This is a genomic window from Polaribacter aestuariivivens, from assembly GCF_005885675.1.
GTDB lineage: Bacteria > Bacteroidota > Bacteroidia > Flavobacteriales > Flavobacteriaceae > Polaribacter > Polaribacter aestuariivivens.
In genome coordinates this window covers 230,686-461,371 of sequence record NZ_VANR01000002.1, presented here as the reverse complement: position 1 = coordinate 461,371, position 230,686 = coordinate 230,686, and the positions used below count along the sequence as shown (strand labels likewise).

222 protein-coding genes, 3 tRNA genes and 1 other RNA gene (2 of these 226 running past the window's edge) are annotated in these 230,686 nt (G+C 28.3%); 116 read left to right on the top strand and 110 right to left on the bottom strand.

The genetic code is table 11. The features are described 5' to 3' along the window. The 3 genes from FDT66_RS05315 to FDT66_RS05305 all read left to right on the top strand — a co-directional run. Window positions 1-843, top strand: the 3' portion of a protein-coding gene (locus FDT66_RS05315) for a trans-sulfuration enzyme family protein (protein WP_138535112.1). Its footprint begins 312 nt before the window's first position; only the last 843 of its 1,155 coding nucleotides appear in the window; its start codon lies beyond the left edge, outside the window; its stop codon occupies window positions 841-843. An 80-nt stretch (window positions 844-923) separates the two neighbouring features. After that, the gene (bshB1, locus tag FDT66_RS05310) at window positions 924-1,640 is read left to right on the top strand and encodes a bacillithiol biosynthesis deacetylase BshB1 (RefSeq protein WP_138535111.1); all 717 of its coding nucleotides are present in this window, start codon (window positions 924-926) and stop codon (window positions 1,638-1,640) included. Window positions 1,641-1,694: 54 nt separating this feature from the next. Next, window positions 1,695-1,770 (top strand) — tRNA-His (locus FDT66_RS05305). 53 nt (window positions 1,771-1,823) lie between these two features. Here the strand turns inward: FDT66_RS05305 and FDT66_RS05300 are convergent. From FDT66_RS05300 to uvrA, 5 genes are all read right to left on the bottom strand, one after another. Then, a complete protein-coding gene (locus FDT66_RS05300) occupies window positions 1,824-2,573 on the bottom strand; it encodes a LytR/AlgR family response regulator transcription factor (RefSeq protein ID WP_138535110.1) in 750 nt (249 codons plus the stop codon). Then, entirely contained in the window at window positions 2,574-4,565 is a 1,992-nt protein-coding gene (locus FDT66_RS05295) for a sensor histidine kinase (RefSeq protein WP_171032322.1), read from the bottom strand. A gap of 139 nt (window positions 4,566-4,704) precedes the next feature. Then, window positions 4,705-5,796: a hypothetical protein gene (locus tag FDT66_RS05290; protein WP_138535108.1), complete on the bottom strand. Its 1,092-nt coding sequence runs from the start codon at window positions 5,794-5,796 to the stop codon at window positions 4,705-4,707. A 139-nt stretch (window positions 5,797-5,935) separates the two neighbouring features. Continuing rightward, window positions 5,936-7,054: a MauE/DoxX family redox-associated membrane protein gene (locus FDT66_RS05285; protein ID WP_138535107.1), complete on the bottom strand. Its 1,119-nt coding sequence runs from the start codon at window positions 7,052-7,054 to the stop codon at window positions 5,936-5,938. An 18-nt stretch (window positions 7,055-7,072) separates the two neighbouring features. Continuing rightward, entirely contained in the window at window positions 7,073-9,865 is a 2,793-nt protein-coding gene (gene uvrA / locus FDT66_RS05280) for an excinuclease ABC subunit UvrA (RefSeq protein WP_138535106.1), read from the bottom strand. A 215-nt stretch (window positions 9,866-10,080) separates the two neighbouring features. On the opposite strand from uvrA, the gene FDT66_RS05275 reads away from it, so the two are divergent. Next, entirely contained in the window at window positions 10,081-10,668 is a 588-nt protein-coding gene (locus tag FDT66_RS05275) for an RNA polymerase sigma factor (protein WP_138535105.1), read from the top strand. A 332-nt stretch (window positions 10,669-11,000) separates the two neighbouring features. Next, window positions 11,001-11,624: an SDR family oxidoreductase gene (locus FDT66_RS05270; protein WP_138535104.1), complete on the top strand. Its 624-nt coding sequence runs from the start codon at window positions 11,001-11,003 to the stop codon at window positions 11,622-11,624. Window positions 11,625-11,651: 27 nt separating this feature from the next. Here the strand turns inward: FDT66_RS05270 and FDT66_RS05265 are convergent, their stop codons facing one another. Next, window positions 11,652-12,317, bottom strand: coding sequence for an endonuclease III domain-containing protein (locus FDT66_RS05265; protein ID WP_138535103.1), 666 nt, complete (start codon window positions 12,315-12,317; stop codon window positions 11,652-11,654). A 137-nt stretch (window positions 12,318-12,454) separates the two neighbouring features. Here FDT66_RS05265 and bcp point away from each other — a divergent pair, with 137 nt between their 5' ends. Next, window positions 12,455-12,910, top strand: a complete 456-nt coding sequence (bcp, locus tag FDT66_RS05260) for a thioredoxin-dependent thiol peroxidase (protein WP_138535102.1) — start codon at window positions 12,455-12,457, stop codon at window positions 12,908-12,910. A 29-nt stretch (window positions 12,911-12,939) separates the two neighbouring features. Here the strand turns inward: bcp and FDT66_RS05255 are convergent, their stop codons facing one another. From FDT66_RS05255 to FDT66_RS05245, 3 genes are read right to left on the bottom strand one after another with little or no spacing between them, the layout of a single operon-like run. Continuing rightward, complete coding sequence (locus FDT66_RS05255; protein ID WP_138535101.1) at window positions 12,940-14,754, bottom strand: ATP-binding protein; 1,815 nt, start codon at window positions 14,752-14,754, stop codon at window positions 12,940-12,942. A 12-nt stretch (window positions 14,755-14,766) separates the two neighbouring features. Next, window positions 14,767-15,393, bottom strand: a complete 627-nt coding sequence (locus FDT66_RS05250; RefSeq protein ID WP_138535100.1) for a response regulator transcription factor — start codon at window positions 15,391-15,393, stop codon at window positions 14,767-14,769. Continuing rightward, on the bottom strand, window positions 15,386-17,194 hold the full coding sequence (locus FDT66_RS05245) for a sensor histidine kinase (protein ID WP_138535099.1): 1,809 nt from the start codon (window positions 17,192-17,194) through the stop codon (window positions 15,386-15,388). The genes FDT66_RS05250 and FDT66_RS05245 overlap by 8 nt, the downstream gene beginning before the upstream one ends. Window positions 17,195-17,283: 89 nt before the next feature. Here FDT66_RS05245 and FDT66_RS05240 point away from each other — a divergent pair, with 89 nt between their 5' ends. From FDT66_RS05240 to FDT66_RS05225, 4 genes are all read left to right on the top strand, one after another. Further along, window positions 17,284-17,688 carry a response regulator transcription factor gene (locus FDT66_RS05240; RefSeq protein ID WP_138535098.1) on the top strand — a complete coding sequence of 135 codons (405 nt, stop codon included), beginning with the start codon at window positions 17,284-17,286 and terminating at the stop codon, window positions 17,686-17,688. An 80-nt stretch (window positions 17,689-17,768) separates the two neighbouring features. Next, entirely contained in the window at window positions 17,769-23,210 is a 5,442-nt protein-coding gene (locus FDT66_RS05235) for a T9SS type A sorting domain-containing protein (protein ID WP_138535097.1), read from the top strand. 61 nt (window positions 23,211-23,271) lie between these two features. Continuing rightward, window positions 23,272-23,574: a hypothetical protein gene (locus tag FDT66_RS05230; RefSeq protein WP_138535096.1), complete on the top strand. Its 303-nt coding sequence runs from the start codon at window positions 23,272-23,274 to the stop codon at window positions 23,572-23,574. A gap of 23 nt (window positions 23,575-23,597) precedes the next feature. Beyond that, a complete protein-coding gene (locus FDT66_RS05225) occupies window positions 23,598-25,160 on the top strand; it encodes a toxin-antitoxin system YwqK family antitoxin (protein WP_138535095.1) in 1,563 nt (520 codons plus the stop codon). 3 nt (window positions 25,161-25,163) lie between these two features. Here the strand turns inward: FDT66_RS05225 and FDT66_RS05220 are convergent, their stop codons facing one another. After that, window positions 25,164-27,611, bottom strand: a complete 2,448-nt coding sequence (locus tag FDT66_RS05220) for a TonB-dependent receptor (RefSeq protein WP_138535094.1) — start codon at window positions 27,609-27,611, stop codon at window positions 25,164-25,166. Between the two features lie 6 nt (window positions 27,612-27,617). Then, complete coding sequence (locus tag FDT66_RS05215; protein WP_138535093.1) at window positions 27,618-29,321, bottom strand: M23 family metallopeptidase; 1,704 nt, start codon at window positions 29,319-29,321, stop codon at window positions 27,618-27,620. Window positions 29,322-29,466: 145 nt separating this feature from the next. Here FDT66_RS05215 and FDT66_RS05210 point away from each other — a divergent pair, with 145 nt between their 5' ends. The 4 genes from FDT66_RS05210 (at window position 29,467) to rny (ending at window position 31,856) form a co-directional block, all read left to right on the top strand. Beyond that, on the top strand, window positions 29,467-29,757 hold the full coding sequence (locus FDT66_RS05210) for a hypothetical protein (protein WP_138535092.1): 291 nt from the start codon (window positions 29,467-29,469) through the stop codon (window positions 29,755-29,757). 13 nt (window positions 29,758-29,770) lie between these two features. Next, window positions 29,771-30,061: a cell division protein ZapA gene (locus tag FDT66_RS05205; RefSeq protein ID WP_138535091.1), complete on the top strand. Its 291-nt coding sequence runs from the start codon at window positions 29,771-29,773 to the stop codon at window positions 30,059-30,061. A 54-nt stretch (window positions 30,062-30,115) separates the two neighbouring features. Further along, a non-coding RNA gene (ssrS, locus tag FDT66_RS05200) (6S RNA) lies at window positions 30,116-30,242 on the top strand. A 48-nt stretch (window positions 30,243-30,290) separates the two neighbouring features. After that, window positions 30,291-31,856 (top strand): ribonuclease Y, encoded by a 1,566-nt coding sequence (rny, locus tag FDT66_RS05195; protein WP_138535090.1) that lies wholly within the window; start codon window positions 30,291-30,293, stop codon window positions 31,854-31,856. A gap of 54 nt (window positions 31,857-31,910) precedes the next feature. On the opposite strand, the gene xerD is transcribed toward rny, so the two are convergent. Beyond that, on the bottom strand, window positions 31,911-32,807 hold the full coding sequence (xerD, locus tag FDT66_RS05190; protein ID WP_138535089.1) for a site-specific tyrosine recombinase XerD: 897 nt from the start codon (window positions 32,805-32,807) through the stop codon (window positions 31,911-31,913). A 64-nt stretch (window positions 32,808-32,871) separates the two neighbouring features. Then, window positions 32,872-33,240 (bottom strand): TM2 domain-containing protein, encoded by a 369-nt coding sequence (locus tag FDT66_RS05185; RefSeq protein ID WP_171032321.1) that lies wholly within the window; start codon window positions 33,238-33,240, stop codon window positions 32,872-32,874. A 48-nt stretch (window positions 33,241-33,288) separates the two neighbouring features. Between FDT66_RS05185 and FDT66_RS05180 the strand changes: the two genes are divergently transcribed. The 4 genes from FDT66_RS05180 to aroQ all read left to right on the top strand — a co-directional run bounded on the left by FDT66_RS05180 (window position 33,289) and on the right by aroQ (window position 35,854). Continuing rightward, complete coding sequence (locus FDT66_RS05180) at window positions 33,289-34,203, top strand: hypothetical protein (RefSeq protein ID WP_138535088.1); 915 nt, start codon at window positions 33,289-33,291, stop codon at window positions 34,201-34,203. A 98-nt stretch (window positions 34,204-34,301) separates the two neighbouring features. Further along, window positions 34,302-34,805 (top strand): transporter, encoded by a 504-nt coding sequence (locus FDT66_RS05175; RefSeq protein WP_138535087.1) that lies wholly within the window; start codon window positions 34,302-34,304, stop codon window positions 34,803-34,805. 88 nt (window positions 34,806-34,893) lie between these two features. Beyond that, the gene (locus tag FDT66_RS05170; RefSeq protein WP_138535086.1) at window positions 34,894-35,391 is read left to right on the top strand and encodes a hypothetical protein; all 498 of its coding nucleotides are present in this window, start codon (window positions 34,894-34,896) and stop codon (window positions 35,389-35,391) included. Between the two features lie 49 nt (window positions 35,392-35,440). Then, window positions 35,441-35,854, top strand: coding sequence for a type II 3-dehydroquinate dehydratase (gene aroQ, locus FDT66_RS05165; RefSeq protein ID WP_138535085.1), 414 nt, complete (start codon window positions 35,441-35,443; stop codon window positions 35,852-35,854). Here the strand turns inward: aroQ and FDT66_RS05160 are convergent. Then, window positions 35,849-36,316: a GNAT family N-acetyltransferase gene (locus FDT66_RS05160; RefSeq protein ID WP_394347922.1), complete on the bottom strand. Its 468-nt coding sequence runs from the start codon at window positions 36,314-36,316 to the stop codon at window positions 35,849-35,851. The genes aroQ and FDT66_RS05160 overlap by 6 nt on opposite strands. Before the next feature lie 114 nt (window positions 36,317-36,430). Between FDT66_RS05160 and FDT66_RS05155 the strand changes: the two genes are divergently transcribed. The 25 genes from FDT66_RS05155 to FDT66_RS05035 all read left to right on the top strand — a co-directional run bounded on the left by FDT66_RS05155 (window position 36,431) and on the right by FDT66_RS05035 (window position 64,002). After that, window positions 36,431-37,303 (top strand): ABC transporter permease, encoded by an 873-nt coding sequence (locus FDT66_RS05155; protein ID WP_138535084.1) that lies wholly within the window; start codon window positions 36,431-36,433, stop codon window positions 37,301-37,303. Further along, on the top strand, window positions 37,303-38,574 hold the full coding sequence (locus FDT66_RS05150) for an ABC transporter ATP-binding protein (RefSeq protein WP_138535083.1): 1,272 nt from the start codon (window positions 37,303-37,305) through the stop codon (window positions 38,572-38,574). Before FDT66_RS05155 ends, FDT66_RS05150 begins: the two co-directional genes overlap by 1 nt. Beyond that, entirely contained in the window at window positions 38,574-39,329 is a 756-nt protein-coding gene (locus FDT66_RS05145) for a TylF/MycF/NovP-related O-methyltransferase (protein WP_138535082.1), read from the top strand. The genes FDT66_RS05150 and FDT66_RS05145 overlap by 1 nt, the downstream gene beginning before the upstream one ends. A 5-nt stretch (window positions 39,330-39,334) precedes the next feature. After that, complete coding sequence (locus tag FDT66_RS05140; RefSeq protein WP_138535081.1) at window positions 39,335-40,042, top strand: class I SAM-dependent methyltransferase; 708 nt, start codon at window positions 39,335-39,337, stop codon at window positions 40,040-40,042. Next, on the top strand, window positions 40,035-41,144 hold the full coding sequence (locus FDT66_RS05135; RefSeq protein WP_138535080.1) for a glycosyltransferase: 1,110 nt from the start codon (window positions 40,035-40,037) through the stop codon (window positions 41,142-41,144). Before FDT66_RS05140 ends, FDT66_RS05135 begins: the two co-directional genes overlap by 8 nt. Beyond that, a complete protein-coding gene (locus tag FDT66_RS05130) occupies window positions 41,141-42,097 on the top strand; it encodes a glycosyltransferase family 2 protein (protein WP_138535079.1) in 957 nt (318 codons plus the stop codon). Before FDT66_RS05135 ends, FDT66_RS05130 begins: the two co-directional genes overlap by 4 nt. Next, entirely contained in the window at window positions 42,097-42,918 is an 822-nt protein-coding gene (locus tag FDT66_RS05125; RefSeq protein ID WP_138535078.1) for a glycosyltransferase family 2 protein, read from the top strand. Before FDT66_RS05130 ends, FDT66_RS05125 begins: the two co-directional genes overlap by 1 nt. Next, window positions 42,915-43,778, top strand: coding sequence for a glycosyltransferase family 2 protein (locus FDT66_RS05120; RefSeq protein WP_138535077.1), 864 nt, complete (start codon window positions 42,915-42,917; stop codon window positions 43,776-43,778). Before FDT66_RS05125 ends, FDT66_RS05120 begins: the two co-directional genes overlap by 4 nt. A gap of 4 nt (window positions 43,779-43,782) precedes the next feature. Then, window positions 43,783-44,916 (top strand): glycosyltransferase family 4 protein, encoded by a 1,134-nt coding sequence (locus FDT66_RS05115; RefSeq protein ID WP_138535076.1) that lies wholly within the window; start codon window positions 43,783-43,785, stop codon window positions 44,914-44,916. A 2-nt stretch (window positions 44,917-44,918) separates the two neighbouring features. Further along, window positions 44,919-46,073: a glycosyltransferase gene (locus FDT66_RS05110; protein ID WP_138535075.1), complete on the top strand. Its 1,155-nt coding sequence runs from the start codon at window positions 44,919-44,921 to the stop codon at window positions 46,071-46,073. After that, a complete protein-coding gene (locus tag FDT66_RS05105) occupies window positions 46,073-47,263 on the top strand; it encodes a glycosyltransferase (RefSeq protein ID WP_138535074.1) in 1,191 nt (396 codons plus the stop codon). The genes FDT66_RS05110 and FDT66_RS05105 overlap by 1 nt, the downstream gene beginning before the upstream one ends. Next, window positions 47,260-48,261: an N-acetylneuraminate synthase family protein gene (locus FDT66_RS05100; protein WP_138535073.1), complete on the top strand. Its 1,002-nt coding sequence runs from the start codon at window positions 47,260-47,262 to the stop codon at window positions 48,259-48,261. Before FDT66_RS05105 ends, FDT66_RS05100 begins: the two co-directional genes overlap by 4 nt. 1 nt (window position 48,262) lies before the next feature. Beyond that, window positions 48,263-49,423: a UDP-N-acetylglucosamine 2-epimerase gene (neuC, locus tag FDT66_RS05095; protein ID WP_138535072.1), complete on the top strand. Its 1,161-nt coding sequence runs from the start codon at window positions 48,263-48,265 to the stop codon at window positions 49,421-49,423. Further along, window positions 49,423-50,118, top strand: coding sequence for an acylneuraminate cytidylyltransferase family protein (locus tag FDT66_RS05090; RefSeq protein WP_138535071.1), 696 nt, complete (start codon window positions 49,423-49,425; stop codon window positions 50,116-50,118). The genes neuC and FDT66_RS05090 overlap by 1 nt, the downstream gene beginning before the upstream one ends. Before the next feature lie 3 nt (window positions 50,119-50,121). Next, entirely contained in the window at window positions 50,122-51,831 is a 1,710-nt protein-coding gene (gene asnB / locus FDT66_RS05085) for an asparagine synthase (glutamine-hydrolyzing) (RefSeq protein ID WP_138535070.1), read from the top strand. Continuing rightward, the gene (locus tag FDT66_RS05080; RefSeq protein WP_138535069.1) at window positions 51,831-53,213 is read left to right on the top strand and encodes a hypothetical protein; all 1,383 of its coding nucleotides are present in this window, start codon (window positions 51,831-51,833) and stop codon (window positions 53,211-53,213) included. Before asnB ends, FDT66_RS05080 begins: the two co-directional genes overlap by 1 nt. Window positions 53,214-53,221: 8 nt before the next feature. After that, window positions 53,222-54,796: a glycosyltransferase family 2 protein gene (locus FDT66_RS05075; RefSeq protein ID WP_138535068.1), complete on the top strand. Its 1,575-nt coding sequence runs from the start codon at window positions 53,222-53,224 to the stop codon at window positions 54,794-54,796. Further along, window positions 54,789-55,472 carry a class I SAM-dependent methyltransferase gene (locus FDT66_RS05070; RefSeq protein WP_138535067.1) on the top strand — a complete coding sequence of 228 codons (684 nt, stop codon included), beginning with the start codon at window positions 54,789-54,791 and terminating at the stop codon, window positions 55,470-55,472. The genes FDT66_RS05075 and FDT66_RS05070 overlap by 8 nt, the downstream gene beginning before the upstream one ends. Window positions 55,473-55,476: 4 nt before the next feature. Further along, complete coding sequence (locus FDT66_RS05065) at window positions 55,477-56,499, top strand: glycosyltransferase (RefSeq protein WP_171032320.1); 1,023 nt, start codon at window positions 55,477-55,479, stop codon at window positions 56,497-56,499. Beyond that, on the top strand, window positions 56,463-57,611 hold the full coding sequence (locus FDT66_RS05060) for a glycosyltransferase (RefSeq protein ID WP_138535065.1): 1,149 nt from the start codon (window positions 56,463-56,465) through the stop codon (window positions 57,609-57,611). The genes FDT66_RS05065 and FDT66_RS05060 overlap by 37 nt, the downstream gene beginning before the upstream one ends. 14 nt (window positions 57,612-57,625) lie before the next feature. Continuing rightward, the gene (locus tag FDT66_RS05055) at window positions 57,626-58,972 is read left to right on the top strand and encodes an O-antigen ligase family protein (RefSeq protein ID WP_138535064.1); all 1,347 of its coding nucleotides are present in this window, start codon (window positions 57,626-57,628) and stop codon (window positions 58,970-58,972) included. Then, on the top strand, window positions 58,965-59,975 hold the full coding sequence (locus FDT66_RS05050) for a glycosyltransferase family 4 protein (protein WP_138535063.1): 1,011 nt from the start codon (window positions 58,965-58,967) through the stop codon (window positions 59,973-59,975). The genes FDT66_RS05055 and FDT66_RS05050 overlap by 8 nt, the downstream gene beginning before the upstream one ends. A 6-nt stretch (window positions 59,976-59,981) precedes the next feature. Next, window positions 59,982-61,292, top strand: coding sequence for a phenylacetate--CoA ligase family protein (locus FDT66_RS05045; protein WP_138535062.1), 1,311 nt, complete (start codon window positions 59,982-59,984; stop codon window positions 61,290-61,292). 5 nt (window positions 61,293-61,297) lie between these two features. After that, window positions 61,298-62,512, top strand: coding sequence for a glycosyltransferase family 4 protein (locus FDT66_RS05040; protein ID WP_138535061.1), 1,215 nt, complete (start codon window positions 61,298-61,300; stop codon window positions 62,510-62,512). 110 nt (window positions 62,513-62,622) lie between these two features. Continuing rightward, window positions 62,623-64,002 carry an exopolysaccharide biosynthesis polyprenyl glycosylphosphotransferase gene (locus FDT66_RS05035; protein ID WP_138535060.1) on the top strand — a complete coding sequence of 460 codons (1,380 nt, stop codon included), beginning with the start codon at window positions 62,623-62,625 and terminating at the stop codon, window positions 64,000-64,002. On the opposite strand, the gene FDT66_RS05030 is transcribed toward FDT66_RS05035, so the two are convergent. The 3 genes from FDT66_RS05030 to FDT66_RS05020 all read right to left on the bottom strand — a co-directional run bounded on the left by FDT66_RS05030 (window position 63,982) and on the right by FDT66_RS05020 (window position 67,298). Next, complete coding sequence (locus FDT66_RS05030; protein WP_138535059.1) at window positions 63,982-65,166, bottom strand: lipoprotein N-acyltransferase Lnb domain-containing protein; 1,185 nt, start codon at window positions 65,164-65,166, stop codon at window positions 63,982-63,984. The two genes, FDT66_RS05035 and FDT66_RS05030, sit on opposite strands and share 21 nt — an antisense overlap. 6 nt (window positions 65,167-65,172) lie before the next feature. Continuing rightward, window positions 65,173-66,243, bottom strand: a complete 1,071-nt coding sequence (locus tag FDT66_RS05025; RefSeq protein WP_171032319.1) for a putative type IX sorting system protein PorV2 — start codon at window positions 66,241-66,243, stop codon at window positions 65,173-65,175. 71 nt (window positions 66,244-66,314) lie between these two features. Then, window positions 66,315-67,298, bottom strand: a complete 984-nt coding sequence (locus tag FDT66_RS05020) for a YheT family hydrolase (RefSeq protein WP_138535057.1) — start codon at window positions 67,296-67,298, stop codon at window positions 66,315-66,317. A gap of 107 nt (window positions 67,299-67,405) precedes the next feature. Between FDT66_RS05020 and FDT66_RS05015 the strand changes: the two genes are divergently transcribed. Continuing rightward, window positions 67,406-68,155 (top strand): CDP-alcohol phosphatidyltransferase family protein, encoded by a 750-nt coding sequence (locus FDT66_RS05015; protein WP_138535056.1) that lies wholly within the window; start codon window positions 67,406-67,408, stop codon window positions 68,153-68,155. After that, window positions 68,133-68,504: a VOC family protein gene (locus FDT66_RS05010; protein ID WP_138535055.1), complete on the top strand. Its 372-nt coding sequence runs from the start codon at window positions 68,133-68,135 to the stop codon at window positions 68,502-68,504. The genes FDT66_RS05015 and FDT66_RS05010 overlap by 23 nt, the downstream gene beginning before the upstream one ends. A 49-nt stretch (window positions 68,505-68,553) precedes the next feature. On the opposite strand, the gene lptB is transcribed toward FDT66_RS05010, so the two are convergent. The 4 genes from lptB to FDT66_RS04990 form a co-directional block, all read right to left on the bottom strand. Then, on the bottom strand, window positions 68,554-69,297 hold the full coding sequence (gene lptB / locus FDT66_RS05005) for an LPS export ABC transporter ATP-binding protein (protein ID WP_088353357.1): 744 nt from the start codon (window positions 69,295-69,297) through the stop codon (window positions 68,554-68,556). A gap of 265 nt (window positions 69,298-69,562) precedes the next feature. Next, window positions 69,563-69,904 carry a carboxymuconolactone decarboxylase family protein gene (locus tag FDT66_RS05000; protein WP_138535054.1) on the bottom strand — a complete coding sequence of 114 codons (342 nt, stop codon included), beginning with the start codon at window positions 69,902-69,904 and terminating at the stop codon, window positions 69,563-69,565. Continuing rightward, a complete protein-coding gene (tatC, locus tag FDT66_RS04995; protein ID WP_138535053.1) occupies window positions 69,879-70,706 on the bottom strand; it encodes a twin-arginine translocase subunit TatC in 828 nt (275 codons plus the stop codon). Before tatC ends, FDT66_RS05000 begins: the two co-directional genes overlap by 26 nt. Further along, window positions 70,706-71,674 carry a KpsF/GutQ family sugar-phosphate isomerase gene (locus tag FDT66_RS04990; RefSeq protein WP_138535052.1) on the bottom strand — a complete coding sequence of 323 codons (969 nt, stop codon included), beginning with the start codon at window positions 71,672-71,674 and terminating at the stop codon, window positions 70,706-70,708. Before FDT66_RS04990 ends, tatC begins: the two co-directional genes overlap by 1 nt. Window positions 71,675-71,820: 146 nt before the next feature. Here FDT66_RS04990 and FDT66_RS04985 point away from each other — a divergent pair, with 146 nt between their 5' ends. Next, window positions 71,821-74,001 (top strand): ATP-dependent DNA helicase RecQ, encoded by a 2,181-nt coding sequence (locus tag FDT66_RS04985; protein WP_138535051.1) that lies wholly within the window; start codon window positions 71,821-71,823, stop codon window positions 73,999-74,001. Here the strand turns inward: FDT66_RS04985 and FDT66_RS04980 are convergent. The 5 genes from FDT66_RS04980 to FDT66_RS04960 form a co-directional block, all read right to left on the bottom strand. Further along, window positions 73,998-74,639: a response regulator gene (locus FDT66_RS04980; RefSeq protein ID WP_171032318.1), complete on the bottom strand. Its 642-nt coding sequence runs from the start codon at window positions 74,637-74,639 to the stop codon at window positions 73,998-74,000. The two genes, FDT66_RS04985 and FDT66_RS04980, sit on opposite strands and share 4 nt — an antisense overlap. Before the next feature lie 65 nt (window positions 74,640-74,704). Further along, window positions 74,705-76,366, bottom strand: a complete 1,662-nt coding sequence (locus FDT66_RS04975; protein ID WP_171032317.1) for a tetratricopeptide repeat-containing sensor histidine kinase — start codon at window positions 76,364-76,366, stop codon at window positions 74,705-74,707. Between the two features lie 52 nt (window positions 76,367-76,418). Continuing rightward, window positions 76,419-77,039, bottom strand: coding sequence for a hypothetical protein (locus FDT66_RS04970; protein WP_138535049.1), 621 nt, complete (start codon window positions 77,037-77,039; stop codon window positions 76,419-76,421). Window positions 77,040-77,134: 95 nt separating this feature from the next. Further along, entirely contained in the window at window positions 77,135-77,812 is a 678-nt protein-coding gene (locus FDT66_RS04965; RefSeq protein ID WP_138535048.1) for a ZIP family metal transporter, read from the bottom strand. Next, the gene (locus FDT66_RS04960; protein ID WP_138535047.1) at window positions 77,812-78,537 is read right to left on the bottom strand and encodes a class I SAM-dependent DNA methyltransferase; all 726 of its coding nucleotides are present in this window, start codon (window positions 78,535-78,537) and stop codon (window positions 77,812-77,814) included. Before FDT66_RS04960 ends, FDT66_RS04965 begins: the two co-directional genes overlap by 1 nt. Window positions 78,538-78,669: 132 nt before the next feature. Here FDT66_RS04960 and FDT66_RS04955 point away from each other — a divergent pair, with 132 nt between their 5' ends. After that, entirely contained in the window at window positions 78,670-79,845 is a 1,176-nt protein-coding gene (locus FDT66_RS04955) for a THUMP domain-containing class I SAM-dependent RNA methyltransferase (RefSeq protein ID WP_138535046.1), read from the top strand. Between the two features lie 195 nt (window positions 79,846-80,040). Here the strand turns inward: FDT66_RS04955 and FDT66_RS04950 are convergent, their stop codons facing one another. Next, window positions 80,041-80,499, bottom strand: a complete 459-nt coding sequence (locus tag FDT66_RS04950) for a hypothetical protein (RefSeq protein ID WP_138535045.1) — start codon at window positions 80,497-80,499, stop codon at window positions 80,041-80,043. Window positions 80,500-80,934: 435 nt separating this feature from the next. Between FDT66_RS04950 and priA the strand changes: the two genes are divergently transcribed. Next, on the top strand, window positions 80,935-83,382 hold the full coding sequence (gene priA / locus FDT66_RS04945; protein ID WP_171032316.1) for a replication restart helicase PriA: 2,448 nt from the start codon (window positions 80,935-80,937) through the stop codon (window positions 83,380-83,382). A gap of 36 nt (window positions 83,383-83,418) precedes the next feature. On the opposite strand, the gene FDT66_RS14280 is transcribed toward priA, so the two are convergent. From FDT66_RS14280 to FDT66_RS04930, 3 genes are read right to left on the bottom strand one after another with little or no spacing between them, the layout of a single operon-like run. After that, the gene (locus tag FDT66_RS14280; protein WP_394347924.1) at window positions 83,419-83,640 is read right to left on the bottom strand and encodes a putative phage abortive infection protein; all 222 of its coding nucleotides are present in this window, start codon (window positions 83,638-83,640) and stop codon (window positions 83,419-83,421) included. Continuing rightward, a complete protein-coding gene (locus tag FDT66_RS04935; RefSeq protein ID WP_138535044.1) occupies window positions 83,601-84,017 on the bottom strand; it encodes a putative phage abortive infection protein in 417 nt (138 codons plus the stop codon). The genes FDT66_RS14280 and FDT66_RS04935 overlap by 40 nt, the downstream gene beginning before the upstream one ends. Beyond that, the gene (locus FDT66_RS04930; RefSeq protein WP_138535043.1) at window positions 83,980-84,345 is read right to left on the bottom strand and encodes a hypothetical protein; all 366 of its coding nucleotides are present in this window, start codon (window positions 84,343-84,345) and stop codon (window positions 83,980-83,982) included. Before FDT66_RS04930 ends, FDT66_RS04935 begins: the two co-directional genes overlap by 38 nt. 140 nt (window positions 84,346-84,485) lie before the next feature. Between FDT66_RS04930 and FDT66_RS04925 the strand changes: the two genes are divergently transcribed. The 8 genes from FDT66_RS04925 to FDT66_RS04890 all read left to right on the top strand — a co-directional run bounded on the left by FDT66_RS04925 (window position 84,486) and on the right by FDT66_RS04890 (window position 90,020). Next, window positions 84,486-85,043: an RNA polymerase sigma factor gene (locus tag FDT66_RS04925; RefSeq protein ID WP_138535042.1), complete on the top strand. Its 558-nt coding sequence runs from the start codon at window positions 84,486-84,488 to the stop codon at window positions 85,041-85,043. After that, a complete protein-coding gene (locus FDT66_RS04920; RefSeq protein ID WP_138535041.1) occupies window positions 85,030-85,821 on the top strand; it encodes a hypothetical protein in 792 nt (263 codons plus the stop codon). Before FDT66_RS04925 ends, FDT66_RS04920 begins: the two co-directional genes overlap by 14 nt. Window positions 85,822-85,872: 51 nt before the next feature. Continuing rightward, a complete protein-coding gene (locus FDT66_RS04915) occupies window positions 85,873-86,976 on the top strand; it encodes a hypothetical protein (RefSeq protein WP_138535040.1) in 1,104 nt (367 codons plus the stop codon). 216 nt (window positions 86,977-87,192) lie between these two features. Beyond that, a complete protein-coding gene (gene ald / locus FDT66_RS04910; RefSeq protein ID WP_138535039.1) occupies window positions 87,193-88,281 on the top strand; it encodes an alanine dehydrogenase in 1,089 nt (362 codons plus the stop codon). 100 nt (window positions 88,282-88,381) lie between these two features. Beyond that, on the top strand, window positions 88,382-88,723 hold the full coding sequence (rpsF, locus tag FDT66_RS04905) for a 30S ribosomal protein S6 (RefSeq protein WP_138535038.1): 342 nt from the start codon (window positions 88,382-88,384) through the stop codon (window positions 88,721-88,723). Between the two features lie 3 nt (window positions 88,724-88,726). Then, window positions 88,727-89,023: a 30S ribosomal protein S18 gene (gene rpsR / locus FDT66_RS04900; protein ID WP_026777666.1), complete on the top strand. Its 297-nt coding sequence runs from the start codon at window positions 88,727-88,729 to the stop codon at window positions 89,021-89,023. Between the two features lie 14 nt (window positions 89,024-89,037). Beyond that, the gene (rplI, locus tag FDT66_RS04895) at window positions 89,038-89,484 is read left to right on the top strand and encodes a 50S ribosomal protein L9 (RefSeq protein WP_138535037.1); all 447 of its coding nucleotides are present in this window, start codon (window positions 89,038-89,040) and stop codon (window positions 89,482-89,484) included. A 65-nt stretch (window positions 89,485-89,549) separates the two neighbouring features. Then, entirely contained in the window at window positions 89,550-90,020 is a 471-nt protein-coding gene (locus FDT66_RS04890; protein ID WP_138535036.1) for a DUF6495 family protein, read from the top strand. A 22-nt stretch (window positions 90,021-90,042) separates the two neighbouring features. On the opposite strand, the gene FDT66_RS04885 is transcribed toward FDT66_RS04890, so the two are convergent. Beyond that, the gene (locus FDT66_RS04885; protein ID WP_138535035.1) at window positions 90,043-90,729 is read right to left on the bottom strand and encodes an SIR2 family NAD-dependent protein deacylase; all 687 of its coding nucleotides are present in this window, start codon (window positions 90,727-90,729) and stop codon (window positions 90,043-90,045) included. Between the two features lie 61 nt (window positions 90,730-90,790). Between FDT66_RS04885 and FDT66_RS04880 the strand changes: the two genes are divergently transcribed. Both FDT66_RS04880 and FDT66_RS04875 read left to right on the top strand, forming a co-directional pair. Then, window positions 90,791-91,459: a TrmH family RNA methyltransferase gene (locus FDT66_RS04880; RefSeq protein ID WP_138535264.1), complete on the top strand. Its 669-nt coding sequence runs from the start codon at window positions 90,791-90,793 to the stop codon at window positions 91,457-91,459. A 2-nt stretch (window positions 91,460-91,461) separates the two neighbouring features. Beyond that, window positions 91,462-92,055 carry a YdeI/OmpD-associated family protein gene (locus FDT66_RS04875; protein WP_138535034.1) on the top strand — a complete coding sequence of 198 codons (594 nt, stop codon included), beginning with the start codon at window positions 91,462-91,464 and terminating at the stop codon, window positions 92,053-92,055. Between the two features lie 5 nt (window positions 92,056-92,060). Here FDT66_RS04875 and FDT66_RS04870 read toward each other — a convergent pair whose 3' ends face one another. From FDT66_RS04870 to porX, 5 genes are all read right to left on the bottom strand, one after another. After that, window positions 92,061-92,429 carry a DUF4258 domain-containing protein gene (locus tag FDT66_RS04870; protein ID WP_138535033.1) on the bottom strand — a complete coding sequence of 123 codons (369 nt, stop codon included), beginning with the start codon at window positions 92,427-92,429 and terminating at the stop codon, window positions 92,061-92,063. Between the two features lie 46 nt (window positions 92,430-92,475). Continuing rightward, on the bottom strand, window positions 92,476-93,672 hold the full coding sequence (locus FDT66_RS04865) for an alanine dehydrogenase (protein ID WP_138535032.1): 1,197 nt from the start codon (window positions 93,670-93,672) through the stop codon (window positions 92,476-92,478). Window positions 93,673-93,678: 6 nt separating this feature from the next. Then, entirely contained in the window at window positions 93,679-94,086 is a 408-nt protein-coding gene (gene tsaE / locus FDT66_RS04860) for a tRNA (adenosine(37)-N6)-threonylcarbamoyltransferase complex ATPase subunit type 1 TsaE (protein WP_138535031.1), read from the bottom strand. A 43-nt stretch (window positions 94,087-94,129) separates the two neighbouring features. Continuing rightward, the gene (locus FDT66_RS04855) at window positions 94,130-94,708 is read right to left on the bottom strand and encodes a DUF1287 domain-containing protein (RefSeq protein WP_138535030.1); all 579 of its coding nucleotides are present in this window, start codon (window positions 94,706-94,708) and stop codon (window positions 94,130-94,132) included. A gap of 100 nt (window positions 94,709-94,808) precedes the next feature. Then, complete coding sequence (porX, locus tag FDT66_RS04850) at window positions 94,809-96,356, bottom strand: T9SS response regulator signal transducer PorX (protein ID WP_138535029.1); 1,548 nt, start codon at window positions 96,354-96,356, stop codon at window positions 94,809-94,811. Window positions 96,357-96,544: 188 nt separating this feature from the next. Between porX and FDT66_RS04845 the strand changes: the two genes are divergently transcribed. From FDT66_RS04845 to FDT66_RS14205, 11 genes are all read left to right on the top strand, one after another. Further along, window positions 96,545-97,768, top strand: coding sequence for an HD domain-containing protein (locus FDT66_RS04845; protein WP_171032315.1), 1,224 nt, complete (start codon window positions 96,545-96,547; stop codon window positions 97,766-97,768). Window positions 97,769-97,813: 45 nt separating this feature from the next. Beyond that, entirely contained in the window at window positions 97,814-98,851 is a 1,038-nt protein-coding gene (lpxD, locus tag FDT66_RS04840; protein WP_138535027.1) for a UDP-3-O-(3-hydroxymyristoyl)glucosamine N-acyltransferase, read from the top strand. Further along, a complete protein-coding gene (locus FDT66_RS04835; protein WP_138535026.1) occupies window positions 98,851-100,242 on the top strand; it encodes a bifunctional UDP-3-O-[3-hydroxymyristoyl] N-acetylglucosamine deacetylase/3-hydroxyacyl-ACP dehydratase in 1,392 nt (463 codons plus the stop codon). The genes lpxD and FDT66_RS04835 overlap by 1 nt, the downstream gene beginning before the upstream one ends. A gap of 2 nt (window positions 100,243-100,244) precedes the next feature. Continuing rightward, the gene (gene lpxA / locus FDT66_RS04830; RefSeq protein ID WP_138535025.1) at window positions 100,245-101,030 is read left to right on the top strand and encodes an acyl-ACP--UDP-N-acetylglucosamine O-acyltransferase; all 786 of its coding nucleotides are present in this window, start codon (window positions 100,245-100,247) and stop codon (window positions 101,028-101,030) included. Between the two features lie 60 nt (window positions 101,031-101,090). After that, window positions 101,091-101,657 (top strand): elongation factor P, encoded by a 567-nt coding sequence (gene efp, locus FDT66_RS04825; protein ID WP_138535024.1) that lies wholly within the window; start codon window positions 101,091-101,093, stop codon window positions 101,655-101,657. Window positions 101,658-101,748: 91 nt separating this feature from the next. Beyond that, complete coding sequence (locus FDT66_RS04820; RefSeq protein ID WP_138535023.1) at window positions 101,749-102,678, top strand: UDP-3-O-(3-hydroxymyristoyl)glucosamine N-acyltransferase; 930 nt, start codon at window positions 101,749-101,751, stop codon at window positions 102,676-102,678. 159 nt (window positions 102,679-102,837) lie between these two features. Next, window positions 102,838-103,710 (top strand): succinate--CoA ligase subunit alpha, encoded by an 873-nt coding sequence (gene sucD / locus FDT66_RS04815; RefSeq protein WP_138535022.1) that lies wholly within the window; start codon window positions 102,838-102,840, stop codon window positions 103,708-103,710. A gap of 107 nt (window positions 103,711-103,817) precedes the next feature. Then, window positions 103,818-104,564: a 3-oxoacyl-[acyl-carrier-protein] reductase gene (fabG, locus tag FDT66_RS04810; protein ID WP_138535021.1), complete on the top strand. Its 747-nt coding sequence runs from the start codon at window positions 103,818-103,820 to the stop codon at window positions 104,562-104,564. A 132-nt stretch (window positions 104,565-104,696) separates the two neighbouring features. Beyond that, window positions 104,697-106,724: a VWA domain-containing protein gene (locus tag FDT66_RS04805; protein ID WP_246034764.1), complete on the top strand. Its 2,028-nt coding sequence runs from the start codon at window positions 104,697-104,699 to the stop codon at window positions 106,722-106,724. A gap of 186 nt (window positions 106,725-106,910) precedes the next feature. Further along, window positions 106,911-107,741: a prohibitin family protein gene (locus FDT66_RS04800; RefSeq protein ID WP_138535020.1), complete on the top strand. Its 831-nt coding sequence runs from the start codon at window positions 106,911-106,913 to the stop codon at window positions 107,739-107,741. A 164-nt stretch (window positions 107,742-107,905) separates the two neighbouring features. Beyond that, window positions 107,906-108,034 (top strand): hypothetical protein, encoded by a 129-nt coding sequence (locus FDT66_RS14205; RefSeq protein WP_262709554.1) that lies wholly within the window; start codon window positions 107,906-107,908, stop codon window positions 108,032-108,034. Between the two features lie 108 nt (window positions 108,035-108,142). Here the strand turns inward: FDT66_RS14205 and FDT66_RS04795 are convergent, their stop codons facing one another. From FDT66_RS04795 to FDT66_RS04785, 3 genes are all read right to left on the bottom strand, one after another. After that, window positions 108,143-108,946, bottom strand: coding sequence for a carboxypeptidase-like regulatory domain-containing protein (locus FDT66_RS04795; RefSeq protein ID WP_138535019.1), 804 nt, complete (start codon window positions 108,944-108,946; stop codon window positions 108,143-108,145). A gap of 73 nt (window positions 108,947-109,019) precedes the next feature. After that, window positions 109,020-109,103: transfer RNA gene (locus FDT66_RS04790), tRNA-Leu, on the bottom strand. A 45-nt stretch (window positions 109,104-109,148) separates the two neighbouring features. Further along, window positions 109,149-109,221 (bottom strand) — tRNA-Lys (locus tag FDT66_RS04785). Window positions 109,222-109,317: 96 nt separating this feature from the next. On the opposite strand from FDT66_RS04785, the gene FDT66_RS04780 reads away from it, so the two are divergent. After that, window positions 109,318-109,833, top strand: coding sequence for a shikimate kinase (locus FDT66_RS04780; protein ID WP_138535018.1), 516 nt, complete (start codon window positions 109,318-109,320; stop codon window positions 109,831-109,833). On the opposite strand, the gene FDT66_RS04775 is transcribed toward FDT66_RS04780, so the two are convergent. Beyond that, window positions 109,825-110,325 (bottom strand): phosphoribosyltransferase domain-containing protein, encoded by a 501-nt coding sequence (locus tag FDT66_RS04775; protein WP_138535017.1) that lies wholly within the window; start codon window positions 110,323-110,325, stop codon window positions 109,825-109,827. The two genes, FDT66_RS04780 and FDT66_RS04775, sit on opposite strands and share 9 nt — an antisense overlap. Window position 110,326: 1 nt before the next feature. Continuing rightward, window positions 110,327-110,707: an RNA-binding S4 domain-containing protein gene (locus tag FDT66_RS04770; RefSeq protein ID WP_138535016.1), complete on the bottom strand. Its 381-nt coding sequence runs from the start codon at window positions 110,705-110,707 to the stop codon at window positions 110,327-110,329. An 80-nt stretch (window positions 110,708-110,787) separates the two neighbouring features. Here FDT66_RS04770 and FDT66_RS04765 point away from each other — a divergent pair, with 80 nt between their 5' ends. Then, entirely contained in the window at window positions 110,788-111,600 is an 813-nt protein-coding gene (locus FDT66_RS04765) for an FKBP-type peptidyl-prolyl cis-trans isomerase (protein ID WP_138535015.1), read from the top strand. A gap of 75 nt (window positions 111,601-111,675) precedes the next feature. Here the strand turns inward: FDT66_RS04765 and FDT66_RS04760 are convergent, their stop codons facing one another. From FDT66_RS04760 to smpB, 5 genes are all read right to left on the bottom strand, one after another. Continuing rightward, complete coding sequence (locus FDT66_RS04760) at window positions 111,676-112,278, bottom strand: porin family protein (RefSeq protein ID WP_138535014.1); 603 nt, start codon at window positions 112,276-112,278, stop codon at window positions 111,676-111,678. A 45-nt stretch (window positions 112,279-112,323) separates the two neighbouring features. After that, window positions 112,324-113,277 (bottom strand): transketolase family protein, encoded by a 954-nt coding sequence (locus FDT66_RS04755; RefSeq protein ID WP_138535013.1) that lies wholly within the window; start codon window positions 113,275-113,277, stop codon window positions 112,324-112,326. 124 nt (window positions 113,278-113,401) lie between these two features. Beyond that, window positions 113,402-113,980 (bottom strand): Maf family nucleotide pyrophosphatase, encoded by a 579-nt coding sequence (locus FDT66_RS04750; RefSeq protein WP_138535012.1) that lies wholly within the window; start codon window positions 113,978-113,980, stop codon window positions 113,402-113,404. Next, window positions 113,981-114,838, bottom strand: a complete 858-nt coding sequence (locus tag FDT66_RS04745) for a geranylgeranylglycerol-phosphate geranylgeranyltransferase (protein WP_171032314.1) — start codon at window positions 114,836-114,838, stop codon at window positions 113,981-113,983. A gap of 51 nt (window positions 114,839-114,889) precedes the next feature. Then, complete coding sequence (gene smpB / locus FDT66_RS04740; protein ID WP_138535010.1) at window positions 114,890-115,354, bottom strand: SsrA-binding protein SmpB; 465 nt, start codon at window positions 115,352-115,354, stop codon at window positions 114,890-114,892. Between the two features lie 101 nt (window positions 115,355-115,455). Here smpB and FDT66_RS04735 point away from each other — a divergent pair, with 101 nt between their 5' ends. Beyond that, window positions 115,456-116,196, top strand: a complete 741-nt coding sequence (locus FDT66_RS04735) for a DUF6503 family protein (protein ID WP_138535009.1) — start codon at window positions 115,456-115,458, stop codon at window positions 116,194-116,196. A gap of 145 nt (window positions 116,197-116,341) precedes the next feature. Further along, window positions 116,342-117,163, top strand: a complete 822-nt coding sequence (locus FDT66_RS04730; protein ID WP_138535008.1) for a class I SAM-dependent methyltransferase — start codon at window positions 116,342-116,344, stop codon at window positions 117,161-117,163. A gap of 29 nt (window positions 117,164-117,192) precedes the next feature. On the opposite strand, the gene FDT66_RS04725 is transcribed toward FDT66_RS04730, so the two are convergent. From FDT66_RS04725 to clpB, 4 genes are all read right to left on the bottom strand, one after another. Next, complete coding sequence (locus tag FDT66_RS04725) at window positions 117,193-117,690, bottom strand: SixA phosphatase family protein (protein ID WP_138535007.1); 498 nt, start codon at window positions 117,688-117,690, stop codon at window positions 117,193-117,195. 79 nt (window positions 117,691-117,769) lie between these two features. After that, complete coding sequence (locus FDT66_RS04720) at window positions 117,770-118,213, bottom strand: hypothetical protein (protein WP_138535006.1); 444 nt, start codon at window positions 118,211-118,213, stop codon at window positions 117,770-117,772. A gap of 58 nt (window positions 118,214-118,271) precedes the next feature. Beyond that, window positions 118,272-118,700 (bottom strand): Hsp20/alpha crystallin family protein, encoded by a 429-nt coding sequence (locus FDT66_RS04715; RefSeq protein ID WP_138535005.1) that lies wholly within the window; start codon window positions 118,698-118,700, stop codon window positions 118,272-118,274. 192 nt (window positions 118,701-118,892) lie between these two features. Further along, window positions 118,893-121,502: an ATP-dependent chaperone ClpB gene (clpB, locus tag FDT66_RS04710; protein WP_138535004.1), complete on the bottom strand. Its 2,610-nt coding sequence runs from the start codon at window positions 121,500-121,502 to the stop codon at window positions 118,893-118,895. 198 nt (window positions 121,503-121,700) lie between these two features. Here clpB and ytxJ point away from each other — a divergent pair, with 198 nt between their 5' ends. The 6 genes from ytxJ to FDT66_RS04680 all read left to right on the top strand — a co-directional run bounded on the left by ytxJ (window position 121,701) and on the right by FDT66_RS04680 (window position 127,713). Next, window positions 121,701-122,102, top strand: a complete 402-nt coding sequence (gene ytxJ / locus FDT66_RS04705) for a bacillithiol system redox-active protein YtxJ (RefSeq protein ID WP_138535003.1) — start codon at window positions 121,701-121,703, stop codon at window positions 122,100-122,102. A gap of 59 nt (window positions 122,103-122,161) precedes the next feature. Continuing rightward, the gene (locus tag FDT66_RS04700; protein WP_138535002.1) at window positions 122,162-123,706 is read left to right on the top strand and encodes a DEAD/DEAH box helicase; all 1,545 of its coding nucleotides are present in this window, start codon (window positions 122,162-122,164) and stop codon (window positions 123,704-123,706) included. A gap of 368 nt (window positions 123,707-124,074) precedes the next feature. Further along, complete coding sequence (locus tag FDT66_RS04695) at window positions 124,075-125,466, top strand: arginine decarboxylase (protein WP_138535001.1); 1,392 nt, start codon at window positions 124,075-124,077, stop codon at window positions 125,464-125,466. Window positions 125,467-125,514: 48 nt separating this feature from the next. Next, window positions 125,515-126,459 carry an agmatinase gene (speB, locus tag FDT66_RS04690; protein WP_138535000.1) on the top strand — a complete coding sequence of 315 codons (945 nt, stop codon included), beginning with the start codon at window positions 125,515-125,517 and terminating at the stop codon, window positions 126,457-126,459. Continuing rightward, window positions 126,449-127,426, top strand: a complete 978-nt coding sequence (locus FDT66_RS04685) for a deoxyhypusine synthase family protein (RefSeq protein WP_138534999.1) — start codon at window positions 126,449-126,451, stop codon at window positions 127,424-127,426. Before speB ends, FDT66_RS04685 begins: the two co-directional genes overlap by 11 nt. A gap of 5 nt (window positions 127,427-127,431) precedes the next feature. Continuing rightward, window positions 127,432-127,713 carry a hypothetical protein gene (locus FDT66_RS04680; RefSeq protein ID WP_138534998.1) on the top strand — a complete coding sequence of 94 codons (282 nt, stop codon included), beginning with the start codon at window positions 127,432-127,434 and terminating at the stop codon, window positions 127,711-127,713. A gap of 63 nt (window positions 127,714-127,776) precedes the next feature. Here the strand turns inward: FDT66_RS04680 and FDT66_RS04675 are convergent, their stop codons facing one another. The 3 genes from FDT66_RS04675 to FDT66_RS04665 all read right to left on the bottom strand — a co-directional run bounded on the left by FDT66_RS04675 (window position 127,777) and on the right by FDT66_RS04665 (window position 130,533). Then, on the bottom strand, window positions 127,777-129,300 hold the full coding sequence (locus FDT66_RS04675; RefSeq protein WP_138534997.1) for a bifunctional GNAT family N-acetyltransferase/carbon-nitrogen hydrolase family protein: 1,524 nt from the start codon (window positions 129,298-129,300) through the stop codon (window positions 127,777-127,779). Window positions 129,301-129,460: 160 nt separating this feature from the next. After that, window positions 129,461-130,117: an HAD family hydrolase gene (locus FDT66_RS04670; RefSeq protein WP_138534996.1), complete on the bottom strand. Its 657-nt coding sequence runs from the start codon at window positions 130,115-130,117 to the stop codon at window positions 129,461-129,463. Then, window positions 130,117-130,533 (bottom strand): thiol-disulfide oxidoreductase DCC family protein, encoded by a 417-nt coding sequence (locus FDT66_RS04665; RefSeq protein ID WP_138534995.1) that lies wholly within the window; start codon window positions 130,531-130,533, stop codon window positions 130,117-130,119. Before FDT66_RS04665 ends, FDT66_RS04670 begins: the two co-directional genes overlap by 1 nt. Window positions 130,534-130,710: 177 nt before the next feature. On the opposite strand from FDT66_RS04665, the gene FDT66_RS04660 reads away from it, so the two are divergent. Genes FDT66_RS04660 through FDT66_RS04645 form a run of 4 tightly spaced genes read left to right on the top strand, consistent with a single transcriptional unit; the run spans window position 130,711 to window position 135,019 of the window. Beyond that, the gene (locus tag FDT66_RS04660; protein WP_138534994.1) at window positions 130,711-131,403 is read left to right on the top strand and encodes an ABC transporter ATP-binding protein; all 693 of its coding nucleotides are present in this window, start codon (window positions 130,711-130,713) and stop codon (window positions 131,401-131,403) included. A gap of 1 nt (window position 131,404) precedes the next feature. Beyond that, window positions 131,405-132,637, top strand: coding sequence for an ABC transporter permease (locus FDT66_RS04655; RefSeq protein ID WP_138534993.1), 1,233 nt, complete (start codon window positions 131,405-131,407; stop codon window positions 132,635-132,637). A gap of 2 nt (window positions 132,638-132,639) precedes the next feature. Then, entirely contained in the window at window positions 132,640-133,884 is a 1,245-nt protein-coding gene (locus tag FDT66_RS04650) for an ABC transporter permease (protein ID WP_138534992.1), read from the top strand. Between the two features lie 19 nt (window positions 133,885-133,903). Further along, window positions 133,904-135,019: an efflux RND transporter periplasmic adaptor subunit gene (locus FDT66_RS04645; protein WP_138534991.1), complete on the top strand. Its 1,116-nt coding sequence runs from the start codon at window positions 133,904-133,906 to the stop codon at window positions 135,017-135,019. Between the two features lie 187 nt (window positions 135,020-135,206). On the opposite strand, the gene FDT66_RS04640 is transcribed toward FDT66_RS04645, so the two are convergent. Then, window positions 135,207-136,019, bottom strand: a complete 813-nt coding sequence (locus FDT66_RS04640; RefSeq protein ID WP_138534990.1) for a DUF1853 family protein — start codon at window positions 136,017-136,019, stop codon at window positions 135,207-135,209. A gap of 57 nt (window positions 136,020-136,076) precedes the next feature. Here FDT66_RS04640 and FDT66_RS04635 point away from each other — a divergent pair, with 57 nt between their 5' ends. Beyond that, window positions 136,077-136,751 carry a DUF2461 domain-containing protein gene (locus tag FDT66_RS04635; protein WP_138534989.1) on the top strand — a complete coding sequence of 225 codons (675 nt, stop codon included), beginning with the start codon at window positions 136,077-136,079 and terminating at the stop codon, window positions 136,749-136,751. 48 nt (window positions 136,752-136,799) lie between these two features. Here FDT66_RS04635 and FDT66_RS04630 read toward each other — a convergent pair whose 3' ends face one another. After that, window positions 136,800-137,330 carry a TetR/AcrR family transcriptional regulator gene (locus FDT66_RS04630; protein WP_171032313.1) on the bottom strand — a complete coding sequence of 177 codons (531 nt, stop codon included), beginning with the start codon at window positions 137,328-137,330 and terminating at the stop codon, window positions 136,800-136,802. Window positions 137,331-137,489: 159 nt separating this feature from the next. Next, window positions 137,490-138,827, bottom strand: a complete 1,338-nt coding sequence (locus tag FDT66_RS04625) for an MATE family efflux transporter (protein ID WP_138534987.1) — start codon at window positions 138,825-138,827, stop codon at window positions 137,490-137,492. A 103-nt stretch (window positions 138,828-138,930) separates the two neighbouring features. Between FDT66_RS04625 and FDT66_RS04620 the strand changes: the two genes are divergently transcribed. The 4 genes from FDT66_RS04620 to FDT66_RS04605 all read left to right on the top strand — a co-directional run bounded on the left by FDT66_RS04620 (window position 138,931) and on the right by FDT66_RS04605 (window position 141,686). Further along, entirely contained in the window at window positions 138,931-139,323 is a 393-nt protein-coding gene (locus tag FDT66_RS04620; protein WP_138534986.1) for an acyl-CoA thioesterase, read from the top strand. 149 nt (window positions 139,324-139,472) lie between these two features. Further along, the gene (locus FDT66_RS04615) at window positions 139,473-140,591 is read left to right on the top strand and encodes a DEAD/DEAH box helicase (RefSeq protein ID WP_138534985.1); all 1,119 of its coding nucleotides are present in this window, start codon (window positions 139,473-139,475) and stop codon (window positions 140,589-140,591) included. Then, window positions 140,592-141,218, top strand: coding sequence for a trimeric intracellular cation channel family protein (locus FDT66_RS04610; RefSeq protein WP_138534984.1), 627 nt, complete (start codon window positions 140,592-140,594; stop codon window positions 141,216-141,218). Between the two features lie 3 nt (window positions 141,219-141,221). Then, window positions 141,222-141,686 (top strand): MaoC family dehydratase, encoded by a 465-nt coding sequence (locus FDT66_RS04605; protein ID WP_138534983.1) that lies wholly within the window; start codon window positions 141,222-141,224, stop codon window positions 141,684-141,686. 77 nt (window positions 141,687-141,763) lie between these two features. Here the strand turns inward: FDT66_RS04605 and FDT66_RS04600 are convergent, their stop codons facing one another. After that, entirely contained in the window at window positions 141,764-142,183 is a 420-nt protein-coding gene (locus FDT66_RS04600) for a hypothetical protein (protein WP_138534982.1), read from the bottom strand. Window positions 142,184-142,304: 121 nt separating this feature from the next. Here FDT66_RS04600 and FDT66_RS04595 point away from each other — a divergent pair, with 121 nt between their 5' ends. Both FDT66_RS04595 and FDT66_RS04590 read left to right on the top strand, forming a co-directional pair. After that, entirely contained in the window at window positions 142,305-142,748 is a 444-nt protein-coding gene (locus FDT66_RS04595; protein WP_138534981.1) for a hypothetical protein, read from the top strand. Window position 142,749: 1 nt separating this feature from the next. Next, window positions 142,750-142,950, top strand: coding sequence for a helix-turn-helix transcriptional regulator (locus FDT66_RS04590; protein WP_138534980.1), 201 nt, complete (start codon window positions 142,750-142,752; stop codon window positions 142,948-142,950). 51 nt (window positions 142,951-143,001) lie between these two features. Here the strand turns inward: FDT66_RS04590 and FDT66_RS04585 are convergent, their stop codons facing one another. The 5 genes from FDT66_RS04585 to FDT66_RS04565 all read right to left on the bottom strand — a co-directional run bounded on the left by FDT66_RS04585 (window position 143,002) and on the right by FDT66_RS04565 (window position 149,292). Continuing rightward, window positions 143,002-144,399: a TolC family protein gene (locus tag FDT66_RS04585; protein ID WP_138534979.1), complete on the bottom strand. Its 1,398-nt coding sequence runs from the start codon at window positions 144,397-144,399 to the stop codon at window positions 143,002-143,004. A gap of 5 nt (window positions 144,400-144,404) precedes the next feature. Continuing rightward, window positions 144,405-145,763 (bottom strand): HlyD family secretion protein, encoded by a 1,359-nt coding sequence (locus FDT66_RS04580; protein ID WP_138534978.1) that lies wholly within the window; start codon window positions 145,761-145,763, stop codon window positions 144,405-144,407. 5 nt (window positions 145,764-145,768) lie between these two features. After that, window positions 145,769-147,433, bottom strand: coding sequence for a peptidase domain-containing ABC transporter (locus FDT66_RS04575; protein ID WP_138534977.1), 1,665 nt, complete (start codon window positions 147,431-147,433; stop codon window positions 145,769-145,771). A gap of 2 nt (window positions 147,434-147,435) precedes the next feature. Continuing rightward, on the bottom strand, window positions 147,436-148,107 hold the full coding sequence (locus FDT66_RS04570) for a TetR/AcrR family transcriptional regulator (protein WP_138534976.1): 672 nt from the start codon (window positions 148,105-148,107) through the stop codon (window positions 147,436-147,438). A 162-nt stretch (window positions 148,108-148,269) separates the two neighbouring features. Next, window positions 148,270-149,292, bottom strand: coding sequence for a hypothetical protein (locus FDT66_RS04565; protein WP_138534975.1), 1,023 nt, complete (start codon window positions 149,290-149,292; stop codon window positions 148,270-148,272). 256 nt (window positions 149,293-149,548) lie between these two features. On the opposite strand from FDT66_RS04565, the gene FDT66_RS04560 reads away from it, so the two are divergent. Further along, entirely contained in the window at window positions 149,549-150,001 is a 453-nt protein-coding gene (locus FDT66_RS04560; RefSeq protein ID WP_138534974.1) for a cold-shock protein, read from the top strand. Between the two features lie 142 nt (window positions 150,002-150,143). After that, window positions 150,144-152,657, top strand: a complete 2,514-nt coding sequence (locus FDT66_RS04555; RefSeq protein ID WP_138534973.1) for an outer membrane beta-barrel family protein — start codon at window positions 150,144-150,146, stop codon at window positions 152,655-152,657. Between the two features lie 112 nt (window positions 152,658-152,769). Here the strand turns inward: FDT66_RS04555 and aroB are convergent, their stop codons facing one another. After that, the gene (gene aroB, locus FDT66_RS04550) at window positions 152,770-153,828 is read right to left on the bottom strand and encodes a 3-dehydroquinate synthase (protein ID WP_138534972.1); all 1,059 of its coding nucleotides are present in this window, start codon (window positions 153,826-153,828) and stop codon (window positions 152,770-152,772) included. A 90-nt stretch (window positions 153,829-153,918) separates the two neighbouring features. On the opposite strand from aroB, the gene FDT66_RS04545 reads away from it, so the two are divergent. The 3 genes from FDT66_RS04545 (at window position 153,919) to typA (ending at window position 157,428) form a co-directional block, all read left to right on the top strand. After that, a complete protein-coding gene (locus FDT66_RS04545; RefSeq protein ID WP_138534971.1) occupies window positions 153,919-155,082 on the top strand; it encodes a proline dehydrogenase family protein in 1,164 nt (387 codons plus the stop codon). Next, window positions 155,082-155,378 carry an LETM1 domain-containing protein gene (locus FDT66_RS04540; RefSeq protein ID WP_138534970.1) on the top strand — a complete coding sequence of 99 codons (297 nt, stop codon included), beginning with the start codon at window positions 155,082-155,084 and terminating at the stop codon, window positions 155,376-155,378. Before FDT66_RS04545 ends, FDT66_RS04540 begins: the two co-directional genes overlap by 1 nt. A 277-nt stretch (window positions 155,379-155,655) precedes the next feature. Beyond that, on the top strand, window positions 155,656-157,428 hold the full coding sequence (gene typA / locus FDT66_RS04535) for a translational GTPase TypA (RefSeq protein ID WP_138534969.1): 1,773 nt from the start codon (window positions 155,656-155,658) through the stop codon (window positions 157,426-157,428). A gap of 97 nt (window positions 157,429-157,525) precedes the next feature. On the opposite strand, the gene FDT66_RS04530 is transcribed toward typA, so the two are convergent. Next, window positions 157,526-157,876: a helix-turn-helix domain-containing protein gene (locus FDT66_RS04530; protein WP_138534968.1), complete on the bottom strand. Its 351-nt coding sequence runs from the start codon at window positions 157,874-157,876 to the stop codon at window positions 157,526-157,528. A 347-nt stretch (window positions 157,877-158,223) separates the two neighbouring features. Here FDT66_RS04530 and FDT66_RS04525 point away from each other — a divergent pair, with 347 nt between their 5' ends. The 6 genes from FDT66_RS04525 to FDT66_RS04500 all read left to right on the top strand — a co-directional run bounded on the left by FDT66_RS04525 (window position 158,224) and on the right by FDT66_RS04500 (window position 163,767). After that, entirely contained in the window at window positions 158,224-159,273 is a 1,050-nt protein-coding gene (locus FDT66_RS04525; RefSeq protein ID WP_138534967.1) for a M14 family zinc carboxypeptidase, read from the top strand. A gap of 85 nt (window positions 159,274-159,358) precedes the next feature. Then, window positions 159,359-159,838 (top strand): Lrp/AsnC family transcriptional regulator, encoded by a 480-nt coding sequence (locus tag FDT66_RS04520; RefSeq protein ID WP_138534966.1) that lies wholly within the window; start codon window positions 159,359-159,361, stop codon window positions 159,836-159,838. 118 nt (window positions 159,839-159,956) lie between these two features. Further along, window positions 159,957-161,945 carry an alpha-ketoacid dehydrogenase subunit alpha/beta gene (locus tag FDT66_RS04515; RefSeq protein ID WP_138534965.1) on the top strand — a complete coding sequence of 663 codons (1,989 nt, stop codon included), beginning with the start codon at window positions 159,957-159,959 and terminating at the stop codon, window positions 161,943-161,945. 49 nt (window positions 161,946-161,994) lie between these two features. After that, window positions 161,995-162,537 carry a PepSY-associated TM helix domain-containing protein gene (locus FDT66_RS04510; RefSeq protein WP_138534964.1) on the top strand — a complete coding sequence of 181 codons (543 nt, stop codon included), beginning with the start codon at window positions 161,995-161,997 and terminating at the stop codon, window positions 162,535-162,537. 40 nt (window positions 162,538-162,577) lie between these two features. Beyond that, window positions 162,578-163,582 (top strand): NADP-dependent oxidoreductase, encoded by a 1,005-nt coding sequence (locus FDT66_RS04505; protein WP_138534963.1) that lies wholly within the window; start codon window positions 162,578-162,580, stop codon window positions 163,580-163,582. Next, window positions 163,582-163,767 (top strand): CPXCG motif-containing cysteine-rich protein, encoded by a 186-nt coding sequence (locus tag FDT66_RS04500; protein WP_246034763.1) that lies wholly within the window; start codon window positions 163,582-163,584, stop codon window positions 163,765-163,767. Before FDT66_RS04505 ends, FDT66_RS04500 begins: the two co-directional genes overlap by 1 nt. A 145-nt stretch (window positions 163,768-163,912) precedes the next feature. Here the strand turns inward: FDT66_RS04500 and FDT66_RS04495 are convergent, their stop codons facing one another. Next, the gene (locus tag FDT66_RS04495; RefSeq protein WP_138534962.1) at window positions 163,913-164,617 is read right to left on the bottom strand and encodes a pseudouridine synthase; all 705 of its coding nucleotides are present in this window, start codon (window positions 164,615-164,617) and stop codon (window positions 163,913-163,915) included. Window positions 164,618-164,726: 109 nt separating this feature from the next. On the opposite strand from FDT66_RS04495, the gene FDT66_RS04490 reads away from it, so the two are divergent. Then, window positions 164,727-165,269, top strand: a complete 543-nt coding sequence (locus FDT66_RS04490) for a DUF4251 domain-containing protein (protein WP_138534961.1) — start codon at window positions 164,727-164,729, stop codon at window positions 165,267-165,269. Window positions 165,270-165,321: 52 nt separating this feature from the next. On the opposite strand, the gene FDT66_RS04485 is transcribed toward FDT66_RS04490, so the two are convergent. From FDT66_RS04485 to FDT66_RS04460, 6 genes are all read right to left on the bottom strand, one after another. Further along, window positions 165,322-165,663: a hypothetical protein gene (locus FDT66_RS04485; RefSeq protein ID WP_138534960.1), complete on the bottom strand. Its 342-nt coding sequence runs from the start codon at window positions 165,661-165,663 to the stop codon at window positions 165,322-165,324. A 36-nt stretch (window positions 165,664-165,699) separates the two neighbouring features. Then, on the bottom strand, window positions 165,700-167,034 hold the full coding sequence (locus tag FDT66_RS04480; protein ID WP_246034762.1) for a DUF58 domain-containing protein: 1,335 nt from the start codon (window positions 167,032-167,034) through the stop codon (window positions 165,700-165,702). Between the two features lie 122 nt (window positions 167,035-167,156). Then, window positions 167,157-168,161 (bottom strand): AAA family ATPase, encoded by a 1,005-nt coding sequence (locus FDT66_RS04475; protein ID WP_138534959.1) that lies wholly within the window; start codon window positions 168,159-168,161, stop codon window positions 167,157-167,159. 3 nt (window positions 168,162-168,164) lie between these two features. Next, a complete protein-coding gene (locus FDT66_RS04470; RefSeq protein WP_138534958.1) occupies window positions 168,165-169,376 on the bottom strand; it encodes a DUF4350 domain-containing protein in 1,212 nt (403 codons plus the stop codon). After that, window positions 169,373-170,122, bottom strand: a complete 750-nt coding sequence (locus tag FDT66_RS04465; protein ID WP_138534957.1) for a hypothetical protein — start codon at window positions 170,120-170,122, stop codon at window positions 169,373-169,375. Before FDT66_RS04465 ends, FDT66_RS04470 begins: the two co-directional genes overlap by 4 nt. Continuing rightward, complete coding sequence (locus FDT66_RS04460; protein WP_138534956.1) at window positions 170,122-171,087, bottom strand: stage II sporulation protein M; 966 nt, start codon at window positions 171,085-171,087, stop codon at window positions 170,122-170,124. The genes FDT66_RS04465 and FDT66_RS04460 overlap by 1 nt, the downstream gene beginning before the upstream one ends. A 22-nt stretch (window positions 171,088-171,109) precedes the next feature. On the opposite strand from FDT66_RS04460, the gene FDT66_RS04455 reads away from it, so the two are divergent. After that, window positions 171,110-171,922, top strand: coding sequence for an RDD family protein (locus FDT66_RS04455; RefSeq protein WP_138534955.1), 813 nt, complete (start codon window positions 171,110-171,112; stop codon window positions 171,920-171,922). Window positions 171,923-172,722: 800 nt separating this feature from the next. Here the strand turns inward: FDT66_RS04455 and FDT66_RS04450 are convergent. Next, on the bottom strand, window positions 172,723-173,139 hold the full coding sequence (locus FDT66_RS04450) for a hypothetical protein (RefSeq protein WP_138534954.1): 417 nt from the start codon (window positions 173,137-173,139) through the stop codon (window positions 172,723-172,725). Next, entirely contained in the window at window positions 173,139-173,360 is a 222-nt protein-coding gene (locus FDT66_RS04445) for a helix-turn-helix domain-containing protein (protein WP_034045539.1), read from the bottom strand. The genes FDT66_RS04450 and FDT66_RS04445 overlap by 1 nt, the downstream gene beginning before the upstream one ends. A 137-nt stretch (window positions 173,361-173,497) precedes the next feature. Between FDT66_RS04445 and FDT66_RS04440 the strand changes: the two genes are divergently transcribed. Next, window positions 173,498-173,683 (top strand): hypothetical protein, encoded by a 186-nt coding sequence (locus tag FDT66_RS04440; RefSeq protein ID WP_138534953.1) that lies wholly within the window; start codon window positions 173,498-173,500, stop codon window positions 173,681-173,683. Between the two features lie 10 nt (window positions 173,684-173,693). Here FDT66_RS04440 and FDT66_RS04435 read toward each other — a convergent pair whose 3' ends face one another. The 7 genes from FDT66_RS04435 to FDT66_RS04405 form a co-directional block, all read right to left on the bottom strand. Next, complete coding sequence (locus tag FDT66_RS04435; protein ID WP_138534952.1) at window positions 173,694-174,665, bottom strand: HNH endonuclease; 972 nt, start codon at window positions 174,663-174,665, stop codon at window positions 173,694-173,696. Continuing rightward, on the bottom strand, window positions 174,662-176,953 hold the full coding sequence (locus FDT66_RS04430; protein ID WP_138534951.1) for an ATP-binding protein: 2,292 nt from the start codon (window positions 176,951-176,953) through the stop codon (window positions 174,662-174,664). The genes FDT66_RS04435 and FDT66_RS04430 overlap by 4 nt, the downstream gene beginning before the upstream one ends. A 9-nt stretch (window positions 176,954-176,962) precedes the next feature. Beyond that, entirely contained in the window at window positions 176,963-180,214 is a 3,252-nt protein-coding gene (locus FDT66_RS04425) for a DEAD/DEAH box helicase (RefSeq protein ID WP_138534950.1), read from the bottom strand. A gap of 1,022 nt (window positions 180,215-181,236) precedes the next feature. Then, window positions 181,237-182,004: a phosphoribosyltransferase family protein gene (locus FDT66_RS04420; protein WP_138534949.1), complete on the bottom strand. Its 768-nt coding sequence runs from the start codon at window positions 182,002-182,004 to the stop codon at window positions 181,237-181,239. A gap of 10 nt (window positions 182,005-182,014) precedes the next feature. Continuing rightward, the gene (locus FDT66_RS04415; protein ID WP_138534948.1) at window positions 182,015-183,469 is read right to left on the bottom strand and encodes a nicotinate phosphoribosyltransferase; all 1,455 of its coding nucleotides are present in this window, start codon (window positions 183,467-183,469) and stop codon (window positions 182,015-182,017) included. Window positions 183,470-183,580: 111 nt separating this feature from the next. Beyond that, window positions 183,581-184,258, bottom strand: coding sequence for an NUDIX hydrolase (locus tag FDT66_RS04410; RefSeq protein ID WP_138534947.1), 678 nt, complete (start codon window positions 184,256-184,258; stop codon window positions 183,581-183,583). A 345-nt stretch (window positions 184,259-184,603) separates the two neighbouring features. Next, on the bottom strand, window positions 184,604-185,782 hold the full coding sequence (locus FDT66_RS04405) for a hypothetical protein (protein WP_138534946.1): 1,179 nt from the start codon (window positions 185,780-185,782) through the stop codon (window positions 184,604-184,606). 283 nt (window positions 185,783-186,065) lie between these two features. Here FDT66_RS04405 and FDT66_RS04400 point away from each other — a divergent pair, with 283 nt between their 5' ends. From FDT66_RS04400 to FDT66_RS04390, 3 genes are all read left to right on the top strand, one after another. After that, a complete protein-coding gene (locus FDT66_RS04400) occupies window positions 186,066-188,330 on the top strand; it encodes an acyl-CoA dehydrogenase family protein (protein ID WP_138534945.1) in 2,265 nt (754 codons plus the stop codon). Window positions 188,331-188,465: 135 nt separating this feature from the next. Beyond that, window positions 188,466-189,080 (top strand): DEAD/DEAH box helicase, encoded by a 615-nt coding sequence (locus FDT66_RS04395; protein WP_138534944.1) that lies wholly within the window; start codon window positions 188,466-188,468, stop codon window positions 189,078-189,080. Between the two features lie 175 nt (window positions 189,081-189,255). Then, on the top strand, window positions 189,256-189,702 hold the full coding sequence (locus FDT66_RS04390; protein WP_138534943.1) for a hypothetical protein: 447 nt from the start codon (window positions 189,256-189,258) through the stop codon (window positions 189,700-189,702). Between the two features lie 257 nt (window positions 189,703-189,959). Here the strand turns inward: FDT66_RS04390 and FDT66_RS04385 are convergent, their stop codons facing one another. The 11 genes from FDT66_RS04385 to FDT66_RS04335 form a co-directional block, all read right to left on the bottom strand. Further along, the gene (locus FDT66_RS04385; protein WP_138534942.1) at window positions 189,960-190,334 is read right to left on the bottom strand and encodes a response regulator; all 375 of its coding nucleotides are present in this window, start codon (window positions 190,332-190,334) and stop codon (window positions 189,960-189,962) included. Window positions 190,335-190,469: 135 nt separating this feature from the next. Then, window positions 190,470-191,120 carry a response regulator gene (locus tag FDT66_RS04380; RefSeq protein ID WP_138534941.1) on the bottom strand — a complete coding sequence of 217 codons (651 nt, stop codon included), beginning with the start codon at window positions 191,118-191,120 and terminating at the stop codon, window positions 190,470-190,472. 2 nt (window positions 191,121-191,122) lie between these two features. Further along, entirely contained in the window at window positions 191,123-194,026 is a 2,904-nt protein-coding gene (locus tag FDT66_RS04375) for a PAS domain-containing sensor histidine kinase (protein ID WP_138534940.1), read from the bottom strand. Window positions 194,027-194,156: 130 nt separating this feature from the next. Further along, a complete protein-coding gene (locus FDT66_RS04370; RefSeq protein WP_138534939.1) occupies window positions 194,157-195,467 on the bottom strand; it encodes a DEAD/DEAH box helicase in 1,311 nt (436 codons plus the stop codon). Window positions 195,468-195,544: 77 nt separating this feature from the next. Next, a complete protein-coding gene (locus tag FDT66_RS04365) occupies window positions 195,545-197,080 on the bottom strand; it encodes an SDR family NAD(P)-dependent oxidoreductase (protein ID WP_138534938.1) in 1,536 nt (511 codons plus the stop codon). A 75-nt stretch (window positions 197,081-197,155) separates the two neighbouring features. Continuing rightward, window positions 197,156-198,499 carry a DEAD/DEAH box helicase gene (locus tag FDT66_RS04360; protein WP_138534937.1) on the bottom strand — a complete coding sequence of 448 codons (1,344 nt, stop codon included), beginning with the start codon at window positions 198,497-198,499 and terminating at the stop codon, window positions 197,156-197,158. A 132-nt stretch (window positions 198,500-198,631) separates the two neighbouring features. Beyond that, on the bottom strand, window positions 198,632-198,823 hold the full coding sequence (locus tag FDT66_RS04355) for a cold-shock protein (RefSeq protein ID WP_088353475.1): 192 nt from the start codon (window positions 198,821-198,823) through the stop codon (window positions 198,632-198,634). A gap of 160 nt (window positions 198,824-198,983) precedes the next feature. Next, window positions 198,984-199,286, bottom strand: a complete 303-nt coding sequence (hpf, locus tag FDT66_RS04350; RefSeq protein ID WP_138534936.1) for a ribosome hibernation-promoting factor, HPF/YfiA family — start codon at window positions 199,284-199,286, stop codon at window positions 198,984-198,986. Between the two features lie 29 nt (window positions 199,287-199,315). Further along, window positions 199,316-199,822: a peroxiredoxin-like family protein gene (locus FDT66_RS04345; RefSeq protein WP_138534935.1), complete on the bottom strand. Its 507-nt coding sequence runs from the start codon at window positions 199,820-199,822 to the stop codon at window positions 199,316-199,318. 9 nt (window positions 199,823-199,831) lie between these two features. Beyond that, the gene (locus FDT66_RS04340; RefSeq protein WP_138534934.1) at window positions 199,832-200,950 is read right to left on the bottom strand and encodes an alkene reductase; all 1,119 of its coding nucleotides are present in this window, start codon (window positions 200,948-200,950) and stop codon (window positions 199,832-199,834) included. A gap of 35 nt (window positions 200,951-200,985) precedes the next feature. Further along, on the bottom strand, window positions 200,986-202,041 hold the full coding sequence (locus FDT66_RS04335; protein ID WP_138534933.1) for an NAD(P)-dependent alcohol dehydrogenase: 1,056 nt from the start codon (window positions 202,039-202,041) through the stop codon (window positions 200,986-200,988). 228 nt (window positions 202,042-202,269) lie between these two features. Here FDT66_RS04335 and FDT66_RS04330 point away from each other — a divergent pair, with 228 nt between their 5' ends. The 3 genes from FDT66_RS04330 to FDT66_RS04320 all read left to right on the top strand — a co-directional run bounded on the left by FDT66_RS04330 (window position 202,270) and on the right by FDT66_RS04320 (window position 206,649). After that, on the top strand, window positions 202,270-203,919 hold the full coding sequence (locus FDT66_RS04330) for an acetolactate synthase large subunit (RefSeq protein WP_138534932.1): 1,650 nt from the start codon (window positions 202,270-202,272) through the stop codon (window positions 203,917-203,919). A 3-nt stretch (window positions 203,920-203,922) separates the two neighbouring features. After that, window positions 203,923-205,290: an NAD-dependent succinate-semialdehyde dehydrogenase gene (locus tag FDT66_RS04325; protein ID WP_138534931.1), complete on the top strand. Its 1,368-nt coding sequence runs from the start codon at window positions 203,923-203,925 to the stop codon at window positions 205,288-205,290. Window positions 205,291-205,362: 72 nt separating this feature from the next. After that, window positions 205,363-206,649 carry an MFS transporter gene (locus FDT66_RS04320; RefSeq protein ID WP_138534930.1) on the top strand — a complete coding sequence of 429 codons (1,287 nt, stop codon included), beginning with the start codon at window positions 205,363-205,365 and terminating at the stop codon, window positions 206,647-206,649. 2 nt (window positions 206,650-206,651) lie between these two features. On the opposite strand, the gene FDT66_RS04315 is transcribed toward FDT66_RS04320, so the two are convergent. Beyond that, complete coding sequence (locus FDT66_RS04315; RefSeq protein WP_138534929.1) at window positions 206,652-207,536, bottom strand: YihY/virulence factor BrkB family protein; 885 nt, start codon at window positions 207,534-207,536, stop codon at window positions 206,652-206,654. Window positions 207,537-207,631: 95 nt separating this feature from the next. Continuing rightward, window positions 207,632-208,555, bottom strand: coding sequence for an EamA family transporter (locus FDT66_RS04310; RefSeq protein WP_138534928.1), 924 nt, complete (start codon window positions 208,553-208,555; stop codon window positions 207,632-207,634). Between the two features lie 169 nt (window positions 208,556-208,724). Between FDT66_RS04310 and FDT66_RS04305 the strand changes: the two genes are divergently transcribed. Both FDT66_RS04305 and FDT66_RS04300 read left to right on the top strand, forming a co-directional pair. Next, window positions 208,725-209,522 carry a LytTR family DNA-binding domain-containing protein gene (locus FDT66_RS04305; protein WP_138534927.1) on the top strand — a complete coding sequence of 266 codons (798 nt, stop codon included), beginning with the start codon at window positions 208,725-208,727 and terminating at the stop codon, window positions 209,520-209,522. 94 nt (window positions 209,523-209,616) lie between these two features. Further along, the gene (locus tag FDT66_RS04300; protein WP_138534926.1) at window positions 209,617-210,564 is read left to right on the top strand and encodes a hypothetical protein; all 948 of its coding nucleotides are present in this window, start codon (window positions 209,617-209,619) and stop codon (window positions 210,562-210,564) included. Window positions 210,565-210,647: 83 nt separating this feature from the next. Here FDT66_RS04300 and FDT66_RS13995 read toward each other — a convergent pair whose 3' ends face one another. From FDT66_RS13995 to FDT66_RS04235, 14 genes are all read right to left on the bottom strand, one after another. Further along, the gene (locus tag FDT66_RS13995; protein WP_171032312.1) at window positions 210,648-210,785 is read right to left on the bottom strand and encodes a hypothetical protein; all 138 of its coding nucleotides are present in this window, start codon (window positions 210,783-210,785) and stop codon (window positions 210,648-210,650) included. Between the two features lie 133 nt (window positions 210,786-210,918). Further along, window positions 210,919-211,560, bottom strand: coding sequence for a bifunctional phosphoribosyl-AMP cyclohydrolase/phosphoribosyl-ATP diphosphatase HisIE (gene hisIE, locus FDT66_RS04295; RefSeq protein WP_138534925.1), 642 nt, complete (start codon window positions 211,558-211,560; stop codon window positions 210,919-210,921). Between the two features lie 33 nt (window positions 211,561-211,593). Next, window positions 211,594-212,349 carry an imidazole glycerol phosphate synthase subunit HisF gene (gene hisF, locus FDT66_RS04290; protein ID WP_138534924.1) on the bottom strand — a complete coding sequence of 252 codons (756 nt, stop codon included), beginning with the start codon at window positions 212,347-212,349 and terminating at the stop codon, window positions 211,594-211,596. 97 nt (window positions 212,350-212,446) lie between these two features. Beyond that, complete coding sequence (gene hisA, locus FDT66_RS04285; RefSeq protein WP_138534923.1) at window positions 212,447-213,229, bottom strand: 1-(5-phosphoribosyl)-5-[(5-phosphoribosylamino)methylideneamino]imidazole-4-carboxamide isomerase; 783 nt, start codon at window positions 213,227-213,229, stop codon at window positions 212,447-212,449. A gap of 15 nt (window positions 213,230-213,244) precedes the next feature. After that, window positions 213,245-213,838, bottom strand: a complete 594-nt coding sequence (gene hisH / locus FDT66_RS04280) for an imidazole glycerol phosphate synthase subunit HisH (protein WP_138534922.1) — start codon at window positions 213,836-213,838, stop codon at window positions 213,245-213,247. Window positions 213,839-213,912: 74 nt separating this feature from the next. Continuing rightward, complete coding sequence (gene hisB, locus FDT66_RS04275) at window positions 213,913-215,052, bottom strand: bifunctional histidinol-phosphatase/imidazoleglycerol-phosphate dehydratase HisB (RefSeq protein WP_138534921.1); 1,140 nt, start codon at window positions 215,050-215,052, stop codon at window positions 213,913-213,915. 9 nt (window positions 215,053-215,061) lie between these two features. Continuing rightward, complete coding sequence (hisC, locus tag FDT66_RS04270) at window positions 215,062-216,117, bottom strand: histidinol-phosphate transaminase (protein WP_138534920.1); 1,056 nt, start codon at window positions 216,115-216,117, stop codon at window positions 215,062-215,064. Window positions 216,118-216,151: 34 nt separating this feature from the next. Then, the gene (hisD, locus tag FDT66_RS04265; protein WP_138534919.1) at window positions 216,152-217,438 is read right to left on the bottom strand and encodes a histidinol dehydrogenase; all 1,287 of its coding nucleotides are present in this window, start codon (window positions 217,436-217,438) and stop codon (window positions 216,152-216,154) included. 123 nt (window positions 217,439-217,561) lie between these two features. Continuing rightward, window positions 217,562-218,419, bottom strand: a complete 858-nt coding sequence (hisG, locus tag FDT66_RS04260) for an ATP phosphoribosyltransferase (protein WP_138534918.1) — start codon at window positions 218,417-218,419, stop codon at window positions 217,562-217,564. 430 nt (window positions 218,420-218,849) lie between these two features. Beyond that, complete coding sequence (locus FDT66_RS04255; RefSeq protein ID WP_138534917.1) at window positions 218,850-221,291, bottom strand: M1 family metallopeptidase; 2,442 nt, start codon at window positions 221,289-221,291, stop codon at window positions 218,850-218,852. A 151-nt stretch (window positions 221,292-221,442) separates the two neighbouring features. After that, entirely contained in the window at window positions 221,443-221,982 is a 540-nt protein-coding gene (locus FDT66_RS04250; RefSeq protein ID WP_138534916.1) for a DUF4252 domain-containing protein, read from the bottom strand. Between the two features lie 77 nt (window positions 221,983-222,059). Next, window positions 222,060-222,578, bottom strand: coding sequence for a DUF4252 domain-containing protein (locus FDT66_RS04245; RefSeq protein ID WP_138534915.1), 519 nt, complete (start codon window positions 222,576-222,578; stop codon window positions 222,060-222,062). A gap of 41 nt (window positions 222,579-222,619) precedes the next feature. After that, complete coding sequence (locus FDT66_RS04240) at window positions 222,620-223,042, bottom strand: hypothetical protein (RefSeq protein ID WP_138534914.1); 423 nt, start codon at window positions 223,040-223,042, stop codon at window positions 222,620-222,622. Further along, on the bottom strand, window positions 223,029-223,538 hold the full coding sequence (locus FDT66_RS04235) for an RNA polymerase sigma factor (protein WP_138534913.1): 510 nt from the start codon (window positions 223,536-223,538) through the stop codon (window positions 223,029-223,031). Before FDT66_RS04235 ends, FDT66_RS04240 begins: the two co-directional genes overlap by 14 nt. 165 nt (window positions 223,539-223,703) lie before the next feature. Between FDT66_RS04235 and FDT66_RS04230 the strand changes: the two genes are divergently transcribed. Continuing rightward, on the top strand, window positions 223,704-225,176 hold the full coding sequence (locus tag FDT66_RS04230; RefSeq protein ID WP_138534912.1) for a S41 family peptidase: 1,473 nt from the start codon (window positions 223,704-223,706) through the stop codon (window positions 225,174-225,176). Between the two features lie 48 nt (window positions 225,177-225,224). On the opposite strand, the gene FDT66_RS04225 is transcribed toward FDT66_RS04230, so the two are convergent. Then, window positions 225,225-226,127 (bottom strand): DUF72 domain-containing protein, encoded by a 903-nt coding sequence (locus FDT66_RS04225; RefSeq protein WP_138534911.1) that lies wholly within the window; start codon window positions 226,125-226,127, stop codon window positions 225,225-225,227. 138 nt (window positions 226,128-226,265) lie between these two features. Further along, on the bottom strand, window positions 226,266-227,234 hold the full coding sequence (locus FDT66_RS04220; protein WP_138534910.1) for a patatin-like phospholipase family protein: 969 nt from the start codon (window positions 227,232-227,234) through the stop codon (window positions 226,266-226,268). Window positions 227,235-227,552: 318 nt separating this feature from the next. On the opposite strand from FDT66_RS04220, the gene FDT66_RS04215 reads away from it, so the two are divergent. From FDT66_RS04215 to pepT, 3 genes are read left to right on the top strand one after another with little or no spacing between them, the layout of a single operon-like run. Beyond that, window positions 227,553-228,587 carry a beta propeller repeat protein gene (locus tag FDT66_RS04215; protein ID WP_138534909.1) on the top strand — a complete coding sequence of 345 codons (1,035 nt, stop codon included), beginning with the start codon at window positions 227,553-227,555 and terminating at the stop codon, window positions 228,585-228,587. 6 nt (window positions 228,588-228,593) lie between these two features. Then, the gene (locus tag FDT66_RS04210; RefSeq protein WP_138534908.1) at window positions 228,594-229,154 is read left to right on the top strand and encodes a hypothetical protein; all 561 of its coding nucleotides are present in this window, start codon (window positions 228,594-228,596) and stop codon (window positions 229,152-229,154) included. Then, window positions 229,151-230,392 carry a peptidase T gene (gene pepT / locus FDT66_RS04205; RefSeq protein WP_138534907.1) on the top strand — a complete coding sequence of 414 codons (1,242 nt, stop codon included), beginning with the start codon at window positions 229,151-229,153 and terminating at the stop codon, window positions 230,390-230,392. The genes FDT66_RS04210 and pepT overlap by 4 nt, the downstream gene beginning before the upstream one ends. A gap of 141 nt (window positions 230,393-230,533) precedes the next feature. Here the strand turns inward: pepT and FDT66_RS04200 are convergent, their stop codons facing one another. Next, window positions 230,534-230,686: the 3' portion of a 1-acyl-sn-glycerol-3-phosphate acyltransferase gene (locus FDT66_RS04200; RefSeq protein WP_138535260.1), read on the bottom strand. The gene runs 387 nt beyond the window's last position; only the last 153 of its 540 coding nucleotides appear in the window; its start codon lies off the right edge, out of view; the stop codon is at window positions 230,534-230,536.

Genomic DNA, 230,686 nt, shown 5'->3' with positions numbered 1-230,686 from the left:
GGAACTTTTAATTTAATCGTATCTGAATTTGATAAATACGGAATTGAATATTCTTTTACAGAATCTGATAAAGTGGAAGATTTTAAATCACTTATCAAACAAAATACTAAGATTTTATATATTGAAACACCTTCGAATCCGCTTTTAGGAATTACAGATTTAGAGGTCATTTCAAAGTTAGCAAAAGCAAATAATTGTTTAACAATGATTGATAATACATTTGCATCACCCATAAATCAGAATCCTGTAGATTTCGGAATTGATATTATTTTACACTCCGCCACAAAATATATGGGAGGTCATTCTGATATTTCTGCAGGTGCCATTGCAGCTTCTAAAGATCATATTGCCCAAATATGGAAAACCGCTATTAATTTTGGAGGAAATTTAAGCGATCAAACAGTTTGGTTGTTAGAAAGAAGTTTAAAAACGTTAAATCTTCGTGTTAAAGAACAGACTAAAAATGCTCAGAAAATGGCTGAATATTTAGAGGGAAATACGAACATAAACTGTGTTTATTATCCTGGTTTAAAAAGTCATCCTCAATACGAATTGGCAAAAAAACAAATGAAAGGTTTTGGAGCAATGTTGTCCTTTGAGTTAAATGAAACTATTGATGCAATGGAATTTCAACGTAATTTACAACTCATAAAACCGTCTATGAGTTTGGCAGGTTTAGAGAGTACAACAGTGAGTCCAGCACAAACAACACATGCTTTATTAAGTGAAGAAGCGCGTTTAGAAAGAGGTATTAAAGATGGCTTGATTCGTTTTTCTGTCGGAATTGAAGAAGTGGAAGATTTAATAAGTGATATTGAACAGGCTATTAACAGTTTAGTTTAAATAACGATTGTCTCCTCGAGCGCAGTCGAGAGGTTATTAAGAGGTCTCGACTGCGCTCGACCTGACAAAATAGAATAATTATGAAATTAGATATATTAGCTTTTGGTGCACATCCAGATGATGTTGAATTAGGTTGTGGTGCAACAATTGCCAAAGAAGTTTCTTTAGGGAAAAAAGTTGGAATTGTAGATTTAACAAGAGGAGAATTAGGTACTCGTGGTTCTGCAGAAATTCGTGATGTAGAAGCTCAAAACGCAGCAAAAATATTAGGAGTTTCCGTACGAGAGAATTTGGCTTTTGCAGACGGTTTTTTTACAAATGACAAAAAACATCAAATAGAAATTATTAAAATGATTCGTAAATACCAACCAGAAATTGTTTTGTGTAATGCTATTGATGATAGACATATTGATCATGGAAAAGGAAGCAAACTGGTTTCTGATGCTTGTTTTTTAAGTGGTTTAATGAAAATTGAAACGGAACTAGAAGGAAAACAACAAGAAAAATGGAGGCCAAATAAAGTATACCATTACATACAATGGAAAAACATAGAACCAAATTTTGTTGTAGATATAACTGGATTTATTGATAAAAAAACGGAAGCAGTTTTAGCATATAAAACACAATTTTATGATCCAAAAAGCAACGAACCAGAAACACCAATTACCAGTAAAAATTTTATTGATAGTATAAATTATAGATCTAGAGATTTAGGAAGGTTAATAGGAGTGGAGTATGCAGAAGGTTTTACCACAGAACGTTACGTAGCTGTAGAAAATTTAGACAAATTAATTTAAAAAAATATTGTTTTAAAATAGAAAAAATATTTATATTTGCACCCGCAATTATATGGTGGTTGTAGCTCAGTTGGTTAGAGTATCGGTTTGTGGTACCGAGTGTCGCGGGTTCGAGTCCCGTCTTCCACCCAAAATAAAATCCTTCTCAGTTTGAGAAGGATTTTTTTGTTTTATAAATAATGTTTAATAAGAATTCAATATTTCTAAAACTTCGCCTCTTTTTCTTACTGAAACTGGTATGTTTGAATTATCCGTAAGTATTAAATAACCACCATCAGATTTTATAAACTCTTTAATATATTTCGTGTTTATTAAATGACTTTGATGTACTCTTACAAAACCAACTTCTTTAAGTAAATCCGAATAAAACTTTAAAGTTTTAGATACCAATATTTTTGAGCCATTATTAAAATAAAAAGTAGTGTAGTTATTATCTGATTTACAACGAATAATATCACCAATATTTACTACAATTATTTTTTCAGAAGTATGTAATGATATTTTTTCTAATTTGCTACTTGGAGTTATAATAGCTTGCTTTAAAACATTTAATTGCTCATTTTCTGGTTGTAATTGTTGTTGGGCTTTCTCAATGGCGTTGTTTAAATCTGTATCTGAATATGGTTTTAAAATATAATCGATAGCTGAAAATTTAAAAGCTCTGATTGCATGTGCATCACTTGCAGTCACAAAAATTATTTTAGATTTTAAATTTGGAAAAATTTCTAAAATATCAAACCCTGTTCCATCTCCTAACATAATGTCTAAAAAAAGAATTTCTGGTTCTTTTTTACGTAAAATTTTTGCTGCTTCAACAACCGATTTTGCAGTATCAATAATCTCAATTTCTTGATGATTATTTGTAATATCATTATATAGCATTTCTAAGGCTAAGGAATTATCTTCCACTAAAATTGCTGTTGTTTTTTTCATTTAATAATCGGTTTTTAGAGGAATTTTAAACCAAATTTTAGTTCCTTTAACATCATTATTATCTTTAATTTCTTCCATAGTAAAAGCGCTGTGTTTAGAAATGTTTTCAATTCTTTCTTTTGTTACTTTTACAGCAATAGATTTGTGTTTATTATTGACTTTTCTTTTTTGTGATTGATATATTCCAACACCATTATCTATCACAGAACATTTTAAAAATTGGTTTTTTACTTCAAAAATGATATTGATTTTACCTTGATTAGAAACTTGAGAAATACCATGTTTTACAGCATTTTCAACAAAAGGTTGTACCAACATTGGTGGAATTAAAATTTCATCTGTATCAATATTATTTAACTTGGTTTCTATTGAAAATTGAAACAATTTAGAACTCATTTGTTGCTCTAGTTCAAGATATGTATTTAATGTTGTAATTTCTTCTTTTAAACTAATTTCTTCTAACCTCGAATTATTTAAAACACTTCTTAAAAGTATCGAGAAATTAGAGATTGTTTTGTTTAGCGTTGTTTTATTATCTGAATTTCCTAAAGCTTTTATTCCGTTTAAAACATTGAAAATAAAATGTGGATTCATTTGCAATTGCAAAGCTTTTTGCTCTAATGAAAGCAAATGGTTTTCCAGTTTTAAAGCAGCCACTTTTTGCTGGTTTTTCTTATTTATTTTTCTAATATAAATTTCTACAGTTCCAGCTAAAATTAAACATAAAAGAACTGCACAAAAAATTAAAAACCATACTTTTTTGTAAAAAGGAGTAGCAATAAAAAATGAAAATTCTTTTTTAGTAGTTTTAGTACTATTTTTAAAACGAGACTCAGCTATAAAATTATATTTACCAGGTTTTAAACTTGCAAAATTTACTTGTTTATTAGAACTCCATGGAGAAAATGTATCCCCTAATTTATATCTAAATTCTATACTTTTTGGATGACTAATAGATATACTTTCTAACAAAAAAGAAATGTTATTTTCATTTGCATTTAACTGTAAAATCTTGTTATATGAATTAGTATTTATGGAATCTATAGAAATATAATTTACTGTAAAATCTACTATTTGTAATGGTGCTTTTTTAGTGGGTGATTTATTTTTTTTGATAAATAACCCACCTTCAGTAGCAATAAAAATATTTTGTTCAGCATCTTCAAACACAGCATTTATTCTGTTTGAATTTAAATTGCTGTTGTATTTATTAAGTCTTTTTTCAAAAATAAAACTATTTGCATTAAAAATGTCAATTCCTTCGTTTTCTGATGTAGCATAAATTTTATTTTCAATTAACAAAATAGAAGAAATATTATTTTTTGAATATATATTTTCAAGTTCATTATTGTTTAGTTTTTGAATTATTGAATTATTTTTAAGTACATAAAGTTTTTCATTTACTTTTAATAATGATGAATAATTGCCTTTACTAACAGTATTTATTTGTTTCGGATTTATTAAATCGTCTAAAATCCACAGTCCGCTATTAGATGCTACTATAAAATTTTTATTGTAATAGATGATATCGTTTATAACAGAAAAATCTAAGTTATAGGTTGTTTTTAAAGGTTGTAGATAGTTTTGCCTAAAATGAAGTAAACCCTGGTTAGAACCAACAAATATTTCATCTTTAAATTCAAATATTTTGTTTACACTTTTAGCATTAAAGGTTAATAATTGATTGTGTGTTTTTAAGTGTAAATTTTTATTTTTTCCTATGAATATTGAATCACCTTTAGTAAAAATGGTTTGTATGTTTTCAGATGATTCTCCAATTTTAAAATCATTTTTTTTTAATTCTTCTCCATCAAACTTTAGCAATGTTTTATTTGTAGCGAACCAAATATGATAATATGTATCTTGATCAATAGCTGTAATTGTATGGTTTTTAAAGTTTTTAAAAGCCACTATTTTTTCAAAACTATTTTCTTGAGCATTTGAAAAATTAATCAGTAATAATAGAAAAACTAGAGTGAAAATTTTAATCACTTTAGTACAGTAATAAGAGGTTGATAAAAAAAATGATTGACTTATTTTCATTGTAACAAACTTACTAATTAAAACGTCATTACACCATTCTTTATTTGATGTAATGACGTTTTGGTACTCACAATTTCCATTCCATTTACTATTTCATACCGTACAAACGTTTGTTATTTGTATCTGGTTTTATATGTTTTAAATCACCATAAGGTTTTACTAAAGGCTTTAAAACACACAAGCCAGAAGTTCTACCTCTAATAATTAATTTGCTGTTTTTAGTAGTCCAATTCCATCTAAACTTATCTACAGGAACTTTTAGTTTTTTTAATTCAGCAGTTAATTCATCATGAGCGTCAATCCAATCCATAACTTGATCTTGTGAAGTAAATTTTGGCATTTCATTATCTGTATTATGAAAATCAAACTCCCAAAGAATAGGTATTGTAAATTGTGTTGTGTAAGCTTCACCAACATATCTTTCTTCTTCATTATTTAATGCATCATACCAATCTATTTCTGTTTCTTCTGGGTATTTTTTTGCAATTTCTTTTGATAAGTCCATTTTCCCTGGTGAGTTTGCAGTAGGGTAAAATACGTAGTATGGTTTTGCTAAATAATGATTAGAAAATTTTCCGCCAAAAATAGTGTGATATGGAGATGCAATTACTTTCGGGTTTTCTTTTGCGTGAAAAGCATCTTTTAAAGTGTTGATTAAATCGTTATTTTCAATTAACCCAGAAGCGTGAAAAATAATTTTAGAATTACTGTTTACAACGTTTCTTAATTTTGGAAGCGTACCTTGAGTTATTGTTCTCCTTAAAGTTTGTGCGTTAATTTTATCACCTCTTACAACAGTTTCTAAGTTCATACCTTTATAAGGGTTGCTCTTATTTACAATATGAATTTCGCTATAAGGATGTTGTTTTCCATTTTCGTTTAACCAAAGAATAATTTCTTCTAAAGAATATTGACCATCCACCACTTTTAATCCTTTTTCCTTAAAATATTTTCTAGCTGTAGAATAAAAGGTTTCATTTCCTTTATCAAAACCTGCTATAAAAACAATAGGTTTTTGATAAACGATTTCTTTAACTTCTTCAGAAATGGGTGTGCTGTTTTCTGCAATAACTTTTGTGTTGCTTTCTTTTTTTGATTCAGGATTATCACACTGTAAACAAAGTGTTAATGCGATTATAAAAGAAAATAAAATTGCTGATTTTTTTAATAATGTTTTCATGATTTCTACTTTTTTAAAGGTTATTATACCGTAAAAGTAGCGTAGAAGTAAGGCTTAATTTTGGCTGTTTTAGAATTCGTAAAGTTTAATTTAGAATTCGTGTTAAAACAGTATATTCTAAAATAATTTTAATGAATTTTTATTCATTTTCATGATTATAAACTACCAATTCTGTTAATCCTTTTTCATTAGGATTTTTTGCGAAAGAACGTAAATACACATCCATAAAATTAATGATTCTATCTTCTGGATAAAACAATACTTTATTATCATATTGTGCCCATTCATTCATATTTATAAATGCTTTTCCGTTGTTGTATCTGTAAAAATTTTGAATGTGTTCTGGTAAATTTTCTTCCAATTCTTCATTTAAATAAACATTGTAATAGTTTAAATCTGCAGTAAAAAAATGAAAAGAAAGTAAACTGTCATAAAAACCCGTTAAGTTATTTGCTAAAGGTAGAAAAATGGTAAAAATTAAAATTGCAATTTTTTGCTTGTTGAAAAACTTTAAAAAAAACTCCAAAGCATTCGTTGTTTTTAAGGTCCAAAAGATAATGATTACAGAAAACATATTTTGAATATTCCAAGGCACAACATTATAACCATAACCTAAATAAAATAGTAAAAAGGTAATGATTGCGTGCATAGATAAAATAAAAAGAACACCAAATTTTCTAGTTTTATTAAATAGCAACAAAACACCCATTAAAGCTTCTAGCCAAGGTACTGCATAAGTAAAGCCTACTAAAAACCATTGAGGTAAAAAACTAAAATGTTTATTTAAAGCACTTAGCCATTGCACATAAAAGGCTTCGTTTACTTTTTGAATTCCACTCCAAAAGTAGGTTGCAAAAAATATGAGAATTACTGTATATAAAACTTTTCTGTAATTTGTGTTTTTTGGAAAAATTTCAATAGCTAATATGGTTAAAAAACTTTGGTAGAAGTAGGGTTGAAGTCTATTTTGATCTACCAGAGCTAAATATAAATAGAGTAAAACAATAGTCCAACCTTGCCATCTTTTATTTTGAAAAATGTACAAAACTTGAATGAAAAAGAAAAAACCAGCTAAAATATAATCAACAGGATTTATTGGAATTGGTAACCAATCAAATAGTGGGATTACTGGAAAAACTTTTGTGGTTATCCATAATTTTGGCGCATAAATCATTAACACCAAAACTGCAAGAATTGCTAAAATTCTTACGTAATTCACTTTTTGTTTGTCTGTTAAGTTTGTTATTTTTTCAATCATAAAAATGAAATTATAATTTTAAAACACCAGTTTCTCAGCTAAATATTTGGCAGTATATGATTCTTTATTTCTTGCTAATTCTTCTGGGGTTCCTTGAAAAATCAATTTTCCACCATTTTTACCACCTTCTAAACCTAAATCTATAATATAATCTGCACATTTAATGAGTTCTATATTGTGCTCAATAACTACAATAGAATGTCCGCGTTCAATTAAGGCATTAAAAGATTTTAATAATTTTTTAATATCATGAAAATGCAAACCTGTAGTAGGTTCATCAAAAATAAACAAGGCTTTGTCTTTAGTGTTTCCTTTTACTAAAAACGATGCTAATTTAATTCTTTGTGCTTCTCCACCAGAAAGTGTAGACGAAGACTGCCCCAATTGTACATAACCCAAACCAACATCTTGTAAAGGCTTTAATTTACTAGCAATTTTAGTAACTAAGTTTTCTGAGAAAAATGCTACAGCGTCGTCAATTGTTAAATTTAAAATATCGTTAATTGATTTTCCATCAAATTTTACTTCTAAAACTTCTTTTTTAAAACGTTTACCATTACATACATCACATTCTAAATGTACATCTGCCATAAATTGCATTTCTATAGTAACTTCACCTTCACCTTTACAGGTTTCACAACGTCCACCTTCTACATTAAAAGAAAAATGTTTGGGTTTATAGTTTCTTATTTTTGATAATTTTTGATTTGAAAAAAGTGAACGAATATCATCATAAGCCTTAATATAAGTTACTGGATTGGAACGAGAAGAACGTCCAATAGGGTTTTGATCGATAAATTCGACGTGTTTTAAAGTTTCAAAATCTCCTTTTACCTCTGTATGTTGTCCAATTTTATCACCATAGCCAACTAGCTTTTTTTGCATTGTTGGATACAATATTTTTTTAACCAATGTGCTTTTTCCTGAACCAGAAACTCCTGTAATTACGGATAAACAATTTAATGGAAACGTAACATCTATATTTTGTAAATTGTGTTCTCTTGCTCCAATAACTTGTATTTTATTCTTTGGTTTTCTACGTTTTGTAGGAACTTCAATTCTAAATTCATCATTTAAATATTTTGCAGTTAATGAGTTAGATTGTAAGATTTTTTCAAAATTACCTTCAGCAACTACATTTCCACCATAAGTACCTGCTTCAGGTCCAATATCTATAATATAATCTGCTTCTTTCATGATGTCTTCATCATGTTCTACAACAACAACTGTGTTCCCTAAATCTCGTAAATTTTTTAATACTCCAATTAACCTTTCAGTATCTTTTGGGTGCAAGCCAATACTTGGCTCATCTAAAATATACATAGAGCCTACTAAAGAACTTCCTAAAGAAGTTGCTAAATTAATACGCTGGCTCTCTCCTCCAGAAAGTGTGTTGGAAGTTCTGTTAATGGTTAAATAATTTAAACCAACATCTGTTAAAAATTGTATTCTGTTATTTATTTCTGTCAACAAACGTTTTCCAATTTTTTCTTCGTATTTGTTTAAGGTTATTTTTTTGAAGAAAACTGCCAATTCATCTAAAGGTAGAGCTACTAAATCAGAAATATTTTTATCATTTATTTTTACATAATTGGCTTCTTTACGTAAACGTTTGCCATAGCAAGTGGTACATTTTGTTTTTCCTCGGTAACGTGAAAGCATTACACGATTCTGAATTTTATAACTTTTTTCTTCTAAAGCAGTAAAAAAATGCTGAATTCCGTTGAAAGATTTATTTCCACTCCAAACTAATTCCTTTTGTTTTTCTGTTAGTTGAAACCAAGGTTTATGAACAGGAATATCAAATTTATAAGCAACATCAATCAAATTTTCTTTATAATGAATAAACGAAGGAGTTTTAAATGGAAAAATAGCATCTTCCATAATGGATAAGCCTGTATTTGGAATCACCAAATCTTCATCAATTCCAATAACGTTTCCATAACCTTCGCAAGTAGGGCAAGCCCCATAAGGATTGTTAAAACTAAATAAATGTGTATTGGGTTCTAAGAAAGACATTTCGTCTAAATCGAATTTATTACTGAATTCTGAAACGTTATTGTCTGCTAAATTTTCAATAAAGCAAACTCCTTTTCCTTCAAAAAAAGCAGTTTGAATAGCATCTGCTAATCTATTGTAAAAATCTTCATCGTCTTTGGTTACAATTCTATCAACCACTAAATATAATGGCTCATTTTTAAAATCTTTCTGAGGAAAATCGGCAATTCTATGCACTTTATCATTCCATTTTAAACGAGCATAACCTTGTTGTTCTAAAACTTGTAAAACAGTTTTTAAATCTCTGTTTTCATCAATTACAATTGGAGCAAGTAGTAAAAGTTTGGTTTTTTCTTCAAACTTTTTTACAAAATTAACTACATCTGCAACCGTATCTTTTTTAACTTCATTACCAGAAATAGGAGAGTAGGTTTTACCAATTCTAGCAAATAACAATTTTATATAATCGTAAATTTCTGTTGATGTTCCAACTGTTGAACGTGGATTTGTAGAGTTTACTTTTTGCTCAATGGCAATTGCTGGAGCAATACCTTTTATATAATCTACCTTTGGTTTGTCTAATTTTCCTAAAAACTGACGTGCATAAGAACTTAAACTCTCTACATAACGTCTTTGGCCTTCTGCATATAAGGTATCAAAAGCCAAAGAAGATTTACCAGAACCAGAAAGTCCTGTAATTACAACTAATTTATTTCTTGGAATAACAACATCAATATTTTTTAAATTGTGCAGTTTTGCACCTTTTATGATAATGTTTTCTTTAGGATTTACTCGAGAAATATCTGTCTTCATGTATCAAAAATATAAGCTATAAATTTACCAAAAAATTACCTCTTAATATAGATTGAAAAAATCTTTTTTATAAAAAGTTTGTTGGATTGAAAAATAATATTCATATTTGTGAAGTATAAACAACACAAAATTAGACGTATATAGCCCAAAAATTACTTTAAAAATTATTAACAAATAATAAATCGAAAAGCTCTCTTGCTTTTCTTAAAGTAATTATGATACGTGCAAATTCAATTTCAGATAGCGTTTTAGTTAGCAGTTATATTAAAGGAGATGAAAATTCTTTATCTATTTTAATTAACAAACACAAACAAAGATTGTTTAGCTTTATTTACAGTAAAGTACAAGACAAAGACATTACAGAAGATATTTTTCAGGATACTTTTATAAAGGTAATTAGAACCTTAAAAAAAGGAAATTACAATGAAGAAGGTAAATTTTTGCCTTGGGTAATGCGTATTGCGCATAATTTGGTGATTGATTATTTTAGAAAAAATAATAGAATGCCAAAATTTCAAAATACAGACGAGTTTAATATTTTTTCTGTTATAAATGATGGAAGTTTAAATGCTGAAAAACAAATTATACAAGAACAAATTTATGATGATGTTCGTGAATTAATTAAAGAACTACCTGAAGAACAAAAAGAAGTTTTAGTAATGCGCATGTATAAAGACATGAGTTTTAAAGAAATTAGTGAAAACACAGGCGTTAGTATAAATACAGCCTTGGGTAGAATGCGTTATGCATTGATAAACATGCGTAAATTAATTGAGAAGCATAAAATTATTTTGGTGAACTAACAATAAAGTAAAAATAGCAACGTTACTATTTTAATAACCAACAATTTAAATAGTATATATGATGCAACTTTACTCAAAAAAGCCTTCTGAATTACAGATGCAACCCAAAAAAGAAACAATTCAATTTTTGATTAATTTTTCCAAATCGTTAAGAGTTGTAAAAACAAAATCAAAAGATTTCATTGAATTGAATTTGAATTAAGAGTGGAAAAATCCTTAACGTAAGTTAAGGGTTTTTTTATGCATTTATTTTTTTATCAAAAAAAGTGATTCCGTTCATTTAAATTTTATTTAAGTTAATTAAAATTTAATATAATAGCGAACTTGCAATCATGGAAAATATATTAGTAGCAGGTGCAAATGGTACCACAGGAAAAAAAATAGTGAATCTTTTAGAATCATCTCAATACTTTAATCCAATTGCTATGGTTAGAAAAGAAACACAAAAAAAACAATTTGAAGATAAAGGAATAAAAACAGTTTTAGCAGACTTAGAAAAAGAAGTATCTCACACAACAAAAGGTATTGATAAAATTATATTTGCTGCAGGTTCTGGAGGTAAAAAGGTAAAAGAAGTAGACCAAGAAGGAGCAAAAAAATTAATAGATGCTGCAAAAAAAGACAATATTAAAAAATTTGTTATGCTAAGTTCAATGGGAGCAGATCATCCAGAAAAAACAAAAGATTTAAAAGAATATTTAGGGGCAAAACAAAATGCAGATGTTTATTTGAGAAAAAGCAATATTCCATATTCCATAGTAAGACCTGGAGCTTTGACAGACGAAAAAGGAACAGGAAAAATAAAATTAGATAAAAAATTAAATACATCTGGAGAAATTTCTAGAACAGATGTTGCACAAACGTTGGTTCATGTTTTACATGATCCTGCTTTTGTAAACGATACTTTTGAAATTTTAGAAGGAGAAACTTTAATTGGAAAAGCAATTCCTAACTAATGTTTAAACAAATTAAAAAAAAACACCTTATTTAAGGTGTTTTTTTGTTTTATAATAAGCATCTAAAACGGATTTTCTACCAATTGTTTTTGTAATAATATCTTTTTCTAAATCCCAGCCTCTTGCAGGAGAATATTCACGACCATACCAAATAATTTGCAAATGTAAATCGTTCCATAATTCTTTAGGAAATAAACGTTTTGCATCTTTTTCTGTTTGAGCAACACTTTTTCCGTTAGACAAATTCCAACGAAACATTAAACGTTGTATATGTGTATCAACAGGAAAAGCTGGTACACCAAAAGCTTGACTCATTACAACACTAGCTGTTTTATGACCAACAGCAGGTAATTCTTCTAAACCATCAAAAGACTGTGGAACTTCGCCATTATATTTTTCAATTATTATTTTAGACAAGCCATAAATACCTTTACTTTTCATTGGTGATAAACCACAAGGACGTATAATTTCTTTAATTTCTTCAACAGACATTTTTACCATATCAAACGGATTATCTGCTTTCTCAAATAGTAAAGGTGTAATTTGATTTACGCGAACATCTGTACATTGTGCAGATAATAAAACAGCTATTAATAAAGTATAAGCATCTTTATGATCTAAAGGAATTGGAATTTCTGGATATAATTCTTGTAATTTGTCTATTACGAATTGTACTTTTTCTTGTTTGTTCATTCTTCTAAGAATTCAAGATTTAATATTTGAAGTTCAAATTTACAGTATCAAAAATAAATTTCAGTAAAATTTAAGATTACTTTTAAATGAACTCCTTTTAAACTTTGTATTTTTGAATTTACTAATTAAAAAATATTATGACAACACTAAAAATAGGAGATAAGGCACCACAATTTGAAGCGAAAGATAACTCAGGAAATACGATAAAGCTATCAGATTATCTTGGTAAAAAATTAGTTTTATTTTTTTATCCAAAGGCGAGTACACCAGGTTGTACCAATGAAGCTTGTGATTTACGCGATAATTATCAAACTTTTTTAGCAAAGGGTTATGACGTTTTAGGAGTAAGTGCAGATTCAGCAAAAAGACAACAAAATTTTATAAATAAAAACGAACTTCCTTTTCCACTTTTAGCTGATGAGGATAAAGTTGTAATTGAAGCTTTTGGTGTTTGGGGACCAAAAAAGTTTATGGGTAAAGAGTATGATGGAATTCATAGAACTACTTTTATTATTGACGAAAAAGGAGTAATTGAAGATGTTATTTCAAAAGTAAAAACCAAAGCACATGCTGCTCAAATTTTAGGTGAATAATTCGCTTTAAAAAGATATTGAAAACCAGATTATGCTCTTTTTGTTGGAATTATTATATGGATAGAAGTTCCATTTGAATTTGAATCTATAGCTAAGTTTCCACTCATTTGAGCTATTCTGGTTTTTACATTATTTAATCCAAAACCTTTTTTGTTGTTTTCAGTAAAACCAACACCATCATCTTTTAGCTCTAACACAATATCATTTTTATTTTGATAGATAGATATTTTAATTTTATTTGCTTTTGAGTGTTTGATGGCATTTGTTGTTAATTCAGAAATTATACGATACAAATGCAAACAATCTTGCTGACTTAATGAACTATTATCTAAACGAAAATTATGTGTAATTTTCTGTTCAGTTAAACCATCAATCTTTGAACAGAATTCAACTAAATTTTCTATAAAATTGTTTGAGTTTATTTTTGGAGCGTATAAACTGTTTAATAAATAACGATAATCTCTATTAAAAGCATCTAATATTTGTTGAATTTTTTCTGGAGTGTTTTTGTTGTTTTGCAATAAACGTAGCTTTAAAGCTTCTATATAACCGCCAAAAGTATCATGAACATCACTAACTAGTTTGTTTTTTTCTTCATGTTCAATTTTAAGTATGTTGTCTTGAAAGCTATTACGTAATTCTAAATTTTCGTTCGATAATTTTATTGCTAAAAATTCTGATTTCACAAATTGTCGAATAATATAGTACAGTATAAAACTCATTTCTATTGTAATCATCACAGGGTAAATATTATCAACTAAAAAACTACCTGTTAAAGAAATTGTTTGTTTTGGTTCTCCAAAAACATAAAAAATAAAAAAACCACTTATTGGTAATAAAAAGGCAACACCTAAATAAATAGGTAATACTTTTTTGATAATTAAGTACAAGTGAGAGCCTAATATAAACAGTGCACAAATTCTTAAAATAGAGTATAGGTAAACCTTATTTATATAAATTTTGTTTTGAGTATATTCAAAAATGAAAATACAACTTATAGCTAACCCTAAATAAGCAATAATTAAATATATTTTTTTAATGAACTGAGTTCTCTTTACAAAAGGATAAAAATTGATAAAGAAAAACATCATAGAAGTAATACTTAATGCTTGAAAAAGTATTCTTTTACTTGTTTGAAATACAGGTGAATAAGCAAAATTATATTGTAAATCTAACCCTTTGTAAAGTATAAATTCTATAATACAGAATGCTACATATAAAGCATACCAAAAAATAGCTTTTTTACGTTTTCCTGAAAATAAAAAAATAGCAATAACAATGAGCACTAAAAGAACGCCAATTTGCAATGCAATAACTGCATAATCTATTTGAGAAAATAAGTGATAATTGTATTCTGAAAGTAATAAAAATTTTAAAGTTGTTTTTTCTCTATTGTCTTTTATTTTTAAAAAAACATCAGTTTCAAAATTGCTTTTAGCTATTTTCCAAGTAGGTATTCTGTATTTCCAGTTTAATAAGTTTTTGTCAAGTAAACTAAAGGTTTGTAGCTCTTTTAAAGTGTCACTTCTTGTGTAAATTTTACCATATTCTAAAAACGGATTCCAAATTAAAAAGTAAAAATCTTCTTTTTGAGGTTTTATTTTAAAATGAATCCAAGAAGTTTCTTTGTTTTTTAAATCGTAAAAAACTTTGTTTTCAAAAGGGATGTTAAATTGATTTTTGTCATATAAGTCTATGACGTTTTTAATTGAAAGACTATCATTTTTCTGATTTAAAAAATGTAAAGATTTGTAAAAATTTGATGGAGTATTTAATGTTGGTGTGTTACAAGAAAAACAGGCTATTAAAATAAATAGAAGTGATAGTTTCACTAAGTTTTTCATGTTAAATAAAATTTAAGCAACAATTAAACCATGTTGAATTCCAAATTTTATCAACTCAGGTGTACTGCTGGTGTTTGTAATTTCGAATAAATCTCTTTTATGAGACTTTAAAGAACTTTCTGTAATATTTAATATTGTTGAAAGTTCTTTTTCTTTTTTATCTGAATGAATATATAACGCTTGCAAAACTTCCAACTTTCTTTTCGTAAAAACGTGGTTTCCAATTTTAATTTTTGAGTTTTTCTTTTCAAACTTTTTTTGATCACTGTAAAAACAATTTAAAATGATTTCTTTAAAATTTGCTAAATCTCCATCTTTTCCAACAAAAAAATCGACACCGCTTTTCATTGCTTTGTCTTTAATAAAATTATTGTTCATAGTAGTTAAAGCAATAATTTTAAAATTTTTGTTGTTACTTTTTATTTCCGGAATAAAATTTAAAGAGCTTTCGCCATTAAAGTTAATATCTAAAATTAATACATCTAAAATATTATTGTTGGTGAATTCTATCAACTCATTTAAAGTGGTAAATGTATGAGCTACATTAATTTCTTCATGAATATTTAAACTGTCTTTTAAAGCATCACAAAAGAAACGATTATCGTCTGCAATAATCGTTTTAATAGGGGGTTTATTCATTTATAGGGACTTCAATTTTAAATTTTGTTCCATTGTTTTCGGTATCAATTTTCAAAATACCTTTCATTTGTTCTACGCGTTCTTTTACATTTTTTAAACCAAATCCTTTTTTGGTTTTTGTATTTTGATTCAAGCCAATTCCGTTGTCAATAACCTCTAAAATAAGAATTTTATTGTTTTTTTGATGCAATAAAATCGAAATTTCTGAAGATTTTGAATATTTAATGGCATTTGTAGTCAATTCTGAAATGATACGATATAAATGCACACATTTTTCTTGATGCAAATCAATATTAGAAATTTTAAAATCATATTTGATATCTTGTTCTGTGAGTGAATTTAATTTTTTACAAAATTCAACCAAACTTTCTACAAAATTTTCTGAATTAATTTTTGGAGCATACAAGCTGTTTAATAAATACCTGTAATCTTTATAAAAAGCATCTAATATTTCTTGTATTTTTTCTGGTGTATTTTCTGTTTTTTGAAGTAACCTAAGTTTTAAAGCCTCTAAATAACCTCCAAAAGTATCATGCACATTGCTTACCAATTTATTTTGTTCTTGATGCTGAATTTCTAAAGCCTTGTTCTGAAAATTGTATTTCAACTCATCACTTACTTTCTTAAGTTTAAAGTATTGCTTTTGAGTATTAATTACAGAATCGAAAATAAATCGTGTAAATAAAAGTATTTCTATGGCAAGTGCTAAGTAATAGGTGTTTGGTCCACTAAAAAAAACACCTAAACCACTTGTGACATCTGGATTGTACATTTGTCCGAAAATTACAGCTACAATTGGCATAACAAAAGCAATTACCAAATAGAATGGTAGTTGTTTTTTGTAGGTTAAATAAAAATGGTTGATAATCCAAGTGAAAACAATTAGCTGTAAAATAATCCAAACAGTTAAAAAATAGCTTTCTAAACCACCATAAAGAAATTTATAAAAATAAATACATAACAACGGAATTGTTAAAATGATTCCCCATCTAAAAACAGCTTTCGATATTTTTTCATTTTTACCAAATTTGTAAAATTTCAAGTAAAAGAAACCTAACAACATGGTTCCAAGAGTTTGACTCAAACTTCTGAAATTATTGATTAAAAAAGAACTATCTGACCAAAAGTATTGAACCCCCAAACCTTTTCCTGCTAAAAACTCTATAATAGCAGTAACAATATAAAATGCATAAAAAAGTACAACATATTCTTTTTTTAATACTGCAAAAAAAGTTAACACCAGCGTCATTGAAATTAAAAAAGCCAAATACAAGCCAAAAAAAGTATATTCGGTTTCTACACGTTTTAAAAACTCGTTCTCGTTTTCTAAATGAAACAATAAACGTGTTCTTCCATTTTTATTTATAATTTTTAAAAACACGTCTGTTTTTAAAACGGAATCTGTAGGAATTTTCCAAACAGGATCTCTATAAAAAACATATTTATGCGGAAAATTCTCATTGTTAGATACTTGTTGTAGAGAATCTATTTCATCACCTCTTTTTAAATATATTTTTCCGTAAGCAAGGTAAGAATTGGAGTTTGTAAAATATTTAAAACGATTTTTTTTTGAAGAATTTACAGAAAAGTGAATCCAAAGAGTATTTGTTCCTAATTTTTTGTAAATCTGAGGTTTAGCCTCTTTTTTAAATGCACCTTCTTCATATTTTTCTACAATTTCAACAATATTGTAGTTATTGTTTTCTTCGAGTTGAAGAGAACTTATTTTTTCGTAAATGGTGGGGTCAGCTTTTTGAGAAAATAACGTAAAAGGCAGTAAAAACAGAATTAGGGTTCTCATTTTGGGGCTAAAAGACCGCACTAAAGTATGGTTTTTTTTAGATAGATAAAATTATTTTTGAGGAATATATAAATATAAATATTTAATAAATGGGGGTTGTTAAATTATTTAGTAAGTTGGATTTTGAAGAACGTGCAACTTTAAAGGTTGACACAAAAAAAAGATTACCAATACAAATTGTTAAAGATTTTCTTTTCTTTTTTGACATTTCTTTAGAAGATATTCCAAAATTTACTGTTTTTTCAAAAACTTTACAGAAAAATAAAAACTTTGTACAAAAGCATCAAAAAGAATTTAACTCTTTAACGGAAAGAGAAAAAGAAGTTTTTATTTTGGTGGTGAATGGTTACAAAACAGCTGAAATTGCTGAAGAACTGTATGTAGAAACCACTACAATTTCTACTCACAGAAAAAAAATAAAACAAAAACTTCAGTTAGAATCTATTTTTGATTGGTACAAATATGCAAAAGCATTTGAACTTATTGAATTTTAATAAACATTAAAATACCTAATTATAGGTATTGAATTACATACAATATATTCTCAAATTTGATTTTTTAAAACACTATTATTATGAAAACAAAACTACTTTTACTTTTTTTGCTCACATTTTCTATTTGCGCAAATTCACAAACAATTTCAATTCCAGATACTAATTTTGAACAAGCCTTAATAGATATGGGTTTAGATTCAAATGGGTTGAATGGAAATATTTTAGAAGTTGAAGCAGATACGATTACAAAACTGTCTTTAAGCAATAAGAATATTGCTAGTTTAGAAGGTATAAAATCTTTCAAAAAATTAGAAAGACTTACATTTTCTGGAAATCCATTAACTGATTTAGATTTAACAGGACTTCAGTTTTTAAATTATGTAGGTGCAAATAGTACAGGATTAATTTCTATTACAATGGCAGATAATCCTGCAATAGAAAGTATGAACTTAAACTTTAATAGTAGTTTAGCGACTGTAGATATTACAGGTTGTACAAATTTAGATAACTTTCAAATTGGTTTAACAGCAATTCAGAGTATAGATTTAAGTCAAAATACCAAACTGAGATACTTTCTTTTAGCATTAAACAAATTAAATAGTTTAGATGTAAGTAATAATACGTTGTTAGAAACGGTTACAGCTTATAGTAATGAGATTTCTTCGTTTACAGGAAACGCTTCATTAAAAAATATAGATTTAAGTGGTAACCAAATGGCTTCATTTGATGCCTCTAAAATGCCAGATTTAGAAAGTTTAAATTTAAATCAACAAAAAGTAGATTTTACTTCATTAAATATTACAGGATTAACTAAAATAAAAGAATTATATCTTCGTGAAAATAATTTAGGAAGTATAGATGTAAGTAATCTTATTTTCTTAGAAAAATTAGGTGTTAGCGACAGTAATTTTACGGCTTTAGATGTAAGTGCTAACGTAAATTTAGATCAGTTATATGCAGTAAATAATCAAATTGCTACGTTAGATATTACTAATAATGTAAAACTGAAAGAGCTATATATAAGAGCAAATTCAATTACTTCACTAGATCTTTCCAATAACGAAAAACTTGCAATGTTAGAGGTTTCTGAAAATCCTTTAACTGAATTAGATTTAGGAAAAAATCCAATTACAAAGTTTTTAGCGAACGATTTACCAGACATTACCAAAATAAATTTGAATAATAATTTCAATCAATTTATTGCTGAAATTAGTTTGTTAAATAACCCAAGTTTAAATTGTGTTCAGGTAGATGATGTTTCATTTGCAACAACAAATTTTACAAACGTAACCAATGCCAGCGTTTTTAATGCCGATTGTGGATATGCTTCACCAGTAACAGCAGATAATCCTGTAGCAATACCAGATTCAAATTTTGAGCAGCAATTGATTGCTCTAGGTTTTGATAATAATGGTTTAAACGGATATATTTTAGAATCTGAAGCAAACGTTGTTGATAGTTTGAATATTGATGGAAAAGGAATTTCATCTTTAGTAGGTATTCAAAAAATGTCTAACTTATTATATTTAAGAGCAAATAATAACAGTTTAACATCAATTGATGTTACTCAAAATCAGAAACTTACATATTTAAATTTAGATGGCAATGATTTATCAACTATTGACGTTTCTGCAAATTCTGATTTAGAGTTAATTTCTATTTTTGGAGGTAGTAGTGGATTAACAACGGTAGATTTATCTAACAATTTAAAATTAAAAAGTGTTTATTTAACAACATTAACAAACTTAGAAACGGTTACATTTGGTAACTCACCAGATTTAACTTTTATTCAATTAGCTTACAATAAGATTTCTGCATTAGATTTAACAGGCTTACCAAGTTTAGAAACTTTAAGAATCCCTAATCAAGAAATGACGAGCTTAGATGTTTCACAAAACCCAAATCTGTCTGTTTTATGGGCATCAAATAACCAAATTGCTGGTAATTTAGATTTGTCTAATAATACTTCATTAACACAACTTTTAGTTGACGGAAATCAAATTACAGGTCTTGATGTTTCACAAAATCAAAATTTAACTTTTTTACGATCTTACAACAACCAAATTACTGCAATAGATGTTACAAACAATACTGAATTACAATATTTATGGTTAGGTGGTAGTAATGCAGATTTAAGTGGTCAATCAGAAACCAATACCATATCTACAATAGATGTTACAAACAACACAAAATTATTAGAAATAATTGTTGCTGGTTTAAATTTATCAACAATAGATGTTTCTCAAAATACAGATTTAACCTTGTTAAACGTAAATTCAAATAATTTAACCAACTTGGATATTTCTGCAAATGACGCTTTAAAAGTTTTGGCGATAGGTATAAATCCAATCACAGCAATTGATGTTTCTGATAAACCAGAATTAACAGAATTACGAGTTTATTCAACAAACGTTGTAGAAATAGATGCTTCACAAAACTCTAAACTTACAATTTTAGACATTGCAGATAATGCAGACTTAACATCACTGAATTTAAGAAATGGAAACAATGCAAATTTCACAGAATTAAACCTTATTAATAATCCAAATTTAAATTGTATTACTGTTGATGATCCAAATTTTGATACCAGTAATTTTAACATAGATACTGGTTTAAATTTTCAAGCAAATTGTAACTTGTCTTCAGATGTAACTACAATTTCAGATGCAAGTTTTGAACAAGCTTTGATAGATTTAGGTTGGGATACAAATGGTTTAAATGGAAATATTTTAATTACTGAAGCACAAGCTATAGATAGTTTAAAAATTGGAAATCCAGTAACAAATGATTTAATACCAAATGTAGCATCTAAAATAAAAAGCATTTCTGGAATAGAAGCAATGGCTAATTTAAAATATTTAGATGTTCGTGATAATGAAATTTCAACTGTAGATTTATCATCAAACGTAAATTTAGAAAACGTTAGTTTGGGTCAAAACCTTTTAACAACTATAGATGTTTCAGCAAATACAAAATTAACGTCTTTATTTGTAAACGATAACCAGCTTACAGCTGTAGATGTATCTAATAACATATTGTTAGAAAGACTTGGTGTTATGAGAAATCAGTTGACTTCTATAAATGTTTCCACTTTGGTGAATTTAAAAGACTTATTTATTCACGGAAATAAATTAACTACGGTTGATTTAAGTCAAAATTCAAATTTAATTTTATTGCATGCTTACGATAATTTATTAACAGGTTTAAATGTTACCAACAACTTAGCTTTAGAGGTTTTAAGAATTGATAATAACCATTTACAAAATCCAAATAATCAAATTACAAGTATAGATGTTTCAAACAATATTGCCTTAACAGATTTTAGATTTTCTAACAATCCATTAACTTCTATTGATCTTACAAACAATGTAAATTTAGAGTTTATTACTTTTTATGGATTAGGCATTCCAAGTATAGATTTATCGCAAAACACCAAGCTAAAACGAATTTATGCAGGTTTTAATAACCAAATAACCTCTTTAGATATTACTGCAAATACAGAATTGGAGTGGTTGACATTTGTTGACAATCAAATTAATGAAATTGATATTTCCAATAATTCAAAACTACAAGTTTTTGTAATGGACAATAACAATTTATCTACTTTAGATGTTAGTAATAATCCGGACTTATACTGGTTGTCTTTTGAAAACAACAATATTTCAGAAATAGATATTTCTACGTTAACAGAATTAACCAACTTATATGCAAATGGAAACAATTTGAGCCAGTTAGACATCAGTAACAATTTAAAATTAATTTCTGATGAAAATCAAATTACTGTTAAGCTAGAGAATAATCCAGATTTACTTTGTATTCAAGTTGATGAAAATCAAGATACTACATATTGGGTAAAAGATGCTGCTGCAAGTTTTAATACAGACTGTAGTGGACAAACCATTGTACACATTCCAGATGCAAATATGAAAGCTGCTTTAGTTGCTGATACCTTTATCAATAGTAATGGTGATAATGAAATACAAGTTTCAGAAGCAGAAGCAATCACACAAACATTAACAGGAACTGGTTTAGGAATAAAAGATTTAACAGGTATAGAAGCCTTTGTAAACATTACAGGTTTAGTAATTTCCAATAATGAATTAACTAGTATTGACGTTTCTAAAAACACAAAATTAGAAGTATTAAATGTTGGTGGAAACCAACTTTCAACCATAGATATTTCCAATAACTTAGAACTTACAAGGTTAGAAGTTTGGGACAATAACCTGAGCACTATAGATGTTACTAAGAATACAAAATTAGATATTCTTTACCTATCAGGAAACAATTTATCTTCTGTAGATGTATCTAAAAATACCGAATTGACACAATTATCTATTTTACAAAATAATTTTGCATCAATAAATATTACAAATAACACAAAATTAAAAGTTTTTGATGCTTTTAGTAACCAATTAACAGGTGTTGATGTTACCAATAATAAAGACTTAGAACAATTGGTTTTGAGAGATAATAATATAATAAATATAGACATCAATCAAAACACTAAATTAAATACTTTACTATTGCAAAATAATAAGATTGAACGCGCTTTTCTTAGAAATGGAAATAATACAGCCATTACAACTTTTGATATTTCTGGAAATCCAGATTTAAAATGTATTGCTGTAAATGATGTAAATTTTGCAAATACAAATTGGACAAATAAAGATGCAGCTGCAAATTATAATACAGACTGTAATGCAGAATGGGAAGTTTATACTGAAGATACAGTATTAAGCACTTCATTAAACAACATTCCTGGTTTAGATGATGATGGTGATGGTGTAATTACTTACGAAGAAGCACAAGCATTTACGGGCGATTTAGATTTGAGTGGAAAAAACATTACCTCAGTAAAAGGTTTAGAAGCTTTTACAAATGCAACAAGTATCAATATTTCAGGAAACGTAATCACAGATATAAGTAGTTTAATTAGTGCAAATACAGTTATAGTTGCATCAAGATTAACAGGTAAAAAACGTTATTTAAATAGAAATACCAACAAATTAAAAGTTTTAAATGTTGCCAATAATTTAATTGAAGAAGTAGATGTTTCTAAGCTTACAAGTATTACAGAGTTAAATGTTAGCAACAATGAGTTAACCTATTTAAATGTAAACAATTCTTCAAATGCAACACTTGCAAAATTAGATGCAACAGGAAACCCTAATTTAGGATGTATTCAAGTTGATAATGTAGCAAATGCAACTGCAAATGCAGAATGGAAAAAAGATGCAACAGCAAGTTACAGTACTTTTTGTTCAAAAACATTATCTGTAGATGAAGCATTTTTAAGAGAAAACATTGCAATTTATCCAAACCCTGCAATTTCCAACGTACAAATTTCACTTTCTAGCGGACTTGAATTAAGGTCTGTAGAAGTTTATAATTTAGTTGGAAAACGAGTTTTAAAAACAACTAATAATGAGTTAAATATTAATAGTATTACTTCAGGTGTTTATTTTGTAAAAGTGATTACAAGCAAAGGCTCCATAAATACAAAATTAATTAAGAAATAATTAATTATCTATTCACAAAAAGCGAAATTATTTTAATTTCGCTTTTTAAAATTATAAGCAAATGAAAAATTTTTTAAAAGTTTTAATGCTATTTTTATTACTTTCTTCCTGTGGAGAATCTGATTCTGGATGTGAAGACGCAGCATTAAGATTTAAAAATAACACATCATTAACCATTACCATTACAACATCTACAAACGGAATAAAAACCTTAGATGCAGGCAAAACATACACCTTAGTTTTAGCAGCAAATACAAGAGTAGAATATTCAGCAGTAACATCTACAGCAACAACCGTTCATAGGTGGAATAATAATATAACCGTAAAGGATTGTGAAGTTAAAACGATTAATTTATCTTTATAAACCAAAATAAAACTTTCAATTTTATGTACTCTCAAATAAAACAAGCTACTTTCTTTTTATTTCTAGTTGTTTCGTTAACAGCACTATCGCAAACAAAAAAAATCTATTATAAGAATGGAAAGCTACTGGGCGAAGGGAAAATGGTGAACGAAAAAAAAGAAGGACCTTGGGTTTTATACCACGCTACAGGAGAAATTTTGGGAAAAGGAAGCTATAAAAATAATTTGGAAGATGGTTATTGGGAAGCTTATTTTCCAGCAGGAGAAATTTTTTTCAAAGGAAATTTCACAAATGGAAAAAGAGTAGGTAAGTGGCTCGAAGTAGATGGACTTAGTAAACAGTATTTATTAGAAAAATTTTATGATAATGATAAATTATTAAACCCAGATAAATACAAAGCCTTTTATCAATCAGGAGAAATACATGCAGTTACAGGTTTAATAGATGGCAAAAAAAATGGAATTTATAAAGCTTATTATAAAGACAAAACCACAGAAGTAGAAGGAAAATTTGATAAAGGAAAAAGAGTAGGGCCTTGGAAGGAGTATTACGAAAATGGTCAGCTAAGTTATTCCGCAAATTATGTTGATGGAAGTGAAGTAGGTGCAGTTATGCAATATCACAAAAACGGAAATACGGAATCAATTGAAAACTATCAAGATGATGAGTTAACTGGAGATTATTTAGAGTTTTTTGAAGATGGTACCATAAAGGAAAAAACAAAATATGTAAATGGAAAAAAAACAGGATACTCACTTAAATATTTGGCAAAAAACAAATTACTTTTTGAAGGAAACTATGTTGATGGTGAAAAAAGCGGAAAATGTGTAGAGTATAAATATTATAAAGATGGAACTATAAAATCTAAAATAGAATACTTTGGTGAAGATTACAATGGAGAGGTTAAATATTACCATACTAATGGAAAAGTTTCATCAATATATAATTATAAAAATGATAAAAAAGTTGGATCTTTTTCAAGTTATTATGATACTGGAAAATTAAAAAAATCAGGAACTTATAGCTATTCAGGTAAAAGAACTGGTGTTTGGAAAGAATTTTTTAAAAATGGCTCTTTAGAATCTGTTGAAAACTATTACAATGGTTATTTAAGTGGAAAAGCAAAATATTATAAAGACACCTCATATAGTAGTTATTTAGAAGAGGAAGGAAGTTATTCAAACGATAAAGAAACTGGTACTTGGTTTAAATATTACAAAAATGGCGATATTGATGCTAAAATAACCTATACTAATGGTAGAGTAGATAAAGAGGTTCATGCAACGAAACTCTATTTTCATAATAAAACATCTAATACAGTATCATTAGCTGTGAGGTTTAAAAATTTAAAGGATGAATGGGAAACAGCTGCTTGGTATAATTTAAAACCAGGAAAAAAATCGTACGTTCAAGACGTTTTAGACACTAAAGTGCTTTATTTTGCAGAAAGCAAAAGTGGCGTTTGGAAAGGTACAGAAAGTAGAAGCGTAAACGGTAAATACTATAATATGAGAGTTTTTAATATAAAAGAAAGCACAATGTCTAGTTCCGGAGGAAAGTTCACAATGAATTTAACTGGAAAATAACTATTAAAACTTCATTGCTAGTTTAAAATTTAAAACTCTACCAGTCATAAAATTAGGAATACCAAATTGGGTTTTAGAGTATACATCTCTAACCCAAGTATTTGTAATCGCATTTTGAATATCAAACATGTTAAAAAGCTCTAAACCAGCTGTTAATTCTTTAAAGTTTGATAAAAACCCTTTTTGATAGCGTTTGTTGGCATCAACAAAGATATAAGAAACACCCAAATCTGCTCTTTTATAATCTCTTAAGCGTTCTTGAAATTGATATACATCTGCGTAAGCAGGTGCTCCTCCAGGAACTCCAGTATTGTAAACTAAATTTAAATATGCTTTTAAATTAGGTAAATTAGGTACATAATCTTGAAACAAAATACCAAATTTTAATCGTTGATCAGAAGGTCTAGAAATATTACCTCTATTATCAATATTTTCTTCAGTTTTTAAATAACCTAAACTTACCCAACTTTCGCTACCAGGAACAAACTCTCCATTTAAGCGAACATCTAAACCATGGGCAAAAGCAGTAGTAACATTGTCTGCTCTGTACCTAATTCTTACATTGTCTACAGAATAAGCATTTACGTTAGATAAATCTTTATAATACAACTCTGTAGTCAATTTAAAAGGTCTTTCCCACATATCAAAACTATAATCCATCCCTGCTACAAAATGAATAGACTTTTGCGCTTTCACATTTTCATTAATTTTTCCGTAAAAATCTTTTAGTTCTCTGTAAGAAGGTGGTTGCGAGTACCAACCTCCAGAAAAACGAAATAACATATCTGTTTTCCAACTAGGTTTAATAGCAAACTGTGCTCTAGGACTAATAATTGTTTGATTTTTAGAGTTTCTTCCGTTTGCAGAAACTGTCCAATTTTGTGCTCTCACTCCAATATTGTACCAAACTTCATTATCATTCCAAAACAAGCGTTCGTTAAATTGTACGAAACCAGAAATTCTATGTATTTGTACATTATTGTCTTCTCTAATGTTTTGAAAAGGTATGATTGGACCTTCAAAAGGTTCATAAGGTTGATTATTACCAGAACTATTTGGCGGACGAACAGAAAAGCCTAAAGAATCTATAACTTCCCATTCACGAATACGTTCACGAATATCTTCGTTTTGATATTTTACACCAAAATCTAATTGTTGTCTGTTTTTTTTATAACTTCCTCTAATTTGTATGTTATTTATTAACGCATCTAAATCGTTACGAGCATGGTTTAGTTGTGAGCCTATTCCTTGTGCAAAATCTACTTCTCCAAAATCTTCAGAGCCAATATTAGCATCTACTTCTCCTAAGTTATATGAAGCTAATATATCATAGTATTCTTCTTCTTGGGTATTGTAACTAGAAACAGTTGTTGTAAAAGATAAGTTTTCATTCGCCTCAAATTTTGCAGATAAAGCATTAAAAAGAGTTAAATAATTATTTTCTTCTTTACCTTGATAAAACACAATTAACTCTAAAGGATCTGCAACTGTTCCAAAACGAGTTCTTCTAGAAATGGGTTGATAATTGTAATTATTCATCGAAAAATTACTCAAATAACTTAGAGTAAAGTTTTCTGAAAAATCGTAAGAAATATAAGATTGTAAGTCTGTAAAACGTGGTCTAAAATTAGTTTCAATTTGTTTGCTATTTACAAAAAGGCTATTGTCTCTATACCTTACACCTGTTAAAACATTTAATTTATTATTAAGAAAATTTCCTTCGAAAGTGGCACTTCCACCTAATGAACTAGCTTCAACAGTTGTTGCTTTTTCTCTAGGTTTTCTATAGGTAATATCTAACACAGAAGATAGTTTATCACCATATTTAGCTTGAAAGCCACCAGCTGAAAAATTAATGTTTTGTACCATGTTAGAGTTGATAAAACTCAAGCCTTCTTGCTGTCCAGAACGAATTAAAAAAGGCCTGTACACTTCAATTCCATTTACATAGACCAGGTTTTCATCAAAATTTCCACCACGAACATTGTATTGTGTACTTAATTCGTTATTATTGTTTACTCCAGGCAAAGTCATTAAAACATTTTCTACACCAGCATTTGGGCCAACAATATTTTTAGCTTTGTTCGCATCAATTTTAATAATTCCTTGTGCTTCTTTTTTACGATCTTTTACAACAATGGTTTCTAATTTTTCTATTTTTAATGATAAAATTGGTGAAAAACGAATTCCATTTCTGCTTTTTGCCGTAATTTTTTTTGTGAATGGTTTGTAAGAAACATGTCTGTAAATAATCGTAATTTCTTCATTTAGAGGTATTCTAATAGAATAATTACCAGATTCATCTGTAGTAGTTCCAGTATTTCCAAATTTTACGGAAACATTTTCTATGGGTTGTTTTTCTTTGTTTTTTACTGTTCCTTTTAAAATGGTTGTTTTTTGAGCAAAGGCAACAATAGGAATACAAAAAAAGATTAGAAAGAGTTTTTTCACGTAAATTTAGTTTACTTGTTTTTTAAAGAACGTAGCAGAAAGCTCTGAAGTATTTCCAACATTGTCCGAGACTACAATTTTAAAGATATGTTTGCTACCATCCAATTTTTTATCATTAAAATTATAAGTTAAAATTTGTTTTTTGTGATTGTATTCCATTAAAATCCACTCACCATCAATGGTAGCTCTATAATTTTTTATTCCAGAACCTACATCTGTAATTTTTACTTTTAGTGTTTTATGGCTGGTAATCCATTGTTTATCTTTAAAATACAACAAACGAATGCTTGGTTTTTTAGTATCTGAAAGTAACTTGTATTTTCCTAGAGTTTTTGTTGTGGTGTAAAAAGTACTGTCTTTTTTTCTAGTATATTGGTATCTTGGATATTTAGCATATTCAACATTTGCAATGTATAAATGTTGTTTTTCTTCTTCAGTATATTTTGATACGTCAAAAGTTAATGTAAAACTTTTATCTAAAGGAACTGTTGGGTTATGAATGTTTGCAATACCTTTCTCAACTTTAAAATCTAAATACATATCTTCATAAAAGGTGTTCTTTGGAAAAGCGACTGTAACATTTTTTTGTGTAAATTTTTGAAACTTTTTAGCTACAATTTTATAGTTTGTAGTATCTTTTTGTTTCTTAAATATAGAGTTACTTTCTTTACCAGATACTGGAATTTTTATGGAGCTAGAGTTTCCTGCAAAATCTTTTGCTATAATTTCAACTGTGTAATTTAAGCCCTTTTCAATAGTTATTTTTCCATTATCTAATAAATCTTTATAAATGGAAAGTCTGTTTGCTTTTACTTTATGTGTTTTTTGAACTCGACTTTTGTATTTTTTATAATATTCATAATCAATTAATAAGTTAATATACTTACTTTCTGCAAAAGAAAAAGTTGCAACGTCATGGTAATAAACTCTTTTTCCGTTTACTAACATTTCTAAACTATAAATACCATTTCTGTTATTTGCTTTGTTTAGTCTATCAAACACATTAACACCAAATCCTATAGTTCCGCTTGCTGAAATTCTATCAGAAATGTAAGTACCATTTCCCTTGTTTTTCAAAGAAATTTTATAACGATTGTATTGCTTGTTTATACGAGCATCAACACTTAAGGGATACACTAAAACAGTTTGTACTGTTGGCGATTTTGTGTCTTTAGAAGTAATTCCAAAAAACATTGGATTAATAATATGTTCAGTTTCTGTATCTCTAATTTCGAAGTGTAAATGAGGTCCTCCAGAACTACCAGTATCACCAGAAAAAGCTACAATATCTCCTTTTTTTACAGGCAATTCATCTTCTTTTAAAAAAATATTTCCTGTTTGGTAATTTTCTTTTTTATATTGAATAGCTTTTACATATTCTTCAATTTCATCTGCATATTTACTCAAATGAGCGTAAACAGTGGTATAACCATTAGGATGTGTTATGTAAAGTGCTTTACCAAAGCCAAATTGTGCCACTTTAATTCTAGAAATGTAACCATCTGCAGCAGCATAAATTTTTAAACCCTCTTTACCTTGCGTTTTGATATCTACACCAGAATGAAAATGATTACTTCTAAGCTCACCAAAAGTACCCGCAAAAACGGTTGGTATACCTAATGGATTTCTGAAATAATTTTTAGGATATTCTTTTTGAGAAAAACAAACAGCGGTAAAAAGGTAAATAAAAAGTATAATAATATGCTTCAAAAGGCGAATTTTTCTGTAAAAATAGTAAATAATCTTGTTTTAATAAATGATTGAAAATCAGTATTTTATTAAAATATCAATTAAATGTTGGAAAATTTAAAACAGATTGTTAACTTTGTAAGTATAGTTTTATTCTAATAATTTTATGAGTAATACATTAGAAGCAATTCATTTACTGGAACATAAGTTACAAAACTTACTTTCTAATTATGAATTTTTGAAAAATGAAAATGAAATACTGCTTCAAAGTACTACAGAATTGCAACAAAAATTATTAAAAAAAGAACAAGAGTTAACACATCAAAAAAAAGAATATGATTTGTTAAAAATTGCGAAAACTATAAATGGCAGTAATAAAGATACGAGAGATACAAAACTCAAAATAAATGCATTAATTCGAGAAATTGATAAATGTATCATTCAGTTACAAGAATAAAGTTCTTTAAATAGTGGAGAAGTTAAGAATTAACATCGTAATTGCTGGTAGAACATATCCTTTGAGTGTAAATAACACAAAAGAAGAAGAAGGTATGCGTAAAGCAGCAAATGCAATAAATACATTAATTTCTAAATACGAACAAAACTATGCAGTTAGCGATAAACAAGATGTTTTAGCGATGTGTGCATTACAATTTGCTTCTAAATTAGAAATATCTTCATTACATAAAGATGAAAGTAATACTGAAACAATTAATAAAATAAAAGAGTTAACACAGTTAGTGGAAACTCATTTAAAATAAGTTCTTTAAAATACATTAACAACACACTGCCTACGTTAGTAATTTGTTTGATAAACTCAACACTAATCTATTATGAAGGATAAGTCTTAGTTGCTAAAGCAAGCCATAGATGCTAAATTTATTTTGCATCAGGTGGATCCTTGATCAGCTAGTTAGTCCTAAACTTGTCATAATGGAGTTTATAAAAACCACACTATCGTAGGCTTTTTTTATATATTAAATTTAAATTATGGATGGAATATTACTTCCCATTATTGTGGGAATTGTAGGGATAATATTAGGTTTTTTCATTGCAAAAGCAATTGAAAAATCTAAGGGTAAAAAATTATTAAATTCAACAAGAAAAGAAGCTTCTGCTATTATAAAAGAAGCCAAAATTGATGCAGAATCAATTAAAAAAGATAAAATTTTACAAGCTAAAGAAAAGTTTATAGAATTAAAATCAGAACACGAAAAAGTAATATTATCAAGAGAAAAGAAAATTTCTGATGTAGAAAAACGAATCAGAGATAGAGAGTCTCAAGTGGCATCTGAAGTAGATAAAACTAAAAAACTCAATCGTTCTTTAGAGCAAAAAGAAAAAGACTACGATTTTAAATTAGATTTTTTAGAGAAAAAAGAAGACGAATTAGAAAAAATGCACAAAAGGCATGTAGATATGCTTCAACAAATTTCAGGTTTATCTGCTGAAGAAGCTAAAAAAGAACTAGTATCTTCTTTAAAAGACGAGGCAAAAACCGAAGCAATGGCTTTTGTACAAACCTCTATTGAAGAAGCAAAATTAACAGCAGAACAAGAAGCTAGAAAAGTAGTTTTAGGAACCATACAAAGAGTTGGAGTAGAGCAAGCAGTAGAAAATTGTGTTTCTGTTTTCAACTTAGAATCTGATGATGTTAAGGGAAGAATTATTGGTAGAGAAGGACGTAATATTAGAGCCTTAGAAGCAGCAACAGGTGTAGAAATTATTGTAGATGATACTCCAGAAGCAATAATATTATCTTGTTTTGATCCTATTAGAAGAGAAATTGCGCGTTTGTCCATGCACAAACTTGTAACTGATGGTAGAATTCATCCTGCTAGAATTGAAGAAGTTGTTCAAAAAACAGAAAAACAAATTACTCAAGAAATTATAGAAGTAGGTAAAAGAACTGTAATAGACTTAGGAATTCATGGGTTACACCCAGAATTGGTAAAAGCAGTTGGTAGAATGAAATATCGTTCTTCTTACGGTCAAAACTTATTACAACACTCAAGAGAAGTTGCAAACTTATGTGGAATCATGGCAGCAGAAATGGGCTTAAATTCTAAAGTTGCAAAACGTGCAGGTTTATTACACGATATTGGAAAAGTACCAGATGCAGAAAGTGAATTACCACATGCTTTATTAGGAATGCAATGGGCAGAAAAATATGGTGAAAAACCAGATGTTTGTAATGCAATTGGTGCACACCATGATGAAATCGAAATGAAGAGTTTAATCTCTCCAATAGTACAAGTTTGTGATGCAATTTCTGGAGCAAGACCTGGAGCAAGACGTCAAGTTTTAGATTCTTACATACAACGATTAAAAGATTTAGAAGATATTGCATTTGGTTTTACAGGAGTGCAAAAAGCATATGCAATTCAAGCAGGACGTGAATTGCGTGTTATGGTAGAAAGCACAAAAGTAAACGACACAAAAGCTGCTGAATTATCATTTAATATTTCTCAGAAAATTCAAAATGATATGACATATCCTGGTCAAGTAAAAGTTACTGTTATTAGAGAAACAAGAGCTGTAAACGTGGCTAGATAGAATTTGATAAAAGTAAAATCTATAAAAAAAATCCTGCAAATTGCAGGATTTTTTTTATTTTCTAGGATGGTATTTTGCGACAACTTCTTGTAAAAAACTTTTATCTAAATGAACATAAATTTCAGTAGTTGTAATACTTTCATGACCTAACATTTGCTGAATAGCTCTCAAATCTGCACCTCCTTTTAATAAGTGCGTTGCAAAAGAATGACGTAATGTATGAGGACTAATTTTTTTCTTCAAATCAATTTTTTCAGCCAAATCTTTTATAATCAAAAAAACCATTTGTCTTGTTAAACCTTTTCCTCTTCGGTTTAGAAATAGTGTATCTTCAAAACCTTTTTTTGGTTTTATTTTATTTCTTATTTCATTCTTATAAATAGAAATATATTTTTTTGCCGTTTCATGAATGGGTACAAACCTTTCTTTATTTCCTTTTCCCAAGACACGAATAAAACCTTCTTCAAAAAATAAATCAGAAATCTTTAGCGTAACCAATTCTCCTACACGCAAACCACAACTATACATAGTTTCAATAATAGTTCTATTTCTTTCTCCTTGCGGATGACTTAAATCTATAGCAGTAATTAATGCATCAATCTGTTCTTCTGAAAGTGTATCTGGTAATTTTCTACCAATTTTTGGAGTTTCTAATAAGTCAGTTGGATTGGTAACTCTATAATCTTCAAAAACCATATAATCAAAAAAACTTCGTAAACCTGAAATTATTCTAGACTGACTTCTAGGATTAACTTTGGTTGCTACTTCGTAAATAAATTGTTTAACAATTTCACCATCAATCTTAGTGGGTGAAACAATAATTTCGTTTTCATCTAAAAATAAGTTTAGTTTTTTTAAATCTCTGGTATAACTATCAATAGTGTTTTTTGAAAGTCCTCTTTCAATTTTTAAAAAAAGCCGATAATCATTAATTGCATTTTGCCATTTCATAAAACTAAACTACAAAAAAAACCATCCTGATAGGATGGTTTTTATAAAATTAAAAATGTGTGTTTTATAAAGTTTTAGAATAACTACCATTTTTAGGTTGTAAATCTCCAGTTATTATCATAACAAGATCAATAATATACCAAATTCCAAAACCACCTAAAGTTATTAATTTAAGTACTCCTAATAAAGTATACCCTAAATAAAATCTATCAACACCTAAACCTCCTAAGAAAATTGATAATAATAAAGCAGTTGTTTGACTTTTTCCAGAGTAAGCTGCTGCGTAAGAGGTAACCTCTTTCTTTTCAACTTTATTGTCTTTTATAACTTCAACAACTTCTTTATTCTTCTTTACTGGAAAAGAAGCATGTGTGTTGAACGAAAATGCTAAAAAAGCAAATAATAGTGTGTAAATAGATAATGATTTTTTCATGATAATTAAGTTTTTTTTAGTTAATTGCCACAATATATAAAATTATACATGAAAAAGAATATTTTATTTTTAATTAGTTTTTTATTTTTTTTAATATCAAACGCTCAAGAAAAAAAAACCTTTGAATATGAGTTAGTTGGCGCTTTGGTTTTAGATTCGAAACAATTATTTTCTTACAAAATTGAATTCAATGCAAGAAAAAATAATTTTATTGAAGGCTATTCTTACACAGATCTTGGTGGAGAAAATGAAACAAAATCGTATATAAGAGGATATTATGATGCTGATTCAAAAAAAATTCAATTTAAAGAAAGTGATATCTTATATACCAAATCTAAATTTTTACCAGAAGAATTTTGTTTTATAAAATTTGAAGGTGTTTTTAAAGGTAAATCCAAAAAGAAATCTTTAAATGGGGATTTTATTGGAATTTATGATGATAAAGATACTTGTGCAACAGGGCAAGTAAAATTAGTAAGCACAAAATTTTTAGAGAAAAAAGTTAAAAAATTTTATAAAAAAGTCGAAAAGGTTGATAAAATTAAAAAGATTGATAGTATTGTAAAAGAAGAATTAAAACCAGAAAACTATTTAAAGAAATTTAGTGAAACTAAAATTGCGTCTGGAGAAAAAGTTTCTGTTTTTGTATATACAAGTAAAATGAAAATGGAAATTTGGGATTATGGAAAAGAAGATGGAGATAAAATTACCATATTACTGAATGATGTAGAGGTTTTAAAAAACTTTTCAGTTACCAAAAAAAGGAAAAGTATTGTACTAGATTTAAAAGAAGATAAAAATTTAATTAAAATTATTACTGTTGATGGAGGAAGTATAAAAACAAATACTACTAAACTTAAGCTTTATGATTTTAGGCGACAATATGAGGTAATTGCAGATTTAGAAGAAGGCAAATCAGCCAGTATAAATGTTGTAAAATTAAAAGTTACTAATAAAAAATAATCAAAATCTATTAGAGTTAACCTTTAAACAGAATGAGCACCTTATAAGAACAATACATGGCTACTTTTGAAGTATAAATTCAATTAAATTTAAAAATTATGAAAAAAGTACTATTTATTGCCTTTTTAGCAATAGCAGGTTTAGGAAAAATGAATGCTCAACAAGGAGTATTAAATGGAGGTTTAAACGTTGGTATTCCAGTAGGAGATGCAGACAATGTATCTAACTTTACATTAGGAGCAGAATTAAATTATATGTTTCCAGTTGCAGACGGTTTCACTTTAGGACCATCTGTACAATACTCACATTTTTTCGGAAAAGAATATGATTTAGGAGGAGGAATAACAGCTGAAGCTTCAGATCTTTCTTTTTTACCAATTTCTGGTGCAGCAAGATTTAACATCACAAACGATTTTATTGTAGGTGCAAACATTGGTTATGCTGTAGGATTAGATGATGGAAATGATGGAGGTTTTTATTACAGACCAATAATTGGACATAAAATAGGAGACAATACACAATTAAACCTTTCTTATTCAGGAATTAGTGATGATGGTAGAAATATATCTAACATCAGTTTAGGAATTATGTTTGGCTTGTAATACAAAAACTACAAAAAAATAAAAAGAGCAAGTAATTGCTCTTTTTATTTTTTAAAATTATTATTAATAATTTATTAAAAATAAAATCATGAAAAAATTACTATTTATTACTTTAATTACTTTAATTACTTTGACATTTCTAGGCAATGTAAATGCTCAAAATGGAGTATTTAATGGAGGTATAAATGTTGGTTTACCAACTGGTGATGCTGATAATTCTTACGGAGTAACTTTAGAAGCAGACCTTTATTATATGATTCCTTTAGCAGATCGTTTTGCTATTGGTGCATCAGCTGCATACAGTCGTTTTTTTGGAAGAGAATTGTTAAATACAGATATTGCTGATGCCTCTTTTTTACCACTTTCTGCAGCAATAAGATATAGTTTTTCTCCTAAATTTGTTTTTGGAGCAAATTTAGGATACGCTCTCGCTTTAAATGATGGAATTGATGGAGGTTTTTATTACAAACCAATTTTTGGTTATAGTATTAACGAATACACACAAATTAGTATATCATATTCAGATATAAGTAGTAATGGAATAAATTTTTCAAATGCTAGTCTTGGGGTTTTGTTTAGACTTTAATTATTCATAAAATAAATGTTTTTTTATTTTATAATAGTATTTTAGCAAAATGAAAATTATAGTTATAAACGGACCCAATTTAAATCTATTAGGCAAAAGAGAGCCAGAAGTTTATGGTTCCGAAACTTTTGAAGATTATTACAGACAATTACAATTAAAATTTAAAACTGTTGAGTTAACTTATTTTCAATCTAATATTGAAGGAGAAATAATTGACAAATTACACGAAGTAGGTTTTAGTTTTGATGGTATTGTTTTAAATGCAGCAGCGTATACCCATACTTCTGTTGGTATTGGAGATGCAGTAAAAGGTATAGATACTCCAGTAGTAGAAATTCATATTTCTAACATTCATGCTCGTGAAGATTTTAGACATAAAAGTTTTATTGCTCCCAATGCAAAAGGTGTAATTTTTGGCTTTGGTTTAAAAGGGTATGATTTGGCTATAGAAAGTTTTTTATAATTTTAGTCTCATTTTTATATCTGCACGCTCATAGTGTACATCTTTTTCTAGAGGAATTTCTTTGAAACCATATTTTTTATAAATGTGCAAAGCATTTACCAATGATCTATGAGAATAAAGTGTAATACTTTCCCAGCTTTTTTTAGTTGCAAAATTGATACAAAACTCTAATAACTTTTTACCAATTCCTAAACCTTGAAATTTAGGCGAAACAGCCATCTTTGTCAACTCAAAAAACGAATGTTGATTTTTTAATGCTACTGTTCCAGCAATTTTGTTATCATATTTAGCAAAAAAAATAAATCCACCTTTATCAATAATATTTTCTACAGGATTGCTAAGTACCTTTTCGTCATAAGGTTCCACGTAAAAATATTTTTCTAACCAAGCTACATTTAAGTCATAAAAATAAGTTTCATATTTTTCTTCAAAAGGAATAATTTCAATTGTAATATTTTTCAAAAAACAGAAATTTTAAAACATTGGTTATTTAGTCGTAAAAATAATACGATTCAACGAAAGTTACTATAATATCTTCTAAAATAAATTATATTTGTAAAAACAACCAAAGTACACATGCAAAAAGATAAATGGCTTTTTGAAATATCTCCCAAAAACAATTTATTTGATTTAAATCTTAAGGAAGTTTGGCAATATAGAGATTTACTAATTCTTTTTGTAAAGCGTGATGTAGTAACTTTATACAAACAAACTATTTTAGGGCCTTTGTGGTATTTAATTCAGCCATTATTTACTTCTGTAATTTTCACCTTAGTCTTTAACAATATTGCAGGAATTTCTACAGGAACAATACCTCCTTTTCTTTTTAATTTAGCTGGTGTAACTATTTGGAATTATTTTAAAGAATGTCTTACAGCAACTTCAGATACATTTAAAAAAAATGAAGCTATTTTTGGAAAAGTGTATTTTCCAAGAGTAATAATGCCAATGTCTATAGTGGTTTCTAATTTATTAAAATTCGGAATTCAAATTTTTATATTTATATGTTTTTATCTGTATTATTATTTAACAGGTCATAATGTATCACCTAATTTATATTTAATATATTTTCCTTTATTAATTATTGCTATGGGAATGTTAGGTTTGGGTTTAGGAATGATAATTTCTTCTATGGTTACAAAATACAGAGATTTGACTTTTTTAGTATCTTTTGGGGTACAATTACTCATGTATTTATCTGCAGTAATGTATCCTTTAGATTTGATGAGAGAAAAATTAATTAATCTTGAAGAAGGTTATAACTACGCTTGGGTTGTAGATATCAATCCAATAGCTCATTTGGTAGAGTTTGGTAGGTTTATGTTACTAAATGATGGTAGTTTTTCTGTTTTTGGAATAATTTACACAACCATATTTACTATAGTTGTATTCTTATTAGGCTTATTGATTTTTAATAAAACCGAAAAAACTTTTATAGATACAATATAATGGAGAATGATGATGTAATTTTAAAAGTGGAAAACCTATCTAAACAATACCGTTTAGGAACTGTTGGAACAGGAACAATAAGTCACGATTTTAATAGATTTCTAGCAAGAATTAGAGGAAAAGAAGATCCATATTTAAAAATTGGTGAATCTAATGATAGAGCTTCCAAAGGAAATTCCGAATATGTATGGGCATTAAAAGATATTAATTTTGAAGTAAAAAGAGGAGAAGTTTTAGGTATTATAGGTAAAAATGGTGCAGGAAAATCAACTTTATTAAAAATACTTTCTAAAGTTACTGGCCCAACAACAGGTTCGATAAAATCTAAAGGAAGAATAGCCTCTTTATTAGAAGTTGGTACGGGTTTTCATCCAGAAATGACAGGGAAAGAAAATATTTTTTTAAACGGAGCTATTTTAGGCATGACCAAAAAAGAAATCCAATCTAAATTAGATGAAATTGTTTCTTTTTCTGGCTGTGAACGTTATATAGACACTCCTGTAAAACGTTATTCTAGTGGAATGAAAGTACGTTTAGCTTTTGCTGTAGCAGCTCATTTAGAACCAGATATTTTAGTTGTTGATGAAGTTTTAGCAGTGGGTGATGCAGAATTTCAAAAAAAGGCAATTGGTAAAATGCAAGATATTTCGGGTAAAGATGGAAGAACTGTTTTGTTTGTGAGTCATGATATGAACTCTATTTCAATCTTAACAAAAAAAGTTGTTTTGTTAAAAGATGGAAAAGTTAACTACACAGGTCCTACAGATTTGGGAATAAAAAAATACTTAAGCAGTTCTAAGGAAAATAAAGTTTATGTTGGAAATCCTTCAACAGAAATACCAAAATTTATAAAAATAGATGTATTAACAAGTTTACCAAATTCTGTTCATATTTTTGGAGAAAAACTAGAAATAAATTTTGAAATTAATTTGCCAAATAAACAAAATAACCTAGCAATTTCTTTTCAAATATTAGATGAATTTCAAAATCCAATTGTACATATTTGGAATATAGATTCAGAAAAAAATATAAGCAGAGATAAGGGTAATTATAAATTTAATTGTAATATAAATTCTCCAAAACTATATATGGGTAACTATTCTATAAGAGGATATTTATCTGACTCTAAACTTAAAAAAAGATACGATTTTGTAGATTCTGTGGGTAATTTTAAAATTGAAATGATGAAGTTAAAACGAAATGATTATAAATGGGAATCTGGAAGTTGTAAATATCTAGAGGATTATTCTTGGATAATAAATAAAAATTAATGGTACAAAAAATAAAGAAAAAAATACATAATTTATTCTTCAAAGAATTTCAGAAGAAAGTTATAATTCAATCTAATCATTCAGATTTTTCTGATTTAGAAAATGATATTATAAAAAAAGTTACTCCATACACTCTAACAAACCCAGAAAGATTAGTCAGTTTATTAAGAGCTTTAGACTATATAAACCAAAACCAAATTAATGGTAGTATTGTAGAGTGTGGTGTATGGAAAGGAGGAAGTATTATGGCTGGTCTTTACAAATTAAAAAATTTAAATGATGAAAGTAGAGACATATATTTATATGATACTTTCGAAGGAATGTCTGAGCCTTTAGAAATTGATAAATCAATAAGAGGAGAATCCGCTACTAACGCTTTCAAATCTCAAGATCAAGTTTGGGACAGAATAGAGTGTTTATCGCCTTTAGAAGAAGTTGTTGAAAATGTTAATTCAGTAGGATACTCTTCTGAAAAAATAAATTTTATAAAAGGTAAAGTAGAAGATACAATTAATAAAACGAATGCACCAAAAGAAATAGCAATTTTAAGATTAGATACAGATTGGTATGAATCTACAAAGCATGAGCTAGAAATGCTTTTTCCGAAATTAGCAAAAGGTGGAGTTTTAATAATTGATGATTATGGTCACTGGCAAGGATGTAAAAAAGCTGTAGACGAATATTTTTCTAAGAATAATATTCAAATGTATCTTTCAAGAGTAGATTACACATGTAGAATTGGAGTAAAACAATAGCATAAATGGCAAAAGATTTTTTCTACACAAAACTAACAACAAAAAATTTAGATAATTTTTTTATAAGAACATCTATAAAAAATGCAATCGAAACTAATTTAAATGACTTCAAAGGGAAGTTATTAGACGCTGGTTGTGGTAAAATGCCATATAAATCTTTTATATTAAAAAATAGTAATGTAAAAAATTATGTAGGTTTAGATATAGAAGAAGCTTTAGTTTATGATGAGCAAATTAAGCCAGATTATTTTTGGGATGGAAAAACAATGCCTTTTAAAGCTAATAGCTTTGATACTATTTTGTCAACAGAAGTTTTAGAGCACTGTTATGACTATAAAAATTATATCAAAGAATGTCTTCGAGTATTAAAACCAGAAGGTATTATTTTTTTTACAGTACCTTTTCTTTGGCCACTTCACGAAACACCACATGACCACTATAGGTTTACTCCCTTTACACTTCAAAAAGCTTTTGAGGAAAATAATAATTGTAAGGTAAATATTTATGGTTTAGGTGGTTGGAATGCTAGTTTAGCAACAATGTTAGGGCTTTGGACAACAAGGTATGTAAGTAAAAAAAAATCTAAACTAATAAAACCCTTTTTAAAACCAATCATAAAATATTTGATAGCCAAAGATAAAGCACCTAAAAAATTTGAAAACAATACAATGTATACATCTTTATGTGGAATAGTAAAAAAGAATAATGAATAAAATATTAAACGTTGCATTAATTTCACCTAGCAAAAATGCTTATTCGGAAACATTTATTCAAATGCATAGAAAAGGTATTGAAGGTAATGTTGTTTATTATTTTAATGGAGATCTTCCAACAAAAAATAATTTGGAAAATAGATTAGCTAGTAATATTTATAAATTATTTTTTAGAATAAAAAAAATATTCAAATTTACCCAACTTACAATTTTAGAGCAATCTTTAAAACATTCATTTAAAAAACATAAAATTGATATTGTAGTTGCTGAATATGGAACAACAGCTGCAGCAGTTTACAATGTATGTTTTAACACCAAAATACCTTTATTACCAATATTTCATGGTTTTGATGCAAGCATAAATCATATATTAGAAACTCATAAAAACAAATATGAAAAAATATTCAATTATTCAAAATATATAGTAGTCGTTTCAAATAAAATAGCCGAAACATTAATAACAATTGGATGTTTAAAAAATAAAATTATTATAACACCTTGTGCACCACAAAATAAATTTTTTGATATAAAACCTAATTTTAAAAAAAATAATTTTTTAGCAGTTGGTAGGTTTGTAGATAAAAAAGCACCTTATTATACAATTCTTTCTTTTGTAAAAGTTCTTAGGAAGTATCCAAACGCAAAATTACAGTTAATAGGAGATGGTCCATTAAAAAATGTTTGTGAAAATTTAATAAATTACTATAAAGTTTCAAACAATATTAAAATTATTGGAGCTGTAAAATCTAAAGATATAGATTCTTATTTCGAAAACTCATATAGTTTTTTACAACACTCTGTTGTAGCCAATAACGGAGATTCAGAAGGAACTCCAGTAAGTGTTTTAGAGGCTAGTGCAGCAGGTTTACCAGTTGTATCAACTAAACATGGTGGAATTTCCGATGTGATTTTAAATAATAAAACAGGTTTTCTTGTTGACGAACATAATGTAGAATTAATGGCAGAAAAAATTTGTAATCTTATAGAAGATAAACTGCTAGCTAAAAAAATGGGACAAGAAGGAAGAGCATTTGTTAGAAAAAATTTTTCCTATCAAAATCATATAAGTACAATTAACAAAGCAATAAAAAATTCTTTATGATTAAAGAATTAGTTTCTATAATTATACCAGTATTTAACAGAGAAAATCTTGTGATTGAAACATTAAATTCAATTACAAAGCAAACTTATACAAATTGGGAATGTATAATTGTAGATGATGGTTCTACAGACAACACTTATGTTTCAGTTACAAATTATATAGAAAAAGACAGTAGGTTTAAAATTTTTAAAAGACCTTCAAATAAAATTAAAGGTGCAAATTCTTGTAGAAATTTTGGCTTTGAACAATCTAAAGGAGAATATATTCAGTGGTTTGATAGTGACGATTTAATGTTGCCAGAAATGTTGGAAAAAAAAGTTTCTAAAATAAAAAGAAACTTCGACTTCGTTTTAAGTGGTTGCGTATTTTTTAACCAAGAGAAAAATACAAAATGGTCTAAAGATTTAAGTATTAGAAATTCTATACAGTTAGATTATTTTTCAAATGAAATAATTTTTAATACACCAACTTCTCTTTGGAAAAGAAATATTGTATCAAACCATAAATTTAATGAATGTTTAATGAGAGCACAGGAGTTAGATTTTTTCTCTCGAATTTTATTAAATGAATCTGTAAAAGGTACTATTTTAAATGAAAACCTGGTTTTAATAAGAGAACACGAACAATCTATTACTGGAGAATATTTAAAAGGAGATAAAACTAAAATTTTTAATGATGTAAATGTTAGATTTTATATTTTTAAGGAACTAAAATCAGATACACCCAAAAAAGTGAAAGATAAAATTTTTTACCTTTATCTTAAAACTATACAAAATGCATTAAAAAACAAATATTTCTCGAAAACATTAATACATCTTTTTAATTCATTTCTAAAAATAAATTGGAGTTATAAATTAAGTATATTAAAAATTTTATTCTATTCAATTATATACTCTCTTAGTGGCAAAGGTTGGGAGTACTTAAAAAAACACATCAAAAAATATAATATTTAATGCAAAAACCTTTAGTTTCTATAATTATACCCTGCTACAATACCGCACAATATTTAGATGAATGTTTACAATCTGTAGTAAATCAAACATATTCAAATTGGGAAGCAATTATTGTAAACGATGGTTCTACTGATCATACAAGTCAAATAGCAAGAGTTTGGGTAGATAAAGATAAAAGATTTCAATATTTTGAAAAGGAAAATGGAGGTTTAGCCAACACAAGAATTTTTGGAATTGAAAAATCTGAAGGAAAATATATATTTCCTTTAGATTCGGATGATTTTATAGATAGTACATTTGTAAAAAAAGCAATAGATATTTTAGAAAAAGACAACTCTATAGAGGTAGTATATTCTCAAGTAATGAATTTTGGAGAAAAAAATGGACTTTTTGAGCTGGAAAAATATTCTTTAGAATATTTACTTTTAAAAAATTGTATTGTAGCCTCAGCTTTTTTTAGAAGAGAAACTTATGACAAAGTAGGAGGGTATTGTAAAGATTTAAAGTTTTTAGAAGATTGGGACTTATGGATTTCAATTTTAAAAAATGGAGGTAATGTTTATAAAATAGAAGAACCTTTGTTTTTTTATAGAGTTAGAGAATCTGGTTCGCTAATTAATAATTTATTTGAAGATTTAGAATTGTATAAACAGCATCATGATATAATTTTTAAAAGACATTCAGATGCTTTTATAAAATATATAGGGAATCCCTTTTTAATTGAAAGAGAAAGAATCCAATTATTAAATTATAAACAGAAAATACAAAGTAGTTTTTTCTACAGAAATTATCAACGTTTAAAGAAAGTATTTAAAAAATGACAATTGATTTATCTGTTATAATTTTATCAAAAACCAATTCAAATACAATATTTGAAACAACAATGAATTGCATTAATTCTTTAGTTGCCTCTGAAGAATCTATTAAGGGAATAGAAATTATTTTAGTTGAAAGTAATAAGAACTATGCAAAAACATATGCATATCCAGATTTTGTAAAGGTTATTATTCCAGAAGAACAATTTGGCTTTCATAAATTTTTAAACATAGGTATAAAAGCATCAAGTGGTAAATTTATAGCCTTATGTAACAATGATTTAATATTTGAGAAAAATTGGTATTCAGAAATTTTAAAAGTAGCCAATACACACAAAGAAATAGATTCTTTCAGCCCAATAGATCCAAGAGAAGAGTTAAATAAATACAAAGGGACTTATGAAATTGGTTATAAGATAAGATCGCAAATAAAAGGTTGGTGTATTGTTTGTAAAAGAAAAATGTTACATAAAATTAATTTATTAGATGAAAAATTTGTTTTTTACTACTCAGATAATGATTATTCTTTAACACTTTTATATTACAACATAAAACATGCTGTTGTTTCTAAATCTCATGTAAAACACTTGCATAAAGTTTCTACAAAAGAAGCAATAAAAAATAAAGATCTTTTTTTTAATGAAAATGTAACAAACAAAAAACTACCTAAACATTTAAAACTACCTGCTTACAAAGAAATTTTAACAAGTAATAGAGGTTTAAAAGACCACTTAATTTATTATGAAAAATGGGGAAATCCAGACTCCGTTTATAGAATTGCAAGATATGCAAAGAAGTTAAATTCATTACATTTGAATATAATTACAAAACTTTTGTTTCTTACAAAACGTGTTTTTAAAATATAATTAAATGAACACAATTAAAACAGTTTTATTATCAACAGCTTCTTTACCACATGAAGGAGTTGCAAGTTGGACAACTGAGTTAAACTATTTATTAAAAAATGATAACGAATTAGATTATATAATTGGTCCATATTCAAATATAAAAATAAACAAGCCGAAGCAAGTTTTTATAGAAAAATTGACTTTTTTAGATAAAATAAAAAGAAAAATTAATTATAACAATAGGTTCAATAATTATTTAAGAGCACTAAATAAAGTTCTCAAATTAGAAGATAAAATTATTTTACAAGTAAAAGATAATTTCGGTTTATTAAAATCAATACTATTTTTTATTGAAAAAAATAAGCTAAGAAAAAGAATTTACGTTCAATATCACTACCATAGTTTTTCTCCTTTTACTACAGATGAAAAAATATTATCACAAATAGACGAGTTAGTTCTTCTTACTGAAGATTCGTATCATCATATGAAAAACACTTTAGATACATTTCCTGTAAGAGTGAGTATTAACAATGATGGAGTAGATTCAGCAAACTTTAAGCCCGTAAATAAAACAAATAAAAAAAACTTAAGAGAAGAGCTCGATTTAAGTACTGATAAATTAATTTTTGTATGGTGTTCTCAAGATAGAAAGAAAAAAGGTTTAGATATTATTTTACAAGTTTGGCAAGAAATATTTAAAAACAACAATAATATAGAACTTTTGGTTTTTGGTGTGCAAAAAAACATCAATATTAAAGGGGTTAAAATTATGGGGTTAGTACCAAACCATTCTCTAATTAAATATTATCAATGTTCAGATTTTTATTTATTTCCAACAATATGGTTAGAGGGTTTTGGATTAAGTTTAGTAGAAGCTTTAAAATGTGGTAGTTATTGTATTTCTGCAGAAAACGGATCAACAAAATATATTCTAAAAAATGGAGAGTATGGTACTTTGGTAAAAAAACCAAATATAATTTCTTGTTGGGTTAGTGAAATTGAAAAAGCCATTCTTACATATGAAAACAATAACAAAATAAATCCATTTTTAAAAAACATACCTCAAAATATATACGACATAAAAGATTGGTGTAAAAGATATAATAATAATATAATAGAGGCGAAAAAGTCTTTTAAAAACAGATATTATATATAAAAATGAAAATTCTTTTTGTTTGTATGCAATATATCCATTCTGCAAGGTGGATTAATCAATTGAAAAACACAAATCATGAAATTTATGTTTTTGATAGTTTAGATGCTCCTATTCATCAAGATTTATTATGGACAAATTATACAACCAATTGGAGTCAAAGAAAAATAAAATATATTAAAGGCGAATATTTTCTGAAGAAAAAGTTACCCAAACTTTATGAAAATATTATACCGTATTTACAAGTTACAGCTTCTGAAAAGTTAGAAGAATTAATAAATGAGATTCAGCCGGATTTGGTGCATTCTTTAGAAATGCAATCTCAAACCTACCCACTATTAAAAGTTCAAAAGAACATTGATTTTAAATGGGCTTATTCTTGTTGGGGAAATGATATTTTTTACTATAAAAATTTAAAATCACATAAATCTAAAATAAAAAAGAGTTTACAAAAAATTGATTATTTTTTTTTAGAATGTAAACGAGATGGTAAATTAATTAAAGCCATAAATAGTAAAAGTAATATTATAAGTACTAATTTTCCAGGAGGTGGTGGTTATAAAATTAAAAAATATCAGCAATATTCTCTACCAGTAAAAGAAAGAAAATTAATAATGATTAAAGGTTATGAACATAATTTTGGTAGAGCATTATCCGTTTTAAATGCAATAGAAATTATTATTGAAGATGTTCGAAATTACGATATTTACGTGTACTCCGCTCATAATAAAGTGATTGATAAAATTGAAGAAATCAATAAAAAATATATTATTAATATTAAATATTCATCAAGATACAGTCAAATATCTCATATTGAGCTTTTAGAAAAATTTGGAAAAGCCAAAATAGCGATTGGAAATAATATTTCAGATGGTATTGCTAATACTTTGTTAGAGGCTATAATTTGTGGCGCATTTCCAATCCAATCAAACCCAGGAGGTGTAACAGAAGAGTATATTGAAGATGGTAAAAATGGTTTTTTAATTGAAAATCCAGAAGACTCTAATGAAATAGCTTTTAAAATTAAAAAAGTATTAAATAATGCTGTTTTATTAGAGAATGCCTTCAATATAAATAAGGATATTTCTGAAAAATTGGAGTATTCTAAAATTAAAAAAGAAGTTTTGGAAGCGTATAAAAAAATTGAAAAAGATATTTAATGAAAAAAATCTTATTCTTAGTAAACGCAGGTAAAATAACTTCAAATGAAAATGGTGGAGCATCTGTTTATTACAGTCATTTAGAACTGTTATTTAAAGCTGGTTTCCATATAGAAATGGTCGTTTTAGAATGGGAGAATCAGCAAATTTATATTGAAGAAGATTATAAAGAAGTTGCAAAATTTGTATCAGAAATTAGTAGTTATAAAGTTATTTCAAAAAAACATAACAAAGGGTTAAACAGAATTGTAGAAGCAATCACAAATCCTTCAAAATTTGAATATAATTTTACAAATGAAGAGAATACTCAGTTTTTAAAGAATAAAATCCAAGATAATAATATCGATTTAGTTTGGTGTGAATGGAGATGGAGTGCGATTTTAGCAGCGAATTCAGCTTTAAAAGTTCCAGTAATTTATGCACATCACGATTGGGAATACAAATTAGCAAAACTTAGAAAGAGAAGAAATTTTTTACAAAAGTTCCATACGTTTCAAAAGAAACGAGTGGAAATAGCTATTGTAAAAAAAGCAACAGCCTGTATTTCAGGTTCAATTACAGAAAAGGAAGAAATAGAAAAAATAGCTTCAAAAAAAGCTTTGTATTTACCAACAACCTATAAAGAAATTATTTTAGAGGAAAATAATTTAGAAAAAGCACCTTCAATAATACATCTTGGTGGAATGAATACAACAGCAAACAGATTGGGCTTAGAACGTTTTTTAGATGTTTGTTGGGCAGATTTAAAACAAAGAATTCCAAAGGTAAATTTAAAAGTTATTGGAAGTTTAAAACAAGCAACCCCCACTTTATTAAAAAAATTAAAAGACCCACAAATTACATGTTTCGGATTTGTAGAAAATTTAGATACAGTAATGATTCCAAAAGACATACACATTGTTCCTTGGGAATACAACACAGGCACAAGAACTAGAATTCCAGTAATTTTAAATTACGAACAAGTTTTAGTGGCAACTAAACCATCCGTGAGTTGTTACAAAGAAATTACAAAGGAAAATAGTGTTTTGTGTAATGATTTAGAAGAAATGACAGAAGAAATTGTGAATTTGTTTTCTAACAAAGAAAGACTACATTTGTTAAGTAGCAAAGGAAAAGAGGTTTTTTTAGAAACTTTTACAGCCGATAATCAATTCCAAAAACTAAAAACTTTTATACACAATTTAGTATGACATTTATAATTGCAGAAATTGCACAAGCACATGATGGAAGTTTAGGAATGGCACATGCATATATAGATGCTGTTGCGAAAACAGGGTGTAATGCTATTAAATTTCAAACACATATTGCTGATGCAGAAAGTAGTATTCACGAACCTTTTCGTGTGAAGTTTTCCAAACAAGATGCCACAAGAATGGACTATTGGAAACGAATGGAATTCACTTTAGAACAATGGAAAGAATTAAAAAACCATTGTGATGAAGTTGGTTTAGAGTTTATGAGTTCGCCTTTTAGCAATGCTGCAGTAGATGTATTAGAAAAAGTAGGAGTGAAACGTTACAAAATTGGTTCTGGAGAAGTGAATAATTTTGTATTATTAGAAAAAATAGCAAAAACCCAAAAACCAGTAATTATATCTTCTGGCATGAGTTCTTTTGATGAATTAGATAAAACCGTTTCTTTTTTAAAATCTAGAAATGTAGATTATTCTGTATTACAATGTACAACTGCATATCCAACAAAACCAGCACAATTTGGTTTAAATGTAATTCAAGAATTAAAAGAAAGATATCAAGTTACAGTTGGTTTTTCAGATCATTCTTCCTCCATAGAAGCTTGTATTGCAGCCACAACTTTAGGTGCCGAAATCTTAGAATTTCATGTCGTTTTTAATAAAGAAATGTTTGGTCCAGATGCAAAAGCATCTTTAACAATGGAAGAAACTACAAATTTGGTTACTGCAGTAAGAAATATTGAAGTCGCTTTGCAAAATCCTATTGATAAAACAGACAACTCAAATTTTAAAGAATTAAAAGCCATTTTCGAAAAATCTTTGGCAGTAAATAAAGATTTGAAAAGTGGAAGTATAATTACTTTTTCGGATTTAGAAACAAAAAAACCTAAAGGTTTTGGTATCTTGGCAAGTGAATATGAAAATATTATTGGTAAAAAATTGAATAAAGATGTAAACCAATGGGATTTTTTAAATTATGAAGATATAACAGAATAAAATGTCGATAAAAAAAATATGTGTAGTTGTAACAGCAAGACCTTCCTACAGTAGAATAAAAACAGCTTTAACAGCCATAAAAAATCACCCTAAATTAGAGTTGCAATTGGTAATTGCAGGTTCTGCATTATTAGGGAGATATGGAAATGCGGTTGATTTTATAGAAAATGATGGTTTTAAAATCGATGAAAAAGTGTTTATGGTTTTAGAAGGAGAAAATCCAACTTCCATGGCAAAAACGACGGGTTTAGGTGTTATGGAATTGGCAAATGTTTTTTACAGATTGCAACCAGATGCAGTAGTAACTATTGCAGATCGTTTTGAAACAATTGCAACAAGTATTGCAGCTTCTTATCAAAATATTCCGTTAATACACATTCAAGGAGGAGAGGTTACAGGAAATATCGACGAAAAAGTACGTCATGCAAATACGAAATTAGCAGACTTACATTTGGTAGCATCAGAAGAAGCAAAAGAAAGGGTTTTAAAAATGGGCGAAAATCCGGCAACGGTTTTTAATACAGGTTGTCCATCTATAGATTTAGCTTCAGAAATTAAGCAAAATCCGAATTTAGATTTTGATCCTATAGAAAAATATGGAGGAGTTGGAGCAAATGTAAATTGGAAAGAAAAAGGTTATATTGTGGTAATGCAACACCCTGTTACTACAGAATATGCTTCTGCAAGAAAAGATGTAGAACAAACATTGCAAGCAGTTCACGAATTGGATATTCCTACTTTTTGGTTTTGGCCGAATGTAGATGCTGGTTCAGATGGAACTTCAAACGGAATTAGAACTTTTAGAGAAATTAAAAAGCCAGAGAATATTCATTTCTTTAAGAATATGGAACCAAAGGATTTTTTAAAATTATTAGTAAATAGTAAATGTCTAATTGGTAATTCTAGTGCTGGTATTCGTGAATGTTCTTATTTAGGAGTTCCTGTTGTAAATATTGGAAGTCGTCAAAATAGAAGACAAAGAGGTAATAACGTGTTAAACTCTACTTACGATAAAAGTGAAATTATAAAAGCAATAAAAAACAGAATTTCATCGAAAAATATCACTTCTTCAACTATTTATGGAGATGGAAAATCTGGAGAGAGAATAGCCAATATTTTGGCAGAAACAACCTTAAGTTTTCACAAAACAATAACTTATTAATGAAAATTTTAGGAATTATACCTGCAAGAGGAGGTTCTAAAGGAGTTCCTCGTAAAAATATTAAATTATTGGGTGAGAAACCATTGATAGCATACACAGCTGAAGTTGCTTTAAAAAGTAAATTTATAGATACCCTAATCGTAAGCTCAGAAGATAAACAAATTATAGAAGCTGCTAAATCTTTAGGAATCGAAGTTCCATTTAAAAGACCAAATGAATTAGCTTTAGATACTACACCAACTTTACCTGTTATTTTACATGCTTTAGATTTTTATAAAAATCAAGATATTTATTTTGATGCAGTTTGTTTGTTGCAAACTACTAGTCCTTTTAGAACTGTTGAGTTTTTAGATAAAGCAATACAAACTTTTATTGAAAAAGATACAGATTCTTTAATTTCAGTTCAAGAAGTTCCTCACGAGTATAATCCTCACTGGGTCTTTGAGCAAGATAATTTGGGAAATTTAAAAATTGCAACAGGTGAAAAACAAATTATTTCTAGAAGACAAGATTTACCAAAAGCATTTCATAGAGATGGAAGCATTTACATTACTAAAACGAATGTTCTATTAGAACAAAATTCTTTATTTGGAAATAGTACTTCTTACATAGAATCTCCAAAAGAATGGTATGTGAATATTGATACCATAGAAGATTGGGTAAAAGCAGAAAAAATAGCTAAAATAAAGTTTTAATTTATGTGCGGTATAGCAGGTATCATTGGAGATATTACAAATAATGATTTAATTCATTCTATGGCTGCTGCACAAAGTCACAGAGGTCCAGATTACACTGGATTCTGGAAAAATGAGAACATCTCATTAGCACACAATCGATTGTCAATAATAGATTTAGAGGCACATTCAAATCAACCTTTAGTAAGTAATTGTGGCAATTATATTCTTGTTTTTAACGGAGAAATTTATAATTACATAGAATTAAAAAAAGAACTCAATTATAACTTTAAAACAAATTCAGATACAGAAGTTTTATTAGCTGCTTATATAGAATGGGGTAAAAAATGTCTGCATAAATTAAATGGGATGTTCTCGTTTGCCATTTGGGATGTTAAAAAAGAAACATTATTCGCTGCCAGAGATCGCTTTGGAGTAAAACCTTTTTTTTATACTAAAATTGATAATAAACTTATTTTTTCTTCAGAAATCAAGGCTATTCATGCCTATGGAATAAATAAAACTCCTAATAAAAAAGTTTGGGCAAATTACTTTGCATTTGGTAGTTATGGAATGCCAAACGAAACTTTTTGGAAAGATATTTCTCAATTATCTGGAGGACATTATCTAGAATATTCCAATAAGAACCTAAAAGTTGAAAAATGGTATTTCTTTGAAAAAGAGATTAAAAAATACCAAAAAAAATATACTTACGAAGAAGTAAAAACGAAGTACACTAATCTTTTAAAACAAAGTATTCGTTTGCGTTTTAGAGCAGACGTTGCTGTAGGTTTTAACTTGAGTGGAGGTTTAGATAGTTCTGCATTATTAACGTTTGTGAATCAGCAAGAAAATAGCGAGAATATAAAAGCATTTACTTTTTATACGAATGATAAAAGATATGACGAATTACCTTGGGTAGAAGAAATGATTTCGATTACAAATAATCCTTTAGTTAAAGTACTACTAAAATCAGATGAAGTAGAAAACTTAAGCAAAAAAGTAGCTTACCATCAAGATGAACCTTTTGGAGGGATACCAACTTTAGCGTATGCCAAAATTTTTGAACAAGCAAGAAAAGAAAATATTTTGGTTTTGTTGGATGGACAAGGAATGGATGAGCAATGGGCAGGTTATGATTATTATCTTAAAAACGAAAATACAAATATCATCCAAGGAGTAAATAAATCACCTTTTAAAAAAGAAGTTTTATCCAAAGAATTTTTAGCATTTGCAGAAAAACCAAAGTATCCAAAGCCTTTCGAAGACGATTTGTTAAATAAACAATACAGAGATTTATTTTATACAAAAATACCAAGAGCTTTACGTTTTAATGATAGAGTTTCTATGGCAAGTAGTACAGAATTAAGAGAACCTTTTTTAGATTATAATTTAGTTGAATTTGCATTTGCACAACCTTTAGATTATAAAATTAAAAATGGAATTCAGAAAAAGGTCTTAAGAGATATTGTATCAGAATTTTTAAGTGATTCAATTACTTACGCACCCAAAAGACCTTTACAAACTCCACAAAGAGAATGGTTAGGAAATGATTTAAAAGATTTTGTTTCCAATAAATTAGATGAAATTGAAAATAGTAGTTTTTCAAATTGGTTTGATATGAATAAACTGAAAAAAGAATGGCAAAATTATTTAGAGGTAGATAACGATTCTAGTTTTCATATTTGGCAATGGTTAAGTTTGGCATTCATTTTAAAAGAGAGTTCTAATTAATGAAAAAAATCATCATCATATTACCAAGAGGTGAGTCTATAAAAAATTTTGTGTATTCTGGCATTACAGATGCATTAAGAGAAGAATATAAAATCATTTTTTTCTCTGTAGTTCCTAATGAAGATATAAAACAGTATTTAGCTACTAAGTGTGATGAGTTTTTTGAGTTAGAAGAAAACCATCAAAAAAATAAATTTGCAAATGAAATACTAAAAATTCTACAAATTGCACATTTGAACAAATTAAACTCTGTAACTGGAAATTTAAAAATCGTAAAAGACGACTTAGAAAGTAAAAAATCAATAAAATCTAATGTAGTTAGAAAAACTAGAAAGTTTGTAGCATCTTTTTTTAAATCACAAAAATCTTTAATTAAACTAACACAAAAATTTGAAAGTTCAAATTTTAATAATCCTAATGTTTTAGACTTAGAAAATACATTATTAGAGCTAAAACCAGATTTGGTATTTAATACCTCTCATATTCACAATTCAATTTCTTTAAATTTAATGTATGCTGTTAAAAAACTAAAAATAAAAACAGCTACTTTTCTTTTTTCTTGGGATAATTTAACTTCTCAAGGTAGAATGATTCCTACTTATGATATTTATTTCACTTGGAATGATAAAATAAAGAAAGACCTTTTGAGCATCTATCCAAGTATAAAAGAAGAAAGTGTATTTGTAACAGGTACACCTCAATTTGACTTTCATTTTGATAAAAATTTTATATACACAAAAGAAGAATTATATCACTTTTTAAAGATTTCTTTAGAAAAGAAAATAATTTTATATTCAACAGGAATGGCTTATTACACTCCTAAAGAGCATATAATTGTTGAAGAAATAGAAAAAGTTTTAAGAAAAATAGACAATAATCTTCAATTAGTAGTAAGAATTTACGCAAAAGACGATAATACAGCTTATTATAAATTAAGAGAGTCGAACCCAAATATTTGTATTCCAAATCATTTTTGGGAACTCAATCATTTAACTCCAACTCTAAAAGATATTAAGTTGTTTAACAGTTTATTAAACCATTGCTCTATTGGTATTAATGTGGCTTCTACAGTATCTTTAGATTTAGCAGTTTTAAATAAACCAGTTATAAATATTGCTTTTAACCCACCAAATGAAAATATATATCCTAACGATTATGAGAAGATTTACGAATTTGATCATTACAAACCAATCGTAAAGAGTGAAGCCATAAGTTTAGTGAAAAATATAGATGATTTACAAAATCATATTCAAAAATATTTAAATGATGCTACTTATTTAGAAAAAGAGAGAAAAAAATTGGTAAACTCATTTTTCGGCGATGAATTAACAAAGGATAAAAAACATACATTTGTTCAAATATTCAATTCAATTTTAAATTAAATAAAAATTTGCAAATTACTTTAGTTGTTTTTAATGATATAAATAATGTTAAGTGGGAATTTGGAATTAAAAAAGTCATTTCTTATGAAACAAAAACTTTATTGAATACTATAGAGAGTATTTCAAAATTAGAAGCGACTCATGTTTTATTTTGGGATTTATCTATCGGGAATTTGCCCAATAAACATCAGTTAGAAAAAACGATAAAATCTAAAGGTAATTTATGGCATATTGGGTCTAAAATTGGTTTAAGAAATAAACCATTTCTGTTAGATGCTATTCAGCCAACAAGTATGTTGCATTTGTCAATTGATAATAAAATTAATCACAGTTCTTGGAAAAATACTTTCAAAGGATGTTTAATTGAAAAACAGGTTTTAAAAAATATTAGTTTGTCTAAATATTCAGAATCCATAGACATCTTAGGGTTAGATTTTGGTTATAAAGCGATGAAATCTGGAATAGTTACAAGATATTCAGCGATTTTATCAGAAGATGTTACTGATAAAAAAGCATCGTTAAAATTAAAGGAAGAGCTATTATTTATCAGAAATAATTTTGATACAAAAGCTTTCGTGTGGACATACATCACAAATTTATTTAAAATTTCACCAATTTCATTTTACAAAGCGTTTTCAAAAAATGAAAATTTAGCACTAAAGGTGTTTGAGCATTCTAAAGAAGAAGATGTTTTAGTAAATAAAGATATTTCTACTTCAATAATTATTGCAACTTTAGAACGCTATGGAGTTTTAAAAAACGAGTTAAAAGAATTACAGGAATTAAATCCTGCTCCAAAAGAAATTATTATTGTAGATCAAACTCCAAAAGAAAAGAGAAACACTGAGTTTTTAAAAGAGTTTTCAAGCCTACCAATTATTTATTTAGAGACAAACAAAATAGGGCAATGTTCTGCAAGAAATCTAGGAATTAAAACAGCAAAAAGTAAATTTATTTGGTTTTTAGATGACGATATGGAAGAAATTCCTACAAATTATCTACAAAAACATTTAGAAACAATTTACAGTCTAGAGGCAGATATTTCATGTGGAGTTCCAGATGAGATAGGTACAAATTATATCAATAGAGACATTCCAAAGATAGAATTGTCTGATGGTTTTCCAACAAACGATGTTTTAGTTAAAAGAGATGTATTACTTGAAGTTGGTGGTTTTGACGAAAAAATGAATCAATTGCAAAGCGAAGATGAAGAGTTGGGGTTAAGATGTGTAAAACAAGGCGCTTTAAGTGTAAAAAATAATCAGTTAAGAATAGTTCATTTAAGAGCAAATAGAGGTGGTTTAAGAAACCATAAAGTTAGAAAAATAACTTTTGCTTCATCTAGAAAAAAATTATTTGAAAGACGTTTGTTACACTTTTCTGAAATTTATTTATGTTTAAAACATTTTAATAACAAACAGGTGTATAATAAGCTGCTATTAAATATTAGAGGAACCTTTATTGTAAATGGAAATATTTTTAAAAAAAGTATTAAGATTTTGTTAGGTATCATTTTTTTACCTTTAACTCTATTTAAATTATTTAAAAGATACAAAACTGCTAAAAAAACATATTATGAATAAAATATACCCAAGTATACCAACTCCAAAATTTAAAAATTTATTTTTTTTTGAATTAAATGGTTGGATAGGAAGAAACTTTTTTAAAAGAAAAGGAAATATTAATAAAATCCCTAAATCAAAACCCATTTATTTAGATATTGGATCTGGTAGAAATTATAAAGAAGGTTGGGTTCATGTAGACTTTTATAAAACAAGATTAAGAAAATTTTGGAAAAAGTATACAGGACATAACCCAGATATAGAAACTGATTTAAGACAACCATTATTTTGCGATAATAATATTATAGATGGTATATATTCAGGACATACATTAGAGCATCTACATTTTAACGAAGCATATAAGCTTTTAGAGGAATGTTTTAGAGTATTAAAGCCTGGGGCTTGGTTAAGAATTAATGTGCCAGATTTAAAACGAGTTATAGATTTTTATAATGGAAAAATTGAAATTAATCATTTTAAATATAAAGCTGAAGCAATAGCGCACTTAACCCAAAATCATGGTCATGTATCAGTTTGGGATGAAGAACTTTTAACAGCAGCATTAAATATTGTAGGCTTTAAGAATATAAAAAAAGTAAAGTTTGGTGTAGAAGGTACAAATCAATTTCTTATTAAAGAAGAAGAGTATAGAAGAGAAGAAACTCTCGTAATTGAAGCGCAAAAACCTCATTCATAATATTTTGAAAATTTTACAAGTAATAGATAAATTAGATGTTGGTGGGGCAGAACGTATTTTTGTCAATATAACAAACCTTTTGTATGCGGAAAACATAAACGTATCTGTTTTAACTTTTTCTAAAAAAGGTATATTACAAAAAGAAATAAATAAAAAAATAAATATTGAAAAATACCAAAGACTATCAAAGTTTAGCATTAATGATGCTAAAAAATTATCAATTATTATAAATAATTATGATATTGTACATGTGCACATGCGTCATGTGTTTAGGTATGTAAAATTAGTAGCATTCTTATTTAAAACCAAATCAAAAATTATTTTACATGATCACTCTAGTGATTTTGATAAAATCCCTTTTTTATTAAATTCGATTTTAAGACCTAAATATTATATTGGTGTTTCAAAAGAGTTGATTAATTGGGGTAAAACAAAACTTAAAGTTAAAAATGAACACTGTTTTTTATTACAAAATACTGTTGTAAAAATAAATGAGACTAATATAAATACTAAAAAAAATGGTGCTGTTTTAGTTGGCAACATAAAACCAGATAAAAATCAATTATTCGCAATTCAATTAATAGCAAAATTAAATTTAGAATTAGTGATTTTTGGAAAAATTCAAGATCATAATTATTATTTAACTTTAGTAAAGGAAATAGAAAATTTAAAGTTAAAAGAAAAAGTTACTTTTGTTCATGATGAAACAAATGTTCAAAAAGAATTAAAAAAATTTAAGTTTGCTTTAAACACCTCTAAAAAAGAAAGTGGGCCACTAGTTTTAATAGAATTTCTAGCACAGTCACTTCCTTTTATTAGCTACAAAACAGGAGAGATAAGTGAAGTTTTAGAAAATGATTTACCAGACTATTTTATTAATAATTTTAATGAAGATAAATGGTTAGAAAAAATTAATTTCTTAAAAAAATCTAAATATGATTTAGAATCAATTTATCAAGCAAAATTTTCTCCAAACATATATATTAAAAAATGCCTGTCAATATACCAGAAAATAAAAAATTATTAGTTGTATCAGACACAAGTATGGTTAAAGATAGCAATGGTTATGTAAATGCTTTTGGTCCTGTAGTTGTAGAGTTAAATAATCTTTTATTAGAATTTGATGAAATAACTTGGATTGGATTTAATAGAAAAAATGAGTTGAACAACAAATCATTTATAAAAATAAATGATAATAAAATAAAACCAATTTTATTAAAAGGTGTTGGTGGTAAAACTTTTTTAGATAAGTTAAATATTATTTTTGCTTATCCAAAAATGGCTTTAATTATTTTAAAACACATTTCTAAACATACCTATATACACTCTAGGGCACCTTCAAACCCAAGTATAATTGTAATGTTTTATTCTCTATTTTTTTCAAAAAAAATATTTTGGCATAAATATGCTGGAACTTGGGTAGAAAAAGCCTCTTTTTTTTATAAATTACAAAGATTATTTTTGTCTAACTTAAAAATGAATAGTGTCATAACTATTAATGGAAACTTTTCAGAGAAAAAAAATATTTTACCCTTTGAAAACCCATGTTTAGATACTGTTGATAGGGATTTAGGAGCACAAATAGTTGAGAATAAAAATTTAAAAAATAAAATAAATTTTTGTTTTGTTGGCGCACTAACATCTAAAAAAGGGGTTAATGATATTATAAGTGCTTTTAAAAATATAAAATCATCTAAAATTGGAGAAATACATTTTGTAGGAGATGGTCCTTGTCTAGAAAAATATATTGAGGAATCAAAAGATATTAAGTACAAATTATTTTTTCATGGTTATTTAGCAAAAAAACAAATAAAAGATATATATATAAAATCACACTTTATTTTGTTACCTTCTCAAAGTGAGGGTTTTCCTAAAGTTATAGGAGAAGCAATGAATTATGGAACGATTCCAATAGTATCTAATATTTCTTGTATAGATCAATATATTCAAAATAATAAAAATGGATATTTATTAGAAAAACCTTTTGGTATAAGTTTAATTAATAAGATTGAAGAAAGTTTAAAATTGGAAGAAAAAACATTTTTGAATTGGATAAAATTTAATTACAAACTTTCAGAAAAATTCACCTATACATACTACAATAAAAGAATAAAAAAAGAAATTTTTAATATCGAATAAAACTAATTTATATTTTGATTAATAAAATTATAGATAACAAATTATTATTTATAGGTATTCATATAGTAATAGGATATTTAGCAACGTTACCCTGGTTTCCAAAACCATTTGGACTAGGGGTAATTGCATTTTGTGTTTTTTTGGTTGTAAAAACTAAAAATAGAAATGAAGAAGCTTTTTTACTAGCAATGTATGTTGCTGGAGCAGAGGTTTTTATTCGAATGATAAAAGGTTTCGTTTTTTACGAAACTGGAAAATATAGTGTTATTCTTTTACTTTTTTTAGGTATTTTTTTAGGGAAGTTCAAACAAAAATTTGCAATTCAGTACTTATTTTATTTACTATTACTTTCTTTGGGAATTGTTTTTACTCAAGTTCCAGAAGGAGAATCTATAAGAAATGCAATAGTATTTAATTTAAGTGGACCTGTTGTTTTAGGAATAGCCGCATTATATTTTTATAAAAGACCAATTCAAAAAGAACAAGTTTTAAGTGCTCTGTATTTTATGATTTTACCAATTTTCTCAATGGTAACTTTTCTTTACTTTAGAACTCCAGATATCAGAGAAATTGTTTTTGGTGGAGGAGCAAATTTTCAAACATCAGGAGGTTTTGGCCCAAATCAAGTTGCTACCGCAATTGGAGCAGGTATATTTATAATTGTTGTATTTATACTATTAAAAGTAAAATTTACCGGATTTTTAATTTTAGATATTCTTTTTTTAGCATATTTTATTTATAGAGGTTTACTTACATTTTCAAGAGGTGGTATCATTACAGGATTTGCTGCTATTATATTCTTTTCTTTTTTCTTTTTTTTACACAAAAACGGCTCACTAAAAGTGTTCTTTAATTACTTTTTAATGGGAGGTTTATTTCTTTTTGTTATTTGGGTTTATACTTCTAATATTACAGGAGGTATGTTAGAGAATAGGTATGCAGGTAAAAATGCCAAAGGTGTTGAAAAAAAAGACATAACTTCTGGAAGACTAGATATTATAGAAGAGCAATTTAAGAGCTTTTTTGTTTCTCCATTAGGTATTGGAGTAGGGAATGGAAAGTTTAAAAGACAATTGAGCCAAGAACACGTAACAGCTGCTTCTCATAATGAAGTTGGAAGACTGGTTGAAGAACATGGTATAATAGGTTTTATAATTCTTATAGGTCTTATGTTTATTCCAATGATAAATTTTATTTTTTTTGATAATTTACAAAGAGCATTTATTATTTCTTTTTATTTATTTTGGTTTTTAACAGTTAATCATTCCGCTATGAGAATTGCATTTCCAGGACTAATTTATGCTTTAAGTTTAATAAAAATTAAAGATAATGATTACAATACCGATATAGAAAATGAGTAGAACTATTTTATATATAGGAAATAACTTAAGTAAACAATCAAATTATAAAACTACTTTAGAAACATTAAGTTCATTATTAATCAAAGAAAAATATACTTTAATACTATCATCAAATAAAAAGAATAAGGTTCTTAGATTATTAGACATGATTTTTACTTTATTGATGCAAAAAAAAAAATTAAACTACGTTTTAATTGATACTTTTAGTACAAAAAATTTTTATTTTGCATTTATAATTTCTCAGTTATGTAGATTCTATAAGATTAAATATTTACCTATATTACATGGAGGCAATTTACCTTTTAGATTAGATAAATCCTCAAAAACATCAAAATTAATCTTTAGTAATTCATATAAAAATGTAGCGCCTTCAAATTACTTAAAAAGTGAATTTGAAAAAAGAGGTTATGATGCAATATATATTCCTAATACTTTAGAAATAGAAAAGTATATATTTAAAAAAAGAGAACAAATAAAACCAAATTTATTATGGGTAAGGTCTTTTAAAGAGTTGTATAATCCTACTTTAGCAATAGAAGTTTTATTTTTAATTAAAAAAGAGTTTCCATCGGCAAAATTATGTATGGTTGGACCAGAAATTGATAATTCTTTTAATGAAACGAAAAAAATGGTAAATGAATATGATTTAAATGACTCAGTAAAATTCACAGGTGTACTTCCATCGTATAAATGGCATAAAGTTTCAGAATTGTATGATGTTTTTATAAATACAACAAACTTTGATAATACTCCAATTAGTGTTATGGAAGCAATGGCTTTAGGGTTAACAATCGTCTCTACAAATGCTGGTGGTATGCCTTATTTAATAAACAATTACGAAGATGGTATTTTAGTTGAAAAAGGGAATCCAAAACAAATGGCAGATGAAATTATTAACATAATTAAGTTGAATAATACAAATTTATCATCAAAGGCCAGGGAAAAAGTTGAAAACTTTAGTTGGGATGTTGTTAGAGAAAAATGGTTAGATATTTTAAAATAGAATTTTATGTATAATCAGTTTTTAGAAAACATAATAATTCCTTTAGGTGATTTTTTTAATAACTCTAGTTTTAAAAAAGATTTGATTAAGTGGAGAAATATTGATAAATCAAGTATTTTAGAACTGGAAGAACTTCAAAAAAATAATTTATCTAAAATTTTAACTCATGCTGTTAATAAAACAAAAGTTTATAATAATATTAACTTAGTAGGAAATAATCCTTACAATTGGCTTAACGAGTTCCCCATTTTAACGAAAGAAAAATTAAAAACTCATACAAAAGAACTAATTACCGAAAATTATAACGATTTAACTAAAATATCAAGTAGTGGATCCTCTGGAGTTAGCTCATCAGTTTATATGAACTCTAAAGACTTATCAACCCTTAGAGCAGGTTTAATACATTGGTGGGAATGGTATGGTTATAAAATAGGAAATCCGATAATTCAAACAGGTATATCTCCAAATAGAGGTTTTTTAAAAAGAATTAAAGATTATTTATTTAGAACAACTTACGTAAGTGCTTTCGCACATTCAGAAGAACAAATAATTACAATTTTAAATAATATAAAAAATAAAAAACATTATATATTGGTTGGTTATGCATCCTCATTAAATGTATTTGCAAACACAGCTAAAAAATATAATTTAAATACACAGTTTAAATCTGTAATAAGTTTAGGTGACAAATTATTTAATCATTACAGGAAAAATATACAACAACAATTTAAATGTAAAGTTTTTGATACATACGGTTCTGCAGAAGGTTTTTTAATAGGAGCAGAGTTTGATTTACCTTATATGTATATTTTATCTCCTCAGTGCTATGTAGAAATTTTAGACGATAATAATATACCAGTACCAAATGGTGTTATGGGTAATATTGTAGTAACGAGATTAGACGGTTTTGCAATGCCTTTAATTAGATATAAAATAGGCGATTTAGGTATTCTTTTACCTAAAGAAAAATATCCAAAAAATAAAAAATTCAATTATCCATTATTACAACAAATTATTGGAAGAAATACAGATGTAATAAAAACAAAAAATGGAAAAACCTTAATAGTACATTCTTTTACAGGTATATTTGAATATATAAGTGAAATTGAACAATTTAAAGTAATACAGAAAAACTTAGACGGAATTCTCATAGAATATATAAAGGCAGAAGGATTTAATAAAAACATACTACAAAATATTACAGATAAATTGCAAGCATCTATTCAAGACAATTCATTTAAAATAAAATTTAAAGAGGTTGATAGTATTTCTCCTTCAAACTCTGGAAAACCTCAGATCATAAAATCATATTTATAAATATAATGAATAAGATAAAAACAATCTGGATTGTGAATCAAACTGCTGGAAATTTGGAGTCTGGTTGGGGAGAAAGGCATTTTTTTTTAAGTAAGCACTGGGTTAAAAAGGGATATAAAGTTATAATTATTTCTGGCTCTTACAATCATCTTTTTTTAAAACAACCCAAAATTTCTAATAAGTGGTTTACAGTAGAAAGTGTAGATAAAGGTATAGACTTCTGTTGGGTTAAAACCCCAAAATATTCTGGAACAGGCTTTATGAAAATAATAAGTAACTTCGTTTTTACATTTAAGTTATTTTTTTTAGGAACTAAAATTTTAACAAAGCCTGATGTAGTTATAGTATCGTCAATGCCAATTTTTCCCATTTTAAACGGTGTATTTTTCAAATATAAGTTTAAAGTTAAAAAATTAATTTTTGAAATTAGAGACTTATGGCCTTTAACGCCTATGCATTTAAAAGGGTATTCTAAGTATCATCCATTTATTATATTTCTTAGTTTTTTTGAGAAATATGCGTATAATAAAGCAGGTGAGATTGTATCATTATTACCAAATACTAAAGATTATATAAATACTATAACAAAAAGTAATAAAGAGGTTCATTATATTCCAAATGGTATTGATGTTAATTTAATTTCGAACGATAATATTTCTGAAGAAACCATAAATTTAATTCCAAAAAATAAATTTATAATTGGTTACGCAGGCACAATTGGATTAGCAAATGCCATGGAGTTTTTTGTTGAAGCTTCTAAATTAGTGACTAATGATGACATTCATTTTTTAATTGTTGGAGATGGATACTTAAAAGAAAAATTAAAAAGAAGCGTTACAAATTCTTCAAATATTACTTTTATTGATAAAATTTCTAAATCCAAGGTTCAAAATTTGCTTAGCTATTTTGATGTTTGTTACTTAGGAAGATATAAATCACCTTTATATCATTATGGAGTTTCCTATAACAAGTATTTTGATTATATGCTCGCAAAGAAACCCATTTTAGAATCTTCAGAATACATAAAAGATCAAGTAGAGTTATCTAATTGTGGTATAATTGTACCTCCAGAATCTCCAAAAGATATTGTAAACGGTATTCTAAAACTTTATGATATGAAAGAAGAAAAACGAATAGAAATGGGAGAAAAAGGTTACGTTTTCGTAAAAAAATATCACAGCTATTTATATCTCAGTAATTTATATGAGAAAATTTTTTAAGATAAATAGTTAAGAGAACTATTTAAATTTATTTACACAAAAATAAATTAATTAATTATATTATTTTTGTTTGATTAAAATCCCTCTCATTGAATATATTATTAAAATAAATGAACCAAAAAAAATATTTTAATCTGTCCGAGAGAAAATTTTTATTAAGAGTTATAGATGCTTTTATCATATTATTAAGTTTATATTTTTCTTTTCAATTTTTAGACTTTAGTTATTTTAATTTTAATAATGAAAATTTAATAAAATGGATATTACTATTATTTACTTACTACTTAATTTTTGGTGAAATTTTTCAACTTTTTAATTTAAACATTTCTAACAACAGGTATTTAGTAGTTAGAAGTATTGTTGTAACCACATTTGCAACTGTTATTTTTTACATATTTACGCCATACATTTCTCCAGTTTTACCTAATAATCGTTTACAAATCGTATATTTTTTCTTGGTTTTAACCATACCTGTAATAGTTTGGAGGTTTATTTACATATCTGTAATTTTTTCTCCAAAATACTTTAAAACCGTTGTTTTTGTTGGTAAAAAAGAGCGTATAGAAAAAATGGTGCGTAACATTTATAATGATAATTTTCACAACTTAATTTCATATTACTCAGATAAAGAAATAGAAGGTGTCAAAGGTTATAAAAACATTGAAACTACTAAAATTTCAGATTGTTTAGATGGTTTACCTGTTAATGAATTAATTGTTTCTAGAGAAGGGTTTTCCGAAAATTATATAGCTGATTTAAACAAAGAGCTCATTTTATTATTTAAAAAAGGAATTAACATAGTTGGTTTTGCTAGTTTTTATGAAGAAGTTAACTCAAGAATACCAAAAGGTTATTTAGCTACAAATTTTTATGAATACTTAAATTTTAGTAAAAATAATACAAACAGATTTTATTTGTTTGGTTTAAGGGTGGTTGATATTTTAGTATCAATAGTTGGTATTTTAGTTTTTATATGTATCTCTCCAATTATTATCATTGGTAATTTAATTGGCAATAGAGGCAGCATTTTTTATACACAAACTAGAGTAGGGCAAAATGGCAATCATTTTAAAATTTTCAAACTTCGCTCTATGGTGAAAAATGCTGAAAAAGATGGCGCAGTTTGGGCACAAAAAAATGATATACGAATAACTTCTTTTGGTAAGTTTTTAAGACATACTCGTTTAGATGAAGTACCACAATTTTTTAATATTCTTAAAGGAGAAATGAGCATTATTGGTCCAAGACCAGAAAGACCAGAATTTGTAAAAGATTTAGAAGAGAAAATACCCTTTTATGCAATCCGTCATGTTGTAAGACCAGGTTTAACAGGTTGGGCTCAAGTAAATTACCCTTATGCAAACACTATTGAGGAGCAAGAAACAAAACTTAGGTACGATTTGTATTATATCAAAGAAAGAAATGCTTTCTTGGACTTTAAAATTTTAATTAAAACAATAACTACTGTTTTATTTTATAGAGGGCAATAAACTATAGTATAAATAGCAATACCTAACAAAAAGCAACATCAATAAAGGAATTATTGCAATTGGAAAAATCTGTACTTTTAAAACCCATAATATTAGAATTACTACAAGAAAAAGTAAAAGAGCTAAAATATATGTTCGGATCCAAATTTTTGCTTTGTTTTTTAATAGCAAAAATGCAACGAAAATGTTTGGTAAGAAAGCCCACAAAATATTAAAGTTATTGGGTGCAGTTTTGTGAGATGAAAAGAACCATAAATAGGTAAGTATTAATCCTACAAAACCTGTAATGAAAAATATTAGAAAATCTAACGATTTTGTTCTTTTTCTATTTTTAAAATCTTTGAAAGTGATAAAAATCACTATAAATAACAATAAAATAAAAACATTTAAAGGACTAAAAATTGTTGAATTTGAAATAGCTTTCTCTTCAAAATTCAGTAAAACATCTTCTCTTACTACCAAATTTACATGCCCATTATTTCTTGTTGTTTTTCCATTTTCAAAAACTTTATGCAAATAATCAGGCAAATAAGTATATTCTAATTGATTTCTTTCAAAATCTAAAATGGTACCAGCTATTAAGTTTATACCAAAATTTCCCCAAGTGTTCCAGTAAATTTCTTGGTTCATTAATTCTCGTAGTGTTTTACCGTTTTCTATATTCGAAACATCAAAAACTACTTTATTTTTTAATATACTTTTTGTGATATCTTTTAGCTTTGTGGAGCAATTATTAAAAAAAGGATCGTACAAATATGTAGCATTTGCTGGTTTTGCATTGTTTTCTAAATAATTAAAAAAATCTCTTTTTTCATCAATGTTTAAATTTAAAACTTGTTGTTTTAACCATCTTTTATCTTTTTTATAACTTGCTAAAAAATACTTAAAGTCATACCTAGCCAATAAATAATACATTTTTCCTTGAGCGAAATTTGTATAAAAGTTAGGTGCATCAAAATCAAAAATTCCGTAATTGTAAATAATATCTAAATTTAAAACAGGGTCTTTAATTCTTATGGCAGAATGTCCGAATTTTTCATATAATTCATTTCCAGGTCCAGCAGTAACAATAGAAATTTCAGAATATACAGAAAGTTTTACTTGAGACTGAATATTGTAACAAGTAGCAAAAAATAAAAAAAGTAGCAGTAATTTTTTATTCATAAAAAATTAAGGTCTTAAAAAATTATAATCAAAAGTAATTGAAAAAATATTAGAGTACAGAGCGTTTCCAACACTTCCTATATTGGTAAGTGCATAATCTACTTGAATACCTCTGTAATTAAAACCAACCCCAAAATTAGGTTGCAAGGATAGTGATTTGGAATTATCGAATTGAGTTATGTACTGAAAGTTTCCAACTCCAGCTCGCAAATAAACAATTCTATCATAATCTAATTGAAAACCTATTGCAGGATCTATACTTGCTACTTCAGATGAAAAAATATCATTAGTTCTCGCAAAACGAACATTTAAATCAATTTCTGATAGTAAATTAAAAAAACGTCCAATTCTAAACTCTCGAGCTACGCCAACTTGTAATTTAGGTTTTGTAATTTCTGTGGTTTGTGGTAATTCTTGATTTTCACCAGGAATGGCATCTTTGATTTTGTTATATTCTTCTTCATTAATTGCCCAACTATTAAAAGTTGTAGTAATATCTCTAACCATAACTCCAAAATTCCAATTATTCCTGTCAAATTGAATTCCAGCATCGAAACCAAATCCCCATGAAGAAGCAAATTTACCAATCGTTCTTCGAACAATTTTTGCATTTACACCAAATTTTAAATCTTTAAAAATTAAATTCCGAGCATAAGCAAGATTAAAAGCATAATCTGCAGCAGAAAATAGGCTAATTCTGTTATAATCTATATTTCCTTCGCTATCTATTAACTCTGTTGTATTTAAAATATCATCAACACCAAAACGAATGATAGACATACCAAAAGTACTTTGTTTATCAATTGGCATTGCAAAAGCTGCATGATTGTAATTTGCGATTCCTGCAAAATATGAAGCATGCATTAAAGAGCCTTGATAGTCTTCAATACCAACCAAACCAGCAGGATTCCAGTAAATTGCATTTACATTATTTGTGGTTGCAACTACAGATTTACTCATGCCTAAAGCACCAGCATCTACACCAATAGTTAAAAATTCGTTGGAATAATTTCTAAAAGCTTGTGCGTTTAAAAGTGATGTTATTAATAAAAAAAAGAGTAAAAATCTATTTTTCAAAAGGACTATTTTTATGCAAACAAATATCTGAAAATACTATTAAAATAACAGTTCTTTTGCAAAGTTATTGTTTAAGAAAGTGAGATCTGGATATTTTCCTCTATAAATCTTGCAATTCTTTGTTCTAACCAAGTGTTTTCTTGTGGTTTAAATGAAGTCATAAAGCCAACATGACCTCCAAATTTTGGTATTTCTAAATAAAAATTATCGTTTTTTAACGCTTCTTTTCTTGGGTAACAATCTGCTGATAAAAAGGTGTCATCAGTAGCATTTATTAATAAAGTAGGTCTATCAATTTTAGATAAATATGGCTTAGAACTTGCTTTTTTCCAATAATCTTCAGGACTTTCAAACCCAAAAACAGGAACTGTGTATAAGTATTCTAAATGTTTAAATTTTGTGGCTTTAAACAACTTGTCTTTATCTAATTTATAATCTGGAAATTTATGTGATTTTTCTAACAGTTTGTTTTTCATGGTTTTAAAAAATAATTCCATGTATAATTTATTTTTCAATTTTTCCATTTCAATTTCTGCAGAAGCAATATCTATTGGAACAGAAGTAGCAATTCCTCCCTTAATTTCTGAAGGCAGATTTTGATTGTTTTCTCCTAAATATTTCAATGTTAAATTTCCACCTAAACTAAAACCTACTAGTACGATGTTTTCATAATTGTAATTCTTCAACAAAAACTCAATTACAAATTTTACATCTTCTGTTTTACCACTGTGATAGGTGGCTAAAAGTAAATTGTCTTCTCCACTACAACCTCTTAAATTAAAACAAACAGTGTCTATTCCTTTAGAATTTAGGTAGTTGGAGTTTGAAGCCATATATTTAGACTCTGAGCTTCCTTCTAGACCATGAATTAAAACTGCCAATGTTTTTGAGCCAACCAATGAAAAATCTAAATCAATAAAATCAGCATCCCAAGTTGTAATTCTTTGACGTTTATAATCACACGTATCTTTCATAAAAAGTGGTCTGTACATGGTATTAAAATGACCGTTTTTAAAAGGTAAAGTAGGAGAGAAGTCCGAATTTAATATTGGCATTACAGTAGTTTTTGGCTGTTGATTTTTTAAATGTACATAAAAAATCATAAAATTAGAAAACTACCAAAATAGGATTTCTTATTTTAGCTTTATAATAAAAATTATAGATGAAAAAACACATTCCTAACTTATTAACGCTTGGTAATCTTTTTTGTGGAGTTCTTGCAACTATTTTTGCTGTTGAAGGTAATTTTAATGCTGCTGGTTTTTTAGTAGTTTTGGGTATTTTCTTTGACTTTTTTGATGGATTTGCTGCACGTTTATTAAACGTTTCTGGAGAATTAGGAAAACAGTTAGATTCTTTAGCAGATATGGTTACAAGTGGGGTTGTTCCTGGAATTATAATGTTTAAACTAATCTATAAAAGCACTTATGTGTATTATGAACCTTTAAATTTAGATACATCCATTTCTTTAAATGATATTTATACATATATCTGTTTACTAGGTTTATTATTAACCTTAGGTGCATGTTACAGATTGGCAAAATTTAATATTGATACAAGACAATCAGATTCTTTTATAGGTTTGCCAACACCAGCCATGAGTTTGTTTGTAATTTCTTTACCATTAATTCAGGAATATTCTAGTATAGATTTTGTTCAAAATTTAATTGATAACAACTATTTTTTAATTGCAATAACATTATTATTAACGTATTTAATGAATGCAGAAATTCCATTATTTTCATTGAAATTCAAAGAGTATTCTTTTAAAAATAATGTGATAAAGTATTTATTTTTATTGATTTCTTTAGTGATGATTATTACCCTTCAATATTTATCAATTCCTTTAATTATAACACTTTATGTGATTTTATCAATAATTAGTAATTATGGAAAAAAAGCCACAGTTTAAATCGGTTCGAAGTTTTATTGGTGCAAAGAATTTCGATGAATCTCGCAATTTTTATCAAGATTTAGGTTTCTTTGAACTCGTTTTATCAGAAAACATGTCTTATTTTAAGATTGATGAAAATCTGGGTTTTTATCTTCAAAAAGCATATGTAAAAGATTGGGTAGATAATTCTATGTTATTTCTTGAAGTAGAGGATTTAGAAGAATATTTATCAATATTAAAATCTAAAGAACTAACAAAAAAATATTCGAATGTTAGGTTGTCCGAAATTGTGGTAAACGATTGGGGAAATGAGTTTTTCCTACACGATCCATCAGGAATCTTGTGGCATATAGGAAATTTCAATTAGTTCTCATTTCTACTTTGTGGAGAAATCTCAAGATTTACAAATAACGATTCTAATTATTAAAAAAACGACTCTTTTTCAACTCGAAATCTTTTCCTAAATAAACTTTACGAACCATTTCGTCTGCAGCTAATTCTTCTGGAGTTCCTTCCTTTAAAATTCCTCCATTGTACATTAAATAGGTTTTATCTGTAATTGCCAAAGTTGCTTGCACGTCATGATCTGTAATTAAAATACCAATATTTTTGTTTTTTAATTGTGCTACAATACTTTGTATATCTTCTACAGCAATAGGGTCTACACCTGCAAAAGGTTCATCTAACAAAATAAAATTTGGGTCAGAAGCCAAACAACGCGCAATTTCTGTTCTACGTCTTTCTCCTCCAGATAATAAATCTCCTCTGTTTTTGCGAACGTGACCAATATTAAATTCTTCTATTAAAGATTCTAGTTTTATTTTTTGTTCTTTTTTAGACAATCCAGTAAATTGGAGTACAGACATAATATTGTCTTCTACAGATAATTTTCTAAAAACAGATGCTTCTTGAGCCAAATAACCAATTCCTTTTTGTGCACGTTTGTACATGGCATCTTCAGTTATTTCTTCATCATTCAAATAAATATGACCTGCATTTGGTTTTACCATTCCAACAATCATATAGAAAGAAGTTGTTTTTCCAGCTCCATTTGGACCTAATAATCCAATGATTTCACCTTGTTGAACTTCCAAAGAAATTCCTTTTACAACTTTTCTGCTTCCGTAAATTTTTTGAATGTTATCTGCTCTTAAAATCATTTTTTACGCGTAATTGTTAAAATGTGTAATTGTTTAATCGTATTCATTCGAATAGAGTAAAAGTAAAAAATAAAATTAGGTTACTTCTTAATTTGCTCACAAACTTGCTTAAAATTACACGATTATACTTGCTTCTTAAAAGTATTATAATAAAGAGTTTCGTTTGCATCCATTAAAAAAACAAATGATTTCTTTTCTAAATGATTGATGATTTAAGACTTTTCATTTAAATATTGAAACTGTTTGTTACTGAAAACTAAAAAACCTACTCCTCAAGTGCCTCCCAATATTCTACAGCTTTTCTTAAATGCGGTATTACTATAGTACCACCAATTAAGTTGGCAATAGACATTGTTTCCATCATTTCTTCTGTTGAAACACCGTTTTTCTTTGCAGCCTCTAAATGATATTTTACACAATCATCACATCTTAAAACTGCTGACGCTACTAAACCTAATAACTCTTTGGTTTTTACTGGTAAATGACCTGCTGCAAAGGCATTTGTATCTAAATTAAAAATTCTTTTAATAACTTTATTATCAGCCGCTAAAATTTTACCGTTCATTTTTTCACGGTAATCATTAAACTCTTGGACTTTTTTGTGCATTTTTTTGTTGTTTTTTTATAACCATTTTCGAAACTTTAATACTTATTTCATATAAAATAAGTATTGGAATTGCCACAATTACTTGACTTGCAATATCTGGAGGCGTAATAATTGCTGCTAAAATTAAAACGATTACTAACGCATGTTTTCTGTATTTTTTTAAAAACTCTGGAGTAATTAAACCAATTTTTGTTAAAAAATAAACCAAAACAGGTAATTCAAAAAGAATTGAAACACCTAATAACATATTGGTAACAAGTCCAATATGAGAATCCATAGTGAAGTTGTTTTGAATTAAATCTGTAATTTGGTAATTGTACAAAAAGTGTATTGATATTGGTGCAATTACGTAAAAGCTAAATGCAATTCCGCAGAAAAAAAGAAATGATGCTACGAATATAAATCCTTTAGAGCTTTTAATTTCTTTATCTGTTAAGCCTGGTGAAATAAATCGCCAAATTTCCCATAATAAGTAAGGAAAAGATAAAATGATTCCTAAGATTAATGAAGACCAAATAGCATTCATTAATTGTTGTGTTGGTTTTAAACTGATTAGATTGTCTTTAAATTGAACATTACAAAAAGTACTATCCATTCCAAAAAACTGAAAAAAATCACAAAATATTTGATAAGTTATAAAGTCAGATTTTCTGTGAGCTAATAAAAAATGTTCGTAAACTTCTTTTTGAAATATAAATAATAAAATTGCAATTATAAATATGGCAGATGCACTTCTTACCAAATGCCACCTTAATTCTTCTAAATGTCCTAAGAAAGACATTTCTTTTTGTTTTGTAGCCATTAGAAAATTCCTTCTTTAATTAAGTCATGTAAGTGAACAACACCTACATAATTATTATTATCATCAACCACCAAAATCTGCGTAATGTTATTAGTTTCCAATTTGTCTAAAGCTTCAATAGCCATAGCATTTGTATGAATTGTTTTTGGGTTAGAACCCATAATATCTTTTGCAGTAAAATTGCTGAAATCAGTTGTTTTTGTTAACATTCTACGAATATCACCATCTGTAATAATTCCAATCAATTCATTTTTATTTAAAACAGCAGTAACTCCTAAGCGTTTTTCAGAAATTTCTACAATTACCTTTGCAACAGAATCATTTTGTTCAACTTTTGGAGTTGCATTATTTTTAATTAAGTCAGATACTCTTAAATACAAACGTTTACCTAATGCACCTCCTGGATGGTATTTTGCAAAATCTCTACTTGTAAATCCTCTTAATTCTTGTAAACAAACAGCTAAAGCATCACCCATAACTAACTGTGCTGTAGTACTAGTTGTTGGTGCTAAATTATTAGGACAAGCTTCTTTTTCAACAAATGTATTTAAAGGGAAATCAGAATTTTTACCTAAAAAAGACTCAATATTTCCTGTAATAGCAATTATTTTATTACCATAATTTTTTATCAATGGAACAAGTACCTTTATTTCTGGTGTGTTACCACTTTTAGAAATACAAATTACTACGTCATTTTCTTGTACATTACCCAAATCGCCATGAATGGCATCTGCAGCGTGCATAAAAATTGCGGGTGTTCCTGTAGAGTTAAATGTAGCTACTATTTTAGTTGCAATGTTTGCACTTTTTCCAATTCCTGTTACAATTACTCTTCCATTTGAATTTAGTATAAAATTAACAGCGTCTTCGAAATGAGTATCTAATAAGTTTGCTAAATTGGCTATAGCTTTACTTTCAGTTAAAATAGTCTCTTTTGCGATAGAAATTATAGATTTCGAATTTTTCAAGTATATTGTATTTTATCAGAATAAAAAAAAGTTATATCTTTAAGATATGTAAAACAAGACAAATTTACTATAAAATTTAGTCACAGCAAATAGAATAATCATTTGTATTTTGTTTTAATTTTAATAATTATAGATTTTTAGATTACATGGATTTACATAGTCCTTTAAAAAAGTTTTTTGGTTTTAGTAAATTTAAAGGTTTACAAGAACAGGTTATAAAAAGTATTGTAAACAATGAGAATACGTTTGTTATTATGCCAACAGGTGGTGGTAAATCTCTTTGTTATCAATTACCAGCGTTAATGAAAGAAGGAACTGCTATTGTAGTTTCACCATTAATTGCATTGATGAAAAATCAAGTAGATGCTATAAGAGGTATTTCTGAAAACGATGGTGTTGCACATGTTTTAAATTCTTCATTAAATAAAAGCGAAGTTGCTCAAGTAAAGGAAGATATTACTAATGGAATTACAAAACTACTTTACGTTGCACCAGAATCTTTAATAAAAGAAGAATATGTTACTTTTTTACGTACACAAAAAATTTCTTTTGTGGCAATTGATGAAGCGCATTGTATTTCAGAATGGGGGCATGATTTTAGACCAGAATACAGAAATTTACGACATATAATTAAAGCAATAGATAATGTTCCTGTAATTTGCTTAACGGCAACTGCAACAGAAAAAGTACAAGAAGATATTTTAAAAACTTTAGGTATAACAGATGCAAACAGGTTTAAAGCATCTTTTAACAGAGCTAATTTGTTTTATGAAGTTCGACCAAAAACGTCAGATGTAGAAAAAGATATTATTCGCTTTGTAAAACAACGAATAGGAAAATCTGGAATTATTTATTGTTTGAGTAGGAAAAAAGTAGAAGAAATTGCTCAAATTTTACAAGTAAACGGAATTAATGCAGTACCATATCACGCAGGTTTAGATGCTAAAACTAGAGTAAAGCATCAAGATATGTTTCTAATGGAAGATTGTGATGTGGTGGTAGCAACTATTGCCTTTGGTATGGGAATAGACAAACCAGATGTACGTTATGTAATTCACCATGACATTCCAAAAAGTTTAGAAAGTTATTATCAAGAAACTGGTAGAGCAGGACGTGATGATGGTGAAGGGTATTGTTTGGCTTTTTACTCATATAAAGATATTGAGAAGCTAGAAAAATTTATGGCAAGCAAACCTGTTGCAGAACAAGAAATTGGGCACGCACTTTTACAAGAAGTTGTTGGTTATGCAGAAACTTCTATGAACAGACGTAAATATTTGTTGCATTATTTTGGTGAAGAATTTGATGAAGTGAATGGTGAAGGAGCTGATATGGATGACAATTCTAGAAATCCAAAGAAAAAGCACGAAGCAAAAGACGATGTAGTAAAATTATTATCTGTAATTAGAGATACTCTTCAAAAATACAAAGCAAAAGAAGTTGTAAATACAATTATTGGTAAAGAAAATGCATTGTTAACTTCTCATAAAACACATTTGCAACCTTATTTTGGTATTGGAAAAGACAAATCTGCAGCTTATTGGATGGCGCTCATTCGTCAAATATTAGTGGTGAATTTTATTAGAAAAGAAATAGAACAATATGGTGTCATAAAATTAGATAAAGAAGGAGAAAAGTTTTTAGACAATCCAACTTCTTTTATGATGACAGAAGATCATACTTATTCTGAAGAAAATGACAATACCATAATTACAAATTCAAAATCAAGTGTTGCTGTTGATGAAACTTTGGTAAAACTATTAAAAGATTTAAGAAAAAAAGTAGCTTTAAAATCGTCAGTACCACCATTTGCAGTTTTTCAAGATCCATCTATTGATGATATGGCTTTAAAATATCCAATAAATTTAGATGAACTATCTAAAGTTCATGGTGTTGGAGAAGGTAAAGCAAGAAAATTTGGAAAAGAATTTGTAAAATTGATTAATACTTACGTAGAAGAAAATGATATTTTAAGACCAGATGATTTAATCGTTAAAAGTACAGGAACTAATTCGGGTTTAAAATTATACATAATTCAAAATACCGATAGAAAGTTACCGTTAGAAGACATTGCAAAATCAAAAGGTAAAGAAATGTCTGATTTGATTAAAGAAATGGAGGCAATTATTTACTCTGGAACCAAATTAAATATTGATTATGCTTTAGATGATTTATTAGACGAAGATCAGCAAGAAGAAATTCACGAATATTTTATGGAGGCAGAATCTGACAGTATTCAAGAAGCTTTAGACGAATTTGATGGTGATTATGACGAAGAAGAATTACGTTTGATGCGAATTAAATTTATTAATGAAGTTGGTAATTAAAATTGATACTTCTTATCAATAGCATATTTAACCAATTCACTACCTGAAGACAAATCTAGTTTTCGAATCATGTTTTTACGATGCGTATCAATAGTAGTTTTAGCTAAAAACAAACTTTCTGCTATTTCTTTAGATGTTTTTCCGTTTGCAATTAAATGTAGTATTTCTTTTTCTCTGTTTGATAACAAAACCTTGTCAGATTTTCCAATGGTTACATTATCATTTACATAACCGTTCATAAAATTAAATGCCACATTAGGATCAAAAAATGTTTCACCATTTGAAACTGAGCTGATTGCTTTAGAAAGCATTTTTATACCAGAATTTTTTAAAATATAACCATTTGCACCTGCATTTAACATTTGTTTGATAGCATCTGGTTGGTCAAACATTGTCATTGCTAAAATATGAATGTGTGGAAACTGTTTTTTTATAATTTTAGCAGCTTCAATTCCATCCATTTTTGGCATTCTAATATCTGTAATAATTAACTTTGGTTGTTTTAAAGTAACTAATTTAACCAAATCTTCTCCATTGTTTACAGTACCAATAATATTGATGTTTTCATCATACTCAAAAAAAGATTTTACACCATCAATTAACATTTGATGATCTTCTGCCATTACAACTGTTATCATAACCTATTATTTATTTCAAAAATAACTTCTAAACCTTCAACAAAACATACCTATAAATAGTGATTTTACTTCAAAGGAATATTAATTAAAACCGAAGTTCCTTTGCCAAAGGTAGAATCTATTTCAAACGTTCCATTTAAATGCGAAATTCTTGTTTCTATTGAGGTAATACCCATTCCTTTTTTAGAGTCAATTGCGTTAGCATCAAAACCTTTTCCATCATCTTCAATAATAATTTGCAAATCATTATCATATAAAGAAATATTTATTGTGATATTTTTAGCCTCAGCATGTTTTAAAACATTGGTAATTAATTCTTGAATGATTCTAAAAGTGGTGATTTCTAAACTATTTTCTAAAGGTTTATCCAACCCAAAATCAATTACATCAATATTAATTTTATCTGCTACAGCTATTTTTTCTGCCATCATTTCTATTGCAGATAACAAACCTTGGTTTGCAATCACACCTGCATTTTTAGCGTGAGCAATACTTCTAACTTTTAAATAGGCCTCATCTATTAAGTTTTCTGTTTTATTAAATAACTCTTCTTGATTTATTTTCTTTTTTTCTTTATTCATTTGAAGATTCTCGAAATGTAATTTCAAAGTGGCTAGAACAGAACCTAAATTATCATGCAAATCTTCTGCAATTCTTTTCCGTTCTTTCTCTTGACCATCTACCATTGCATTTATAGTAGTTAATTCTTGTTCTTTTAAAAGTGTAAGATTTTTTTGTTTTTCGAGCTCTTTATCTTGTTCTAAAAGCTTTCTTTTTCTTTTAGAATTTTTAAGTGATAGTATTCCTATTGTTCCTGTAAATAATATAAATAGAAGAGAGCCTATTAAGAGGTTTCTATTTTTTATTCTTTTGCTTTCGGTTTCTAAATTTTCTTTTTCTAATTGTAAAATTTGCTTTTCTTTTTTTTCTGTTTGATATTTCTTATCTAAATCTGAAATAGCTATGTTCTGTGTTGTATTATTTAAACTATCTCTATAAGTATTATATTTTTCATAAGCTTCATAAGCTTTTTTATAGTCTCCAATCTCTTTATAACATTTTGCAAAATTATTATAAAGTATTTTGTAATATTTTAGTTTATAGGCAGTTGGTTCTATTTCTTTTGCTTTGTTTAGTAAAGCAATTGCTTTACTAAACTTTTTTTGTTGCTGAAAAAAAATTGCATAATTTATGTAGTTACCGAAAAGTAAGTTCTTATCATTCTTATTAACATTAGTTAAGGTTTTTTCAAAGAAAATTTTAGCTGAATCTGGCTTTTTTTTAGTGTATAAATATGCAAGATTTGCATAAATATTTGCTTTGTATTGCTTTAGTTTTGAGTTTTCTACAGTCTTAAGAGCTTTAAAATAATACATTCTAGATTTACTAATATTGTTGTTATCCCAATAATATTCAGCAAATCTATTATAGGCTTTTAAAAGTTTAAAAGAGTCACTTCTTTTTAATGCGTATTTATAATATTCGTCTAAATAGGGTTTAGCATCTTTATTTAAATTTGATTGTGATTCTATAAGTTCGAATAGTTCTAAATTACATTTTGCTATGCTATCTATATAGTTTATTTCTTTATAAATATTTAAAGATTTAATATAATTTTCATAAGCTAAAAAATGGCTATTTTTAAAATCATAATTTTTTGCTTGTTTAAAGTAATAGTACGCAGAATCTATTTTTTTTTTTTGGCTAAAAGAAAAACTACAAATCATCGATACAATTATAATTTGTAGTTTAAAATAGCTGTTTTTATTTAAGCGCATATTACGGACCGGGATTTATTACACCACCACCTTTATCTGAGGGTTCAAAATTATTTAGTTTAATTTTGTCTTCATATAAATCAAAATCTTTAATAAAAGATTTAATTTCTTCAATAGTTTTAGTTGCAATAGAATCGTCATTAATTATAATTACCTCAAGTTTATCATTTTTATTAAGTTTTAAGGACTCTCCTATAAAATTTGAAAATAATATTTTTTCTTCTAAAATAAAGTTTCCTAAAGTACCCTTGATAGAAACTGGGGTTTTGTCTGTAATTGTAATTAAAATTGCTTTTTTATTGTTAATTTGTATATTAAAAGCATTATAAATTCTGAAATCTTCATTAGCAACAGGTATTTTTAGTAAGACATACTCGTCTTTTATATTGAAATAACTTTCACCCTCTAAAACATCTAAGTTTTCTTTTTTTGCCTTTTCATATTTTTTTCTTTCACCAGTTAAAAATTTTCTAGGTTTTTTTTGAGGTTGCTCTACTTTCTTAATTTTTAGTTTTAACTCTTTTTCAATCTCCTTTTTATTTTTTTCGGAATTATTTTTACATGAAATAAGTAAAAATACTAAGCATGTTACAGCTAAAGCGGCTTGTTTAAATCTTATCATTTTGGTTTTTATTAATTTATTCAAATATCCTAAATATTCAAAACAATAATATACCTATAAATAGGTATATTTTCTCATTAAATGTAAACAAAAAACTACAAAGTAAAAATAGTTAGTAAAACCCCTAAAAGAATTGCAATAAACTTTTGCAAATTAAACTTATGGTTTTCAGTAGTTTCAAAAAGTATAATGGTAGATATGTGCAGAAAAACACCAATAATTAAAGCAGTAATTTCTGTTGAATAAGTATTAAAAAATAAAATTTTATCACCTAAAAATATCCCTAAAGGACTCATTATTGCAAAAAAGGATAGAAATAAAAAAACTGTTTTCTTTGAATAATTGGTATGCAATAAAAAAGTTGTTAAAACAATTGCAATTGGTATTTTATGTACAACAATTGCCCATAATAAATTATCATCTGCATGATGAATTGGTAAACCTTCTGAAAAAGCATGTAAACACAAACTTAAAAAAAGTAAAGTCGGAAATTTTTTTCCATCTGAATGAATATGAATATGCCCATGTTCAGCACCTTTAGAAAAAGACTCTAAAACGGATTGTAAAATAATTCCTACCAAAATAAATATTCCAACTACAGTATCATCAGAATTAATAGTGTAAACATCTGGTAACAAATGTAAAATGGTAACAGATAAAAGGTAAGCTCCACTAAAGGCTAATAATAACCTTACAATTTTGTTACTTGGTTTTATAATAAAAACCAATGCAGCACCTAACAAAACTGATAAAATTAAAAGTATATAACTCATTATTTTGCCACTAAAATTAAACGATTAGAATTTTCAGAATCAAAATCATTTAGTTTATAATCTCCAAAAATATGCATAATAGTAAACCCAACTTTATTAAAATAGGAAGTCATTTTATCTAAATCTAAAAACTTTACACGTTCTGTAAAAGAATGCTGTTTATCATCAGCAAAAAAAGAAATATGTTTTAATATAAATCCGTTTTTAATTTCTCTTTTAATATGAAACGTAATACCATCTACAACTTTAGTTTCTTTAGCAACTAAATTAGCTTTTACTTTATTAGCGTTTAAGAAATCAAAAATAAAAAGACCATGATTTGTCAACCCATTTTTTATGTTTTGAAGTATTAAAATATCTTCAGCATCATCTTCAAAATAACCGAAACTTGTAAACAAATTAAAAACAGCATTGTATTTGTTTTTAAACGGCTTTCTCATGTCATGTACTTTAAAAGTCAACCTATCATTTTCAAACTTTTTAGCCGATTTTATGCTGTTTTCAGACAAATCACCTCCAGTAACTTTGTATCCTAAAGAATTTAAAAATACAGCATGACGTCCTTTGCCACAAGGCAAATCTAAAATATGAGTAGTTTTAGGTAACTCTAAAAACACAGTTATATTTTTCATAAATAACTGAGCATCAGAAGTGTTCCTGTCTTTATATAGCGTATGATAATAAGGCGTGTTAAACCAATCTTCAAACCAATTTTTAGTATCCATAGGTCAATTGAGTCTGTAAAAGTAATCAAATCTTAGGATTCTTAAAATGAATTTTTCACAAACTCATACTTCTAAAAACAAACTATTAATTTCAAACAATAAAACGTACTTTTGCAATCAATTTTTACAACTATGGATAAGGATTTTAAAATGACAGCAACAACACTTTTTGGTTTAGAAGGTGTATTGGCAAAAGAACTGAAAGATTTAGGTGCACAAGACATCAAAGAAGGCATAAGAAGTGTTTCTTTTCGTGGCGACAAAGGTTTTATGTACAAAGCAAATATTGCTTTAAGAACTGCTGTTAGAGTTTTAAAACCAATAAAAACTTGTAAAATTTATGATGAAGAAGATTTGTACGAGGCAATTCAAAAAATTAAGTGGGAAAATTATTTAGATGCTGCAGGTACTTTTGCAATTGGAGCAGTTGTAAATTCTAAAAACTTTACATCAAACTCTCATTATATTTCCTTAAAATCTAAAGATGCCATTGCCGATTATTTTCGTCATAAATATAGTAAAAGACCTAATGTAGATTTAGATTATCCAGACCTAAAAATTCACATTCATATTCATAAAGATTGGTTAACTGTTTCTTTAGATTCTTCTGGAGATTCTTTGCATAAAAGAGGCTATAGAACAGCAACAAATATTGCACCAATTAACGAAGTTTTGGCAGCTGGTATGGTTTTATTATCTGGTTATACAGGTGATGAAAACTTTATAGACCCAATGTGTGGCTCTGGAACTATTTTAATTGAAGCAGCAATGATTGCCAACAATATTCCTGCAAATATCAACAGGAAACTTTTTGCTTTTGAAAACTGGAAAGATTATGATGAGGAATTGTACTTTGTAATTCAAGATTCTTTGTTGAAAAAAATAAGATCTTCTCATTTTAAAATAATGGGTTTTGACAAAGCACCATCTGCAGTTCAAAAAGCACAAGCAAATGTAGAAAGCGCAAATTTAGATGAATTTATAGGTGTGCATCATGTAAACTTTTTCAACTCTAAAAAAGAAGTTTTTGGTAACACTACTATTTTGTTTAATCCACCTTATGGTGAGCGTTTAAATATAGATACGCACGAATTTTATAAGAAAATTGGTGATACTTTAAAACACAATTACCCAGGTTCTACAGCTTGGTTAATTACTTCAGATACAGATGCTTTAAAATCTGTAGGTTTAAGAACATCAAAAAGAATTGCACTTAAAAACGGTGACTTAAATTGTAAATTTGTAAAATACGAATTGTATGAAGGAACACGTAAATTTAAAAAACGAAATAACGACGAAGAAGAATAGTTTTTTCTAAAATAATTTTTGAGTTTCGCTAACGTGTTTGTGTATGTTTCAGTTGCTTGGTTTAAGCAACTAATTTAGTAAATAATTACAGACAAAGAAAATCCGCGAGGATTTTCGTAAGTGAGCAAAAAGAGCAAGCAATTAATTTTGTACGGTGTTGTAAATTGTTTTAATATTAGTTTCTAATTTAATTATTTAGTCGGACCTACCATATGAGTATGTTACAAAACGATTATCTTGATTTTCCTCAATAATAAATGAATCGTGTTTTCCATCGTTAGCCAGAGAAAAAGATATCCAAGATGTTTTTTCCAAATTGTCATACTCAACGCTTCCATTTGGTCTTTCATAAAAAGATCCTGTAATTGTAATTTTACCTTCTAAAATTTCACTCACTACACATTCATTATTAGAATTTAGTGAATAAACTTTTTGTTTGAATCTGCCGTTTGAGGTAATTTCAAAATCATTTGGACTGTTAGTGGCATCATTATTACTTGAACTATTCGTGCATATTTCCTCTAATGAATTGGAAATATAGGAAAGTCTAAAATTACCACTAAAATCAGCTAAACCAGCAATCTCATTACCATCATCATTTGAGCAAGATGATAAAATTAAAAGTCCGATTAAAATTCCGTAAAATAATTTCATTTTTTTCATTAGTTATATTTGGTTTTAATTGTTTACAACTACGAATATGACGTCGTTTTTAATGACTTAGATTCGTAGTCAGCGAAGTTCGTTTTTTTAAAGGAGAAAGTCAATAATAAAAACACCTGTTTTTATAAAAAGGATGTTTTTGCATCAAAAACAAAAAAAATCATGTTCAAGTCTTTCTGCATCAGGTAATTTTCAATCTTATAAAAAAACATAAATTTTCTTTATTTTTTCAGTTTTCAGAAGTTACATTGTTTATAAATTTCTAATGACCATGTAGCGAATTTTACGTAGTTTTGGTTTGTAAAAAATCATTGAGAATGTCAGTTCAAGTGATTTCGATTTTTACATCGAAATTACATTTAGAATATTTAAGTTTAAGACTTCTCGATTCAGTTTTTTTCATTGCAACCGAAAAAACCACACGAAGTGACACAGCACTTTATAAACGTTATATTACCAATTCCATTACAGAAAACATTTACGTATGCTGTAACCGAAGAAGAAGCAAATTTCTTACAAAAAGGAATGCGTGTAGCAGTTTCTTTCGGAAAAACTAAAATGTACACAGCTTTGGTTTTTGAAATTCACACAACTGCACCAACTTTATATGAGGCAAAAGAAATCAATCAAATTTTAGATGAAAAACCAATTGTAAACGAGCAACAATTAAAACATTGGAGCTGGATTGCACAATATTATATGTGTTCATTAGGTGATGTGTATAGAGCTTCTTTACCATCAGCTTTTTTGTTAGAAAGTGAAACTATTGTGTATAAAAACGAAGCGTTTACAGAAGAAACCATTTTAGATGATGATGAGTTTCTTATTTTTGAGGCGCTTCAACATCAATCGCAATTAACCATACATCAAGTTGCAGATATTTTAGGCAAAAAAAAAGTAATGCCTATTGTAAATGAGTTGATTAAAAAATCGGCAATTTACATCAAAGAAGAAATTTACGAACAATACAAGCCAAAATTGGTAAAATATGTTCGTTTGCATACGTCATATAATTCAGATGCATCTTTAAATACACTGTTAGAAGAATTATCAAGAGCCAAAAAACAACGTGATGCAGTATTAACATATTTTCAACTCTCAACTTCTAAAAAACCAATTAAAGCAAAAGATTTAGAAGAAAATGCAAATGTTTCTTCGGCTATTTTAAAATCTTTGGTAGATAAAAATATCTTTGAATTTTATCACATACAAACAGATAGAATTTCTTTTAAAGGAGATACAAACGATTTAAAAAAGTTAAACGAATTTCAAGAAGTTGCTTTAAAAGAAATTAAAGAAACTTTTAAGGAAAAAGATGTAACCCTTTTTCATGGAATTACCAGTTCTGGAAAAACAGAAGTATATACAAAATTAATACAAGAAGTTTTAGATGCTGGCAAACAAGTATTGTTTTTGTTACCAGAAATTGCATTAACTACTCAAATAATTACCCGTTTACAATTTTATTTTGGCAATCAAATTTCCGTATTTCATTCAAAATACTCTATGAACGAAAGAGTAGAAGTGTGGAATAATGTGTTGGAAAACAAATCGAAAGCACAAATAATTTTAGGCGCTCGTTCTTCTATATTTTTACCTTTTTCTAATTTGGGTTTAATAGTGGTTGATGAAGAGCATGAAACTTCTTACAAACAATTTGAACCTTCACCAAGATACAATGCACGTGATGCTGCAATTGTTTTATCGAACATTCATAAAGCGAAAATATTATTAGGGTCTGCAACTCCATCTTTAGAAAGTTATTTTAATGCCAAACAAGAAAAGTATGGTTTTGTTGAATTAAATAGGCGTCATGGAAATGTACAATTACCAAAAATAGAGTTGATTGATGTGAAAGAAAAGCATAGAAAAAAGGAAATGAAAGGTCATTTTTCTGATAGAATGCTCAAATTAATACAAGAAGCTTTAGACGAAAAAGAACAAGTTATTTTATTTCAAAACAGAAGAGGATTTTCACCTGTGGTAGAATGTAAAACTTGTGGAGTGTCACCTCAATGTCCTAATTGCGATGTTTCTTTAACATATCATAAATTTAGAAATGAATTACGATGTCATTATTGCAATTACCAACGTGCAATGCCAAATTCTTGTGGTGCTTGCGGAAGCAATACGTTAGATACCAAAGGTTTTGGTACAGAACAAATTGAGCTAGAATTAAAAGAGTTGTTTCCCGATTTTAACATCGGAAGAATGGATTTAGATACGACTCGTGGAAAATTTGGTTATCAAAAAATAATTGGTGCTTTTGAAGCTCGAGAAATAGATATTTTAGTAGGAACTCAAATGTTATCTAAAGGTTTAGATTTTGATAATGTTTCTTTGGTAGGAATTCTAAATGCAGACGCTATGTTGAATTTTCCAGATTTTAGAGCACATGAAAGAGCGTATCAACTAATGGTACAAGTTTCTGGTAGAGCTGGAAGAAGCAAAAAACAAGGAAATGTAGCCATACAAACCTACAACCCTTATCATCAAATATTGCAACAAGTTTCTACAACCAATTATACAGAAATGTATAAAGAACAGTTGCAAGAACGTTGGCAATACAAATATCCACCTTATTATAGGTTGATAAAAATTACTTTAAAACATAAAGATTATAATAAAGTTGATTCAGGCATTAATTGGTTGTTTAAAGCACTACACAATTCTTTTGGCGAACATGTTTTAGGGCCAACTGCGCCTGCAGTTTCCAGAATTCGGAATCAATATATTAAGAATTTAGTAATTAAAATTCCTCCAAAACAATCTTTGTCAAATACAAAAGCACAAATTACCAAGATTAAAAATACGTTTGAAGCTGTAAAAGATTTTAGACCCATTCGTTTTATTGTTGATGTGGATGCTTATTAGGAAATAGTTATTAGTTTTTGGTTGATAGTTTTTAGTTCACTCTTTTTCAAAAGCAGAAATTTTATATGCTTTTTTATGTAATTTATTAAATAATAAACTTTCATCAATATTTTTAAATAAATGAAATTCTTCAATTAAAGGTTTAAATTTTTGTTTACCATTTTCATGTAAGCAATTATAAAAAATCAAAATTTGCTCATAACTAGATAATTGTGACCTTAAAAAAGATGCGTATTGTTTTTTGTTTTTATATCTGATGACTTTATAAATTTTATTATATGATAAACAGTTCTAAAATAATTACTTAAATCACTTACATAATTATTATAAAAAAATGTATATCCTACTAAAATTTCTTTATTACTAACTTTATTGCCATTATTCAAACTTCTCTTATAATCTTCAATTGTTTCTTTTAAATTTTCAAATAGTAATTTGAAACAATCTCTTCCTGTTTCTGATTTTAGATGAGTTTTTATATCCATTGAATGGACTATTCCATTATACAGATTTATTAATTGAAAAAAAGTGTTTTCAAATTTTTGTACCCTCAAAGTCTCATTTTGAAACTTCATTTCTGCTTTTTGACCTGCTAATTCAAGTCTTGTGTATTTTACTTCTAATTGACTGTACATTATTTCTAATTGTTGGTTTAGAAGCTGTTGTTTTTGTCCAAGAAAAGCAACATAAATAAAGAACAAACCTGCTAAAGACCAGATTGAGGCAACAGAACCAGATAAAAAAATCGCCTAATAAATTTAATTCAAAAGTTTTACTATCAACAGAAAAAGCAAAATAAATTGAAGAAACAATTATTAAAAATATTCCGAAGAAAACAAATCCCCAAGCCCAGTTGGTAAATATTCTAATTTTAGAATCAAGTTTAGATAAATCAATTTCAATTTTAGATTGTCTTTCTTCAATTCTATTTTTAGAATCTTCAATTTCTTTTTCAATATTCATAGCATAATTTTCAATAAATTTACCAACTAAAAACCATCAACCAAAAACTAATAACAAATTTATTTTTTCTTCCCAAGCAACCTTTTTTAAACTTTGGTAGTCTATATATTTGTAAGGCACTAAAAACAGAAACAAGAGGCTTGAAAATTATTAAATTACATAACGAGAAGTCGCTCATTAAAAAAGCGACAAACAACAACAGAGAAGCGCAAAAACAATTGTTTGAGCAGCATTCACCTAAAATGTTAAGCGTTTGTAGGCAATATGTAAAAGATTTACATCATGCAGAAGATTTACTATTACAAGGTTTCTTAAAAGTTTTTACCAACTTACATAAGTTCAAACACGAAGGTAGTTTTGAAGGTTGGATTCGTAGAATCATGGTAAATACCTGTATTTCTTATCTCCGTAAAAAAAATGTAGTCGATTTATCTGACGAAGAGTATGTTTTTAATGATTCTGCAACAGAAAGTTTAGAAAATACTTCTGTAGAAGATATTCAGAAACTGATAGATCAATTACCAGAAGGTTACAAAATGGTGTTTAATTTATACGCCATAGAAGGTTATAAACATCAGGAAATTGCCAGCAAATTAGGCATTTCTGAAAGTACATCAAAATCGCAATTATTTAAAGCACGTAAATTATTGCAACAGCATTACATAACAATGAATAAAACAATTCATGAAAACAAATAATATAGATAAAAACGTAAAAGAAAAACTAGCAAATAGAGTTTTTCAACCATCAGCTTCTGCTTGGGAACGTTTGTCTACACAACTAGATGAACAACCAAAGCAAAAAAAGAAAGCTTGGTTTTTTTATATAGGCTATGCAGCAAGTATTTTGGCATTAATTTCTGTAGGAATTTATTTATTTTCTAATGATGATAAAATGGTAAATCCAAAACAAATTATTGTAGATGAAATTATTGATACCACTACTATCAAAAACAAAATTGATGAAATTTTTAATGAAGTTCCAGTTGAAAAAGCCATTGTTAAAAACGAGAATACTGAAGAAAAGCAGCTTAATAAAAAAGTAAAAATTAACAAAAGAGTTATTTCTAAAGATCAAACTCCATCAAAAAATGCAATCGCAAAAAATGAGATTTTAAATCAAGATGCTTTAAACGAAGTTAAAAATTTAGATGAAACCTTATTAGAACAAGAAAAATCTATAAAAAAAATAAACAATAGCAGCATTAAAGTAAATAGTGAAGATTTATTATATGCAGTAACCCATTCAGAAAGTGAAGTAAAAAAATATTATGCAAAAAATGATATTACCAGAGAAGAAGTTTTAAAAACGATTCAAATAGAGCTCAAAAAATCGAATTTAAAAGTAAACCCTGAAACTATTTTAGCGGAAGTAGAAAGTACAATTAGTGACGATGTTTTTCAGAATAATTTCTTAAAATCATTAAAACGAAGAGTCACAGATATTGCCTCTGCAATTGCAAGTAGAAACGATTAATTTTTGCAAATAAACCCAAGTTTAAAATTAACAATACAAAACATAAAAAAAATGAAAAAAATATTACTAATACTCGTACTTTTTGTAGCTACAATAGCTACAGCTCAAGAAAAAACTTTCGAAAAAGAAGTTCGAAAAATTTCTAAAAGAATCGAAATGATTACAAAAAATCAAAAAGATTCTTTAAAAATGAAAGTAATTGAAATCGATAAAAGATTAGAAAAAGGAGAAATATCAAAAGCAACAGCAGAAAGCTTAAAAAAAGATGCTGCAACATACCATGCAAACCAAATTGAAATAAAAGTAAGTGAACAAGAACGTTTATTACAGCTTTTAGTACAAGATAAAACCAATGGAAAAATTGTAAGTGCTACAGACGATGATTTAACAGGAGACGAAATTAATACATTTACAGTAGGTAACAAAACATTTCGTTTTACCGTAAATGATGATGATAATAAAAAAGATTATGATGTTAAACGAAAAGAAAGAAGAAGAAAAAGACAAAAAAGAAAAACTACAAGTCAGTTTGTATTTGCAATGGGTGCAAATAATGTTTTAACAGACAACGATTTTGGTTCTTTAAACGATTCTGAATATCAATTCTGGAGATCACGTTTTTACGAGTTAGGTTTTACTTGGAAAACTCGTTTCACAAAAGAAGCTTCTCAGTTATATTTTAAATATGGTGTATCTTTTCTATGGAACAATTTACGATTAGAAAACAACCAATACCATGTAAAAAATGGAGATATGACTGAAATTCAAACATTTCCAGAAAACCTTACAGAAAGTAGGTTACGTCATGTACAAATGAATTTTCCAATGCATTTAGAATGGGATTTATCAAAAAATAAAAAATACGACGATGGATTTGTATATGACAGAACCAACCAATCTGTACGATTAGGAATAGGAGGGTTTGTAGGTTTTAAATTAGGTACAAGACAGTATTTAGAATATGATGACTCTAATGATGTAGAAATAAAACAAATTCAATATGACAACTTTAATATGAACACCATAAATTACGGTTTAAGTGCTTATGTTGGTTATAGATCTACAAGTTTATATGTAAAATACGATTTAAATCCATTATTTAAAGACACAGAAATAAGAAATATTTCCATGGGAATTCGTTTAGATTTGAATTAAAAAAGAATTAAAAAAGAATTTAAAAATAATAAAAGTCAGACTCAGAAGTCTGACTTTTATGTTTTATATAAATTACAAAGCAAATTATAATTATTAGTAATATTATTATGGATTAAATTTATAAAATCATAAAAATTAGCTGAAATGATTTTTTAAGTATTAGTTTATAAATAAAGAGTGTAAATTTATAAGCTTAAAATATCTAATTTAAGTAATATGAAAATCGGGATTCCAAAGGAAATAAAAAATAATGAAAGTCGAGTAGGTATGACACCTGCAGGTGTTTTTGAACTTACAAAAAAAAATCATACAGTTTATGTACAATCCAGTGCAGGTGAAGGAAGTGGTTTTTTTGATAAAAATTATCTAGAAGTAGGTGCAATTATTTTACCAACTATTGAAGAAGTTTATAGTGAAAGCGAAATGATTGTAAAAGTAAAAGAACCAATTGCAGAAGAATATTCTTTAATTAAAAAAAATCAAATTGTCTTTACATATTTTCATTTTGCATCTAGTGAAGCTTTAACAAAAGCAATGATTAAAAGTAAATCTATTTGCATTGCCTACGAAACTGTAGAAGATGAAGAAGGTACTTTACCATTACTAACACCAATGTCTGAAGTAGCTGGAAGAATGGCAATACAGCAAGGAGCAAAATATTTAGAAAAACCTGTAAAAGGGCGAGGTATTTTATTAGGAGGTGTTCCAGGAGTTACTCCCGGAAAAGTTTTAATTTTAGGTGCAGGAGTTGTAGGAGTTCAAGCAGCAAAAATGGCTGCAGGTTTAGGAGCTCATGTAACTATTATGGATATTAATATGAAACGTTTACGTTACGTGAATGATGTTCTACCAAATCATGTAATTACTGCTTTTTCTAGTGAATATAGTATTAGGCAGCTTATTAAAACACACGATTTAATTGTTGGTGGTGTTTTAGTAAAAGGTGGAAAAGCACCAAAATTAATTACCAAAGACATGTTAAAGGAAATGAGACCAGGAACTGTTGTTGTAGATGTTGCAGTAGATCAAGGAGGTTGTTTTGAAACTACCAAACCTACAACTCATCAAGATCCTACTTATATTATAGACGATGTTGTACACTATTGTGTTGCAAATATGCCAGGGGCAGTTCCTTATACATCTACAATAGCATTAACCAATGTTACTTTACCATATATTTTAAAATTAGCAAATCTTGGTTGGGAAAAAGCTTGTAAGTTAGATGAAAGTTTAAATAAAGGCCTTAATATTGTTAAAGGAGAAGTAGTTTATAATGAAATAAATGAAGCTTTTAACTTAAATTAAAACGATATTTAAAGAAAAAACATTTTTAATTTATTTAGTGTAGATTATGAAAAAGTCACTATATTTGCACCCTTAAAAATAAACATTAAATAATTAATTTATGAATCATTACGAAACTGTTTTCATTTTGAATCCCGTTTTATCTGATACTCAGATAAAGGAGACAGTACAAAAGTTCGAAGATTATTTAGTTTCTAAAGGAGCTGAAATGATCTCAAAAGAAGATTGGGGCTTAAAAAAATTAGCTTACCCAATTCAAAAGAAAAAAAGTGGCTTTTATCACTTATTTGAGTACAAAGTTGCTGGTGAAGAAATTGCAGCGTTTGAATTAGAATTTAGAAGAGATGATAGCGTTATGCGTTACCTATCTGTTAGATTAGACAAACATGCAGCTGCTTGGGCAGAAAAAAGAAGAGAACGTGTTAAATCTACAAAAAAATAAGAAATGGCATCAATAGAACAACAAGCAAAAGGTGGTAAATCTGCTGACGTTAGATATTTAACGCCATTAGATATAGACACTAAAAAAGAAGCTAAATACTGTAGATTCAAGAAGAAAGGTATCAAATATATCGATTATAAAGATGCAGACTTCTTAATGTATTTAGTAAACGAACAAGGTAAAATTTTACCAAGACGTTTAACAGGAACATCATTAAAATATCAACGTAAAGTTGCGCAAGCAATTAAAAGGTCACGTCATCTAGCGTTAATGCCTTATGTTGGAGATTTACTAAAATAATAAAGACGTAGAACATGGAATTGATATTAAGACAAGACGTAGAAAATTTAGGATTTAAAGATGATGTTGTAGACGTGAAAAACGGATATGGTAGAAACTTTTTAATTCCTACAGGAAAAGCTGTTTTAGCAACTTCATCTGCAAAAAAAGTATTAGCAGAGAATTTAAAACAAAGAGCTTATAAAGAATCTAAATTAATTGACGACGCTAATAAAATTGCTGAAGAAATTAAAGGATATGAAATTAAAATTGCATCTAAAACTGGTTCAGGAGACAAATTATTTGGTTCTGTAAATAACATAGATTTAGCTGCAGCATTAGCAAAAGCAGGAACAGAAATTGATAAGAAATTTATTAAAGTTGTTGGTGGTTCTGTTAAGAGATTAGGTAAATACGAAGCATCTGTAAGATTACACAGAGAAGTAGTAGCAGACATTACTTTTGATGTAGTTGCTGAATAAATTACTTTAAATTATTTTATAAAAAGCTCGTTAGAAATAACGAGCTTTTTTATTTTTGCATACTTATGAAATACAGACAACTTACCAAAGAGCAATTTGAAAGTTTACACGAAGAATTTGCACGTTTTTTAGCATCGCAAAGTATTGATGTAAAAGAATGGAGTCAAATTAAAGAAGAAAAACCACATGTAGCAGAAGAAGAAATGAATATTTTTTCTGATGTAGTTTGGGATGATGTTTTAAATAAAGTAAAATATGTAGAGCATTTCTCAAAAACGTCTGCAAACCTCTTTAAATGTGAAGATGAAGAAATTCATAGAATTGCTATTAAAATAAATTGGGACATTAATTTGTTAGAACAAAAAGGATTTGAATGGTTAATGCAAAACCCAATGGACAATTCTGTAGAAATTTTTAGAGGAACAAAACCCTACAATAATAACGAAAGAAATACTGAGATTTTCGATTTAATAGAAAAAGGAAGTGCTATTTCAAAAGGAGAAATTTTTGAATATTTCAATCAGTTAATTTCTTAATATTTTAATATTGTTGCCTATTTTAATTGTTTATCAACAACTTTACTAATTCATCCGTTCCAGAACTAGCAACATTTTTAATAATGGTTAAATTATTAAAGTCGTTTTTACCAATTGCTGGTTTAGGATCTATAAAGTAAATAGGTGTATTAGGTTTAATGTAATTAACCAAACCTGCTGCAGGATAAACTTGCATAGAAGTGCCAATAATTACTAAAACATCTGCAGTTTGAGTGATTTTAGCAGCCTTGTCTAACATAGGCACCATTTCTCCAAACCAAACAATATGAGGTCTTAACTGGCTACCTTTTTTACATAAATTTCCTAAAACTAATTCTTTTTTCCATTCTAAAATATCACTTTCATCAACAGTACTTCTAACTTTTAATAACTCACCATGCAAATGAGTTACATTTTTGCTTCCAGCTCTTTCATGTAAATCATCTATATTTTGTGTAATTATTTCTACATGAAAATTTTGCTCTAATTTTACTAAATTAAAATGTGCTTTATTTGGTAAAACTTCTAATAATTGTTTTCTGCGTTGATTGTAAAAATCTAAAACCAATTCAGGGTTTCTTGCAAAAGCCTCAGGAGTTGCTACCTCAAGAACATCATGTCCTTCCCACAAACCATTTGCATCTCTAAATGTTTTTATACCACTTTCTGCAGAAATACCAGCACCAGTTAAAACAACTATTTTTTTCATCAATTAAAATGTTTTAATAAATTTGAAACAGAGTAAAAATAATAGTTTTAAGTTTGTTTTTATGATTGATGAAAAATTATTAGCCTATTTTGAAGGATTTTTAACAGAAAAAAGAAAAACACTCTTCAAAACAATTCTAGAAAACAGAACAAGACATTTTACGGTGGTTTTAGAAGATATTTATCAAGCTCATAATGCTAGTGCTGTTGTGAGAACTTGTGATATTTTTGGGGTACAAGATATTCATACCATTGAAAATAAATATAACAATACAGTATCGCGTCATGTGGCAAAAGGTTCTCAAAAATGGTTAAACCAGTTTAGATATAAAGCAGATGGTGATAATACCAAAACATGTTTAAATATTTTAAAGGAAAAAGGATATCAAATAATTGCTACTACACCACATAATAATTCTTGTTTATTACAAGATTTTGATATTTCTAAAAAATCTGCTTTTGTGTTTGGAGTAGAAGCAGAAGGAGTTTCTGATTATGTAATGGAAAATGCAGATGGTTTTTTAAAAATACCTATGGTTGGTTTTACAGAAAGTTTAAACATTTCTGTAGCAGCTGCAATTATTTTACAAGACGTCACAACTAAGTTGCGAAATTCTAATATTGCGTGGCAATTATCAGCAAAAGAAAAAGAAATTTTGTATTTTGAATGGGTAAAGAAAACCATAAAAAATGTAGACAAAATTGAAGAGCATTATCATCAAAATATATAATTATGAATCCTAAAGTAGCAGAATACATTCGTAAAAAAGAAAATTGGCAAAAAGAATTAGAAACTTTACGAGCTGTTTTTTCTGATTTACCAGTAGAAGAAACCATAAAATGGGGAGCACCAACCTATGTTTATAATGGGAAAAATATTGTGGGTTTAGCTGCTTTTAAAAATTATTGTGGTTTGTGGTTTTTTCAAGGCGCATTGTTAAAAGACAAGCACAAAGTATTTATAAATGCACAAGAAGGAAAAACAAAAGCAATGTTGCAATGGCGATTTTATTCTTTAGAAGAAATTGATAAAAATTTAATAAAAGAATACGTTTTAGAAGCTATTGAAAATGTAAAATTAGGCAAAGAAATTAAACCAGATAGAACTAAAAAAGAGCTGATAATCCCTATAGAATTGCAACAAGAAATAAATAATAATAAAGAGTTTAAGAAAAAATTTGAAGCTTTTTCCAACAGTTGTAAAAGAGAATACGCAAACTATATATCTGATGCAAAACGAGAAGAAACTAGATTAAGAAGACTTCAAAAAATAATTCCTATGATATTGAGTGGTGCAGGTTTGAACGACAAATACAAAAATTGTTAAATAAGTTATTCAACAATAATTTTTTCAATAGTAGCTGTAGAGTCGCAACGTTTTATGTATAAATGAATGTTGTTTAAACTATCTTTACCTGTAATATAATACTCAGCGCAAGGTTTTTGTCTTGGTTTTCCTTTACCAAAATCAACATCTCCAGAATTTAAAATAGTTGATATTATTAACGTATCAATATTATTTTTTTGCATACTAAATTTTGCTTCTTCAGAAAACATTCTTTTCTTAGTTCTGATTGTTTTTAGTGTTCTTGCGTCCATTCCATAATCAAAACTTGCGTTTTTCTTTTGCCAAAAAAAATAAACACCTATAGAACCTAAAGACAAACCAATTAAATAATAGAAAATTCTTTTTGTGAGCATCGTAAAATTTTGAAATGCAAAGTTAGTTTTTTAATAATAAAACTCCTTATAAAATCAACAAATTAATATCTCTAAAAGGTAAATCAAACCAATCTGCAACTGTTTTATTTGTTAAAATTCCATGATAAAAATACATGCCATTTCTAAGGCTTTTATCAAAACGAGCTGTATTTTCAAAACCTCCTTCTTCGGCAATATTCAACAAATATGGAGTAAAGATATTACTAATAGAAACTGAAGCAGTTCTAGAATATCTTGCAGGAATATTTGGTACACAATAATGTATAATACCATGTTTTACAAAAGTTGGTGTTTTATGTGTAGTAACGTTTGAGGTTTCAAAACAACCACCTCTATCAATACTAACATCTACAACTACAGCACCTTCTTTCATTTTTTCAATCATTTCTTCTGTAGCGCAAATAGGACTTCTATTTTTACCACGAATTGCTCCAATTGCAACATCACATCGCATTAAAGCTTTTAAAATAGATTTTGGTTGTAAGGTTGATGTGTATATTGGTGCATGTAAACAATCTTGTAGTTTTCTTAATTTACTTATGGAATTGTCAAAAACTTTTACTCTAGCTCCTAAACCAATAGCTGTTTTTGCAGCATACTCACCAACAGTTCCTGCTCCAAAAATTACAACACTTGTAGGTGGAACACCTCCAATGTTACCAAATAATAAACCATTTCCTTTGTTTACACCACTCATTAATTCACCAGCAATTAATATGGAAGCTGTACCAGCAATTTCACTAAGTGATTTTACAATTGGGTATGAATTGTGTTCATCTTTAATATAATCAAATGCAATAGCAGTAATTTTTTTCTTCGCTAAACATTCGAAATATTTTTTAGATTGGGTTTTTAATTGAAGTGAAGATATTAAAATAGCATTTGGATTGATAAACTCAATTTCTTTTTCAGTTGGTGGTGCTACTTTTAAAACAATGTTACATTTAAAAGCTTCTTCTACATTGTATGAAATTTTTGCGCCAGCATCAGAATACTCTTTATCTGTAAAATTTGCGCCATCTCCAGCACCAGTTTCAATTACAATTCTATGTCCGTTTGCGGTTAAAGCTCCAACTGCATCTGGTGTTAAGCAAACTCTTTTTTCTCCAAAATAGGTTTCTTTTGGTAAGCCAATAAACAATTCTCCCTTTTGTCTTTTTATTTCTAGCTTTTCTTCTTGAGGTATTAATTCTTCTTTACTAAATGGAGAAAATGAACTCATATTTGGTTATTTTAGTTGAATGTTGCGATGTCCATCTTCTAAAGTAGATAAATGAATTGCAACAGATTCTAAAGGTAATAAATTTTCAACATTTTCTGGCCATTCAATCAAACACCAATTATTATTGTACAAATAATCTTCAATTCCCATATCTAACGCTTCATTTTCATCTTCAATTCTGTAAAAATCAAAATGAAATACCTTTTCTTCTTTTGAAGTTTGATATTCATTTACCAACGAAAAAGTAGGAGAGGAGATGTTATCTAAAACACCTAAAGTTTTACAAATTTCTTTAATAAGTGTTGTTTTTCCAACACCCATTTCGCCATAAAACAACAATGTTTTGTTCTTTACAGAGGTAATGATTGTGTGTGCGATTTCGGGCAAATCTTTTAAAGAATAATTTTTATTCATAGTAGCAAAAATAGTGAAGATATTAAATTATTAATTCTAAAAACTAATTTTTATATCTATAATGGCCAATAATTTTAAAATCGAACAAACAATCTTGTAACACTTGTCCAGCACCAATGTTATGTACAATCATAAAACGTTTTCCGTCTTTCGATTTTTTGTTAACTACAATTCCAATATGTGTAATTGCACCACCCAAATTCCAACAAACAATATCTCCAGGAATGTAATCTTCTGAATTTTTCGAGTTGACTTTTATAATTCCTTTTCTTGAGAAAAAGGTCATCAAATTTGGAACTCTTCTGTGATCTATATTTTTATCAGTTCGTTTTAATCCCCAAATTTTTGGGTATAAGTTGAAGTTCTTTTTCATGTCTTCATGAACTTCTTTTTGTAAATCGATACCTAGTTTCCTATAAGCTCTAATTACCACATCTGTACAAACTCCTTTTTCTTTTGGTACATCTCCATTTGGATAATCAATGGAGAAATAACTTGGGTCGTAAACGACATTGTCTTTTATAAGTTCTATTGCTGCATTAGAGAGTTTCTCATCATTAATTTGAGAAACAACTATATTTACTGATAAAAGTAGACAAAGTATTAAGAATAATTTTTTCATTTAATTATCTATTTTAAAAATTTATCAAATAGAATCAAAGGAAACATAGATTTTTAAAATTACTTTTACTGTTAACTGATACTGAAAACTGCAAACTAATTTATTTAGGACTATATACAGCACATGGTATAATTACTTCTTCTAAAGAAATTCCACCATGTTGATAGGTGTTTTTATAATATTTCACAAAGTGATTAAAGTTGTTTGGATATGCAAAAAACAAATCTTCTTTCGCAAAAATAAAAGGTGCATTCATTGCTATAGTAGGCAAGAAAATATCTTTCGGATTTCGAACTGCATATACATCTTTTTCTTCGTAAGATAAACTTCTACCCGTTTTATAACGTAAATTAGAGCTGATGTTTTTATCGCCAATTACTTTTGTTGGGTTTTTACAATTAATAGTTCCATGATCTGTAGTAATAATTAATTTTTGTCCCAAACTTTGTGCTTTTTGAATAATTTCAAACAAAGGCGAGTTTTTAAACCAACTTAGAGTTAAGCTTCTATAGGCTTTATCATCTCCAGCTAATTCTTTAATCACCTCCATTTCAGTTTTAGAATGAGAGAGAATATCAACAAAATTATAAACAATTGTAGTTAAGTCGTTTTGTTTGGTTCCATTGTAATTATCTGCTAATTCTTTTCCACTTTTTAAAGATGAAATCTTATAATATTCATGCTTAATGTTTAAACCTAAACGTTTTATTTGAGCGGTTAATAATTCGTTTTCAAATAAATTCATTCCACCTTCTTCGGTATCATTTTTCCAAAATTGTGGATGTCTTTTTTCTATTTCTGAGGGCATTAATCCTGCAAAAATTGCATTTCGTGCATATTGAGTTGCAGTTGGTAAAATAGAAAAGTAGGTATACTCTTCGTCTTTTTTATAATGATTGTTTATTAAAGGTTCTAAAATTCTGTATTGATCGTAACGCAAATTGTCAATTATAACCCACAAAACACCTTGATCTTTCTTTAATTCTGGCACTACATAATCTTTAAACAAAGTGTGCGAAAAAGTTGGTTTGTCGTGAGCAGTTAAAAAATCTTCATAATTTTTTTTAATAAATTTAAAAAACTGAGAATTTGCTTCTTGTTTCTGACTTTCTAAAATACCCAACATTCCAGGGTCGCTAATGTTTTCTAACTCTAACTCCCAGTGAATTAGTTTTTTGTACAAATCAATCCACTCTTCATAAGAATTTACCATGGCTAAATCCATAGAAATTTTTCTAAACTCTTGTTGATAATTTGAGGTAGTTTTTTCAGAAATCAAACGTGAGTGATCTAAATTTTTCTTTAGCGTTAGTAAAATTTGACTTGGATTTACTGGTTTTATTAAATAATCTGCAATTTTAGAACCAATAGCTTCTTCCATTATATATTCCTCTTCACTTTTGGTAATCATTACCACAGGCAAATTGGCCTTTTTTTGTTTGATTTCAGAAAGCGTTTCTAAACCAGTTAAACCAGGCATATTTTCATCTAAAAAAACAATATCAAAATTATTTTCTGAAACCAAATCTATTGCATCAGCTCCATTTGTACAGGTTGTTACTACATAATCTTTACGTTCTAAAAAAAGAATGTGTGGTTTTAATAACTCTATTTCATCATCAACCCATAAAATTTGTATGTTGCTCATAGTATCTTTCTTTTTATTCTGAACGTTAAAAATACCTATTTGTTATATTTTTAGCGGTTTACAAATGATAAAATATTGCCAAAAATTCAATACTTGATAACAAAGAATATTTTTAAAAATGAAAACTCAAAAAATTGTAAAATCGTTACAATAATTGTAATTTGCATTAGATTGATAAATTTCAACTCTTGAAAAATAAAACACCCAACAAACTCAAAATACTTAACGATCCTATTTACGGATTTATTCAAATTCCAAATACTTTAATTTTTGATATTATAGAGCATCCTTATTTTCAGCGTTTAAGAAGAATTATGCAAATGGGATTTTCTAATTTGGTATATCCTGGAGCAAACCACACCCGTTTTCATCATGCAATTGGATGTATGCATTTAATGCAAAAAGCAATTCGTGTTTTGCGTTTCAAACAAGTTTCAATTTCTGATGAAGAAGAAAATGCTTTGTACATTGCCATTTTACTTCATGATATTGGTCATGGCGCTTTTTCACATGCATTGGAACATAGTATTGTTAATGGAATTTCTCATGAAGAAATTTCATTAAAATTCATGAAAAAGTTAAATGAAGAGTTTAACGGACAATTAACTTTGGCAATTCAGATTTTCGAAGGTAAAAATCCACGTAAATTTTTATGTCAGTTAATTTCTAGTCAATTAGATGTAGATAGATTAGATTATTTAAAAAGAGATAGTTTTTACACAGGAGTTACAGAAGGTAATATTTCGTCAGATCGTTTAATTGCCATGATGAATGTTAAAAACGATGAATTGGTTATCGAAAAAAAAGGAATTTATTCTGTCGAAAAATTTTTGATTGCAAGAAGGTTAATGTATTGGCAAGTATACCTTCATAAAACAGGTCTGGTTGCAGAAAATATGTTGGTTAATGTTTTAAAGCGTGCAAAAGAATTAGCTGAAAAAGGAGTAGAGTTGTACGCAAGTTCTGCATTACATTATTTTTTATACAAGCAAATTACAAAAGAAAACTTTACAGTAAATACATTAGAAATGTTTTCGAAATTAGATGATTATGATATTTTATCAGCCATTAAAGAGTGGACCAATCATCAAGATAGGGTTTTATCTACATTATCAAAAATGATTGTAAATAGAAAGCTATTAAGAATTGAAATGCAGAAAAATGACTTCCCAGATAATTACATATCTAAAAAACAGGAAAAAACTGCAAAAAAATTAAAAATTGCCGAAAACGAGACACACTTTTTTGTTTTTAAACAACAAATTAGTCATATAGCATACAATTTTAATAAACCCATTTTAATTTTAAATAAAAAAGGAAAATTAAAGGATATTGCAAAAGCATCAGACCAATTAAATTTACAAGCATTAACTAAGCCTGTAGTAAAATATTTTATTTGTTATCCAAAATAATATGAGATTAGACAAAACCGTATTATTTTTATATTTTTGCGTTTAATGAAATTTACAGCACAACAAATAGCAGATATTTTAGAAGGCGACATTTTGGGAAATCCAAATGAAGAAGTATCTACTTTATCTAAAATTGAAGAAGGTAAAAAAGGCTCTTTAACTTTTTTATCAAACCCTAAATACAATTCGTATTTATACACTACAAATGCTTCTGTGGCAATTGTAAATAAAAGTTTCATTCCAGAAAAAGAAATTAGTACCACTTTAATTAAAGTTGAAAATGCGTACAAATCTTTTTCTAAATTATTAGAATTTTATAACGAAGTTAAAAATAATAAGCAAGGTAGAGAACAACCACATTTTATTTCAGAAACTGCTAAAATTGGTAAAAATGAATATGTTGGTGCATTTGCATATATAGGTGAAAACGTAAAAATAGGTGATCATGTAAAAATTTATCCAAATTCTTATATTGGAGATAATGTAACTATAGGTGATAATACTACCATTTTTGCTGGAGTAAAAATTTATTCAGAAACCGTTATTGGTACAAATTGTAAAATACATTCAGGTTGTGTTATTGGAGCAGATGGTTTTGGTTTTGCACCTAATGAAAAAGGAGAATACAAAGCGATTCCGCAAATAGGAAATGTTATTATTGAAGACAATGTAGATATAGGTTCAGCATCTACTATAGATAGAGCCACTTTAGGTTCAACAATAATTAGAAAAGGAGTTAAATTAGACAATCAAATACAGATTGCACACAATGTAGAAGTTGGAAAAAACACCGTAATTGCATCTCAAACAGGAATTGCAGGATCTACAAAAATAGGTGAAAATTGTATGTTTGGTGGTCAAGTTGGTATTGCAGGCCATCTTAAAATAGGAAACAACGTTAAGATTTTAGCACAAGCAGGAATTTCTAAAAACATCAAGGATGATGAAATTTTAAACGGTTCACCAGCATTTAAAGCCTTAGATTATAATAAAAGTTCAGTTTACTTTAAAAAACTACCTTCAATAGTAACAAAACTCAATAATTTAGAAAAAGAATTAAATTCTCAAAAAGAAGAATTGTAATGAGCAAAAAACAGAAAACAATACAGAAAGAAGTAAGTTTATCTGGTGTAGGGTTGCACACAGGTAATACTGTAAATATGATTTTAAAGCCAGCTCCAATTAATCATGGCTTTGCTTTTAGTAGAGTAGATTTGGAAGGAGCTCCAACAATTGAGGCAAGAGCAGAGTATGTTGTAAACACTCAAAGAGGTACCAACCTAGAAAAAAATGGAGTTCAAATTCAAACTTCAGAGCATGTTTTAGCAGCAGCAGTTGGTTTAGATATAGATAATTTATTAATAGAAATAGATGCTTCTGAACCACCAATTATGGATGGTTCTTCAAAATATTTTGTTGAAGCTTTAGAAAAAGCAGGAATTGAAGAACAAGATGCTGATATTGAAGAATATATTGTAAAAGAAATCATTTCTTATAAAGATGAAGTTACTGGAAGCGAAATAATTTTAATGCCATCAGATACTTATCAAGTAACTACAATGGTAGATTTTGGAACTAAAATTTTAGGAACACAAAATGCTACTTTAGAAAACATTTCAGACTTTAAGAAAGAAATTGCAGACGCTAGAACTTTTAGTTTCCTACATGAAATTGAAATGTTATTAGAAAACGATTTGATAAAAGGAGGAGATTTAAACAATGCAATTGTATATGTAGATAAAGAATTGTCTGACAGTACAATGCAAAAATTAAAGAAAGCTTTTAATAAAGAAGATATTTCTGTAAAATCAAACGGAATTTTAGACAACTTAACATTGCATTGGGCAAATGAGGCTGCTCGTCATAAATTACTAGATGTTATTGGTGATTTAGCTTTAACAGGTATTCGTATTAGAGGTAAAGTTATTGCAAACAAACCAGGACACTTAGTAAACACAAGTTTTGCTAAAAAATTAGCAAAAATTATTAAAACAGAAAAAAGAAATAACGTTCCTCAATACGACTTACATCAACCACCATTATTAGATATTCATCAAATAATGGACATCTTACCTCACAGACCTCCATTTTTATTAGTTGATAGAATTATTGAACTTTCTGATAAACATGTAGTTGGAATGAAAAATGTAACCATGAATGAAAATTTCTTTGTGGGTCATTTTCCAGGAGCTCCAGTAATGCCAGGTGTTTTACAGGTAGAGGCTATGGCACAATGTGGTGGTATTTTAGTGTTAAGTACAGTTCCAGATCCAGAAAATTATTTAACATATTTCATGAAAATGGACAATGTAAAATTCAAACAAAAAGTATTACCTGGAGATACTTTGATATTTAAAGCAGAATTAATTACTCCAATAAGAAGGGGTATTTGCCATATGCAAGCGTATGCTTACGCGAATGGAAAATTAGTTGCAGAAGCAGAATTAATGGCACAAATAGCCAAAAAGAAATAATTATGAATCAACCTTTAGCATACGTTCATCCACAAGCAAAAATAGCTAGAAATGCTGTAATAGAGCCTTTTACAACAATACATAACAATGTGGAAATTGGCTCAGGAACTTGGATAGGTTCTAATGTAACCATCATGGAAGGTGCTAGAATTGGTAAAAACTGTAGAATTTTTCCTGGAGCAGTAATTTCAGGAATTCCACAAGATTTAAAATTTGATGATGAAGAAACTACTGTAGAAATTGGTGACAATGTTACAATTCGTGAATGTGTAACTATAAACAGAGGGACTTCAGACAGAATGAAAACTGTTATCGGCGATAATTGTTTAATCATGGCTTATTGCCATGTTGCACACGATTGTTTCGTTGGAAAAAACTGTATTTTTTCAAATAATTCTACATTAGCAGGTCACGTAACAATTGGTGATAATGTTGTTTTAGCTGGTATGGTAGCAGTACATCAATTTGCATCAGTTGGTAACCACGCTTTTGTAACAGGAGGTTCTTTAGTTCGTAAAGATGTTCCTCCTTATGTTAAAGCTGCAAGAGAACCTTTATCTTATGTTGGTATCAATTCAGTAGGATTAAGAAGACGTGGCTACACAACCGAAAAAATTAGAGAGATACAAAATATATACAGAATTTTGTTTCAAAAAAATTACAATTATACCCAAGCAATAGATATTATTGAAGCGGAAATGGAAGCAACTCCAGAAAGAGATGAAATTATTCAATTTATAAAAGATTCTCACAGAGGAATTATGAAAGGATATTTCAACGCGAGTTAAAAAATAAGTACTAAAATTTAAAAGTCAAAGGGAAAACCTAATGGCATAAAATATTAAAAAATGGCAACAACATCAGATATTAGAAACGGATTATGTATAAGATATAATAATGATATATATAAAATTGTAGAATTTTTACACGTTAAACCAGGAAAAGGACCTGCTTTTGTTAGAACAAAATTAAAAAGTGTTACCAATGGAAAAGTGATTGATAATACATTTCCAGCTGGAAGAAAAATTGATGATGTACGTGTAGAAACTCACAAATTTCAATTTTTATATCATGATGATGAATTCTATCACTTTATGAATGAGGCAGATTATACTCAAATTCGTTTATTAGAAGCAGCTTTAGATACGCCAGAATTAATGAAAGAAGGTGAAGTAGTAACCATTATTATTAATTCTGAAGACAATATGCCACTTTCTGTAGAAATGCCCTCAAGTGTAATTTTAGAAGTAACCGCTACAGAACCTGGTGTAAAAGGAAATACAGCAACAAACGCAACTAAACCAGCTACTGTTGAAACTGGTGCTACTGTAAATGTACCTTTGTTTATAAATGAAGGTGATAAAATTAAAGTAGAAACTACAAAAGGTACTTATCAAGAACGTATTAAAGAGTAAAAAGTTAGCAATATTCAATCTACAGTTTGCAGTTTTTATACAAACTCGTTAACTGAATACTGTAAACTGAATACTGCCTACTAAAATAAGAATGAAGTTTAAAAAACCACAGACTCTTCAGCAAATAGCTTCAATTTTAAATATTGATTTTGTTGGTGATAAAAATTTTGAAATTCTTGGAATTAACGAAATTCACGTTGTAGAAAAAGGAGATATTGTTTTTGTAGATCATCCAAAGTATTATGACAAAGCACTAGAATCTGCTGCAACTACAATTTTAATCAATAAAAAAGTAGACTGTCCAGAAGGAAAATCTTTATTAATTTCTGATGATCCATTTCGTGATTTTAATAAACTTACCAAACATTTCAATCCTTTTATAGCTTCGAAAGTAAGTATTTCAGAAACAGCTATTATTGGAGATGGAACAGTGGTTCAACCAAACGTATTTATAGGAAACAATGTAACAATTGGTAAAAACTGTGTAATACATCCTAATGTAACCATTTATGATAATTCAGTAATTGGAAACAATGTAACAATCCATGCAAACACAGTTTTAGGAGCAGACGCTTTTTATTATAAAAACAGGCCAACTGGTTTTGATAAATTAATTTCTGGAGGAAGAGTTGTTCTAAAAGACAATGTAGATTTAGGAGCTTCTTGTACTATAGATAAAGGAGTTACAGGAGATACAACTATTGGAGAAGGAACAAAAATAGACAATCAAGTACATGTTGGTCACGATACTGTTATCGGAAAAAAATGCTTAATCGCATCACAAACAGGAATTGCAGGGTGTGTAATCATTGAAGATGAAGTTACCATTTGGGGACAAGTTGGTACCAATAGTGGAATTACCATTGGAAAAGGAGCCATTATTTTAGGCCAAACAGGGGTTACAAAATCTGTAGCAGGAGGAAAAAGTTATTTTGGAACACCAATTTCAGAATCAAGAGAAAAATTAAAGGAATTAGCAGAAATAAAACGGTTTTTAAAAGACAGAAAAGAAAATAGTTAAAATTTAACTTTTTTTATAGATATCTACTAATAAGAAAAAGTATATTTTCTTTTTTAAAAACAATCAATAAACTATTTTTGCAACATAAAATAAAATCAAACTCTATTTTATTTACTTTTTAGAAAAATGTTAAAATAAAATGGGCTAAAAAACAAACCAATGAGTGTTTTAGTAAATAAGAATTCAAAAATTATTGTTCAAGGTTTTACAGGTAGTGAAGGAACTTTTCACGCTGGTCAAATGATCGATTACGGAACCAATGTTGTTGGAGGTGTTACACCAGGAAAAGGAGGTCAAGAACATTTAGGAAAACCAGTTTTTAATACAGTAAAAGAATCTGTAGATAAAGTAGGAGCTGATACTTCAATTATTTTTGTACCACCAGCTTTTGCAGCAGATGCAATTATGGAATCTGCTGATGCAGGAATCAAAGTAATTATTTGTATTACAGAAGGAATTCCTACTGCAGATATGGTAAAAGTAAAAGCATACATAGCAAATAAAGATTGTAGATTGGTTGGACCTAACTGTCCAGGAGTTATTACTCCAGACGAAGCTAAAGTTGGTATTATGCCAGGTTTTATCTTTAAAAAAGGAAAAGTTGGTATTGTTTCTAAATCAGGAACTTTAACTTATGAAGCTGCAGATCAAGTTGTAAAACAAGGTTTTGGAATTACAACAGCAATTGGTATTGGTGGAGATCCAATTATTGGAACTACCACAAAGGAAGCTGTAGAATTGTTAATGAATGACCCAGAAACTGAAGCTATTGTTATGATTGGTGAAATTGGTGGTAATTTAGAGGCAGAAGCAGCGCAATGGATTAAAGCAGATGGAAATAGAAAACCAGTGGTTGGTTTTATTGCAGGACAAACAGCACCTGCAGGAAGAACAATGGGGCATGCAGGAGCAATTGTTGGTGGAGCAGATGATACAGCACAAGCAAAAATGAAAATTTTAGCAGAAAATGGAGTTCACGTAGTGAGTTCACCAGCTAAAATTGGAGAAATGGTAGCAAGTGTTTTAAAATAATACGCTATTTTAAAACATCATAATATATAAATTCCTGTTTATATTGAGTTTACTCCAATATTTCAGGAATTTCTTTTTTATATTTGAACATCAACTAAAAACAGAATATGAAATTATTAGAAAATAAATCAGCAATTATTACGGGTGCAACAAGAGGAATAGGTCGTGGAATTGCAGTAGAATTTGCAAAACAAGGTGCAAATGTTGCATTTACCTATAGCTCTTCAGTAGAAGCTGCAAACGAGTTAGAGGATGAATTAAAATCTTACGGAGTTTCTGCAAAAGGATATCAATCTAATGCAGCAAATTTTGATGCAGCACAAGAATTAGCGAAAGAAGTTCAAAAAGAATTCGGAACTATTGATATTTTGGTAAACAACGCGGGTATCACAAAAGATAACTTGTTAATGCGTATTTCTGAAGAAGATTTTGATAAAGTTATCGAAGTAAACTTGAAATCAGTTTTTAATTTAACAAAAGCTGTAATTAGACCAATGATGAAACAACGAAGTGGTTCAATTATAAACATGAGTTCTGTAGTTGGTTTAAAAGGAAATGCGGGACAAGCAAATTATGCTGCGTCTAAAGCAGGTATTGTAGGTTTTTCTAAGTCTGTAGCTTTAGAGTTAGGTTCTAGAAACGTAAGAAGCAATGTAATTGCTCCAGGTTTTATTGAAACCGAAATGACAGCAAAATTAGATGAAGCAACTGTACAATCTTGGAGAGATGGAATTCCTTTAAAAAGAGGAGGACAGCCTATAGATATTGCAAATGCATGTGTATTTTTAGCATCTGATATGAGCGCTTACATCACTGGTCAAACACTTTCTGTAGACGGAGGAATGTTAACTTAGAAAACAAGTTATTTAAAATCTATATCTCTTTTAGAATTTTAACTAAAAATTTTTAAAACCTGTAACAAATTCTTGTTACAGGTTTTCTTTTTTAAGATAGTTATTTATATCTTTCCATATAAATAAAAATCATTGCAAACAACAACACTTTTATACATCATAATTGCCTTATTATTAGCTATATCAGTAGCGTATTTTCAATATTATTATAAAGCAAAAAACAGAAGAAAAGTTACTATTTTACTTTTTGTACTAAAAGCATTGAGTTTTTTTTTGCTACTATTATTATTTATCAATCCTACAATTGAAAAAACGACTTTAGTAAATACAAAACCAACACTAACAGTTTTGGTAGATAACTCTAAATCAGTTTCTTTTTTTAAAGAGAATGAAACTGTAAAAGAATTACTCAGTAATATTACCAATAACAAAGAATTGAATTCAAAGTTTGATGTAGAAACTTTTTCTTTCGGAAGTCAATTGAATGTTCTAGATTCACTTTCATTTAATAATACTGATACCAACATTTATGCTGCAATTTCATCTGTAAATGACTTAAATAAAGATAAAAATGCTCCTATAGTTATTATTTCCGATGGAAACCAAACTATTGGAAACGATTATGAATATACAAATTCTAAACAATCTATTTATCCTGTTGTTGTTGGAGATACAACCAAATACAAAGATTTAAAAATAACGCAGTTAAACGTAAATAAGTTTAGTTATATCAAAAATAAATTTCCTGTAGAAGTAATTCTGAATTATGAAGGAGAAGAAACTGTAAAAAGTAGATTTTCGATTTTTGGTAATGGTAAAACTGTTTTTTCTGAAAATATTACATTTTCTAAAGTAGAAAACTCTAAAACAATCACAACTAATTTAACGTCAATTAAAGAAGGTGTAAATTATTACACTGCAAATATTCAAAAAATTGATGGTGAAAAAAACACTAAAAATAATTCCAAAAGCTTTTCTATTGAAGTAATTAATGAACAAACAAAAGTACTCATTTTAACGTCGGTTTTACACCCAGATATTGGTACGTTAAAAAAAGCAATAGAAAGTAATAAGCAACGCTCTGTAGATATTCAATATATTGATAAATTTAATAATCAAATTAATGATTATCAATTAATTGTGTTGTACCAACCAAACAATAGCTTTAATGCTATTTTAAATCAAGTTATTGAAAATAATTCTAATTTTTTAGTGATGTCTGGAGTAAATACAGATTGGAATTTTTTAAATAAAAAACAGTTAGGGTTTTCAAAAAAAGTGATTAATCAAACTGAAAATTATGGGGCTAATTATAATGAATCATTCTTAACTTTTTTCCAAAAAGATATTGGTTTCAATGATTTTCCACCGTTAAAAGATAAATTTGGTGAAATTAGTTTTTCAAAAGATCATCAAGATTTACTGTTACAAAATATTAATGGAGTTCAAATTCAACAACCATTACTTTCTGTTTTAGAACAGAACAATCAAAAAACAGCCGTTTTATTTGGAGAAGGAGTATGGAAATGGCGATCATCGAGTTTCATAAGTACCAATTCTTTTCAAGATTTTGATCAATTTATTGGAAACATTGTGCAATATCTAGCATCAAAGAAAAAAAGAAACCGTTTAGAAGTAAATGTCGAAAATTTATATCCAGCAAATTCAAATATTAATATTTCTGCTTTTTATGTTGATAAAAATTACATTTTTGATGATAGAGCTTCTTTAGAGGTTACAATTACTAATAAAGAAACTAAAAAAGTGACAAAGCTTCCTTTTTCTTTAATCAATAAATCATACCAAACAACAATTGAAAGTTTGCCATCAGGAGATTACAGCTATAAGGTTACAGTTATGGGGCAAAACGTATCAAAATATGGTGAATTTAAAATAACAAATTACCAAGTTGAAGAGCAATTTACAAATGCAAATGTTCAAAAACTTGCTAAATTAGCTGATAAAACAGGAGGTAAGTTGTATTTCAAAAATCAAATGACAACTCTTTCAGAAGATTTATTATCAAACAAAAAATATTTTACAACACAAAAATCTGTAGCTAAAGAAGAAAATTTAATTGATTGGAAATGGATTTTGTTTTTTATAATTGGCTTACTAACTACAGAATGGTTTATTAGAAAATATTACGGAAAAATTTAATTTAAAATAAATTTGTTACATCCTTTTGCTGAATCAAAATTTATAAAAATTAGAGAATTCGTAATTGTTTTATATTTCATATTAATTCATATTTAAAGCTTTTAAGCTCTTTTAAATATTGTGAGTATATACATTGTGTTTGACAAGTTTAAATCGTAAATTTGATAAAATTTAAATATAAAAACAATGGCAACAAGACAACCTGAAATTAATTTTCCTAAAGGTGGAGTATTATTTATTATAGCAGCAGTTTTATTAATTATTTTATTTTCTAAGTCCACAGTTACAATTGGTCCAGGAGAAGGAGGCGTTATTTTTGAAACATTAGGTGATGGAGTTAATACCGAAAAAACATATGGCGAAGGATTTCATATTGTAGCTCCTTGGAACAGAATGATTGTAAGAAAAGTACGACAACAATCTATTACAGATGAAATGAACGTACTTTCTGTAAACGGTTTAGAAGTTAAAGTAAGTGGAACTATTTGGTATGAACCAGAATTTTCAAATTTAGGATTGTTAATTAAAACAAAAGGAGAAGATTACGAACGTGAATTATTAGATCCAGCAATTAATGCAGCAGCAAGAAGTATTTTTGGACGTTATACACCAGAGCAATTGTATTCATCTAAAAGAGACGTGATTGAGCAAGAAATATTAGACGAAGTTCAAAACGTTTTAAAAGATCAATACTTATCCGTAAAAAGAGTTTTGGTTGAAGATGTAAAACTACCAAGTACAATTAGAATTGCAATTGAAACAAAATTAAAGCAAGAGCAAGAATCTTTAGAATATGAATTTAGACTGTCAAAAGCTAAAAAAGAAGCAGAAAGACAAAAAATTGATGCAGAAGGTAAAGCTGTTGCAAACAAAATTTTAAGTGCATCTTTAACTGAAAAAATATTACAAGAAAAAGGTATTGATGCAACTTTAGAGTTATCTAAGTCACCAAATAGTAAAGTAATTGTTATTGGTTCTGGTAAAGATGGATTGCCAATTATTTTAGGAAATCAATAAAAATAAAATTTAATTATAGACTAAAAAATCCAGCATTTGCTGGATTTTTTAGTTTTAAGAAAGTTTATAATTAAAAATCCTAAAATTCTGTTAAACAAAAAATAACCTGTAACGATTTTGTTTTGTTTTCGTCATATAGATGTAAGAAAATAAAAATCAATAACATGAAATCAATACAAACCACAGAAACAGAAAATAAGAGAACAAATTCATCAGAAATAGTTCAATCTAAGAGATATACTTGGAACACAAGAAGAAAGTATAACTACAAATATGTTACAACCGTATTTTAGTTATTAGTTAGTTTTTAATAGTTGATCAAGGTCAGAAGCGAAAGTTTCTGGCCTTTTTCAATTTAAACAATAAAGGTGATGTAGATATTTTTTTAAAAGAAATTAAAACTAATTTTTTTCAGGAATTTTATCTCTTTTAATTTTTCCTTTCTTTAAAGCTTTGTAGTTCTCATAACAATCTAAAATAGCTTCAATAAGTTGTAAGTCAGATGCCTTTTTAATAAAATATTCAGAGTAATTACAATCAGATAATAAGTCCGAAAGCTCTTGTCTGTCCATTTCCAAATATTCCATCATTACTTCTCTGTCAAATTTACCTGCAAGCATTTTACGTAAATCGTCTTCTTTTTTTAATTTTTGAAGTTTCTTTAATTGTTTTGGTTTATCACCAAAAAGATTATACAGAAAATCTACTGGTTGAAACAACGCAGCAATAGGAGATGAGAAGTTTTTAGCTCTTGGTTTACCAACTTCATAAGTTTGTGGCAAGCCATTGATATGAATTCTTGTAAAACGATCTTTAGGTACTTGTTTTACATCAATTTCTAAAACACCTATTAATTTGGTCGATTTTATAACTACTTCTTTAACTTCTTCAGGTTTTTCATACAAAGCAATTTCAAGTTCATTTCCTTTTAATAGCTCATTTGTTACCTTTAATTTAATAGAAGAAAAGCCTAAGAATGATACTAAAATTGTATCGTTTACTCTTGTTGGAAGCTCAAAGAAACCATCTTCGTTAGTAATGGTTCCGTTTACAGAGTTCAAATTTAAAATATGCGCAGCACTTAAGGCTTTGTTGTTTTCAGCATGTACAACTTGTCCTTTTAAAGTTTTAATCTGTAAAGAGTCTTTTTGTGAAAAAATGCTTAAGCTAAACACAAAGCACAAAATAAATAGAGTTTTTTGCATGTTGCAATATTAATAATAATCTATTATAGTTTGGTTAATTATTTGTGAAAGAAGTTTTTTTAATGTAATAAAGTGCGCACGAGAAGATTCGAACTTCCACTTTCTTGCGAAAACAGCCCCCTCAAGGCTGCGCGTCTACCAATTTCGCCACGTGCGCATTATTTTAAAACAAAAAAGCTAAGCGCAAGCTTAACTTTTTTTGTGACCGGGCTGGGGCTCGAACCCAGGACCCTCTCCTTAAAAGGGAGATGCTCTACCAACTGAGCTACCAGGTCTTTTTCTTAAATCGGTTGCAAATATAACATCAATCATTGGAATTATTGCCATAATTTTGAATATTTTTTAACGATATTTGCTGAAATTCAATAAAAATGAAAATAATTCTTTTAGGTTACATGGCTTCAGGAAAATCTACCATTGGTAGAGAGCTTTCTAAAAAGCTGTATATGAATTTTATAGACTTAGACAACTACATTTCTGAGAAAGAAAAAATGAGTATTTCAGAAATATTTGAAAACAAAGGAGAAATATATTTTAGACGTATTGAAAACAATTATTTAAAAGAAATATTAAATTCTGAAGAAGATTTTGTACTTTCTTTGGGTGGAGGAACTCCTTGTTATGCAAATAATATGGATGTGATTTTGACATCTCAAGCAAAATCAATATATATCAAAGCCTCTATTGGAACTTTGGTAAGTAGATTGTTGAAAGAAAAAAGTGAAAGACCTTTAGTAGCAAATTTTGATGATGAAGAGTTAGCTGAATTTGTTGCAAAACACCTTTTCGAAAGAAGTTTTTTTTACCAACAAGCAAACTATGTATTAAATACAGATAATAAAGATTTACAAGAAGTTATTACAGAATTAAGAATTTTATTACACTAAATAAGCTTTGGCGTTGTTGTCTTTAAATTCAACATGAACATGTTCTTTTATAGATGTTGATAAAGAAATGCCTTTAAAATCTGCTTTTACAGGATATTTTTTATGATTTCTATTAACTAATACTGCTGTTTTAAAACGTTTTAAAGGAACGTCTAAAAAATGTTTAATTCCATAAATTAAAGTAGTTCCAGAGTTTAAAACATCATCTACCAATACCAAAGGTTTATTTTTATAATCTTCAACATTTAAAGAAGTTGAAACAGCACTTAAAGGTTTTTTCTTATTAATTAAAACCTCACAAATAGTTACTTTTAAAGTTGATATTTCTTTTAAGACGTCAACAATTTTAGTTGCTAAAACAAAACCATTACCAACAATACCAGCAATAATTACCTCTTTTTCAGCGCTATTGCTTTCATAAATTTGATATGCAATTCGTCTAATTTTTTGTTCAATTTGGGTATTGTTTAAAATAATATTTGTTGTTGTCATATTATAAATCTTCAGTTGTATCTTCTTGATAATTATCTATATCTCTTCTGTCTTTTTTAGTAGGCCTTCCAGTTCCTTTTTTTCGGTAATAATCTTTTGCAAATTTTAAAAGGGCTGTTTTTTCAAACTCTTCTTTCGGAGTTACATCTTTTCTGTATTGATCTACCAATTTTGCGCCAACTCTACTTTCAGGTAAATTTAAAACTTTAATTTGATAGTTAATTTGGTTTTTACGAATTACTAATAGTTCACCACCAAAAACTTCTTTAGAGGGTTTTAAATTGTTTCCATCAATCTTTACATGTCCTTTTTTACAAGCTGTAGTTGCTAAACTTCTTGTTTTAAAAATACGAATACACCACAAATATTTATCAATTCTCATAAAAAAAGTTAAAATATACTGTTTGTCTTTTTACAAAGGTATAAAAATGGTAAATTGCAGGCTTAAATTTTAAGGTTAAAATGAATAAAATAAAAAATATTTTTGCGCTTTTAATATTAACGGTAGTTGTATTGCTTTCTTGTGATGATGATAGAGGTTTTACAAATCCGTTTGCAGATATTAATTATGAAGATTTGGCAATGTCTGATAATGATTCCATTGTTAAATTTTTAAAAAATAATTATTACGATTATAGTGTAGACTCTGTAAAAACTTTAATTGCAGGTCAAACATCTTTATTTGATGATCAAGATAAATTAAAAACAATAAAGGTAATATCTAATGATATAGAACATACGTTATATGCGTATGTGGCATCTCAAGGTGACTCTGGGGCAGATCCTGACAAAGGATTTCCAACAATTGTAGATTCTGTTTTGGTGAAATATTCAGGTTTTGCGTTAAGAAATACAGAAATTTCATCTACAGATTTTGATAAAAATGAATCAGGAATTTGGTTTACTCTTGCAGGAGTAATTGAAGGTTGGACAAACAGTTTTCCAGAATTTAAAGGTGGTGAATTAAAAAAAGGTCCGAATGGAGGTACTTTTAATGGACCAATTACATATTTAAATGGAGGGAAAGGAGTTTTATTTATTCCTTCAGGTTTGGGGTATCCTTCTAGCAATCCAAACAATTTTAATAGTCCTTTAGTAAATACTAATTTGATTTTTTATGTAGAGTTATTAGATATTGTTCCAGATACAGATCATGATAATGATGGAACACCATCTATACAAGAAGATGCTGATGGTGATGGAGATCCAACAAATGACTTTAGTGACCCTAATAATCCTGGTTTACCAGATTATTTAAACCCAAACATAAAGTAAAAACTTAAGTTTATCGTAATAAAAAAAGACTCTTGAAAACAATCAAGAGTCTTTTTTTTAAGTAATTAAACTGTTTTATAGTTGTAAAGAAACTCCAAATATTATTTGGTTTGTTCTATTATCAACAGTAAAGTTTCCATTGTTTGATGCAAACTTAGCTTCGTTATCAGATAAACCTCTTTCCCAACGAACGTCAAGACCTAACTTACCAAACTCAACACCAAATCCCATTTGTAATCCAACAGAAAATTTATCAAATTCATCAGAAGATAAGTTGTTGAAACTAATGTTATCATCTATAATATATTGAAATGAAGGTCCAATAAATGCATTTGCAAATCCTAAGAATTTTTTACCTAATAAAACAGGTACATCTAATTTTTTAAATGAATAATCATTTGAGTTATTTTGCTCTTCAAATTCTGTTTTTACCTGAGTATAAACAAGTTCAGGTCTTAAATATAAACCTAAAATAGGTATTTTTCCTCTAAACCATAAACCAGCGTGAAAACCTGTTTTTGCACTTGCTCCATCTGCGATGTCGTTTGTAGCATTTTTAAAAGAGTCTTTTCCTGCATTATTGTAGTTAATACCACCTTTTAAACCAAAATTAATTTGGGCGTTAGAGGTTTGACTAAATGCAAAAGCCAAACACATTACTAAGATTACTTTTTTCATGTTTTTAATTTTTAAATTTATTTGTATTACTATTTTTAAACGAATTTATTTTCTAGAAATTACTTTTTTAACAGCTTTTACAACAGCAGCAGCATCTAAACCGTATTTTGCCATTAATTGATCTGGAGTTCCAGATTCACCAAAAGTATCATTAGTACCAACAAATTCTTGAACTGTTGGTGCATTTAAAGACAATGTTCTTGCAACACTTTCACCTAAACCACCTATGATGTTATGTTCTTCAGCAGTAACAATACAACCTGTTTTTGCTACAGATTTTAAGATAATTTCTTCATCTAAAGGTTTTATTGTATGAATGTTTATTACTTCTGCAGAAATTCCTTCAGCTTCTAATTGTTCTGCAGCTTGTAAAGATTCCCATACTAAATGTCCTGTTGCAACAATAGTTACATCTGTACCTTCTGTTAATTGAATTCCTTTTCCAATTTCAAATTTTGCATCTTCTGGCATAAAAACTGGTACTTTTGGACGACCAAAACGCAAGTAAACAGGTCCATCATGATCTGCAATAGCTATAGTTGCTGCTTTTGTTTGATTGTAATCACAAGGGTTTATCACTGTCATTTCAGGTAACATTTTCATTAAACCAATGTCTTCTAAAATTTGGTGAGTTGCACCATCTTCACCTAGAGTTACACCTGCGTGAGATGCACAAATTTTTACATTTTTTCCTGAATATGCAACAGACTGTCTAATTTGGTCGTACACTCTTCCTGTAGAAAAGTTGGCAAATGTTCCTGTAAAAGGTATTTTTCCTCCAACAGTTAAACCAGCAGCTATACCAATCATATTTGCTTCTGCGATACCAACTTGAAAAAATCTTTCAGGGTTTTCTTTAATAAATTGATCCATTTTTAAAGAACCAATTAAATCTGCACATAAAGCAACTACGTTTGGGTTTGTTCTACCTAACTCTGTTAAACCATCTCCAAAACCAGAACGTGTATCTTTTTTTTCTGTATACGTGTATTTTTTCATTATAAAATTGTAAAAATGTTGTGTTGTATAATTTTGCGTAAAAATAAACTTTTATTTTACTTTAAAGAAAAGAAAAGCGAGAATAGAAAAAAGACTTTTTAACAGATTGTGAGGAAGTTTACTTTTACAACTCCATTAAAGCCTTGTAAAGTTTATGAACTGGCAAGCCTACCACATTAAAATAACTTCCTTCTATGCCATTAATAGCAATAAAACCAATCCATTCTTGTATGCCGTAAGCACCAGCTTTATCAAAAGGTTTGTAGTTTTGAATGTAATAATTTATTTCTTCATCTGTTAATTCTTTAAAAGAAACAGTTGTAATATCTGTAATTATTTTTTGATAATTTTTACTTTTAATACTAATAGATGTAATTACATCGTGCTTTTTGTTAGATAAACTGCGCAACATATCAAAAGCCTCAGTTTCATTTTTAGGTTTCCCTAAGGCTTTGTTATTTAACCAAACAATAGTATCTGATGTAATTAAAACGTCATTTTCTGATAAGTTTTCAAATTGTTTTGCTTTCAAATCTGCCAAAAACTCAGTAATTTCTTTTCCTTTTAGTTTTTTCGGATAAATTTCTTCAACTTCTTTTAATTGAATGGTAAAATCGATATCTAAGTCTTTGAAAAACTGTTGTCTTCTTGGTGATTTTGAAGCTAAAATTACATTGTAGTTTTTTAATTTTTCTCTTAACATTTATAAAACGGTAAATAATAACATGGATAATATACCAAATAACATAATAACTTTCATTAAATTACTTAGTTTAGAAAAGTCTTTTTTCTTTTCGGCTTTTATTAATAAGTACATAAAATAGAGTAGTGGTAATAGAATTAAAATAACTCCATAACTTAAAAACAAAAGTTTATTTTTTACATATTGTAAAATTATAATTAAAAAAACTACCAAAATACAGCTACAAAAAAAGGCTACTCTTGCAGCTCTTTTTCGCCCAAAAACAATTGGTAATGTTTTTGCTTTTATTTTTAAATCGCCATCTACATCTTCAATATCTTTTATAATTTCTCTTATAAATGTTGTAAGAAATGCGAATATTGAATATGATATTATTAAGTAATAAACTAAAATTCCTGAAGAAACTCCTCTAGTTGTATAATTTGTTTGAAAACTGTACACAAGCACAATTGTTAAACCACATAAAATAGACACTAATAAATTACCAATAAGAACTCTTTTTTTTAAAATGTAAGAGTATAAATAAAGACCTAAAATAGAAAAAGCAAAAATAAAAATACCAAAACTTGAATTTCTATTTATAGATAAAATGAAACCTAGAATAAAACCTATGAAAGTAAGTGTAAAGTAGCTTTTCCAAGCATTTTTTTTGGAAATTGTATTATCTATAAAAAGTTTTTTAGGTTTATTAACTTTATCAGTTTCAACATCAAAAATATCGTTTAAAATATAACCACCAGCAGAAATAAAAAGTACACTTAACGCTAAAATTATAAATTGATAATTTGTTAAGTATTTTGGTTTTACAATTGAATCAATCAATGCATATTTTGTTAAAACCATTGTTAGCAAAACCATGAAAAGGTTTTTGTAACGAATAAGTTTTAAAAAAGCAATCATCAAAAAAAATTATGAATTAAAACTTTTTTTAATTCGAGCTAAATTACGTTTTGAGTCACGATCTTTAATCACATTTCTTTTGTCATGGGTTTGTTTTCCTTTTGCCAAAGCAATTTCTAACTTAGCTAAACCCCTATCATTTATAAACAAACGTAAAGGCACAATTGTGTTTCCTTTTGCTTCTACATCTTTTTTTAAATTACGTAATTCACGTTTGTGCATAAGCAGTCTACGTTCACTTTTTGGTTTGTGGTTAAAATGATGCCCAAACATATATTCTTGAATATACATATTTACTATAAACAATTCTCCACGATCATTAAACTCACAAAAGCTTTCCGTAATTCTTGCTTGACTTTGTCTTATCGATTTTATTTCTGTTCCCGTCAATTGAATTCCAGCAATATATTTGTCTAGAATTTCATATTCGAAACGCGCTTTTTTATTTTTTATGTTGATGTTTTTCTGAACCATCAAAAAATCATTTTTTATTTTTAACAAAGATACATTTTTCAATTCGAGAAAGAAATGTAATTTTGAAATCTCTTTTAATACTTACAGAAACAAAATAATCAATGAGATATTTACCAATTGCCATTTTATTTTTAATAATTGCGTGTAAACCTGCTAAAAAAGAGTTGACAGCACAACAAATTATAGATAAAACAATAAAGTATTCAGGAGCAGATAAAGTAGCAAATTCAGAAATAAGTTTCACGTTTAGAGGCATAAACTACGCTGCTGTAAGAAATGATGGAAGTTTTAAGCTTTTTAGAAATTATAAAACAGATTCCACAACTGTAGATGAAGTTTTAACAAACATTGGATACGAAAAGTATGTAAATGCACAATCTGTTCAAGTGTCTGATACAATGATATCTAAATACAGTAACTCCATAAACTCTGTACATTATTTTTCGGTATTACCATTTGGTTTAAATGACAAAGCTGTTCGTAAAAAACTACTTAAACCATCAACCGTAAACGGAAAAGGATACCATAAAATAGAAATTACTTTTACTGAAGATGGAGGAGGAGAAGATTTTGAAGATGTTTTTATTTATTGGATTGGAAAAGATGATTTTTTAATTGATTACCTAGCATATGCTTATCACACAAATGGAGGTGGAAAACGCTTTCGTGTTTTAAAGGAACAGTGCGTAAAAAACGGAATTAGATTTGTAGATTATCACAATTACAAACCTTTAAACAAAAATATTAAACTAATAAATATTGATAAAGCTTTCGAAGAAAATCAGCTAGAAAAAGTATCTGAAATCGTTTTAAAAGATATTAACGTTACAATTTTAAAGTAATTTTTTATGGAGCTATTTCCAGCTTTCAGCACTCGCTTTTTTTGCCAAAAAAATGGCAAAAAAGAGCTCAAACAAATGCTTCAATCTGGGCTACACTTGTTCGCTATCAAATAGAAAATTAAAAAGGTTTTCTTAATTTTAAAATATGTCAAAAAAACAACTTATAACTAAACAATTAGAAGATTTTTACAACAAAGCTTCCGAAGAAACTCGTTTAGATTCTGGTATGGGCTTTTTCGAATTTGAGCGCATTAAATCTTTAATTGAAAGGCATATTAAAAAACCAAATTCAACCATTATAGATGTTGGTGGAGGCACAGGAAAATATAGTGAATGGCTTTCAGAAAAAGACCATAAAGTTCATTTGATAGAACCTGTAGAAAAACATATAAAATTAGCTAAAAAAAGAGCTGACAAGCTAAAAAATAAGTTTTCTGTAACTTTAGGCGAAAGTAGAAATTTACCGTACGAAAATGACATTGCAGATTTGGTAATTTTACACGGACCATTATATCATTTACAAAAAAAAGAAGATCGTTTACAAACCATTAATGAAGCTAAAAGGGTTTTAAAAAAAGGAGGAATCATTTTAGGATTTGCCATAAATTCTTCGGCATCTACAGTAGCTGGTTTAATGCAAGGTTTAATTCATAAAAAACCTTTTTTAGAAATGTGTAAAACCGAATTAACTTCCGGAATTCACAATCCTCCAAAAGAGTTTCCTTGGTTATTGGCAGACGGTTTTTATCACAAACCAAAACAATTAAAAAAAGAATTTACTACTCAAAACTTAGAAATAATAAATCTATTTGCTGTAGAAGGTATGATTTGGTTAGATAATGAGTATTTTGCTAATATGTTGAATCCGAAGAAAAAAGCAACTCTATTGGAATTATTAAAAACCACAGAATTAGACGAATCTGTGTTAGCTTTTAGTCCTCATATGATGTTGGTTGCAAGAAAGTAATTTATAACTTAAAAATCTTAGATAAAAAATTATTCAATTTTCTTTACTTCACTTTTTATTTCATCACCTTTAATGGTAACTATAAATAAGCTTGAATTATCATTATCAAATAAATCTTCATATTTATTTTCATCCAAAATTTTATTCGCAAAAGCAGGTGTTGTATTGCTGTGACCCACTATTAAAACTGTTTTACCTTTTGTTTCTTCCGCAAAATCATCTGAATACATATTTCTTGGATCGTATTTTAAAACCTGTAGGCCTTTACTTGTTGCTGTTGGAGTAGCAGTTTGTATGGTTCTGTTGTAGTTTGTTGAGTAAACAGCATCTAAATTAATGTTCTCAAAATAATTTACCCAATTTTGAGCTCTTTTTAAGCCATCTTCATTCAACTCTGGATTTCTGTTGGTTTTGTCTGTTCTATCTTTTTCTGCATGACGAATTAAATAATATGTTGTTGTTTCTTGAGAATTACAAGAGCTTAACAATCCAAAAGCAAATACAAATAAGAATAAAAATTTTTTCATGGCTATTGTTTTAATATGTACGAATATAGTTAAAAAACAAAAAGCGATATTTTTTAATATCGCTTTTTTAATTAAAAAGTTATTTAATTTTTTGCTTTTTGTAAAAGTCGTTTTTTAAAGAATCCATTTTTTTAAGCATTCTATCAATTTGTTGTTGATGTGATTTAAAGTTATTTTTAAAAAAATCATCTGTGTAAAAATCATTTTTCATAAATAAAGAATCTTGAAAAAAATGATTTCTGAAAAAAGAGTTATTTAAATTAAATTGTTCATCAAAATTATTTTTAAAATTTTTAAAGCTGCTTTTTTCTAAAATAGAATCTCCTTTAATGTTTGAATAAAAGCTAGTGTAAGTAGAGTCTATACGTACCAAATTACCATTTTCATCATATTGTTTATGAACTTTTATTTTTGTTTCTGGAACAATAGAATCTTTTTGAATTGCTCTACTGTTATTGCTGTTATTTTGACTTTGACAACTAAAAAAAGACAAAGTCAACAATAATAAAATTATTTTTTTCATGACTTTAATTTTTATAATTGAATAAAAAAGGCTGTTTAAGTTAACAACCTTTTTTAAGTTATTTCACCTCAATTAATTTAGCTGGTTTTGGTTTTGCTTCTTCTAATTTTGGAATGGTAATTTTTAATTCGCCATTTTTATATGAAGCACTAATTTTATCACTATCTACCACACCTTTAGGTAAGGTAAAACTTCTTTTAAATGACATGTAACTGTATTCTTTTCTAGTATAATTGTCATTTGAATTGTCTGTATTTGTTGTTTTTTCTGATGAGATTGTTAAAATATCATTGTCTAAATCAATTTTAAAATCTTTTTTATCCATACCAGGTACAGCAACATCAACAATAAAATCGTTTTCACTTTCTTTAATGTTTACAGCTGGCAAAGTTGTGTTTGTTTCAGAAAAATTTGACGTAGACCAATCTCTAAAAAAATCATTAAATACATTTGGTAAAATCGGTAAATCTTTACTTTTTAATAACATAATTTTACATTTTTTAGTTAAACATTAATTTTAATTACTACTATAAATGCAAACAAAATGCCAATTAAAAAAAAATGACATTTTTTCATATTTAAATAACTTTTTGACAGTTATGTATTTGGTTTTTAGGGCTATAAAAAAAAGTGATGCTTGTAAAAGCATCACTTTAATTAACTAAAAACTAACTTAAAATTATGGTTTTTCAACCAAATCTGATTGGTTTCTAAAAACCAATTTATCATCAAAAGCATCTAGTAAAATAATGCTATCTGTAGTAATTTTACCTGATAATATTTCTTTTGAAAGTTGATTTAAAACTTCTTTTTGAATAACTCTTTTTACAGGTCTTGCTCCAAATTCTGGTTGGTAACCTTTTTTAGCTAAATATTTTATAGCTTCATCTGTAGCATCTAACGTAATTTCTTGTTTTCCAATCATTTTCTTTAAATGCTCAATTTGTAATTTTACAATTTCAAAAATATCACTTTGTGTTAAAGGTGTAAACATAATTACATCATCAATTCTATTTAAAAACTCTGGTCTTACAGATTGTTTTAACAACCCTAACACTTCAATTTTTGCTAATTCTGTTACAGCTTCTAAATCTGCTTTTGGATCATTAAATTTTTCTTGAATTATATGACTTCCCATATTTGAAGTCATAATAATTATAGTGTTTTTAAAATCGGCAATTCTACCTTTATTATCTGTTAATCTACCTTCATCTAACACTTGCAATAAGATATTAAAAGTATCTGGATGTGCTTTTTCAATTTCATCTAAAAGCACAACAGAATATGGTCTTCTTCTTACAGCTTCTGTTAACTGTCCACCTTCATCATAACCTACATAACCTGGAGGCGCACCAACCAATCTACTTACTGCATGTTTTTCTTGATATTCACTCATATCAATTCTTGTCATTGCATTTTCATCATCAAATAAATATTCTGCTAAGGCTTTGGCTAACTCTGTTTTTCCAACTCCAGTAGTTCCTAAAAATAAGAAACTACCAATTGGTTTATTAGGGTTTTGTAACCCAGCTCTTGAGCGTCTTACAGCGTCTGAAACAGCAATAATTGCTTCTTCTTGACCAACAACTCTTTTATGCAATTGTTTTTCTAGTTTTAAAAGCTTTTCACGTTCAGACTGTATCATTTTTGTAACAGGTATTCCTGTCCATTTTGCAACAACTTCTGCAATATCATCTAAAGTAACTTCTTCTTTTATTAAAGATTTTTCGTTTTGATTTTTATTTAAAACTTTTTGAAATTCTTCTAATTTTTCTTGAGCTTGTTTAATTTTTCCGTAACGAATTTCTGCAACTTTACCGTAATCACCTTCACGTTCTGCTTTTTCAGCTTCAATTTTAAAGTTTTCTATATCCGACTTTGCATTTTGTATATTGTCTACAACCTCTTTTTCAGATTTCCATTTTGCATTAATTTCATTTCGTTCTTCTTTTAAATTAGCTAAATCTGATCGCAAAGATTTTAATTTTGTTTCGTCTTTTTCACGCTTAATGGCTTCTATTTCAATTTCTAATTGCATTACTTTACGATCTAAAACATCTAATTCTTCTGGTTTAGAATTAATCTCCATTCGTAATTTTGATGCAGCTTCGTCCATTAAATCAATCGCTTTATCTGGTAAAAATCTATTTGTAATATATCTTTGAGATAATTCTACAGCTCCAATAATGGCTTCGTCTTTAATACGAACTTTATGGTGTGTTTCATATTTTTCTTTAATACCTCTTAAAATAGAAATGGCACTTTCTGTATCTGGTTCATTTACTTGAACTTTCTGAAAACGACGTTCTAATGCTTTGTCTTTTTCAAAGTATTTTTGATATTCATCTAAAGTAGTAGCACCTATTGCACGTAATTCTCCACGAGCCAAAGCCGGTTTTAAAATATTTGCAGCATCCATGGCACCTTGTCCACCTCCAGCACCAACTAATGTGTGAATTTCATCAATAAACAAAACAATATCACCTTCTGATGTTGTGACCTCTTTAATTACAGCTTTTAAACGTTCTTCAAATTCTCCTTTGTATTTTGCACCAGCAATTAAAGCTCCCATGTCTAAAGAAAAAATGAGTTTATCTTTCAAATTTTCAGGTACATCACCATCTACAATTCTATGTGCTAAACCTTCTGCAATTGCGGTTTTACCAGTTCCTGGTTCACCTACTAAAATTGGGTTATTTTTGGTTCTACGTGATAAAATTTGTAATAATCTTCGAATTTCTTCATCTCTACCAATTACTGGGTCTAATTTTCCATCTTGAGCTAATTGATTTAAATTTTTAGCATATTTATTTAACGAATTGTATGTTTCTTCTTGAGATTGAGAAGTAACTCTTTCGCCTTTTCTAAGTTCATCAATAGCTGCTTTTAAATGTTTTTCTGTAACACCTTGATCTTTTAAAGCTTGCGCAATATTACTTTTTGATTTAAAAATTGCTAGAATTAAATGTTCTATAGAAACATAATCATCATTCATGCTTTTAGCAATTACTGCTGCTTCTGTTAATGTTTTACTGGCTTCTCTAGAAATCATTAACTCTGCACCTGTAACCTTAGGAAAACTTTCTAATTGTTTGTCTAAAATTTGAACAATAATATTGTTGTTAATATTTAATTTTTTTAATAGAAAAGGCAATACGTTCTCATCTACTTGAGTCAAAGCTTTAAAAATATGCTCATTTTCTATTTGATTATGACTAAAACCTTGCGCAATTTGTTGCGCCATTTGTATAGTCTCTTGTGATTTTGTAGTATAATTATTAAAATTCATTTTCTTTTTATTTTTTAAGAGCAATAGCTCTTTTTAAGTTGTGTTGTTTTTTTTATAATCGATTAAAAGCAAATTCAATACCAAAGGATAAATGATTTAAAAGCAAGCCATTTTGTCTTGTTAAGCGTTGTTGCTGCTGACTTTTTGGCAATTGAAAGTTTCATATATTTGTATCGACAAAGAATAAAAATTATTGAAATGGGGATATTTAATAGTATGTTTGGTGGAAAAGGAGAGAAGAAATCTACACCTGAAAAAAAGTCGTTTTTAAATTGGATTCCATTAACTACTTTAGAGCAATTAGATGAAATTAAAGCGCAGTCAAAAACTTCAACAGTTTTAATATTTAAACATTCTACTAGATGTGGCATTAGTAGTATGGTTATTAAGCAGTTTGAAAAATTATTCACTGAAGAACATCAAAACTTAAAAGTTTATTATTTAGATTTATTAAACTACAGAAATATTTCAGATGAAGTAGGTTATATCTTTCAAGTTATGCATCAATCTCCGCAATTAATTGTTGTTAAAAACGGTGTTTCTGTGCACAATGCCTCTCATTATGACATTACTCAAACGAATTTAACAAGATTTGTATAGCTAAATTTGGGAAAAACCTATTTTAAGTCTTACTTTTGTGTCTTAAAATTTTTAAAATTTTGGCAGAAACAAACACTTCACAAATAGTAGGTAAAGAATTATACGGATATCAAAAAGATGCTCTTCAAGAAATATTTAAACGCTTTGAAACAGCTCCTAAAGACTATCATTTATTATATCAGTTACCAACTGGAGGTGGAAAAACAGTAATATTTTCTGAAATCGTTAGGCGTTATCTAGAAACTTTTAAAAAGAAAGTTTTGGTTTTAACGCACAGAATTGAGCTAAGTAAACAAACCTCTAAGATGTTAGATGAGTTTGGTGTTACGAATAAAATAATCAATTCTACTGCAAAATTAGATGATCAAGAAGACTATAATTGCTTTGTAGCAATGGTAGAAACTTTGAAAAACAGACTTAATGATGAAAAATTAGATATTTCTGATATCGGTTTAGTTATTGTTGATGAGGCACACTACAATTCTTTCACTAAAATATTTAAATTTTTTGATGAATCTTTCATTTTAGGTGTTACAGCTACTCCTTTAAGCTCTAACATAAAATTACCAATGTATGAAAATTACCAAGAGCTGTTTGTTGGAGAATCTATTCAGCATTTAATAGAAAATGGTTATTTAGCAAAAGCAAATTTATACTCATATAATGTTGGTTTAACATCTTTAGAAGTTGGTGCAAATGGAGATTACACCGTTAAATCATCTGAAGATTTATACACAAATACAGACATGCTTACCAAATTGGTAAGTGCTTATGAAGAAACAGCAAAAGGCAAAAAAACACTTATTTTTAATAACGGAATTAACACATCTATTCAAGTATTTCACGCTTTTAAAAAAGCAGGATACCCAATTGCACATTTAGATAATACCAATACAAAAAAAGAACGTGAACTTATTTTAAGATGGTTTCACAAAACACCAAACGCTATCATAACCTCTGTAAGTATACTTACAACTGGTTTTGATGAACCAAGTATTGAAGCAATTATTTTAAACAGAGCAACAAAATCTTTAACATTGTACTATCAAATGATAGGACGTGGTTCTCGTATTTATGAAAACAGAACAGAATTTGATGTAATAGACTTAGGAAACAACTTTTATAGATTTGGACCTTGGGGAGCAGATTTAGACTGGCAAAAAATGTTTAGAGCGCCAGATTATTATTTAGATTCGATTCTTTCTGATGAAGATATTGAAAGTACTTTTAGATATGAGTTGCCAGCAGATGTTAAAAAAGAATTTGCAAAGGCTACAGATACTTATTTTGATATGAAAAAGGTTTATATCGAAACCATTAAGGCAGGAGAATCTTCTAAAAGAGTACTAGAAAAATCAATAGTGCACCATGCAAAAATGTGTATTGAAAATAGTGAAGATGTTTTTGATGCGCTAATTTTAGCAAAAATGTTGGGTGAAGAAATAGATGATCGTATCAACAGATATGCAAAATGTATTTCTAAAAGCACACACAATTTTGTTACTTGGTTAAAAGACGATTATAGGAAGAAATTAAATGCTTACTTGAGAGAAAATTTTGACGAAGACTTTGAAAAAATCCATGGATATCCTCCAGAAGATTAGTGTTTAAAAGAAAAAATGAAAGTGAAAATAATTTTCACTTTTTTTTTGTTTTTATTTTTTGTATTAAAAAAAAATATACATTTGCTTAACTTATTTAAGTAAAATGTTTAGTTTTTCTTATTTCGGAAGTACAACTTTTTTGGAGAGTAAAGTGTACACAGCATTTTGGAAATGCGACGAAAAAATTAAGGTTTCTCCTTCTTTTTACATAAAAGAACCAATGCAACGTTTCTCAAAGTTGCATGTTGTTTACATGAAATTTTTACAGTGATAATAACCTAAATTTATTGGTTAATTAATTTTATGCTAAAAAAATATACTTATTTTAGTGTAAATAAATTGTAATTGTAAAAATTTTAAAAATACAAGTGAATACTAAATACGCAGATTTAATAGATCAAACATTCTATTTTCCACAGGAAGAATTTAAAACAGAAAACAACAAACTTTTTTGGCATGGTATAAATTTAATGGATTTAATTGAAGAGTATGGCTCTCCAATAAAATTTACCTATTTACCTAAAATATCAGAAAATATAAACAGAGCCAAAGGTTGGTTCGAAAAAAGTTTTGAAAAACATAATTATAAAGGAAAATATTTTTATAGCTATTGTACTAAAAGTTCTCATTTTAAACATGTTTTAAATGAAGCTCTAAATAATGATATTCATATAGAAACATCTTCAGCCTTTGATATAGATATTGTTAATAGTCTAAAAAAAGAAGGAAAAATAAAAGACAATACATTTGTGATATGTAATGGTTTTAAAAGAGATCAATACATAAAAAATATTGGCACTTTAATAGAATCAGGACATAAAAACTGTATTCCTATTATTGATAATTATGAAGAACTACCATTAATTCAAAAAGAAACAAAAAAGAAATTTAAAGTTGGTATTCGAATCGCTTCTGAAGAAGAACCAAAGTTCGAATTTTATACGTCAAGATTGGGTATAGGTTATAAAAACATTGTATCATTTTATGAACGTGAAATAGCAGATAATAAACAAGTAGATTTAAAAATGCTACATTTTTTCATCAATACAGGTATTAAAGACAATGCCTATTATTGGAACGAATTAATGAAGTGTTTAAATGTATACATCAACTTGAAAAAAGTTTGTCCAACATTAGATAGTTTAAACATTGGTGGTGGTTTTCCTATAAAAAATTCATTAGCGTTTGATTACGATTATGAATATATGATTGATGAAATTACCAATCAAATCAAACAAGCTTGTGATGAGGCAGAAGTAGATGTACCAAATATTTTTACAGAGTTTGGTAGCTTTACAGTTGGCGAATCTGGAGCAGCGATTTACAAAGTTTTATATCAGAAAAAACAAAATGATAGAGAACGTTGGAATATGATAAACTCTTCATTTATTACAACATTACCAGATTCTTGGGCAATTAATAAACGTTTTATTATGTTGCCAATTAATAAATGGAATATGAAATACGAACGTGTTTTACTTGGTGGCTTAACTTGTGATAGTGATGATTACTACAATTCAGAGCAACATGTAAACGGAATTTATTTACCAGTTTATGAAAAAGAAAAACCTTTGTATATTGGTTTTTTTAATACAGGTGCATACCAAGAAACAATAGGTGGTTTTGGTGGATTACAACATTGTTTAATTCCAACTCCAAAACATCTATTAATCAATAAAGATGAAAATGGAAAATTTACCATTAAAGTTTTTAAAGAACAACAAAAAAGTAGCGAATTACTTTCTATTTTAGGATATTAAAAATAAAAAACAACAAGTGTAAACACTCACTTGAATTAACAAAATAAAATGAATAAAAATAATACTTACGCAGGAATTCCAGCAGAATATGGAAACCTTTCAACATCAAAAATTGTAATCATTCCAGTTCCTTATGATGGAACAAGTACTTGGCAAAAAGGAGCAGATAAAGGTCCCAAAGCATTTTTAGATGCTTCTGAAAACATGGAACTATATGATATTGAAACAGACTCAGAAGTATATAAAGAGGGTGTATTTCTTGCTGAACCAATTACTGAAAAATCATCACCAGAAGCAGTTGTAGATGCTGTTCATCAACAAACTAAAAAATATATTAATAGAAATAAATTTGTTACCATTCTTGGAGGTGAACACTCAATTTCTATAGGAACAATTAGAGCATTTAACGAATGTTTTAGTGATTTAACAGTTTTACATATTGATGCTCATGCAGATTTACGTAAAGAATACGAAGGTTCTTCTTGCAACCACGCTTGTGCAGTTTACGAAGCTAATCAAACAACAAACTTGGTACAAGTGGGTATTAGAAGTATGGATATTTCTGAAAAAAGAACAATGAACGAAGAAAAAGTATTTTTCGCTCATGATATGGCTGTGAATGAAGATTGGATGGATGATGTTATAGATCAATTAAGTACAAACGTATTTATTACATTTGATTTAGATGCATTAGACCCTTCAATTATGCCATCTACAGGAACTCCAGAACCAGGAGGTTTGTTTTACTATGAAACGTTAGAGTTTTTAAAAGCTGTATTTGAGCAAAAGAACGTAGTTGGTTTTGATATGGTTGAATTATGTCCGAATGAAAATGAAAAATCATCAGACTTTTTAGCAGCAAAACTTTTTTATAAAATGTTAAGCTATAAATTTACTTCTAATGACGATACATATGATATTGGTGAAAATACAATAGAAAACAACCCTTTCAGCAAATTATCAAAATTTAAAAATGATGAAGATGAATACTAAACAAAAACCAATTTCAGAATTTATTGAAAAATATTTTCTTCACTTTAATGCAGCTTCTTTAGTTGACGCAGCAAAAGGATATGAAGATCAATTAAACCAAGGTTCTAAAATGTTAGTTTCATTAGCAGGAGCAATGAGTACAGCAGAACTTGGTAAAATATTTGCAGAAATGATTCGTCAAGATAAAGTGCATATAATTTCATGTACAGGAGCCAATTTAGAAGAAGATGTTATGAATTTGGTAGCACATTCTCACTACAAACGTGTTCCTAATTATAGAGATTTAACAGCGCAAGACGAATGGGATTTGTTGGAAAAAGGACTAAATAGAGTTACTGACACTTGTATTCCAGAAGAAGAAGCTTTTAGAAGAATTCAAGAACATATTGTAAAAATATGGCACGAAGCAGAAGCAAATGGAGAGCGTTATTTACCACATGAATATATGTACAAATTGCTATTATCTGGAGTTTTAGAGCAATATTATGAAATAGACATTAAAAACTCTTGGATGTACGCAGCTGCAGAAAAAAACTTGCCAATGGTAGTTCCTGGATGGGAAGATTCTACAATGGGAAATATTTTTGCATCATACGTTTTGAAAAGTGAATTAAAAGCAAATACTGTTAAATCTGGAATTGAATACATGACGTTTTTAGCAGATTGGTATACAGATAATTCTTCTAATGGAATTGGTTTTTTTCAAATAGGAGGAGGGATTGCAGGAGACTTTCCAATTTGTGTAGTACCAATGTTATATCAAGATATGGAAAGAACAGATACACCTTTTTGGAGCTACTTCTGTCAGATTTCTGATTCAACAACAAGTTATGGTTCTTATTCAGGAGCTGTTCCTAACGAAAAAATTACTTGGGGTAAGTTAGATATTAATACTCCAAAATTTATTGTAGAAAGTGATGCAACTATAGTTGCGCCACTTATTTTTGCTTACCTTTTAGAAATGTAATTATTATGAAAAGAGTTATCGTAGAATACGCAAAATTAACCAGAGACATTTTAGATATGTTAATTGATAAATATCCTGATGGTTATGATTATAATGACGTTATTTCCTTTAAAAATGCCAAAGGAGAAACTGTAAAAGCTATTGAGGTAAAAACAGATGATACTATTTATTTAGTTAAAATAAGTGATCGTTTAGAAAATGCCATGGAAGAATATTCTGAGGACGAAGAATTTTTTGATGATAATGATGACTTTGATGTAAATGATATTGAAGAAGATGAAGATTAAAAATATCAATTAATAAAAAAAAGCTCCGTAAATACGGAGCTTTTTTTATGACGAATTTTAATGTTATTTTTTTCTCAATTCAAAAATGTCTTTTCGTCGATCGTTTAAGTTTCTTACACTTCCAAATTTGTTTAAATCTTTTAGCATATCTAAATCTACATCTGCAATTAAAATCATTTCTGTATTTGTAGTTGCTTCAGCTTTAATTCCGTTTGCAGGAAAAGAAAAATCACATGGTGTAAACACCATAGATTGTGCATACTGAATATCCATATTATTTACCTTTGGTAAATTACCAACACTACCAGCAATAGCAACATAACATTCGTTTTCTATAGCTCTTGCTTGTGCACAATGTCTTACCCTAGAGTAACCATTTTGTGTATCTGTTAAAAAAGGAATAAATAAAATATCCATTCCTTCATCAGCCAATAACCTACTTAATTCAGGAAACTCAGAATCGTAACAAATTAAAACACCAATTTTACCACAATCTGTATCAAATGTTTTAAGTTCGTTACCACCTTGCATTCCCCAAACTTTGGCTTCATCTGGTGTAACATGAAGTTTTTCATAGCGTTCTTTGGTACCATCTCTTTTACAAATATATCCAACATTGTATAGCAACTCGTCTTTTACTTCTGGCATACTACCAGTAATAATATTTATATTGTAACTAATGGCTAATTCCGAGAATTTCTGAACAATTTTCGGAGTATATTTTGCTAATTCTCTAATGGCTTTAGATTCTGGTAAATGATTATAATCAGCCATTAATGGCGCGTTAAAAAATTCTGGAAATAAGGCAAAATCTGCTCTGTAAGCAGAAACAGAATCAACAAAAAACTCTGCATGTTCCATTAATTCTGTCAAATCTTTGTACAAACGCATTTGCCATTGAATTAAACCTAAACGAACAACGGTTTTATTGGTAGCTGCTTTTTTAGATTTTTTTTCATAGTAAATATTGTCCCACTCTAATAAAACAGCAAATTCTCCAGATTTTTCATCACCTTCTAAATAACCTTTTAAAATTTTTGATGGATGAAAATCATTTGATATTTGAAAGTTTAAAACAGGATCATGAATTTCTTTACGTTTTACTTTTTCGATATATTCTTTTGGTGATAAGTTTTTAGAGTATTTGTGGTAATTTGGAATTCTACCTCCAAACGCAATACCTCTTAAATTTTGTTTTTCAGCTAATTCTTTTCTGTAATCGTACAATCTTCTTCCTAATCGTAAACCTCTATATTCTGCTTTTATAAAAACATCTATACCGTATAAAACATCACCATCATTATCATGTGTACTAAAAGTGAAGTTTCCAGTAATATCTTCATAAGTGTGATGTTCATCAAACTTATCATAATCTAATTTTATGGAAAGTGCACAACCTGCTAATTCATTATTAATTTTTATAACAACTTGTCCTTCAGGAAATTTTTCTATAAGAGATTTAATTTGATTTTCTCTCCAATAAGAATCTGGCATACTTGCATACACCTCAATCATTGCTTCTTTTAACTGATTGTAATCATCTAAAGTTAAGTAATGAAGCTCAATATTTTCTATATTTTCTATCATTTTAAAATTGTATGGCTTTTTAAATAAATGCCTTTTTATATAACAAAATTAGATAAAAAAACAATTGCTTTTTAAAAATAAAAAATTATTTTAATGTGCTGATTTTAAGTATTTAAATTCAAAAGTATTACTTTTTATAATGCTTAAATTAAATTTAAAATTATATGAATGATTTTAATTCACTAAAGTTGTGAATCACACAATTTGCTTCTTTTAGAGTTTGTCCTTCAGAAAGTTTATTTGCATAACCAAAAACAAAAATATTGGCATCGTTTGCAGCTTTAATTCCATTATCAGAATCTTCTATAACAATGCAGTTTTCTTTCGGAGTTTTTCCTAAAACAGCAGCTTTGTTAAAAATTTCTGGATTTGGTTTGGATTCTTTTAAATCTGCTCCAGAAATTTTAGCAGTAAAATAAGAGTTTAAATGAAATCGGTTAAAAACCCTATCAATATTAATCATTGCAGATGAAGATGCTAAAATTAAAGTAATTCCTTTTTGATATAAATATTTTATAATTTCTTCAACACCATTTACCAAATGTAAATTAGGGTCGTTTTCAAAAAAGTTCACATAGCGTTTTCTTTTATCTAAAACCAATTCTTCCGGATTTTCATCAATATTAAAATGTGCAACCAATCTTTGAAAAGCATTAATGGTAGACGAACCAGTAAAAGATTTATACAATTCGTCAGAAACCGTTAAGCCTAAAGACTCAAAAGTTTCATAATATGCTTTTTTATGAATTTCTTCAGAGTCTATTATTACGCCATCCATATCAAAAATAACGCACTCTATCTTTTGGGGAAGTTTCATTAATCTAAAAATTTAGCTTTTAGTTCTGGAGTAGGAATCATACAACTTTCTTTTTGTCCAAACCATTTGTATCTGTTTTTTGCGATGTAATCATAAACAACATTTCGAAATGTTTCTGGAAAAACCCATAAGAGTTTAGTAAGTTTCCAAAAACCGGTAAAATCATTCATAATTTTTAAGGCTGCTGTAGATTTTACGTCGTAAGAAACTCCAGGTTCGTATAAAATTATAGAATCTACTTTGGTGGTATCAATATTTAAATAATTGATAATTTCTTTTCCAGATTTAGATTGAATAGCGGCGAATAAAAAAGTGTTTTTTTTATCATATTTAATTGCTTTTGTAACTGAGTTATTACATAAATTACAAACACCATCAAACAAAATTACCTTCTTATTTTTAGGAATATCAACCATTTAAAAACTTTTTGTTTTAAAAAATCAAAGATACTTTAACTTTTTTTAATTTTCTTGTAACATATTTAATTTTGATACGTCTTATTGTTGTATTTGAATCCTTTTTAGCTTTTAACATAAAATTAATAAGTGTAAACGTAAGCATTCAATACTTTTATATCAAAAAACAACCAACTGATGATTAAAATAGAAAATCTGCATAAATCTTATCCAATTGGAAAAGAATCACTTCACGTTTTAAAAGGAATAGATTTACATATAAAAGAAGGCGAATTTGTATCAATAATGGGATCTTCTGGTTCTGGAAAATCTACATTATTAAATATTGTTGGTTTATTAGATGTACATGATGAAGGTAATTATTTTCTAAACGGACAGTTGATAAAAGATATGAATGAGAAAAAAGCTGCGTTATTACGTAATAAATTTCTAGGCTTTATTTTTCAATCATTTAACCTTATTTCTTACAAAACAGCTGTAGAAAATGTTGCTTTACCACTTTATTACAAAGGAATTAGCAGAAAAGAGCGTTTAGAAATTGCTTTAGATTATTTAGATAAAGTAGGTTTAAAAGATTGGGCAGAACATTTACCAAATGAACTTTCTGGAGGACAAAAACAACGTGTTGCCATTGCAAGAGCTTTGGTTACAAAACCAAAAGTAGTTTTAGCAGATGAGCCAACAGGAGCATTAGATTCTACCACAACAGACTCTGTAATGGATTTGTTAAAAGATATTAATGATGAAGGAATGACGGTTTTTGTAATTACACACGAAGAAGAAGTTGCAGAACAAACGAAAAGAATTGTTCGTTTAAAGGATGGTAGAATTATTAGTGACGAATTAACTAAAGCCTCAAAAGCAGTTTAATATGTTTGATTTAGATCGCTGGAGAGAAATTTTTCAAAGTATCAATAAAAACCGGTTACGTTCTGTAATGTCTGGCTTTACTGTTGCTTTTGCAATCTTACTTTTTACATTATTATTTGGAGTCGCTAACGGACTTGGTAATTTTTTTAAAGGAGCTTTTGCAGATGATGCACAAAACTCCATGTTTGTGAGAGTTTGGAAAACCTCGAAACCATACAAAGGTCTTCAAACAGGAAGAAGAGTTCAGTTAAGAAACGACGATTATAATTTTGTAGCAGATGAATATGAAGATAAAATTCAATATCAATCTGCAAGAATTTACAAAAATTTTAGCATAAAATACAAAAGTGAAGCCAATACCTATAATATTAGAGCTGTAAATCCAGATCATCAATTTTTAGAGAAAACAATTATAGACGATGGACGATATTTAAACGAAAGAGATCTTAAAGAGAAATCGAAAGTTTTAGTAATTGGTCGATTGATAAAAAAAGATTTGTTTGGAGAAAAAGTTGCTTTAGGAAAAAGAGTAAATGTAAATGGAAGTTCTTTTTTAGTTATTGGTGTTTTTTCTGACGAAGGAGGAGATAATGAGGAAAGAATTGCATACATGCCTGTAACCACAGCACAAAGTATGTATGGAAATAACGATTATATAAGTCAGATAAATTTAGGTTACAATCCTAATTTAAGTACAGATGCAGCAATTGCTTTTGGAAAAAAAATGGAGCGAGAATTGCGAAAAAGAATGGATATTCATCCAGATGACCAAAGTGCACTTTCCGTAAGAAATATGGCAGAAGCTAATAAATTTATTAGTACTGTAATGCTTGCATTAACTTTAATTATTGGCTTTATAGGTTCTGGAACTTTAATTGCAGGAATAATCGGTATTTCTAATATTATGATTTTTGTAATAAAAGAAAGAACCAAAGAGTTCGGAATTAGAAAGGCATTAGGAGCAAAACCATCTTCTATAGTTGGTATGGTTGTGCAAGAATCTGTTTTAATTACCACACTTGCAGGTTATGCAGGCTTAACCTTAGGAACCTATATTTTAAGTTTAATAGGAAATAGTTTAGAAGAAGATTACTTTATTAAAGACCCAAGTGTAGGTTCTGGAATTGTAATTGGTGCAACTGTTATTTTAATTATATCAGGATTAATCGCTGGTTATCTACCAGCAAAAAAAGCTGCAAATATCAAACCTATTGAAGCATTAAGAGCAGATTAAATATGAGATTTTTATTCGATTCAGATACTTGGCAAGAAATTTACGGAAGCATTCGTAAAAATAAAGTAAGAACAGCAATTACAATCATTGGTGTTTTATGGGGTATCTTTTTGTTGGTTGTTTTATTAGGTGCTGCAAGAGGTTTAGAAAACAGTTTTAATAAACTTTTTGGAAATTTTGCAACCAATAGTGTTTTTGTTTGGACACAATCTACAGACACACCTTTTAAAGGTTTTCAAGAAGGTAGAAGGTTTAGTTTAACGATGAATGATATTGATGTTCTAAAATCAGAATATTCAGATGAAATAAAATTATTAGCACCAAGAAATCAAACAAACAATTTAATTGTAAAGGATTTTAAATCTGGTGATTTTAGAGTAAGTGGAGACTATCCTGTTTTAGATCAAATTCAGAAAAAACAATTAATATATGGTCGTTTTATAAACGGTAACGATATTTTAAATAAAGCAAAAGTAGCTGTAATATCAGAAGATATGTACAAGCAATTATTTGATTTAAATGAAATGCCAATTGGACAATACATTAAAATAAATGCCATTGGTTATCAAGTTATTGGAGTGTATAAGCCTTCTAACACCATAGATTTTGATGGAGATTGTGCTTACATCCCATTCACGACTTTTAAAAAGGTTTACAATACCGCCAATAAAGTCGATTGGATGATGATTACAGCAAATGAAGGTACCAATATCGAACAAATGGAAAAAGACGTGCTTTTAACTTTAAAAGGACTTCATAAAGTGCATCCAGATGACGAAAGAGCTTTTGGTAGCGCAAATTTAGGAAAAGAGATAGGAAAAGTAACTGGATTTTTAGTTGGAATGCAATTTTTAACTTGGTTTGTTGGAATTGCTACTTTGATAGCGGGAGTTTTTGCAATTGGAAATATTCTTTTAATTACCGTTAAAGAACGTACCAAAGAAATAGGAATTCGAAGAGCTTTAGGAGCAACTCCAAAAAGTATAAGACAACAAATTATATTAGAATCTGTATTTCTAACAACCATTGCAGGAATGTTAGGTATTATTTTTGGAAGCACTATATTATTTATAATAGACAGTGCATTTGGCCAAGGAGAAGATGCAACATTAATAAACCCAACAGTTAACATTCCAATAATTTTAATAGCATTTGCCACTTTAATTGTGCTAGGAACTTTAATAGGTTTAATACCTGCACACATGGCAACAGTAGTAAAACCAATAGAAGCATTAAGAGAAGAATAAAATCAATTAACAACAAATCATGAGTAAGAGATCAAAAATTATTTTAGGTATTATAGCAGTATTGTTTATTGCAGCACTTATTTGGTTCGGAAAAAAGAACAAGAAAAGTATTGTAGAATATGAAACTGAAACTCCATTTAGAACTACAATTGTTAAGAAAACTGTAGCTACAGGAAAAGTAACACCATTAGAAGAAATTGAAATAAAGCCACAAATAACAGGTATTATCGATAAGATTATGTTGTTAGAAGGCTCTAAAGTTAAAAAAGGAGATTTAATTGCAACTGTAAGAGTTGTACCTAATGAGCAATCTTTAATTAGCGCAAGAGGTAGAGTAGACAATGCAAAACTAAGATTAAATAATGCCGAAATTTCTTACGAAAGAACTAAAAACCTTTTTGATAAAGGTGTAGTTGCAAGATCTGAATTCGAAGGTGTAGAATTAACATACAATCAAGCGAAGCAAGATTTAAAAAATGCACAAAACGATTACCAAATTATCAAAAGAGGTTCTGCTGGTTCAGGAGGTTCTGCAAATACAAACATCATGGCACAAATGTCTGGTACAATTTTAGAGATTCCTGTAAAAGAAGGAGATCAAGTAATTCAATCAAACAACTTTAATGCAGGTACAACCATTGCATCAATTGCAGATATGAATAAAATGATTTTTGAAGGAAAAGTAGACGAATCTGAAGTTGGTAAATTGATAAAAGGATCTGATATTGAAGTTTCAATTGGCGCAATTGAAGACAAGAAATTTCCAGCAAAATTAAATTTTATTGCACCTAAAGGAACTGAAGAAGGTGGTGCTGTACAGTTTAAAATTAAAGCAGATGTTTCTTTAGACGATGACTTTTTTATTAGAGCTGGTTATAGTGCAAATGCAGATATTGTTTTAGAGAAAAAAGACAGTGTTTTATCTATTAAAGAAGCTTTATTAAGGTTTGATAAAAAAACAGAAGAACCATATGTAGAAGTAAAACAAGCAGATGACACCTATAAAAAAGTAACTGTTAAATTAGGTACTTCAGATGGAGTAAATGTTGAAGTTTTAGAAGGAGTTACAGAAGAAGATCAAATAAAAGTTTGGAACAAAGCATCAAAAAAAGATGATAAAAAAGCCTCCAACTAATTCCTAAAAAAATATATCATATTTATAAAAGAGGAACTTCATTTGAAGTTCCTCTTTTTTTATTGAATTTAAATATAATCTTCTTAAACCTTTTTATTTGCTACACTTGTAACATAGCAAACTAAATATAAACACTTATTTCGTTTATCAGTTTTCATTTTTTTAGCTTCCAACTTCCAATTTTTTATCACCACCAAACCAAAAAGAACTTCTCTATTTCTCCATTCTCTTTTTTAAGCCAACACAAAGGAGAAAATTTTCTTTCTAAATACTCAGTAGATTTTTCTTTAAAATCATCAAAATTGAGCCAATTTACATTCGTGTGAGGAATTAGCAACCAATCTTTTTTATTGGGAATATAAAACTTGCAATATTTAAATTGATGTAATTCTTTGGTATTGATATAAAACCCAATAACACAATTATTATTTAATTCTTTTAAATGGATATTTTTATCTAAAAAAGGGAGAAATAATTGTGCTTTAAAACATACTTGTTGTTCAATTTCACTGGATTTTAAATTGATCGTTTTTAAAAAAGACAAACATTCCTTGGAGTAGAGCAGTGGTAGTTGTTTTTCTTTAAGCTTTTTCAGTTTCTCAATTAACGAATCTTTTCTGTTCGGACCAATAAAATGTTCAATTTCTAAAGTCCCAATCGAAGCATCATATAAATAGAATTTATAAATAACTTCTAAATGAATAGGTTTGCCGTTATTTAATAAAATACAATCCAATTCTCCTAGAGTTCTTTTTTCTTGCTGAATTTGGATGTTTTCTGCGAGAATTTCTAAATTATTTTCTTGTGAGATTTGGAAAGAAACAAAACGCTCAATATATTTTCCAAGCCGTAGTTTATCGTTAATTTCAATATTTATTTTTACTGATGTATTTTCAATATAAAATTGGCGTAATCCATAAACAGCAGTATCCGTCCACAAACTACTTGTTTGTAGAAAACCATCATATCTATTCTGAATTTTTGTTGTTTTTTGGTGCATTTCAAATTCGAAGTTACAAATCTATTTTGTAATTTAGACACCTAAAAACTTTATAAAATGCAAATAGAAAAATCTACGCTCCAATATCTAGAAAACTTAAAAAAGAATAACGATAGAGATTGGTTTGCAGATCATAAAGAAACCTATTTAAAAGCTCAGCAAAATGCTAAGGATGTATTTGCAGAAATTCTTTTAAACCTTCAAAAACACGACGAAATAGAGAAATCTAAAATGATGCGTATTTATAGAGATGTTCGTTTTTCTAAAGATAAAACTCCTTACAAGCCTCATTTTGCAAACTCCTATTCAAGATTAGGAAAAGAATTAAGAGGTGGTTATTTTTTAAGAATTAGACCTGGAGAATCATTTTTAGCGGGCGGATTTTGGGAGCCCAACAAAGAAGATTTATTTAGAATACGTAAAGAAATAGAGTTAGATGCTTCCGAAATTAAAGATATTTTAGAAGAGAAGAATTACAAAAAATATTTTGGTGGCAAATTCGAAAGTTTTAGTGAATTAAAAACAGCTCCAAGAGGATTTGATAAGGAACATCCAGATGTAGATTTGTTGCGTAAAAAAGGATTTATTGCTACAAGAAATTTTACGGATAAAGAAGTTTTGTCTCCTAATTTTGTGCAAGAAGTAGACAAAAGTTACAGAGCTTTACGTCCGTTTTTTAATTTATTTAGCGATATTTTAACCACAAATTTAAACGGAGAACGAATTATATAAAATTTGAGTACAAAATTTATTAGAACGATTGTTTCAGTTTTAAACAACTTATTCTATCACAGAAATCACATCATAAATTACATTTTGTAACTTATATTCATTTTCTGGAAAGCTTTTCATTATTTGCAAACCTTGATAAGAAGTCAACAGATAATTTGCATATTGTTTACTAGACTTACTGTTATTTATGGAACCTAAATTTTGTCCTCTTTTTACAATATCTTCAAATAAATCTACTAAATATACTTGTTGATTATTTACCAACCTACTAATTAGAGGTTCTTTGTTCTTAATTTCAGAAATATAATTTGGAATTAAATATCCATTAACACTTTCATTGATAGATAGTTCTAAGATTTCTCTAATGGTTTTTAATGGGTTAGTAGAAACCATTATTATTTTTTGAATGTCTCTTCTGTACTTAGTTTCGCAAGAATCAAAACATTCTATAAACAATTCTAATTTACTTCCAAACGTATTATATATACTAGATTTGTTTAAATTACTTACTTCAACAATGTCTTGCATAGAAGTTGCACAATATCCTTTTGAATAAAAAAGAGCGGTTACTTTATTCAAAATTTTTGCTTTACTAAAAGAAGTATTTTTTGACATAGGTTTGAAATAATCATTTCAATATTAATAATAAAGCTAATTTACTAAATTAGTCATAAAATAAACATAAAAAACATAAAGAATACTATTTTATGAAAAGGATATTAACAAAAAGGAGAAAGCCTATTGGAGATTTTTATCAACCTCTCTTTTTAAAACAATAACTGTTATAATTGTAGATAAAGTATCAGCAATTGGAAAAGACCACCAAACTCCATTTACTCCATAATACATAGGCAAAAAATAAGCTAATGGAATTAAGAAAATCCCTTGTTTTAAAAGAGTTAAAAATAATGCTGGAACTGATTTTCCTGCTGCCTGAAAATAAGCAGATCCAATTAACTGCATAGTTACAATTGGTGTAACTAAAAATACAACGAGCATTGCATTTGGAGTTTTTTCTAACAATGTTGCATCGTTTGTAAATACCCAGATAATTTGTTCTTTAAAAATTACAATTCCAATAAAAATGATAGTTCCTATAATTGAACCAAAATAAATAGACTTTTTAATGGTTTCTTTAACTCTGTCGTTTTTTGCTGCACCAATATTAAAACCAGCAACTGGTAAAAACCCTTGCGAAACTCCTAAAACTGGAGATAATGCGAACATCATTACTCTGTTTATAATTCCGAAAACGGCTATTGAAATTTCGCCTCCGTACGTAAAAAGCGAATAATTTAAAACAATCATTAAAACACTAATGGCTCCTTGTCTTACCACAGAAACTCCACCCAATTCAACAATTTCTCGAACAATTTTAAAATCTAATTTAAAATTTTTAGGAATTATTTTTAATTCACTTTTAGAAGATAAAAAGAAATACAGAATATATAAACCACAACTGGCATAGGCAATTGAAGTTGCTAAACCAGCACCCCACATTCCCCAATCAAAAACTTTTATAAATACAATATCTAGTAAAATGTTTAAAACTGCAGGAATCATCATTGCATACATTGCAAACTTTGGTTTTCCTTCTGCTCTAATGGTTGGATTTCCCATCATCGCAAACGCTAAAAATGGTACACCCCAAATAATTACACCAAAATATTCTGATGCAATTGGTAAAATATCTCCTTTTGCACCAAATAAATTCAAAATTGGAACACTAAAAACGTTACCAAGAGTTACAAAAAGAATGGCAAGAATAACCGTTAAACATATTTGATTTCCAAATGTTAAAAATGCTTTTTCACTATTTTCAGCGCCTAAAGCTCTAGATATGATGGAGCTTCCTCCAATTCCAATTCCCATTCCAATTGAAGAAATTAAAAAAGCTATTGGCAATACTACAGTAATTGCAGCAATAGCCAGAACACCAATCCATTGTCCAACAAAAATGGTATCAATAATCATATTTAGTGACATTACAAGAATTCCAATAGTTGCAGGAACAGCTTGTTTTATCAATAATTTACTAATTTTTTCAGTACCTAATTCGTTTGCTAGTTTTGCCATAAGATGTTGCAAATATCAATATAAATACCAAGTATTTTTAAAATCTAGTATCAATATTTGTTATAGATATATTAAAAATTCTAAGTTTGTAAAAAATTGAATTATGGAGTCCGTTTTTGAATACAAATTAAAAGTAACCTCAGAAGATTTAGATGATTTAAATCACGTTAATAATGTGGTGTATGTAAAATGGATGGATATAGTTGCTTTTGAACATTGGTCTTTTCTAACTAAAGAAAATCCATTAAAACAATATATTTGGGTGGTTTTAAAACATGAAATAGAGTATTTAAAACAGGCTGTTTTAGGTGATGAAATTACAGTAAAAACCTGGGTAGGAGAGACCAGAGGTTTTAAATCGGAACGTTTTATGGAATTTTATAAAAAAAACGAATTATTAGTAAAAGCAAAAACAGTTTGGGGAATGTTAGATGAAAAAACCTATAAACCAGCAAGAATTAGAAAAGATGTTTTAGAGGTGTTATATCCTTCTTAAAAATAAATTCAACATATTAGCAAATTTGTAAGATTTGGTACCTTCTTCATTAGAAAAGATTTTTAAATTAAAAATAGACTTAAGCACAACTTTTTGAAATATTCACTTCAATAAAAGTATCTTTGCAAAATATACTAGAAAGATTTATCATGGCTACATTTTCAGAGTTAGGAATTAAAAAAGAATACCTTCAAGGTTTAAAAGAATTAGGAATTAAAGTTCCTTCAGAAATTCAAGAAAAAGCAATTCCTGTTTTATTAAATTCAAAAACCGATTTTGTAGGTTTAGCGCAAACAGGAACTGGTAAAACTGCTGCTTTTGGTTTGCCAATTTTACATGCTATTGATGCAAGTAAAGATGAAATTCAGGCGTTAATTTTATCTCCTACAAGAGAATTGGTGCAACAAATAAAAAAGCAACTTTTTAAATATACGAAATACTGTAATGATAAAATTTTCTTAGAAGCTGTTTTTGGTGGTGAAAAAATTGATATTCAAATTGGGAAACTAAAGAGAAAAACTCATGTTGTAATTGCAACACCTGGAAGATTAGTTGATTTAATTGAACGTGGAGAAATTGACATTAGTAATATAAAAACCTTAGTTTTAGATGAAGCTGATGAAATGCTTTCTATGGGTTTTAAACAAGACTTAAATAGAATTTTAAAATTTACTACAGGAAAAAGAAATACATGGTTATTTTCTGCAACAATGCCAGATGAAATTCAGCGAATTATAAAAACGTATATGGATTCTAACGCACCAAGAGTTGAAATTAATAGAAACTCTTTAGTGAATGAAAATATAAGTCATCAATATGTTAGAACTTCAATTAAGCAAAAAACAAACGATATTATTTCTTATATCGAAAAAAGAGGAACAGAAAGAGGTATTATTTTTTGTAGAACAAAGCTAGGTGTTCAAAGTTTATACAAACAATTAAAAGACGAAGGTTTTTCAGTAGGAGCTTTAGAAGGCGATATGCAACAAAGAGATCGTGAAAAAGCGATGAGAGCTTTTAAAAATGAAAGTATTCAATATTTAATATCTACAGATGTTTCTGCAAGAGGAATTGATGTAAGAGGTTTGGAGTTTATCATCCACCATCAATTACCAGAACAATTAGAATATTATACGCATAGAAGTGGAAGAACTGCTAGAGCTGGAAAAACAGGAAACTCAATTGCTTTTATTTTACCAAGTGAATTAGAACGTATTCATGAAATTCAAAAAGATTTGAATATAAAATTTACAGAACATAAACTTTAAATGAGTGTAATTTACGTATTAGATATTTTAGGAACCTTTGCATTTGCTATTAGTGGTGCTTTAGTTGCCTTAGATAAAAAATTAGATATTTTTGGAGTAATTATTATTGCTTTTGTAACGGCTGTTGGTGGTGGTATGTTGCGTGATATTTTAATAAATGCTCATCCTATCAACTGGATTGGAGATTTAAATTATTTATACACCATTTTTACTGCTGTATTATTTACTTTTTTGTTCAAAAGCAAAATTGCACACTTAAGTAAAACAATGTTTTTGTTTGATACGATTGGGTTAGGAGTATTTACATTGTTAGGCTTAGAAAAAGGACTTTCTTACAATCTTCATCCAATAATTGCCTTAATTATGGGAATGACTTCAGCCGTTTTTGGAGGTGTTTTAAGAGATGTTTTAACCAATAAAGTACCATTAATTTTCGAGAAAGAAATTTATGCTTCTGCATGTTTAGCGGGTGGTATTATTTATTTGTTAATCTATCAGTTTACGGCAATTCCAGAAAACATAAATTTTATAGTATCTTCATCTGTAGTTATAATTATTAGAGCTGTTGCTGTAAAGTTTAATTTAGAATTACCTAAAATTCAAGATGATTTATTTACCAAAAGTTAACGAATGAAACCATTAGAATTTGAAAATTTTAAAGAGTTTAAAACCATGGTTGGTAAACAATTACCAATTGGAAGTTGGTATATAGTTACTCAAGAAATGATTAATGATTTTGCAAATGCAACTTTAGACAAACAATGGATTCATATTGATGAAAAAAAAGCTCAAACAGCATCTCCTTTTAAAAGTACAATAGCACACGGTTTTATGTCTGTTGCAATGATTTCTAAACTATTAGAAGATTTATTTGTGATCAAAAGTATTAAAATGGGTTTGAATTATGGGTTGAATAAAGTACGTTTTCCAAATCCTGTTCCTGTAAATAGTCAATTAAGAATGCTTGCTGAAGTTAAAGAAATTGAAGATTTAGAAAATAACGGAATTAAAATTACATTTTCTTGCTTGATAGAAATAAAAGGGCAAGAAAAACCAGCTTGTGTTGCGGAGTTTTTATGTGCTTTATACGAATAGTTTTATCAATTACTAAAAAATAATAAAAGCTTATTGATTTAAAATCAATAAGCTTTTTTAATAAAATTATACTAAAGTTATTTTAATATACCATCTGCACTACATTTTTTAGCATACCAAATTAAGAAAATACAAACTACAACAATTAATATTGGCATAATAAAACTAGAAAGTTCTACAGTACTCATTAAGTAAACTTGCTGAATTATTGCACAAATTCCAGAAACTATAAATAAATAATAAGCAATTTTTTTTCTAGCTAATAAAAATATGCAGGCTAAAAAACCGCCAAAAACTGCAAGTGCAAAAAGAGCTGTTAACCAAGCAGGATGTTCTATTAAAAGTTCTGCCTGTTGTTCTGGAGGTAATTCAGCAATCATTTCTTCGGTTACAAATGCTTGAAATAAATAAGCGCTCACTCCCATAAGATTCCAAAGAAGTGCAATAACTCCAATAACCCAAAAAGCAGTACTTGGTTTGTTCGTGTTTGTTGTCATAATAAAAAGTTTAGTTAATTGATTTTAATAAAAGTAATAAAAATAACTTGTGAAATTACAAAATGTAAAGTATATTTGTCATTATATAAAATAAACTTGTCTAATTGTAAAATAAAATAAGATGTCAAAACAAACCATTTGTGAAAGAGAAAGAAGTTATATTGAAAAAATGAACAAATTTCAATTGTCTCATAAATTTAAAAAAGTAGGATACTATTTTACTTTTGGAGTTTTTGGGTTAATGATTATTCAAAAACTTTTTGAAGAACCTTCTTGGATAAAACCTGCATTAAGAGGTTTAATTCTTTTTGGAATGTTGTTAATTTCCGTTTCTAAAGATAAAATAGAAGATGAGTTTATTGAAAGCTTAAGATCTCAATCTTATAGAATTGCCTTCATTTTAGGAATTTTATACGCACTGTTACAGCCTTTTGTTAACTACGCTGTTGGTTTGCTTTTTGATAAAAATGAAACTATGGAGGGTTTTAGCTACTTCCAAGTATTATTTTATATGTTAATTGTGCAGCTTATGGTTTTTTGGCAATTAAAAAGAATGAACAAATAAGATGAAAAATACCTTAAAAGTACAACGTGCCATTTTAAATTTAACGCAAGACGATTTGGCTAAAAAAATTGGTGTTTCCAGGCAAACAATTAATTCTATTGAAAAAAATAGATATGTTCCATCAACAGTTTTAGCTTTAAAGTTATCTGATGTTTTTCAAATACCTGTAAATGAATTTTTTACTTTAGAAAAAGATGATTAAATTATTACTGTTACTCATCTTTTTCATAACTTTTATTATATCAATTTACATTTAATTGATAGAAATTACTGCTTCTTTAAACAATGTTGCTTTCGATTTAAAGAAAGAGTTTTCTAAGCTAATAGCTTTTAATTTAGAGTCGATATATTTTTCTTCTCTATAATTAACTAAAAAAAGAGAGCTTTCTCCTAAAAAGAATTTACGCTCTTCTGCTTTTAATAAAACATCATAATCTCTAACAATATTTGCAGTAAAATCACTTTGAATAGTAAATGAATTTAGTTCTTGCTGAATGGCATCAATTTTATTTTTAATTACAACTCTAGCAGTTTCACTTTCCAGTTTTTTATCTTGTAATTTAATTTTCGCTAATTTTAAATCACCACGTTCTTTTCTTATAAATAAAGGCATACTAAAATTGATACCTGCTTTGTAATTATTGGTATTAAATGAGTTTATTTGATCGCCATTTGGAGATATAAAATTATATTGCAAATCTATTTTTGGCAATAAATTATTCATTTTTAAACGCCTATCTACGTCTAAACTTTTAATTTTATAAGCTAAAGATTTTATTTTAGGATGGTTTTCAATATCAAAATCTTCATTATTAAAAAGCGCAATATTAAAGGTTTTATCTACCGTATTAAAAGTACCTACATCAGGTATTACATTTTCTTTTAATTCAATTGGAGTATTTTCATTCAGCCATAAAAAGTTAGACAATTCTAAAGACGATTTTACTAATTTTATACGTGCTTTTTCTAAATTTAATTTTCTTGTATTTAAAGTAATGCCTGCTTCAAGAGTATCTATAGCTGGTTTATCTCCTTCTTGAAAAGCTCTTTTAGTACTTTCGAATCTTATTTTTGCGTTGTTTAAAAAATCGTTGTAAACAATTTTTTCGTTGTAAGTTTTTAACCAATTGAAATAAGAAATTGCAGCATCGTATAAAATACTGTTAACCATTATTTGCTGATTTTCTTTTGCTTGTTCATTAAAATATTTAGCTTGTTTTAAAGAAGCCATTCTTTGGTTTGTAAGCAAACCTCTTGCAACAGAAACAGAAACTCCAGCACTATATAAACCATCTAATGGAACATTATTTTCTGGGTTTAAAAAAACACCATCATTCTGTTCAAAATTTGCTTTAAATTCAACTCCATACCAAGTTGGTATTTTAAAAGTACCATTTAACTTATTGTAGTATTCTTTTTCTTTGAATTGTTTTTTATCATAATCAACTTCAATTTTAGGATCAAATGCGCCTCTTGCCTTTAATAATTTAGCTTCGCTATTATTTATTATTAAATTGGCTTGTTTTACAATAGGGTGATATGCTTTTACGTAACCTAAATATTCAGAAAGCGTCATTATTGAAACAGCTTCTTCTTGTGCTTTTAAAGATGAAAACGAGATGATGCATAATAAAACAATTAATTTTTTCATTTTAATTATTTTTTAGAATTCGATTTTTCTTTTCCTGAATTTTCTGGTTGATAGTAGTTAGGAGGGAAGCTGTTTAGTTGTCTCCACAATTCAAACCAAATTGGTACATCTTCTAACAATGCAATTGTTCGTGCTCCAGAGCCAACTCTTATGGCTTCTGGCCAAGTATAATCAGTTTCATCTGGTGCAAGTAAAACCCTGTATTTACCATTATCACTTATAAAATTTTCAATAGCCACTACTTTTGCTCCATAAGTTCCGTAAGAAACATTTGGCCAACCAGAGAATACAATTGCAGGCCAACCATCAAATTGTACACGAACTTCTTCACCAATATGTAATAATGGCAAATCTATTGGTCTTACATAGGTTTCAACAGCTAAATCATATTCTTCTGGCATTAAACCTACTAATGATTCGCCTTCTTTAAACGTACCTCCAATACCACCTTTTATGGCTTTGTTGATATATCCATTATGTGGTGCTGTAATGTATAAAAGACTGTTTCTAACTTTATAATTACTGTTTGAATTTTCTAATTTAGATACTTGAGCTTTTGCATCGAAACCACTAGATTCAGCAGTAAACATATCGCTCTGAGCTTTTGAAATTTTATCATTGTAAGTAGCATCAATTCTTGTAAGCTCTAGTTTTGCATTTAAAACTTCATTTTTACTAGCTAATAATTTGTTTTCTTTATTTATTAACTCTGCTTGTGTTTTTTGAAGTTTCAAGTTTTTGTCTTCCACATCTTTTACAGCAAATATTCCTTCTTCTTGAAGTGTTTTTGCACGATTATACTGTTTTTCAGCAATTTTTATATTAATTTTTGCTGCCTCAAACTCAATACTATCACTTTGTACTTTTAATTTAGATTGTAAAAGTTTGTTTTGGGCTTGTTTTAATTTTAGTTTTCTTTCTTGTTTTAAAGCAGTTATTTGTCTGCTTAAAGCTGCTACTTTTCCTTGATAAGCAGTAACTGAAGATGATTTTGCATTAATTTGCTCATTTGTTCTTTCAATTAAACGATCATCAAAATACTCACTTTTTACTTCAGAAATTCTAAGAATTGTATCGCCTTTTTTAACATAATCACCTTCTCTTACAAACCATTCTTCAATTCTTCCAGGAATTTGAGATTGTATTGTTTGTGGTCTTTGATCTGGTGTTAAGGTAGTTACAATACCTTGACCAGAAATGTTTTGAGTCCAAGGTAAAAACAATACGATTATTCCAATAACAGCAAATGCGAATAAAAACTTATTAAAAGATTTGTAATAGTTTTTACTAAAAATACTTTTGCCAGATTTAAATTGAGTTAAATCTACCTTTTTATTTAATTGATTGTTAGAAATATTTAACATAGCTATTAAGTTATAGATTTAATTTCTCCTTTGTCTAAGACAATTGTTTGTTTACACTGTGTTCTCCAACTCTTTTTACTACTTACCACAATTAATGCCCAAGGTCGTTTTTCGTCGGTTAAATAACTAATAATTTTTTTAGTTTCTGTTAAGTTAAATTGATCTAACGGATCTTCTAAAATTAAAATTTTTGGTTGCTTAATAATAGCTCTTGCTAAAATTATTTTTTTACTAATAGTATATGACATTTGTTTCCCTTCAGGATACAATATTGTTTCTAAACCATTAGGTTGTTCTTTTAAAAATTGATTTAAGCCCACAATATCTAATGCCTCAAATATTGTTTTGTCTTCTACAGCTTTGTTACCAAAAACTAAATTGTCTTTTATGGTTCCTTCAAAAGGTGTTTCGTCAGAAAGTGACAAACCTAATTGTGAACGGTAATGGTTTAAGTACAAGCTGTTTAATGATAAATTATTAACATACACATTACCTGAAGTAGGTTCTATAACTCCAGCTATTAAACGTAATAAGCTAGATTTTCCAGCACCACTTTCTCCCATTACTAAAATTCTACTTGATGGATTTAGAGTTAAAGAAATATCTTTTAAGATGTGTTTTTTTCTCTGTTTTACGTGGTATGAAACCATATCTAATTCAACTGTTAAACCGTCTTTAAACAATGGTTTTTCTCCTTCTTGGTTTTCTAGTTTTTTATCTACAACTTGTCCTATTTTTTCAATAGAAGTTAATACATCGTAAAAAGATTCTAAACCAATGATTAGTTTTTCTACAGATTGTATAACTAATAAAATAATAATTTCAGCAGCAACAAACTGACCAATATTCATTTCTTGATTTAAAACCAATGCTCCACCAATTAATAGCAAACTAGCTGTTACAATTACCTTAAAACCAATCATTTGAGAAAACTGCAAAATTAAAATCTTGAAATGTTTTTCTCTAGACTCTAAGTATTTATTTACCAATATGTCATTTTTTTGAACAGCTAAACTGGTGTTTCCTGAAAGTTTAAAACTAACAACTGTTCTTGCTATTTCCTGAATCCAATGTGCTACTTTATATTTGTTTTTAGATTCTAATAAACTCGTTTCTAATCCTTTTTGAGCTGTAAATTTAAAAACTACATAAATTAATAATAGTAATAAAATCCCAAAAATGATAAAAAATGGATGATAGAATGACAGCAATATTAAAGCAAATACAATTTGTAATAAGGCTGTTGGTACATCAATTAAAAGTTTCGACAATCCTTTTTGAATGGTTAAAGTATCAAAAAAACGATTTGCCAATTCTGGTGGATAATAGTTTCGCAATTCGTTCATTTTAATTTTTGGAAAACGATAACTCAATTCAAAAGAAGCTCTCGTAAAAATTCGTTGTTGAATTGTTTCTATAATTCTTAATTGCATAAGTTGTAATGCTCCAGAAAAAATAACTCCAATAGTTACTAAAACCACCAAAACTACCCATGAGGTTGATACTTGTGCACCTTGTATTAAGTTTATAATTGCTTGAATACCTAATGGTAACGAAAGTGCTACAATACCTCCAAAAATTGCATAATAAAATATTTGAAAAATATCTTTTTTTTCTAATTGTAAAAGACCAATAAATCTTTCCCAAGGTGTTAGTTGTTTATTTTTCATGCTTATTTTAAATTGCTTTTAGCTAATTGTATAAAAAATTTTGTTGGTGTATTATCATCATCACAACTTGTAATTGAAGGAAAATGCTCTTGTAAAAAGTGTTGGTGTAAGCCACCTTCTAATATTGTACTGGCTAAACTTAATCCAAAAGTGAAATCTGGTTTTACAGCTAAAATCATTTCATTCAATCTAGAAATTAATCTTTTATAAATTTCGAAATATCCTTGTTTATTTTCTAAATCTACTTCTTTTGTAAAAAATGATTTTGAACTTTCATTTACAATAATTTTATATAAAATAGTTTCATTTATATGAGAAAAATTACTGTCTTCTTCTACCTTTCTTGTAACAATAGTAATTGCTTTTTCTAGTTTTTCATCAGAGTTAGAAATACTAAATGTTTCTAAAACTAGTTGGTACTCTAACCAAGCCCAATACCAAGAAGATAAATAGAGTAGTAGTTTGTGTTTACTTTCGAAATACCTATAAATGGAACTTTCATTAGACCCAATTTTTGTTCCTAATTTTTTAAAGGTAAAGTTTTCAAAACCAATTTCATTAATTAATAAGATACTATTTTCTACTATACGTTTTCCTAAGTTTGAAGTTTCTGGATCTTTGATAAAAGTTTTATCAGGAACAGAAATTTTTAAAACAGATAATAAATCTTTCATATTAAAATATTTATCTGCAAATATAATAGCAATACTATTATAAAAAGATACATTACTCGTTTTTTTTTGAAAACTTTAGTATTTAAAAAATAAATATACTAAAAAAAGCCTTTCAATTAAGAAAGGCTTTCAATTCAAATATTAACAAAGTTAATTCAATTTCTATTCTTTATGAAAATATACAGCAGAAGCTTTTGATAATGAAGCATTGTAAGAAGGAGTTAAATTTCCTCCACTTCCAATGTTACTAAAAGCTAATATTCTTCCTCCACCATTACCAGCTTCAGCAATAAATACAGTTTTAGCATCATTATCGTAAGCTACATCAACAGGATTACCTAATAATGTGTTTGAACCAGCAACTCTTACTTGTTCAGATAAAGCTAAAGTTTCAGCATTAGCAGTATTGTTAAAGTTTGCTGTAAAATTATTAATTAAATGAAAACCACCATCATCTTGTCCGTTAGCAGCATCACCAATATCTGTTAAAATCATTAAATCTGCAGCCGCATCATAAGTTAAACCATGAGTTCTTACAATACCTTCTACAAAAATAGATTTTGTTGCAGATAATGTTGTGTTAGAAGTATTATTTAAAAAATTTCTAAACACTGCTAATTTGTTTGTGGTATCTTCAATTGCGTATAAATCATTTCCAATAAATACAATTCCCCATAATTTAAAATTTGTTGTAATTGTATTTCTTAATGTAAAATTTCCTCCATTATTAGTGTAGATAAAAAGTTTACCATCTTTTGTAGCGCTATCACCATCAACATCTGCATTATCAGCCACTACATACATATTACCATTTACAGCAATTTCTCTAGGACTTTGCATATCTAAAGTTCCTGTAACACTTGCTGCAACAGTAGTTGAAGTTGCGAATGAAGTAATATTAGCATAACCTTCTACACCAAATGTACTTCTTGAAGCTTGTACTACTAAATCTTGATTTGCATCATAATAAATACCATCTGCAGCAGAAATTGGAGTAGTTAAAGTTGCTTTACCAACACTGTTTAGGTTAATTACATTGTACATGTTCACATTACCATCATTATTATTTGATGTAAATAATATTTTCGTATCTAATTTGGCTTCAACATCATTGTCGTTATTTGAACATGATGCTAATGTTAATGTCGCAGCACAAAAAAGTGCCATTACTTTTAAAGTTTTCATAATTGTTTAATTTTAGTTATTTGAAATACATACGAGAAAACTGAACAGTTGGTTTTTTAAATTTCATTTTTTTTAAAAAAAATATTTTAAGAAAAAAAATCAAGCAAACGTTTAATTTGAAAAATAATTAAATTTTTATTACTTTTGTAAAGTGTAAAGCGCTCTTTCTTAAAATACTTTGTAGTAAAAAACTCAGTTTTTTGGATATATTTCCAACTTCACACAAACTCTTATATAAAAATCTATTTATAATTTAATGGCAAAATCACAACAAACATTTAGTAAAAGTGAAAAAGAAAAGAAACGTTTAAAAAAACGTGCTGAGAAAAAGAAAAAAATGGAGGCTAGAAAAGCTGACAAAGAAGCAAATGGAACAGATGGAATTCAGTTTGCTTATGTTGATCATAATGGTAATTTAACTGATACTCCACCAGATCCAGAATTGAAAGTTGAATATGAGTTAGAAGATATTCAAATTTCAGTAACTAAAAAAGAAGACCTACCTGAAGAAGACCCAGTAAGAAAAGGGAAAGTTTCTTTTTTTGATAGCTCAAAAGGATTTGGTTTTATCATCGATACAGAAAATAACGAAAAATATTTTACACACGTTAGTGGTTTAATTGACGAAATTGGAGAAAACGACAAGGTTTCTTTTGAATTAGAAAAAGGAATGCGTGGTATGAATGCTGTTAAAGTGAAAAAAATATAATTTTAACTTCTTTCAATATTTTTTAAAAAACCTTCAATTATGAAGGTTTTTTTTTATGAATACAAAATAGGTAGTTTTAATACATTGTAACTATATAAATGATGTAAATTTGTAAAATTTATATGATACAAATACTATTTTTATGAATATAATTAAAAGTCTTTTTTTAATATTTATTTTTTGTGTAAGCCAATTTTCTATTGCTCAAATTACAGGTAAAATTGTAGATAATGATGACAACTTTCCTTTAGAATATGCAACTGCGGCATTATATGACCAAACAAGTAAAAAATTAATAAATGGTGTAATTACAAATAGTAAAGGTGTTTTTTCAATAGATAATGTTCTACCAGGAACATATTATTTAGAAGCTTCTTTTATTGGATACCAGTTAAAAACAATTAGTCCAATTACAATTGCCAAAAAAGGAGAAAAAAAAGATATTGGAATTATAAAAGTTGTTTTAGGCTCTGGAAACCAATTAAATGAAATAGTTTTAAAAACAGAAAAACAAACAGTATCACATAAGATTGATAGGCAAGTATTTGACACAAAAAAATATCAAAGTTCTATAGGAGGAAATGCCATAGATGTTATTAAAAATTTACCTTCAATTACCACAAATGCATTGGGTGAAATAAGTGTTAGAGGTAGCAATGGTTTTACGGTTTTAATTAATGGTAAACCAACTCAAGGTGATCCAAATTCTATTTTAGCACAATTACCAGCAAATGCATTGCAAAATGTAGAATTAATTACAGCTCCTTCAGCAAAATACGATCCAGAGGGTAAAGGTGGTATTTTAAACATTATTACAAAAAAAGGTGCTACAAATGGTACTTTCGCTCAAATAAACATTCGTGGTGGATTTCCATCAATTGAAGATTACGATACGCAAGTTCCTGCAAAAAGATACGGAATTGATGCAACTGTAAACAAAAGAACCAATAATTGGAACTTTTCTTTCGGTGCAAGTTATCAAAGAAATGATATTACTGGAAGAAGAGAAGGAGATATGTTTATTATAAACACACCAGAAAACAAAACTACTTTTTTACCTTCTGATGGTGAACGCAGTTTTGATGAAGTTACTTATAACGGACGTTTTAATGTAGATTTCACTCCAAACGAAAATGATAACTTTTCTTTAGGATTGTTTGCAGGTAAAAGAACTAAAGAACGTTTAGCAGATATTGTTTACAACAATTCTGCAGTTTCACCAATAGGAAGTAATAATTTGTTATATGAATTTACCTATTTCAATCACAATTTAAGAGTTAGAAAAGGTGATTTTGTTCTAGGAAGTTTTGATTATTCACACAAATTTGATAATGATTCAAAAATTTCAACTTCTATTTTACATGAATATACTTTTTTAGGAGGACCAACAGAAAATGATAATTTAGGTGAACCCAATAGAAATATCGTATATCAAAGAGAGTTTAATACCAATGACAATCCTTTGTACGGAACTCGTTTTAATCTAGATTATTTGTGGAAACCTTTTGAGTTTGGAGCTTTAGAAACTGGTTACCAATTCAGAAACTTAGATCATACAGGTAAATTTGTGTATGAAAGAGATGGAAACTTAGTTCCAGAATTTTCAAGTGATGTGAGTTTAAAAAGAGTAATTCATTCTGGTTACGCACAAATTACCGGTTCAAAAAGTAAATGGGATTATGCAGCTGGTTTGCGTTTAGAATCTATGGATAGAAGTTATAAAGAAGCATTACAAAGTGAAACTACAGAAAATATTTATGATTACAATTTCGTAAAATTATTCCCATCAGCTTCAATTCAATATAAAATTGATGAGAAAACAAACATAAAAACAGCATATAGTAAAAGAGTAGAAAGAACCACTACTTTTAAAATGAATAGTTTTGCAGAACGTGAACACTCTGAAGTGTTTGAGCAAGGTGATAATACATTATTACCAGAATTTATAGATTTGGTAGAATTAGGAGTCACTAAAAAACTTAAGGGTGGAAATTCTATTTATGCAACAGCTTACTACAGGCATACAGAAAATGTTATAAATAGAGTGAATACTTTGGCCTATGAAAGTAATGGCGCTGTTTTAGACAGTATTATTAACAGGGTGTATTCTAATGTTGGTAAAAGTAACGCAATTGGTTTAGAAATTGGTGCAAACATAAAACCAACTAAAAACTGGACCAACTTTATTGGTGCAAATATTTACAATTATGCAATAGATGGGGTTTTAAATTTTAAGCATAGAGATGGAGTTGAAAGAAATTATGATATCAATACAAATGCTACTATTTATTCTATCAATTTAAATTCCACTTATACTTTTTGGGAAAATGCATCTTTACAGTTTACTTTTAATTATTTATCAGATAGAAATACAGCAATGGGTGAAGATTCGCGTTTTTACTCACCAAATTTAACTTTTAGAAAAACGTTTCTAGAAGATAAATTAACAGCAACTTTGCAGTGGCAAAATATGGATATGGGTTTATTAAATACCAATGAACAACGAATTACAACATCAAGACAAAATCAGTTTTTTACAACCACAAATTATAGGTATGAAGTAGATATGATATCTTTAAATTTATCTTATGTATTTAATACCACTAAAAACAAATCGAAATTTATTGATAGTGAATTTGGAAAAAGAGAGTTTTAAAGCAGAAACTATTGAGCTAAAAAAAATCCTTCAAACTTATATTTGAAGGATTTTTTTTATAATTATAAGAATGTATTTATTTCTTTCCTTTTGCACATAAATTTAGATAATCTTACGAATTGTAAAATTCCATACTTTCAATAATTAATTCTTCAGCAACTTTGCAATCTAATTGATGATTTTCAAAATCGTTTAAAAGCACAAAATTTACTTGCCCGTTTACATTTTTCTTATCATGTTTTAATAAATCTATGATGCTACCAAAATCTTCTTTCAAAAGAGTGGTTTTATCATATATTGATAAGATTACGTTTTTTACTTCATTCACTTTCTTTATTTTGAAACCTAATAACTTATTAGAAATATAACTTTCACAAACCATACCTATAGCAATGGCCTCACCATGAGTTAGGTTTTCTTTATCTTCAGATTCTAAATAAAAAGATTCAATAGCATGCCCTAAAGTATGTCCGAAATTTAAAATTTTACGTAAGCTTTTTTCTTTTGGATCTTGTAATACAACTTCATTTTTAATTTCTATAGATCTAAAAATTAAATCAGCAATTTGTAAACCTTTATTTTCTTTAATTTGGTTAAATAATTTAATATCGTAAGTGATTCCGTATTTTATAATTTCAGCAGTTCCAGATTTAATTTCACGCTCAGAAACTGTAGTCAAATAATCTGTATCAACAAGCACCATTTCTGGATTTGCAAACAAACCAATTTGGTTTTTCAAAACACCTAAATCAACACCTGTTTTTCCACCAACAGAAGCATCTACCATAGAAAGTAAAGTAGTAGGAATATTTACAAAGTCAATACCACGTTTAAAACAAGAAGCCACAAAACCACCTAAATCTGTAATAACACCACCACCTAAAGTAATTAACAAGCTTTTTCTATCACCACCTAATTCCGTAATCGCATTCCAAACTCCAATACAGGTTTCTAAGTTTTTATTAATTTCTCCAGACTCAATTTCTATAACTTCAATTGCTTTGTCTGTAATTAATTTCGAAATAAATTTTGGATAACAGTGCTCAAAAGTATTCTCATCTACCAAAATAAAAATAGTAGAATAATTTTTTTGTACAATTAAGTTTGATAGCGATTCATACGCTTTCTCTTGAAAATGAACTGGATAGCTTACTGCTTGAATGGATTTCATCTTGTAAATATTAAAAGTGCAAATTAAGTAGAAAATATTGAATTATTTATTGTCTTAGAGTATATTTGTTCTCAATATAAATCATGCTTAATGAAACTTTTCGATAACACTAAAGTTGCTTTTGCTCTTAAGACAGACTCTCAATTAGAAAGAGCCTATTTCCTTTTTAGAATGATTCAAAACCAGCCAATGGTAAAAATTGGTAGTGCAGTTACTAATTTTGCACTAAAAGTTCATTTACCTGTAGAGGGTTTAATACGTTCTACTGTTTTTGATCATTTTTGTGGTGGTGTAACAGAAGAAGATTGTTTACCAATTATTGACAATATGTATAATAATGGTAATGTGCATAGTGTTTTAGATTATTCTGTAGAAGGGCAAGATAAAGAAGCTAGTTTTGATGGTGCTTTAGAAAAAATAGTAAAAATTATTAATTTTTGCGAAGAAAAAAAATCCATTCCTTTTGCAGTTTTTAAACCAACTGGTTTTGGACGTTTTGCTTTATATCAAAAAATTTCTGAAGGAAAAGAGTTAACACCAAAAGAAACTGAAGAGTGGAATAGAGTAGTAGCACGCTATCACAAAGTATGTAAAATAGCGTTAGAAAAAGATGTTCCATTATTAATTGATGCAGAAGAAAGTTGGATGCAAAAAGCTGCAGATGATCTTATTGAAGATTTAATGGAAACTTATAATAAAGAAAAAGCAATTGTATTTAATACCCTACAAATGTATAGGCATGATAGACTTGAGTATTTAAAAGAGTTGCATCAAAAAGCACATCAAAAAGGATTTCATATTGGAATGAAGGTAGTAAGAGGTGCTTACATGGAAAAAGAAAGAGAAAGAGCTGAAGAAAAAGGATATCCATCACCAATATGTGAAAACAAACAAGCTACAGATATTAATTATGACAAGGCTATAGAGTATATGATGGAGCACCCAAAAATGGCATTATTTGCAGGTACTCACAATGAGCAAAGTTCATACCTAGTTATGGACTTAGCAAAACAATACAACATAAAAAAAGACGATAAAAGACTTTGGTTTGGTCAATTATTTGGTATGAGTGATCATATAAGCTACAATTTAGCCAATGAAAATTACAATGTTGCAAAATACTTACCATTTGGACCTGTTAGAGATGTAATGCCATATTTAATAAGACGAGCAGAAGAAAACACTTCAGTTGCAGGTCAAACAAGTAGAGAGTTAAACCTCTTAAAAACAGAAAGAAAACGTCGTAAGTTGTAATGAAAACTGTCGAAGAAATTAAAATACTGCTTCATAAAAATAAATTGCGATTGCATCAAGAATTACTGCAAAGCAAAGAAGCAATGCATTTAATTAGAAAAGCAACACATTCACACCTAACAGAAGAAGAAAAACTAAAAATTAGAATACAAATGTTAGATATTTGTAAAGCTATACCAGCTTTTACAGTATTTATGCTTCCTGGAGGCGCGCTTTTATTACCTCTTTTAATCAAATTAATTCCAGATATTTTACCCTCTGCCTTTAGAGACGATCCACCTGTAAAAAAAGAGTAATTTTTTTTATTTAGGGCGTTACCTTTCAGGTCGTGCTTTCCATTTCAAGTCCTCGTTCGTAAACTCACTGTGGGCTTTCCATTTCAATCACTAACGCACATTTTTAGCAACTTTCTTCAAACTAAAAAAATAATCGAAAGTTTACAAACCAACACGAAGCGCAAAAATCTAAACTAATAAAAACTTAGTCTTGCTTTAAAAACAAAAAATAAACAAAAAGAAACCTTATAAATTACTTAGAAACAACTACTTTTGCACGAAATTTAAGAAAGTACAAATGCAATCAATAAGAAACATCGCAATTATTGCCCACGTAGATCATGGTAAAACAACCTTGGTAGACAAAATTATAGATCAAGCAAAGGTTTTAGACGATCGTAAAGAACGTACAGATTTATTGTTAGATAATAACGATTTAGAACGTGAAAGAGGTATTACAATTCTATCTAAAAACGTATCTGTAACCTATAAAAACACAAAAATTAACGTAATTGACACACCAGGTCACGCCGATTTTGGAGGAGAAGTAGAACGAGTGTTAAAAATGGCTGATGGTGTTTTATTGTTAGTAGATGCTTTTGAAGGTCCAATGCCGCAAACACGTTTTGTATTAGGTAAAGCCTTAGAATTAGGATTAACACCAATAGTTGTTGTAAATAAAGTAGATAAAGAAAACTGTACACCAGATTTAGTGCACGAAAAAGTTTTCGATTTAATGTTTGCATTAGAAGCAACAGAAGAACAATTAGATTTTACAACAATTTACGGTTCTGCAAAAAACAATTGGATGAGTACAGACTGGAAAAACGAAACTGATAATATCATTCCATTATTAGACGCAGTTTTAGAGTCTATTCCAGAAACAAAATACAACGAAGGTACACCACAAATGCAAATTACCTCTTTAGATTTTTCTTCTTTTACAGGTAGAATTGCAATAGGACGTGTATTTCGTGGAGATTTAGAAGTAAATAAAGACTATATGCTTTGTAAAGCAGATGGTTCAACCAAAAAAGTAAGAATTAAAGAGTTGCATGTATTCGAAGGAATGGGTAAAGCTCAAGTAGATAAAGTTCCTTGTGGAGATATTTGTGCAATAACAGGTATTGAAGGTTTTGAAATTGGAGATACTATTGCCGATTTAGAAAATCCAGAGCCTTTACCAAGAACAGAAATTGATCAGCCAACAATGAGTATGTTGTTCACCATTAATAACTCTCCATTTTTTGGTAAAGAAGGTAAATATGTTACTTCACGTCACTTAAGGGATCGTTTATTTAAAGAATTAGAAAAAAATCTAGCATTAAAAGTAGAAACTACAGATTCTGAAGACAAATTTAACGTGTATGGTCGTGGAGTTTTACACTTATCTGTTTTAATTGAAACAATGCGTAGAGAAGGTTACGAATTACAAGTGGGAAGACCACAAGTAATCATAAAAGACATAGATGGTGTAAAATCTGAGCCTTATGAGACTTTATCTATTGATGTTCCTGAAGATGTTGCTTCAAAAGCAGTAAACTTAGTTTCTTTACGTAAAGGAGATTTAATGGTTATGGAGCCAAAAGGAGATTTACAACATTTAGAGTTTGTTATTCCTTCACGTGGATTAATAGGTTTAAGAAATAAAATTTTAACAGCCACTTCTGGTCAGGCAATTATAAATCACCGTTTTTCTGAATACGGACCATACAAAGGCGATTTTACAGAGGAAGTTAAAGGAGCTATCATTTCTTCAGCAGCAGGTAAAGCAACTGCATATGCACTAGATCGCTTGCAAGATAGAGGACGTTTTTTTATTGATGTAAATCAAGAAATTTATATTGGTCAAGTAATTGGAGAAAACTCAAAAGCAGAAGATTTAGCAGTAAATTTAATTAAAGGAAAACAATTAACAAACATGCGTAAATCTGGTACTGATGACGCTATGAAAATTGCTCCTAAGGTAGATTTTTCTTTAGAAGAAAACATGGAATACATCAAAGCAGATGAGTATTTAGAAGTTACTCCAGAAAGCTTACGTATGCGTAAGATTAACTTTAGACCATAAATTTATTTCTAATTTAAGCAAAAATTTATATTTTAAAAAAAAGCTCAAGATTTATTTCTTGAGCTTTTTTTTATTTTTTAATAATCAATTCTACGTCTTATTTTTGATATTCATCAAATGTACCATCGTCATAAAAAACAACAATTCGCTGTATCTTCTTTCCTGAAACTTTTTCAGAATCTTCAAATAATGATGGGGTAGCAGTAGTTTCAGAAATCTTATTTTTAGGGTACATACCTTTTCCGTTCAATAACCAATGTATATCAACATCAGAAAATTCTGATGTTACTTTCAAAACAAAATCTAAACTTGGTTTATTTCTTCCAGATAAAATGTGAGAAATACTAGAACGCTGTACACCAATTTTATCTGCAAAAGTAGATGCAGACAATTCGTGAGTTTCCATTACTTTTTTTAATCTTTCCGTAAATGCTGTTATGTTTACCATTGTAATATTATTGATTGTTACAAATGTAAAACATCTGTAATTATTAACAATGAAAATTATTACTTACTTTTAATTAGTATGTTTTTTAACATAAATAAAAAGTTTAGGTGATATAATTTAATTAATTGAAAACAAGTTAATTAAATGCTTTAAATAGTTTTTAATTATGCTTTATATCTAATGGTTTTTAAAGAATATAAATACACAAGTTTAAAATTTACAAATGTGATGTATTTGAATTAAAAAGTGTTTTACATTTGTAACATGTTTACATTTTACAATTGTAACTTTTAGTTTGATGACAATTGTAAATGATTTACTTTTACAAAGAATTTTGTAATAAGCGTATGAACATATTAACACCTGATTTTTTAGCATCCATTTACCAAAAAGAAAAAGAAAGCACATTACATGGAAAATGGATAACTTACAAAGACATCGAAAATCTTTTTAAAAAATATCAATTAGTTTTTGATGTTTCACAAATTGGAACTTCAGAAGAAAACAGACCTATCAATCAATTAAAAATTGGTAAAGGACCTAAAAAAATTCTACTTTGGTCTCAAATGCATGGAAATGAAAGTACAGGAACCAAGGCATTATTTGATATATTCAATTGTTTTTTAAATAGCACCAAACAAGAACTCACTACAATTTTAAAGGAGTGCACTTTAGTTTTTATTCCAATGTTAAATCCTGATGGAGCACAAGCTTACACTCGCGTAAACGCTAACGATATAGATTTAAATAGAGATGCTGTTGATAAAAAAGCCAAAGAAAGTAAACTGCTAAGGAATATTTTAGAAGATTTCAATCCAGAATTTTGTTTCAATTTACACGACCAAAGAACCATTTTTAATGTAGAAGGTACTAATAATCCAGCAACAATATCTTTTTTAGCACCATCAGAAGAAAAAACACGTGTTTTAACAACAGGAAGAAAAACGACCATGAATGTAATTGTAGCTATGAATAAAATGCTACAAAACATAATACCTAATTTTGTTGGAAGATATACAGATGAGTTTTATCCTACAGCTACTGGTGATAATTTTCAAAAACTAGGTTACAATACCATTTTAATTGAATCTGGACACTATCCTAATGATTATCAAAGAGAAGAAAGTAGAAAATTTACATTCTTTTCTATTCTACAAGGTGTTTATCATATTGCTACAGCTTCAAATTTTACTGATTATGAAGACTATTTTTCAATACCCAATAATGATAAAATTTTCTTTGATGTAATACATAGATTTCCAAATTCTAAAAACGATGTCGCGTATCAATATAAAGATGAAATTATAAATAATAAGTTAGTTTCAAAATTGATAAAAATAGAAGAAGATAGCTTAAAAGGTAAAATAGGACACAACGAAATCGTTTTCGAAAGTTAAATTTTTTGGATATTTCTCAGTTTTTATATTGTTCAATTAAATTTAATTCATAAATTTGTAATGTTAATTGAATAATATACAAATTATGAAAAAATTTATTTTAGATGAAATCGATCATCAAATATTAGATATCTTAATAGAAAATGCAAGAACTCCATTTACAGACATTGCAAAACAGTTATTAGTATCTGCAGGAACAATTCATGTTCGTGTTAAAAAGATGGAAGACGAAGGTATTATTCAAGGCTCTACATTAACGTTAAATTATGAGAAAATGGGATATTCCTTTATAGCTCATGTAGGCGTTTTTTTAGAAAAAACTTCTATGACACAATCAGTAATAGAAAACTTGAGAAAAATACCAAACGTTACAGTTGCATATGTAACTGCGGGGAAATATAATATCTTCTGTAAAGTTAGAGCAAAAGGCACTAATGATGCAAAAGACATTATTTATGAAATAGATGACATTCCTGGTGTAAATAGAACAGAAACCATGATTGCTTTAGAAGAAAGTATTAATGATAAAAAGAGAATGATGCATGCAATTTTTAAAGAATTGTAATATTATTTCAAAATAAAAGTAGTTAAAAAAAATCCTTATCAATTAAAATGATAAGGATTTTTTTATGGATTTTACTTTCGAAGTAGTAAGTTTGTTAAAACTCCGAAACTTAAAATACATGTCTAATAAAATTAAATTTACCACAAATGCTATTTCAAATGAGCAACTATTGTATTTGTACAAAAGCATGTTAAAACCTCGTTTGATAGAAGAAAAAATGTTAATTCTTTTAAGACAAGGTAAAATATCTAAATGGTTTTCAGGTATTGGGCAAGAAGCCATTTCTGTTGGTGTAACAGCAGCTTTGTATGATGATGAATATATTTTACCAATGCATAGAAACTTAGGAGTTTTTACAACTAGAAAAATCCCTTTAAAAAGACTTTTTTCTCAGTGGCAAGGTAAAATGAATGGATTTACAAAAGGTAGAGATCGTAGTTTTCATTTCGGAACTCAAGAATATCATATTGTAGGTATGATTTCACATTTAGGGCCACAATTAGGTATTGCTGATGGTATTGCTTTAGCAAATAAATTAAAGGGCAATAGCAAAATTTGTGCTGTTTTTACAGGTGAAGGTGGTACAAGTGAAGGTGATTTTCATGAAGCATTAAATGTAGCTGCAGTATGGAGCTTACCAGTTTTATTTTGTGTAGAAAATAATGGATATGGTTTATCTACACCTACTTCAGAGCAGTTTAACTGTAAAAATATTGCCGATAAAGGAATTGGTTACGGAATGGAAAGCTATATTATTGACGGTAATAACATTATTGAGGTTTTTGCAAAGGTTACTGAAATTGCAGAAAGTATTCGTAAAAAACCAAGACCAATTTTATTAGAGTTTAAAACTTTTAGAATGCGTGGTCATGAAGAGGCTAGTGGAACAAAATACGTACCTCAAGAAGATTTAGATTTTTGGGCAAGTAAAGACCCTCTAGAAAATTTTCAAATGTTTTTAAAGGAAGAAAAAATACTGACTGAAGAAATTGAGTTGGTTTATAAAGAAGAAATCATTCATGAAATCAATCAAGATTTAGAAGAAGCTTATGCAGAAGAAAATATTATTTCTACTAAAAACTTAGAATTAAATGACGTTTATAAACATCATCAATTCAAATTAATAGCCCCATCAGAAAATAAAAACAACATACGTTTTATTGATGCTGTTTCTCAAGGTTTGCAACAGTCTATGGAAAAGCACGACATTTTGGTAATTATGGGACAAGATGTTGCAGAATATGGAGGTGTTTTTAAAATTACAGATGGTTTTGTAGAAAAATTTGGGAAAGAACGTGTTAGAAACACTCCTATTTGTGAATCTGCAATTATTTCTACTGGTTATGGTTTGTCTGTAAACGGTATGAAAGCAGTTGTTGAAATGCAATTTGCAGATTTTGTTTCCTCAGGTTTTAATCCAATTGTAAACTTATTAGCAAAATCTCATTATCGTTGGCAAGAAAACGCAGATGTTGTAGTAAGAATGCCATGTGGAGCAGGAGTAGGAGCTGGTCCTTTTCATAGCCAAACTAATGAAGCTTGGTTTACAAAAACTCCAGGTTTAAAGGTTGTTTATCCAGCCTTTCCACAAGACGCAAAAGGTTTATTAAATGCCGCTATAAATGATCCAAATCCTATTTTATTTTTTGAGCATAAAGCATTATACAGATCTGTTTATCAAGATGTTTCAGAAAATTATTTCACTACAGAAATCGGTAAAGCAGCTGTTTTAAAAGAAGGTACTAAACTAACAATTATTAGTTATGGCGCTGCAATTCATTGGGTTATAGAAGCTTTAAATAATCATGCTACTATTTCTGCAGATGTAATAGATTTACGAACATTACAACCTTTAGATGTTGAAACTATTTATAGTTCCGTAAAAAAGACCGGAAAAGCCATTATTGTTCAAGAAGATTCTCTTTTTGGAGGTATTGCAAGTGATATTTCTGCTTTAATCAATGAAAATTGCTTTGAATATTTAGATGCTCCAGTAAAAAGAATTGGAAGTTTAGATACGCCAATTCCATTTCAAAAAGATTTAGAAAATATATATTTAGCTAAAAATAATTTGATAGAAGAAATCCTAAAAATCTATAATTTTTAATTTTTATTTAGACTAATTATAAATACATTTGCGAAAATTTTATCGTCAAATGAAAATTACAAATAGAAGTCTTCATAGAGATATCGCCTATTTTTATGTAGGTTTATTAATTGCATTCTCACTTTCTGGAATCATATTAAACCACAGGCAAGATTGGTATCCAATGGATTATACTTACGAAAGTAAAGAAGTTACGCTAACATTGCCCAACAACGAACAAGAAATTACAAAAGATTTTTTACAAAATGCTACTAAAAACTTTGAAGCAACTTACGATGGCCATAGAATAAGAAACGGATCATTAAGAGTGTATTTTAAAGGAAATGGAATATTAGATATGAAACTATCTGAAAACAAAGGCGTTTTAGAATTTAAACGTAAAGTTCCAATAATTGGTCATAGCATGTACTTACACAAAACAACTAACAAGTTTTGGATTTGGTATTCAGATATTTTTGGAGCTGCAATGTTAGTCATTGCAATTACAGGTATATTAATTCCTTCAGGTAAAAAAGGCTTTAAAAAAAGAGGCTGGAAATTAGCGTTAGCAGGTTTAATTTTTCCACTTTTATTTTTAATACTATTCCCTTAAAATTTATATATTTAAAAAATAATAATAGTATTTTTTTAAAATGAAAAACAAACAAATCATTCTTAAAAACAGACCAAAAGGTTTTCCTGATGAAAATACTTGGCAGTTAGAAGAACATACAATTCCTGAGTTACAAGAAGGAGAAATTTTAATACAACATCATTACATTTCTTTAGATCCTGCAATGCGTGGTTGGATGAATGATACCAAATCTTACATTCCTCCAGTGGAATTAAATCATGTAATGCGTGCAGGTGCTATTGGTAAAGTTATTAAGAATAACAACAACTCCAATTTCGAAATTGGCGACTGCGTAACAAGTTGGGGTGGTGTGCAACAATATTCCGTTTCAAATGGTGATGGTTGGTTTAAGGTTGATGATAAAAAAGCAACAATGCCCATGTATTTAGGTACTCTTGGAATGCCAGGAATGACAGCCTATTTCGGAATTTTAGAAGTTGGTAAAATAAAAGATGGTGATATTGTTTTGGTTTCTGGAGCTGCAGGTGCTGTAGGTTCAATTGTCGGACAAATTGCAAAAATAAAAGGTTGTAAAGTTATCGGAATTGCTGGTGGAAGTAAAAAATGTGAATATATAAAAAACGAATTAGGTTTTGATGATGCCATTGATTACAAATCAGAAAACATATACTCCGCATTAAAAAAGAAATGTCCTAAAGGTATAGATGTTTATTTTGACAATGTTGGAGGTGTTATTTTAGATGCCGCTTTAAGTAAACTTCGAATGCACGCAAAAGTGGTTATTTGTGGGGCAATTTCTCAATACAACAACAAACATAAAATTAACGGACCCAACAATTACTTATCTTTATTAGTTACAAGATCTACCATGCAAGGTATGGTTGTAATGGATTATACCAAAGATTTTGGAAAAGCAACCAAACAAATGATTACTTGGTTAAAAGACGGTAAATTAAAATCTAAAGAAGATATTTACGAAGGCATTGAAAATTTTCAAGAAACCTACAATCGACTTTTCACTGGAGAAAAAAGCGGTAAATTAGTTTTAAAAGTAATAGAGTAGTGGAGCAAGAACATTATTTTCAGTGTCCTTATTGTTGGGAAGAAATATCTATGATTTTAGATGCAAGCGTTTACCAACAAACCTATATCGAAGATTGTGAAGTTTGTTGCAATCCTATAGAAATTACACCAACTTTTGAAGCAGGAGAATTAATAAGCTTCAATGCTCAATCTATAGAACAATAAGATTATTTTTTTCTTGAAGCCATTTCCAGCTTTCACTACTCGCTGTTTCGTTCCTCAACGAGCTCAAACAAACCGTTCAATCTGGGCTAAACTTGTTGGTAAACTTTACAACATTTTAAAGTGCTATAAGAATATTTATAAATAATTATACTAAAGGATTTTTCCAAGAAAACTTCTCAAATAAAGTAACCCAATTTTCTGGAAAAGAAGCTTTTAAAATTAAGTTCTCTAAAGAAAAAGGATGTATAAATTGTAATATACCAGCATGTAAAAACAAATGAGAGCAATTAAAATTTTCTTCAAACATCACATTATGGTTTTTATCTCCATATTTAGGATCACCAATTAAAGGATGACTAATTTTATTTGTATGCACTCTTAATTGATGCATTCTACCTGTTTTTGGCTTCAATTCAATAAAACTATAACGAGAAGAATCATAAGGTTTTACAGGGATATCTAACGCAATTTGTGCCAATGTTTTTAAATGTGTTAACGCATCTTTATGCACATTTGCATCACGACCTTTAACAGGAGAATCAATTGTTTTTGTTGCAGGTGCAAAACCTCTTACAATACCAAAATACGTTTTTTCAATTTCGTTATTTGTAAATAATTCTTGAAATTTAGAAACGTATTCCTTTTTTTTTGCCAATAAAATAATTCCAGAAGTTTTTCTATCTAACCTATGAATTGGATAAGTTTTATAGCCTTTTTCCTTTTCAATTTCTTGCAAAAGAGAAACTTCATCAGCAACATTTCTAGAGTGAAAAGCATGATGCACTAACATATTATTAGGTTTACTCACGCATAAGATGTATTCATCTTCAAAAACAATTGCTACACTCATTTTTATTTTTTAGTTATCAAAAATACTATTTAATTTGTGAAATCTTTAAATGTTTTTTAGAGATAATTTTGTAAATTTAGAATATTAACAATCAGTAAATTATCTAGTTATGAGAATAATTGTTTTAAGTTTTTTAGTACTTTTTATAAGTTGTGGAATTTCTAAGAACACTGCTACACCTGCAGAAATAAATTATTTAAAAAAAGTTGTAACAAATAAAGCTATTGAAGCTAATTTTGATTGGGCAAGCCCATTAGGATTGAATAATAATGTACAAGGAATTGAAAATTTATTGCCTCCAGGAAGTACCTCAAGCAATATTAGTTTAATTGGTAATCCTAATTTTTTTATCATTAAAAATGATTCCATTTCAATGGATTTGCCTTATTATGGTAGGCAACAATTATCAGCAGGATATGGAACAGATCTTGGTGTTGAGTTTGATGGAAAACCCAAAACTGAAAAAAAATACTATCATGAAAAAAAAGCAGCATATATTTTTGAATATACTTTATATGCTAAAAAAGAAAGTTATGATGTAACGCTAACACTTTTTGCAAATAAAAAAAGTACTTTAGATGTAAATAGCAGTCATAGAACAAATATAACTTACAATGGTAATTGGAAAGAGTATAAAGCTACAAAAGAATAAATAAAAAAGGGTTACATATCTGTAACTCTTTTTAATGTAATAATTTTTAAAATTACTCTCTACCTATTGATGAAATTTCAAAACCAGCTTTTTCAAATTCTATATCCAAACCACCAGTTTTCTTTAAAATAAAATTTAATAAAAGACAACCAATCCACCCAAAAAGAAACCCTATTACAAAATATAAAATAGGCCCAAGAATTACCATAAATATACCACCACCAAATAACATTCCTAATTCAGACGCTCCAGAACCAGCTCCTAAACCAATTAAACTGGTAAATAAAAATGCTATAGATAGCATGATTAATGACAATAAAGCCATTACACTACCTGTAATAATACCATATTTGGTAGCGTCAATTTTTTTTAATTTTAATTTTAAATTGCTCATAATTTTTTTGTTTGTTTACGAAAATACTAAAAAATGTTAAAAAAGTCCTCTTGACTTTAATTCTAAATACTTATTAATGGTATCTCCAGTTAAATTTTTTGGTGATGTAAGTACAGACTGTATTCCATATTTTTTTAATTCATTTACAATACGTACTTTTTCATACATAAATTTTTCAGCAATTATATTGTCATATACATCTTGTATGCTTTCGGCTTTTGAGTTTATGAGAGTCTGTAATTCTGTATTTTTAAAGAAAACAACCAATACCAAATGGTTTTTAGCCAAAGCGCGTAAATACGTAAGTTGCCTATTTAAACCATCCATAGTTTCAAAATTGGTATAAATAATTAACAAACTTCTATGGGTAATTTTTCTTTTAATTACAGTGTATAAAGTACTAAAATCTGATTCTGAAAAATCGGTTTTTATGTTATGTAGCATTTCTGAAATTAGCGACATTTGAGAACTTCTTTTTTCAGCAACAATCCAATCTTGTAACTTCTTAGAAAAAGATAACATTCCTGCTTTATCTTGCTTTCTTAAAATAACATTGCTAATTGCTAAAGTTGCATTAATGGCATAATCAAGTAAACTCAACCCGTCAAATTGCATTTGCATTGCCCTACCTTTATCAATGATAGAGTACACTGGTTGCGATTTTTCTTCTACATATTGATTTACCATTAATTGGTTGCTTTTTGCAGTAGCTTTCCAATTTAATGTTCTAATATCATCACCAGAAACGTATTCTTTAATTTGTTCAAATTCTAATGAATGTCCTATTTTTCTTATTTTTTTAGTTCCGTAAGAAATAGATTTGTTTGAAAAAGAAGTTATATCAAACTCTCTTAATTTTAAAAAAGAAGGATAACATTTTAGAGTTTTTTCATTTCCTAAAACATATTTTCTTGTCACTAATTGTAATGGCGAATTTGTATATACATTCACGTTTCCGAAATTGTAAACACCTCTTTCAGATGGCTTTAAGTTGTAGTATATTGTTTTTTCTTCTTTTGATTGTAGTGTTTGCTTAAAAATAAAATCTCTTTTTTGAAACTGAAAAGGCAATTCTTCAATAATTGAAAGAAAACTTTTAAACGTATTTGAATTGGTAATTTTTAATGATATTTTATTTTCGTCTCCATTTGATAACCTTTCTGGTAAAAAGCGAGTTACTTTAATGCCTTCATTTATTTTGTAGAGCAAAACAATATCTACAATCACTAAAAAACTAAGTACAAAAAGCAATATTTTAGAAAGTTCAAAAAGTATAGGTACAAAAAAACCGAGCACAAAAAGTACTGCAACTCCTCCTAAATAATAGAAGAATTTATTGTGTAGAAATAATGTTTTGTAAAAATGCTTCAATTTGTTGCGTAAATGTTTAATTGTTTATTTCGGTAATTGTGTAATTGTTAATTGCGAAACTTTATCCTTTCACAATTTTTTTACTGCCACTGTAAACTGCTACTGAAAAATGAAAACTAAGACTATCGTGGAATTTCCACAGCTTCAATAATTTGTTCAATAATTTGTGTACTGGTTAAACCTTCCATTTCTCTTTCTGGTGTTACAATTACTCTGTGTTGTAAAACAGGTATTGTTGCTTTTTTAATATCTTCTGGTGTTACAAAATCTCTTCCTTCAATTGCGGCAAATGCTTTTGATGCGCCTAATATAGCGATGCTTGCCCTTGGTGAAGCTCCTAAATATAAAAAGGAATTAGAACGTGTATTTACCACAATATTTGCAATGTATTTTAACAAATTTTCTTCAATGGTAATTTGATTGACCAAACCTCTAAATTCAATAATTTTAGAAGCAGAAATTACCGTTTCAATTTTACTTATTTTGGTAGTATTTAGTAAAGCTTGTTCTTTTAATATAATGTCAAATTCTTCTTCAGCATTTGGATAATCTACATTAATTTTAAATAAAAAACGATCTAATTGAGCTTCTGGCAAACGATAAGTACCTTCTTGTTCAATAGGGTTTTGCGTTGCCAACACTACAAATGGTTCTTCCATTTTATAGGTTGTACCATCAATAGTTACTTGTTTTTCTTCCATAACCTCAAACAATGCTGCTTGTGTTTTGGCAGGAGCTCTATTAATTTCATCAATTAAAATCATGTTTGAGAAAATAGGTCCTTTTTTAAATTCAAACTCTGTGGTTTGTAAATTATAAACAGAAGTACCCAGAATGTCTGAAGGCATTAAATCTGGCGTAAATTGGATTCTACTAAAATCAACAGCAATGGTCTTAGAAAGCAGTTTAGCAGTAATGGTTTTTGCAACTCCAGGTACACCTTCAATTAAAACGTGTCCGTCAGAAAGTAAAGCTACTAATAGTAGATCTAACATATCTTTTTGCCCCACAATTACTTTTTTCAACTGTTTTTTTATAAGAAAAACATGTTCTTGTAATTCCTTTAAATCGATTCTGTTTTCAAACTCAATTTTATCTGGAGTTTGTTCGTTGTTTTGTGTTTCCATATATTATTTGTTAAAGAAATTTTCTATCATTTTATGCAATCCAATCAACTCTTCTTCAGAGCATTCTATCTTTTTATTTAAAGCTATTATAGTGTTTATCAAATACTTTGTGTTTTGTAATTCGTTACCAGATTTTGCTGCTAATTTTTCAATAAATTCTGTGTTTAAATTACTTGTATTAATTAAATATTTGGTTCTTACTTTTTCTAAAAAGTATGCTATTTTTTTATCTACTAAATTTTTATGATCATTCTCATTTAAATACAAGTTGGCAATGGTTTGCGTAAATGCTACGGTTGTATTTTTAAGTGGTGGTATTTCTGGAATTGGGCGTTGTTTTCTTCTTGCATTAAAAAGCATAAATAACAATAAACCAGCTAAAGAAACAAATAAAAACCAAGTAAGCGTTGTGTGTTGTAAAAAGAATTTAAATATAGAAGGTTGCTTTGTTTGCTCACTAGAAAATTTGCTTGATTTAATATGCACATCCCATAAAACTTCTTGACTTGGTAAATAGGAGAGTAGGTTTGCCGCATAAGTTTCTTTTCCATTCAGCATATAATAATTCGTAAATACAATAGGGTTTGTGTGCAAATAAAAAGCCCCTTTACCATGATATATTTTTATAAAATTTGGCACTTTTTCGCCACCAACAGTGGTTGTTCCAAGCACTTGTGTTTTAGTATTACTATATTGTAAAAAATAATTTCTTTGGATATTTCTATCAAACGTGTAAGATGTGTTCTCAAAATCTGGATGCACAAGATTAAATTCACCTTTTAATTCTTTCAGCTTTGGAATACTCCAAACTTCTTCATCTAAATTATTGGTGGTAAATTCTAAAGCTTCTTTAAAGTTTTCTTGAAAATAATTTAATGCTATAAATGCAGTGTTGCCTTGTTTTACAAAGTTTAATAACTCTTGTGCAGTTTCTCTTGTTTGCTTGTACGCACTATGTTTTATTAATATATAGTTTTTGGTAACTGTAGAATCTTCTGCTGCATTAAACAACAAATAATCGTATATATTTTCATCTAAAAAAGTAATTCGTTCTCTTGGAAATAGAGAAGTAGCTTCTTCAGAAATAATGTACGTACCAAAAGGACTTTTTTCCTTCTCTCTATAATTTTCTCTCCAATTTGTTTTTTTACAACTGGCAAAAAGCAACAGTAAAAGCAGGATGTATACTGATTGTATGTAAGTATTTTTGATCATTTATGTACCTTGTTTTTAAATGATTGATACTTCTTTTGTACATTTTCAAAGTTTGCTTTGTCTACGTCAAACTCACCATACCAAACGTAGGTATACACGTATGATAAATACTTGAAATCGTTTCTAAGGTCTTCATTTTCAATTTCAAAAGTATATTCTGTATTGGTTTTTTCTTTATGATATGCTATTATTTTGTGAATAGATAATTCTTTTAAAATAGATAAATAATAATAACGAATGGCAAGCCTGTAATTACCCTCAGAAATAGCTTGTTGCAGTAAGGTTTCTAAATCTACTTCGTGAATATCATCATCTTCATAAATGAGTTTTTTGGTAGTTTTCTTTGTTCCTTTTGTAAAATTCCAAAAGCCCATTTCTGAGCCTAAAGCTATTTTCAGGATTATAAAAATGATAAAACCGCCTAAAAGAAATGGAAAAATTACTTTTAAAAAATTTGCTATGGCTTTTAAAAAACCTAAATCCATAGGAGGGGAGTCTTCTTTTTCTTTTGCAGTTTCTTCTGTATAAATAAAATCTTTATCAGCGTATTTTGATTTTAAATTGTCTGTAAACTCTCGTTTTTCAGCGTATTCAATAGATTTTATATATTTTGTTGAATCTTTTACAACAATAATAGAATCTTTAAGAACACCTTGAAGTATTACTACAGAATCTTTTTTAACTTCTTGAGAAAAACTATTTACAGCAAACTGCACACAACAAAGAAGTAGCAACAACTTTTTCATTAACGCAATTGGTGTTTTCTTGCCACTTTATAAGGCAATATTAAATAATAATAACCAATGGTTCCTAGGCTGAAAAAAATAATTGCAAAACAAAAAATAGTAGGCATTGTATTGGAATATCTAGTAACATAACCTTCTAAAAAGGCAGCAGCTAATGTAAACGGAATGGTACTAATAAAAATGTAAAAAGCATCTCTAAACCCTTTTTTAAAGGATTCAAAACGTTTTAAAGTCCCTGGAAATAAAATACTTGCACCAATAATATAACCAGTTGCAGCTTCTATAATAATACCAAATATTTCGTAGGTTCCATGAATCCAAATTCCTTTTAAACTATCAAACAAACTATTATATTGGTAAAAAAAAGCTTGAAAAACAGCCACCATTATTGCATTTACAACAATATAATAACCTGTTCCAAGGCCTAAAAATAAACCAGATAAAAACATGTTTAAACCAATTCGTTGATTATGGTTGTATATTCCTATAAACGTACCCCAATTGCTACCACTTTTATAAATTGCCATGGCATCACCACTTTCTATATTTTCTATGGTTTGATCTACATATTCATTGCCTAATATTTGTCTTGCAAAGCTTTGATCGTTAAATGTAGAAAGCAATCCTATAAAAAAACAAATAAAAAAGAAAGCAAATGACAGGTAAATGTATTTGCGATATTGGTAGGCGAGTAGTGGTACTTTGTCAAAAAAGAAATACAAAAACACATTTTGATCTCTTCTTTTTGAATGATATACTTTGTCAAAACTATTCTTAGCAAGCTTATTTAAATAGCTAGTAACCTTGCTTTTAGGATAATAGGTTTGTGCATATACCAAATCGTTCATGATTTTTATATGCAGGTTGGCTATGTCGTCTGGACTTTTTTTCTTTTTATTTGAAATTACTTGTTCAAATTCAAGCCATTTTTCTTTATTTTGCTTTATAAAAGCGACCTCTCTCATTCAGAGCGAATTTAAACATTGCATGAAAACACTCCAAATAAAAACAGCACAAAATGTAAATATAAAATTTACAGTTGCCAATGTTGGTCAGAGGTTATTAGCGTTTGCTGTAGATAACGTATTAAAATTCGCATACATTTATATTGTTTACAATATTTTTGATTTTCAGGCTTTGGATAGAGCATTTAATGGTGATAATTGGACTATTAAAGCCATTAGTGTGCTAATTTTAATTCCTGTTACGTTTTACTCATTGTACTCAGAAATTTTAATGGACGGACAAACTATTGGTAAAAAGCTTTTAAAAATTAAAGTAATTAATGAAGATGGTTTTAAACCCAGTATTACAGATTTTGTAATGCGTTGGTTTTTAAGAATTATAGACTTTAATTTATTTGTTTTAATTGTAGTGTATGTAATGTCTGTAGGATTGCCAAATGAAGACATGATTGTTGGACTGTTATTTATTTTTGGAAAACTGGTAGGTTTGTTACTGATTATTATAACGAAAAAAAATCAACGGTTTGGAGATATTATTGCAAATACCGTAGTTATTTATTTAAAAGATACCGCAAAGTTTTCTGATACCATTTTGGTGGATTTAGAAAATGAATATGTAGCCATGTATCCAAATGTAATTCAATTATCAGATAATGATGTTCGTATAATCAAAGAAACTTTTAAAAGTGCAAAAAAATACAATGATTATAAAACACTTATTAATTTACGTTCAAAAATTATAGAAGTAACCGGAATTGTCTCTAAACACAAAAGCGATACTGAATTTATAGAAACCGTTTTAAAGGATTATAATTATTATACCCAGAAAATGTAGTGGTGAGGTTTTAAAATAACCTATTTAACATAATGTAAATTATAGTACAAATATCATATTTTGATTATATCTTGTTGTTATGCCATTTGTAAGCTATAATTCCATATTATGTAAAATATCCCAGAATATGCAGTCTATACAATAAACTTCCGTCTGGGGGTCATTAAACATTTGGCTCTTGGCTTTTGTACTAAATTGAAAATTTCGTCTGATTGTACTATAATTAGCCGTTATGTAAAATTGCCGCTCGCAAACGCTCGATTGCTTTTTAAAAATAATTATGCTGTCGCAGTAATTTTTTTAAACACAATTATCCATCGCTTGCCACCACCAAAAAAAGCTAGCTTTTGCTTCTTATTTAAAATTCGCGTATTCGATAAAATGTCCGCAAGATTTTTTTCTAAGCAATTCTCGCTAACTAGCCGCAAGAGAATAAAATTTTTCCAGCGCATTGTCCAGGCATAAAATTTTATACACTTGCTCAAATTGTGCATTTGTTTAAAATTTTCAAGTGTTTGCATATCTTTTTTTCTTGATAAAAAAAGAAACAAAAAAATCAAGGCTGCATAAAACTTTGGAAACAATCACGGCTTAATCGCTATATTTTAGAAAACATTGTAACTCTTTAAGATTGCTATGAACTAACTTTAAACCTTGTTATTATTAAGAATATGTATTGCTAGTCCTCTAAAATATATACGCTCTTTCGCCTATTGTTTTGACCAAAGTTTTCTGAGGCCGTTTTGCCATCTCTTCATCTGGGTAAAAACGTACGCTCTATTTTACATAATATTATAAAACTAAACTTTTAGTTTATCAATCATATTCTTTAAAGTGTACTTTTCTAATTCTTCAATAGATTTACTTGATATTTTAATTTCCCAATTAGATAAACTGGGCATTAAACTTACTTCGTTATTTACAAAGAAATTGTTATTGGAATCTTGTAAATCTTTGGATGGAATTAAATAAACGATTCTAGGTTCATTTTCTATGATTAAAACTAAAGCAATAAACAAGTTATCGTTTAGCACTCCTAAATTTTGTTTTGGTATTTTAATACTTTGTTTTACAGTATCTAAATCTAGTGATTGTACATAAATCTGGTGGTTGCCTATTAAAAAATCAACTCCTTCCCTCCCATCGGTTTTGGCAGTTATTTCTAAGTGATTGTTTTGTAATTCTGATTTTAGGAATTCTATACTTAAAGAAGACATTAGTTTTCTTCTTTTAATTTAAGGTCTTTGCAGACTTGCTTAAATACTTCGCAAGGGTCTACATCAATTGCTAAAGCAATTAGATATAATTCATCAGCTCTAAGCTTAGTGCGCTCATTATTGGCTAATTCACTAAGTCTAGTTTTACTTATTCCTGTTTTCCTTGAAACATCGGAACGATTAACTGATTTTCTTGATAGGAACAATCCTAATTCGGTCATTATTATCTGATTTTAAGAACATAAATTTACATATTAAGATAAAGTATTCCGATTTTATAAACTATTTATTTTTATTTTGTCCGAAATAATGTATATTTGTTCTGATAATCGGAATATTTAATCTTAAAACAAGAACAATGCCAAGTTCAAGATATACAAAAGCACAATTAGAAGAGATAGTTTATACACAACTTGATAACTTAAATGCCATTCACGACCTCTTACGCATTATGAAACTTCAAAACGAATTAATTGAAAATGCCAATAAGAAATTAAAGGACGAAGTAATTGATTTTAAGAAACGTGTTAATTATGGTAAATAATATAATTTATTCAAATTAAATCAAGGTCTTTTGCTATATCCATTACTAATTTACTCATAGGTCTTTTGTGTATATTTTTATCTTCCACATAATTACCAATTAAAGTTCTTTTAAATAGTTCTGGGTGTAAAGACAATTTAGAAAAATTTGATTTTAAAGCTTTTAAATAAGATTTATTGTATATCTGGCTTTTAATAATCAATTCCTCTATTAAATCATTTTGTGTTTGATATATTCCCTCTATATGAAATACATCTTTGAATGTTTTAGCATTTGGATTTGCATATATGGGCTCTTCAAAAGTGAATTCTATATTTTTAGAATCTTTTGTAGTTAAATATTTTGCTTTAGAATATGGATGTAATTTAAATTTATATTCTGACTTAAGAGTTTTAGCCCCTAGTTCTGTATATAATTCAAATTCAATTTCATCATTTTTTTTAGCTCTATTACAAGATGCACAAGCTGGGTATAAATTAAATAAAGAAATACTTAGAAAGGGGTATTTATCTTTTGAATGATAATGATCTACATCAAATTTAGCAGAATAACCATTATTAGATGTTTTTTTTGCTGTAATTGTTAGTGATGAATTGCAGTAAACACAAGTTTTAACACCAATTTTTCTAAAATAATTAGGATAAAATGAACTTCTTAAACTTGTATAATTTAGAGCTTCTAAAATAAATGATTTCAAAGTTTTTTTGGCTCTACCATTCTTATAAAACCTTGAATTTGGAGGTATAATCCCAATATTTGCTATTTGAGTAATAATCTCATTTGGTGTAGCTTCAATAATTTTAACGGGAGAACTTTCTTCAAAAAGATTTATTACACTGATTAGATAATCCTTTTCAACCCTATTAAATTGATTTTTAGTAATATCTTTTAATTTTTTAAGTGCTTTTTCTCTTTGGTTTTCAATTTCGGAACTGAAAGAGGATTGAACTACTTTTACTTTATTTTGATGAATAGCAATCATAATTTTTTTAATTTTTCTAACCTATCTATTTGAGACTGAATAAACTCTTCTTTTTTAGATTGAAAAACCTCTGTATATAGCTCCATTAAACTCATATATAGTATTGGTTCTCCTACTAATTCAATTAATTTTTTGCAATATGTCTCATCATACTTTTTACTTGGTGTTGCTATATTATTTAATTTATTTTCAATTTTAATAATTTCATTTTCAAGTATTAATCTTTTATCTGTATCTATTGTTTTGTTAATTAGCTTCTGTTTTTCATCTTTTAAATTATTTAGACGTTTAAAATTTAATGATTCAATTACTTTATTTATTTCATTTTTAGCAAATTCACCCATAAACCCCTTTTCTAAGAAAAAATCATTTGCTAATAAGTCGTGAATATTGGCACCAAAAGTTTGTTGTTCAAGTTCTTTAATTTGGCCATTATTAAGCCTTAATATATTTGATGAAGGTATATCTGAAAGGATGAAAGGAGAGTGAGTTAAATATATAATATGGATAGACTCTATACCTATATCATTTGTGTTTTTTACTTTTTCCAAAGCTTCAATGATGTTAAGGCTTAACTCTCTTTGCATATCAGGATGATAGTATATCTCTATTTCATCCAATATGATTGCCACATTTTTATATGGCAATCTTATTACTTCTGTATCTTCATCCGTAAAATGCACTGATTGTAAATTATACAGATGATAGCTTATTGTGTTAATGTTAAATATCATTTGTTGTTCACCTGAACTTAAATTACTTAACTTAACGAGTTTATTATCGCTAGTTGATATTTCAAAGTCAATATTGAAAAATCCTGGTAGCGCATAATCCATTAAAGAAGATGGGGTAAGATTTTTAAAATCTTTGTCGCATTCAGCTAACCATAAATTTAATTCCTCTAAAGTTAATTCGTTGTAGGAGTAATGAAATGGTTTATTCCATATAGAATCTTTATTATCCGATACTCTTAAAAAGTTAATCGTTTGTCTTAGTTTTTTAGTTATATGACTTTTGTCATTTTTCAAAAACGAAATAAACTTTTTGTAATTAAAATTGAAGTTTTTATCATCAAATAGACTAGAATAATTATTTTTAATTTTGTTAATTTTTTTCTCTAGATAACCAAGTGCATAATCTTGATAATTGGAGTATTCTCTCAAGTATCCTTTTCCTAATATAGATCTAACGAGTTTAACAGATTCAAGATTATCAAAATCATCAGCATCATAGTACTTTGTATTCGAATATTTTTCGCGTTCAAACTTGTCTTGAAATCCCGCTAATTTGATAAGTGTAAAATCTTTTTTGGCAGAGAATAGAAATTTCCTTAATTCATATTTATCTAATAATCTTACTTTTTTATTTCTTACTGCATCAAATGCAAAATTTGACATAATCCTTTCATTTGACAAATGAAGCTCTCTATTAATATCAAAATTTCCATTATCCCTCATTGGATTAATAACTACAGGTGTAGCGTATCCATCATTTTTATGAAAAAGACTATTTATCCAATTACCCATAACTTTAGAGTTTAGTGAATGATGCGAATAATTAAGACAAATAGAATAGAAAAAAGAATCAAAAAAGAAATCTTTTATAATTTTTGGTTTTCCATTAGAATCATATTTGTAACAGCTCAATTTTTTGTTAGAAAAACTTACTGAATAAATGCTACCTGATGTTTCATAAACTATAGCCGCAGAAAGATTTTCCTTAATAAAACGTTCACTTTTTAAGTCATCTTGCTCTTGTCCTAATAGGAATTCTAAACGTTTCTTTATTATGTTTTTTATTAAAGTTTGACCATTAGTTATACCTGCTAATTCTTTTTTACTTAAGTTTAAATTATGATCGTTTAAAACTTTAAAAAGTTCGATTGATCTGAATTTCTTTTTTGAATCATATAACTTTTTAGAATCTTTCTGAGCTCTTTCAATCTGTTGGCTTATAAGTTTTGAATGCTCTGTTAATAGAGGTTTTTTACTATTGTATAAACTCATTGTATATATTAAATAATATAAAAGCTCAATTAAAGCACTTTTTCCTGAACCATTTAACCCAACCAAAGCTGAAATTTCTAAAGAGATTCCGTTACTTAAATGATATAAGTTTTCAATTCCTTTTTTTTCTCTTGAAATCTTAATGATTTTACGTTTATCATCATCTAACTCTACAGTAAAATCACTTTTAAATTTGTATGCTTCTCCAATAGTTAAATTTTTACGAAATTTTTCATCACATCCATTTAACGGAATGATGCAAAGGAGTTTAAATTGATTCATACATTTATTTTAATTACTAGTAATTACATTTAAATTAATATCTGCTAATTCTTTAATATAATTTTCAGTTACTCCTAAGAGTGTTAAAATACTATCAGATGCAGATGATTTAGATAAGCTTGGTTGAACAATAAAAATTTCAAAATCCATAGATATTCTTTTTTTAGCTATTGACATTAATTTTATTAAATCATTTCTAGTGCCTTTTTCTATTCTAGAACAACTCTTGTCTTTTTTTCTTTTAATTTCTCTTCTTAAGAGATGTTCAAAGAATTCTGTACCACTCTTATGTTTCCAATGAATTGACTTTTGCGCTTGACCACATACTTCATAAAAATTCCCTATACTGTTACTAACTTTTCCATCTTTAGCATATTTTAAATGGTAAAAATTAACTTTAATTTTATCAGGATGTTGTTTTATTGCTATAACATCTGCTATTTCTCCTGAATAATCATCATCATAAATTATATCAAAATCTTCTCTCTTTAAATCTTCTATAACCTTGTATTGTATAGAATTAGTGATTTTTGGTTCAACTCCTTGTGCTTCTTTACTAATATCAATATCTTTCCAATCCCAAGGAATTAATTTCTCAGCAGAAAAAGGATTAATCATTTGCCTTAATTGTACATAATAATTTCCTGTAAGAGCTGAGCCATCTGCAAACCAAATCGTAGGAACATAGTTATATAAAAAGCTATTTAAATTAACTCTGTTATTGCCATATTCAACTATTACTGTTTCTGCTGAAATCTTTATTATCTCGTAATCGTATATTACATATTCTTCAACTGTTTTTTCATTCAGTTTAATTTCTAAGTCAATAGTTTTATCTACTGTTACCAATTGAAAATATAACCCTCCATCTTCAGTTGGGTTAAAAATTTGTAATTCACAATTTGATAAATCATATTTTTTTTCACCAATAACAAATTTGAATTTAGTTTCTGTATGACTATACATTTCTTCATCCCAATCAACCCATACAGGAATTACACCTACAGGTCTATTCGATATTGATTGTGGCATAAGAGTTTCTTTCAAAACTTGATTAGGGTCTATTTTCTCATTAACTAGTTTTGCTCCTACCTCCGTACACCACTCAGTATATTCTTTTAATCCACCTTTTAGTTTACTCCAAATCCTACCTTTATAAGAACATCCAAGTGAAATTTTTTCTCCATCTTCATAGCCTACACCAAAAACAAAAGCTTTTTGCCCTCTTTCTTTTTCCGCTATACTCAAAGCTTGTTCTACATCAGTTCCTACACTCATTCTAAATCGAATACTTTTCCCCAAAAACTCCTTTAAACCTACGTTTTGTAATGAAACCCTCTGTAGACCGTGAAATGCTCTAAAAATGTTTATTTCATTTATTTGTTCTGCATCTTTTCCAATAATTGCTACAGCTAAGTCCTTGCTCATACTTTTATCAGAGCTATAGATGAATAATAAGTTATTTTTAGAATCCCAAAAAACAATAGTAATACTCCATTGTAATTCATAAATTTCCTTAAAATTTCCCCATTCTACGTCTTTCTTTTGAGCTGTAACAATTACTAAGACTTTCTTGTCTTTATTAATATCAGAAAACCTATAATCTTTTTCATCAAAATCAGGCATTCCAATTTTAAAATTATTTGGGAACCAAGAATTAGTATGATTTTTATATACAACGGCACTTAATGGGGTTTTTATATTTTGTAAGGATATTGTTGTATCGCCTAAGTTCTTAAATCCAGATATAAATTCCTCATATGCAATTTCATCATCAATTTCTCCTGTACTTAAAGATGATAATAATAAATTCCAATCTGCATCTTGAGCATAGAGTTCAGCCAATTCATTCTTAACATTTATATCTGCTAAATTTGCAATAAAAGATGCATTACCTAATTCTTCATCATACTTAGTTCTTGTGAACCTTCCTGCAAACTGTAAAGTAATAGGTAAACTCTTTCTAATATCGTGAAAAGCAGCAACTTTTAGTTCAGGTAAATCAAACCCTTCTCCTAACATATCTACAGCTACTATTATTTGATGTTTCTTTGAAACAATATCTTCCAACACAGACTTTTTATCCGTTGTATCTGAATGGATTAAGACTGGGTTTAATTCAGAATGAGATTCATATATTTTAAAAATAGATTCCGCCCTAGATTTAGTACTACATCTAGCCATCAATATATGATTATAACCGTTATTAATATCAAGTTTAAGCCTTTCAATAGCTTTTTCTGCTATTAATATGTCCGCTTGTTCAGAATCATATTCCCTAACGGGTATAAAGTCTATTTTTTTAAAGTAACCCTGCTCTTGTGCTTTTGCTAGAGGGAAATTAAAAATTATTTTTCCATCTAATCTTTTTTGGTCATTTCGAAATGGAGTTGCAGTAAACATTAAAACTTTATGTTCTTCAAATCTTTTCCTAAAAGTATCCCAAGATTTTGCTTTTATATGATGTGCTTCATCTATAAAAATATGAGAACATAGTTCTGCTATTTTGTTTTGTTGTTCGATTGGGCTTGTAGCAACAATATTCATTGATGTGATTATAACATTGCTATTCTCAAAGAACTCTTCTAATTCATTAATATCTGAAAACTTTTGCCGAAGAATACCTACTCTTGGGTACAAAACACTTTTTTCAATTATACCAAACTGTTTTAATAAACCTAAACTTTGAAATTTATTAAATATTTGAGTTCTCAAAGCATCGGATGGAACTGTAACTATTATTTTTTTGCATCCATTGGCTATTAATAATGACAACATTGTTTCTGTTTTTCCCGTACCAGTTGGCATAACAATAACTCCACTTTTATCAGAAACTTTTAAATGACTTAGACTAGCATATAAAGCTGATATTTGCGGAACTCTCAGACCATTTATATCATTATTTACATCTTCTTCTTTGAAATTAAATTTCCCTTTCCAAGAATTAATGATTTCATCATTAGTGTGCGATATGTTTTCTGGATGTTTTAACCATTTTTTTACTTTAACTGAACCAGAAGTTACCCCCTCTAAAGTTGGACTACTACTGGTGTGTAAAACATAGTTATACTCATCGGGAATATTATTTTTATTACTAGTAAAAAGATAATTTTCTTCATTATAACTCAAAACTACACTTCCTCTTTTCGAATCAACCAATATCGGGGTTATGTCTGTTTGTTCTTTTATTAATTGTTCAATTCGGTTTTTGTTCCCTGTTTTACTCCATACATTAAGTAATAGTTTTGGTAGTTTAATCATATATAATAATTTATTATTCCATTTCTAACCAGAGCTAAAAACAGTTGTTATTGTTGCTTATTTTAGGGGAGAATTTCTACTCGTAATGAGTCAATTCAAATATATAAAAAATTAACAAGCAAAGACTTACGGCATTCCGTAATTAGATAAAAATTAGAAAGCATAATCCCATTACATACACATTTTGCCTCCACTCCTCTGCCCTTTCCAGCAAAAAGAGTATTCCATTACATTTTTAAAGAAACTTTTGGGATAGGAAAAAAATCTAAAAAGAAGAATAGTTATTTATAATCGCTTTTTTCTCCCAAGCAAAGTTACATAACGCAGAACATTATAGTACAAATAAATAATTTAGTATATTTTTAATTTTTAATAGATATCTAATGAAACATTCTACTTACTACAATTGCAATTTTAATTATATAAGTATAAATCATTTTCATATTAAGAAGTCAAGTAAAAATTGGCTTTTAAAGCTTTTAAAAAAGTTATGGCTTAACATTTGTAAGCTATAATTATCTATTATTTAAAATTTACCAGAAGATGTATTTGTTCTTTACAATATTCAGTTTTTCAATCATTAAAACTCTTGCCAACGCCAAAATAAAAGCTAACCTTTTTGCTCTTATTAAAAATCGCGTATTCGATAAAATGTACGTAATAAAAAATTTTAGACGATTCTCGTAAGCTTGCCACAAAAACATAAATTTTAAGAAAAATAAAATTCTATGCACTTGTTAACTATAGAACTTCAAATAATCTTTTTTTTAATGTTTCATTATCTTTTGTCTTGAAACAAAAGAAACAAAAATTCAAGGCTGCATATAATTTTGGAAACAATTAACGGCTCATTCGCTATATTTTAAGAAACATTGTAACTATTTACATTACTTTGAAATCCCTTGTGAAATCGAAACTCATAAGAAACTATATTACTAAACCCCTAAAATATGGACGCTCACTTCACCTATTGTTTTAGCCAAAAATTTTATGAGGCCAACTAAAAATATCGAGATTCTATTTTACATAATATTATCTAATTTGTATTGAGTTACAAAATTATTGTCTATATTCTTGTAACTATTTGTACAATAAATATGGTCAATTGTTTCTTTTAATTCATCAAAACCATAATTAAATTGACCATGTGTAACATATAGAAATACTTTTGATGCTCCTTGGGATTTTAAAGCTTCTGCTAAAAACTTAAATGTTCTACCACCATCGGCTAAGTCATCTACAATTAAGCATTTTTTACTTTTTACATCACCTTGAATACTAATAACTGGATTTCCATCAATTCTAACTTTATTTGAAGGTACTAAATCTGCATTTAGTTTTTGAGCAATCTCATGAGTTACCTTATACGCTCCTGCATCTGGGCTTATTAATATTGGATTACCAATCTTTTTAAATGTTTTTTCAACATATTTAAAATGGGATACTTTTTCAGAATTATCTATTAAAGCTAATGATATATCACTATGAGGATGAAAAATAAAAACTTTATCAAAATTCATATTATTTATAAACTTACAAATCACTTTCAAATCGAAAGATTCGCCTTTATTAAAACGTCTATCTGATCGTTGACCAATTAAGCAATAGATTGTTAAAATAGAATTATTGTTTTTATTAAGAGCGTTTTCAGAATCCCATGCTTCCTTTACTGAAGCTATTTTAAACAAGTCTTCATAAGAATTCCCTCTAATCTTAATATCTAAATCACCAGATTCTAATATTTTGGCAGATACTTGCCCATCTTTAAATTTATTTAATTCATATTTCATTTATCAAAATTTAAATTGAATTATTAATTCTCTCTCTGATTTTTTCTAAAGTAACTTGATTTAAAAACTTTCCATTTTCATAAATCAATTGCAGTTCTCCTTTATTCTCTTCTTCAAGAGTAACTTGATCTATTAAAATATACTCTCCTTTATCAACACCTACTTTCACCAATCCTTTAGCTGATTTTTTAATGCCATCATCTGTAATTGGATCTTTAAATATTTCTCGTCTTTCTCCTTTAACAATTACAGAAGTTGCTTTCATTGCAAAACCAAAAGTATCTCTTGTATTAAATTGATAAGTAAAAGAACCAATACCTAAAACTACATTTGTTGAAGCAAAACCTTTATCATGTAATCTTTGACAAATTTGTTCAGCTCTTTCTGTTGTAATACTATCGCCATAAATTGCTCCGATATGAGAATCTAAAACTTTAAAACCTTCTTTATTTACAGTTCCACCAAAAATATCCCAAAGTAATTCTACAACACCTTTATCTTTTGGCTCCTTTCCTCCTATTCCTCTATTTTCTCCACAAATAATATCGACTGGATCTCCACTATCAGGACGAATAACTAACTTACCATCTCTTTCTAAAATTTCATTTTTTAATTTTGGTAAATACACTGTTAGTACTTTCCATAAATCCCATGTATCACTTACAACTGATAAAATTCCTGTTGGATAAGTATTCATTAATTCTCTAAATGTTCCTATTTCATCATGTTTTGTGCCTGCACACATTACAGAATGTTCTGTTGCATTGACTGAACCTACTACAAAACCTTTTGCGTTATAATATTTACGCATTCCACTAATTACAGGTAGTGTATCTGAACCTAAAAAAACACTTGCATGTCCCATTCCAGATGATAAAGCACTTTGCAATCCTCCCATTCCACGCATTGAAAAATCATGTCCTTGAAAATCTATAAAACCTATATTTTCACTATCAGTTAATAAAGCCCATTTTTTAAAGATACGCTTATATAATATTGCAATAGTTGCAGATGTCATTGGCTGCCATAACATTGTAGACAATATTGTTTCTAAAAAATTTGTAACCCAATAAAAATCCTTATGCGTATTAACCACAGTAACCATTGGAATTCTTATAGGTACTTCTACTCCTTCAGGTAAAGATTTAACTTTAATTGGTAGATATTGTAAATCATGAAGTTTTTCATAATGAGTAACATCATAATCTGTACCTAAATACAAAGACATTTCTTCTTTTATTTCTTTACAAACTTGCTTTTTTTCTTTTGAAAAAAAATTATGTTGAAAATAATCATCCAACCATTTTATAACATATTGTTGTCCAAATGAAACTACTTTATTACAACCTTTAGGTGCATATTTATTACTTCTTGGAGTCCAATTTGAGTATACTTGTTCTGTTTCTTTTGGATATTGTTGGTGATGTCCTGTTTTATAACCGTCTGTTAATAATAATCCGTTCATATTGATTTAATTTGCGTAATTATGACACAAATATATAATTAATAAATTTACTTTCAAATATATTTTGTGTTATTTTTACACAAACAGATTAATTATTTGGTTTTAAGATTATTATATTTCAAAAATAATTCCTTCTTTTTTGAGTTGGAAATACCTTTTTTGGTTAAACTTAAATAGTATTGCAGGTCTTCCAGAACCTTTTGAAATTTTTTCATCAAGTTCATCTAAAACATTTAAACCAACTATTTTCTTTCTAAAGTTTCGTCTATCAATATCTCTCCCTAAAAGTGTGGTATACAATTTTTCTAAATCTGAAAAAGGGAATTTTTTATCAAGCAATTCAAAACCAATAGGTTCATAAGTAATCTTACCTTGTAATCTTTTAATAGCTATGTCTAAAATCTCTCTATGATCAAATGACAATTCAGGAAGTTCTTTTATATCAAACCATTGAGCTTGTTCTGCATCTGTAGAAGCAAATATTTGAAATGCATTGGGTCTTACTAGCCCAAAATAAGCAATAGAAACAACTCTACCTCTAGGATCTCTTGAAGGGTTTCCAAATGTGTATAATTGTTCAAGGTAACTAATTTTTATCCCTGTTTCTTCGTGAAGTTCTCTTTCAACAGCTTCTTCTAATGATTCATTGTTAAGAACAAAACCTCCAGGAATTGCCCATTTACCTTTATATGGAGCATACTTTCTTTTTATTAACAAAACAGATATATTTCCTTCTTCATATCCAAATACAACTGCATCTACAGAAAGTTTAATTGATTGCTTGTTCATTATGTGTATTTTATACGCAAATATATAAAATAAAATGTATTATTAATCATTCCATTCCACACACATTACGCTTCCCTCCTACGTCGTCGCATAAAAAGTGTTCCATTAACATTGCAGAAGAAGCTTTTAGAATAAATTTTTTAAAGAAACTGTAGTAACAACTTTCGCTTTTAACCAAAGCTCAAGTTACATAACGCAAAACATTATAGTACAATAGCATAGTAATTAATTTATATCCGTATTTAAAACTACTTACACATAATTGTGTATATAAGTTATGTTCGGTTTGTATGCTGTTTATTAAAAATTTATATTTTTTTAATGTACGAATTTACCAAGATGCATTTAATTGATTAAATCACCAAATAAGAAACTAGTACTTAAGCCAATAAGTTCTATATTACTACTTAACGTTTCTACCTTTTTCCATTGCAATTCAAAATTTACTTTGGGTTTTCCTTCACCATCATACAAACTTATAGGAACCCCTATTTTTAAGTTAGTGCCATTGTAAGTACCAAAATTAAATTCAACTGACGGACTAAAACCAAAAGAACCTATCCCTGTTTTTATAAAAAATGCTGGTTCTAATAGTATTGATGAAGTAACAAAAGGATCATAATCTGTAATATACACATTTTCTGTATTCGTAATTACAGTAGTATTATTGAAACCAGTTTGTTCAGTTTGAAACACATTTGAGCTTAAATTATCTACTAAAATATTATTGTTGTTTTTCAATGTAAACAACCCTTTTAAAAATATAGCATATCCTTTAGAAAACTCCCACATGGTGTTTGCAGAAAACCCTAAAGAAGCTTCCCAAAAACGATGCTCTTTGTATGCTGTTGTAATGTTTGGTGTAGTTAAAAAGGTTCTTTTACCAAAAGGTAAATATATTTCTGCTGAGTACCAATGATTCCATTGATGCTTATATAGTTTGTTAGCTTTTATAAATGTTATTTCTTTTTCAACCATTTCTACATACAACTCTTGTGCATTATCTACAACAGTATTGTATTCTTTATATAACTTTTTTCTATTTGAAATTATGGCAGCTTTTCTATCTACTTTGCCTGTGCTTGTAAAATTTAAAATACCCCTACCTATGATAGAAAACTTGTAAGAAAAACCAATATTATCTTTTTGAAAAGGATTGTCTTTACTAAAATCAAATACAGTGGCAAATTTATCTGATGACTTTAATTTAAAATTACCACTATGAATATATTTTAACCTTTTTAATTTATCATTTGGTCTAGAGTCGTAATTAAAACCAATAGACAATGATTTATCGCTAGCATCTATACTGGCATAAAATTTTTGTAAAGACAAATCATTAGAACCAGCAAACGCTGTTCCTACTTCATTAGCAAAAAATAGATTTAGCATTTTATTATTAAACAAAGTATCTTTTGTATCTGTTGCCCTTAAATCTTTTTGATAAAGTTGATAAGGAACTTCTTGTGCAAATGAACTAAATGTAAAAAATAAAACTGTTAGTGTAAAGAACTTCTTTTTCATTTTAGGTAAGTTTTTGGTTAGTGATAAAGGTATTTGTTTATTTGATATTGTATACTACCTATAAATAAGTATTTTTTTAATATCGTAATATATATATTATCTCTAAAATATCTTTGCAATGCTTTTTGCTTTTTAAATTTCTTTATTATTTAAAACTTAATTATGAGTTTATGAAGCAAGTTATATGTTTTTTCAAAAGAGAGGTCATATTCTTTTCAAAAATTACTCAAAAATTGCTTTGGCTTGTGCTTACTTATTTTATTTTTTTTCGTAAATTCAATTTATGGTAATAAAAAAATACACTGCTGGCGTTTTGCAATACATTCCATTCTTTTATGTGATTTGGTCTGATGATTTATTGTCGTATTCAGAGGTTTCTGTTGTAAAAAAAGCCATTGAGCAAGATAAAAGTTTAGATAAGAAAGAGTATGAATATCTTTTAACATGTTTAGATAAAAACACACCTCCTTCTTATGAAGTATTAAAAAATTGGAAAAATGTCATTTCACATTCTCAAGTTCAATTGATAGAAAGTGATACGTATCCGCTTGCTACATTTAGTCAAAAAATGCTTTGTCATCATTTTGGTGATTGTCCATTTAACGCACACTTAAAAGATATTGAAATCAATTTAGGTATTCAACCAAACCACTACAAGCATTTATTTGACATTGGTATTGTAGAAAATGTTGTTTCTAATTTTTATAATCCTAAAGAAATAGATACCATTTTAAAAGGCGATCAAGCCACAGTAATAGATGGTTTTAGAGATTTTTTAAAAGATCCTATTTTCGAATGGAACCTTAAAAGAGATAAAGAAGCCTTTAGGTTGCATGTATTAAAACAAGTACAATTGTTAGCAAAAAAAGGCTACGGAGCCATGTCTTATACAGAACCTTATGGAGGTAGCAACAATATGATTGGGTATGCTGCTATTTTTGAAAACATGATGTACGTAGATGGCAGTATGACTATAAAATTTGGTGTACAATTTGGACTTTTTGGAGGCAGTATTCAAAAATTAGGTACCAAAAAACACCATGATGCCTATTTATCTGAAACAGGAAAATCCAATATTTTGGGTTGTTTCGCAATGACAGAAACCGGACATGGATCTAATGTAAGAGGTATTAAAACAACAGCCACTTACGATAAAGAAACAGACAGTATTATTATTCACACACCAGGAAAAAATGATAATAAAGAATATATAGGAAACGCCTTACACTCCACTATGGCATCTGTATTTGCTCAATTAATTGTAGATGGTAAAAACCATGGGGTACATGCTATTTTAGTAACCATTCGTGATAGCAATCACAACTTAACGCCAGGTGTTACCATAGAAGACAATGGGTATAAATTAGGCTTGAATGGAGTTGATAATGGTAAAATTTGGTTTCATCAAGTAAAAGTTCCTAGAGAAAATTTGTTGAATAAATATGGCAATATTACTGCAGATGGTACCTATCATTCTGATATAAAAAATCCAAACAAACGTTTCTTTACAATGTTGGGTACATTGGTTGGTGGTAGAATTTGTGTGGCAAGAGCAGGACTTGGTGGTGCCAAAAAATCTTTGGCAATTGCTGTAAAACACGCATTACAAAGAAGACAATTTAACGACAGTATAAAAATTCAGGAAGATTTGCTGATGGATTATCCAAGTCATCAATTACGATTAACACCTGCAATTGCCAGTTGTTATGTGTACGATGTGGCACTAACACATATTATGAAAGTGTATAGCGATCCAAAAATTGAAGACAAACGAAAAATTGAAACCCAAGTAGCAGGCTTAAAGTCCATCATTACTTGGTTTGCCAATGATACCATACAAGAATGTAGAGAAGCCTGTGGTGGAAAAGGATATTTACTGGAAAATCAAATTGCAGATTTAAAAGGTGACGTAGATATTTTTACCACTTTTGAAGGTGACAATCACGTATTACTTCAATTGGCTGCGAAAGGTGTTTTGTCTGATTTTACATCGGAATTTAACAGTGCAGGTTTTGTGGCGGTTCTTAAATTGTTAGGAGAACGAATTGGCGATAAAATTAACACCATTAACCCTACCTATACAAATAACGTAGATACTGCGCATTTGTACAGTGCTAAATTTCATACGCACGCGTTTGATTATCGTACAAGAAGGCTAACTTATACAGTTGCCATGCGTATTAAAGATTACATAAAAAAAGGGGTACCTTCTTACCAAGCATTTTTAAAAGTACAAACCCATTTATTAGCCTTAGGAAAAGCCTATAGTGTAGCATTTGCCTACGCTACTTTTGTAGATTTTACAGAAACCATTGTTGATCAAAAAAATAAAACCCTGTTTCAAAAATTAGGTACATTATACGCATTGCATGAACTAAGAAAAGATGCTTCTTGGTATTTAGAACAAGGGTATATTAGTGGTACAAAATCCAAAGCATTGCGTCAACGTGTGGAAAGACTCTCCACAGAGTTAAGACCACATATTGGTGTTTTGGTAGATGGTTTTGGCATTCCTAAGCATTGTATGCAAGCGCCAATTGCTAAATAGTTTTGTTTTATTTGATAATTTTACATGGGTTATTCTGATAAAAATTTATCAGTAAAACCTCGTTCAGTAAAGTATAACACTTTAATTATATTGTATCTTTGCCACATAATTAAAGTAATTATTCATTTTTATTTTATGCCTTTTAAAAAACTACATCCTCATTTAAAAGAAAAAATAGCGCAATTTGGAATTGATACTCCTACTCGATTTCAAAAAGCAAGTATTGGAACCATAAAAAGTGGTGCCAATGTATATTGTATTGCGCCCAACAATAGCGGAAAAACAACTACTTTAATTTGGACTACCTTACAAAAACTGCAATGTGAAGCACAAGGAACTGCGCCAAGAGCACTTGTTTTTGTGGAAAATAATGAACAAGCTTTGGCTTTGTACGATGCTTTTTTATTATATACTAGGCATACAGACTTACGTGTATATGTAGCAAATGAAAGAGAACATATAGATTTGTTAAAATCGGAAATTTTTGAAGGAGTGGACATTTTAATAGCTACTGTAAAAACAACTAATAAATTACTATTATTAGAAGGTTTAAATACTACTCAATTAAAAATAATTGGTATTGATGATGCTTCTTTTTTACAAGAAACCAATGCTTATACAGCTTTATTAGCTACTACACAAAGTATTTATAAATGCCAATACGTATTGTATACCAATACAATGAACGCTAGCTTACAACGCTTGGAGAACTACTTTATGACTTTTGCTAAAAAGATTCTTATCAAATAGGTGCTTATTTACATTAAATGCTTTTTTTTTATAAAAAAATCATTTTTTTTAGCAAATTTCTATCTTTTTCAATTGAAAATTATCATTAAAATAAAAAAATAGGGATTTTGCCTATTGTAAGCATTTTACATTGTTTTTATATTTGGATTATTATTAACTAAAAAATTCCCCAATTATGAAAAAAATATTTAAAAGTTCTGTTTTAATTTTGTTATTAAATGTAGCCTTACAAACATCTGCACAAGATGTTGCTTATAATGACATGAAAAATGTACCGTATATTAAACCTTTAAAAACCAAAGTTATTGTAAACAAATCTTTAGAGGATGGTAAATATACTTATGACAATAGTATTCACAAAGTTATTGTTGAAATAGAAGAAGATTCTTACATAGAGTTTTATCCAAAAGGAGAGTATATCAAAGCTAAAATGGTTTGGTTGAGTGAAAATGAATATGAATTAGAAATTGTAGATATTAACAAGAAAAATTTACCATTTAAGGTAGGTGATAAATTAACTACTACTATACAAAGAAATAGAGGTAAAAGATACTACTACGAATCTGTATATGAAGATAGGTCTTGGACTGGAAAACTTACAAAAATTATTGAAAAGAAATAAGTTAAAAAATCCCCTAAGAAAAAAAGTGTTCATTTTTAGTAATGAGCACTTTTTTTATTTCATATGATATGATTACATTTTTTAATAAACTATTAAAAATAAGTAATTTGCTTATAGTTACTTTCTATAAAAGCTATTAAATTTACACTTGTATTTATATTATATTTTCCCCTAGAGTATTTTATAGAAAAAGCCAAACGATTCCGTTTGGCTTTTTTTTGTTATTGTCGTTTCTATTATATTTTTACTACTAAATATTAGTTTTGGTTGATTTTTGAGTTGTCATTTGAAATGGTATCAATTAAAGAATCAAAATCATTTGCTTTGTCAAAAAAAGCGCTTGCACCATACTGTAAACACATTCTTTTTAACTCTGTATTCATAGAAAAAATAAACACTTTCGTTTCTACGTTTTTTTTATTCAACCATTTTAATAATTGTATGCCATTACCATCAGGTAAGCTTAAATCTAAAACAATTATATCGTAAAAAACGTTTAATAACTTACTTTTAGCTTCTTTTAGCGTTGTAGATAATTCTATAGTTTTTAGAGTATTTAAACCTTTTACACTAGTATAAAGTAACTCACCTATATGTTTATCATCTTCAACAAGTAATAAATTTCTTTCCATCACAATTACAATTGTTTAATCTTTTAAAATTAAAGCAATTAATTGATTATAACAGTAAGCAAATTGCTTATTTTCTATTTATATTTTACATGTAAAATACTGATAATTAATTTAATAACCTTTTACAAGGAGTTGTTATTCTAAAGAGGTTAGTCCATTTCTAATGGCATATTTTGTAAGCTCTGGTATGGTATATAATTCTAGCTTTTTCATAGTGTTGTTTTTATGGACATCAACCGTTTTTGAACTCAAAAATAATAGTTCTGCTATTTCTTTGGATGAATTACCTTCCGCTATTAATTGTAGTACTTCTATTTCTCTTGAGCTTAATTCTTTATCAACAATTACTTCTTCTCTATTTAAAAGGGTTAAATAACTTTGATCTATTTTTTTTGAGAGGTATTTTTTATTTTGATGTACTGAGTTAATGGCTGTAATTAATTCTGACGAGTCACCATCTTTTAGTAAATATGCATAAGCACCAGCTTTAAACATGCCTTGTATAAACTGTTTGTTCGCATGCATAGAAAGTCCGATAATTTTAATGTGAGGATGTTTTTTGTGTATTTGTTTTGTTGCTTCTACTCCATTTAAGCCACTCATGGCTACATCTGTAATAACTACATCTGGTAAAAGCTTATTACATTGTTCAATGGCAGCTCTACCATCTGAAGCTTCGCCAATAATATGTAAGTTTGTTTTTTGCTCTATAATACTCCGTAAACCGTCACGTAATATTTTATGATCGTCTACTAATAATAATCTAATGACTTCTGGGGGATTCATTATTATTGTTCTTTAATATCGTTCTTATTTTTTAAATGTACGAAAAATTTTACAGTTGTTCCAACATTTTTGTCTGAGGTAATTTGTAGTTCACCATTTAAATTTCTAATACGCTCCCTTACAGCAAATAAGCCAAAACCACCTTCTGTACTCATTGTGTTTTGTAAAATTGCTGTATCAAAACCTATTCCGTTATCTTTTATAATGATGGTAATTGTTTCCTCATTTTTAATAAACTGAAGCTTTATTTCTGTAGCTTTTGCATATTTAATAATGTTTGTTATAGCTTCTTGTATACAACGATATATCAATATAGATTTAAATTCACTAAGCTCTAGATGGTTTACATTACTGGTAAATTGAACTTTAATATCGTATTTTTCTTGAATATCGTCAGACATCCACTCTAGAGTTTCTAACAACCCTAATTGATATAAAACTGGAGGAGAAAGTTCGTAGGTAATTTTTCTACTATTTTCTAAAGCCTCTGATATATGTTTATTTACAAAATCTAAATCTTCACTAATGTTTTTTAAAGATGCATTTTTTTGAAGTTCACTTATTCTCATTTTTGAAATTACAAGTGATTGACTCAAATGATCATGAATATTTGCAGCAATGTCCTTTTTTTGTTTTTCTTCAATCATCGCAACTTCTGCAGTTAGTTTTTGTAACGAGGTTTGATATTCTTCAATTTTTTTTCTTGCCAACATCCATTGGGTGATATCTCTGGATGATGTTAAATAAGCAATAATGTTATTATTTTGATATACAGGTGATAATAAGGATTCTAACCAAACGTAATGCCCTTTTTTATGTTTTATTCTAAAAATAAAATCATTTACCGCTAATCCATTTAAACTTTGCTCTATTTTATTTTTAACCATAGCAACATCCTCTTCATGTACTAAATCTAAATTTTGTTTTCCAATTAACTCTTTAGCTTCATAACCTAATAATGTTTTTATAGAAGGACTTAAATACGTAAAATTGGTTTCAGGATCTTGTAAAGAAATTAAATCGTTTGTATTATCTGCTAATAAACGATACATTTCTTCTGCTTTTTTTCTTTCAGTAATATTTACATTGGTACCTAAATAGCCTATTAATTCGTTTTTATCGTTAAAAATTTCTTTGGCTGTACCTTCTACCCAAGTAATTTCTTTGGTTTTTATATTTATAAAACGGTATTCATATTTCCATTTTCCATTCGATTGAACAGATTGATACCAATCTTTTTTAATAGCTTCTAAGTCATCAGGATGTAAAGCATTCACCCATCCAGTTCCAGATGCTTGCTTTAAGGTCATGCCAGAAATCTCTAACCATGTTTCATTTGCATAAGTACAATCACCATCAAGATTCGTTGTATAAATTGCTGTTGGAGATTTTTCTGTATAAGATTTAAATTTTGCTTCGCTAATTTCTGTTTTTTCTTTTTCTTTTAAGAGCTGTAACTGTATATTTTTGCTTTCTGTAATATCTTGTGAAACCCCTCTCCTACCAATTACTTCGTTTTTATCATTAAAAATAGGTTGTCCTGTGTTTTTAATCCAAACACTTTTATTATTTGTATCTATTAAATTTAACTCTATCTCATAAGGCACCCCATTTTTAGCTAGGTTTGTTGTTGCTATAATAAGTGTTAATCTAGAATCTTCTGTAAAGAAATTTAAAATTTCCTCTAATGGAGGAACTCCTTTTTTTGGATCTGTACCGTAAATTTTATGAAGTCCTTCAGACCAAAAAAGAACACCTGTTTGTTCATCATAACTCCAGTAGCCTATTTTTGCAATTCTACCAGCTTCTTTTAATGCATATTCACTTTCTTCTACCAAGTTTAAAGATGTTTCCAAACTTTCTTTAGACTGCTCTAGCTTTAATTGTGCTTTTTTATCGTCAGTAATATTTCTGATGATTCCTCTTCTTCCAATAATTTCCTTTTCATCATTATAGATTGGTTGTACTACGTTTCTTGCCCAAATCTCTTCATTATTTAAATTGAAAAGTTTAATTTCTATGTCATAAGGTGTACCATGTGCAATTAACTCAATATTTGATTGTTGTAATTTTTCTAAAGATGATTTATCAAAATATTTTATAATTTCTTCTTGAGGTGGAGGGTCATTTTTGGGGTCTAATCCAAAAATTTCATATAAATAATCAGACCAAGTAACTTTGTTTGTTGTGGTATCAAATTCCCAAAATCCGATTTTTGCTAATTGACTAGCTTCTCTAATAGACTTTTGATTTTTTAATAGTAAATCTTGATAGTTTTTTAACTCTGTAATATCATCAATAATAATACATGCTCTAAAAGGTTGTTTTTTGCCATTTTCAAATTCAGGAATAGCACTTACTTTTAACCAAGTGTAAACTCCGGTTTTTGCATTTATAATACCAATTGTTTTTTTTAAAACCGGTTTTTTTGTTTTAAAGGCAATTTTTGTTGGATGCTCATCTGCTTTTACTGGGCTTTTATTTTCATGAACAGGTTTCCATGATGGTTTGTAAATAGAGTATCCAATCATATACTCTTTTTCAGCTCCTAAAATATCTAAACAAGTTTGATTTACAGATAAAACAATTCCTTTTGGAGATACATACAAAACTCCATGCGTAATGTTGTCAAACAAATCATAATGTCTGTTTTTATATTTTCTTAATCCTATTAATTTTTGTTTTGTTTTGTAGTCTTTTCTCCTTAAAGCTACATACATAAAAATGGAAGAAATTACTATAAATAGTACGCCTTGGTAGTTTTGTAAGGTAATTAATAAAGGGTTTGTGGAATTTGAACTAAAAAAAGAACTGACTAAATTATCGTAAAAAGTAAAATATAAGCAAGAAGTAATAAAATATATGAATACAATTATAAAATTGATTTTGTTTCTTAAAAACTTCATGTAAATGTGTACTAAACTTTTTTTAAATTTAGTGAAAATAATTTTATTTCTGCAAATTGTAAACCGTTAACCAAGCAAATTTTAATTTATATATTATAAATCAATTACTTATATTATGTGTGTTTTTTATTTATACTTGGTAAATTCTAACTTTTTTCTTTTTTAAGCGAACATTGTTTAATGTATCAATTAATTCAGATGTTTTTTGAGCAGGAACTGCAACAAAAGCACAGTCTTGTTTTAACTCAATAACACCTAATTGCTCTTTGCTTAATTTACCTTGTTTGATAAATAAACCAGCAATATCTCCTTTTGATATTTTATCTTTTCTTCCGCCAGAAATAAATAAGGTTTCCCAAAAAGGTTGTTTTCTTTCAGCTTGTTTAGAAATGTCTTGTACTACAGCATTTTTAATAAAATCTGGTAAATGCTCGTCTTTCCATTTTAATACATAAGCAGTACCTTCTGCTGAAACTCTTGCTGTACGTCCGTTTCTATGTGTAAATTCCTCTACAGCCAATGGCAATTCGTAATGAATAATGTAGTTCATTTCAGGAACATCTATTCCTCTAGCAGCTAAGTCTGTAGCAATTAAAATTTGATTGGTTCCGTTTCTAAATTTTATTAATGAACGTTCTCTATCTTTTTGTTCCATACCACCACTAAAACAACCATGTTTTATGTTTTTACTTTCTAAAAAAGTACTCACATTGTGTATGCTATCTTTTAAATTACAAAAAATAATTCCTTGTTGATTTCCAAGATGATTCAACAAATGTAATAAGGTATTTAGCTTATTTTTTGAAGGAGAAATTACCGTTTTTACTTGCAATTTAGAAGTTGTTGCTTTTAAATAATTTACAGTATTTGGATTTGACAACCCTACAAAATCAGGTATTTCAACTCCTTGTGTTGCAGAGGTTAAGATGCGTTTGTCTAAACTAGTAAGTTGATTAATGATTCCTCTCATTTCATATTCAAAACCAACCTCTAATGATTTGTCAAACTCATCTAAAATTAATGTTTTTATAAAATCTTTAGAAAAACGTTCATTTGTAAAATGATCCGAAATTCTACCAGGAGTACCAATTAAAATAGCAGGAGTATGTTTTAATTCAATTTTATCTTTAGACATTGGTCTTCCTCCATACACAGCATTTACTTTAAAACCAGCTCCCATAGAACGAATAACTTGTTCTATTTGAATAGCTAATTCTCTTGATGGAACTAAAATTAACGCTTGTACTTCCTCTAAATCAGGGTTTAACATTTCTAATAAAGGCAAAGAAAAAGCCAATGTTTTTCCTGTTCCTGTTGGCGAAAGTAATATGGTATTCTCGTTTTTATTAATGGTTGCAATCGCTTCTTTTTGCATTGGATTTAATGCAGCAATATTTAATTTATCTAAAATTTCTGATTGCTCCTTGATATTATTTGCCATAATTATTCGCTGTTTTTCTTTAAACTTAATTACTAGTATTTACGGATAAATAAATACCAAATTCACTATTGTAAAAATTACCAATCGATAGGGAAATAGTCTTTTAAAAACTTTCCAGACCAATGTTTTCCGGTATTTATACCGTCAATTAAAGGATCCATTACTCTTGCAGCTCCATCTACAATATCTAATGGAGGTTGAAAATCATGAACTTCTGCCTTCTTTTTAGATAATTCAGCAGGATCTTCATCTGTAACCCAACCTGTATCTACAGCATTCATGTAAATTCCTTTTTTAGCAAATGTTGCAGACGATGTATGAGTTAACATATTTAAAGCTGCTTTTGCCATATTGGTATGAGGATGCCTATCTTCTTTTTTAAATCGATGAAATTTACCCTCCATTGCAGACACATTAATTATGTGTTTCTTTCCGGTGTTTTCTTTCATCATTAAATTAGACAAACGATTACACAAAACAAAAGGTGCTACTGCATTTACCAGTTGTACTTCTACCATTTCAGTAGTTTCGATTTCGCCTAATTTTAAACGCCAACTGTTGGTTTTACGCAAATCTACTTGTTGCAAATCTGCATCTAATTTTCCTTCTGGAAACACTTCTGATGTTTGCAAAGAATTGTCAAAGCTATAAGGAATTTGAGATAATTCTGCTGAATTTCTTAGTCCAATTCCTGGTTCTGGTCCATGCCATGTGACTGGTAACACATTATTTTTAGCTGTTTTTGATGAAGAAACACTTAAATCGGATATTTCTTTCAAACATTCTGCATGATTTTCTAATAATTTTTGTGCCAATATTGGAAGTTGATCAATGGGTTTTTTCTCATTTTCCATCATATGAGCGTAAAAACCAGCAGGTCTTCTTACAGTTTGGGCAGCATTGTTGATAAGAATATCTAAACGATCGTATTTCTGCTCTATATAATTACAAAAAATTTCTACACTTGGAATGTGCCTTAAATCCAAACCATGAATGTGCAACCTATCTTTCCAATCTTTATAATCTTCTTCTTTTGCAAAACGAATCGCAGAATCTGCAGGAAAACGAGTGGTAGCAATCACTGTTGCTCCAGAACGTAAAGCCATTAAAGTAATATGGTAACCTATTTTTAAACGAGAACCTGTAATTACAGCAACTTGACCCGTTAAATCTGTGGTTTGAAAACGTTTCGCATAATTTAAATTGCCACAATCTGTACACATGGCATCATAAAAATGATGCAATTTGGTATACATCGTTTTACAAACATAACAGTTTCTTGGTGATTCTAATTCTGGACTATCTTCATTTATTTGAGCAGCTCCTAATAGTTTTGGAGCAACAAACAAGGCAGCTTCTCTTGCCGAACGAATTCCGGTTGATTTTCTGGCATGTTTGTCACTTTCAATCTGTTTACGTTTGGCTGCTTTTTTAGCATCTTTTCTTCTTCGTTGAAATTCATCTCTGTTTGGACGAGATAATTCGCCAGCAACCTTAAAAAGTGCCACTCTTTGTGCTTCAGGAATCTCAAAAAGCTGATTTGTATCCGCTAATAAGTTTTGTATTGTTTGAATACAAGCATCTATTTCTGGATTGTTTTTATGTTGACTCATATTGATGATGAGATTGTTATATTATTTAAGTTTCTAAATTAGTTCTCGACTGCGTTCAAACTGACATTTAGAAAATTATTTTCTTTTCTTCTTCTTTTTAACTTCTACTGTTTTTGGTGTATTTGAAGCATTTTGAGCTAAATAATTCGCCAAAATTTTATCTACCAATTCATCTTTTGTTAAATGATGAAAAATAGTTTTTATTTGAGATTTAAAATCTTCCGAAACTGTTTTATTCGGTTTTGTTTTAAATATTTTTTTCGCCCACAACAAACCATTATTTTCTTCAATACTTTGTGCATCTGCCTTTTCATATCTTGAAAATGAAATACCTAATTCCTTTTCAAAATCTGCAATATCTACCACTTCTTCTTGTTGTAAAATGGTTAAAGATAGTCCCTTTGCTCCTGCTCTTGCTGTTCTTCCACTTCTGTGCACATACGCATCATACGTATCTGGTAAATGATAATTTACTACATAAGAAATTTCTTTTATATCAATTCCTCTTGCAGCCAAATCTGTTGCCACTAAAATATCTATGTGTCCTTCTCTAAATTGTCCCATAATTCTGTCTCGAATTCCTTGGGTTAAACTTCCATGAATTGCGCCAGATGAGAATTTATTAATCGCTAATTTTTTCGCTAATTTATTAACAGCCGCTTTTGTTTTACAGAAAATAATTCCTCTTTGCCCTTCTTTAGAATTTAAGAAATGTAATAAAACTTCCAGTTTCTCAATCGGTTCTACTACTACATATTGGTGGTCAATTCCTTGATGACCAACAGTTTTCATATCCGCTTCAATTGTAACCACTTCTTTAGACATGTAGTTATTTACCAATTGTCTTATAGCACCAGGCATTGTTGCTGTAAATAAGAAAGTTCTTCTATTCTTCGGAATTTCTGCAATAATCGCGTCTAAACCTTCTTTTAAAGCATTTACCATTTCATCTGCTTCATCTAAAATAAAGTATGAAATGTTTTTTATGTTGATGGCTTCACGTTTCACTAAATCTGCCAAACGTCCTGGAGTTGCCACTACAATATGCGTTTTTTCTTTTAAACGATCTATTTGTGGTTTTATGGGAATTCCTCCACAAACAACAGCGATAGAAATATCTGGACTGTGTTTTGAAAAAGCTTCTAAATTACTATGAATTTGTTGCCCTAACTCTCTTGTTGGTGCTAAAATAACTGCTTGAATATTTTCATTTTTTGTATCAATTAATTGCAATAAAGGCAACCCAAAAGCAGCAGTTTTACCTGTTCCTGTTTTTGCCATTGCAACAACATCTACTTTCTGATTTAAAACAACAGGAATTACTTTTTGTTGAATATCTGTAGGTACAGAAATTTGTAAATCCGTTAAACTTTGTTGTAATTGCTGATGGATTCCTAAATCGGAAAATGATTTTGACATGTAAAATAATTTTGTGCAAAGATAGTTACACTTTTATTGATATTGTTTTTTCTTTACTTCATTTTAAACAAATGCATAAAAAAAACTCATCAAAAATTGATGAGTTTTTTTTAAACTTGAAAGTATATGTTATTAGATAACTTTTACGTTTACTGCGTTTAAACCTTTGTTACCTTCTTGTAAATCAAATTCTACTTTGTCTCCTTCACGAATCTCGTCTACTAAACCAGAAATGTGTACAAAATGATCTTTTTCAACTCCTTCTTCAGTGATAAATCCAAAACCTTTAGTTTCATTGAAAAATTTTACTGTACCTGTATTCATAATATTGTTATTAAATTAATTAATTCACAAAGGTGACCCCATATTTTAGATTTACAACCTTTTAATTGATTTATTTTCAATTTATTAGATAAACTTATTTTGAAACTAATAAAAATCCCTCTAATTTAGAGGGATTTTTGGTGTTCTATTAAAATATGAATTAATAATTCATCATTTTTTCTTTTTTCTTTCGTAATTGTTTTTCCAAATCACTTACAGATTCTTGTACAGCACTTCTAAAATTGTCGTGATTTGCTTCTGCAAACAACCTTGGTCCAGGAACGCTTAAACGTATGTTACAAATCATACCTGTTTCATCAGAAGTTGTATTTTCTGTTTTAAAAAACACGTCAGCTCTAATAATCATGTCGTATTTTTGATGTAAATCGTTTAATTTTTCTGTAGCAAATTGCTCTAAAGCATCACTTGCTGTAACATCATGATATTCAAAATTTATATTCATTTTCATGTTTTTTTAAGTTATTTATTATTTTATGCTTCTCCTCTTGCAGGATATCCTTCTTTTAAAATATAGTCAATTCCACTTAAAACTTCTTTTAATGGAGATCTTCCAAATGGCATTGATTGTATTGATTCCCAATACACAGTGCCATCTTTATGAATTAAAAACAACCCTGGTTCTGTAAAATGTTTAGGTTCCTTTTTAATTCCTTCAGAAATAAATAAACCCCATTTTCTAGCTTCATCTATAGAGAAATTATATCCTACAGGAATACCTTCTATATTCCACTCATTGTAAGTTTCTTTCGCTATTTCTTCAGTATCTGAACTTATCGCAATTAAGTTTACGCCTCTTTCTGTAAAGTCACTCATTTTATTTTTAAGTTCCTCTAATTGTTTTTTACAAACAGGACAGTGTTTTCCTCGGTAAAAAACAATCATTGTAAAATTTTCTGGAGTTTGATCATGCAAACTCCACTTTGTATCGTTTACCAAATTAATTTCTAAATTCGGTGCTTTTTCTCTTGGTTTAATCATCTTTTTATTTTAAATTTTTTCTAATGTATTTACTTTTAACTTAGGATAATCTGTATATCCTTTTTTTCCTGGAACGTAAAAAGTTTCTTGATCCCAGTCTGCCAATTCTTGATTTTTCTCAAAACGCTCTACCAAATCTGGATTAGATATATATAGCTTTCCAAAGGCAACTAAATCTGCATTTCCTTCTTCAATTATTTTATTTCCAGACTTTTGGTCAAAACCAGCATTAATCATTAAGGTTCCGTTGTAAATCGGTCTAAAATGTTCTGCAATATTTTCGACGGCAAAAGGAACATCAGAAACATCTGTAAAAGGTTCTGATAGATGGATGTATGCTAAGTTATAGTCGTTTAATTTTTCAATGATGTATTCAAAAGTAGGTATGGTTTCTTCGTCCATTTCCATTCCGAAAGTACCATGTAATGACGGATTGAAGCGTGCACCAATTTTTTGTTCAGGTATTACTTCTTTAATTGCTTCTAACACTTCAAAAAAGAAACGCGCTCTGTTTTCTTTGCTTCCTCCATATTCGTCTGTTCTTTTGTTGGAAGTTTTGTTAAAAAATTGATGAAATAAATATCCGTTTGAAGAATGTATTTCAACACCATCAAAACCTGCTTCTATTGCATTTTGTGCAGCATTTTTAAAATCTTGTATGGTTTGTTGAATATCTTCTTTGGTCATTTCTTTAGGAGTTACTGTTTTTTTCTGACCTTCAGGTGTGTATACTTCTTCATTTGCATTAATTGCAGATGGTGCTAAAGGCAATTCTCCATTATGAAAATCTGGATGAGAAATTCTTCCTACATGCCACAGTTGAATAAATATTTTTCCACCTTCATTGTGTACCCTTTCTGTAACTTTTTTCCAACCTTCAACTTGTTCTTTTGAATAAATACCAGGTGTGTTTATATAACCAACAGCTTGTTTAGAAACTTGTGAGCCTTCAGTAATAATTAATCCTGCTGATGCTCTTTGTTCATAATACAAACCATGCAATTCGTTTGTTGGTACGTTTCCTTTATTATCTGCACGACTTCTTGTCATAGGAGCCATTACAACTCTGTTTTTTAAGGGTAAGTTATCTATATTATTAAATGGATGTAATAAATGTTGTGTTTTCATCTTCTTTTCTTTTAATTAATCTTTCTATCTATTTTTTATGCTTCTTTTAATGTTTTCATATCAATTACAAAGCGATATTTGACATCATTATTGGTAACTCTTTCAAACGCTTTGTTGATATCTTGCATATCAATCATTTCAATTTCTGAAGTAATATTGTGTTCTCCACAAAAATCTAACATTTCTTGCGTTTCTTTAATTCCGCCAATTAAAGATCCTGCAACTCTTTTTCTTCCCATAATTAAATTTCCACCATTCATAGGTTCTAAAGGCTCAATTGCGCCAACCATAACCATGGTGGAATCTCTCTTTAAAATTTGTAAATACGGATTGATATCGTGTTTTACGGGAACAGTATTTAGCAGAAAATCAAAACTTCCTGTATGTTTTTTCATTTCATCTTTATTTTTTGAAATAATAACGTCATCTGCTCCTAATTTTTTAGCATCTGCTGATTTTTCTTCGGAAGTTGTTATCATATACGTTTCAGCACCCATTGCACTGGCAAATTTAATTCCCATGTGACCAAGACCACCCAAACCAATAATACCAACTTTATCTCCTTTTTTAATTTTCCAATGATTTAAAGGTGAATATGTAGTAATTCCTGCGCACAATAATGGTGCAACTGCTTTTGTATCTAAGTTTGTAGGAACTTTTAGTACAAATTCTTCTCTTACAACAATGGATGTTGAATATCCTCCAAAAGTTCTATTTCTAGAATGTTTGTCTTTTCCATTGTAAGTTCCTACCATTCCTTTTTCACAGAATTGTTCTAAATCGTCTTCACAAGCAGAACATTCTTTACAGGAATCTACCATACATCCTACTCCAACTAAATCTCCTTTTTTATAATTTTTAACGTCAGCACCAACCTCAATTACTTTTCCAATAATTTCATGACCTGGAACTAATGGATAGTTTGCATTTCCCCAATCATTTTTTGCTGCGTGTATATCACTATGACAAACTCCACAATATAAAATATCAATTTTTACATCATTCTTTAATATTGCTCTTCTTTCGATTTCCATTTGCTGTAAATCTTTGTCTGCAGCTTCTGTTCCATATGCTTTTATTTTTTCTGACATCTATTATTTTAATTTTATGAATTTTCACGAAATTAGAAATTAAAAAAGGTGTTTTTTGGCTCGTATGAAATCAATTTGAACTCATTCCATAAATTAACATTTTATAACATAATCCCTTTAAAATTAACAGTTTTTTATGGTTGATGATAAAAATTTACAGATTATTTATTCTTAATTTAGAGGGCAATTTGACAGAAATAAATCTGTAAAAAAAAAGCTAAAAGAAAAATGAAAACTTCTGATATAATTATTCAAGCATTAGAAAATGAAGGTGTAGAATATATTTTTGGATTGCCTGGAGAAGAAAATTTAGACGTTTTAGAATCCATTAGAAAATCCGATAAAATTGACATTATAATTACAAGACATGAACAAGGTGCTGGTTTTATGGCAGCAACTTATGGACGCCTCACAGGAAAACCTGGAGTCTGCATGTCTACATTAGGTCCTGGTGCTACAAATTTAATGACGCCAACTGCGTATGCTCAATTAGGCGCAATGCCAATGGTGATTTTAACAGGGCAAAAGCCAATTAAAGATAGTAAACAAGGAAAGTTTCAGATTTTAGATGTGGTAGAAATGATGACGCCACTCACGAAATTTACTAAACAAATTACGTATGGTAAAAATTCTGGAGCTATTATAAGGGAAGCTTTTAGACGTTCTCAAGAAGAAAGACCAGGAGCTGTTCACATAGAAATTCCTGAAGATGTAGCACAAGAGGAAGTTAAAAACCCTCATTTTTTTGAGGTAGAAAATTTGAGAATTCCTTCTGCAAATAAAAAATCTATAGCAAAAGCTACAGAAATGATTCTTAAAGCAAAAAGACCATTGTTACTCATTGGTGCTGGTGCAAATAGAAAAAGAGCTTGTAAAGCACTCAGTAATTTTGTAAATACGTTACAAATTCCATTTTTCAATACACAAATGGGAAAAGGTATTATTGACGAAAGAAATCCTCTATATATTGGTACAGCTGCACTTTCTTCCAATGATTTTATTCATGAAACGATTGATAATGCCGATTTAATTATTAATGTTGGTCACGATTCTATTGAAAAACCACCATTTATAATGAATGCTGATGATGAAAGAAAAGTGATTCATATCAACTTTTTTGCAGCAGAAATCAATGAGGTTTATTTCCCACAATTGAATGTGATTGGAGATATTGCAACCACTATCAAAGAATTAACAAGTCAATTAAAAGACAAATCTAAAAAATGGGATATTGATTTCTTTTTAAAAGTGAAAGAAAGTGTTTCTAAACATTTAGCAAAGTATGAAGAAGACAATCGTTTTCCTATTCTTCCACAACGTTTGGTAAAAATTACCAGAAATATCTTACCTGAAGAAGGAATTGTAACGTTAGACAACGGAATTTATAAAATTTGGTTTGCGAGAAATTACCCTGCTTATGCTCAAAACACCTTGATTTTAGACAATGCTTTGGCAACAATGGGTGCAGGTTTTCCTTCTGCGATGATGGCAAAAAAACTAAATCCACAGAAAAAGGTAATTTCTATAAACGGAGATGGTGGTTTTATGATGAACTCTCAAGAATTAGAAACTGCAATTCGTATGGAATTAGATTTGGTAATTATTATTTTAAATGATAATGCCTATGGAATGATTGAATGGAAACAAGAAGGAGAAGGCTTTCCAAAGTTCGGTTTAGATTATAAAAATCCTGATTTTGTAAAACTTGCAGAAAGTTTTGGTGCTTTTGGTTACAGACCAACATCTGTGAAAGGTTTTGAAGAAACATTAACCAAAACATTAGATTTAAAAGGAATTCATGTAATAGATTTAGCCGTAGATTATTCTTTAAATCACGAAATATTAAATGTACTTTTAAGTGAAAACTCAAAAAAATAAAAAATGAAAAAGGCAACAACTATAAACCCAGCAACAGAAGAAGAAATAAAAAGTTATGAAAGAATTTCTTCAAAAGAAGCAAAAGAAAAAGTAGCAAAAGCAAATGAAACTTATAAAACTTGGAAAAAAACAAGTTTTGAAGAACGTTCTAAATTAATGAACAAATTAGCAACAATTTTCGAAGAAAACGTAGAAGAATACGCACAATTAACAACCCAAGAAATGGGAAAAATAATCAAGCAATCTCGTTCAGAAATAGAAAAATGTGCAAAAATTTGTAGATATTATGCTGATAATATTGAAGAATTATTAGCAGACCAAACTGTAGAAACTGAAGCTCAAAAAAGTTATGTTACTTTTCAACCCTTAGGAGTTACTTTGGCTGTAATGCCTTGGAATTTTCCTTTTTACCAAGTCATACGTTTTGCAGCACCAGCAGTTATGACAGGTAATACAGGAGTTTTAAAGCACGCTTCAAATGTACAAGGTTGTGCTTTTGCATTAGAAGATGCTTTTAAAAAAGCAGGTTTTCCTCAAGGTGTTTTTACCAATTTAAATTTAGACTCTAAGGATATTAAAGAAATTATTGAAGATGAAAATATTGTCGCAGTTACTTTGACAGGAAGTGAACCTGCAGGACGTTCTGTGGCAAAAATTGCGGGAGAAAATTTGAAGAAAACCGTTTTAGAATTAGGAGGAAGTGATGCCTATATCATTTTGGAAGATGCAGATTTAGAAAAAGCAACTGATTTAGCCACTTACGGACGTTTACAAAATAACGGACAAACTTGTATTGCTGCAAAGCGTTTTATTGTTTTGGAAGATATTTATGATGATTTTTTAAAACTTTTCACCAAAAAAATGAAGGATGCTAAAATGGGTGAACCAACTAATGAAGACGTTTATTATGGACCTATGGCAAGAGTAGATTTACGAGACGAATTGCACGAACAAGTAGAAAAAACCATAAAACAAGGAGGTAAATTAGTTTTGGGAGGAAAAATTCCTAACAGAAAAGGTGCATATTATCCTGCAACAATTTTGGCAGATTTAAAAGCTGGTATGACCGGTTTTGATGAAGAATTATTTGGACCTGTTGCCTCTGTTATAAAAGCAAAAAACGAAGAAGAAGCAATCGAATTGGCAAACAACTCTTCTTTTGGTTTGGGTTCTGGAGTAATTACTGGTAATTCAAAAAGAGGTGAAAAAGTGGCTTTGCAATTAGAAGCAGGAAATAGTTTTGTAAATAAATTAGTAGCTTCTGACCCAAGATTACCATTTGGAGGAATTAAAAATTCTGGGTATGGTAGAGAGCTTTCTGGGTATGGTATTCGTGAATTTGTAAATACAAAATCAATTTGGATTGATTAAAAACTAATCAATAAATCACCAACATTTAAAAATAGACTTTTAAGAATGGTTTTATAGTACTAATTTTGTAGTATGAAAAAATCCATTTCAAAAAAAGTCTATTTCTTTTTTAATACTGATGATAAAAATGTTGATGAACATCTTCCAAGAAACTACTTTTTACTTTTAATAAGTAGCATTTTTACAAAATTAGGAGACACTTTAAGCAACCCTAAAACAGTGTTAACTTGGGTAATGAATTATATAAACGCTCCTGTTTATATGATTAGTTTTATTGTGCCTATTAGAGAATCTGGCTCTATGTTACCGCAAATATTTTTAGCGAGTTATATAAAAACAAAGGCCAAAAGAAAATGGATTTATGTTTTTGGCTCTATTTTTCAATTTGCTTCAATTTTAGCAATTGGTTTAACAGCTTATTTTTTTGAAGGTGTTCTTGCAGGAAGTTTAATTATTTTATTTCTGATAATCTTTAGTCTGTCAAGAAGTTTGTGCTCTGTAAGTTCTAAAGATGTTTTAGGAAAAACGATTCCTAAAGACAGACGTGGAAAATTAAAGGGGTATACAGTTTCTGTATCAGGAGTTTTAGTTTTATTGGCAGGTTTATTTATGATGTATAAATCTAAAAGTGGTGCTTCTCTCCTATTTTATAGTGGAATATTAGTCTTTGCAAGTGCTATGTGGTTGATTTCAGCATTTATTTATTCTAAAATAAAAGAAGATAAAAGTAAAATTCAGGAACATAAAAACACTTGGAAAGAAGTTATACAAAGAATAAAAATTGTAAAAAAAGACACCCATTTCAGAAATTTTATTATTGCACGTTCGCTCTTGTTATGTTCCGCTTTAACTGCACCTTTTTACGTTTTATTAGCTCAAGAAAACATTGGTAAAGAAAGTTACTTGTTAGGTTTATTTATTATTGCAAATGGAGTTGCTTCTATTTTAAGTGCTCCTGTTTGGGGTAAAATGGCAGATGTTTCGAGTAAAAATGTGATGTCTTTTGCAACTATAATTGCATCTGCTTTAGGAATTACAATGTTTATCATTATTGAAGTATTTACAGACTTTTCAAAAATATTTTGGTTATATCCAGTTGCTTTTTTCATTTTAGGAATAGCACATAGTGGTGTAAGATTAGGCAGAAAAACTTATGTTGTAAATATGGCTGAAGGTAATAAAAGAACAGATTACGTTGCTGTAAGCAATACAATTATTGGTTTAATTTTATTAGTTACTGGAGGAATTAGTGCTTTAGCTTCTTTATTTTCGGTAGAATTGGTATTACTTGTTTTATCTATATTTGGTATTTTAGGAGCATTTTTAAGTTATAAGCTACCCAATGTTGAAGCTGAATAATTTTATTTAATTATCACTTCATCATCTTTATTATTCAAATACATGTCTGCATAAACTTTCGTGAAATTTGCACCGAAAAAAAGTATCAAACTTGAATACGAAACCCATAGCATAATTAAAATTACAGAACCTGCTGCACCATAAGTGGAACCAGGTTCCATAGTATTAAAATACCATGCTAATAAATATTTACCAATCACAAATAAAATAGCAGTTAAGCCAGCACCTACCTTTACGGCTCGCCAACGTACGTTTTTACCTGGTAAATATTTAAACATTGCTGCAAATAAAATGTAAATGAATAAGATAGACATTAAAAAATCTATTACATACACATATTCAAACAAATTATCTGGTACAAAAACTTCAATTCTTTTACTAAATGCACTAATTAGAGCAGTTAAAACAAAACTTATCAATAATAAAAAACCAATAATTAAAATAAAACCAAAGCTTTTTAAACGATCGAAAATTATTTTTAAAAATCCGTTTGTATTTGGATTTTCTTTTACTTTCCATATTTTATCAAAAGCCGCTTGTAATTGGTAAAAAACTCCTGTTGATCCATAAATTAGTGTACCAATACCAATAATTGTTGTAAAAATTGAAACGGATTCATCACCCCTATCTAACATCATTACTCTTATAGATTCTGCTGTTTGAATACCAACTGCATTTGTAATTTCGTCTAATAATTCTCCTTGTACAATTTCTCTTCCCCAAATGTTTCCTACCAAATTTAAAATGATAACAATTAAAGCTGGTAAAGATAAAATTGCGTAATAAGCTACAATAGCACTTAATTCAAAAGGACCACTATCTAACCAATTAACTCCAGTTTTTTTTAGTAATTTGGGTAAGTCTTTTATGATTGTTTTTGCTTTCAATTTTTTGTTTTAGAATGATAAATTTAAGGATATTCTTAATTTATAAATTGTGTAATTGATATTTTTTTGAACTCATTACAAATTTAAATTTCTCACTATGTTTTAGAAGTTCCGTTTATATTTTTTATTTTTCTTTTTCTGGAGGTAATAAAATATACACCTGTTAACAAAATTGCTGAAGCAATCATAGATTGTGTAGATATTTTTTCATCTAAAAAATACCATCCCATAAACAATGCAATTACAGGATTTACGTAGGCAGAAGTAGCTACTTTTTCAGTTGAAACTACCTTTAACAAATAATTAAAAGCTGTAAAAGCTACAATTCCACCAAGAATAATCAATAAAGACATTGATATTTGAACGTTAGTACTCCAACTTAATGGAGATGTCCATTTTTCTTGAAAAGAAAAACTCAAAATAGCCAAAACAACACCTGCAATTACCATTTGTAAACCTGTACTTACTAAGAAGTTTTTAGGTAAATCTGCTTTTGACACAAAAACACCTCCATAACTCCAACCTAAAACACAGCCTAACATTACTAAAATACCCAAAATAGTTTCTCTAGAGGTTACCAATTCTTGCTGACTCACCAGTAAAACCATACCTACAATACCTAAAAAAACTCCTATTATAGATTTTTTTTGCATTGGTTTTCTGTCTAAAAAACGTAGTATTAATAAAACAAATAATGGTTGTGTAGAAGCAATTAATGCAGCAAAACCACTATCTACATATCGTAAAGCCCAAACAAAAACACTGTTTCCTAAAATTAAAAAAAATAAAGATGCTATTGCTGAATTTAATATTTGCTTTTTAGTAATTTTAAAACTAAAACCAAAAATTTTAGCAATCATCAACATTAAAACTCCAGCTGTGGAAAAACGAATACAAGCTAAGAAAAAAGGTGGTAATTCAGTTACTGCAACCTTATTAAATAAATAGGTAGAACCCCAAATAACATAAATGGATATAAATGCTATAATAATTAATATTTGAGATTTATTCGCTTTCATAAATAAGTTTATTTGAAGTTGCAAAATTACCATTAATAATTAAGTACTTTTCATTTTTAATTAAGAATAAAAAAAGGAATATTTATTACTATATTTGAAACAACACCAAGCAAATGGGAAAAATAAACTTTTAATAAATCTAGAACACATTTTTAAAAAATAGCTTACTTTGAATAAGAAATACCCATTTGATCCTTCGATAAAACATCATTTAATAATTGCTTTGAGTTTAGCATTATGGATTTTCGTTTTTCTATATTTTACAGAGCCTTTAGATGTTAATCAACTATACGAAAATGAAAAATTAATATTTCTTTTAGGTTATGGTTTTATTGGAGGGGTATCTTACGTTTTCTTTTTACCCTTTCAATATTTAATATTCTCCAAGAAGGATAAAAAATGGACACTTTTAAGCGAAATTATTTTTCTTTTTGTGTATTGTTTTTGTGCAATTACGATAGCGCGTTTGTATTATTTGTTTGTAATTATGGCAAATGATAGAAATCCGTATGATTTAGTGTATATGTTAAAGAGTATCTATTTTCCTGCTTTATTAACCATTTTACCTATTTTAATAATTGGTCGTTTTGCTTTTGGAAAATACAAAGAGAAAAAACTAGAACAAGAAAAAATAGAAATTAAAGGTGAAGGAAATTACGAAGGTTTGCGTTTGTTTTTAAATGATGTAATTTGCATACAATCTTCAGATAATTATATTGAAGTTTTCTACATCTCTGGAACCGAATTAAAGAAAACATTAATCAGAAATAAATTGTCTTCAATTGCGGATGAGTTTCCAGAATTTTTAAGAACTCATCGTTCTTATTTAATAAATCCTTTTCATTTTTTACAGTGGAAAACTGCCAATAGCAAACTGTTTGCGATTGTAACTCACCACATAGAAGTGCCAGTTTCCAGAACTTACCAAAATGATGTAAAAGCAGTTTTAAATTCTACCACAGAATAGCTGTATTTCACCCCAAACACCTTTATATATTGAGTTTTTATATTGATTCCTTTCTAGTTTTGTAACAGAAAGTTTAATCAATAAAATCATCATTATGAAAACTCAAATCACATTTATTACTATTTTATTTTTATCAATTTTTGTTTTATCAGCACAAAACAAACAACAAGAAGTATTAATTATTGGAAGCATGCACACTGTTCCTAAAATTGTAAAAAAGAGCTACAAACCCATGTTAAAGTTTGCAAAAAAATACAATCCTGAAGCAATATATGTAGAAAGTCCTATGGCAAATGATGCGAAATCTTGGGAGTATTTAAAAAATGGTTGGTCTAAAAATTATCAGAAATTTTATCAATTATCAGATTCTTTAAAAACTTCTTTTGATTTTGATGAAAGTAAATTCAACAATTTATCTAAAAAAGATTTTAATACATTAACCAAAGATGAAATAAAATTTTTAACAACTGCATCAGCTTACAAAAGAGATAATGGAAATTACGAACTGTATCAATATTTATTAAAATACGGACTTGATGGGGCAAAAAAACCAACAAGACATGAAGATGGAGATTTGACTTATAAATTAGCATTGTCTAAAAACTTACGTGTTACCAATATGGATGATCAGCAAACAAATAGAGAGTTTCACACAGCTTGGAATAAATGTATAAAAGAAGGAAGAGAAAACGGAAACAATACAGCAAACACCAAATTATATAAGAAAAACTATAACAGTTCTATTTTACCAGCTATTTTTAGACGTTTAGGGAAACATACAAATAAAAGAAAATCATTGAATCAACTGCATGAAATGGCTTCATTCAGATACGTTTTAAACGATACAGAAGGCTGTAAAGAAGGAAGAAAATATTGGGATGAAAGAAATATGAGAATGGCAAATAATATAGCAAACCAAGTTTTGTCTTCAAATAAAATAAGAAACATAGTTATTGTTGGGGCTTCTCATGTTATTGGTCTTGAAAAAGAATTAAAACAAAACTATCCGAACTTAAAAGTAATTTTAATGAATGAGTATTAAACTTTCTATGTTACTTTTAATTAGAAAACCCTCACAAAGTTTGTGAGGGTTTATCAGTACTTAATTTAAAAAGTAATTAATTACTATTTTTCTTTTTGTTCAACAATTGTTTTGTTATCTAAATCAAACTCTTTGTTTTCTTTCAAGTTTCTATTAACGCTTGTTGGATTATCTTGAGTTTTAGTCCTTTCAAATTTTTTATTTTCTTTTATAATTCCCATAATATTTATTTTTTTGTTTGACACTAAATTACTAAAAATGAACGTATTGTTCCGTTAAAGGCTTGTTAAGATGTTTTTTTTAATGTTAAACAAATAATTATTTGGTCACTTTAGATTTTATGAAACACTAATTTCACTTTTGTCTTTTTATTAATTCAGCTTCAATATCTTTTAGGGTAAATCCTTTGGCTTGCAATAGCATTAAATAGTGAAATAATAAATCTGCAGATTCATATAAGAACAAATCATCATTAGAATCCATCGCTTCAATAACAGTTTCTACTGCTTCCTCTCCTACTTTTTGGGCAATTTTATTGATTCCTTTATCAAATAAGCTTGCTACGTAAGATTTTTTAGTTTCTTTATTAGCAACTCTTTCTTTAATAACATCTTCTAAGGTAGAAAAGAAACCAAAATTTGATGTATTCTCTTCATTCCAACACGTATCAGAACCTTTATGACAAGTTGGTCCTTTTGGATGTACTTGTATCAATAAAGTATCCTTATCACAATCTAATTTGATATCAACCAAGTTCAATACGTTTCCACTTTCTTCACCTTTTGTCCATAAACGATTTTTAGTTCTACTAAAAAAAGTTACCAATTTAGAATCGATTGTTTTTTGATAAGCTTCTTCATTCATATAACCCAACATCAATACATTTTTTGTAGTTGCATCTTGTATGATTGCTGGTACTAAACCATCGTTATTTTTATTGAAATCTATATTCATTATTATAGTTTTTGGCTGATGGTTTTTGGTTGATGGTTCCATCTAAAAACCATTAACTATTAACCACCAAAAATTTTATATTCTTACAGGAATATTATTTTCCTTTAATTTTTGTTTTAATTCTAAAATCGGAATTTCTCCAAAATGAAAAACACTGGCAGCTAAAGCAGCATCAGATTTTCCTAGTGTAAATGTATCTATAAAATGTTGTACATTACCTGCACCACCACTTGCTATGATTGGAATATTTACCAATTCTGATAATTTAGCTAAAGCTTCATTCGCAAAACCTGCTTTGGTTCCATCATGATTCATTGACGTAAACAAAATTTCTCCTGCTCCTCTTTTTTCCACTTCTTTTGCCCAATCAAATAATTTGATTTCTGTAGGAATAGTTCCTCCTGCTAAATGTACAAACCATTCTCCATCAATTTGTTTTGCATCAATAGCAACCACAACACATTGGCTCCCAAATTTTTCCGCTAATTCGTTTATTAAATCTGGTCTTTTTACGGCTGATGAGTTGATAGAAACCTTGTCTGCTCCACATTTTAGCAAAGCATCTACGTGTTCTACAGAGGAAATTCCACCACCAACTGTAAAAGGAATGTTTACTTGTTCTGCCACTTTTAGCACCATATCTAAAGTTGTTCCTCTATTTTCTAAAGTGGCTGCAATGTCTAAAAACACCAATTCATCTGCACCTAAATCTGCATATTGTTTTGCTAAAACTACAGGATCTCCTGCATCTATTAAATTGACGAAATTCACGCCTTTAACAGTTCTTCCGTTTTTAATATCTAAACAAGGTACTATTCTTTTTGTTAACATATGTTGGTTGTTGGTTGTTGGTTGTTGGTTGTTGGTTGTTGGTTGTTGGTTGTTGGTCAAGAATAATAAAAAACTATTAACCAAAAACTAAAAACCATCAACTAATTATAAAATTTTCTAACTGTTTTAAGCTGATTTTATTTTCATAAATGGCTTTACCAATAATTACACCTTCGCAACCTAGTTCTGCTAATTTTGGGAGTTCATCAAAAGTTGATATTCCTCCAGAAGCAATTAGTTTTAATGGATTTGTCTCCTTGAGCGCAGTCGAAAGGTCATTATTAGTTCTCGACTGCGCTCGAACAGACAAAATTTCCTTATAAACATCGAAACTTGGTCCTTGTAACATACCATCTTTAGAAATATCTGTACAAATTACGTATTGAATTCCTTTTTGTTGATAATCAGAAATAAACGGAATTAATTCTAAAGAACTTTCTTCTTGCCAGCCATTGGTTGCTATTTTTCCTCCAAAATTATCTGGATAAAAGTCAGCTCCTAAAATGATTTTCTCTGCACCAAATTTAGTAATCCAACTTTCAAATACAGGTTTATTTTTTACAGCAATACTTCCTCCAGTAATTTGATTTGCGCCAGAATTAAAAGCAATTTCTAAATCTTTATCTGATTTTAAACCACCACCAAAATCAATTTTTAAATTGGTTTTAGTTGCAATTTGCTCTAACACTTTGTAATTGATAATTTGACTTGCTTTAGCACCATCTAAATCTACAACATGTAAATATTCGATTCCTGCAGCTTCAAATTCCTTAGCAACTTCTAAAGGGTTTTCATTGTATATTTTCTTGGTATTGTAATCGCCTTTGGTTAAACGAACACATTTTCCGTCTATAATGTCTATTGCTGGTATAATTCTCAAAATAGTTGTTAGTTTTTAGTTATTGGTTTTTAGTTCTAAAAAATTTTTTAAGATTTGCTCACCAGCTAATGATGATTTCTCTGGATGAAACTGAACTCCATAAAAATTATCCTTTAGTAAAGCAGATGCATATTCAATTTCGTAACCTGTTTTTGCAATAGATTCATCACAATTTTCAGCATAAAAACTATGTACTAAATACATAAATTCTTTATTCTTAATTCCTTTGAATAAATCAGATTTTAAATCAGTAATTACATTCCAACCCATTTGAGGAACTTTAACTGAGTTTGAAAACTTTTTTACATCCACATTAAAAATACCTAATCCTTTTGTGTTACCCTCTTCTGAATGGTTACACATTAATTGCATTCCTAAACAAATTCCTAAAACTGGCTGTTTTAAAGTTGGAATTACTTTATCTAAACCACTTTCTTGTAACATTTTCATTGCAGAACTTGCTTCTCCTACACCTGGAAAAATTACTTTATCTGCAGCTTTAATTTCATCAACATTATTTGATAAAACAGCATCAATACCTAACCTTTTAAAAGCAAATTGAATGCTTTTAATGTTTCCTGCTCCGTAATCGATAATTACTAATTTCATTAGTTTGGTTGTTGGTTGTTGGTTGTTTGGTTCTTGGTTTTATTATCAACCAAAAATCATAAACTAACAACTAGTTATAACATTCCTTTTGTTGATGGTAAAAACATTTTATTAGCATCTCTTTTTACTGCCATTTTCATTGCTTTTGCAAATGCTTTAAAAATGCCTTCGATTTTATGGTGTTCATTGGTACCTTCTGCCTTAATGTTTAAGTTGCATTTTGCACCATCTGTAAACGATTTAAATAAGTGATAAAACATTTCTGTTGGCATATCACCGATTTTTTCTCTTTTAAACTCTGCATTCCATTCTAACCAATTTCTACCTCCAAAATCAACAGCAACTTGAGCTAAACAATCGTCCATTGGTAAACAAAACCCATATCTTTCAATCCCTAATTTATTACCTAAAGCTTTGTTGAATAATTCACCAAAAGCAATCATGGTATCTTCTATAGTATGGTGTTCATCAACTTCTAAATCGCCATCTACTTTTATGGTCAAATCCATATTTCCATGTCTACCAATTTGATCTAACATGTGATCGAAGAATTTTAAACCAGTATCAATCTCATTTTTACCAGAACCATCTAAATTTAGTTTGATGTAAATTTTAGTTTCATTGGTGTTTCTGGTAATTTCAGCTACTCTATCTTTTAGTTTTAAAAATTCGTAAATGTTCTGCCAATCTGTAGATGTTAATGCAATACAATCTAAAATTTCTTGTTTGTCAGCTTCAATTTCATCTGAACCTAATTCTGGATTTTCAGATAAATAAATTCCTTTAGCACCAAGGTTTTTAGCCAATTCCATGTCCGTAATTCTATCACCCAAAACAAACGAATTTTCTAAATCATACTCCTCAGAAAAGTATTTGGTTAATAAACCTGTTCTTGGTTTACGTGTTTCAGCATTTTCATGAGGAAAGGTTTTATCTATACAAACTTCAGAAAAAACTACACCTTCTTTTTCAAAAGCAGCAATAATTTTATTTTGAGCAGGCCAAAAAGTATCTTCTGGAAAAGAATCTGTACCCAAACCATCTTGATTGGTTACCATTACCAATTCGTAGTCCAATTCTTTGGCAATTTTTGCCATGTATTGAAATACTTTTGGATAATATTCTAACTTTTCTAAACTGTCTAATTGATAATCAACAGGTGGTTCTAACACCAAAGTGCCATCTCTGTCTATAAATAATACTTTTTTGCTCATTTTTATATGTTACTGAATCGCTTTTAAAGCACGAATCAATTTTAAATTTTCTTCTAAAATACCAACACTAATTCTTAAACAGTTTTCACATAAAGGTTGTGTTGTTCTGTTTCTAATTACTACTCCATATTCTAACAACTGATTGTAACGTTTGTTAGCATCATCAACTTTAATTAACAGGAAATTACCATCAGAAGGATATACTTTTTCTATATAATTTACACAACACTCTAATTCATTTTTTAAACGCTTTCTTTCGCTAATAAGTTGTGAAATTTCATTTTTAACATCTTCATAATTTTTTAAACGCTCTAAAGCTTTTTGCTGTGTTAATTCGTTTACGTTATATGGAGGTTTTATGTTGTTTAAAATTTTAATAATATTTTCTGATGCATAACAAACACCCAATCTAATTCCTGCTAAACCATAAGCTTTAGATAATGTTTGTGTTATGATTAAATTTGGATAATTTTTAATTTTTTTCAACCAACTTTCTTGCTCTGAAAAATCGATATATGCTTCATCTAAAACCACTAAGCCACTAAATTTATTTAATAACTCATCAATAATCGCTTCAGAAAAACTATTGCCTGTAGGATTGTTAGGTGAGCATAAAAATATAATTTTTGTATGACTATCAACTGTATTTAATATTTTTTCAACTTTAGGTTGAAAATTTTCATTTAATAAAATTTTTCGGTTTTCGATATTATTAATATTTGCCAAAACCGAATACATACCATAAGTTGGTGGTAATGTAATTACATTATCTTCTTTTGGTTCACAAAAAGCTCTAAAAATTAAATCTAAAACTTCATCACTTCCATTGCCTAAAAGAATGTGTTTCTCATTGATTTTTTTACATTTTGATAAGATTTTTTTGACACTCAATTGCTGAGGATCTGGATACCTATTTACACCGTTTTCGAAAGGGTTTTCATTGGCATCTAAAAAAATCATTTGGTCTGATGAAATATCTTTGTATTCATCTCTTGCTGAAGAGTAAGGTGTAATATTCTTAATATTTTGTCTTACTAAATTATTTATATTGAAGGTTGATTTCATACTTAAAAGACTTGTTTTTTCTTTTTGTGTTACATTAATTTTTCAAATCTTTTAAACGAATTGTTACAGCATTTTTGTGTGCTTGTAAACCTTCTGCATCAGCCATTAACTCTATTGAATTACCGATATTTAAAATTCCTTCTTCAGTTATTTTTTGAAAAGTAATACTTTTTGTAAAACTATCTAAATTTACACCAGAATATGCTTTGGAAAATCCGTTTGTAGGTAATGTATGATTCGTTCCTGAAGCATAATCTCCTGCACTTTCTGGAGTGTAATTCCCGATAAATACAGAGCCTGCATTTTCAATATTATCTACATAAAAATCATTATTTTTTGTACAAACAATAAAATGCTCTGGACCATATTGATTTATCAAGTCTAATGCAATTGTATCATTTTCTACAAAAATTGATTTTGAATTATCTATCGCCTTTTGAGCAGTTTCTCTTCTTGGTAAATCTTTAATTTGTTTTTGTACTTCTGTTGTAACTTGATTGATAAAATCTTTTGAAGTTGAAACTAAAATCACTTGACTATCTGCACCATGTTCTGCCTGACTTAATAAATCTGAAGCTACGTAACTTGCATTTGCGGTATCATCTGCAACTACTAACAATTCGCTTGGTCCTGCAGGCATATCAATAGCAACTCCGTATTTTGTTGAAAGTTGTTTTGCAACTGTTACAAATTGATTTCCTGGACCAAATATTTTATAAACTTGTGGAATGGTTTCTGTTCCGAAAGTTAATCCTGCAATGGCTTGAATTCCGCCAACTTTGACGATTTTTGTAACGCCACATAAATTTGCAGCATACAAAATTGCAGGGTGAATTTTTCCTTCTTTATTTGGTGGAGAACACAATACAATTTCTTTGCAACCTGCTATTTGAGCAGGAATTGCCAACATTAAAACTGTTGAGAATAAAGGTGCAGTTCCTCCAGGAATGTATAAGCCAACTTTTTGAATGGGTCTTTTTTCTTGCCAACAAGAAACTCCTTTTGAGGTTTCTACGCTTACTTTAGTAGTTTTTTGTGCATTATGAAAAACGGTTATATTTTTTTGAGCGACAATTATTGCCTCTTTTAACTCATTGGAAACTGATGCAATTGCTTGGTTAATTTCTTCTTTTGATACAATGTTTGTTGTTAAAGAAACAACATCAAACTTTTGAGTGTATTTTGCAATGGCTTTATCACCCTCTTTTTGTACTTCTAAAAAAACTTGATTTACAGTACCCTCAATATCATTTACTGTTTTTGTAGGTCTTTGTAAAATTTGATTCCAATCTTTTTTTAATGGATTGTTAATTATTTTCATTTTCTATTTTCTTATAAACTTGCAATTGCGTTAGGGATTGAAATGACATCCTTTTTGCTTTTTCGGCAAAAAGATATAATGTAAAGCCCGTTAAAACGCCCAAAAACCATTTATTTTATTGAATTAAAGTACCATTTTTTCAATAGGACACACTAAAATACCTTCTGCTCCATTTGCTTTTAAGTCTTCAATAATATCCCAAAATTTATTTTTACTGATTACTGTATGTACTGAGCTCCAACCTTTTTCTGCCAAAGGTAATACAGTTGGACTTCTCATTCCTGGTAATAGTTTTAAGATACCTTCGAGTTTTTCATTTGGTGCATTTAATAAAACATATTTAGAATCTCTTCCTTTTAAAACAGATTGAATTCTGAACTGAATTTTTTGTAAAATAGCTTGTCTTTCTTTAGAAATTTTTGGTGAAACTGCTAAAACTGCTTCCGATTTTAACAAAACCTCAATTTCTTTTAATCCGTTTTTAAATAAGGTGCTTCCACTGGAAACAATATCACAAATTCCGTCTGCCAAACCAATGTTTGGTGCAATTTCTACAGATCCATTAATTATGTGTAATTGTGCGTCTAAATTGTATTCTTTCAAATATTTTTTTACTGTTTCTGGGTAAGAAGTCGCAATTCTTTTACCATCTAAATCTTTTAAAGAATTTGCTTTAGATTCTTTTGGAACTGCAATTGAAACTTTACATTTAGAGAAGCCTAAACGTTCTACAAAGTTTAAATCGTTTCCTTTTTCTATCAAAACATTTTCGCCAATAATGGCTGCATCTACTACTCCATCTCTTAAATATTGAGGAATATCACCATTTCTCAAGTAAAAAACTTCTACAGGAAAATTTCTTGCAGCAGCTTTGAGTTGATCTTTACCATTATCAATAGAAATTCCTATATCTTTTAAGATATTCATAGAATCTTCATTTAATCTTCCTGATTTTTGTACTGCTATTCTTAAGTTACTCATTTTTTTATTTTTTATGCTTGAGCAAATATGGTTTAAATAAAAACCCGTTTGATTTGCTCAAACGGGTTTATAAATATGTTGATTTTATTCAATACATTTTTAAATCGCTTGATTGCAATTGTAAAAATGATGATGATGTGATTGAATAAAGTTCATGTCTTTTTTTTTGTTATTGCAAATATCTAAAATTTATTCTGTAAAAACCAATACTTATCTTTAAAATAATTGTGAAAATTAAAATTTATCAATTTTTATTGATTTGTTAAATTTTTATTGATTTTGTAGATACTTTGATTTATTGATTTTCTTATAAAAAAAACTTACTTGGCTAAGTATTAAAAAGTGTGGAAACTACTGAAATCGACAATAGAAAAAGAATTAAAAGAAAAATAGTGAATGTACAAATACCTTAGTGAACCACTTTAATGGATTATAAAATACCTAACATAGATTCTTTAATAATAGCAATGTTACGCTCTTTATTAGTATTTGTGCTTTTTTCTTGATCTTGAATCATGGTTCTCATCAAATTAATTACCACTTTATCAAAATTAAAACTTTTATATTGGTTTCCTTTTACAACCATATCTTCTACCAAATTTTGAATAGCCTTGGTATCATTACTTTTTGATATTTTATCAAAAGCTTTTTTATACAATGCTTTTGTATCATCATCTCCCACTAAAAACATTCCAGAAACAACACTTTTGGCAATAAATGGTAATTCTGAATCATCATTAGACGCTATGAATATTTGTGTTAAAGGTGTTGCTAAAATTTTACGAACTTCGTCTGGTAATTCTTTCGATTTTTTTATTGCTAAATTTTTATCTACATAATACAATGCAACCAAAGCTTTACCTAAAACTGCATATGATTTACTTTCTAAAGCTTGCACAAATATGGATTTTAATTCAGGGTCTATTAACTTACCTAGCGTTTCTATAGCTGCAGCTTGAACTAACGTTTTTTTATCGGAATTTGCAATTTGTTTAATTTTTTCGATGGCAGTTTTCTTCGCAAATTTATTTATCAAGTCTACCTTTTCTAATGCTAAAACTCTAATTTTATAAGCACTATCATCCATAGCATTTACAACTGCATTAAATGCATCTTTTTCTTCTTGTTTTTTTGCAACTTCTAACAATGCTTCTCTTCTATGGGCAAATAATTGTGCATTTTTTAATTGAAAAATATAATCGCTTAAAACTTTGTTTTCTTCTATTTCACATAATACAACACCATCTGCATTTACTTGAATTAAAGTTGGTTGCTTGTTGAATGGAAATGTAAATGAAGCATCATTACCATCTACAAAAACGTTGTGTCTGGTTCTTTTAGATCCTTCAAAAATGTCTATGGCAAAAGGAAATTGAAATGTTTCTGATTGTAATTGTAATATGTTTACGGTTACTGTTTTTCTTAACATATTGTAATCGTAAGAAATACTGATTTTTGGATGTCCTGTTCCAAAAAAATATTGATTAAAAAACCAGTTTAAATCTTTTCCTGTGATTTCTTCAAAAACCAATCTTAATTGATGTGCTTCTGCACTTTGGTATTTATATTTGGTTAAATATGTTTTTAAACCTGTAAAAAAAGCTTCGTCACCTAAATAATTTCTAAGCATGTGTAAAATGGCACCACCTTTATTGTAGCTTACCAAATCAAACATTTCTTCTTTATCTGTATAATTAAAACGAATTAAACTTTTGTCTTCACTTCCACTTTCTAAATACAGTTTTTTATTTTCGAACATGTACATTTCTACATCGTCTTTTCCGTATTTGTGTTCTCTCCAAAGATATTCGCTATAGTTTGCAAAAGATTCGTTTAAAGCTAAGTTGCTCCAACTTTCTGAGGTTACTAAATTACCAAACCAATGATGAAATAATTCGTGCGCAATTGTGTTTTCATGTATATTTTCGTCTATTAATTGCCCTGGTTTTTGATAAGCTTGTTCGCCATGAACTACTGCTGTTGTATTTTCCATGGCTCCAGAAACATAATCTCTTACTACTATTTGGCTGTATTTGCTCCAAGGAAAATCTACACCTAATTTATCTGAAAAAAACTGTATCATTTCTGGTGTATTACCAAAAATATCTTTTGCGTATTTTTCGTATTCTTTTTCTACGTAATAATTTACTGGAATATTTTTATAGGTGTCTTCTACGATTTCAAATTCGCCAACACTTAAAAAGAATAAGTAAGGTGCGTGTTTTTTATCTAATTTCCAGTAATCTGTTCTGTTATTTCCTTTTTCTGTTTGACTTATTAATAGGCCATTAGAAAGGGTTTTGTATTTGTTTGGGACAGTAATATAAATTTCTTGCGAAGTTTTTTGATTTGGAGCATCAATTGTTGGAAACCAACAGCTACTTCCTTCTGTTTCACCTTGAGTCCAAACTTGGGTAGGTTTGTTTTTATCTATTCCTTTTGGGTTTATAAAATACAAACCTTTGTCTGCAGATATTGTGTTTGTTATTTTGTCTTTTACTTTTTCAGGACGTGCTGTATAGTTGATGTAAATTGTAAATTCTTCGTTTTTAGAGTAGCTTTTAGGTAAATTTATGTCTAATTGAAAATCGTCATTGGTGAATTCTAATTTTTGATTGTTTAATGTTACCTGATGAATTAGCATTGCTTTGGCATCTAAAATCAATTTGTTTGTGCTGTAAAAATGAGGTTTTAGTGTTACCCAAGCTTCTCCATTTAATTCTTTGTTTTCAAAATTTAAATTTACTTTTAATTTGGTATGAATTAAATCGAAAATTTTTTCTCTTTCTGGTTTATAAGTAGAATTATTTTGAGCAAATCCAATAGTATTTATTGCTAAAATAAAAATTAGGATTAGGTTTTTAATCTTCATAAGTGACATTTTCTTCTAGCTTCAAAAATAGTAATTATGAAGATAGAACTTGTTAATGAGCAGTTAAATTCAAAAAGTATACCAAGTTTCATAAAAAAAACCTATAATTTCAAATGAAACTATAGGCTTTTTGGTTGATTGAATTTTGAATTTATTGATTAAACATGTTTGTAAATTGTTTTATTGCTGCTTCATCACCATCAAACTTAACACTGTTTAACATTTCTATTACTTTTGCAGGATTCATATTATCACCCAACAGTCTTGCAACTCCTACTCCACTTTTTTTTCCGTAACCAAAAACAATTACTTCGTCTAAAGAATCTGTATCTCCTGTATAATATACATTCATATTCATTCCTTTCATTTTCATAGACATCAGTGTTTTATAGTCTTCGCTAGAAAATATATTTTTTAAAGTTGCTTTTTCCTTTTCGTAAGCGGCATCATTATCTGCTGTTTTTAAAAGATATGCTACGTTAATTTTTTTAATGCTTTTAAGTGTTTCTTTTACGTCATCAGAAACATCTGTTTTGGTTGTTAATAAAGAGCTTATTGGTAAGTCTCCATTTACAAAACCTTCTTTTTGAGGTACATCTACCAAATATTGTTGTAATGATTTTTCGTTTTTACAAGAACTTGCAAAAAGAACCAATACAAATAGTGTACAAATTGTGGTTAATTTTTTCATTGTATAAATTTTATAAAACTTATAGTGTTTGTATCTCAAGCACTATAAGTTTTTGTTTATGCTTGTAAAATAAATAATTATTTATTTTTTTCTTTAGTAAACGTATCTGCTAAGTCAGACATTTTATTAATATCTATATTTCCTGTTAAAGAAACAATCATAGCTTCAGACATTCCGTTTGTTTTTTTGTCCATTCCTTTAATAAACATTAAAACTTCACTCACGTAATCTTTATTTTTGGTTGTTTTTACGTAAATTTTAATTCGAGAATTGTCTTCTTTAATACGCATTAACTCGGTTAATTTGTGCGTTTTAATTGCAGCATCAGCCATTGTTTCCATTTTAGATGCTAAAGTATTATTACTTGTAGAAAACATTTTGAATTCTTCTAATTCATTAATCATTTCAAATACTTTCATAACCTCATTACTTTTAGTGTCTTTTGGTTTGAATTTATTTAAAAGTTGAAAGGCATCTTTGGTAAGCACTACCATATCTACACCTTCTATATCTTCTAACGAATCGAAAAATGTTTTTTGTGCGTTTGTTACTAACGGAGCAACAATAAACGCTATTAATATTATTATTTTTTTCATAATTACTGTTTTTACTTGGTTTTACTAATTTTTACTTGGTTTTATTTTAATATTTTTTTTGCGGTATTTTCATATATGTACAAATTGGCAACTGCTTCTTCTCCTTTTTTTAAGTTTGTAGATAATAACTCTAAACCTTTGCTTACTTGTGCATATATTTTTTTAGCTTGGTATCTATCGTATTCTTGTTTTCCAATAAATACGCTAAAAAGTAGTACTACTGATGCTGCTACAGATAACCATTTAAAGTTTTTCTTTTTAGATTTCTTAGGTTCTAACTTAATGGCTTTTGTAAAAGTTTCTTCTTTTGCATTTGTAAAATAATTAAACATGTAACTATATTCTTGCAAATGTGGCGCAACTTCACCTTCTTTAAAATAGTTTTTTAAGGTAGTTTCCTCTTGCAAAGTAGTTTCTGCATTTAAATATTTATCTACTAATTTTTCTATGTTAGCTAACTCCATAGTTGTGTTTTTTAATTAATTCTTCTCTAATTGTTTTTCTTGCTCTTGATAAAGCAACTCTTACTGCTGTTGGTTTCATATCTACCATTTTGCAGATTTCATCAAAATCATACTCTTCAATATCTCTTAATTGAATAATAATTTTTTGTTGCTCTGGAAGGTTTTCCATCAATTTATGTACTTGGTTTACACTATCTTGATATTCTACCTTTTTATCTAAAGACGTTTCTTTTTCTTTATAATTACTGTGTACTAATGTTAAATTACTAGCCTGTTTACTTTTTAAACGATCATAACAATAATTTTTTGTCATTGTCATTGCAAATGCTTCAACATTATTATAATCAGCTATTTTTTCTTTGCTTTTCCATAATTTAAAGAACAGTTCTTGAGTAGCATCTTCAGCTTCTTCTGTAGAAACTAACAATCTTTTTGCTAATCTAAAAACCTTATCTTTAAAAGGTAAAACAACTTTTAAAAAGTCTGACTGGTTCATTGTTGGTTTGGTTATTTATTTTGTAAACTTAAATTAATCTATTTATTTGTTATCGGGTTTACATCTTTACGACGAACAAGTATATATATTGTTACAACGCTTTTAAAAAATAATACTAAAATTATTTAAATTGCGTTATATTACTCACTAAAATTATTATTTATAATGAAAAATATCTTTAAAATAACAACCTTAGTTTTAAGTTTCTTTATTTTTTATAATTGTTCTAAAAAAGTTGATAATATTCCTATGGATATAGAAATTAACGATTTTGTTTGGAAAGGTTTAAATGCTTCTTATTACTGGCAAAGTGATGTACCTGATTTATCAGACACTCGTTTTTCAAATCAAAATGAATTGAATGATTTTACTGCTGGATTTGATACTCCTGAAGATATTTTTCAATCGTTACGTTTTCAACCTGGTGTTGTTGATCGTTTTTCTGTTATTGTAGACGATTATATTGCTTTAGAAAATTCTTTTCAAGGAATTAGATTAAGTAATGGTATGGAATTTAAACTTTACAGAAATAAAGGAAATACCTCTAATGTTTATGGAGTTGTATATTACGTAATACCAGGTTCTGATGCTGAAAATAAAGGTGTTTTAAGAGGTATGGTTTTTAGTGCTATTGACGGAACACAAATTACTGATACCAACTTTAGTAGCTTATTATTTGGCTCAAATGTTAGCTATACTGTAAACTTTGCTGATTTTAACGCAGGAAATCCTGTTGTAAACGGAACTACAATAAATTTAGTAAAAGAGCAATTACAAGAAAACCCAGTTGCAATTACTAAAGTTTTTAATGAAGGTACAAATAAAATTGGTTACCTTTTATACAATCAGTTTGCAAGCTCTTTTGACGGACAATTAAATGCAGCTTTTGCCACTTTAAAGTCAGAAAATATTACTGATTTAATAATAGATTTAAGATACAATGGAGGTGGTAGTGTAAGAACAGCAACGTATTTAGGTAGTATGATTAACGGCTCTAATAACGGAAAACTTTTTTCTCAGGAAATTTGGAATGAAAAAGTAATGGCAAATACGAATCCTGATGTTTTTTTAAACAACTTTACCAATCAAATTGTAAATAGAGACAGTAATGGAAATACGATTTTAGACGAACCCATAAACAGTTTAAATTTACAAAGAGTTTATTTTATAGTTACTGATGATACTGCATCTGCATCTGAACTTGTTATTAATGGAATGGATGCTTATATTGATGTGAATTTAGTAGGTACAAAAACTGTAGGTAAACAAGTAGGGTCTATAACTTTATATGACTCTGATGGTTACAGAAGAAATGGTTTAAATTTAAATCCAAATCATACCTATGCAATGCAACCAATTGTTTTAGAAATTAAAAATGCAAATGGACAAAATAATGCAAATGGTTATACACCTGATGTTATTTTAGCTGAAGATTTTGGTAGAGATGACAATACGATTAATCTAGGTGTTTTAGGCGAAAAATCTGACCCATTACTAGACAGAACAATAACTTTTATAACAACAGGAGCTAAACTTACTGGAAAACCTTCATTTTTTAATCAAGAAAAACCATTATTAGACTCTAAATTTATACAGCCTTTTAGTCAAGAAATGTTTGTGGAAAATTTTAGGAAATAATATTTATGATTTATAACTAAAAAATCCAGCTTTCGCTGGATTTTTTAGTTATAACAAACTTGTTTGTCCGTTTTTGTCAGTTGTTTTTTTATTCGGGATTTTTAAATCTAAATGAAATTCAGTATTTAATTTTTCGATAAAATGTGCTGCTAATAAAGGCGAAGCCTCTTCTATATTTTGATGTATGAAAAAGTGGATGTTTTGTAAACCAGCATCAATCCATTCTTTTAATTTATCAACCCAATCATTTAAACGATTATAGTCTGTTTTATGATTCGCACCTACATAACGAATAAATGCTTCGTTGTTTGTTAAACGCATATGTATCATATCTCTCCTGCCAGCAGTATCTACCAAAACGTTTGCAATATTATTCTCTTCTAAAAGTTGATAAAAATCATTTGCTATTTCTTTATCTGCAAACCAATCTTTATGTCTTACTTCTACAGCTAAAGGAAGATTTTTAGGCCAGCTTTCTACAAAATTTTGAAGTAAAGTAAAGTTTTTAGGACCAAAATTGGCGTGTAATTGTAAAAATATTGTTCCTAGTTTTTCTTGTAAATTGCTAAAATTATCGATGTAAGAATTGGTAACTTGAGCTACTCCATTTAAACGTTTCCAGTGACTAATTTCTTGCCCCAATTTTGGGAAAAACTTAAAATCATTTGGTGTTTTAGAGTACCATTTTTCGAACTGTTGCGCTGGAAAGTTTCTATAAAAAGTTGCATTTAGTTCTATTGAATTGAATTGAGAGGAGTAATATTCGAGTTCATCTTTTGTTCCTCTTGGGTAAAAACCTTTTAAATCTGCTCTGTTCCATTTCGCACAACCTACGTAAACGGAAGGTTTGTTTTGTTTTTCAGAATTTTGTAAAACACGAAAAGTATCTGAATGTGTTTCAGGCAATATAAAATCTATATTTTCTGGATTATCTACTTTTCCAAATTTCATTTATAAAATAATTTATGCTTTTTTTATTTCGTTTCGTTGGCAAACTGGTTTAGCCCTGATTGAAGCATTTGTTTGAGCTCTTTTTTCTTTTTTGAAAAAAAGCGAGTGCTGAAAGCAGGAAATAGCTTCAAAAAAAAATTATATGTTTAAATTTTCTGCATCTTCTAATCCTTCTTCAATTTCTTTGTCTGTTAAAATGTCTGGTCTAAATTCGCTCATTTTTTCTTCTTCTTTTGATTTTGCGTAATCAAAACCAGATTTCCACCATTTTCTCATTAAAACTTTGTCGAAAACTAATGAGTTTGTGGTTAAAACTGTTGGTGTATAATATAAATTTAATTTTACGTTTTTATTAGATGCTGCTAATTTACCAATGGTAATATTGTGCCTTTCTACATGGGTTAACATAAAATCGAATACATCAAAAAGTAATGAAAATGGGTTTTTAGATGGTAATCTATTAAGTTGAGTAACCTCTGTTTCTAAAATAATTGCATCAATTTCTGTTGCACCTCTTAAAATTGCTTCTCTTATTGGTATTAGTGAGCCAAAACCACCATCTGCATATTGGCAATAATCTTTTTCTAATAAACTCATAAATGGAACATAGTTGCAGGAGCCCCAAATCCAATCGCAAAAATCTTCGTAAGTACAATCGTTTATAGATTTGTATTCTATTTGATTGGCTGTTAAGTTAGATACTGTTACAACAACTTCTTTATTGGCAGCTCTAATTTTTACATACATTTCTTTGGTTACGTTTTTTTTAATTAACGTTCGTAAATGTTTGCTTTCACCAAAGGTTTTTCGTCCATTTAAAAAATTCCAAAAAGTATTTAAATGATTTATACTAATAACTTTTTCTCCTGAAACTTTTTTTATGGTAAATGGATTGTTGCTAAAAATAGTTTCTTGAGTTACATTGGTGTATAATTCTTTTAGTTCGTCTAACATACCCATTGCCAAATGCGAAACCATTAAACTGCCTGTAGAAGTTCCTAAAAACAAATCATATTCTTTTCCTTTGTTTTTCATTAAATATTGTGCAACTCCACCTGCAAATGCTCCTTTGCTTCCTCCTCCAGAAATTACCATTGCTTTTTTCATTATGTATTATGATTTGTTTACTTTAGTGGTATAAAAATATTAAAAAATGAAACTGAAAACTATTTTAAACCCTAACTTTTTTATTATTTCATTTTTTTTTTGCTCATTCATTACAATCACTCAAAATACAATTTATTTTGATAAAAAAGAACTTAAAAATATAGTATTGGAATTGCATATTTATTAGAAGGAAAAACTTATTTAGAGGGAAATATATAATATTAAGAATATTTTAGACATTAATCAAAAACAATAAAAGAATTACAATAGATTTATCAAAAGATTTTATTTTTAACCATAGCAACAAATAACCTTATCATGAAAAAACTACTATTTATTTCTCTTATATTTTTAATTTCTTGCAAAAATGAATACCAACCAAGAAATATAGACTCCATAACAATTAAAGAGTTTAAAATGGATAGTACAAGCATACGCGCAATACAAGTAGTAGATAGTGCAAGTGTTTTTTATGCTGGTTCTAGAGGAGATGTAGGTTTTACAACTAATAATGGGGTTTTATGGAACTCTTTATTCATAAAACATCAAGATTCTATAATACCTCAATTTAGAAGTTTAGCATTTAATGGGGCTGAATATTTTGCTTTATCTATTGCAAATCCAGCATTATTGTACAAAATTTCCGAAGGAAATTCCACATTGGTTTATAAAGAAGAAAATGAAAAAGTTTTTTATGACGCGCTTACATTTTTTGATGATAATTTACATGGAATTGCAGTTGGTGATCCTACAGAAAACTGTGCATCAATTCTGTTAACTTCTGATGGAGGAGAAACTTGGAACAAAATTCCGTGTGAAAACTTACCAGAAATTGCAAAAGACGAAGCCTTTTTTGCTGCAAGTAATACAAATATAGCAACTATTGGTAGTACAGTATGGATTGCTTCTGGTGGTGGAAAAGCCAATATCTTAAAATCTACAAATTATGGTAAATCTTGGCAAATTTTTAGTACTCCTTTTGTGCAGGGTGATGGTCCTCAAGGTATTTACTCCATTGATTTTTATGACCAAAACAATGGAATTGCAGTTGGTGGAAATTATGCAAAACCAAAAGAAAACATAGCAAATAAAGCCATTACAAATGATGGAGGAAAAACTTGGACAATTGTTGCAGATGGACAAAGTCCAAACTACAAAAGTTGTGTACAATACGTGCCAAACACCAATGGAAAAGAAGTATTTGCAGTTGGTAAAACTGGTGTTTCTTTTTCTAATGATGGTGGAAAAACTTGGAAAGATGTTTCTGAAGATAGTTACTACACAATTCAATTTGTAGACGCAAATAATGCATGGTTAAGTGGACATCAAAAAATAGGAAAACTAAAGCTATAAAAATTTATGAAGTACATAATTCTTGCAATTGTAACTATGCTCCTATTATTTTCTTGTCAACAAAAAACAGACCTTCAAAAAGAATGTAATTGCAAAGAAATTTTTATTAAAAGCTTAGAGGATGTAACAGATGCTAAAAATATTTTTTCAATTCAACTCCCAAAAAATTGGAAAACAAATTTGTATACAGACAATACACAAACCTCTATTTATGCAGCAGATACTGTTAAACAACTAACAGAATCCATATTATTAGATGTAAATTTTATTAAAAATAAAATTACTTTTAACGATATGTTTAAGTTAAAAATAGAGCAAGAAAGTTTATCAAAAAAACTAATTCAAAAAAAAGCAAAAGAAATTACATTTTTAAACAAACCAAGCTATTACACTATTGCTATTGGTAAAAAAGGGAGTTTTAAATACCAAGTTTTACAAATATTTACAAAGGTAAATAACCAAAACTCTTTACTTACAACAGCACAAATTTATGGTGACTCTTTTGTAGAAAATAGAATATGTAAGGCAATTACTTTGTTAGAAAAAATAAAAATACAGCAAAAATGATTGAGAAAAAACACATTACGGACAGATTTATAAAGTACGTTACAATTAATACGGAATCAGATCCAGATAATCCTAGTTTTCCAAGTTCAGAAAACCAGTGGGATTTGGCAAAAGTACTCGTTAAAGAGTTAACAGATATTGGAATGGAAGATGTTACTTTAGATGAAAACTGCTATATCATGGCAACTTTACCAAGTAATATTGAAAACAAAGTTCCAACCATTGGTTTTGTTGCTCATATGGATACAAGTCCAGATTTTTCTGGAAAAAATGTAAAACCACAAATTGTTGAAAACTACCAAGGAAATGACATCATTTTAAATGAAGAAAAAAATATAATTCTTTCTCCAGATTATTTTGAAGATCTTTTACAATATAAAGGACAAACAATTATTACTACTAATGGAACAACACTTTTGGGTGCAGACGATAAAGCTGGTATTACAGAAATTGTAACTGCCATGGAGTATTTAATACAACACCCAGAAATTAAACACGGTAAAATTAGAATTTGTTTTACACCAGATGAAGAAGTTGGAAAAGGAGCTCACAAATTTGATGTAAATAAATTTGATGCAGAATGGGCTTATACTATGGATGGAAGTCAAATTGGTGAATTAGAGTATGAAAACTTTAATGCTGCAAGTGCCATTGTTACCATTTCAGGAAAAATTGTACATCCTGGATACGCAAAAGGAAAAATGATAAATTCATTACATATTGCCAACGAATTTATAGCCTCACTTCCACCAGAAGAAGTACCTGAAAAAACAACAGATTACGAAGGTTTTTTTCATTTACACAATATGAAAGGAAGTGTAGAAAAAACCGTTTTAGAATATATTATTCGTGATCATGATTTAGATTTATTTGAACAAAGAAAGTATTTAATGCAAAGAATTGCTTTTGATTTTAATGAAAAACTCGAACAAGATTTGATTGAGGTAGATATTAAAAATCAATATTTTAATATGAAAGAAAAAATTGTTCCAGTAATGCATATTGTAGATTTGGTAGAAGAAGTAATGAAAGAAGCTAAAATTACACCAATTATAAAACCAATTCGTGGTGGTACAGATGGTTCTCAACTTTCTTTTAAAGGGTTACCTTGTCCTAATATTTTTGCTGGTGGCCATAATTTTCATGGAAGATTTGAATATGTACCTGTAGAATCTATGATAAAAGCTACAGAAGTAATTGTAGGAATTGCACAAAAAGTTGCTAAAAAATTCACATAAAAAAAGTCTCCAGTAAACTGGAGACTCGTATCATAGCGTATGCTATTATGTAAATGTTTGATAATAAAGCCCCTAATCTTTATTAAAAAAGTCTATTACATAACACAAACTTAGTCATTTTAATTTATTTTATATAATAAATTACGATAATTCAGGGTTTTTCCCCTTAATATTTTTGTAAAAATCTTTAAAATGTCTAAAATCAACTTCTTTGTTATCTGTTGTATAGTATGGTTCTGAAATTTTTACCTTTTTATTTTCAAAATCTAATGTAGCCATTACAATAGGTACATT

Coding starts and splice junctions, on each gene's coding strand:
- bshB1 (WP_138535111.1), top strand. CDS start 924: ATGAAATTAGATATATTAGCTTTTGGTGCACATCCAGATGATGTTGAA.
- FDT66_RS05300 (WP_138535110.1), bottom strand. CDS start 2,573: ATGAAAAAAACAACAGCAATTTTAGTGGAAGATAATTCCTTAGCCTTA.
- FDT66_RS05290 (WP_138535108.1), bottom strand. CDS start 5,796: ATGAAAACATTATTAAAAAAATCAGCAATTTTATTTTCTTTTATAATC.
- FDT66_RS05285 (WP_138535107.1), bottom strand. CDS start 7,054: ATGATTGAAAAAATAACAAACTTAACAGACAAACAAAAAGTGAATTAC.
- uvrA (WP_138535106.1), bottom strand. CDS start 9,865: ATGAAGACAGATATTTCTCGAGTAAATCCTAAAGAAAACATTATCATA.
- FDT66_RS05275 (WP_138535105.1), top strand. CDS start 10,081: ATGATACGTGCAAATTCAATTTCAGATAGCGTTTTAGTTAGCAGTTAT.
- FDT66_RS05270 (WP_138535104.1), top strand. CDS start 11,001: ATGGAAAATATATTAGTAGCAGGTGCAAATGGTACCACAGGAAAAAAA.
- FDT66_RS05265 (WP_138535103.1), bottom strand. CDS start 12,317: ATGAACAAACAAGAAAAAGTACAATTCGTAATAGACAAATTACAAGAA.
- bcp (WP_138535102.1), top strand. CDS start 12,455: ATGACAACACTAAAAATAGGAGATAAGGCACCACAATTTGAAGCGAAA.
- FDT66_RS05255 (WP_138535101.1), bottom strand. CDS start 14,754: ATGAAAAACTTAGTGAAACTATCACTTCTATTTATTTTAATAGCCTGT.
- FDT66_RS05250 (WP_138535100.1), bottom strand. CDS start 15,393: ATGAATAAACCCCCTATTAAAACGATTATTGCAGACGATAATCGTTTC.
- FDT66_RS05245 (WP_138535099.1), bottom strand. CDS start 17,194: ATGAGAACCCTAATTCTGTTTTTACTGCCTTTTACGTTATTTTCTCAA.
- FDT66_RS05240 (WP_138535098.1), top strand. CDS start 17,284: ATGGGGGTTGTTAAATTATTTAGTAAGTTGGATTTTGAAGAACGTGCA.
- FDT66_RS05235 (WP_138535097.1), top strand. CDS start 17,769: ATGAAAACAAAACTACTTTTACTTTTTTTGCTCACATTTTCTATTTGC.
- FDT66_RS05230 (WP_138535096.1), top strand. CDS start 23,272: ATGAAAAATTTTTTAAAAGTTTTAATGCTATTTTTATTACTTTCTTCC.
- FDT66_RS05225 (WP_138535095.1), top strand. CDS start 23,598: ATGTACTCTCAAATAAAACAAGCTACTTTCTTTTTATTTCTAGTTGTT.
- FDT66_RS05210 (WP_138535092.1), top strand. CDS start 29,467: ATGAGTAATACATTAGAAGCAATTCATTTACTGGAACATAAGTTACAA.
- rny (WP_138535090.1), top strand. CDS start 30,291: ATGGATGGAATATTACTTCCCATTATTGTGGGAATTGTAGGGATAATA.
- xerD (WP_138535089.1), bottom strand. CDS start 32,807: ATGAAATGGCAAAATGCAATTAATGATTATCGGCTTTTTTTAAAAATT.
- FDT66_RS05185 (WP_171032321.1), bottom strand. CDS start 33,240: ATGAAAAAATCATTATCTATTTACACACTATTATTTGCTTTTTTAGCA.
- FDT66_RS05180 (WP_138535088.1), top strand. CDS start 33,289: ATGAAAAAGAATATTTTATTTTTAATTAGTTTTTTATTTTTTTTAATA.
- FDT66_RS05175 (WP_138535087.1), top strand. CDS start 34,302: ATGAAAAAAGTACTATTTATTGCCTTTTTAGCAATAGCAGGTTTAGGA.
- FDT66_RS05170 (WP_138535086.1), top strand. CDS start 34,894: ATGAAAAAATTACTATTTATTACTTTAATTACTTTAATTACTTTGACA.
- aroQ (WP_138535085.1), top strand. CDS start 35,441: ATGAAAATTATAGTTATAAACGGACCCAATTTAAATCTATTAGGCAAA.
- FDT66_RS05155 (WP_138535084.1), top strand. CDS start 36,431: ATGCAAAAAGATAAATGGCTTTTTGAAATATCTCCCAAAAACAATTTA.
- FDT66_RS05150 (WP_138535083.1), top strand. CDS start 37,303: ATGGAGAATGATGATGTAATTTTAAAAGTGGAAAACCTATCTAAACAA.
- FDT66_RS05145 (WP_138535082.1), top strand. CDS start 38,574: ATGGTACAAAAAATAAAGAAAAAAATACATAATTTATTCTTCAAAGAA.
- FDT66_RS05140 (WP_138535081.1), top strand. CDS start 39,335: ATGGCAAAAGATTTTTTCTACACAAAACTAACAACAAAAAATTTAGAT.
- FDT66_RS05135 (WP_138535080.1), top strand. CDS start 40,035: ATGAATAAAATATTAAACGTTGCATTAATTTCACCTAGCAAAAATGCT.
- FDT66_RS05130 (WP_138535079.1), top strand. CDS start 41,141: ATGATTAAAGAATTAGTTTCTATAATTATACCAGTATTTAACAGAGAA.
- FDT66_RS05125 (WP_138535078.1), top strand. CDS start 42,097: ATGCAAAAACCTTTAGTTTCTATAATTATACCCTGCTACAATACCGCA.
- FDT66_RS05120 (WP_138535077.1), top strand. CDS start 42,915: ATGACAATTGATTTATCTGTTATAATTTTATCAAAAACCAATTCAAAT.
- FDT66_RS05115 (WP_138535076.1), top strand. CDS start 43,783: ATGAACACAATTAAAACAGTTTTATTATCAACAGCTTCTTTACCACAT.
- FDT66_RS05110 (WP_138535075.1), top strand. CDS start 44,919: ATGAAAATTCTTTTTGTTTGTATGCAATATATCCATTCTGCAAGGTGG.
- FDT66_RS05105 (WP_138535074.1), top strand. CDS start 46,073: ATGAAAAAAATCTTATTCTTAGTAAACGCAGGTAAAATAACTTCAAAT.
- FDT66_RS05100 (WP_138535073.1), top strand. CDS start 47,260: ATGACATTTATAATTGCAGAAATTGCACAAGCACATGATGGAAGTTTA.
- neuC (WP_138535072.1), top strand. CDS start 48,263: ATGTCGATAAAAAAAATATGTGTAGTTGTAACAGCAAGACCTTCCTAC.
- FDT66_RS05090 (WP_138535071.1), top strand. CDS start 49,423: ATGAAAATTTTAGGAATTATACCTGCAAGAGGAGGTTCTAAAGGAGTT.
- asnB (WP_138535070.1), top strand. CDS start 50,122: ATGTGCGGTATAGCAGGTATCATTGGAGATATTACAAATAATGATTTA.
- FDT66_RS05080 (WP_138535069.1), top strand. CDS start 51,831: ATGAAAAAAATCATCATCATATTACCAAGAGGTGAGTCTATAAAAAAT.
- FDT66_RS05070 (WP_138535067.1), top strand. CDS start 54,789: ATGAATAAAATATACCCAAGTATACCAACTCCAAAATTTAAAAATTTA.
- FDT66_RS05060 (WP_138535065.1), top strand. CDS start 56,463: ATGCCTGTCAATATACCAGAAAATAAAAAATTATTAGTTGTATCAGAC.
- FDT66_RS05050 (WP_138535063.1), top strand. CDS start 58,965: ATGAGTAGAACTATTTTATATATAGGAAATAACTTAAGTAAACAATCA.
- FDT66_RS05045 (WP_138535062.1), top strand. CDS start 59,982: ATGTATAATCAGTTTTTAGAAAACATAATAATTCCTTTAGGTGATTTT.
- FDT66_RS05040 (WP_138535061.1), top strand. CDS start 61,298: ATGAATAAGATAAAAACAATCTGGATTGTGAATCAAACTGCTGGAAAT.
- FDT66_RS05035 (WP_138535060.1), top strand. CDS start 62,623: ATGAACCAAAAAAAATATTTTAATCTGTCCGAGAGAAAATTTTTATTA.
- FDT66_RS05030 (WP_138535059.1), bottom strand. CDS start 65,166: ATGAATAAAAAATTACTGCTACTTTTTTTATTTTTTGCTACTTGTTAC.
- FDT66_RS05020 (WP_138535057.1), bottom strand. CDS start 67,298: ATGCCAATATTAAATTCGGACTTCTCTCCTACTTTACCTTTTAAAAAC.
- FDT66_RS05015 (WP_138535056.1), top strand. CDS start 67,406: ATGAAAAAACACATTCCTAACTTATTAACGCTTGGTAATCTTTTTTGT.
- FDT66_RS05010 (WP_138535055.1), top strand. CDS start 68,133: ATGGAAAAAAAGCCACAGTTTAAATCGGTTCGAAGTTTTATTGGTGCA.
- lptB (WP_088353357.1), bottom strand. CDS start 69,297: ATGATTTTAAGAGCAGATAACATTCAAAAAATTTACGGAAGCAGAAAA.
- FDT66_RS05000 (WP_138535054.1), bottom strand. CDS start 69,904: ATGCACAAAAAAGTCCAAGAGTTTAATGATTACCGTGAAAAAATGAAC.
- tatC (WP_138535053.1), bottom strand. CDS start 70,706: ATGGCTACAAAACAAAAAGAAATGTCTTTCTTAGGACATTTAGAAGAA.
- FDT66_RS04985 (WP_138535051.1), top strand. CDS start 71,821: ATGGATTTACATAGTCCTTTAAAAAAGTTTTTTGGTTTTAGTAAATTT.
- FDT66_RS04980 (WP_171032318.1), bottom strand. CDS start 74,639: ATGATAACAGTTGTAATGGCAGAAGATCATCAAATGTTAATTGATGGT.
- FDT66_RS04975 (WP_171032317.1), bottom strand. CDS start 76,366: ATGATTTGTAGTTTTTCTTTTAGCCAAAAAAAAAAAATAGATTCTGCG.
- FDT66_RS04970 (WP_138535049.1), bottom strand. CDS start 77,039: ATGATAAGATTTAAACAAGCCGCTTTAGCTGTAACATGCTTAGTATTT.
- FDT66_RS04965 (WP_138535048.1), bottom strand. CDS start 77,812: ATGAGTTATATACTTTTAATTTTATCAGTTTTGTTAGGTGCTGCATTG.
- FDT66_RS04960 (WP_138535047.1), bottom strand. CDS start 78,537: ATGGATACTAAAAATTGGTTTGAAGATTGGTTTAACACGCCTTATTAT.
- FDT66_RS04955 (WP_138535046.1), top strand. CDS start 78,670: ATGGATAAGGATTTTAAAATGACAGCAACAACACTTTTTGGTTTAGAA.
- FDT66_RS04950 (WP_138535045.1), bottom strand. CDS start 80,499: ATGAAATTATTTTACGGAATTTTAATCGGACTTTTAATTTTATCATCT.
- FDT66_RS04935 (WP_138535044.1), bottom strand. CDS start 84,017: ATGTACAGTCAATTAGAAGTAAAATACACAAGACTTGAATTAGCAGGT.
- FDT66_RS04930 (WP_138535043.1), bottom strand. CDS start 84,345: ATGAATATTGAAAAAGAAATTGAAGATTCTAAAAATAGAATTGAAGAA.
- FDT66_RS04920 (WP_138535041.1), top strand. CDS start 85,030: ATGAAAACAAATAATATAGATAAAAACGTAAAAGAAAAACTAGCAAAT.
- FDT66_RS04915 (WP_138535040.1), top strand. CDS start 85,873: ATGAAAAAAATATTACTAATACTCGTACTTTTTGTAGCTACAATAGCT.
- ald (WP_138535039.1), top strand. CDS start 87,193: ATGAAAATCGGGATTCCAAAGGAAATAAAAAATAATGAAAGTCGAGTA.
- rpsF (WP_138535038.1), top strand. CDS start 88,382: ATGAATCATTACGAAACTGTTTTCATTTTGAATCCCGTTTTATCTGAT.
- rpsR (WP_026777666.1), top strand. CDS start 88,727: ATGGCATCAATAGAACAACAAGCAAAAGGTGGTAAATCTGCTGACGTT.
- rplI (WP_138535037.1), top strand. CDS start 89,038: ATGGAATTGATATTAAGACAAGACGTAGAAAATTTAGGATTTAAAGAT.
- FDT66_RS04890 (WP_138535036.1), top strand. CDS start 89,550: ATGAAATACAGACAACTTACCAAAGAGCAATTTGAAAGTTTACACGAA.
- FDT66_RS04885 (WP_138535035.1), bottom strand. CDS start 90,729: ATGAAAAAAATAGTTGTTTTAACTGGTGCTGGTATTTCTGCAGAAAGT.
- FDT66_RS04880 (WP_138535264.1), top strand. CDS start 90,791: ATGATTGATGAAAAATTATTAGCCTATTTTGAAGGATTTTTAACAGAA.
- FDT66_RS04875 (WP_138535034.1), top strand. CDS start 91,462: ATGAATCCTAAAGTAGCAGAATACATTCGTAAAAAAGAAAATTGGCAA.
- FDT66_RS04870 (WP_138535033.1), bottom strand. CDS start 92,429: ATGCTCACAAAAAGAATTTTCTATTATTTAATTGGTTTGTCTTTAGGT.
- FDT66_RS04865 (WP_138535032.1), bottom strand. CDS start 93,672: ATGAGTTCATTTTCTCCATTTAGTAAAGAAGAATTAATACCTCAAGAA.
- tsaE (WP_138535031.1), bottom strand. CDS start 94,086: ATGAATAAAAATTATTCTTTAAAAGATTTGCCCGAAATCGCACACACA.
- FDT66_RS04855 (WP_138535030.1), bottom strand. CDS start 94,708: ATGAAAAAATTATTCTTAATACTTTGTCTACTTTTATCAGTAAATATA.
- porX (WP_138535029.1), bottom strand. CDS start 96,356: ATGAGCAACATACAAATTTTATGGGTTGATGATGAAATAGAGTTATTA.
- lpxD (WP_138535027.1), top strand. CDS start 97,814: ATGAAATTTACAGCACAACAAATAGCAGATATTTTAGAAGGCGACATT.
- FDT66_RS04835 (WP_138535026.1), top strand. CDS start 98,851: ATGAGCAAAAAACAGAAAACAATACAGAAAGAAGTAAGTTTATCTGGT.
- lpxA (WP_138535025.1), top strand. CDS start 100,245: ATGAATCAACCTTTAGCATACGTTCATCCACAAGCAAAAATAGCTAGA.
- efp (WP_138535024.1), top strand. CDS start 101,091: ATGGCAACAACATCAGATATTAGAAACGGATTATGTATAAGATATAAT.
- FDT66_RS04820 (WP_138535023.1), top strand. CDS start 101,749: ATGAAGTTTAAAAAACCACAGACTCTTCAGCAAATAGCTTCAATTTTA.
- sucD (WP_138535022.1), top strand. CDS start 102,838: ATGAGTGTTTTAGTAAATAAGAATTCAAAAATTATTGTTCAAGGTTTT.
- fabG (WP_138535021.1), top strand. CDS start 103,818: ATGAAATTATTAGAAAATAAATCAGCAATTATTACGGGTGCAACAAGA.
- FDT66_RS04800 (WP_138535020.1), top strand. CDS start 106,911: ATGGCAACAAGACAACCTGAAATTAATTTTCCTAAAGGTGGAGTATTA.
- FDT66_RS14205 (WP_262709554.1), top strand. CDS start 107,906: ATGAAATCAATACAAACCACAGAAACAGAAAATAAGAGAACAAATTCA.
- FDT66_RS04795 (WP_138535019.1), bottom strand. CDS start 108,946: ATGCAAAAAACTCTATTTATTTTGTGCTTTGTGTTTAGCTTAAGCATT.
- FDT66_RS04780 (WP_138535018.1), top strand. CDS start 109,318: ATGAAAATAATTCTTTTAGGTTACATGGCTTCAGGAAAATCTACCATT.
- FDT66_RS04775 (WP_138535017.1), bottom strand. CDS start 110,325: ATGACAACAACAAATATTATTTTAAACAATACCCAAATTGAACAAAAA.
- FDT66_RS04770 (WP_138535016.1), bottom strand. CDS start 110,707: ATGAGAATTGATAAATATTTGTGGTGTATTCGTATTTTTAAAACAAGA.
- FDT66_RS04765 (WP_138535015.1), top strand. CDS start 110,788: ATGAATAAAATAAAAAATATTTTTGCGCTTTTAATATTAACGGTAGTT.
- FDT66_RS04760 (WP_138535014.1), bottom strand. CDS start 112,278: ATGAAAAAAGTAATCTTAGTAATGTGTTTGGCTTTTGCATTTAGTCAA.
- FDT66_RS04755 (WP_138535013.1), bottom strand. CDS start 113,277: ATGAAAAAATACACGTATACAGAAAAAAAAGATACACGTTCTGGTTTT.
- FDT66_RS04750 (WP_138535012.1), bottom strand. CDS start 113,980: ATGTTAAGAGAAAAATTAAAAAACTACAATGTAATTTTAGCTTCAAAA.
- FDT66_RS04745 (WP_171032314.1), bottom strand. CDS start 114,838: ATGGTTTTGCTAACAATGGTTTTAACAAAATATGCATTGATTGATTCA.
- smpB (WP_138535010.1), bottom strand. CDS start 115,354: ATGGTTCAGAAAAACATCAACATAAAAAATAAAAAAGCGCGTTTCGAA.
- FDT66_RS04735 (WP_138535009.1), top strand. CDS start 115,456: ATGAGATATTTACCAATTGCCATTTTATTTTTAATAATTGCGTGTAAA.
- FDT66_RS04730 (WP_138535008.1), top strand. CDS start 116,342: ATGTCAAAAAAACAACTTATAACTAAACAATTAGAAGATTTTTACAAC.
- FDT66_RS04725 (WP_138535007.1), bottom strand. CDS start 117,690: ATGAAAAAATTTTTATTCTTATTTGTATTTGCTTTTGGATTGTTAAGC.
- FDT66_RS04720 (WP_138535006.1), bottom strand. CDS start 118,213: ATGAAAAAAATAATTTTATTATTGTTGACTTTGTCTTTTTTTAGTTGT.
- FDT66_RS04715 (WP_138535005.1), bottom strand. CDS start 118,700: ATGTTATTAAAAAGTAAAGATTTACCGATTTTACCAAATGTATTTAAT.
- clpB (WP_138535004.1), bottom strand. CDS start 121,502: ATGAATTTTAATAATTATACTACAAAATCACAAGAGACTATACAAATG.
- ytxJ (WP_138535003.1), top strand. CDS start 121,701: ATGGGGATATTTAATAGTATGTTTGGTGGAAAAGGAGAGAAGAAATCT.
- speB (WP_138535000.1), top strand. CDS start 125,515: ATGAATAAAAATAATACTTACGCAGGAATTCCAGCAGAATATGGAAAC.
- FDT66_RS04685 (WP_138534999.1), top strand. CDS start 126,449: ATGAATACTAAACAAAAACCAATTTCAGAATTTATTGAAAAATATTTT.
- FDT66_RS04680 (WP_138534998.1), top strand. CDS start 127,432: ATGAAAAGAGTTATCGTAGAATACGCAAAATTAACCAGAGACATTTTA.
- FDT66_RS04675 (WP_138534997.1), bottom strand. CDS start 129,300: ATGATAGAAAATATAGAAAATATTGAGCTTCATTACTTAACTTTAGAT.
- FDT66_RS04670 (WP_138534996.1), bottom strand. CDS start 130,117: ATGAAACTTCCCCAAAAGATAGAGTGCGTTATTTTTGATATGGATGGC.
- FDT66_RS04665 (WP_138534995.1), bottom strand. CDS start 130,533: ATGGTTGATATTCCTAAAAATAAGAAGGTAATTTTGTTTGATGGTGTT.
- FDT66_RS04660 (WP_138534994.1), top strand. CDS start 130,711: ATGATTAAAATAGAAAATCTGCATAAATCTTATCCAATTGGAAAAGAA.
- FDT66_RS04655 (WP_138534993.1), top strand. CDS start 131,405: ATGTTTGATTTAGATCGCTGGAGAGAAATTTTTCAAAGTATCAATAAA.
- FDT66_RS04650 (WP_138534992.1), top strand. CDS start 132,640: ATGAGATTTTTATTCGATTCAGATACTTGGCAAGAAATTTACGGAAGC.
- FDT66_RS04645 (WP_138534991.1), top strand. CDS start 133,904: ATGAGTAAGAGATCAAAAATTATTTTAGGTATTATAGCAGTATTGTTT.
- FDT66_RS04640 (WP_138534990.1), bottom strand. CDS start 136,019: ATGCACCAAAAAACAACAAAAATTCAGAATAGATATGATGGTTTTCTA.
- FDT66_RS04635 (WP_138534989.1), top strand. CDS start 136,077: ATGCAAATAGAAAAATCTACGCTCCAATATCTAGAAAACTTAAAAAAG.
- FDT66_RS04625 (WP_138534987.1), bottom strand. CDS start 138,827: ATGGCAAAACTAGCAAACGAATTAGGTACTGAAAAAATTAGTAAATTA.
- FDT66_RS04620 (WP_138534986.1), top strand. CDS start 138,931: ATGGAGTCCGTTTTTGAATACAAATTAAAAGTAACCTCAGAAGATTTA.
- FDT66_RS04615 (WP_138534985.1), top strand. CDS start 139,473: ATGGCTACATTTTCAGAGTTAGGAATTAAAAAAGAATACCTTCAAGGT.
- FDT66_RS04610 (WP_138534984.1), top strand. CDS start 140,592: ATGAGTGTAATTTACGTATTAGATATTTTAGGAACCTTTGCATTTGCT.
- FDT66_RS04605 (WP_138534983.1), top strand. CDS start 141,222: ATGAAACCATTAGAATTTGAAAATTTTAAAGAGTTTAAAACCATGGTT.
- FDT66_RS04600 (WP_138534982.1), bottom strand. CDS start 142,183: ATGACAACAAACACGAACAAACCAAGTACTGCTTTTTGGGTTATTGGA.
- FDT66_RS04595 (WP_138534981.1), top strand. CDS start 142,305: ATGTCAAAACAAACCATTTGTGAAAGAGAAAGAAGTTATATTGAAAAA.
- FDT66_RS04590 (WP_138534980.1), top strand. CDS start 142,750: ATGAAAAATACCTTAAAAGTACAACGTGCCATTTTAAATTTAACGCAA.
- FDT66_RS04585 (WP_138534979.1), bottom strand. CDS start 144,399: ATGAAAAAATTAATTGTTTTATTATGCATCATCTCGTTTTCATCTTTA.
- FDT66_RS04580 (WP_138534978.1), bottom strand. CDS start 145,763: ATGTTAAATATTTCTAACAATCAATTAAATAAAAAGGTAGATTTAACT.
- FDT66_RS04575 (WP_138534977.1), bottom strand. CDS start 147,433: ATGAAAAATAAACAACTAACACCTTGGGAAAGATTTATTGGTCTTTTA.
- FDT66_RS04570 (WP_138534976.1), bottom strand. CDS start 148,107: ATGAAAGATTTATTATCTGTTTTAAAAATTTCTGTTCCTGATAAAACT.
- FDT66_RS04565 (WP_138534975.1), bottom strand. CDS start 149,292: ATGAAAACTTTAAAAGTAATGGCACTTTTTTGTGCTGCGACATTAACA.
- FDT66_RS04560 (WP_138534974.1), top strand. CDS start 149,549: ATGGCAAAATCACAACAAACATTTAGTAAAAGTGAAAAAGAAAAGAAA.
- FDT66_RS04555 (WP_138534973.1), top strand. CDS start 150,144: ATGAATATAATTAAAAGTCTTTTTTTAATATTTATTTTTTGTGTAAGC.
- aroB (WP_138534972.1), bottom strand. CDS start 153,828: ATGAAATCCATTCAAGCAGTAAGCTATCCAGTTCATTTTCAAGAGAAA.
- FDT66_RS04545 (WP_138534971.1), top strand. CDS start 153,919: ATGAAACTTTTCGATAACACTAAAGTTGCTTTTGCTCTTAAGACAGAC.
- FDT66_RS04540 (WP_138534970.1), top strand. CDS start 155,082: ATGAAAACTGTCGAAGAAATTAAAATACTGCTTCATAAAAATAAATTG.
- typA (WP_138534969.1), top strand. CDS start 155,656: ATGCAATCAATAAGAAACATCGCAATTATTGCCCACGTAGATCATGGT.
- FDT66_RS04530 (WP_138534968.1), bottom strand. CDS start 157,876: ATGGTAAACATAACAGCATTTACGGAAAGATTAAAAAAAGTAATGGAA.
- FDT66_RS04525 (WP_138534967.1), top strand. CDS start 158,224: ATGAACATATTAACACCTGATTTTTTAGCATCCATTTACCAAAAAGAA.
- FDT66_RS04520 (WP_138534966.1), top strand. CDS start 159,359: ATGAAAAAATTTATTTTAGATGAAATCGATCATCAAATATTAGATATC.
- FDT66_RS04515 (WP_138534965.1), top strand. CDS start 159,957: ATGTCTAATAAAATTAAATTTACCACAAATGCTATTTCAAATGAGCAA.
- FDT66_RS04510 (WP_138534964.1), top strand. CDS start 161,995: ATGAAAATTACAAATAGAAGTCTTCATAGAGATATCGCCTATTTTTAT.
- FDT66_RS04505 (WP_138534963.1), top strand. CDS start 162,578: ATGAAAAACAAACAAATCATTCTTAAAAACAGACCAAAAGGTTTTCCT.
- FDT66_RS04495 (WP_138534962.1), bottom strand. CDS start 164,617: ATGAGTGTAGCAATTGTTTTTGAAGATGAATACATCTTATGCGTGAGT.
- FDT66_RS04490 (WP_138534961.1), top strand. CDS start 164,727: ATGAGAATAATTGTTTTAAGTTTTTTAGTACTTTTTATAAGTTGTGGA.
- FDT66_RS04485 (WP_138534960.1), bottom strand. CDS start 165,663: ATGAGCAATTTAAAATTAAAATTAAAAAAAATTGACGCTACCAAATAT.
- FDT66_RS04475 (WP_138534959.1), bottom strand. CDS start 168,161: ATGGAAACACAAAACAACGAACAAACTCCAGATAAAATTGAGTTTGAA.
- FDT66_RS04470 (WP_138534958.1), bottom strand. CDS start 169,376: ATGATCAAAAATACTTACATACAATCAGTATACATCCTGCTTTTACTG.
- FDT66_RS04465 (WP_138534957.1), bottom strand. CDS start 170,122: ATGAAAAAGTTGTTGCTACTTCTTTGTTGTGTGCAGTTTGCTGTAAAT.
- FDT66_RS04460 (WP_138534956.1), bottom strand. CDS start 171,087: ATGAGAGAGGTCGCTTTTATAAAGCAAAATAAAGAAAAATGGCTTGAA.
- FDT66_RS04455 (WP_138534955.1), top strand. CDS start 171,110: ATGAAAACACTCCAAATAAAAACAGCACAAAATGTAAATATAAAATTT.
- FDT66_RS04450 (WP_138534954.1), bottom strand. CDS start 173,139: ATGTCTTCTTTAAGTATAGAATTCCTAAAATCAGAATTACAAAACAAT.
- FDT66_RS04445 (WP_034045539.1), bottom strand. CDS start 173,360: ATGACCGAATTAGGATTGTTCCTATCAAGAAAATCAGTTAATCGTTCC.
- FDT66_RS04440 (WP_138534953.1), top strand. CDS start 173,498: ATGCCAAGTTCAAGATATACAAAAGCACAATTAGAAGAGATAGTTTAT.
- FDT66_RS04435 (WP_138534952.1), bottom strand. CDS start 174,665: ATGATTGCTATTCATCAAAATAAAGTAAAAGTAGTTCAATCCTCTTTC.
- FDT66_RS04430 (WP_138534951.1), bottom strand. CDS start 176,953: ATGAATCAATTTAAACTCCTTTGCATCATTCCGTTAAATGGATGTGAT.
- FDT66_RS04425 (WP_138534950.1), bottom strand. CDS start 180,214: ATGATTAAACTACCAAAACTATTACTTAATGTATGGAGTAAAACAGGG.
- FDT66_RS04420 (WP_138534949.1), bottom strand. CDS start 182,004: ATGAAATATGAATTAAATAAATTTAAAGATGGGCAAGTATCTGCCAAA.
- FDT66_RS04415 (WP_138534948.1), bottom strand. CDS start 183,469: ATGAACGGATTATTATTAACAGACGGTTATAAAACAGGACATCACCAA.
- FDT66_RS04410 (WP_138534947.1), bottom strand. CDS start 184,258: ATGAACAAGCAATCAATTAAACTTTCTGTAGATGCAGTTGTATTTGGA.
- FDT66_RS04405 (WP_138534946.1), bottom strand. CDS start 185,782: ATGAAAAAGAAGTTCTTTACACTAACAGTTTTATTTTTTACATTTAGT.
- FDT66_RS04400 (WP_138534945.1), top strand. CDS start 186,066: ATGGTAATAAAAAAATACACTGCTGGCGTTTTGCAATACATTCCATTC.
- FDT66_RS04395 (WP_138534944.1), top strand. CDS start 188,466: ATGCCTTTTAAAAAACTACATCCTCATTTAAAAGAAAAAATAGCGCAA.
- FDT66_RS04390 (WP_138534943.1), top strand. CDS start 189,256: ATGAAAAAAATATTTAAAAGTTCTGTTTTAATTTTGTTATTAAATGTA.
- FDT66_RS04385 (WP_138534942.1), bottom strand. CDS start 190,334: ATGGAAAGAAATTTATTACTTGTTGAAGATGATAAACATATAGGTGAG.
- FDT66_RS04380 (WP_138534941.1), bottom strand. CDS start 191,120: ATGAATCCCCCAGAAGTCATTAGATTATTATTAGTAGACGATCATAAA.
- FDT66_RS04375 (WP_138534940.1), bottom strand. CDS start 194,026: ATGAAGTTTTTAAGAAACAAAATCAATTTTATAATTGTATTCATATAT.
- FDT66_RS04370 (WP_138534939.1), bottom strand. CDS start 195,467: ATGGCAAATAATATCAAGGAGCAATCAGAAATTTTAGATAAATTAAAT.
- FDT66_RS04365 (WP_138534938.1), bottom strand. CDS start 197,080: ATGAGTCAACATAAAAACAATCCAGAAATAGATGCTTGTATTCAAACA.
- FDT66_RS04360 (WP_138534937.1), bottom strand. CDS start 198,499: ATGTCAAAATCATTTTCCGATTTAGGAATCCATCAGCAATTACAACAA.
- FDT66_RS04355 (WP_088353475.1), bottom strand. CDS start 198,823: ATGAATACAGGTACAGTAAAATTTTTCAATGAAACTAAAGGTTTTGGA.
- hpf (WP_138534936.1), bottom strand. CDS start 199,286: ATGAATATAAATTTTGAATATCATGATGTTACAGCAAGTGATGCTTTA.
- FDT66_RS04345 (WP_138534935.1), bottom strand. CDS start 199,822: ATGATTAAACCAAGAGAAAAAGCACCGAATTTAGAAATTAATTTGGTA.
- FDT66_RS04340 (WP_138534934.1), bottom strand. CDS start 200,950: ATGAAAACACAACATTTATTACATCCATTTAATAATATAGATAACTTA.
- FDT66_RS04335 (WP_138534933.1), bottom strand. CDS start 202,041: ATGTCAGAAAAAATAAAAGCATATGGAACAGAAGCTGCAGACAAAGAT.
- FDT66_RS04330 (WP_138534932.1), top strand. CDS start 202,270: ATGAAAACTTCTGATATAATTATTCAAGCATTAGAAAATGAAGGTGTA.
- FDT66_RS04325 (WP_138534931.1), top strand. CDS start 203,923: ATGAAAAAGGCAACAACTATAAACCCAGCAACAGAAGAAGAAATAAAA.
- FDT66_RS04320 (WP_138534930.1), top strand. CDS start 205,363: ATGAAAAAATCCATTTCAAAAAAAGTCTATTTCTTTTTTAATACTGAT.
- FDT66_RS04310 (WP_138534928.1), bottom strand. CDS start 208,555: ATGAAAGCGAATAAATCTCAAATATTAATTATTATAGCATTTATATCC.
- FDT66_RS04300 (WP_138534926.1), top strand. CDS start 209,617: ATGAAAACTCAAATCACATTTATTACTATTTTATTTTTATCAATTTTT.
- FDT66_RS13995 (WP_171032312.1), bottom strand. CDS start 210,785: ATGGGAATTATAAAAGAAAATAAAAAATTTGAAAGGACTAAAACTCAA.
- hisIE (WP_138534925.1), bottom strand. CDS start 211,560: ATGGAACCATCAACCAAAAACCATCAGCCAAAAACTATAATAATGAAT.
- hisF (WP_138534924.1), bottom strand. CDS start 212,349: ATGTTAACAAAAAGAATAGTACCTTGTTTAGATATTAAAAACGGAAGA.
- hisH (WP_138534922.1), bottom strand. CDS start 213,838: ATGAAATTAGTAATTATCGATTACGGAGCAGGAAACATTAAAAGCATT.
- hisB (WP_138534921.1), bottom strand. CDS start 215,052: ATGAGCAAAAAAGTATTATTTATAGACAGAGATGGCACTTTGGTGTTA.
- hisC (WP_138534920.1), bottom strand. CDS start 216,117: ATGAAATCAACCTTCAATATAAATAATTTAGTAAGACAAAATATTAAG.
- hisD (WP_138534919.1), bottom strand. CDS start 217,438: ATGAAAATAATTAACAATCCATTAAAAAAAGATTGGAATCAAATTTTA.
- hisG (WP_138534918.1), bottom strand. CDS start 218,419: ATGAGTAACTTAAGAATAGCAGTACAAAAATCAGGAAGATTAAATGAA.
- FDT66_RS04255 (WP_138534917.1), bottom strand. CDS start 221,291: ATGAAGATTAAAAACCTAATCCTAATTTTTATTTTAGCAATAAATACT.
- FDT66_RS04250 (WP_138534916.1), bottom strand. CDS start 221,982: ATGAAAAAATTAACCACAATTTGTACACTATTTGTATTGGTTCTTTTT.
- FDT66_RS04245 (WP_138534915.1), bottom strand. CDS start 222,578: ATGAAAAAAATAATAATATTAATAGCGTTTATTGTTGCTCCGTTAGTA.
- FDT66_RS04240 (WP_138534914.1), bottom strand. CDS start 223,042: ATGGAGTTAGCTAACATAGAAAAATTAGTAGATAAATATTTAAATGCA.
- FDT66_RS04235 (WP_138534913.1), bottom strand. CDS start 223,538: ATGAACCAGTCAGACTTTTTAAAAGTTGTTTTACCTTTTAAAGATAAG.
- FDT66_RS04230 (WP_138534912.1), top strand. CDS start 223,704: ATGAAAAATATCTTTAAAATAACAACCTTAGTTTTAAGTTTCTTTATT.
- FDT66_RS04225 (WP_138534911.1), bottom strand. CDS start 226,127: ATGAAATTTGGAAAAGTAGATAATCCAGAAAATATAGATTTTATATTG.
- FDT66_RS04220 (WP_138534910.1), bottom strand. CDS start 227,234: ATGAAAAAAGCAATGGTAATTTCTGGAGGAGGAAGCAAAGGAGCATTT.
- FDT66_RS04215 (WP_138534909.1), top strand. CDS start 227,553: ATGAAAAAACTACTATTTATTTCTCTTATATTTTTAATTTCTTGCAAA.
- FDT66_RS04210 (WP_138534908.1), top strand. CDS start 228,594: ATGAAGTACATAATTCTTGCAATTGTAACTATGCTCCTATTATTTTCT.
- pepT (WP_138534907.1), top strand. CDS start 229,151: ATGATTGAGAAAAAACACATTACGGACAGATTTATAAAGTACGTTACA.